The sequence below is a fragment of the Mycolicibacterium doricum genome, from assembly GCF_010728155.1.
GTDB classification, from domain to species: domain Bacteria; phylum Actinomycetota; class Actinomycetes; order Mycobacteriales; family Mycobacteriaceae; genus Mycobacterium; species Mycobacterium doricum.
Genome location: NZ_AP022605.1, coordinates 1,194,536 through 1,423,953, shown reverse-complemented (window position 1 = coordinate 1,423,953; position 229,418 = coordinate 1,194,536). Strand labels below are relative to the sequence as shown.

Genomic DNA, 229,418 nt, shown 5'->3' with positions numbered 1-229,418 from the left:
CCGTAATCGGCTCAGGGCGCCGGGCAGTTCGGCCGCCGGGGTGGTCGCAGCTACGGTCAGGGCGGCGGCCACACCGAGCATTCCCTTGGCGACGATGCCCCAGGCGGCGTAGAGGCCGGCGACCGAAAGGGACACTCCGGCGACGTCGGTTCGCTCACCCCCTTCGGCGAACGGCAAAAGCACCGCGAGCACCACGAACGGCGCCTCGATCAGCATGCGGGGCAGCGCCCAGCGCGGCGGGATGCGCGCCGCCCACCACACCGCGGCCACGATCACCGCGAACAGGGCGTACGGCCACACGAGTTCCCGCGGGGCGGCGACGACGGCGAGCAGGCATGCCACCAGGCAGACGATCTTCGTCTCGGCCGGCATCCGATGCACGGCGGAGTCACCGCGCCGGTAGAGCGGATGCCCGCCCGCCCCCACGGTCAACTCCTGCTGCGGCGGCCGCGGGAGATGAACCAGAACAGCGCCGACCCGGCGGCGGCCGTGACCAACACACCGACCACGCCCGCTACACCGTTGGTTCCGGACCGCCCGCCCACCCGGTAGTCGGCCAGTGGTGAATCTGCCATGGCATGTTCGTCGGCGTGCTGGGCGATACAGTCACCGGTCAACGATTCGCCTTCGGCGGTCCCGGAGATCTCACAGCCGCGTAGCGTGGTGGCCTCCAGCCCGTCCGGGCTGGCGCTCACGGCGTACGACAACCCGCCCGCGACGACGACGGTGACAGCGGCGCAGACGATCCAGAAAAGCCTGTTCACACCGGCACCTGCGCTCTCGGTTTGCGCATCAGATACACCAGGTCCGGGCGCACCCGTACGACGGCCACCACGGTGAGAGCGGTGATGGCGCCCTCCCCTACTCCGATCAGCACGTGCATCCCACCCATGTAGGCCAGCACCGCAGCCAGTGACGCTGGAGCCGCTCCCCCGATGGCGAACTCGAGCACGAAACCGGTTGCTGCGCAGACGGTGGCGACCAGTGCGGCGAGGAACGCGACGACGGCGACGGCAGTCACCGACACGTGTGCCCTGCGCCGGACCAACGCGTACAGCAACACGGCACTGCCGTAGCCGGCGGCAACCCCGAACACCGCCATGTTGATGATGTTCGGGCCGAGTGCGGTGACGCCGCCGTCGGCGAACAACAGCGCCTGCACCGTGAGCACCAGCGCGATGCACAGGGCGCCGGCGAAGGGGCCGACGAGAATGGCGGCCAGTGCTCCGCCGAGCAGATGCCCGCTGACGCCGGGCAGGATCGGGAAGTTGACCATCTGTACGGCGAAGATGAACGCTGCGACCAGTCCGGCCAGCGGCACCGCACGCTCGTCGAGTTCGGATCGCGCGCGGGTGACGCAGAAGCCAAGGGCGCCTATGGCCGTCACTCCGAGCAGCAGTGATGTCGGGGCGTTGACGATGCCGTCGCTCAGGTGCATGGCGATGTGGTGGACGTTCACTCCCCGAGCGTAGAACCGCTGGTTATATCTGTCCAGATGAACACATGTTCAGAAGGATTCAAAGCCGCTGCGCATCGTGTGGAGGGCACCGTAGCAGGCCCACCGGTCCGACAGATCGGGGCTGTGACGCTGGTGACGCGGCCGAGCGCCTCGAGGACGGATCGGCAGTCGCTGATCTGGGCCCCCATCAGTCCTCTACCGCTCGGTGGGCCCGATCAGCCGTGCCGGGCGCCGATCCAGTGCAGCAAGTCGTGCACAATCTCGTCGTCGAGGCGGTAGCTGACCGCCCGCCCCACGCGCGTCGAGCTCACCCAACCCTGCTGCCGCAGTACCCGCAGGGCCTGGGAAACCGCGTTCTCCGAGCGGCCGAGCGCGGCGGCGAGGTCGCTGACACGAATTCCGGGTGCACGGTGCAGGCTCAGCAGGATCTCCAGCCGGTGGGGATCGGACAGCAGGTCGAAGCGCTGCGTCCAACCACCGGTGTCGACGTCGGCCAGCGCCGAGGCCGCCCGCTCGACCAGTCTTTGCTCACCGGGTTGCTCCACTGCTGCCAATCTAATCGAGGAAGCCGTGCAGCAGCGCCGCCGAACCCGCGACATGTGCCCGCATCTCCCGTTCCGCCGCAGCGACGTCCCCGGCAAGGATCGCGGTGACGATCTGGCGGTGCTGCTCGTCGGAATGGGAGATGTTGCAGGCCAGCAGCGGGATCTGGTCGAGCATCGCGTTCAGTCGCATGCGATTCTCGGCAACCAACGGCACCAGCGACCGGGATCCCGCGGCGCCTCGGCGGCGCCATCCGGGCGGCGCCGACCTCGAGGACTTCCCGCAACCGCCGGGCGTCTTCGATTTGGTCGCGCGTCACTCTCCGTTCGGGCGGCAGTGACTCACCGGGCGCAGCAGCGTCTCGCTGGCGCGCTGCGGTTCCGGTTCGGTGCTCATCTCCTACAGCGGCGTCACGTAGTGGCCGGTGATGCCACCATCGACGAGGAACGTCGAGCCGGTGATGAACGATGCGTCGTCGCTGGCGAGAAACGCCACCGCGGCGGCAAGCTCCGCCGGTTCGGCGAACCGCCCCATCGGCACGTGCACCAGCCGCCGCGCCGCGCGCTCGGGATTCTTGGCGAACAACTCCTGCAGCAGCGGGGTGTTCACCGGCCCGGGGCATAGCGCGTTGACCCGGATCCCCTGCCGCGCGAATTGGATTCCCAGTTCGCGCGACATCGCCAGCACACCACCCTTGGACGCGGTGTAGGAGATCTGCGAAGTGGCCGAGCCGTTCACCGCGACGAACGACGCGGTGTTGACGATCGAGCCCTTCTGCGCCGGCACCATGTGACGCAACGCGGCCTTGCAGCAGAAGAACACCGACTTCAGGTTGGTGTCCTGCACGCGGTCCCACGCGTCGGTACCGGTGTTCTCGATCAGGTCGTCCTCGGGCGGGCTGATGCCCGCGTTGTTGAAGGCGATGTCCACCGAACCGTGGGTCTCGGCGGCGGTGTCGAAGAGGGCGTCGACGGCGACCCGGTCGGAGACGTCGACCTGGACGAAGGTTCCGTTGAGGTCGTCGGCGACGGTCTTGCCCGTTGCGGGATCGATGTCACCGATCACGATGATGGCGCCTTCGGCGCGCATACGTTCGGCGGTGGCCAGCCCGATACCGCTGGCGCCACCGGTGATGACGGCGACCTTGCCGGCCAGGCGCTGGGTCAGATCCACTTAGCTCTCCTCCGATACTGCGAAGAACACGTTCTTCGTCTCGGTGAACGACAGCGGGGCGTCGGGTCCGAGTTCGCGGCCGAGCCCGGACTGTTTGAAGCCGCCGAAGGGGGTGCTGTACCGGACCGAGGAATGCGAATTCACCGACAAATTGCCCGATTCCAGAGCACGGGAGACCCGTACCGCCCGTGACAGGTTCTCGGTCCAGATTGAGCCCGACAGCCCGTATGGGGTGTCGTTGCCGAGCGCGATGGCGTCGGCCTCGTCGTCGAACGGCAGGACCGTCACCACGGGTCCGAAGATCTCCTCGGTGACCGTGCGGTCGGTGCGCTGCGGGGTGAGCACCGTCGGCGCGAACCAGTAGCCGCGTCCCTCGGGTGCGGCGCCGCGGAAGGCGACCGGTGCGTCGTCGGACACGTAGGACGCCACCGATTGCCAGTGTTTCTTGCTGACCAGCGGGCCCATCTCGGTGTCACGCGATGCCGGGTCACCGACCTTGACCCCCTTGACTGCGGGCTCGAGCAGCTCCATGAACCGGTCGTACACATTGCGCTGCACCAGGATCCGGCTACGTGCGCAGCAATCCTGTCCGGCGTTGTCGAAGACCCCGTAGGGAGCGGTGGCGGCGGCCTTCTCCAGATCGCAGTCGTCGAAGACGATGTTGGCGCTCTTGCCGCCCAACTCCAGGGTGACCCGCTTGACCTGTGCGGCCGCCCCGGCCATCACCCGGGTGCCCACCTCGGTGGAACCGGTGAACACGATCTTGGGCACGTCGGGATGGGTGACGAACCGCTCGCCCACCACCGACCCCCGGCCAGGCAGCACCTGCAAGAGGTCGGCGGGCAGGCCCGCTTCGATGGCCAGTTCACCGAGTCGGAGCGACGTCAGCGGCGTCCACTCGGCGGGTTTGAGCACCACGGCGTTGCCCGCGGCGAGCGCCGGTGCGAATCCCCACGCCGCGATCGTCATCGGGAAGTTCCAGGGCGTGATCACGCCGACCACCCCGAGCGGCTCGTTGAACGTGACGTCGAGACCGCCGGTCACCGGAATCTGTCTCCCAGACAAGCGTTCCGGGCTCGCCGAATAGAACTGCAGGACGTCGCGGACGTGCCCGGCCTCCCATTCGGCACTGCCGATGGGGTGTCCGGAGTTGGCCACCTCCAGCCGGGCCAACTCGTCGACGTGCGCGTCGACCACCGCGGCGAACGAACGCAGTGCGCCCGCGCGGTCGGCCGGCGCGAGTCGCGCCCACCTCTGCTGGGCTGACTTCGCCCGCGCCACCGCATCGTCGACGCGATCGACGTCGAGCAGTTCGACGCTCCCAAGCACCTCCTCGGTCGCCGGGTTGATCACCTCACTGGAGGTCACGTACTCGCCCTTTCCGTCCCATACTGGCCGGCGGCCGCCACCATTGCGGCGAACAACCGCAGATCGTCGAGCCGTTCTTCGGGATGCCACTGCACCGCCACCACCCACTGGTCGGGATGGCAGGCCCGGTCCAATTCGACCGCCTCGATCACCCCGTCGTCGTCACGGGCGCTCACAATCAGACCGTCGCCGACCCGGTCGATCGCCTGGTGGTGGTAACACTGCGCATCCGAGGTCTTCCCGATCAAATCCGCCAGTCGCGTCCCGGGTTCAATCCGCACCGCCGAGGTGCCGAACACCGCGTCGCCCTTCTGGTGATGGGTGTGGCCGAGCACGTCGGGCAGGTGCTGGATCAGGGTGCCGCCCAGCGCCACGTTGAGCACCTGTGCGCCGCGGCAGATCCCGAGCACCGGAACACCGCGCCGCAGGGCCTCGTCGAGCAGCGTGAGCTCCCATGCGTCACGGACGTGGTCTGGCTCGTCGGTGGTGGGGTGGGGCTGCTGGCCGTAACGGCCCGGGTCGACGTCCTTGCCGCCGGTGAGGATCAACCCGTCGAGGCCGTCGAGCACCCGGGCCGCCGCGCCGCAGTCGACCGGCTGGGGAGGCAGCAGCACCGCGACGCCTCCGGCCAGGTTCACGCCCCGGAAGTAGATCGCGGGCAGGAAGCTCGCGTGCACATCCCAGACACCGGTCTGCGCCTGCTGCAGGTAGGTGGTCATCCCGAGCACGGGGATGCGCAAGTCAGAGCCGCTCAAAACCGCGTACCCTTTCCCAATCGGTCACCGCGGCGTTGAAGGCGTTCAGCTCCACGCGCGCGTAGTTCAGGTAGTGGTCGACGACGTCGTCCCCGAACGCCGCACGGGCGGTGTCGGAACGGTCGAACAGCTCGGCGGCCTCGGACAGCGTCGTGGGCAGACGTTCGGCGCCACTGGTATAGGCGTTCCCCGCCACCGGTTCCGGCAGTTCGAGCTCGTTCTCGATGCCGTACAGCCCCCCGGCGATGAGCGCGGACACCGCCAGGTACTGGTTGACGTCACCCCCGGGTGCGCGGTTCTCCATCCGCATACCTGCGCCGTGGCCTACGACCCGCAGCGCGCAGGTGCGGTTGTCGAAACCCCAGGCGATCGCGGTGGGTGCGAAGCTCCCTTCGGCGAACCGCTTGTAGGAGTTGATGTTCGGCGCATAGCACAGCGAGAATTCGCGCATCGTGGCGAGCTGGCCGGCGATGAAGCTTCGGAACAGCGGCGTCATCCCGTCCTCGGCGCCGTCGTCGGCGAACACCGCACTGCCGTCGCTGCCGCGCAGCGAGATGTGGATGTGGCAGCTGTTGCCTTCGCGCTCATCGAATTTCGCCATGAAGGTCAGGCTCTTGCCGTGCTGGTCGGCGATCTCCTTGGAACCGTTCTTGTAGATCGTGTGGTTGTCGCACGTCACCCGCGCGTGGTCGTACCGGAACCCGATTTCCTGCTGGCCGAGGTTGCACTCCCCCTTGACGCCTTCGCAGTACATCCCGGCGCCCTCCATACCGAGGCGGATGTCGCGCAGCAGCGGCTCCATCCGGGTAGACGCCAGCATCGCGTAGTCGATGTTGTAGTCGGTGGCCGGCTTCAGACCTCGGTACCCCGCCGCCCACGCCGCGCGGAACGAGTCGTCGAACACCATGAACTCCAGTTCGGTGGCCGCGTACGGCACCAGATCCCTCTTCGCGAGCCGTTCGATCTGGCGGTTGAGGATGCTCCGCGGCGCCTGGCGAACCGGACGAACGTCGGGCCCCTGCGTATCCCAAGACAGATCGGCCGTCACCAGCGCGGTGCCCGGCAACCACGGGATCAGCCGCAGCGTGTCGAGATCCGGCGTCATCACCATGTCGCCGTAGCCGGTCTCCCAGCTGGACATCGCGTATCCGCCGACGGTGTTGTTGTCGACGTCGACCGCCAGCAGGTAATTGCAGCATTCCGCGCCGTGTGCGGCGACGTCGTCGACGAACAGCCGTGCCGAGATCCGTTTGCCGGTCAGCCGGCCCTGCATATCGGTGAAGGCGACGACGACCGTGTCGATCTCGCGCTGGGCCACCATGCGTTCAAGGTCAGCCTGCGCCAACATGCCAGTCCCGGTCCCCATGTGCGCACCTTTCTCATGGGCTCCGTTACTGCCGCGAAGCCAACCTCGAGCCAGCGATGTGCCGAAGTTCCCTCCACGAGCTGGACAAGGTCGCCACTGTCAAAGGTAGGCCATCAGACCTTTGGCATCCTATGCTCCAATGTGCGGCGCGCGCTGCCCGGACTCTGACAAACCCCGGCGCCACCCGGGCTGGGGAAGCCCGACGTCGATCAGCACACCGTCCGGCCGGCGTCCACGATCGACATCTGTCGATTGTTCCGCGACCGGACGGAGAGCATGTCGAGTGCCTGCTTCTCGTTCGACGCGACAGGCATCAGCTCGTCGGGCCGAACCGTCTGAAGGTAGGGCTGCACGGCGGGGCCGGCGAGCATCACCCAGTTCGCGCCCGTCTCGCGAGCCTGGTAACTCCACGCCCGCAGCGCTCGGAAGCCGGCAACCGACAGGAACGCCACACCGGACAGGTCGAGTATCCCCGGACCGCGCCGGGTGACCACCGGTTGCACGACTGCGGCGAGCTCCTCGGCTTCGGCGGCGTCGACCTCGCCGGTCAAGGTCAGCACCTCGACAGGGCCGTCGGACAGCGCGAGACACGCACCACCGTATTGGACCGATTCGCTCTTGGACGCACTCCTCGAAGCGGGAGTGAGATCTGCCACCGCGTGCGCATACCCGATGGCGACGAGGGTATGCGCACGCCGTGAGGTTGATGGTCACGGCACGGACGCGCTTTCGCCTCCGCCGAACGTTGCAAGCCCGGTCGCGGTAAGGTCTACCCGATGTGTGGAGCCACCGGCGAGGTGCGCCTCGACGGCCGAACCCCTGACCTGGCCGCCGTCTCGGCGATGGCCGAGACGTTGTCACCGCGTGGCCCGGACGGCGCAGGGGCATGGTCGCAGGGCCGGGTTGCGCTGGGACACCGTCGCCTCAAGATCATCGACCTGTCCGAGGCTGGCGCCCAGCCCATGGTCGACGCCGAACTCGGCCTGGCCATCGCTTGGAACGGCTGCATCTACAACTACCAGCAGCTGCGCGACGAACTGAGCGGCCACGGGTACCGGTTCTTCTCGACCAGCGACACCGAGGTACTGCTCAAGGCCTACGACCACTGGGGCGACCGATTCGTCGAGCGCCTCTACGGGATGTTCGCGTTCGCGATCGTCGAGCGCGACAGCGGTCGGGTGTTGCTGGGCCGCGACCGGCTGGGCATCAAACCCCTGTACATCTCCGAGGACACCCACCGCATCCGCTTCGCCTCGTCGTTGCCGGCCTTGGTCGCCGGCGGTGGTGTGGACACCCGCATCGACCCGGTGGCGCTGCACCACTACCTGTCCTTCCATTCCGTCGTCCCGGCGCCACTGACGATCCTGCGCGGCGTGAAGAAGGTCCCACCGGCGTCGCTGATCGCGATCGAACCCGACGGCAGGCGGACCACCACGACGTACTGGACCCCCGACTTCACCCGGCACGCCGACCGCGCCGACTGGTCCGAACAGGATTGGGAGGACGCGGTGTTGGCCGCCCTGCGGCGCGCCGTCGAGCGGCGGCTGGTGTCCGATGTTCCGGTGGGTTGCCTGCTGTCGGGCGGGGTCGACTCCAGCCTGATCGTCGGCCTGCTCGCCGAGGCGGGTCAGGCCGGCCTCCAGACGTTCTCGATCGGCTTCGAATCGGTCAACGGCGTGGCCGGGGACGAGTTCAAGTACTCCGACATCGTCGCGCGGCGGTTCGGCACCGACCACCACCAGATCCGGATCGACACCGCACGCATGCTGCCCGCGCTCGACGGCGCGATCGGCGCGATGAGCGAGCCGATGGTCAGCCATGACTGTGTGGCCTTCTACCTGCTCAGCCAGGAGGTGGCCAAGTACGTCAAGGTGGTGCAGTCGGGCCAGGGTGCCGACGAGGTGTTCGCCGGCTACCACTGGTATCCGCCGATGGCCGAACCCGGCGCCGCGTCGGTGGAGGGTTCGGTGGCCAGTTACCGGGCGGCGTTCTTCGACCGCGACCCGGACGCGCTCGGTAAACTCGTCACTGCCCCGTACTTCGCCGACGGTGATCCCAGCGGCCGGTTCGTCACCGAGCACTTCGCGCGGGAGGGGGCCGCGACCGGGATCGACCGGGCGCTGCGCCTCGACACCATGGTGATGCTGGTCGACGACCCGGTGAAACGCGTCGACAACATGACGATGGCCTGGGGTCTGGAGGGCCGCGTGCCGTTCCTGGACCACGAACTGGTCGAACTGGCTGCCACCTGCCCTCCCGACCACAAGACCGCCCAGGGTGGTAAAGGGGTGCTCAAGGAGGCGGCGCGCCGGGTGATCCCCGCCGACGTCATCGACCGCCCGAAGGGGTACTTCCCAGTCCCGGCGCTTACCCACCTCGAGGGGCCGTACCTCGACCTCGTCAGGGATGCGCTGTCAGCCCCGGCCGCCAAGGAACGCAATCTGTTCCGGCCCGAGGCGGTCGATCGGCTGATGGCCGATCCGAACGGCCGGCTCACCCCGCTGCGCGGCAACGAGTTGTGGCAGATCGCGCTGCTGGAGCTGTGGCTGCAGCGGCACGGGATCACGGGGCCGGCCGCATGACCGACCTCGGGTCGCATCTGGACCCCGACAGCGACCACACCGAGGCCATCACCCTCGGGCTGCACGACGCGTCGCCACCGCACCTGGTGGACGCGATGGCCGACGACATCGTCCTCGAACTGGGCTGGGGCCGTCTGATTTTCGGTCAGACCTTCGCTGATCCAGAGAAGCTGGCGAAGGTGCTGCAGCACGAGGGCCCCGGCCGGCGCGACATCTGCATCTACGCCCGGGAATCGCACGTACTGGTGTCGCGCTCGCCATCGGAACTGTTCATCGATCCCAGCCACACCTACCGGTTGCGCTTCAACGAGGGCGGCGAAACACCCGACCCCACGCCGACCGGGTTCACGGTCCGGTCGTTGAAGGACCCGTCCGACGCCGACGCGATGAACCGGGTGTACGTGCAGTGCGGCATGGTTCCCGCCCCGACCGACGTCATCTGGGAAAACCACAACGGAACCGAGGCGGTCGACTACCTGGTCGCGGTGCGTGACGACGACGGCAGTGTGGTCGGCACGGTGACCGGCGTCGACCACAAGCTGCTGTTCAACGATCCCGAAGACGGGTCGAGCCTGTGGACGCTGGCTGTCGACCCGACCTCGAGCCTGCCCGGCGTGGGCGCCGCGCTCACCCGCGCGCTGGCCCGGTTGTTCCGTGCGCGCGGACGGTCGTACATGGATCTGTCGGTGGCCCACAACAACACTGCGGCGATCGCTCTCTACGAGAAACTTGGATTCCAGCGCGTGCCCGTCCTGGCGGTCAAGCGCAAGAACGCGATCAACGAACCGCTCTTCACGCACTCCCCCGAGACCGTCGACGATCTCAACCCGTACGCGCGTATCATCGCCGACGAGGCGATCCGCCGCGGTATCTGGGTCGAGGTGCTCGACGCAGGCGCCGGCGAGATGCGGCTGAGCCACGGTGGGCGCACCGTCATCACCCGCGAATCCTTGTCGGAGTTCACTTCAGCGGTGGCGATGGCGCGTTGCGACGACAAACGACAGACCCGGCGAATCGTCTCGGAGGCCGGGATCACGGTGCCCAGGGGGCGGCTGGCGACGTTCGGCGAGCAGGATCACGAATTCCTCGCCGAGGTGGGCGATGTCGTGGTCAAACCGACGCGCGGCGAACAGGGCAAGGGCATCACCGTCGGCATCGAGAGCCCCGATGAACTCGACGCGGCCCTGGCCCGTGCCCGCGAGCAGCACCCCGAGGTGCTGATCGAACAGCGTGCGCACGGCGACGACCTGCGCCTGGTGGTCATCGACGGCAAAGTGGTCGCGGCCGCGTTGCGGATGCCGGCGGAGATCGTGGGCACCGGCAAGCACACGATCCGCGAACTCATCGAGACCCAGAGTCGGCGGCGGGCGGCCGCGACGGGCGGGGAGTCGCATATTCCCATGGACAGGGTCACCGAGGGCACCGTCAGAGAGGCGGGCTGGTCGCTGGACGACGTACTGCCGGAAGGGGAACGGCTGCGGGTACGCCGCACGGCCAACCTCCATCAGGGCGGCACCATCCAAGACGTCACCGCAGAGGTGAACCCGGAGCTGTGCCGGGTTGCGGTGGCCGCCGCGGAGGCGATCGGCATCCCGGTCACCGGGATCGACCTGCTGGTGCCCGACGTCACCGGTCTGGACTACGTGTTCATCGAAGCCAACGAACGCCCGGGGTTGGCGAATCACGAACCGCAGCCCACCGCAGCGGCGTTCGTCGACTTCCTGTTCCCCATGCAACCCGGTCTGCCGCAGGCGTGGACCCCGGATAAAACGCCCTCGTAGTCACCAGGTGCTGGTGCGCAGCACGATCTCCGAGGCGAGCTGCGCCGTCGAATCGACGGCGTTGCGTCGGCCCAGCAGGTCGACGAGGCGATAGTCCCCGTAGACGAAACGCTGGCTTGCCTTGGCCACCGCATGTGACGCCGGCGTGCTGACCAGTGCGGTGGTGTTCATCTCCACGGGCGGGCAGTGTTGATCGCGCACGACGCCGGCCGGATCGGGGACACGCGGATGACCCCGGTCGATCACCACCAGCCCGATGAACCGGTCGAGGCGGGTGGCGGCCAGTTCCCAGGCCAGTTCGCCGCCGCGCCGGTCACCGACCAGCAGCGCCCACCGGACGTCGATCGCGTCGAGGATCCCGACCACGGACTCACCCGTGAGCCGCGGATCGGCTCCGATCACCACGGTGCGCAGCGACGCGGTGTGCAGGCGCTGGCAGACCCCGTCGTAGGCCGCCGGCGAGTGCTGGGCCGCGCCGAGCAGCACCACGGCCGAACCCTTCTCCGGGCCTGCCACGTCCACCGGCACGGGGAAACCGTCGGCGGTGACCATGGAGGAGAGCACTCGGCCACGCTACCGGGTACGCTGACCCGACGGGTGCCAATGTCGGTGTTGCTCCGGGTCTCAGCCGCCGGCGATGCGCTCGGCCTGGCGGGCGGCGACGTCCAGGAACGTCTGCGGCAGCGAGCCCTCGGCAGGGATCTCAGGATTCATTGTCGGAAAGGCCATTCCGAACACGGCCATCGAGCCGGTGTTCTCGAATCCGAAGTACACACTGCTGTCGACACCGGCAAGTGTCATCGTCTGCCGGTACACCAACGCGTCTGGCCGCGCGCTGTCGATGCGGGTGGTGGTCATCGGGATACCCGCGTCGGTCGGGTCGAAGAAGGTCTCGAACTCCGCGCATCGTTCGGCGGTCTCGGCGAGGCGGTCGATGTCGAGCCGCCACGTGAGCACGGTCATCACCACGCGGGCGCCGTCATAGGCGGCCACGTATTTCGCGGCGCTGCCCGGGCCGCGCTGCGCACCGCGCTCGATCACCCGGGTCAGCGCGTCGGAGCACCCCTCGGGGCGTGACAGCATGGACGGCGGTCCCTCGGCCGCACCACCGTCACCGGGCTCGTCGACGATCCGGTCGTACTGCACACCGGGCGGGAAATCCGCTTGAGTCAGCACCACCTTCTCCAGCCGGGCACCGGGCCATGTCGGGCTGCCCGTCACCGTGGTGGTGCAGCCGGTCAGCACTCCGAGCAGCAGAAGTGCACACCGCACCGCACGCCACCCGGTCATGTGCTCAGGCTAGCCGGGTGAAGACGGTCGGGCGCGGCGGCGGTCCGGCGTCGACGAGGTGCAGGAGGGCGTCGACGTCGAGGTGGTTCTGCAAAAGCTCGGCCATGACGTCGAGTTGTGCGTCGCGACGCGCGGAGACGTCGGCGTCGTCGGCCACGACGAATCCGGACCTGCCCGCCGCCGCAGCGGCGTCAGTGAGCCAGGTTCGCCGGAACTCGTCGTTGTCGAACAGGCCGTGCCAGTGGGTGCCGAACACCGCATCGCGCCGCACGCCGATTCCGGCCCAGTCCTCGGCTCCGCAGCGGACGACCTGTCCGTGGTGGATCTCGTAGCCCTGCAGCGGGCTCGTCCAGTGTCGCAACGTCTTCTCGGCGGCGAATGCGATGTCGGCGTCGATGAGCCCGAGGCCTTCCACCCGTCCCACCCGTGATTCGACAGGGTCGTCGATGTCGCGGCACAGCATCTGGAACCCGCCGCAAATTCCCAGCAGCGGCCGGCCCGCCCTGGCGTGGGCGGAGATCGGCTCCGCCAATCCGCTGGCGCGCAGCCACTGGAGGTCGGCGACGGTGGCCTTGGTGCCCGGTAGCACGACCACGTCCGCGCCGGCCACGTCGGCGGGGTCGCTCACCCACCGCACCGCCACACCCGGTTCGCACGCCAACGCCTCGATGTCGGTTGAGTTGGAGATCCGCGGCAGCCGCACCGCCGCCACCTGGAGGCCTTGGCTACCGCGCGGGGGCGTCGGGCGCCCCATGGTGCGGCCCGCGATGACCGACACCGAGTCCTCGGTGTCCATCCAAAGCTCGTCGTTGTACGGCACCACCCCATAAGTGGGGCGGCCCGTCAGGTCGCGGAGTTGATCGAGGCCGGGGTCGAGCAGCGTGGAGTCGCCGCGGAACTTGTTGACCACAAACCCCGCGACCAGTGCCTGGTCGTCGGGATGCAGCACCGCGACGGTGCCGAAGAGGTGGGCCAGCACCCCGCCGCGGTCGATGTCGCCCACCACGATCACCGGCAGGTGCGCGCGACGTGCCAGTCCCATGTTGGCCAGGTCGGTGCCACGTAGGTTGATCTCCGCGGGGGAACCCGCGCCCTCGCAGAGCACGACGTCGAAATCGGTTCTCAACGAGGCGAGTTCGTGGGCGATCACCTCGGCGAGCCGGTTGCGGTGGGTGAGGTAGTCCTTCGCGCTGACGGTACCGGCCACCCGGCCGCGTACGACGAGCTGCGAGGTGCGGTCACTGCCCGGCTTGAGCAGCACCGGGTTGAATCGGACGCTGGGGTCCAGCCCCGCGGCGCGGGCCTGCATCGCCTGGGCGCGACCGATCTCGCCGCCGTCGACGGTGACGACCGAGTTGTTGGACATGTTCTGCGCCTTGAACGGCGCGACGCCGACACCTTTGCGGGCCAGCAGCCGGCACAACCCGGCCACCACCATCGACTTGCCGGCGTCGGAGGTGGTGCCGGCGACGAGGAGCGCCCCGCCGGTCACGCGGACGGCCTCACAGTTGTGTGAGGATCTCGGCGCCCGTGTCGGTGACCACCAGCGTGTGCTCGAACTGGGCCGTCCACTTGCGGTCCTTGGTGGCGACGGTCCAACCGTCGTCCCAGATCTCGTAGTCGAGGCCGCCGAGGTTGATCATCGGTTCGACGGTGAACGTCATCCCGGGTTCCATGACGGTCTCGACGGTCGGCTTGTCGTAGTGCAGCACCACCAGACCATTGTGGAACGTCGTGCCGATACCGTGCCCGGTGAAGTCACGAACGACGTTGTAGCCGAACCGGTTCGCGTAGGCCTCGATGACCCGCCCGATCACCGACAGCGCACGGCCGGGTTTGACGGCATTGATCGCCCGCATGGTGGCCTCGTGGGTGCGCTCGACGAGCAGGCGGTGCTCCTCGGAGACATTTCCGGCGAGGAACGTGGCGTTCGTGTCACCGTGCACGCCGTCGATGTAGGCGGTGACGTCGATGTTGACGATGTCACCGTCCTCGATCACGGTCGAGTCGGGGATACCGTGGCAGATCACCTCGTTGAGCGACGTGCAGCAGGACTTGGGGAAGCCCCTGTAGCCCAGCGTCGACGGATACGCGCCGTGGTCGACCATGTACTCGTGGGCGATGCGGTCCAGTTGGTCGGTGGTCACGCCCGGAGCGACGGCCTTGCCCGCCTCGGCCAGCGCGCCGGCCGCGATACGTCCGGCGACGCGCATCTTCTCGATCACCTCGGGTGTCTGCACCCACGGTTCGTTGCCCTCGACGGCGGTCGACCGCCACACGTACTCCGGGCGCGCGATCGATTTGGGCACCGGCAGTGTGGGAGACAGCTCGCCGGGACGAAGGGCGGTGCGCACAGACATGCACCTAGGATAGCTAGCAGAATGTCAAACGCATGATCGTGACAACCGCCGACGCCATGGAGTGATTGCCGCGCGGCACACTGCACCCTGAGTTTCGCGGCACCCTGAGTTTCGCGGTACTCGACCGCCGGTAATCAGCCGAGAAATCGCGGACGCCGCAGCCAGCCGGTCTGCGGGCCGCGGACGTCGACCGAACCCCACATGACCTTGCCGGTGAGCACCACGTGCGGGCGGCCCTCCGCGGGCACATCCCGGCGGTGGTCGGTGGCACTGCCGACGATCACCTCGACGTCGTCGATCGAGGCGCTGGCCCCGTGGGGCAACCGAAGATCGAGCCCGCCGAACTTCAGGTCGAGTTCGATGACGACCATGGGGCCGGCGAACCGTGCACGGGTCAGGTCGAGATCGATCGACCCCATCCGGCGGTGCAGCGCCAGCCGGGTCGGCACGATCCACTCCCCGTGGCGCCTGAGCGATCCGAACACCCCGCGCAGTTCGACCCGGTCGGTCGCGGAGGTGACGATGGCCCCGGGCCCGGGCAGGTCGGTGACCAACGCGTCGAGATCCGAACGCAGTCGCGCCTGAGAGACGAGCGCCGAGCGCTCCTCGAACTCCTCGATGTCGATGAGGCCGAGGGCCACGGCGTTGTGCAGCCGCCGGAGTGTGCCGTTGCGGTCGGCGTCGGAGATGCGCATCGGCGCGCGGTCGGGACGCGCGTCACCGTTGTCGGCCGGGGTGGTCATAGCCCCTTCAGGCTACTCAGGCCAGGTAGTCCGCGGGCAGTCCGTCGAGCATGCCGCGCACCATCCGCACCGCGTACTCCGAGCTGCCTCCCCCCACGATCAGCGCGGCGAACGCGAGGTCCCCGCGGTACCCGGCGAACCAGGAGTGCGAGCCGCCGGCGAACTCCGCCTCACCGGTCTTCCCGCGCACGTCCCCGGCGCCGGCGAGGTCTTTGGCGGTGCCGTTGGTCACCACCAGGCGCATCATGGGCCGCAGGGCTTCGACCACCTCGGGCCGGACGGGGCCGTGCTGGCCGGTGACGACCGTGCCGCGGCCCTCGATCAGCCGGGGCACCGGGGTCTGGCCGGCCGCGACCGTCGCGGACACGAGCGCCATCCCGAACGGGCTGACCACCACCTTGCCCTGACCGAATCCGTCCTCGGTGCGCTCCGCGAGGTTGACCGTGGGCGGGACCGATCCGGACACCGTGGGGATGCCCTCGACCACGTAATCGGGGCCGATGCCGTACTGGGCGGCCGCTGTGGTGAGGCCGCGTGGCGGCATACGGCTGGCCAGTTCGGCGAACGTCGTGTTGCACGAACTGGCGAACGCCCGCGACAACGGCACGGTGCCGAGGTCGAACCCGCCGTAGTTCGGCACCGTGCGGTGACCGATGTCCATGTGCCCCGGGCAGCCGAGCAGCGTGTTGGGGGTGGCCATATCGCGTTCGATGGCAGCGCCGGCGGTGACGATCTTGAAGGTTGACCCGGGGGGATACAGGCCCATGGTGGCCAGCGGGCCCTCGGCGTCGGCGGCGGCGTTCTGCGCGACGGCGAGGATTTCGCCGGTCGAGGCCTTGATCGCGACGATCATCGCCTGCTTGCCGGTGAAGTTCACCGCGTTCTGCGCGGCGGTCTGCACGGCGCGGTCGAGGCTGATCGTCACCGAAGGGGCGGGGTCTGCGGGCACCTCGTTGAGGACGTCGACGTCGACGCCGTTCTTGTTGACGGTGACCACCCGCCACCCCGAGCGGCCGTCGAGATCGTCGGCGACCTCTTTCTTGACCTCGTTGACGATGGCGGGTGCGAACCCGTCGTCGGTGGGCAGCATGTCGAGCTGCGGCGTGATGACCACGCCAGGTCGCGGCCCGAGCACGCCGGCCACCCTGTCGTGGTCGGGCTGATTCAGCATGATCAGGCTCATCGGCTCGGCCATCGAGGACGCCTGTTCGGCGAGACGCTGCGCATCGATGGTCGGATTGAAGGGACGCAGGACGTCGGCGACCACCCGGGACGTCGCCATCAGCTCGGCGCCCGCCGCCTTGGCGTCGAGAGCGAGGTGGTACCGGTACCCGGGCACCAGAACGTTGGTACCGCCCCGCTCGTTCACCGACGCCCGCGGCGGCGGGTCTGCCCGCAGCGCGAACGACTGGTTCTCACCGAGTCGCGGGTGCAGACCCGTTGTGGCCCAACGCACTTCCCAGCCGCCTTCGTCGCGCACCATGTTCAGCTGACCGTCGTAGGTCCAGGTGCGTTCCTTGGGCAGATGCCAGGTGTAACGGTAGGCGATGCTGCCGGTGTCCTCGGCGTACCGCGACCCGATGATCTGCGCGTCGAGGTGCGTGGCCTGTAGGCCCGCCCATGCCTCGTTCAGCGCGGCGCGGGCTTCGGCGGGCCGGTCGGCGAGTTCGGCGGCCGCCGCGGTGTCGCCGGTGGACAGTGCGGCGAAGAACTCCTCGGCCGCGGGTTCGGGGCCGTCGGGTTTGGGGGTGCAGCCACTGAGGACGAGGCTGCCGGAAACCGTGGCCACCGTGAGCAGACAGGCCACCCTTGTTGCTGCTGAGGTGTTAGTTGCCATCGTGACAGATGGTAGGGAAGTGGTCGACGCTTTCCGGGGAGGCGCACCGTGACGCCGCCGTGATGACTTCGTGGCCCTCAGACCCGGGCACGCAACACGATCTCGAATCCGCGCCGGAGCTGTTCCTCCGAGCCGACGATCACGTCGAGTAACGGCGCGGTCAGCGTAGCCGCCGCCGTCAGTCGAGAAGCACGGTGGCGAACGTGCCCACCTGACGGAAGCCGATCCGGGCGTAGGTCGCCCGGGCCACCGTGTTGTAGCTGTTGACGTAGAGGCTGGCGATCCGTCCGCCGCGTACAACGGCGGCCGCGAGCGCCGCGGTGCCTGTCGTGCCCAGGCCGTGGCCACGCCGGTCGGGATGGACCCAGACCCCTTGGATCTGGCCGACCGCCGGCGACTGCGAGCCGACCTCCGCCTTGAACACCACCTCACCGCGTTCGAACCGCGCCCACGCGCGGCCGGCTGCGATCAGCCCGGCGACCCGGCGCCGGTAACCGCGGCCGCCGTCGCCCGCCCGCGGGTCGATTCCGACCTCGCCGATGAACATGTCGATGGCCGCCACCAGGTAGGCGTCGAGTTCCTCGATCCGCACCGGGCGCACCGCTGGGTCGACAGGGCTTTGCGGAGCGGCATCGAGAGCCATCAGCGGTTGGTGGTCGCGGACGTCCCGCGCAGGCCCCCATACCCGTTCCAAGCGCCGCCACATCGGCATCACGAGTGCGGCCCGCCCCACCAGCGAGGAGCAGCGCCTCGCGCTGCTGGTGGCCTTGTCAGCGAAGGCCTGCATGTCGGCGGGCTCACCGCGCAGGGGGATGAGGTTCGCGCCCGCGTAGCACAGCGAATCGGTGGGGCGCCGCAGCGCCCACAGTTCGCCGCCGATCGCGCTGGGTTCGATGCCGTGATCGGCGACCCGGGATGCGACCATGCACGCACCGACCGGGTCGTCGTCGAGCACGCGCTGAACCGCGGCGACGTCGCGCACCACCGAGACCCGACGGTCGTCGGCGAGGCGGAAGAGCGGCGGAGCCGACATCGCGATACTGCTTTCTGCTGGACCGAGGCGGTGACAGCACACACCGCGTCGACATTCAGCTTACGGTCACAACCGGTGAACCGCTGGCACTTCCTTCGGGGCTGTCGCCGGCGCGGTCCGACTGGATCTCGGCCGCGATGCGCATGGCCTCTTCGATCAGGGTCTCGACGATCTGCGCCTCGGGCACGGTCTTGATGACCTCACCCTTGACGAAGATCTGGCCCCTGCCGTTGCCCGAGGCCACCCCGAGATCGGCTTCACGGGCTTCACCAGGACCGTTGACGACACAGCCCATGACGGCGACGCGCAACGGCACATCCATACCCTCCAGGCCTGCGGTGACCTCGTTGGCGAGGGTGTACACGTCCACCTGGGCGCGTCCGCACGACGGGCACGACACAATCTCCAATCCGCGCGGCCGCAGATTGAGCGACTCGAGGATTTGGTTGCCGACCTTGACCTCTTCGGCGGGCGGCGCCGACAGCGACACCCGGATGGTGTCGCCGATACCCTTGGACAGCAGCGCGCCGAATGCGACCGCGGACTTGATGGTCCCCTGGAAGGCCGGCCCGGCCTCCGTGACACCGAGGTGCAGCGGGTAGTCGCTCTGGGCGGCCAACAACTCGTAGGCCGCCACCATCACGACCGGATCGTTGTGCTTGACGCTGATCTTGAGGTCGCCGAACCCGTGCTCCTCGAATAGCGAGGCCTCCCACAGTGCCGACTCGACCAGCGCCTCGGGGGTGGCCTTGCCGTACTTCTGCAGGAACCGCTTGTCCAGCGATCCGGCGTTGACACCTATCCGGATGGGGATACCGGCGTCTCCGGCCGCCTTGGCCACCTCCTTGACGCGGCCGTCGAACTCCTTGATGTTGCCCGGATTGACGCGCACCGCGGCACATCCGGCGTCGATCGCGGCGAAGATGTACTTCGGCTGGAAGTGGATGTCGGCGATGACCGGGATCTTCGACTTCCTGGCGATGATGGGCAGCGCGTCCGCGTCCTCCTGCCGTGGGCACGCCACCCGGACGATGTCGCAGCCCGAGGCCGTGAGTTCGGCGATCTGCTGCAGGGTCGAGTTGATGTCGTGGGTTTTGGTGGTGCACATGGACTGGACCGAGATCGGATGGTCACTGCCCACTCCGACGTCGCCCACCATCAGCTGACGGGTGTTGCGCCGCGGTGCCAGCACCGGCGGCGGTGCTGGCGGCATACCAAGCCCGATGACGGGGCCGGAAGTCATGAGGTCTCCTATTGGAACAACCTGATCGGGTTGACCAGGTCAGCGGTCACGGTCAGCAGCATGTAGCCGACCACCACCACCAACACTACGTAGGTGGCGGGCATGAGCTTGAGATAGTCCACCGGCGCCGCGGCCACCATGCCGCGTGCCGACCGGATGACGTTGCGGACCTTCTCGAACACGGCGATGGCGATGTGCCCGCCGTCGAACGGCAACAGCGGGACCAGGTTCACCGCGCCGAGGACGAAGTTCAACTGGGCCAGGAAGAACCAGAACGCCACCCACAGCCCGGCGTCGACGGTGTCACCGCCGATGATGCTGGCGCCCACGACGCTGATCGGCGTCTCCGGATCTCGCTCACCACCGCCGATGGACTCCACCAGCGCGCCGACCTTGGTGGGGATCTTGGCCAGCGACTTGCCCAGCTCGACGGCGAGGTCGCCGGTGAAGGCAAATGTGGCGGGCACCGCCGACAGCGCGTTGTGCTGGGTGGGCCCGAACTGGGCGGCGGCGATGCCGATGGCGCCGACCGTGGTCGGTTGGTCAGCCTCGCCGGTGAAGCGCTGGGTCTGGGTGACGTCGACCACCTTGGTGAGTGCTTCGCCGTCCCGCTCGAGCACGATCGGTGTCGGGCCGGAGGACTTCTGCAGCGCCACCCTGGCCTCGTCGAAAGTGGCGACGTCGGTGTCGCCGACCCGGACGATCACATCGCCGGCCCGGATGCCGGCTTCCGCCGCCGGCCCGGGCCCGGTGCATTCACCCAGCTGGTCCTCGCTGATCTGCGATGCGACGCAGCCCGTTTCACCGACGATGGCGGCGGTCGGCGGGTTCAGGTTGGGCAACCCCCAGATCACGGCGATGGCGTAGATGAACACCAGGCCGATGACGAAGTTCATCCCGGGGCCGGCAGACAGGACGGCGACGCGCTTCCACACCTTCTGGCGGTACATGGCGTAGGGCCGGTCCTCGGGGGCGAGTTCCTCGGCGGAGGTCATACCGGCGATGTCACAGAAGCCGCCGAGCGGTACGGCCTTGACGCCGTACTCGGTGCTGCCAAGCCGGTTGGGCCGCCGGGTCGACCACAGGGTGGGACCGAAGCCGACGAAGTACCGCCGCACCTTCATCCCGGTGGCCCGCGCCACCCACATGTGGCCGCACTCATGCAGGGCCACCGACACCAGGATGGCCAGTGCGAAGAGCACGATGCCGAGAGCAAACATCATCTGGTGACTAACCCTTTACTCGGAGGTGTTGCGGCCCGCTCGACGGCGCGCCCTGCGTGTTCCCGAGCCCAGCGCTGCGCGTCGAGGACCTCTTCCACGGTAGCTGGTTCGGCGGCCCACTGGTCGGCAGCGCGCAGGACCTCGGCGACGGTCTCGACGATCCGCGGGAACCGAATGCGGCCGTGGAGGAATGCCGCGGCCGCCTCCTCGTTGGCGGCGTTGTAGACCGCCGGGAGGCTGCCGCCGCGCCGGCCGGCCTCACCGGCCAGTTGGACCGCTGGGAACACTTCGTCGTCGAGCGGGAGGAATTCCCAGGTCGACGCGGTGGTGAAGTCGCAGCCGAGCGCCGCGCCGGGGATCCGGTCGGGCCAGCCGAGCGCCAGGGCGATCGGAAGTTTCATATCCGGCGGGCTGGCCTGGGCCAGCGTCGAACCGTCGGTGAAGGTGGCCATCGAGTGCACGACCGACTGCGGGTGCACGACGACTTCGATGCGGTCGTAGTCGATGCCGAACAGCAGGTGCGTTTCGATCAGCTCGAGGCCCTTGTTGACCAAGGTGGCCGAGTTCAGCGTGTTCATCGGGCCCATCGACCAGGTCGGGTGTCTGCCCGCCTGTTCGGGGGTGACGGACTGCAGCTCCTCGGCGGACCAGCCGAGGAACGGTCCGCCGGACGCGGTGAGCACGAGCTTGGCGACCTCGTCGGCACTGCCACCGCGTAGGCACTGGGCCATCGCCGAGTGCTCGGAGTCCACGGGCACGACCTGCCCAGGCGCGGCGTCACGCAGCACCAGCGGTCCGCCGGCCACCAGCGACTCCTTGTTGGCCAACGCCAGCCGAGCACCGGTCGCCAGTGCGGCCAGTGTCGGCTCCAGCCCCAGCGCGCCGACCAGCGCGTTGAGCACCACATCGGCGGGTGTGTTCTCGACCAGGCGCGTCACCGCGTCGGATCCGGTGTAGGCGACGTCGCCGATCTGTTCGGCGGCCCGGGGGTCGGTGACGGCGAGCGCGCGCGCCCCGGTCGCGGCGCGCTGGCGGGCCAGCAACTCGGGGTTCGCCCCACCGGCGGCCAGCCCGACCACCTCGAAGCGGTCGGGATTGGCAAAGATCACGTCCAGCGCCTGGGTGCCGATTGATCCGGTACTGCCCAGGATCAGCACCCGAAGTCTTGTGCCCACGGGGCCATTGTGCCGCCTGCGGCACCGACGGGCCATTGTGCCGCCTGCGGCACCGACGGGCCATTGTGCCGCCACATCGAACCGCACGGTGGATGTGACGGGAATGTGACGCCGCGCCCTGAGGCCCATCCGGATGCGGGGCACGGCCGAATCACCCGCGTCAGACGTCGAGGCGGCTCCACCGCTTCGAGATACGGCGGCACGAGGCCGCACCGGATGAAGGAGACAGTGTCGATGAATACGACGTCGAGCAAGACCACGTTGGCCAGCACCACCCGTCCGCACCCACGCCGCAGGACGATGGCCGCCGCCGGCCTGAGCGCCCTGGCGATCCTGGGCGTCGCCGCGTGCTCCAGCGAAGAGACCGCGAGCAACGCCTCCTCGGCGTCGAGCGCGGCCTCGTCGGCCGTCGAATCCGCCACCTCTTCTGCGCCGACGTCGAGGGCGGCCGCCGACCCCGCCGCCAACCTCGTCGGTTCGGGCTGCGCGGCCTACGCCGAGCAGGTGCCCAGCGGGCCGGGTTCGGTCGCCGGGATGGCGCAGGAACCGGTGACGGTGGCGGCGTCGAACAACCCGATGCTCAAGACGCTCACGCAGGCGCTCTCCGGTCAGCTGAACCCGAACGTCAACCTGGTCGCCACCCTCGACGGCGGCGAATTTACGGTGTTCGCGCCCACCGACGATGCGTTCGCCAAGCTCGACCCCGCCACCGTTGAGACGCTCAAGACGGATTCGGACCTGCTCACCAGCATCCTGACCTACCACGTCGTGCCGGGACAGGCCGCCCCGGACCAGGTGCCCGGTGACCACAAGACCGTCCAGGGCGCCAACGTCACCGTCACAGGTGAGGGTGAGGCCCTGAAGGTCAACGGGGCTGGACTGGTCTGCGGCGGCGTGCAGACCGCCAACGCCACGGTGTACCTCATCGACACCGTGCTGATGCCGCCCGCCAACTGACGCATCCCGCCCACGAAACCCAACCCGTAGAACAAAGGAGAAAGACAAGATGAACCTCAACGTCAATCGCGTACTGGGCGCAGGCTTCGCGGCGGTCGCCGCCGCCGGGCTGTCCCTCGGCGTCGCCGCCACCGCCCAGGCGCAGCCGGCGGCCGGACTGGTGGGCCCGGGGTGCGCGGCCTACGCCCAGCAGGTCCCGCAGGGCCCGGGCTCGGTCGCGGGCATGGCGATGGATCCGGTGGCGACAGCCGCGTCCAACAACCCGCTGCTGACCACCCTCACCAAAGCCGTTTCAGGACAACTGAATCCGCGGGTGAACCTGGTCGACACCCTAAACGGGGGCCAGTTCACCGTGTTCGCGCCCACCGATGAGGCGTTCGCGAAGATCGATCCCGCCACGATCGAGCGGCTCAAGACCGATGCGCCCCTGCTGACCAGCATCCTCACCTACCACGTGGTGCCGGGACAGGCCGCTCCGGACGCCGTGGTCGGCACCCACAAGACGGTGCAGGGCGCCGACGTCACCGTCACCGGTCACGGTTCGGAGCTGAAGGTCAACGACGCCTCGGTGGTGTGCGGTGGGGTGAAGACCGCCAACGCCACGGTGTACCTCATCGACACCGTGCTGATGCCGCCCGCCAACTGACGGCGACCGAAGGGCAGCCCATCCCTACCGGATGGGCTGCCCTTGCGGCTGTGAGCGGGCTGGGAAGTGCTCGATCCAGTGCCGTGCTATGTCGACCCGCCGGGTGATCCACACCTTGTCGTGAGCCTGTATGTGGTCGAGGAAGCGTTCCAGCGCCGCGGTCCGAGCCGGCCGCCCGACCAGCCGGCAGTGCAGCCCCACCGACAGCATTTTCGGGCTCCCGGCCGCCCCCTCGGCGTAGAGCACGTCGAAGGCGTCGCGCAGATGCGTGAAGAACTCTGCGCCGCTTGGGAAACCGCCCGGGATGGCGAACCGCATGTCGTTGGTGTCCAACGTGTAGGGCACCACCAAGTGGGCGCCTCCGCCCACCGTCGTCCAATACGGCAGGTCATCGGCGTAGGAGTCCGAGTCGTAGAGGAAGCCGCCGTGCTCCACCACGAGCCTGCGCGTCTGCGGCGAGTCTCGACCGGTGTACCAGCCCACCGGTGGGTGGCCGGTCAGTTCGGTCAGCAGCGCCACCGCCTGCCCCATGTGCGCCCGCTCGACGTCGGGATCGACGAGTTGGTAGCTGATCCAGCGCAGACCGTGACAGGCCACCTCGTCACCGCGCTCGGTGAACGCGGCGACCGCCTCGGGATTCCGCGCCAACGCGAGCGCCACCCCGAACACCGTCAGCGGCAATCCACGGCGCTCGAAGATCCGTAGCAGCCGCCACAGTCCCGCGCGTGAGCCGTATTCGTATAGCGACTCCATGCTCATGTGCCGGTTCGGAAACGGCTGCGCCGCAATGATCTCCGACAGGAAAGTCTCCGACACCGGGTCGCCGTGTACGACGGAGCTCTCGGCGCCCTCCTCGTAGTTCAGCACGAACTGCACCGCGATGCGGGCGTCGCCGGGCCACTGCGGATCAGGAGGTCGGGAACCGTAACCCACCATGTCGCGCGGATAGTCCTCGACGCCGGCAGCCATGGGAGGATTGTGGCAGGCCGTCCGGGGCTGTGCCGGGTACGGACCGGTCACAGTTCCGTCATCGGCGCCGGGTTTCCCGCCTCGGGCATCGGGGCAGATCCAAGGTCATGCCCACGGTGTTGTGGTTCCGCCGCGATCTGCGGCTGCGCGATCTGCCTGCACTGGTCGATGCGCCGCAAGGCGGCGGTGAGGTGCTCGCCTGCTACGTCCTGGACCCGAGACTGCACAGGACGGCGGGTCCGCGCAGGCGGCAGTACCTGCACGACGCACTGCGCGAGCTGCGCGAGCAGCTCGGCAGCCGGCTGCTCGTAATGTGCGGGCGCCCGCAGGAGAGGATTCCTCGCAGTCGTGAAGCGCATCGACGCGTCGGCGGTGTAGGTCTCCGATGACTTCACCCCTTTCGCACGGCGGCGCGACGAGGCCGTCCGCAAGGCGTTGGGCGACATCGTCCTCGGAGCGCCCAGTTCCCCCTACATCGTGTCGCCAGGGCGGGTGACCAAGGGCGACGGGACGCCGTACGGGGTCTTCAGCCCGTTCTTCGACGCCTGGCGCAGACACCGGTGGCGCGCGCCTGCACACAGTGGACCGGAGTCGGCGACATGGATCGACCCGACGCACCCGACGACCCGCGATATGCAGACCGAGATTCCCCACGACGGCACGCCCTTGGACATACCCTCGGGGCGAGCGGGCGGCGGCGCAGCACTGGCAGGCGTTCGTCGCCGACGAACTGGACGGTTACGCCGACCATCGAAACCGCCCGGACCTCGACGTCACCAGTCGAATGTCGGCGCACCTGAGATTCGGCACGATCCACGTCCGCACGATGGTCGGTGACCTCGGGTGCGGCGACGGCGCCCAGTCGTATCTGCGGGAGCTGGCGTTTCGCGCCTTCTACGCAGCGGTGCTCTACGAATGGCCGCGTAGCGCGTGGTGGAAGTGGAACACCGGTTTTGACGGCATCCGGGTCGACGAGGGGACGACGGCCGAAGAGCGCTTCGACGCGTGGAAGCGCGGCCGCACTGGCTTCCCGATCGTCGATGCCGGGATGCGTCAGCTCGCCGGGGCCGGCTGGATGCACGACCGGGTCCGGATGATCGTGGCGTCGTTCCTCGTCAAAGACCTTCACCTGCCGTGGCAATGGGGGGCGCGCTGGTTCCTCGAGCAGCTGGTGGACGGCGATATGGCCAACAACCAGCACCGAACCGAAGGGGGTGGCCGACGTACACATGACACATGACACGCTCACCGCCCACGAAGGCTTCCCCTACCTCAACCAAACCGCCCTACAACTCCGCAGACTCGACCACAACCAGTTGTTCGACACGCTTTAGGGATCGCGCCGGTTACGACACACCGTCGTATGCCAGAATGAGTGCAGTTGAGTTCCGACTGTGAGGAGCACCCGTGGCCAACACCGAGGTGGAACGACACACCGGCGTCGACGTCGAGGACGTGCCGTCCGCGCAGTGGGGCTGGAGCAAGGAGAACCCGCGGGTCATCCACATCTCACTGCTCTTGGGCGCCGCGTTCCTGCTGGCTATGCTGCACGGAAACCACGTCGGCAACGTCGAAAACGCCTTCCTTATCGGGTTCGCCGCGGTACTGGTCGGCTGGGTCGCCCGCGACTGGTGGTTGCGCCGCCGCGGCTGGACGCGCTAACGGCCCGGGGAGATCGGAGTCTTTGGGGCGGCAACCGCAGCACACCAGCGAATCGGTGGCCCCCACCCGCACCACGCGCAGCTCCGTGCACGTCGGATGATTGCCTCAGCGTTACACTTTTCCCTCTATTCGTACCGTCTGCATTCAATCGCCGAACCGCATCGGCCTTCAGGGATGGCCGAGCGGCGCCGGCCGTGGTAGCGCGGCGGGGCACATCGGTCAGGGGCGCGCGCCACAATCGGATTGACGCGCAACCCAGCATGAAGCCGGCACGTGGCAGATTCGACGGCTGGCCGAACGTCTGGTTCACCAACGCCCCGTAACGCTGCCTCCAACCACCGCCCAGACCGACGAAATGGTAGGAAGCTCCCGCACTTTCACGCCAATTTGTTCGTTTGGGCGCCCCCGCAGCGCGAGCCCGGCGCAGATGCGGTTTAGCCTTCGGCGGCCAATTGGCCGCACGCCGCGGCGATCTCGCGACCACGGGTGTCACGCACGGTGCAGGACACCCCACACTCACGGACCCGGCGCACGAACTCCCGTTCGGTGGGCTTGGGGCTCGCGTCCCACTCGCTGCCCGGTGTCGGGTTGAGCGGTATGACGTTGACATGCGCCAGCGGCCCGAGCGCGCCGTGCAGCCTTTTGCCGAGAAGCTCGGCGCGCCACGGCTGGTCGTTCACGTCGCGGATCAGCGCGTACTCGATCGAGACCCGGCGGCCGGTGACGTCGGCGTAGTGGCGCGCCGCGTCGAGCGCTTCGGAGACCTTCCACCGGTTGTTGACCGGGACCAGGGTGTCGCGCAGTTCGTCGTCGGGTGCGTGCAATGACAACGCCAGTGTGACGTTGAGCCGCTCGTCGGCAAGCTTGCGGATCGCCGGCGCCAGACCGACCGTCGACACGGTCACCGACCGGGCAGAGATCCCGAAGCCGTCCGGTGGGGGTGCGATGATGCGGCGCACCGCGGCGATCACTCGGTTGTAGTTGGCGAGCGGTTCACCCATGCCCATGAACACGATGTTGGACAGCCGCCCGCCGCGCGCGGCCGGGGCAATCCCGTCGCCATCGCGGTCACGCAACTCCACGGCGGCGGCACGCACCTGCTCGAGGATCTCGGCCGTCGACAGGTTGCGTTGGAGCCCGCCCTGCCCCGTCGCACAGAACGGGCACGCCATACCGCAGCCTGCCTGCGACGAGATGCACACGGTGTTGCGGTCGGCGTAGCGCATGAGCACCGACTCGAAGGAGGTCCCGTCCACCGCCCGCCACAGCAACTTGCGGGTCTCCCCCGCGTCGGTCTCGATCTCACGGACCGCGGTGAGCAGATCGGGGAACAACGCCTCGGAAACCTGATCGCGCACCGCAGCGGGCAGGTCCGTCATCTGCCGTGGGTCTGCGGTGAACCGGCCGTAGTACTGGTTGGCCAGCTGTTTCGCCCGGAACGCCGGTAGCCCGAGTCCGGCCACGGCGGCAGCGCGGCCACTGTCGTCGAGATCGGCGAAGTGCCGCGGTGGCTTACTGCGTCGCGGCGCGCCGAATACCAAAGGCAGGGAGTCGGGCATTGCCGCCAGTATCCCACCTGCGGCGGGGTGCCCGCTCAAGCCAGCAGTGTCAGCACGCTCCAGGTGGCGACCGCCGACGGCAGCATGCCGTCCATCCGATCCATCATTCCGCCGTGGCCGGGCAGCAGGTTGCTCATGTCCTTGATGCCGAGATCACGCTTGAACTGCGACTCGACCAGGTCGCCGAGCGTGCCGGTGATCACCAGCATCACCCCGAGCGCGACTCCGGCGTACCAAGGCTTGTCCAGCAGGTAGACCACCGCCAGCACCGCGGCCGTCCCGCCGAACAGCAGCGATCCGACCAGGCCCTCCCAGGACTTCTTCGGGCTGATGGCCGGGGCCATCGTGTGCTTTCCGAACAGGACGCCGGCCACATACCCGCCGATGTCGGAGAACACCACGCCCAGCATCAGGCAGAACACCCGGTTGGCGCCGTCGTCGGGATAGATCAGCAGTGCGCCGAAACTCGCGAACAGCGGCACCCACGTCGCCAGGTACGCCGCGGCGGCGATGTCGCGCGAATAGTTCTGCGGTGCCTGGTTGAGACCTTGGCCGACCAGCCGCCAGATCATGCAGACGACGACGGTGCCCGCGAACCCGCCCAGTGCTCCGGCCGGCCCGAACGGCCAGGTCAACCACAACGTGGCCTGACCGCCGACCAGTAGCGGGATCAGCGGCATCCGGTAGCCGGCCTCGGTCAGCCGGCTACTCACCTCGTAGGTGCTGACGGCGACGGCGGCGGCGACCAACGCGAGCCACAGGTAGGGCGCGAACAAGAGGATGGCGATGAGCCCGCCGCCGAGCACCACACCCACCGTGATGGCGGCGGGAAGGTTGCGCCCGGCACGCGACGGCTCCTTCTGCGGCTCGTCGACCGGTGTTTCTGACACGGAACCCGCTTGCTGCTGTAGGCCTAGACCTCCAGCAACTCCCCCTCTTTGTGCTTCACCAATTCGTCGATCTGGCTGGTGTAGGTGTGGGTGGTCTTGTCGAGGTCCTTCTCGGCACGGCTGACCTCGTCCTCCCCGGCTTCGCCGTCCTTCTTGATGCGGGCCAGCTCTTCCATCGCCTTGCGGCGGATGTTGCGCACCGACACCTTGGCGTCCTCACCCTTGGCCTTGGCCTGCTTCACGAGGTCGCGGCGACGTTCCTCGGTCAGCTGGGGGATGGAGACGCGGATGATGTTGCCGTCGTTGGTGGGGTTGACGCCAAGGTCGGAGTTGCGGATCGCGTCTTCGATGTTGCGGAGCTGGTTGGCCTCGTAGGGCTTGATCACCACCATGCGCGCCTCGGGCACGTTGATGCTCGACAGCTGGGTGATCGGGGTGGGGGCGCCGTAGTAGTCGACGTTGATCCGGGAGAACATGCCCGGGTTGGCGCGGCCGGTGCGAATCGACGACAGCTCGTCACGCGCCACCGACACCGCCTTCTCCATCTTCTCTTCGGCATCGAAGAGCGTTTCGTCGATCACTGTCTTTCTCCCGTCGCTATGTTCGCCCGGCGTCGCGGCACCCGTTCAGGTGGTGACCAGTGTTCCGATCTTCTCACCGGCGACCGCGCGGGCGATATTGCCGTCGACGAGCAGGTTGAAGACCAGGATCGGCATACCGTTGTCCATGCACAGCGAGAAGGCGGTCGCATCGGCGACCGCCAGCCCGCGATCGATGACCTCGCGGTGGGTGATGGCCGTCAGCATCTGGGCGTCCGGATCCTTGCGGGGGTCGGCGGTGTAGACACCGTCGACGGCCTTCGCCATCAGCACCACCTCGGCGCCGATCTCGAGGGCCCGTTGTGCGGCGGTGGTGTCGGTGGAGAAGTAGGGCAGGCCCATGCCCGCGCCGAAGATCACCACACGGCCCTTCTCGAGGTGGCGCACCGCACGCAACGGGATGTAGGGCTCGGCGACCTGACCCATCGTGATGGCCGTCTGCACGCGGGTGTCGATGCCTTCCTTCTCCAGGAAGTCCTGCAGCGCGAGGCTGTTCATCACGGTGCCGAGCATGCCCATGTAGTCGCTGCGGGTGCGTTCCATTCCGCGCTGCTGCAACTGCGCACCCCGGAAAAAGTTACCGCCGCCGATGACGACGGCGACCTGGACCCCGCTGCGGACCACTTCGGCGATCTGACGCGCCACCAGGTGCACGACGTCCGGGTCGAGACCCACCGCGCCGCCGCCGAACATCTCGCCGCCCAGTTTGAGCAGCACTCGAGAGTACAGCGGCCGGATCTCGCCGACTGCCGCGCCGGCGCCGTGGTCAGTGTTCGGCTCCGACATCAGATCCTCGGCTTCCTCGCTACGACGCGCCGGGCGCTTCCCCCAGGTGGCACACCCATCCTGCCTCATGCGGGCAGCCCGGTGCGGCAGGGGCGGTCGAACTCGCCCCGCGTCCGTTCCGCGAGGTGGGCGGAGACCAGGTCGAACGCCCAGCGCGTCGCCCCCGGCCGAGCGTTGCCCGCCCGGCGTATCGGTGGCGCCGCGCTGGATGTGTCCGAGAATGAACCCATGCCAACCCCGCACTGCTCGACACCCCGAACCTCGTCCTCGCCCCCCCACATCGCCACCGCCGGTGAGTCCACCGGCGACGAAATGGGGCTCCTCGCCGTCGACAACGTGGCCGCCGTGCTCGCCGGCCGGCCGGCGCTGAGCCCGCTCCGATGAGAATCGTTCTCGCGCCGGACTCCTTCAAGGAATCCATGAGCGCCGCGCAGGCCATCTCCGCCATGCGGGACGGGGTGCGCACGGTCCGCCCGGATGCCGAATGCGTCGGGGTCCCGATGGCCGACGGCGGTGAGGGGACCGTCGACGCGGTGGTGGAGGCGCTCGACGGCGAGCGGGTGACCGTGGAGGTGGCCGACGCGCTGGGACGGCCGGTGCGCGCGACCTACGGCTACGTCCCCGACCGGCGTCTCGCCGTGATCGAGATGGCCGCAGCCGCCGGGCTGGAACTGATCCCGCCTGCCGACCGGGATGTGTTGGTTGCCAGCACGTTCGGAGTGGGACAGCTGATCAGCCATGCGCTGGACCTCGGCGCCGCCGAACTCCTGATCGGCCTCGGCGGATCCGCCACCAACGACGGCGGCGCCGGTATGCTCACCGCGCTGGGCGTCGGGTTGCTCGACGCCGCGGACGCACCGCTGCCACCGGGCGGCGCGGCGCTGACCGATCTACACCGCATCGACATCGACGGCCTCGATCCACGGCTGGCGGGGCTGCGCATCCAGTTGGCATGTGACGTCACCGCACCCCTGCTCGGGCCGACAGGAGCCAGCGCCGTGTTCGGCCCGCAGAAGGGTGCCACACCTGCTGGCGTGGCCCGCCTGGAGGCCGCGCTGGGACGGTTCGCCGCAGTGGCCGGCGCCGCCCATGCCGACACGCCCGGCGCCGGCGCAGCTGGCGGTCTCGGTTTCGCGCTGCTCGAATTCTTGGGCGCCACCAGCCGTCCCGGTGTGGAGGTGGTGGCCGAGACCGTCGGGCTGGAACAGGCATTACGCGGTGCATCGTGGGTGTTCACCGGTGAGGGTGCGGTCGACGCGCAGACGCTGATGGGCAAGACACCGTTCGGTGTTGCGCAGGTGGCTGCCCGCACCGAAGCCCGGGTGGTCATCTTCGCCGGCCGGGTCGGGGCGGATGCGTCGGTGCTGTTGGACCACGGCGTGGACGAGATCGTCGAGATCACCGCAGCGGGTACGCCGCTGGCCGAGGCGCTGCGGACCGGCCCGCAGTCGCTGACGCGGGCCGCGGCCGACTTCCTACGCCGACACTACGGTTGTTGACCGAAGGTTGTTGACCGAAGGTTGTTGACCGAAGGTTGTTGACCGAAGGTTGTTGACCGAAATCCGGGATCTCGCGTCGACAACTGTAGTGGCGCCTTCCGGTTCAGGATTCCCCCGCCACGTCGGCGACCGGCAGGCCCGCGTGATGTGAGTGACAGGGCTTCGGCGGTGACGGCGGCAGGTCCAGCGCCGGATTGCCGTCGAAGAAGCCGACCGGCTTGAGGTGGAAACCGGTGTACGCACACGGCATCACCGGCCAGTCCTCCGGGCGCACGACATGGTGCGCACCGACGGTGTACCAGACCACGATGTCGGTGTCCTCGAGCGGAGCGTCGTCGGCGATGTACTGCGGCAGGCCCTGCATGTCGGCCGACTGGTACATGTAATCGCCTGCGGCGTACAGCTCCGCGGCGTCGTAGCGCGTCACCCACAGGTTGTGCTGGACAAACCGCGCCCGGTCGTGGATGTAGGAGCCCTCCTGCACCATCACCGGCACCACGTCCTTCGGCGTCAGCTTGTAGGCCACGGGGCTGCCCAGTTCGTTGCGCTTCGACGGGTTGGCGATCTTCCAGTAGCGCCCCGTCGACCAGTCCCAGTCCCGTGCACCGTCGGCCTCCGAGGCCACCAGGGTGTCGCGGGTGATCCATGCGTTGTGATGCGGGTTGAGCGCCGGATCCGGTTCGGGAATCGAGTCCACCTCGTAGACACTGTTCCCGGCACCGTCGATGCTCATGTCCAACCGGAAGTTGAAGAAGTGCTGGTGGTTCGGCCCGTAGACTCCCGGTGCGACCATCTTTCCCCAGCGCGGGTCTTCACCCTCGGCGACGGCGCCGGTGGTGAGCACCCCCGACAGTTTCACCTCGACCTCTATCGATGCGTCGTTGTAGAAGTACCAGAAGAAGCCGTACTCGTAGTTGCCGACGGTGCAGATCATCGAGATGACGAGCCGCCGGGACCGCCGCACCTCGACCTCCCCGGTCCGGAAGTCGGTGTGTTTCCACGAGATCCCGTAGTCCTCCTCGTGCATGCAGATGGCGTTGGGGATAGTGACGGCGGCACCGCTGGAGTCGTTGACGGTACCGTCGAAGTAGAATATCTCGCCCAGACAGTCACATCCGAGTGTCAGCGGGTTCGCCGAGAACCCCATGCCGACCTCACCCATGTCGAATACGTTCTTGTTCCAGTGCGTCGGCGCCGTATCGCCGTAGGGCACCACCATCTCCGACAGCGACGCCCGATACACGATCGGACGGGTTTGACCGCGGTCGGTGTAGGCGATCTCGTGCAGCACGATGCCTTCTCGAGGGGTGAAACCCACTCGCATCGACCACTTCTGCCACTGCACCCGCCAGCCGTCGACGGTGAAGCTCGGTCCGTCCGGTTGGGTGATTTCGATGGGTTTGACGTCGTCGCGGAACGCGGAGAACGCCGGGCGGTTGTTAGGATCGAACATGAACTTCTCGCTGTAGTTTCCCGCGGTGGGCGGGAACGGCACCACGCCGTGGTCCTCGATGTCGATCACTTTCATGGCATCGAGATCGAATGTGACGATCAAGCCCTCGACGGGCCGGGCGTATCCGTGTTCGGACGGCGCGGCCCGCATAAACGTCAGCGGTCGGCAGATCAGCGGAGAATTGTCGTAGTGGTCCTGTGGGCCGTAGTACCCGGCGGGCCACGGGTCGATCATCGCCAGGCTGAAATCGGTGACGCCGCGTTTGCGCATCGCCTCCTGCCAGCGCGGGTCCTCCCGCACCTTCTCCTCCACCCCGGTCATGTGTTCGACGAGGTAGGACGGGAATCGACCGGGTACCGGCTTCCACGCGTCGATGACGCGGGCACCGAGGTCGACGATCGCCTCGTAGACCAGTTTGGCGGCGGCGTCGTACATGGTGGCGAGCGCGCGGCGCGGGACCCGGCCGGCCCCCTCGAAGGTCAGCGCCGGAGTCTTGGCCGGCTCCGCCAGCGAAATCATCACGAATTTTATGGTGGCCGTGGCGTATTCGGAGTTCATGATGATCGCGGCCGCCGCCTCGATCTCAGCGCCGCTGAGCGGGTCGAGCGGATACGCGACTGCGCCGTCGGTGCTGTCGGACCGCAGGACGTTGCTGTTGACGGTCATAGGGAAATCAACCCCTTTCCGGGCTGGGCGATTCGGAGGTGGTCAGATCGAGGACGGCCAGGTGCGCCAGCGCGTCTTCCTGGTTCACCTTGGCGGCGGCACGGCGGCCGAAGTAGTACACGATCGCACCCAGGAGGAACATCGCCACGGAGATGCCGCCCACCCAGCTCATCCAGGTTCCTTTCGGTACGTCGATCCACGGTTCGGCGAACGAGTAGTAGATTCCCGCGCAGGTCGCCACGCAGCCGATCACCACCACCGTCCACACCGCGGCCGTCCCGCCGGGAATGCGCCAGAAGTCCTCGCTCGCATAGCGGTCGGCGTACTTGCGCCGGGCGATCACCAGTGGGATGAAGAAGAAGAAGCCGGAGATCAACCACACCACGCTCAGGCCGCCCTGCAGGTACACCGTCACGTTGGCCATGCTGCTCTGCGAGTAGAGCGCCACGATAATCAGCGACGACAACGTGCCCTGGACGAGCACTGCGGTGACCGGGTTACGGGTGCGGGGGTTGAGGTGGGTAAAGATCCGCGGCAGGTGGCGCTCCAGACCGGAGACGAAGATGAGCCGCGAGTACGCCACCTGATAGGTCACCAACGCGACGAAGACGATGACCGCCAACAGGACCGCCGCCACCTCCATCAGTCCGGGGAAGCCGGACACGTCCAGGTTGCCGACGACGCCGGTGACCGGGTCGATTTCCTCGGTCGGCAACACCATGATCGTGCCGAGGGTGGTGAGCAGGTAGATGCCGACGAGCGCGGCCGAACCCCACCCGATCATCTTGGTGGCACTACGCTTGACGGACAAAAACTCCGCACCCATGTTGAACGGCGTCTCGACACCGACCAGGTACAGCAGCACCGTGCCGTAGAGGAATCCGGCGGCGGCGAAGTTCGGGACCAGTGCCTCCGAGGCGCTGAACGGCGTGGCCGGCCCGCCGTTACGCAGGGTGAACAGCACCGCACAGACGAAGATCGTCACGGTGAGCGCGCCGTACACAACGAAGGTGGCGTTCATGATCTTCTGGTTGGCCGCGAGTCTGACGAGCGCCACGCCGACGACCGTCCACAGGATGGCCAACTGCAGGACGATCGACAGTGTCAGGCCCAGTTCGGCATGGAGGGCCAGCAGGACCAGCTGCAGCACGATCGCCGGGGAGCTCGCGGCGTTGAGGATGACGGGGACCCAGGACAGGTAGCCGCCCAGGAACGACATCTTCTCGCCCATGGTGCGGTACGCCCAGATGTAGACGCCGCCCTGCCCAGGCCACAGGTTGCCCAGCTCGGCGACCGCAAGAGCGGCAGGGACCAGGAATGTCAGGATACCCAGCACCCACATCGGGATGGCGTTCCAGCCACCGCCGGCCATGATCGATGAGCCGGGGATCCAGCAGATGATGAACACATAGGTGGCGGTGAGGCCGAATGTCCCCAGCACTTTGGGCAGCACCTGCTCAGGGACGAGTTCGGTGGTCATCAGCGCGTCGCGCTGGTTGGGCGGCGGCGTGGCATCGAGTTCCGCGGTCATGGGGCCTCCAGGGTCGGTCAGTGGATGATTTGTCCGTCTTTCATTCGGACGACACGGCTCGCTTCGTCGGCCACCGTGGGGTCGTGTGTGCTCGCGACGACCGTGACGCCCAGCGTCGAACACAGGTCGCGCAGTATCCGCACCACCGTCTCACCCGTGCGGTGGTCGAGGTTGGCTGTCGGCTCGTCGGCGAGGACGAGGGCCGGATTGCTGATCAAGGAGCGCGCGATCGCCGTGCGCTGCTGTTCGCCGCCGGACATCTTGGTCGGCTGATGATCAACACGGTGGCCGAGACCGACGAGCTCGAGCAGCTCGACCGCCCTGGTGCGCAACGCTTTGCGGTCGTACGGTTCGAACATCAGTGGCAGTTCGACGTTCTCGACCGCCGACAGGAAGGGGATCAGATTGTAGCTCTGGAAGATGAACCCGATGGTGTCGTGGCGCAGCGCGGCGAACTGACTTTCGGTAAGGGTGCGGGTGTCGCGGCCGGCGACGGTCACCGACCCCTTCGTGGGCCGGTCCAGCCCGCCGATGATGTTGAGCAGCGTGGACTTTCCGCTACCGCTGGGACCCATCAGGCAGACGAACTCGCCCCGCATCACCGTGAGATCAGCGGCGACCAGCGCCCGTACGACCTCGTCGCCGAGCTTGTGCAGCTTCCACACGTCGGCGATCTCGATGACCGGCGGCTGTGGTGTGACGGCCGTGTCGTGGTCTCGACGTTCTTCGATGGCAGGCATGTCAGCCTCCTGCGGTCAGAGAGCGGATGGGCGGGCGCGATGCGGCCGTCCAGGTGGGAGGGACGCTGGTGGCCAGGGCGGCGACGACGCTGACGACGACGGCCGTCACGGCACCGGCGAGCAGCCCGCTCGTCGCGACCCCGCTGGCGGCCAGGCCGGTGGCAGCGAGAACCGTCCCGGCGGCCGCGGCCAGCGCCGCACCGGCCAGTGCGCCGAGCAACGCCGCGATCAAGGGTTCGACCAGCAGCGCGGCCACCACCGGGAGACGCGGAATCCCGTTGGCGGCGAGGACACCGAGTTCGCGGGTGCGGTGCGCCACGGTGCGCGTGGTGGACACGGCCACCTCGACGACACCTACCAGTAGCACGCTGACGGCGATGAGGACGACGGCGCGGCCGATCTCGTCGGCGTGACCGAGGGACGCGGATTGCTCCCGGATCCCGCCGGACATCCCGAACACGATGACCACCAGGAACGCCCCGGTCGCCGTCGTGACCACGGGCAGGATCAGCTCACGCATGCGACGGCGGGTGGACAGCCACCCATAGGACAGTCCTCGACGGATCACTAGCGTGCCCCCAACAGGTCGACGGGACGTTGCTGCAACAACCGGTGCACGGGTATGAGCGCGCCGACGATCGCCATGGCGGGGATGAACACCGCGACCATGCCAGTGGCCTGCAGCCACGCGGCCAGCGTCGCGATCCCCGGGACCACCAGGGCCACAGCGACTCCCGCGCCGAGGACGCCGACGAGGTATGCGGTGACGAAGATGAGCGCCGACTCGACGAGGAAGAAGTAGAGCACCTCGTCGGCGAGGCCGATACTCGACATGATCCCGAACTCGCGCTTGCGTTCGGCGACGGCGGCCAGGAACGACGACACCGCGATGACGAAGCCCAGCGCCAGTCCGATGGTCGAGATGACGCCGAGCGTCGAGCTGGTCACCTTGCCGGAGAACAGCGCCGAGAACTTTTGCTCGAACGACAGCGGCCCGGTTCCCCCGACGGTGTCGTAGATCAGGCCGTCGCCGTCCGAATCGGGGATCTGTGACGGGTCGGCAGTCGAGGCCAGACCGGTGGCCGCGCTCAACTGTTTCCCTAGGTCGCGGCGATTCTGCTGCCCGGCAGGTGCTTTGACGGTCCACCAGCCGTAGTCGCCGACGATGTCGCGGGCGACGGGGATGGCCACCGTCACCGATTGGCCCGCACCGGCCACGGCGGCGAGTAGGTCGTGGCCGCCGATGTCGACGCGATCACCCTGAGCGATCCCGAGGCGGTCGGCCGCAGCGCCGCCGAACACGGCTTGGCCCAATGGTATCTCGTCGTTTCCACGCAGCGACATCGGATTCCCGCCGACCTCTGTGCGTCCCGACAGTGTCCGGGTGGCGGTCCACCCTGCGGGAACGTCGATCTGCGGGGCGGCGCCGCCTGCGATCAGTGCCTGCGTGACCGGGTCGTACTGCACTCCGGCAGCGGGCACCACCCACAGCTTGGGCTGCCCTGCGTTTTCCGGACTGCGGATTTCGCATCCATTTACGCTGCGAGCTGTGAATTCATGTACTCGATGCGGACCTCGTGCGGTGTCCGATAGCCGAGTGCGGAATGAATTCTGCGTCGATTGTAGAACAATTCGATGTAGCGTGCAATATCTTCCTTCGCCGCCTTCCGGGTCGGGTACACCATGTGGTGGACCCGCTCATTCTTCAAACTCGCGAAAAACGATTCCGCGAGCGCATTATCCCAACATACCCCGGTGCGGCCCACCGATTGCCGCAGCCCGAACTCCTTAAGCGTGGCGGAATACTCGGCAGACATATATTGGGTGCCGCGATCGGAATGCATAATGCAATCTTGCTCCAGCTGGTGGTTGCGGGCCGCCATATCCAGCGCGTCGGTGACCAGCTCAGTGCGCATGTGCTCGGCCATGGCATAGCCGATCACCTCTTTGTTGAAGCAGTCGATGACTGTCGCCACATACAGCCAGCCTTCCACGTCTTTGTAGGTGATGTCGCCGACGCACTTAACCCCGGCTTATCGGCGGTGAAATCGCGGGCCACCAGGTCGGCCACCGCCTGCTCGGGCTTACCGGGATTGTGGTGCGTTTGTACGGTTTCGGTTGCACCGCAACAAGGTTCAGCTCACGCATCAGCTTTCGCACCAACTCTTCCCCGACGTGTTCGCCGGCGCGGACCAACTCGGCGTGGATGCGCCGATACCCATAGGCGCCGTCGAATGAGTCGAACAACGTGGCGATCTTGATCTTGAGTTCCTCCCGGCGCTTCTCGGCCGTACTGGGCGGGCGCGCGGCCCACTCGTAATAGCCGCTCTTGGACACGCCCAGCCAGCGGGTCATCTGGGCGACGGTGGGAGCCTCGGCGACGTGCGCGGCGGCGTGCTCCGCGGCGATGAGCGCGTATTTCTCGCTCACCGCTGCTCCCTCGCGAAGTACGCTGCCGCTTTTTTCAGGAAGGCGAGTTCCATCGCCATTTCCCGGTTCTCTCGTTCCAACTCGCGTAGCCGCGCGCGTTCTGACAATTGCAGCGGCGGCTCGTCCCCGGCGCGCTCCTCTCGGTATTTGCGCACCCAATTGCCGACAGTCGTCTCACTCAGCCCATGTTCACGAGCGACCTTAGCGATAGGCTGTTGCCCCTCCACCACGAGTTTGACGACTTCCTCACGAAACTCTGGAGAGAATTTCTGGTATTTCTTCGCCAATTCCCTTCATTCCTTTCCGGCTCGGACCCTATTTGGTCCGCAGTCCGGAAAGTGGGAGGCACGCCAGCTGCGCGTCACCGAGCACGTCAGTGACCGAATCAGCGCCGGTGATGGCGAAACTCGACGAGACCGTGCGCACCACGGTCACACAGGCGATGGCCAGGGCGATGCCGAGCACCGCCAGCACGAAACGCGCGGGACGGCGGCGAATGTTCGCCAGCGCGAATCGGAGCAGGCACCCGAAGGTGTTCCCCGAGGAGGAAGCGATCAGCGGTGATCGAGCGGACGTGGTTGCGTTGTTGACCTGACTGGTCTCCACAATGAGCGATGGTGGGATCGCGTTGTTTCCCGCACCGCTATCTGCGGTATCGCGGAAGTTAACTCCGGCTGGACGTGGTTACGTCGAGGTGTCGTCGCGACAACGGATTTCGTTGTCGTGATTGGTTGTGGCGCCCGACGCGGCAGGTCAGGAGGCGTCCTGCATGCGCTGCCAGCGCCGCGCGTGCTGTGGTTCGCCAGGGAGTTCGAGCAGTCGTTTGTCCTGACGCACCGTCGACGCGGACATCATCCCGATCGGCAGGCCGTGGTCGGATACCCGAGCGGCCACGAGATCTCGGGGGGCGCCGGTGGCGTTCTGTAGCGGTGTGAAGGCCACCCAGCCGATCAGCCGATCGATGACCTGCGACAGTCTGCCGCCGGGGTCGAGGTGTCCGATCCGACTACGGTGTCCGATCCGACTACAACGCGTACCACCGACGTAGGCCTAAGGCGTGTCGAACAACGGTGGTGTGTGTGTTCGGCGCCGCCCTTCGCGGGTGTCGGTGGTTCGGGCCGCTGAGGCGGTGTGAACGTCGGTTCCCGCGGTTTTTCGGTCCGGTGTCAGCATCGACGTGGTATCCGGCCGAAACCCGGCCACGGAGTCATCGTCCAACCACGACGCTGGGTGGTCGAACCCACCAACGGCTGGATCAACCACTGCCGCCGCCTCGACCGCCACCACGAAACCACGAAACCACGCTCAGAAACCACGCTCACCGCCCACGAAAGCGTCCCCTACCTCAACCAAACCGCCCTACAACTCCGCAGACAAGACCGCAACCGGTTGTTCGACACGCTTTAGACGCAGACATAGGCCTAGACGCAGAGGTGCCCCGGAACTCGCGTTCCGGGGCACTCCTACGACTGGTCGCGGGTCAGGCCTGGCCGACCTCGAACCGGGCGAACCGGGTGACGGTGACGCCGGCCTCGTCGAGCAGCGCCTTGACCGTCTTCTTGCTGTCGGACACCGACGGCTGATCGAGCAGCACGACGTCCTTGTAGAAACCGGTAACCCGGCCCTCGACGATCTTCGGCAGGGCCTGCTCGGGCTTACCCTCGTTGCGGGCCGTCTCCTCGGCGATGCGGCGCTCGTTGGCGACGACGTCCTCGGGCACGTCCTCACGAGTGAGGTACTTGGCCTTGAGCGCAGCGATCTGCAGGGCCACCGCGTGGGCGGCACCCTTGTCCTCACCCGTGTACTCCACCAGCACACCCACTGCGGGCGGCAGGTCAGCGGCACGCTTGTGCAGGTAGGTCTCGACGTTCCCGTCGAAGTAGGCGACGCGGCGCAGTTCGAGCTTCTCGCCGATCTTGGCGCTCAGGTCGGCGATGACCTGCTCGACGGTAGGGGCCGCCTGGCCACCGGGAAGGTGAGCGGCCTTGAGAGCATCGACGTCGGCGGCCTTGGCGGCGGCGGCGGCGGCCACGATCTGATCGGCCACCGACTGGAACTCCGCATTCTTGGCCACGAAGTCGGTCTCGGAGTTCAGCTCGATCAGCGCGCCATCCTTGGCGGCGACCAGTCCCTCGGCGGTCGCGCGCTCAGCGCGCTTGCCGACGTCCTTGGCACCCTTGATGCGCAGCAGTTCGACAGCCTTGTCGAAGTCGCCGTCAGCCTCGACGAGTGCATTCTTCGACGCCATCATCCCGGCACCGGTCAGTTCCCTGAGCCGCTTGACGTCGGCAGCGGTGTAGTTCGCCATGAAAGCCTTCCCTAAGGGTTCTGAGGGGCGGTGGGTTCGGTCTGGATGTCCGCCTCGGGCGTGCCTGGCGCGGCATCGGCCGCGGTCGGCGACGCCGTGGCGCCGGCAAGGAGTTCCTGCTCCCACTCGGCGAGCGGCTCGGCGGTCGGCCCGTCCTGGCCGCCCTCGGGCTTGCTGCCGTTACCGCCACCGGCGCGGGCCTGCAGGCCCTCGGCGACCGCGGAGGCCACGACCTTGGTCAGCAGCGCCGCGGAACGGATCGCGTCGTCGTTGCCCGGGATCGGATAATCGACGACGTCGGGATCGCAGTTGGTGTCGAGGATCGCGATGATCGGGATGTTCAGCTTGCGGGCTTCGGCGACGGCGAGATGCTCCTTGTTGGTGTCGACGACCCAGATGGCCGATGGCACCTTCTGCATGTCCCTGATTCCACCCAGGGACCGCTCGAGCTTGTTCTTCTCGCGCGTCAGCATCAAGATTTCCTTCTTGGTGCGACCCTCGAAGCCACCGGTCTGCTCCATCGCCTCGAGTTCCTTGAGGCGCTGCAGACGCTTGTGCACGGTCGAGAAGTTCGTGAGCATACCGCCCAGCCAGCGCTGGTTCACATAAGGCATGCCGACACGGGTCGCCTCTTCGGCGATGGACTCCTGCGCCTGCTTCTTGGTGCCGACGAACATGACCGAACCGCCGTGCGCGACCGTCTCCTTGACGAACTCGTACGCCTTGTCGATGTAGGTCAGCGTCTGCTGCAGATCGATGATGTAGATGCCGTTGCGGTCGGTGAAGATGAACCGCTTCATCTTGGGATTCCAGCGACGGGTCTGGTGCCCGAAGTGGGTGCCGCTGTCGAGCAGCTGCTTCATGGTTACAACAGCCATGTCGGCCATTCCTTACCTTGTCGGTTGGCGCCCGGCGTCGGGTGACGCTGGGCCCTGGTGACTGCTGGGTGCCGGACCCGTCTTGACGACGGGACCGCCGGCATCCGGTCGACTCTGAGGTCGAGGTGCAGACACGCGAAGTCAGCCCGCTCGATGCGAACTGCAGAGAGGAGTTTACACCGTCGGAACAGGTGCTTAGTCCACAGCGGACGCCTACTCCACAGGGCGGCGGCGAGTCCCTGGCGATTCTCGCAGGGACCGCGTGAAGTGGGCGGATGCGGTTGTTGGCGGTGCTGATCGCGGTGGCTGTCGCGGTGGCGGCTCCGGTGGGTGCCGACGACGGCCGGTTGGATTGGCCGCTGCGACCGCGACCGGCGGTGGTGCGGACCTTCGACGCGCCCACGCCGAACTGGCAGCGCGGACACCGCGGGGTCGACCTGGCCGTCGTGCCCGGGCAGTCGGTGTACGCCGCGCAGGCCGGCACGGTGGTCTTCGCCGGCGAACTGGCCGGGCGGCCGCTGGTGTCGATAGCCCATCCCGGCGGCCTGCGCACCAGCTATGAACCGGTGCGGCCGTCGGTGCAGGCGGGTCAGGCGGTGGCGGCCGGCACGGTCGTCGGCGAGGTGCTGGCCGGCCACGCGGGGTGTGCGGCCGACGCCTGCCTGCACTGGGGGGCGATGTGGGGGCCGGCGTCTCGTGCCGACTACGCCGACCCGCTCGGCCTTTTGAAGTCGACGCCGGTCCGACTGTTTCCGCTTCACCCGTAGCGATCTCGGTGTCGTTGGTCGCGTTCAGCACAACTGCCGACACCGAAACGGCCCACAGTCGGGCCATGGGTCGCGTCCCTTCGCGGAATTGCTGGACTCGCCGTTCGTCCTGCCCGGCACGCATGCTGTTTCGCGCATCAGGCGCCCGCAACCGTCGGTACGTGCTCGACCGGGCCGAAGTCAGGACCTGTTCGACCGCCAGCCGACATAGATCAGTCCGATGCCCAACGCTGCGATGACCAGACCGGCGATTGACCATGTCGTAGTGCCGCTCATCGGACTCCCACCCACGAACCCGAACCCCTGTAGCGAGAACAGCGAACCCGCCAGAGCCACCAGAACGCCGACCGCCACCAGGAGAATAGTTTTCATCAGGCAACACTAGCCACTGACCCTAACCGATCGGCCTGCATCGCATGAGGCGTTGCAGCAGACAATTCGAAGCAGAAGCGTTGCGCCGGTCGCATCCCGGCGGCGACGACGAATGAGTCGACGGTCTGGGTGGCGCGAGCGCTTCGTGGGAAGGCGGGCTATGCGCGGGGATGGGCCTGGTCGTGGACGGCGCGCAGTCGTGCGACGGTGACGTGGGTGTACAGCTGGGTGGTCGCCAGCGTCGAATGACCCAGCAGTTCCTGCACGATCCGCAGGTCCGCGCCGCCTTCGAGCAGATGCGTGGCGGCGCTGTGGCGCAGGCCGTGCGGGCCGATGTCGGGCGCCCCGTCGACCGCGCCGACGGTCTGGTGCACGACGGTGCGGGCCTGGCGCGGGTCTAGGCGGCGCCCGCGGGCGCCGAGCAGCAGCGCCGGCCCCGACTGTGAGGTGACCAGCCCCGGGCGGCCGTCGGTCAGCCAGGTTCGCAGCGCCTGCTCGGCCGGTTCACCGAACGGGACGGCGCGCTGTTTGTCGCCCTTGCCGAGTACGCGAAGCAGCCGGCGGGAGGTGTCGACGTCGTCGACGTCCAGGCCACACAGTTCGCTGACGCGGATGCCGGTCGCGTAGAGCATCTCCACGATCAGCCGGTCCCGCAGGGCCAGCGGATCTCCTTGCTGGGCACCGAGGTTGGCGGCGTCGAGTGCGTCGCGCGCCTGGTCTTGGCGCAGCACCGCGGGCAGCGACCGTCGTGCTTTCGGCATCTGCAACCGGGCGGCCGGGTCGCTCCCCATCAGCCCGCGGCGAACGGCCCACGTGGTGAACGTCTTCACCGCTGACGTCCGCCGCGCCAGCGTCGTGCGCGCGGTTCCGTCCGCCGCCTGCGCGGAAAGCCAGGCGCGCAGCACGGGCAGGGTCAGCGATGAGAGCTCGGCACCGGGGGCACGGGCATCGAGGAACGCGAACAGCGAGCGCAGATCGCCCAGGTAGGCGCGTCGGGTGTGGTCGGAGCGGCCCCGCTCCAGCGCGAGGTACTGGTCGAACGCGGCGAGAACGGACTCCACGCCCCTACCGTGGCAGAGCCGCCGCGGGTGTCCAGCCGACGCGCCGCAACGTGTCCGGGGTGAGATCGGCCAGCGTCGGATAGCCGTCGACGGCCATGGTGAGGTCGGCCTCGGCGAGCAGCGAGCGCAGCACGTGGACGACGCCGTCGACGCCGCCGAGCGCCAGCCCGTAGGCGTACGGCCGCCCGATCCCCACGGCGGTGGCGCCGAGCGCGAGCGCCTTGACGATGTCGGAGCCGCTGCGGATACCGGAGTCGAACAGCACCGGCAGGCCGTCGGCGGCCTCGACGACCCCCGGCAGACAGTCGATCGCGGGCAGGCCGCCGTTCGCCTGGCGGCCGCCGTGGTTGGAGCAGTAGATGCCGTCGACGCCTTCGTCTTTGGCGCGCCGGGCGTCCTCGGGGTGGCAGATGCCCTTGACGATCAGGGGCAGCTTCGTCAGCGATCGCAGCCAGGGCAGGTCTTCCCAGGTAAGCGGATTGCCGAACAGCGACACCCATTTGACCACCACGGCTTGCGGGTTCTCCTCAGGGGGCTGCGCCAACCCCGCCCGAAAGACCGGGTCACTGGTGTAGTTGGCCAGGCAGCGCCCGCGCAGCTGGGGGAAGTTCGACGTCGACAGGTCGCGGGGCCGCCAGCCCGGCACCCAGGTGTCGAGGGTGACGATGATCCCCTTGTAGCCGGCGGCCTCGGCGCGTTGCACCAGGCTGGCGGCCAGCTGGCGGTCGGTCGGGGTGTACAGCTGGAAGAAACCCGGGGTGTCACCGAATTCCGCGGCGACGTCTTCGAGTGGGTCCTCGGTCAGCGTCGACACCACCATCGGCACTCCGGTGCGCGCAGCGGCTCGGGCGGTGGCGAGGTCACCGTGCCCGTCCTGTGCGCAGATACCGATGACGCCGATAGGCGCCATGAACACCGGTGCGGCAAGGCCCAGGCCGAAGAGCTCGACCGACAAGTCGCGTTCCCGGGTGGCGCGGAACATCCGCGGTATCAGGCCCCAGTTGTCGAAGGCGCTGCGGTTGACCCGCTGCGTGCGCTCGTCGCCCGCCCCGCCCGCGACGTAGGAGTACACCGACGGCGGCATCGCGGACTGCGCCTTGGTCTCCCAGTCCGCGAACGTCATCGGCAGGTTCGGCACGATGCCGGACAGCCCCTGCAGGTAGATCTCCAGTTGGTAGTCGCCGAATGCCATGTCGGTCAGCGTGCCAGTCCCGGGCTTCGGATGCGGCGCAGACTCGCGTGTCTCAGCCCGCGGCTTCTGCCTTGGCCAGTTCGGCCTTCCACTGGCGGAAGGTCTCCTCGGTGCGGCCGCGGCGCCAGTAACCCGAGATCGACGACGCCCACGTGGCCTCGACGCCGCGTTCCTTGAAAATGTAGGGCCGCAGGTTGTGCATGACGGCCTGGGCCTCGCCGTGGATGAACACCTGCACCTGCCCGGGCAGCCACGCCGCCTCCTTGACCGCCGAGATGAGCGGGGCGTGGTCACCGGCGGCCTCCTCGGGGACCAGGTCGGCGCGTCCGCCGCGGTAGATCCAGCTGATGGACACCCCCTCCGGCGCGGACAGCGGAATCTCGTCGTCCGGGCCCGCGACCTCGATGAACACCCGGCCGACGGCATCGGCGGGCAGCGCCTCGAGCGCGGCGCTGATCGCGGGGAGCGCGGACTCGTCGCCGGCGAGCAGATGCCAGTCGGCCGCCGGGTCGGGACTGTAGGCACCGCTCGGGCCCATCAGGTAGGCCGGTTGGCCGGGCTGCGCCGACGCGGCCCACGGACCGGCGACACCGTGGTCGCCGTGGACGACGAAGTCGATGGTCACCTCGCCACGCTCCTGGTCGACCTTGCGCACGGTGTAAGTCCGCACCACCGGCTGCTTCGCCGGGGGCAGCTCCTGGAAGCTGTCGAGCGTCAGCGGCGTCCGCAGCGCGGACACGTCGACGCCATCCGGCACGATCACGAGCTTGACGTAGGCATCGGCGAACTCGTTGGGCTTGAAGGTGTCGAAGCCGGAACTCGCTCCGTTCCCACCGAGCACCACACGGACCATGTGCGGTGCCAGCTGCTCCGTGCGCACCACTTCGAACGTGTGCACCGGTCGTCCCGCCACGACTGCCTCCAAACTTTCGACTGACCCTCACCCCGACGATACGAGCGCGGCCGGCCACGCAGTGACCTACCGCTTTCTGGCGATGCTCCATCGGCCGCTCTCTCGTACCACCAAGCCTGCCACCTCCAGCATGGCCAGCGGTCCCACGACCTGTTGAGCGGGGATGCCCGCGGCGATCGCCACCTCGTCTGCGTTGCGCGCACCTCGCTTCGGCAGGGCGTCGTAGACTCGGCGCTCGGTATCGGTGAGCCCGTCGAGCGGTGACGAGGGACCGACCTCTACCGGCGCGAGCTCTCCGATGCGCCCCACCAACTCGACGACCTCGTCGGCGCGGGTCACCAACATGGCGTCGCCCTCGCGCAGCAGCCGGTGACACCCCACTGACGCTCCCGACGTGACCGGCCCCGGCACGGCGCACACGTTGCGGCCGAGAGCCCGGGCCCATGCCGCGGTGTTGGCCGCACCGCTTCGGGCTCCGGCCTCGACGACGACGGTCGCCCCGGACAACGCCGCGACGAGCCGGTTGCGGGTCAGGAAGCGGGTGCGGGTCGGTCGGGCACCCGGCGGGTACTCGCTGAGCACCAGCCCGTCGGCGCGGATCCTGCTGAGCAGCCCGGCGTGGCCCACCGGATACGGCACGTCCACGCCGCCGGCGACCACGGCGACGGTGACCCCGTCGCCGGCGAGCGTCGCCCGGTGCGCGGTACCGTCGATACCGAAGGCACCACCCGACACCACCGCGACATCGCGCAACGCCAACCCCGCGGCCAGATCCGCCGCCACATGCTCGCCGTAGGCGGTGGCTGCCCGGGTTCCGACGATCGCCGCCGCCCGGGTCACGACCTCGGCCACACCGACCGGCCCGACCGCCCACAGCACGAGCGGCGCATGTCCTTGCGGGCGCGTGCCGTGGTCGATGCCGTCGAACTTCATGAAGTCGAGCAGCGGCCATTCGTCGTCGAAGGCGGTCACCAACCGCCCACCCATACGGGCCAGTACGTCGAGATCGGCTTTGACGCAGTCCTGTTCGCGACGGGCCGCGGTTTTCTGCTTCAACGGTTCCCGCACATCTCCCCGGCGCACCTTCTCAGCCGCCTCGACCGGCCCGAGGTCCGCCACCAGGTTCGCGAGTTCCGGACACGGGGGCTCGGCGACCCGCGACAGATACGCCCACGCACGCTCGACGCCGGTGCTCATCGCAGACCCTCCACCGCCCGGAAGCTCAGCGCCACGCCGATGTCGTCCTTGGTCGGCGACGATCTCCCGGCCAGATCCGCCAGCGTCCACGCGACGCGCATCGAGCGGTCGACGCCGCGGATGCTGATCACGCCCCGTTCGAGCGCGGTCTTCAGGGGCGCCATGGCGTCGGCGCCGAGACGGAACCGCCTGCGCAACAATGGTCCGCTCACTTCGGCGTTGGTGCGGACACCGAACGGCCGCCACCGCTGCTCGGCCGCTGCCCGGGCCGCCGCGACACGTTCGCGCACGACGGCCGTCGACTCCCCCGCCTCGGGAGTGAACGCGCCGGCCTTCACCGGATGCATCTCCACCCGCAGGTCGACCCGGTCGAGCAGCGGACCCGACAGCTTGCCGAGGTAGCGACGCTTGACGCCGCCGGCACAGATACAGTCCTTGGGGTCGGTGCGCGCGCACGGGCACGGGTTCGCCGCCAGAACCAACTGGAATCGCGCGGGGTACCGGGCGACCCCGTCGCGGCGGGCGATGCGGATCTCCCCGTCCTCCAGCGGGGTTCGTAACGCCTCCAATGCGCTGACCCGCAGTTCGGCGCATTCGTCGAGAAACAGCACACCCCGGTGTGCGCGGCTGACCGCACCGGGACGCGCGATCCCGGTGCCCCCGCCGACCAGCGCGGCGACAGTGGAGGTCTGGTGCGGCGCCACGAACGGCGGCCGGGAGATGAGCGGCGCCTCGCCGGTCAGCAGACCCGCCACCGAGTGGATCGCGGTCACCTCGAGCGACTCCTGTTCCGACAGCGGGGGCAACAGCCCGGGGAGGCGTTGCGCCAGCATCGTTTTGCCCACGCCCGGTGGTCCGGTGAGCATGAGGTGGTGCGCGCCCGCGGCGGCCACCTCGACGGCGAAGCGCGCATGCACCTGGCCGATGACGTCGGCGAGGTCGGCGGTCTCGTCCACCGGGGCCGGCGGCGCGGCGATCCGAGTTTCCAGGTTGGCCTTACCGGCCAGCCATCCGTGCAGCTGCCCGAGGGTGCGTACACCCCACACGTCGATACCGTCGACCAGGCTCGCCTCAGCGAGGTTCTCACACGGGACCACGACGGTCGGCCAGCCTTCCCGCTTGGCGGCCAGCACCGCCGGCAGCACCCCTTTGACCGGCCGCACCCGGCCGTCGAGCGCCAATTCACCCAACAGCACGGTCTTTTCGAGCCGTGCCCACTCCTTCTTGCCGTGGGCGCACATCACCGCGGCGGCCAGCGCCAGGTCGTAGACCGACCCCATCTTCGGCAGCGTCGCGGGCGAGAGCGCCAGCGTCAGCCGCGCCATCGGCCACTCGGCGCCGCAGTTGGTGATCGCCGCCCGTACCCGATCACGCGACTCCTGCAGCGCCGCATCGGGCAACCCCACCAGATGCACCCCCGGCAGCCCAGAGGTGATGTGCGCCTCGATCTCGACCATCAGTCCGTCCAGCCCGAGCACCGCCACGGAGAACGCACGCCCCAGCGCCATCACGCCACCCCCGCCAGATGGGTGATCTCCGGGGTGGGCTGCCGACCGATGCGCACCCCGACGACGTCGATGCGCACCGCGGCCCAGTGCTGGTCCTGACCGGCCAGCCACAACCCGGCCAGCCGGCGCAGCCGCCGCACTTTCTGCGGCGTCACCGCCTGCGCCACCCCGCCGAACCCGTCGCCCGTACGGGTCTTGACTTCCACGAACACCACCGCCCGCGCGGCCGTGTCCACGGCGATCACGTCGATCTCACCGTATCGGCAACGCCAGTTACGTTGCAGCACAAGCATCCCCAGCGAGCGCAGATGTTCAACCGCCAGATCTTCCCCCAGCGCGCCGATCGCCGCGCGTGTCCATGAAGTCATGACCGAAGGCTGCGCGACCTCACCGACACCGCAGGCACCGCACGACAGCGTTGTCCCCACACACCGATCCATCCACAGGCCGGGCGGGCGTTGTTCAGCCGGCGCGTTCCCCGATGGTGACCGTCATCTGCTGCCGGGACCCTCCACGCTGCACGGACATCGGCACCTGGGCTCCGGGGCGCGTGCGACGCAGCGCGCTCAAGAGGTCCTCCACACTGCGCACCGCGTTCCCGTCCAGCTCGGTGATCACGTCGCCGGGGCGCACCCCGGCGGCCGCGGCGGGCGACCCGCGGTCCACTCCGGTGACCAGCGCTCCTTCTTCGACCTCCACTCCGAGGCCGCGCCGAACCGCCGGCGTCAACTGCGTGATCGACACCCCGAGGTACGGATGTGCCGCGCTGCCGTTCGTGAGCAACTGGTCGGCGACGTCGAGGGCGGTGGCGGACGGAATCGCGAAACCGAGCGACACGGCGCCCACGGCCGGCGGGATGTACGCCTCGTTGATCCCCACCACGCGACCCTCGGCGTCCAGCAGCGCTCCCCCGGAGTTGCCCGGTGATATCGGCGCATCGGTCTGGATGAGGTCGACCAGCGACGAACTCTGTGCCGCCGAGCCGGGGATGTCGCGGTGCAGCCCGGAGATCACTCCGGCTGTCACCGAGTTCTGGAAACCGAGCGGGCTGCCGATCGCCACCGCCAACTCCCCGGGCCTCGGTAGCTCGACGCGGTATTCCGGCACCGGCAGTCCGGTTCTGGAGCTGCGGACGACGGCCAGGTCGGTGACCGCATCGGAGGCGAGGACGACACCATCGGCCTGCTCGCCGTCGGCGAATTCCAGCACGACGTCCCGCGCGGTTCCGACCACATGAGCATTGGTGACGATGACATCGGGTCGCAGCACCACACCGCTGCCCACGCCGTTGGCGAGCCGCACGGTGACCACGCTGGGACCGAGCCGCTCGACGACGTCGGCGAACCCCACCGCCGCCACATCCGACGCCCCAGATGTCTGGCTGGGCGCGGGGGGCGCCGGTGACTGCGCACTGTTCTGCGGGGTCCCGGAACCGCAGGCCGACAGGAACCCGACGACCGCGGCGATCCCGCATGCGATGAACGTCTGCCGTGTAGCCACGTCTCCCCCTTGATGCGATGACCAGCTGCCCGTTCACAAAATACGCGTTCAGGCGGCGAATTCCTGCTCATCGTCGCCGCGATCGGGATCGCTCGCCTTCGGCGGCGGTGTGACGGTGCAGCCGGGCCGGCTCGCGACGGATGGGTGCCCCGTACCGCCGCGGTAAGCGCGAATAGTCGCCATAGGGTGCCGGCCGAAGATAGGGAAGGGTATCTTCACTTAGGACGGCCTCAGATCAGCGCCCGGGGCGCGGAAAGGATGCACTGAATGCGACCACGTTTGAGCCGGATCGCCCGCCCGATCGTCACCGTCGTGTCGGTCCTCGCGGTGGTGAGCGGTCTGGCCGCCTGCTCGGGTTCTGACGAGTCCGACGACCTGCTGATCTACAACGCGCAGCATGAGTCGCTGACCAAGGAGTGGATCGACGCCTTCACCAAGGAGACCGGCATCGAAGTCTCCTACCGTCAGGGTGGCGACGCCGAACTGGGCAACCAGCTGGTCGCCGAGGGGGATGCCTCACCGGCCGACGTCTTCCTGACCGAGAACTCACCCGCCATGGCCGCCGTCGAACGCGCCGGGCTGTTCGCCGACCTCGACGCCGCCACGATCGATCAGGCGCCGGCGGCGTACCGCCCGGCCAGCGGGAAGTGGACCGGCGTCGCGGCACGCAGCACGGTCTTCGTCTACAACCCATCCCGGCTGCCGGCCGATCAGCTGCCGAAGTCCCTGCTCGATCTGCAGCGGCCCGAATGGAAGGGCCGTTGGGGCGCACCGCCGGCGAAGGCCGACTTCCAGGCGATCGTCGCCGCCCTGCTCCAGTTGGAGGGCGAGCCGGCGACGGCGCAGTGGCTGGCCGGGATGAAGCAGAACGCGGTCATCTACAACGACAACATCGCCACACTCAAGGCCGTCAACGCCGGTGAGGTCGACGGCGGCGTCATCTACCACTACTACTGGTTCCGCGATCAATCGAAGACCAAGGAGATCAGCGGCAACACCGCACTGCACTACTTCAAGAACGAGGACCCCGGCGCGTTCGTCAGCCTCTCCGGCGGCGGGGTGCTCGAATCGAGCGACAAGCAAGCCCAGGCGCAACAGTTCGTCACGTTCGTCACCGGCAGAACCGGCCAGGAGGTCCTCGAGAAGGGGACCTCGTTCGAGTACCCGGTCGCCAGCGGGGTGCCCGCCAATCCCGCTCTCCCCCCGCTGGACACGTTGCAGGCACCCGCGGTCGATCCCTCGACGCTGGAAGCCCAGAAGGTGACCGATCTGATGACGAAGGCTGGCTTGCTGTAGGTGCTCACCGCCGCCCCGCCCATCCCGCCCCCCGCGACACCGGTCACGCGGTCGGACAAGACCGCGCGGCCCGGCCCGTTGGTCTCCGGCACGGTGGCGATCCTGGTCGCCGCCACACTCATACCGCTGGGCTACGTGGTGTGGGGTGCGATCTCGATCGGGTGGAGCCGGGCGTACGAACTGGTGGTCCGGCCACGCGTCGGCGAGCTGCTGCTCAACACCGTCGCCCTGGTCGCGCTCACCGTTCCGCTGTGCGTGGTGATCGGCGTGGGTGTGGCGTGGGTGGTAGAACGCACCGACCTGCCCGGCCGGGCGATCTGGCGTCCGGTGTTCGTCGCCCCGCTGGCGGTGCCGGCATTCGTCAACAGCTACGCCTGGGTGGGCGTCATCCCTTCGCTGCACGGGTTGTGGGCCGGTGTCCTGGTCACCACGCTGTCCTACTTCCCGTTCGTGTACCTGCCCGCGGCCGCAACGCTGCGCCGGCTGGATCCGGCCGTCGAAGAGTCGGCGCGCGCGCTGGGATCCAACTCGGCCGGGGTCTTCTTCCGGGTCGTCCTCCCTCAGTTGCGGCTCGCCATCCTCGGCGGCGGACTGCTCATCGCGGTGCATCTGCTTGCCGAGTTCGGTGCGTTCGCCATGGTGCGTTTCGACACCTTCACCGTCGCGATCTTCCAGCAGTTCCAGGTGACGTTCGACGGCGCGGCGGGCAGCATGCTGGCCGGGGTGCTGGTGCTGCTGTGCCTGACGCTGCTCATCGCCGAGGCCGCCGCTCGCGGAACGGCGCGTTACGCCAGAATCGGGTCGGGGGCGCAACGTGCCGCCGCGCCGATGCACTTGGGCCCCGCCATGATCCCCACCCAGCTGACGCTGGCCACCCTGGCCGTGTTGGGCCTCGGCGTGCCGGTGTGGACGATCCTGCGCTGGCTCTACATCGGTGGCGCCGAGGTCTGGGCATTCGGCGGCATCGGTGCGGCACTCGGCCAGACTGTCGCGCTAGCCGGGACCGCGGCCCTGCTGACGACGGTGCTGGCATTTCCCGTCGCATGGGTGGCGGTGCGGTCGGGCGGCTTCCTCGCCCGCGCGGTGGAGGGCGCCAATTACGTGACGAGTTCGCTGCCCGGCATCGTCACCGCGCTGGCGCTGGTGACCGTCACCATCCACGTCGTCCGCCCGCTCTACCAGAGCGTGGCACTGATCGTGTTCGCCTACGTGCTGCTGTTCATGCCGCGTGCACTGGTCAACGTGCGCGCAGGGTTGGCCCAGGTGCCGACCGGCCTCGAGGAGGCGTCCCGCTCGCTGGGCCGCTCCCCGACCGTGACGTTCCTGCGAGTCACATTGCGCCTCACCGCACCCGCGGCGGCGGCCGGCGCTTCGATGGTTTTCGTCGCGGTGGCCACGGAACTGACCGCCACGCTGCTGCTCGCCCCCACCGGGACACGCACGCTGTCGATGCTGTTCTGGTCCTACGCCAGCGAACTGGACTACGCGGCTGCCGCGCCGTACGCGCTGGTGCTGGTCCTGCTCGCGGTTCCGGTGACGATGATCCTGCTCACGCAGTCGACGAAGGGGGTCGCCCAGTGACCGGCCCCGCCATGCTCGAAGCCCGTGCGCTCGCGAAGACGTTCCACGGCCACACGGTGCTCGATCACATCGACCTCGATCTCACCCAGGGCAGTCTCACCGCCATCGTCGGAGCGTCCGGATGCGGAAAGACCACCCTGTTGCGTCTGATCGCCGGGTTCGAGACCCCCGACGCCGGGACGATCGCCATCGCCGGCCGGCAGGTCGCCAGCGCGACGAGCGCGGTGCCGCCGCACCGCCGCAGCGTCGGATACGTCGCCCAGGACGGTGCCCTCTTCCCCCACCTGACGGTGGGCCAGAACGTCGCCTACGGCCTGTCCGGTACCGCCCGACGCTCCGCGGTGCGCACCCGGGTGGCCGAACTGCTCGAAACCGTGTCCCTTGAGCCCGGTCTCGCCTCGCGCCGTCCTCACCAACTGTCGGGCGGTCAGCAGCAGCGCGTCGCGCTGGCCCGCGCACTGGCCCGTGAACCGAACCTGATGCTGCTCGACGAACCGTTCAGCGCCTTGGACACCGGCCTGCGTGCGTCCACCCGAAAGGCCGTCGCGGGCCTCCTCACCCGGGCCGGGGTGACCACGCTGCTGGTGACCCACGACCAGGAGGAGGCGCTGTCGGTCGCCGACCAGGTGGCGGTCATGCGCGACGGCCGCTTCACCCAGGTGGGCACGCCCGAACAGGTCTACCGCCAACCGGTGGACCGGTTCACCGCCGAGTTCCTCGGCGACTGCATCACCCTGCCGTGCACCGTTTCGGCCAACGTGGCCGACAGCGCGCTCGGGCGCATCCCGGTGACGGCCGACGACGGTCCGGGCACCCTCGTGCTGCGCCCCGAACAACTCGTCGCGACCGTGGTCTCCGACAGTGGACAGCTCCAGCTCGACGGCCTCGGAACCGTCATCGCCACCGAATTCCTCGGCCACGACGTGCTGTTGACGATCGACCCGGACGGCGACGCCGCACCGATCGTCGTGCGGCAGAACAGCCTCGCCCCGCCGCCGGTCGAAGCCAAGGTGCGCATCCAGGTGGTGGGTCACGGAGCGGTGCTGACATGAGCCGCCTTGTCGACCACCTGCGCGCACAGGGGAGTCGAACCGCTGTGGGCACCGACTCGCAGCGGCTGTCCTACGGCGGACTCGCCGACCGGGTGTCCGAGGTCGCCGCTCGTCTGGGGGGCACCCGTCGCCTGGTGATGCTCGAGACCCGCAACGACGTCTCGGCGCTGGTGCACTACCTGGGGGCGCTCGCCGGTGGCCACGTGGTGCTGCCCGTCCCGGCGGGACGCGACCACGGTGAATTGACGGCTTCCTACGACCCCGACGTCGTCGTCGACGGGGCCGGCCTGCACCAACGCCGCGCCGGCAGCGTGCACGATTTGCACGACGACCTCGCGCTGCTGCTGTCGACGTCGGGCAGCACCGGCTCGCCGAAGCTGGTCCGGCTGTCGCGGGGCAACCTTCTCAGCAACGCCCACGCGATCGCCGACTACCTCGGCATCCGCCGAACCGATCGCGCCGCGACGACACTGCCGATGTCGTATTGCTACGGCCTGTCGGTGATCCACAGTCATCTGCTGCGCGGCGCCGCAGTCATCCTCACCGAACACTCCGTGGTCGACGACGAGTTCTGGGCGTTGTTCCGCCGCCACGGCGGCACTACCTTCGCCGGCGTGCCGTACACGTTCGATCTGCTCGACCGCGTCGGCTTCGGCGCCATGGACCTGCCGGATCTGCGCTACATCACCCAGGCCGGTGGACGGTTGGCACCCGAGCAGGTGCGACGCTACGCCCAACTCGGCGCCACGCGCGGCTGGCAACTGATCGTGATGTACGGCGCCACGGAAGCCACCGCCCGCATGGCCTACCTCCCACCCCACCTCGCCGCCGCGTATCCCGGCTGCATCGGCGTGCCGATCCCGGGCGGGTCGTTCACGATCGAACCGCTCGACGGCTGGCCGGCCGACGATGCCGCGGGCGAACTCGTGTACCGCGGCGACAACGTGATGATGGGCTACGCACACAGTTCGGTCGATCTGTCGCGCGGCGTCGAGGTCGATGCGCTGCACACCGGCGACATCGCCCGCCGCCGGCCGGACGGCCTCTACGAGGTGATCGGCCGCAGCAGCCGGTTCGTCAAGATATACGGCCTTCGCATCGATCTGCAGCGGATCGAGACGGCGTTGCGCGACCGCGGCGTGCCCGCGTTGTGCACCGACCTCGACGACCGCCTCGTCGTCGCCGCGGCCGCACGACACCGCCCGGCGCAAGTGGCGCAACTGGCCGCCGAGGCCGCGGGCGTGCCGTCGAGCGCGGTACACGCCGTCGCCGTCGACGAGCTGCCGATGCTGCCGACCGGCAAGCCGGACTACCCGGCGGTGCGGGCGTTGGCGGCCCCCGTCGAAGACTCCCCGCCGACCGCCGACCTGACGACGGTCTTCGCCGAGGTCCTGCACCTGGAGGAGGACGCCATCGACCCGGCCGCCAGCTTCATCGACCTCGGCGGCAACTCGCTGACGTACGTGGCGACGTCGGTCCGCCTGGAACGTGCGCTGGGCCGGCTTCCCACCGACTGGCAGCGCATCCCCCTGCGCGACCTGCAGGCCCGTGCGGTACCGCCGCGCCGACGCTGGACGGCCACCCTGGAGACCAGCGTCGCGCTACGCGCCGTCGCGATCGTGCTGATCGTCGGGTCGCACGCCACGCTGTTCGAACTGTGGGGCGGGGCGCATGTGCTGCTCGGCATCGCGGGGTACAACTTCGGCCGGTTCTGCCTCACACCCGCATCCCGCGCGCAGCGGGTGCAGCATCTGCGCACCGCGATCGCCTCGATCGCTGTCCCATCGGTGGTGTGGGTGGCGATCGCCATGTTGGTCACCGAGGACTATCACCTGTGGAACCTGTTGCTGGCCAACAAGTTCCTCGGTCCGCACGACAGTATGACCGCCGGGCGGCTGTGGTTCGTCGAGGTTCTGGTGTGGATCCTGGTCGCGCTGGCGGTGTTGATGGTGCTGCCGGCCGCCGACCGCGCCGAGCGGCGGTGGCCGTTCGAGTTCGCCGTGGTGTTCCTGGCCGCCGGGTTGGCACTGCGCTACGACGTACTCGGGCTTGAACTGGGCCGCGAAGCGTGGTTCACGATGCTGACCTTCTGGTTCTTCGCGGCCGGATGGGCGGCCGCAAAGGCCCGCACGCCGTGGCAGCGAATCGCGGTCACCGTGGCCCTGGTGGTCGGGTTGTCCGGGTATTTCGGGGACACCAACCGCGAGGTACTGGTGCTCTCGGGCTTCATGCTGCTGATCTGGTTGCCGGCGCTGCGCTGCCCGGCCGGGTTGACGGTCCTCGCTGGCGTCATCGCCGAGGCCTCGCTCTACACCTATCTCACGCACTTCCAGGTTTACGCCTTGTTCGAGGGACACCCGGTGCTGGGCGTCGCGGCATCGATCGCGGTGGGTGTGCTGCTGACCCAGGCGCTCACGCTGCTCCGCCGGCGGCTGCGCGACCGCAGGCCGGCCATCAGCGCGGCCGAGTTTCCCGCTCGGCGATGAGACCCTCCTGCGCCAGGGTCGCGGCGATGACGCCGTCGGCGCGGACCAGGCTCGCGGTGACCACCCCACGGCCGCGGGCGGCGGCGGGTGAGGTGGACTCCAGCACGTTCCACTCGTCGGCGCGCACCGGTTGGTGAAACCACACCGAAGAATCGGTGGTGCCGCTGCGATGGGTCCGCGCCCGCATGGAATGACGGTGCACCTGCAAGGCCGGGTCGATCATGTAGAGGTCGGTGACGTAGACCGTGATAAGGGTGTGCAGCAACGGATCGTCGGGGAGCGCCACGGTGGCGCGCCACCACAACCGGCGCACGAAATCCTCACCGGAGCCTTCGTCGGCGACGCGGAGGTCGAGTTCGTCGAGCGGCACCGACGGCGCCGGGCCGGGCGGTCCCGTCGGCTCCAGGACGTCCGGGCCCGGTGCGGGAATCCGGCGGCGGCCGTGTTCGGGACCCGACATGGGGACGGCGAACGACACCGTCGCGGTGGTCAGCAGCCGGCCGGCCTGGCGGGATTCGACGCGGCGGCATGCCGCGGTACGGCCGTCGTACACGGCGGTGACGTCGTAGTGCACCGGATCGCCCGCCTCACCGCCGCGCAGGAACTGCAGGTGCATGTTGGTCGGCGGCCGGTCGGAGTCCACGGTGCGCGCGGCCGCGGCGAGGCTCTGCGCAGCGAATTGACCGCCGTAGGCACGTTTGTCCGCCGGGCCGCTCGGCATCCCGACCCAGGTGTCCACCCCCTTCCCTGCGGCCACGTCGAGAAGCTCGAGCAGGCGGCTCATGCTCCGTCCGACCCTGTTGCCACCGAGCCTGATTCGGCCATTCGATCGAACTCCTCGGCGGTGATACCGAGCCACTCGGTGAGGACGTCCGCGGTGTCGTCACCCAGCGCGGGCGCGGCCACGGCGGGCGGATAGGTGCCGTCGATCGCCACCGGCAGCCCGGGAGCCAGGTAGCGGCCGACGCGCGGTTGGTCGAGTGCGGTGAAGAGCGGATTGTGGGTGACCCGGTCGTCGGCTGCCACTTCCGCGAAGCTGCGGTAGCGCTCCCACAACACCGACGTGCCCGACAGCGCCGACGCCACCTCGTCAGCGGTGTGAGCACTGAACCAGACGGTGAACAACCCGGTCAGCGCGTCACGGTGACGGTAGCGGTCCCCTTCGTCGGTGAAGTCGGCGCCGAGTGCGCCACCCAGTGCGCCGACGGCGGCGGCGGTCCCGGTCAGTTCGGTGAGGTCGCGGAAGTGCCGATTGGTCAGCGCCACCACCATGAACGCGGCACCATCGCCGGTGAGGAAGTTCTGCCCGTAGGTGCCGTAGAGCGAGTTGCCCAGGCGCGGACGCGATTGCGCAGTCACCATCGCCTCGGTGAGGAATGCGAGGTTGCCCGCGGTGGCCAGCGCGACGTTTTCCAGTGCGATGCTGATCCGGGCGCCGGCGCCGGCGGTGTCGCGGCGGCGCAGGGCGGTGGTGACTGCCAGCGCGGCATACAGTCCGCAGGACACGTCCCACGCCGGCAGCACGTGGTTGACCGGGGCGGCCAGTTCGGGCGGTCCCGTCACCAGGGGGAACCCGGTGGCCGCGTTGACGGTGTAATCCACCGCGGTGCCGCCGTCGGCGCGCCCCGAGACTTCGACGTGGATGAGATCCCGGCGATGGGACGCCAGCGTGTCGTACGAACACCACTGCCGCCCACCGACGTTGGTGATCAACACCCCGGCTTCGACGATCAGGCGGGCCACCAGCTCCTGACCTTCGGCACTGCGCATGTCCACGGCGACCGAACGCTTGCCCTTGTTCAAGCCAGCCCAGTAGATGCTGTCCCCGGCGTCGGTGACCGGCCAGCGCCGGTAGTCGGCGGCGCCCCCGACCGGATCGACACGGATCACTTCGGCACCCAGCTGCGTCAACGTCATCCCCGCCAGCGGTACCGCCACGAAGCTGGAGATCTCGACGATGCGCACGCCGGCGAGCGGCCGGACCGGATCCGTTGCGGGCATCCGCTCAAGTTAGCAAGAGCTCAACCGCCAGCCGTTCCGGCCAGCTTGATGGCGGCCGCCTCGATGGCGTCCTCGCTCAGCAGCGACTGAAGTGCGGCGTCGCCGAGCGGAATGAAGCTGTCGCGGCTGGCCACCCGCTCGACGCGGCCGGTGTACCCGTGGGCCAGCAGCGCGGCGAGTATGCCTTCGCCCACGCCGCCGGTCTCGCGGGTCTCGTCGACGGTCAGCACCCGCCCGGAGGCCTGCGCTTCGCGGAGCATGTCGTCGACGGGCAACGGTGCGAGCCAACGCAGATCGACGACGCGGGTCGCGATGTGCAGGCGTTCGAGCCGCCGCGCGACCCGCAGGCTCATCCACAGGCCGTTGCCGAAGGTCAGGACCGTCAGGTCGGTGCCGTCGCCGTAGGTTCGCGCCCGCCCGATCGGCGCCGGCGCCCGGGTCAGCGGTGCCAGCCACTGTTCGTCGCCGTCGGTGTGCAGATCCTTGGTGTGGTAAAGCGCGTTGACGTTCCTCCGCACGGCTGAAAGTCGGGGGATTCCAACCTGTTAGACGGGTTGGAGCAGTAATTCCTCGCGGTTTCCTGCTGGTTCCTGCGTCGACGTCACCGCAACACCCGCAGGCGCTGTGGTTTCTCGGCAGGCGGTGACCGCAAGCCCTGCGGCCAATACATTCTTGGCGGCGTTCACATCAGCGTGTACGGGCCCGTGCGGGCAGTTTGTGCACCGAAACACCGCTTGGCTCTCACGGGATTCCGGGTCAACATGCCCACACACCGGACACCGTTGCGACGTGAAGGCCGCCGGAACCTTGATCACCTGTGTCCCGGCATAACGCGACACAGACCTCAACGCTTGCTCGAACCGATACCATCCTTTCCCCAGTACAGCCCGATTCAAACCGGATTTACTCGACGCGCCGTTCGGCAGGAACGCCCCGGCGTTGCCGGGATCTTCGACCCGAGCAGCACGGCGCGTCATGTTGCGGGTCTTGAGATCTTCGAGCACCACGACTGCGTTCGACTGGGCCAGGCGGTGCGCGGTCTGGACGCAGAAATCCTGGCGGCGGTGCCGCTCAGTGGCCCGCAACTTCGCCAGAGCCCGCCGGGTCTTGGTGCGGTTTGCCGACCCCTTGGCCGCGCGGGACAGCCTGCGTTGCAGCGCTACCAGGCGGCGGCGTTCACCGGTCGTGACGAACTCCCGGTCAGCCAGCTCACCGTCGCTGGTGGCCACCGCCACCACACCACGATCCACCCCCACCGCGGTCCCCGGGGCGGCGTGCTCTGCCGGGGCCGCGATCCCGTCGTCGACGAGCAACGACACGAACCAGTGCGCACCGTCCCGCGACAGGGTGGCCGAGCGGACGGTTTCCCCCTGCAGGCTGCGTGACGCCCGGAATTTCACCCACCCAAGCTTGGGCAGCTTCACCCGCGCATGTTTGCAGCTGAGCTTCTCCACCACCATCTTGTTGCCCTCGGGGAACCGGAACGACGGCGCCCACCGCCGACCCGAACGCCAATGCACCCGAAACGTCCCCTGCTCACGGCACGCCTTATCCAGATCCATCAGTGTCTGCTGCAGGCAGTGCCCGAAACGTCTCTGAGCCACGAATGCTCAGTCTTGGCTTCGGCCAACTCTTTGGCCTGGGGCCCGTAGTTCATCCACGCCCGCGGCGGCGGTATTCACCGCGCTGCTCCAACCCGGTGTTCCACACCGCCCGACACACTGCCCCGATCTGCTCGGCGAACACCGCCTGCGCGTCGGTGAACTCCACCCGAAACCGCCGCCCCGTCACCACGATCTCAACGATCCTTCTGCGACTCGACGTAGCGGTTGATCACCGACAACGGTGCCCCACCCACCGTCGCCACGAAATACGAATTCGTCCACAATGTCGGCAACCGCGATTTCAGCCACGAGAACTCCTGCCGCAGCAGCCGCGAGGACCTGCCCTTGATGGCCTTCACCAGCTTGTGAACCCCCAACTGCGGGTCGACCTCCACCAGCAGATGCACGTGCTCAGGCATGGTCTCCATCTCGATCAACCATGCCCCCTTCTCCTCGATCACCTCGACGATGATGTCCTTGAGCCGCTGCTCCATCCGCCCGCCGATCACCTTGCGTCTGTATTTCGGGCACCAGACAACGTGATAGGCGCACCCGAACGCGATATTCGCGTTCGTCCGCAACGTAACACCCACACCCGACAACATTAGACAGCGATCAACCATCTAATGTTTCAACACGCCGGAACCGTACCCGCGCAGTGGCCACCCAAAGCAGGAACTTGACGCGCTCACCCCCATGCCTGAAGGCAGGGGTCCGCCGCGCTACCTACTTTCGATCGGCATGCCCTGGTAGGCGGTGTGCATGGCGGTGTTGAGCGCACCGACCGCGGTGGAGTGGTTGACCGACGCGTCGCCGAAACTGCACACGGTGACCGCGTCATCCGGCCAGTGGCACGGCACGCGCAGTTTGCGGGCACGGTCCGTCGAGAACGCCACCCCCACCGCGCGCGGCAGGTGCGAGGCGATGGTGCTGGTCTGTGGGATGATGCTGAGGTCGGCGCGGCCGAACACCTTGTGCCGCCCACCGGAGATGGGCTCGTCGGTGGCCGCGACCAGACCGAGCAGCACATCCCGGATCCCACGGGTCAGTCCGCCGTCGACCTGCTGGGCGCGGGCGAGGAAAAACCCACCCGAGCGGTAGTGCAGCAGCGCCGGATCGGTTGGCCGCAGCGCCGTTGCCACCGCGGCGTTGCTCTCCTGGCCGGACGATCCGATCGTGTAGTAACCGCGGCCTCGCGACCGCAACCACCGGGCGGCCAGATCGAGGTGCCGGCTGGCCAATACGGCGTCGAACAGCGAAAGCAGCTCTGCGCGAACTGGTCCACGGGGCGCAGGGGGCTCGCTCTCAGTTGCGTGATCGTCGTCGTGAAGTACTCGTCGAGCGCTTCATTTCTGGTGCTGCCCACCGGGCCTCCTGAACTAGCGCCGTGCCCGGCGGAACGCGGACATTTCCGTCAACGCCTCGCCGATGACGAGAGTATGCACCTCGCTGATGCCCTCATAGGCCAGCACCGATCGGGAATTGCCGGGGTGCCGCATCACTACACCAAATCGATGGCTTCGGCGATCGAGGGCAGCACCCGGCTGGGGCGGAACGGATACCTCTCGACGTCCTCGATGTTCGTCGAACCGGTGAGCACGAGGATGGTCTCCAGGCCCGCCTCGATGCCCGCGACGACGTCGGTGTCCATCCGGTCGCCGACCATCACAGTGCCCTCCGAGTGGGCCTCGATGCGGTTGAGCGCGCTGCGGAACATCATCGGGTTCGGTTTGCCCACGAAATACGGCTCCCGGCCGGTGGCCTTGGTGATCATGGCCGCCACCGAGCCCGTCGCCGGAAGCGGTCCCTGCGCGGAAGGCCCGGTCACGTCGGGGTTGGTGGCGATGAACCGGGCACCGCCGAGGATCAGCCGGACCGCCTTGGTGATCGCCTCGAACGAGTAGGTCCGGGTCTCCCCCAGCACCACGAAAGCCGGCTCGAGGTCGGTCAGCGTGTATCCCGCTTCGTGCAGCGCCGTAGTCAGCCCGGCCTCTCCGATGACGTAGGCCGACCCGCCCGGCAACTGGTCACTGAGGAAGGTCGCCGTGGCCATAGCCGACGTCCAGATGGACTGTTCCGGCACGATGAGCCCGGACCGCGCCAGCCGCGCCGCCAGGTCCCGCGGGGTGAAGATCGAGTTGTTCGTCAAGACCAGGAACGGCCGCTCCCGTTCGACGAGCCGGGCGAGGAACTCGGCGGCACCGGGAAGGGCGTGTTCTTCGCGGACGAGCACGCCGTCCATGTCGGTCAGCCAGCATCTGGCAGTGGAGCGCACGTGCTCAGTCTGTCACTGTGCCGGGCCCGCACCGGCTAATCGCCGACCCACGATCGCGGCATTCGACGCCATCGCCGACGAACTGAGGTGAGAGCCACCTACTCGGGCAACCGCAGTTCCGGCTTCTCCACCTCTTCGATGTTGACGTCCTTGAACGTGATGACCCGGACCTGTTTGACGAACCGAGCGGGCCGGTACATGTCCCACACCCACGCATCGGCCAACCGCAGCTCGAAATAGACCTCGCCGTTGGCGTTGCGGGGCACCATCTCGACGCTGTTGGCGAGGTAGAACCGCCGTTCGGTCTCGACCACATAGCTGAACTGCCCGACGATGTCCTTGTACTCCCGGTACAGCGACAGCTCCATCTCGGTTTCGTACTTCTCGAGATCCTCGGCGCTCATCAGTACTGCTGTCCTTCATGTCGGTATGGCATGGCCGGTCGGTCTTCCCCGCTCATCGCAATCCTCCCCCTATCCGGGTTCACAGCACTGCCCGGGTTCGGCGTCGGTCAACCCCTCGCTGATCTGCCAAGTACCCGCAGTGACCAACCGGCGCACGTTGATGAACGAATAGCGGTGCTGCGGACACGGCCCGAGTTCGGCCAACGCGGCGGTGTGCGCCGGTGTGCTGTATCCCTTGTGTTCGGCGAATCCGTAGCCGGGATGCTGGCGTTCCATCCCCGCCATCAACCGGTCACGGCTCACCTTGGCCAACACGCTGGCCGCCGCGATACAGGCGGCCGCTGCATCGCCACCGACGACCGGCAACGACGGCATCGGCAGCCCCGGCACCCGGAACCCGTCGGACAGAACGTAACCCGGCTGCACGGGCAGACCCGCAACCGCCCGCCGCATCCCCTCGATGTTCGCCACGTGTACGCCGCGGCGGTCCACCTCTTCGGACGGGATGAACACCACGTGGTGGGCCAGCGAATAACGGCGGATCAGCGGGAACAACCGCTCTCGCTCTTTCTCGCCCAGCTTCTTCGAATCATCGAGCGCGGCGAGACTCGCCAACCGGTTCGGGCCCAGGACGCACGCTGCCACCACGAGCGGGCCGGCGCAGGCACCCCTGCCCACCTCGTCCACTCCCGCCACCGGTCCGAGCCCGTTGCGGTACAGCGCGGACTCCAGCGTGCGCAGACCTGATGCCTTGCGGATCACCGTTCGCGGCGGCCACGACGCCGGCAAGCTCAGGCCCTCGGCTCTTCGCGCAAGCGGCTCATCTCAGGCCCTCGGCTCTTCGCGCAAGCGGCTCATCTCAGGCCCTCGGCTCTTCGCGCAAGCGGCTCATCTCAGGCCCTCGGCTCTTCGCGCAAGCGGCTCATCTCAGGCCCTCGGCTCTTCGCGCAAGCGGCTCATCTCAGGCCCTCGGCTCTTCGCGCAAGCGGCTCATCTCAGGCCCTCGGCTCTTCGCGCAAGCGGCTCATCTCAGATCCTCGGCTCCTACGGGTGTCTACTGGTTCGGGTTGGCGGTCTGCGGGTTCACCGATCCCACCCCGCCCCATCTCCCCGGCGGCCAGGCGATGAACCGTGCCTTCCCGATCACGTTGCCCACCGGAATGGTGCCCGCTTCGGGGTCACCGGTGCACAGCAGGCCGCGCTGCGCGTCACCGGGCAGGTTCGTGCAGTGCGCGCGCGAGTCGGCCGAATGGGTGCGGTTGTCCCCCATCACCCACAGCTTGTCCTCCGGGACGGTGACCGGCCCGAACTCGTTGCCCAGGCAGGGGTAGACGGCAGGGTCGGCCATCATCGTCTCGGGGTCCAGGTACGGCTCCACGAGCTCTTTGCCGTCGACGGTCAGCCCGGTGGCCGCGCGGCACTCGACAGTCTGACCGCCCACCGCAATCACCCGTTTGACCAGGTCGTTCTCGTCCGGCGGCACGAATCCCACGACGGAGAGCGCGTTCTGCGCGAAGCGGATGACTGGATTGTCCGACCGTATCGACTCGTAGCCGATGTTCCAGTTGGGCGGGCCCTTGAACACGATGACGTCGCCGGGTTCCGGTTCGGCGAACCGGTAGGTCAGCTTGTCCACCATGATGCGGTCGCCGACGCAGCCCGGACATCCGTGCAGCGTGGGTTCCATCGACTCCGACGGGATCAAGTACGGCCGCGCGACGAACGTGAGCATCACGTAGTACAAGACAATAGCGATGGTGACCAGGATGGCGAGCTCGCGTAGCGCGGAGTGTTTGCGGCCGGGGGTCTCGTCCTGGTCGTCGACGTGCGGTTCGGCGTCGGACTCAACCTTGCCGACGACGTCCTCGGCCGACGACTCGGGGCTATCGGTCACGGCTTCACACTAGCCAGCACACCGACCGACGCCCGACAGCGGCGCCGGCGGTCAGCGCTTCTCCTTGATCTTGGCCTTCTTGCCACGGAGCTCACGCAGGTAGTAAAGCTTCGCGCGGCGTACGTCACCGCGGGTGACGACGTCGATGTGGTCGATGTTGGGCGAATGCACGGGGAACGTGCGCTCCACGCCCACGCCGTAACTCTCCTTGCGCACCGTGAAGGTCTCGCGGATGCCACCGCCCTGGCGCCGGATGACGACACCCTTGAAGACCTGGATGCGCTCCTTCGAGCCCTCGATCACCTTCACGTGAACGTTGACGGTGTCGCCGGGGCCGAAAGCCGGGATGTCGTCGCGCAGCGACGACTGATCGACAAAGTCCAGCGTGTTCATCGGTGACACTTCCTTGTTGCTTGGGCATGGGCAGGCTGCGTAGGACAGCGCGCGCCGGGCCGGTGGTTACGGACGCTTTCGGGGCGTATCTCGCAGCGGACCGCAGGGCGCCACCCCACGTCCTGCGCGGACAACTGCTCAATTGTGCCAGACGGGCCCCGGTCCGGTGAAATCGCCGCCTCGCGGCGTTCTTTCGTGACCGACGCTGATCAGCGACGCACCTGGGTAAAGGTTAGGGTTGAATTACCTGTTACGCGGCACCCGATGCGGCGGACGGATTCCCGCCACGGGCGCCCCGGCTATCGATAAGGAGAGCCATGCGACGGCCGTCGATGCTGTTGACGGCCACCGCCGCGAGCGTGGTCGCGGCGGTGGCCGTCTCGGGGTGTGACGCCCGTGGGTACGGCACGACGCCACTTCCGGACGCCCCGCCCCTCACCGTCGTCGCACCACAGGGCGCCATGGCGCCGCTCCCCGAGGCCGCACCCGACCAGCCCGCCGCATCGTTCAACGGGCTCCACGACCGGGCGCGGCTGGCGACCGACCAGGCCGCCGAGGCGGGTGCCGACATCACTGTGCTGATCAAGGACCGCAACACCGGACAGATGGTGTCCAACGGTAACGGTCGCAGTATGGCGATCGCGTCAGTGGTGAAGCTTTTCATCGCCGACGACCTGCTGCTCAGGGGTGGACGGTTGTCGCCCGAGGAGCGCGGATCGTTCGAATCGATGCTGCGGTCATCCGACGACAGCGCGGCCGAGGTGTTCTGGAATCGGGGCGGCGGCAGCGCGATCGTCACCCGCGTGGCGCAGCGATACGGCTTGAGCGGCACCCGCCCGCCCGACGACGGCCGATGGTGGAACACCGTCAGCACCGCCGCGGACCTGGTGCGCTATTACGACATGTTGCTCTCGGGCGCCGGCGGTCTGGCGCGGGTCAAGGCCGACATGATCGTCGACAACCTCGCCGCGTCGACGCCCAACGGAATCGACGGCACCCAGCCCGGCGGGGTGTACCCGCAACGCTTCGGCATCCCGGAGGGCCTGTACGCGGTACCGGTGGCGGTCAAGCAGGGCTGGATGTGCTGCATCGGCTCAGACTGGATGCACCTGTCGACCGGCGTCATCGGTGCGGACCGCCGCTACATCGTGGTGATCGGGTCCGACCAGCCGGCCGGCGCCGACGAAGCCCGGGCCACGATCACCAGGGCGGTCAAGACGATGTTCCCGGGCGGCCGGATCTAATTCCCGCTCAGCAGGTCCGGCCGTCTTTCCCGGGTCCGGGCCAGCGCCTGCTGGCGCCGCCACGACGCAACTTTCGCGTGATCGCCGGACAGCAGCACTGAGGGCACCTCCAGTCCGCGCCAACTAGGCGGCCGCGTGTAGCTCGGCCCCTCGAGCAGTCCCGCGGAGTGCGAATCGTCGGCGTGTGAGGCGGGGTTGCCGAGCACCTCGGGCAGCAGCCGCACGACGGCCTCGACCATCACCAGCGTCGCGGACTCACCGCCGTTGAGCACGTAATCGCCGATGGACACCTCCGCCACCCGCATCCGCCGGGCGGCGTCGTCGACGACCCGCTGATCGATGCCCTCATAGCGTCCGCAGGCGAACACCAGATGCCGCTCGGTGCTCCACCGTTGCGCGGTGGCCTGGTCGAATAGCCGCCCCGCCGGGGTGGGCACCACCAGCAGCGTGTCTTCGGTGCAGACGTCGTCGAGTGCGGCTCCCCACACCGGTGCCTTCATCACCATGCCCGGACCGCCGCCGTACGGCGCATCGTCGACCGAACGATGCACGTCGTGGGTCCACGCGCGCAGGTCGTGTACGCCGAGTTGGATACGTCCGGATTGGACGGCCTTGCCCGGCAGGGATTCTCGGAGAGGATCGAGGTAGCGCGGGAAGATCGTGATGACGTCAATGAGCACCGCTGCGCATCCCCCTACTCCAGGTCCAGCAGACCCTCGGGCGGATCGATATCCAGCAGGCCCGCGGCCAGCGACACGCGCGGCACGATCGCCGTGACGAACGGCACCAGCACCTCGGCGCCCTCGGGAGTCTTCACCGAGAGCAGTTCGCCGGCCGCGGTGTGCAGGACCTCGACCACGGTGCCGACGTCGACACCGTCGACCGTGCGCACCCGTAGTCCCTCCAGCTGATGGTCGTAGTACTCGTCGGGATCCTCGATGGGCGGCAGTTCATCGGTGTCGACCAAAAACACCGTTCCGCGCAGCGCGTCGGCGGCGGCCCGGTCGGCCACCCCGTCGAGCCGCAGCAGCAGCCGACCGCCGTGCGGGCGAACGGATTGGATGACGAAGCGGCGTTCCGCGCCACCGTTGGCAAACCTGCCGCGCAACTGGGCGCCCGGAACGAACCGCGCGTCGGGGTCGTCGGTGCGGACCTCGACGACCAGTTCACCGGTGACGCCGTGCGCCTTGGCCACCCGCCCGACTACGAGGTCCATGAACGGTTCTCATTCGCTACTGGTCGGTGTCCACCACGTCGACGCGGATACCCCGCCCGCCGATACCGGCGACCAGGGTGCGCAGCGCCGTCGCCGTGCGACCCCCGCGGCCGATCACCTTGCCGAGATCGTCCGGGTGCACGTGCACCTCGACTGTCCGTCCGCGCCGGTTGGTCACCATGTCCACGCGCACATCGTCGGGATTGTCGACGATTCCCCGGACGAGATGCTCGACGGCGTCGACGACGACTGAACTCACGGTGTCCGCTCAGCTCTCGGTGGCGCCGGCGACCGTGGCGTCCTCGCCTTCAGCGGCCGGCTCGGACTTGTCGGCGTTACCGGCGGGATCGGCTGTCGCCTCGATGTCGGAAGCCGCCTGCCCGGCTTTCTTCGCCGCCGGCGCCTTCTTCTTCTTCGGCTGGGTCGCCTCGGTGCTGGGCCCGCCCTCGGCCTCGGCCAGCGCGGCGTTGAACAGATCGAGCTTGCTGGGCTTGGGTTCCTTGACCTTCAACGTGCCCTCCGCGCCGGGCAGACCCTTGAACTTCTGCCAGTCACCGGTGATCTTGAGCAGCTGCAGCACCGGCTCGGTGGGCTGGGCGCCGACGCCGAGCCAGTACTGGGCCCGCTCGGAGTCGACCTCGATGAGGCTGGGCTCTTCCTTGGGGTGGTAACGGCCGATGACCTCGATGGAGCGGCCGTCGCGGCGGGTGCGCGCGTCGGCGACGACGATGCGGTACTGGGGGTTGCGGATCTTGCCCAGACGGGTCAGCTTGATCTTGACAGCCATGGTGAAGCGATACTCCTCATGCGTTGCCACGCTGCAATTCAGCGATGCGGGCGGGTTGCCCGATCCGGTCTTGCCTCGCGTGTGTGACCACCGAGCGGCCAGGGTCGCGGGCGGACAGCGGACCATTGTGCCAGACCAGCACGTCGGGTCGGAAATCACTGGGTCGGGCACACTGGTGCAATGTCACTACGCCAGCGACTGCTCACCAGCATGGCCGGACAGCTGGGGCGCCCGCACGGACGACTCGGCGGAGTCGTCGCCGGAGCACTGAACCGCGGTAACGGCCAAGCCATCGCGACGGCGGTGGCCGCTGCGCAGGTGCCGGCCGGCGGGGTCGCCGCCGACATCGGTTTCGGGGGCGGGGCGGGCCTGCGCCTGCTCGTCGACGCGGTGGGGACCGGTGGCACGGTGCACGGCGTGGAGGTGTCCCGAGACATGCTGGACCGGGCGCGGCGGCAGTTCGGCCGGGACATCGACAGTGGTCGGCTGCGGCTCGCGCACGGTTCGCTCACCGCGCTGCCGTTCGGGGACGCCACACTCGATGCGGCGATCACCGTCAACACCGTGTACTTCGTCGACGATCTGGACGCCGTGTCGGCCGAATTCGCGCGGACGCTGCGGCCCGGCGGCCGGGCCGCCATCGGCGTGGGTGATCCGGAGGTGATGCGACGGCTGCCCATGACGCCGTACGGATTTCGGCTGCGTTCGATGGACGACATCGTCGCGAAGCTGGAACGGGCAGGTCTGACGGTCGCCGTGCAGAGCCGGGCCGACGGCCGGCTGCCCCGCCACACGATCACCGCCCAGCGCCCGGCCTGAGGTTTCCGACGGTGCCGTCATGGCGCGACTGTCAAGCGAGGACGGGAGCGGCAGTCGATGTAGGCGTTCGCGGGTAAACACCCGGTCCGAGATTTCCGCCAGGCTCGACATCGCTCGATGGAACATGACTACGCTCACCAGCCATGGGGAGGCTCGTCAATCTGTTCGCAATCCTGCTCGCCGCGCTGAGCATCGTCGCCGCACCCGCCGCGGTCGCCGACATCGACATCCAGCCGGTGGGGTCGGTTCCGATTCCCGCAGGCCCGGCCGAGGCGTGGATCGTGGCCGACATGGATACCGGCCAAGTGCTGGCCGGCCGTAACGACAACACCCGCTACGCCCCCGCGAGCACGATCAAGACGCTGCTCGCGCAGGTGGTGCTCGACGAAGTGCCGCTGGAGTCGACAGTCGTCGCCGACGAGGCGGACACCAGTGTGGAGTGCAATTGCGCCGGGGTGGCCCCGGGGCAGGTGTACACCGCCCGCCAACTACTCGAGGCCCTGCTGCTGGTGTCGGGCAACGACGCTGCCAACACCTTGGCCCGCACGCTCGGCGGCATGGACACTGCCGTGGCGAAGATGAACGCCAAGGCCGCCGTGTTGGGCGCCCACGGCACCAACGTGGTGACACCGTCCGGATTGGATGCACCAGGGATGCCGTTCTGGTCGACCCCGCACGATCTGGCCGTGATCTTCCGGGCGGCCATGGCCCACCCGGTGTTTGCGCAGATCACTGCCATGCCCTCGACGGTGTTCCCGACGAAGACCGGGGACACCGTCCTGGTCAACCAGAACGAGCTGTTGCACCGCTACCCCGGCGCGATCGGCGGCAAGACCGGGTTCACCGACATCGCCCGCAAGACGTTCGTGGGCGCGGCGCATCGTGACGGCCGGCGCCTGGTGGTGGTGCTGATGCACGGGCTGGTCAAAGAGGGCGGACCGACCTACTGGGATCAGGCGGCCGGTCTCCTCGACTGGGGTTTCGGGCTGGACCGCGGCGCGAGCGTCGGAGCGCTGTAGTCGGTACCAAACACGGTGTCACTGAGCCGCAACGCCTTCGAGACCGATCCGAGGCGTAAGCGCCGTTAGGCTCTGGCTCCATGGCCTGGTCGCGTTGGCGTTGGTGGTCGCGGACGCTCATCGCGGGATGCGCGGTCGCGATGACGATGTCTACGGCCGGGGTGGTGTCCAGATTCCCTGCGGCAGTGGCCCAACCGCAACCGGCAGGAGCCGTCACCCTGCCGCAGGGCCCCGCGCAGGCGTGGCTGCTCGCCGACCTCGATTCGGGCCGGGTCCTGGCCAGCCGCAATGCCTATGAACCGCACGCGCCAGCGAGCACGATCAAGGTGCTGCTCGCCATGGTGGTGCTCGACCATCTCTCGCCGGATAACTTCGCCAGGGCCAACACATCCCACACCCAGGTGGAGTGTTCCTGTATCGGGCTCACACCCGGCCAGGCCTACACCACGCGCCAGCTGCTGTCGGCGTTGCTCATGGCGTCGGGCAACGATGCGGCCAACATGCTCGCCGACATGCTGGGGGGTCAGCGTGCCGCCGTGGCGGCGATGAACCGCAAAGCCGCGCTCGTCGGCGCCACGGCCACCAGGGCGTCGTCGCCGTCCGGCCTCGACGGACCCGGCTGGGAGTCGATCACCACACCGCACGATCTTGCGGTGATGTTGCGGGCTGCGCTGAAGTATCCGCTGATCGCCCAGATCATGCGGTCGCCGTCGGCACCGTTCCCGGGTAAGACGCTGACCAACCAGAACGAGCTGCTGAGCCGCTACCCCGGTGCCGTCGCCGGCAAGACGGGCTTCACGAACCTCGCCCGCAAGACCTATGTCGGCGCCGCTCAGCGCGGTGACCGTCGCCTCGTCGTGGCGCAGATGTATGGCACCGGTGATCTCTACGGGCAGGCTATCGGGCTGTTCGACTGGGGATTCAGCCAGACCGGTTAGCGCTCAGCGGTAGACCCGACCCCGCAGGATGACCAGGGCCGGGTTGTTGACGACGGCGGCACCGCGGCGCGGGTCGTCGGCGTAACACACCAGGTCGGCGGGCGCGCCGTCGACGAGAGCGGGACGTCCGAGCCAGGCACGCGCATCCCAGCACGCCGCACCCAACGCGTCGGTAGCGCTCATCCCGATTCGGCGCAGGGCGTCGACCTCGTCACCGATGCGGCCGTGGGCGATCATGCTGCCGGCGTCGGTGCCGGCGTAGACGGACACGCCCGCTTCGTGGGCGGCCGCCACCCGTGGGTAGCTGCGCCGGTAGAGGTTTCGCATGTGGGCGGCGTAGGTGGGGTATTTGGCTGCCGAATCGGCGATGCGGGGGAAGTTCTCGAGGTTGATCAGGGTCGGTACGAGCGCTGTGCCGTGTTCCACCATCAGGCCGATGGTGTCGTCGGTGAGGCCGGTGCCGTGTTCGATGCAGTCGATACCGGCGCCGATGAGTCCCGGCAGCGCATCCTCACCGAACACGTGCGCCGTCACCCGGGCGCCATTGGCGTGGGCGGCGTCGATGGCCTGTCTGAGGATGTGGTCGTCCCACAGCGGTGCCAGATCACCGATCGACCGGTCGATCCAGTCGCCGACCAGTTTCACCCAGCCGTCGCCACGGCGTGCCTGCTCCGCGACGATCGCGGGCAGTTGCGATTCGTCCTCCACGTCGACGGCGTAACCGGCGATGTAGCGCTTCGGCTTCGCCACGTGTCGCCCCGCGCGGATGATCCGCGGCAGGTCGTCACGGTCGTCGAGGCTGCGGGTGTCGGTGGGCGAACCGCAGTCGCGAAGCAGCAGCGCGCCGACGCCCCGTTCGGTCTCGGCCTGCGCGGCCGCCTCCTCGATGCCGACCGCACCTCCGGGCACCGGCCCGAGCCCGACATGGCAGTGCGCGTCGACCAAACCCGGAACCACCCAGCCATCCGCCCCGTCGGCACCGAACACCGTGTCCGCGTCGGCGACCGGTTCCGTCTGCAGCAACCCGTCGACGATCCACCACTGCACCGGCTGCCCGTCGGGCAGACCACGGCCTCGTACGTGCAACGCCGCAGCGGCCATGTCAGTTCTTGGGAAACTTCAGCTTGCTCAGATCGAAGTCGGCCAGGCCGGGCGGCAGCTCGTCGAGTCCCTTCGGCATGTTTGACAGGTCGGGGAATCCGGCGGGCATGCCGGGCAATCCCGCGCCGAGCGGGTTGCGGTTCTTCGGCGGCGTCGGACCCCGGCCCTTCTTGCCCTTCTGCTTGTTCTTACCCTTCGCGGCCTTACGGGTGTTCTTGCCGCGCGCGAACGGCATGCCCATCTGGCCTGCCATCTGGGACATCATCTTGCGGGCCTCGAAGAATCGGTCGACGAGCTGGTTGACCTCTGACACGGTCACGCCCGAACCATTGGCGATCCGCAACCGTCGCGACGCGTTGATGATCTTCGGATCGGCGCGCTCGGCGGGCGTCATGCCGCGGATGATGGCCTGCACCCGGTCGAGTTGGGTGTCGTCGACCGCGGCCAGCGCATCTTTCATCTGACCGGCGCCGGGAAGCATGCCCAGCAGGTTGCCGATCGGGCCCATCTTGCGGATCGCCAGCATCTGCTCGAGGAAATCCTCGAGGGTGAGCTCGCCGCTGCCGATCTTGGCGGCGGTCGCCTCGGCCTGCTGAGCGTCGAAGACCTGTTCGGCCTGCTCGATCAGGGTCAGCAGGTCACCCATGCCGAGGATGCGGCTGGCCATCCGGTCGGGGTGGAAGACGTCGAAGTCCTCCAGCTTCTCCCCGGACGAGGCGAACAGGATCGGCACGCCGGTGACCTCGCGGACCGACAGCGCAGCGCCACCGCGGGCGTCGCCGTCGAGTTTGGTCAACACGACGCCGGTGAAGCCGACGCCTTCGCGGAACGCCTCGGCGGTGGTCACCGCGTCCTGACCGATCATCGCGTCGAGGACGAACAGCACCTCGTCGGGATCCACGGCGGCGCGGATCGCGGCAGCCTGACTCATCAACTCCTCGTCGATGCCGAGGCGCCCCGCGGTGTCGACGATCACGACGTCGAAGTGCTTGACCCTGGCCTCGGCGAGACCCGCGGCGGCCACCGCCACCGGGTCCGCGGTCCCCTTGACCTCCGGTGCGCCGGGCGCGGTACCAGGGTGCGGTGCGAACACCGACACCCCCGCGCGTTCGCCGACGATCTGGAGCTGGTTGACGGCACCGGGTCGTTGCAGATCACAAGCCACGAGCAGCGGAGTGTGGCCCTGAGCGCGCAACCACTTCGCGAGCTTGCCGGCCAGCGTGGTCTTACCGGAACCCTGCAGGCCAGCCAGCATGATCACCGTCGGCGGGGTCTTGGCGAATGCCAGTGAGCGGGTCTCCCCGCCGAGGATGCCGACGAGTTCCTCGTTGACGATCTTGACGACCTGCTGGGCGGGGTTCAGCGCGGCCGAGACCTCCGCACCCTTGGCGCGTTCCTTGATGCGCGCGACGAATGCGCGCACCACCGGCAGGGAGACGTCGGCCTCCAACAGCGCCAGTCGGATCTCGCGGGCCGTCGCGTCGATGTCGGCGTCGGTCAACCGGCCTTTGTTGCGCAGCCCCTGCAGGGCACCGGTCAACCGGTCGGACAAGGATTCGAACACGGTGTCCACCTTAACGGTCGAGGTCGACTTCCCCACCGGGCGGCGCTCGTCGCGCGGTGCCGCTCAGCTCGCCTGTTCGGCCTGCCTGGGGGGTGGTGGCGGGGTGGGCAGCACCGCGTAGAGGTCCCGTTCGAGCTCGGCGCGCACGGTTCGGCGCTCGACGTCGGTGCCGGCGGCCAGCGCAGGCACTGCGATGCCGAAGACGTCGACCACCGACGACCCGAGCGTGGTGACCTTCGCCCATGCGATGTCCACCCCGCCGCGTTCGAATACCGCGGTCAACCGTGCCAGCAGCCCGGCGCGGTCGACGGTGCGGATCTGCACGACGAATTCGCTCGGTGAGGCACCGTTCGACCACAGAACACGAGGCGGCGCCGCAACGTGGTTTGCCGGCACTGCGGCGAGGATCTCCCCCGCCCGTGGCGTGGCGTACCGGGCGGCCTCGTGTTCCCGCCGCTCCAGCCCCGCCAGCACGTCGAGTTCTCCGTCGAGGGCGAGCATGAACTGCTGGCGCAGGAGTCCGGCGGCGGGTGGCGCGCCGAAGTGCGGCGACACCACGAACGTGTTGATCGCCGAACCCTGATGGCTGTTCACCGACGCCGAGTGCACCCGAAGCGAGTTCAGTGCCAGCACACCTGCGGCCTTCGACAGCAGTCCGCGCCGGTCCGGGGCGATCATCGTCACCTGGTGGATGTGCGGACTGTCGGACCGTGTCAGCTCGACGTGCACGCCGACCTCCCCCGCCAGTTGCAGGTGACGCGGGTCGATCGGATCAGGTTGCGGCAGCGGTTCGCCGGACATCACCAGCCGGCACCGCCGCACCAGGTCGCCGATCAGCGACGCCTTCCAGTCACCCCACACCCCGGGTCCGGTTGCCAACGAGTCCGCCTCGGCCAGCGTGTGTAGCAGTTCCAACAGCACCAGGTCGCCACCCAGCTTGTGCACCACCGCGTCGATGGTCTTGGGATCCTGCAGGTCCCGGCGGATTGCGGTGTCGGGCAGGAGCAGGTGGTAACGCACCATCTTCGACAGCAGATCGATGTCCGACGGCCACAACCCCAGCCGGGTACCGATCTGATCGGCGAGTTCGGCGCCGATCACGCTGTGGTCCCCGCCGCGCCCCTTACCGATGTCATGGCACAGCGCACCAAGCACCAGCAGATCCGGACGCGAGACGCGGGTGGTGAACGCACTTGCCCTCGAGACGGTTTCAACGCAATGACGATCCACCGTCCAGATGTGAACGACGTCGCGCGGCGGTAGGTCGCGCACCGCGCCCCATTCGGGGAAGAGCCGGCCCCACAGCCCGGTGCGGTCCAGAGCCTCGATGGTGGACACCACCGCCGGACCCACACCGAGCATCACGAGCAGATCGTTGAGCGCCTCACGCGGCCACGGCGTCCGCAGTTCGGGCGCGGTCTCGGCGAGCCGGCTCAGCGTCGACACCGCCATCGGCAGCCCGGTGGTGGCCGACGCCGCCGCCACGCGCAGGATCAGGGCAGGATCCCGCTCCGGGCGGGCGTCGCGGGCGAGGATCACCTCGCCCGCGTATTCGACGACGCCTTCGTCGAGGGGCCGGCGCACCGGCCGGCGCAGCGCGGCGAAACCGCGGCGCGGCAGCGCGTTGGCGGCCGTGCGCAGACCGGCGTCGACGTAGTAACTGATGGTGCGCGCGGCGTCGGAGAGCATGCGCGCCAAATCGAAACGGTCGCCGATGCGCAGAGCCGCGCCGATCTCGTCGGCGTACTGCGCCAGCAGCAGATCGCGGCCGCGGCCCGAGACCCGGTGCAGTTCGGTGCGTACGTTGAGCAGCGCCAGATGCGCCCCGCCGAGCGTGCCCGTCGGCGACGCCAGCGCCGGGCTGGGATACACGTCGGCCAGCTGCGCGATCGCCAGCGCGTTGAGCAGTTGCACGTCGCGCAGCCCGCCACGGCCGGATTTGAGGTCGGGCTCGGCGCGGTGGGCGATCTCCCCGCTGCGCTGCCACCGCGCCCGGGTGTGCTCGACGAGGTCGGCGAAACGCGGGGCGATGCCCGTGCGCCACTGTCTGCGAGCGCCGCCTACCAGTAGATTCGACAGGTCCGCGTCACCGGCGATGTGGCGCACCTCCAGCATCGCCAGCCCGGCCGAGATCTCCTCGCCGGCCACCTTCAGCGCCTCCGGCACCGTGCGTACGCTGTGGTCGAGCCGAATGTTCGCGTCCCACAACGGGTACCACAACAGCTCGGCGACCTGACTCACCGCATCGGCGGGCATGTTGTCGTGCAGCAGCATCAGATCGAGATCCGAGTACGGCAGCAGCTCGCGGCGGCCCAGCCCGCCCGTCGCGACGATCGAGAACCCACTGGTCGCGGTGATCCCGATCTCGTTCGCCTTTGTGCCGAGCCAGAATTCGTGCAGATCGAGCAGCGCGTCGCGCAACGCCGCGCTGTCGAGTGGACGCGACCCGCCGTTCAACAGCTGCTGCGATGCCTTGACCAGATCGGTGGCGGGCCGCAGGGAACCCGCCGCCGGTGCCGTCCATCTCGGGGCGCCGGCGGCGGGATCCGGTTGTCTGCCTGGCCGTGTCATATCGGAAGCTTTCCCCGGACCGGTGAAACGCCTACTGTGTTGCCCCGGGAGACGATCCCCTCCTCGATCAGAGGGCGTCCGCCCCCCGTTCGCCGGTGCGCACCCGCACAACGGTGTCGACGGGGCTCACCCAGACCTTCCCGTCACCGATCTTGCCGGTGCGGGCCGCCTGCACGATGACGTCCACGACCTTGTCGACGGCGGAGTCGTCGACGATCACCTCGACCCGCACCTTCGGCACGAAATCCACGGAGTACTCGGCGCCGCGGTACACCTCGGTGTGACCCTTCTGGCGGCCGTAACCCTGGACCTCGCTGACAGTCATCCCCAGGATGCCGGTCTGCTCGAGCCCGGTCTTGACGTCTTCGAGCGTGAACGGCTTGACGATCGCAGTGATCAGCTTCATTTCGTCGGTCCCTTCCAAGAAAATTGTTGCCGATCAGACGAGTTCATAAGCTGTTTCCGCGTGCTCGGTCTCATCGATACCGGTGTCCTCGTCTTCCCGTGTGATACGCCAACCCAGCGGTTTGACGATGAAAGCGATGATCGCAGTCATCACTCCCGTAAAGACCACTGCTACCAGAGCTATCACGACCTGCACCACAAGCTGCTGGATCCCACCGCCGTAGAACAGCCCGGTCTCGGTGGCCAGGAAGCCGACGCCCACGGTGCCCCACAGGCCCGCGACCAGGTGCACACCGACCACGTCGAGTGAATCGTCGTAGCCGAACTTGTACTTCAGGCCGATGGCCAGAGCCGACAGGACACCCGCAACGGCGCCGAGGATCAGCGATCCGATCGGGGACAGCGAACCGCAGGCCGGGGTGATCGCGACCAGGCCGGTGACGATGCCCGAGGCGGCGCCGACGCCGGTGGCGTGGCCATCACGAATCCGTTCGACTGCGAGCCACGCCAGCATCGCGGCGGCGGTGGCGGCGGTCGTGTTCACCCAGACCAGACCGGCAAGCACATCGGCGGCGCCTTCGGATCCGGCATTGAACCCGAACCAGCCGAACCACAGCAACGCGGCACCGAGCATCACGAACGGGATGTTGTGCGGGCGGAACGCGGTGCTGCCGAATCCGACGCGCTTACCGACCAGCAGGGCCAGCACCAGGGCAGCCATACCGGCGTTGATGTGGACCACCGTGCCACCGGCGAAGTCGATCGGCGCGGTGTTGGCCGCTCCTTCTTCGGCGTTGTAGCCGAACAGCCACGAGGCGAAGCCATTCTCCGCGCCGGAGAGCAGCCCGCCACCCCAAACCATGTGCGCCAGCGGAAAGTACACCAGGGTGGCCCAGATTCCGCCGAACGTCAGCCAGGTCGCGAACTTCATCCGCTCGGCCACCGCACCGCTGATCAGCGCTACGGTGATCACGGCGAAGGTCAACTGGAAGGCGACCCAGACGATCGCCGGAACCGATCCGAACCCACCGATCGGGTACAGCTCCTCACCACCGATCTCCCGCGACTCCAGCAGCGGGCTCAACCCGAACAGGGAGAACGGATTGTCGAAGATGCCCAAGATGTCGCTCTCACCGGTGTGCGCCGACGAGAACGACATCGAGTAACCCCAGAGCACGTAGATCACACTCACGACGCCCAGCGCCCCGAAGGACATCATCATCATGTTGAGGACGGACTTCTGGCGCGACAGGCCGCCGTAGAAGAACGCGAGCGCGGGTGTCATCAACAGCACCAGGGCGGCGCTGACCAGCACCCAGGCGGTGTCGCCGCTGTCGAAGGCGGCGAACGCTTCGTCGGGTAAGGCTAAGACCACTTTGTGTGAACCTCCTTGGGAAGTGCGCCGACGGATCGGCCTCCCGAGAAGACTCTTTTGCGCGCGTTTCGCCAGTGATGCGTGGGCGTTTCGGCAATGTGAACGCAATGGCATACCTGGTTACGCTCATGTTTCGGGCACAGCCGGGCCGATTCGCCCGCCCATCGGACGGTCAGCCGAGCAGTGCGTCGACGAATGCGCCGGGCTCGAACGGCGCGAGATCGTCGGGCCCCTCCCCGAGGCCGACGAGCTTGACCGGGACGCCGAGCTCCTCCTGTACGCGGAAGACGATGCCGCCCTTGGCGGTGCCGTCGAGTTTGGTCAGCACCACCCCGGTGATCTTCACCACCTCGGCGAAGACCCGCGCCTGCGGCAGGCTGTTCTGGCCGATCGTCGCGTCGAGCACCAGCAGGACCTCGTCCACGGCGGCCCGCTTCTCGACCACCCGTTTGACCTTGCCCAGTTCGTCCATGAGGCCGGTCTTGGTGTGCAACCGCCCGGCGGTGTCGATGGCGACGACGTCGGCGCCGTTGGCGATGCCCTTGGAGACCGCATCGAAGGCCACCGACGCGGGGTCGGCGCCCTCCGGTCCGCGTACCACCTCGGCGCCGACCCGCGAGGCCCATGTCTGCAACTGATCGGCCGCCGCGGCACGGAAGGTGTCGGCGGCGCCGAGGACGACGCGGCGTCCGTCGGCGACCAGGACGCGCGCGAGTTTGCCGACCGTGGTCGTCTTGCCGGTGCCGTTGACGCCGACGACAAGCAGCACCGACGGTTTGTCGGCGTGCGGCAGCGCGCGGATCGAGCGATCCATCTCGGGGTGCAGTTCGGAGACCAATACGTCACGCAGCACCGCTCGGGCGTCGGCCTCGGTGCGCACCGCCTCACTGGCCATCCGGGTGCGCAGTGCACCGACCACCGACTCGGTCACGACCGGACCGAGGTCGGCGATGAGCAGGGTGTCCTCGATCTCCTCCCAGGACTCCTCGTCGAGGTCGCCACCGCCGAGCAAGCCGAGCATGCTGCGGCCCAGCGCGTTCTGCGACTTCGCCAGCCGGCCTCGGAGTCGATCGAGGCGCCCGTCGGTGGGGGCGATGACCTCGGCGGACGCCTCCGGTTCGGGCGTCGGCTCCGGTTCGGACGCTGGCTCGGGTGTCGGCTCCGGTTCGGGCGCCGGCTTCTCCGGTGCCCGCGGCGGGACCGTCTCGGTGGGCGGCTCCGGCAGGCGCACGTCGGCGATCGGGCGCTTGGGCGCATCCCGCGGAATCGTCGCGTCGTCGCCGACCGCCGGCAGACCGCTGGTGTCGATGCGGTCCTTCGGGCCGACCGGCGGCGCCTCCGTCGCCGCTGACGATTGTGTGAACGTGATCCCGGAACTGGCCGTGTATCCGCCGGAGCGGTCGATCGGTGTGGCAGTGTCGGCCTTCGAAAGCCTGATCCGCCGGTGCCGGTACCGGATCAGGCCCACGACGAGCGCAACGACGAGTAGAACGGCGATGACCGCGATTGCGATCCACACAGCCAGCGAGAGATCCAGGGTCACCCGGCCATTGTCTCAGGGTGGGTAACCGGTGACGTGGTGGCCTCACAGCAGCCGGAGTGGCAGCGGAATCGGTATGGAGACCCGCAAGCGACGCCACATCGACGTGTGCCTGCACGGGCCGGTGGAGTACGAGACGGTCACCACCGGGCTGGAGCACTACCGGCTGCCCTACAACGCGTTGACTCAGACCTCGCTCCGCCGGGTGCGGCTCGACACCCGATTCCTCGGTAAGCCGCTGTCGGCGCCGCTGCTGATCGGCGCGATGACCGGCGGCGCGGAACTGTCCGGCACCATCAACCGCAACCTCGCCGCGGCGGCTCAGCGACTCGGCGTCGGGATGATGCTCGGTTCTCAGCGCATCATGTTCCACAACGACGCCGTCGCGCGGAGCTTCGCCGTCCGCGACATCGCCCCCGACGTGCTGCTGATCGGCAACGTCGGCCTCGCGCAGCTGTCCGAACCTGTGTTACCCGCGCTGGAGCGGGCGCTCGAACACGTGGGCGCCGACGCGCTCGCCGTGCACACCAACCCGCTGCAGGAGGCCATGCAGCGTGACGGGGACACCGACTTCACCGGGTCGATCGACCGGCTGCGTACCCTCGCGGCGACGCTGCGGCAGCCGGTGCTGCTCAAGGAGGTCGGTCACGGGATCGGTGCCGCGGCTGCCGCCGCACTCGCGGGCAGCGCGCTGGCCGCCGTCGACGTCGCCGGGGCCGGCGGCACCTCGTGGGCGCGGGTCGAACAACTCGTTCGCTACGGCGAGATCCGCTCACCGGCGCTAGCCGAATGGGGCGTTCCGACCGCACAGGCATTGCTCGAGGTGCGCCGCACCCTGCCCGACGTCGCGCTGGTGGCCTCCGGCGGCATCCGCACCGGGATGGACGCGGCCAAGGCGCTGGCGATGGGCGCCGACGTGGTGGCGGTCGCGCGTCCGCTGCTCGCCCCCGCGATCCAATCGGCCGACGCGGTCGTGGAGTGGCTGCTCGGGTTCATCGACGAACTGCGGGTGTGCCTGCACGGCTGCGGGGCCGCGGACCTGGCCGCGCTCCAGCGCGGTGGGGTACTGACCGCCTGAGTCCGCCGAAACGAACACATGGGCGCGAATGTGCGAGAAGATTCCGCCGTTTCGTCCATCTCGGCGTCAAGAATGGCTAGCATTGCGTGCCGACCAACTCCTGGCCGCGCAGCCGCTGCGAGATCACCTGGGTGATGCCGTCGCCCTGCATCGTCACGCCGTAGAGTGCGTCGGCGACCTCCATCGTCGCCTTCTGGTGGGTGATGACGATCAGCTGCGAACGTTCGCGCAGCTGCTCGAACAGGCTGATCAGCCGGCGCAGGTTGACGTCGTCGAGCGCGGCCTCCACCTCGTCCAACACGTAGAACGGCGACGGGCGTGCCCGGAAGATCGCCACCAGCATGGCCACCGCGGTCAGCGACTTCTCCCCGCCCGACAGCAGCGAAAGCCGTTTGATCTTCTTGCCCGGCGGCCGCGCCTCGACCTCGATGCCGGTGCTCAGCATGTCGTCGGGGTCGGTCAGCAGCAGTCTGCCCTCGCCGCCCGGGAACAGGGCTGCGAACACCTGGGTGAATTCGCGTTCCACGTCGGCATAGGCTTCGGTGAAGACTCCGAGGATGCGATCGTCGACGGCGGCGATCACGTCGAGCAGGTCCTTGCGTGCGGCCTTGACGTCCTCGAGCTGGGTGGACAGGAAGTTGTAGCGCTCCTCGAGCGCCGCGAACTCCTCCAGCGCAAGGGGGTTGACCCGGCCGAGTTCTTTGAGCTCCTTCTCCGCGAGCTTGGCTCGACGCTCCTGGGTGCCGCGGTCGAACGGCATCGGCGCCGGTGTGACCACCTGCTCGCCGCGCTCCTTGGCCTGTCGGTACTCGGCCATCTCCAGCTCCGTCGGCGACAACGCCACGTGCGGGCCGTACTCGGCGATCAGGTCGGCGGGCGCCATCCCGAACTGTTCGAGCACCGTGGCCTCGAGTTGTTCGATGCGCAGCGCCGCCTGCGCCTTGGCCACCTCGTCGCGGTGGAGGGCGTCGGTGAGCGCGGTGAGGCGGGCGCCGAGTTCACTGACCTCCTCGCGCGCTTGGCTCAGCGCCGCCGCCCGCTGCTGGCGTTCGGCGGCCAGCGTGTCGCGGTTGCGCGACGCCGCGGCGACGACCGCGCCGAGCCGTGCGGCGACCTGCCTACCCGATTCGGCCACCGCGCCCGCAACCGCGGCGGCGTGTTCGCGGGCCTGCTTCGCGCGCTTAGCCCGCAACCGTGCCTCGCGTTCGGCGGCGGCCGCGCGGCGTAGTGAATCCGCCTGCCCTCGAACGGCATTGGCGCGCTCTTCGGCAGTACGTACGGACAGCCGCGCCTCCACCTCGGCGGCGCGGGCGGCTTCGGCGGCGGCCACCGACTCCTGCCGGTCGACGGGCTCGGCCTCGAAAAGCGGGGCCTGTTGCGCATTGTGCAGCCGGGTCTCCAGTTCGGCGAGCTCTTCGACGGTTCGGGTGCGGCCGGCCTCGAGTTCGTCGCGTTGCCGGATCAGCCGCTGGTATTCCTCGGCGGCCGCGCGGGCGTCCTGGCCCAGCCGGCCGAGTTGCTCGTAGATGGACGAGATTGCGGCGTCCGACTCGTTGAGTGCGGCCAGAGCGTGTTCGGCGGCGTCCTGACGGTCACGCTGTTCGGTCAACGCTCCGGAGAGCGCGGCGGCCAGTTCGCCGACCTGTTTCTCGGCGGCCTCGAGGTCGGCGCGGGCCTTGTCGATCTCCGAGGCAATCTCCAGCGTGCTGGGTTTGCGGTCTGACCCACCGCTGATCCAGCCCGCCCCGACCAGGTCACCGTCGACGGTTACCGCCCGCAACTGGGCCCGGCCCGCCACCACGTCCAGCGCGTTGGCCAGGTCGTCGACGATCGCGACTCCGGACAGCATCGCGGTTATCGCACCACGCAACCGCGCAGGAATGTCAACCACGTCGACGGCCCACACCGCGCCGGCGGGCAGCGCAGGCGGGTCGGTGGCTGGCGGCTCCGGCCAGTCGCCCAGCACCAGGGCAGCGCGTCCACCGTCGGACTCCTTGAGCGCTGCGACCGCCGCACGCGCCGCACCGGAGTTCTCGGCGGCCAGCGCGTCGGCGGCCGTGCCGAGCACCGTCGCCACCGCCACCTCATGACCTGGGCGGACCTTGAGCAGTTCGGCAATTGATCCGAAAAGCCCTGCGCCGGCGTGGTTCTGCTGCAACCAGGCCGCACCGTCGCGGCGATCGAGGCCGACAGCGAGTGCATCGATGCGCGCCCGTAGAGAGGCCACCTGTTTTTCGGCGGCACGCTCGGCGGTCTGCAGTTCGGCCACTCGCTCGTCGGCCTGGCGCAGCGCGGCCACCGTGCGGTCGTGGTGCTCGTCGAGGGCGACTTCCCCCTCGTCGAGCTCTCCGACGCGAGACTGGACGGTCTCGAACTCGGCCCGCGCGGCCTCGGCTCTGGCGGCGGCCTCCTCGATGCCGACCGTCAACCGCGCCACGGTGTCGTCGATCGATTCCACCCTGGTCCGCATGGTGTCGACCTGACCGGCCAGCCGCGCCAGACCCTCCCGGCGGTCCGCTTCGGCCCGGGCGGCGGCCATGTGCGCGCGCTCCGCCTCTGCGGCAACCCGCTCGCGGCCGGCCAATTCGTCCCGCGCGGCCTCCAGCACCGCGCGCGATTCGGCCAGCTCCGCGAGTAGTTCGGCTTCGTGGGCCGCCATGTGGTCCGCCTCGGCCTCCAGTTCGTCGGGATCGCGGCCGGTCGAAGGCTCCGGTTCGGCATCGAGGCGCTGCGTGCGCTCGTCGGCGATCCGCACGGTCGCACTGACACGTTCGGTCAGCGCGGAGAGCCGGAACCAGCTCTGCTGCGCGAGCTCGGCGCGTTCGGTCAACTCGGCCACCGCGACCTCGTGGCCGTCGAGCTCGGCCGTGGCGGCCCCGAGCCGCGTGGTGATCTCGTCGTGCTCGCGGCGCAGCATGGTCTCGGTCTGGTGGGTGCTGTCGAACTCCGATCGCCGGGTCACCAGGTCGTCGGCGGCCAGTCGCAGCCTGGCGTCGCGCAGATCGGCCTGGATGGTCTGGGCCCTCCTCGCCATCTCGGCCTGGCGGCCCAGCGGTTTGAGTTGGCGGCGCAGTTCGGTGGTCAGGTCGGTCAGCCGGGCGAGGTTGGCCTGCATCGAGTCAAGCTTGCGGATTGACTTCTCTTTGCGTTTGCGGTGTTTCAGCACACCGGCTGCCTCTTCGATGAATGCGCGACGGTCCTCCGGGCGCGATTCGAGGATCTCGGAGAGCTTGCCCTGGCCGACGATGACGTGCATCTCCCGGCCGATACCCGAATCGCTGAGCAGTTCTTGAACGTCCATCAGGCGGCAGTGGCTGCCGTTGATCTCGTATTCGCTGCCACCGTCGCGGAACATTCGGCGGGTGATCGACACCTCGGAGTACTCGATTGGCAGTGCGTTGTCGGAATTGTCGATCGTGACGGTCACCTCGGCACGGCCCAGCGGTGCGCGCGAGGATGTGCCGGCGAAGATGACGTCCTCCATCTTGCCGCCGCGCAGCGTCTTGGCGCTGTGCTCCCCCATCACCCAGGTCAGGGCGTCGACGACGTTGGACTTGCCCGACCCGTTCGGGCCGACCACACAGGTGATGCCCGGCTCGAACCGCAGAGTCGTCGGCGCCGCGAAGGACTTGAAGCCCTTGAGCGTCAGACTCTTCAGATGCATGACGTGCCAGAATACCTAGCGCTCGTCGAATCCGGTGATCCGCTCGCGCGCGTCCGACCAGTCGGCGATGACCTTGTCGACCCGTCCCGGGGTGTCAGCGCCTTCGAGCAGGCCGAGCAGGCGCTCACAGCTCTCGCGCGGTCCCTGGGCGACCACCTGCACCCGGCCGTCCGGCTTGTTGGCGGCGAACCCGCTCAGCCCGAGTTCCAACGCCCGCGAGCGTGTCCACCAGCGGAAACCGACGCCCTGGACATGGCCGTGCACCCAGGCGCTCAACCGCACATGGTCAGTCGCCGACATTTCTCACCTCGAACGTCACCTTCGTACCGGACTTCAGCGTGCGCCCGACGGTGCACACCCGGTCGATGGCGCGCTCGACGACGGCCAGCAGGCGAACCACCTCGGCGTCGGGAAGACCGGAGAGGTCTACTTCGAGCGACTCCTCGAGCAGCGGATAACGCTCCTGCTCCCGGTCGGCCGAGCCCCGGACGCGAATCGTCGCGGGATAGTCGTCACCCAGCCGGCGCCGCAGCGGCTGGTCGCTGCTCATCCCGCTGCAGGCGGCCAGCGCGATCTTCATCAGCTCGCCGGGGGTGAACACCCCCTCGACATCCTCCGACCCGACCAGTACCTCCGCGCCGCGTGAACTGCGCCCGGTATAGCGGCGCACCCCGGTGCGCTCCACCCACAGATCCGTCATGGCTCCCATCTTCGCCCATACGAACAAATGGGCGGAAAAGTGCGAGTGGTTGCGGGCGAAACGTCGATCTCGGCGACATATGCGGCGATGCGACATATGCGGCGAAAGCTGCAAGAGAGGCGCGGCGAGGTCAGCTGCGCGGCACGCGCGGGCGGGGCTGACAGCGTGGGCAGTAGAACGACGAGCGGTTCATGAACTTGCCGCGGCGCATGATCGCCCCACACCGCCGGCACGGCTCCCCCTCGCGGCCGTAGGCGTCCAGCGACCGCTCGAAGTATCCGGACTCACCGTTGACGTTGACGTAGAGCGAGTCGAACGACGTACCGCCCTGGCCGAGCGCCTCGGTCATCACCTCGGCCGCCGCGTCGAGCAGTTCGGCCAGCTTCGGCCGGGTCAGCGTCGCGGCCAGGCGGGCCCCGTTGACCTTCGCCCGCCACAGCGCCTCGTCGGCGTAGATGTTGCCGATCCCGGACACGACGGTCTGGTCCAGCAGTTGACGTTTGATCTCGGAATTCTTACCACGCAGCACTTTGACGACCGCCTGGCGGTCGAAGAGCCGATCGAGCGGATCGCGGGCCACGTGCGCGACCGGCACCGGGACGTCGGTGCCGTCGACGGTGACCAGATCGGCGAGCAGCCAGCCACCGAACGTGCGCTGGTCGACGAAGCTGAGCGCAGTGCCGTCATCGAACAGCGCCGCGATCCGCAGGTGGTCATCCTTCGGGATGGGCCCCAACAGCATCTGCCCGCTCATCCCGAGGTGCACGACCAGCGCCGAATCGCCGTCGTCGAGGATCAACCACAGGTACTTGCCGCGCCGGCCGGTGCCGGTGATGCGCGTGCCGAGCAGTCGGGCGGTCAGATCGGCCGGCCCAGCTTCGTGGCGCCGCACCGCACGGGGATGGTGCACCCGCACCGCGGCGACGGTCTTACCGGTGATGTGGGCATCCAGACCCCGCCGGACGACCTCGACCTCGGGCAATTCTGGCATCGACGGCTAGGAGTCGACGTCCGCAGTGGACAGGGCGGTCCACGCCGTCGCGGCGGCCTTGAGTTCGGCTTCCTTCTTGGTGCGTCCGACGCCTCTGCCGTATTCGGTGTCGGTGACGAGCACCGTGGCGGTGAACTCCTTGTCGTGGTCGGGCCCGGCCGAGGTGACGACGTAGTGTGGAGCGCCGAGCCCTCGGGCGGCGGTTAGTTCCTGCAGGCTGCTCTTCCAGTCCAGACCGGCGCCCAACGTGGGTGCGGTGTCGAGCAGTCCGGCGAACAACCGCAGGATCACCTCCCGCGTGGGGATGAGCCCGTGTTCGACATAGGTTGCGCCGAGCAGAGATTCGACACCATCGGCCAGAATGCTCGACTTGTCCGCACCGCCGGAGTTCTCCTCGCCCTTCCCCAGCAGCAGATAGGCGCCGAGACCCTTGTCGGACAGCGTGCGCCCGACGTCGGCGAGCGCCTGGGTGTTGACAATGCTGGCCCGCAGTTTGGCGAGGTCCCCCTCGGAACGGTCGGGGTGGCGGTGGTACAGCTCCTCGGTGATGACCAGCCCGAGCACCGCGTCGCCGAGGAATTCCAGCCGTTCGTTGGTGGGCAGGCCGCCGTGCTCGTACGAGTAGCTGCGATGGGTCAGCGCGGTGGTGAGCAGATCGTCGGGCAATGTCACGCCGAGCGCCGTGAGCAACGGCGAACGGTCCAGCGTCACCTCTCGTCTCGATCCAGCAGCCCGGCGAGTTTCGCCCAGCGCGGGTCGATCGTGTCGTGGTGGTGACCGGGCTCGGCGGTGGCCATCGTGACCCCGCATTCGGGGCACAGTCCGGCACAGTCCGGGCCGCACAGCGGCGCGAATGGCAGTGCCAGTCCGACCGCGTCGACGATCGGCTGCTCGAGGTCGACCGTGTCGGGCACGCCGTTGGCGCCGACGCGGCCGACCTCGTCGTCCTCGGTGGTGGCGTCGGTGGTGCTGTCGGGGTAGGCGTACAGCTCGGTCAGCTCGATCTCGACCTCACCGGTCACCGGGGTGAGGCAGCGGGCGCATTCACCGGTCGTCGGCGCGGCCACCGTGCCGGTCACCAGGACACCCTCGGACACGGCCTGCACCTGCAGATCCATCGTCAGCGGAGCGCCCTCGGCGATCCCGATGAGGTCCAGTCCCATCCGCGACGGGTTGGGGACGGTCTCCTGAAAGGTCGCCATCGAGCCGGGCCGCCGGCCCAGTCGCGCAATATCGAGCACCAACGGCGATCGTGCTGCTCTGCCCTGGGTCGCCATACCTCGATCCTACGGCCCGGTTCTGCGCCTTCCGCGGCGCACCGAGTCCTCCAGCACCGTGGTCCTCCAGCACCGTGGTCCTCGAGCTCAGCGGGACACGTAGTCGTGCGTGCCGGCCGCGGTGCGCAGCTGATGGCGGCCGCGGCCTACCGAACGCAGCGTGCCGTTGAGAAAGTCCTCGAATTCGGCCAGTTTGCTGTCGACGTAGATATCGCATTCGCCGCGCAACCGGTCGGCCTCGGCGTGGGCGGTGTCGATCAGCCGGGTGGCCTCGGCGGTCGCGGTGGAGACGATCTCGGTCTGGGACACCAGGCGCTGCTGCTCCTTGATGCCTTCCTGAACGGCCCGCTCATAGGCCAGGTTACCGCTCTCGATCAACCGGTCGGCCTCGGACTTGGCCCGCCCGGTGCTCGCGTCGTATTCGCGTTTGGCGGTGGCCATGACACGGTTGGCCTCTTCACGCGCATCGCCCACCATGCGCTCGCTGTGCTGACGGGCCTCGCCGACCATGCGGTCCGCCTGGGCCTTGGCGTCGGCCAACAGGCGGTCGGCCTCGGCGCGGGCGTGGTTCACCATCGACTCGGCCTCGGCGCGCGCGTTGGTCACCATCGACTCCGAGTGCTCCTTGGCGTCGCGCAGCATGGAGTCGCGGGCGTCCAGTACGTCTTGGGCGTCGTCGAGTTCCCCCGGGATGGCGTCTTTGATGTCGTCGATCAACTCCAGGACGTCGCCGCGCGGGACGACACATCCCGCCGTCATGGGCACGCCACGGGCTTCTTCGACGATCGCCCCCAGTTCGTCGAGCGCTTCAAAAACTCGGTACACGGTGACACCCTCCAGGCGTAGTTGTTGGTTACCAGTGTGCCTGCTGTTACCTACGGGACTCGGCTTCCCACGCCGGTGTGTCGCTCCGGCCAGGTACACCTGGACCGTGTCCCGAGATTGTCAAGTGTTCGTCGCCACCTCAGCGCAGTGCCGCGCCGATGACGTCGCGCGCCCGGTCGATCATCGACGCGAACGGGCCGACCGCGAAGTTCAGCTTCGCCGATTCGACTCCGGGATGGGGCCGGGTCGGGGCGATCGCCTCCGCGGCTCGCACGGCCGCCGCCAGCCGTTTGAGATCGTCCGCGTCGAGTTCGCGCGCCAACTTGTCGAACTCCTCAGATTCCTCGAGTTCGGCGTGGTGGACGACGGCATCGCGGAACGTGGCCAGTTCCTCGAGAAACTCCGGCGAGCCGAAATCCATGCCCTCCAGCTTCGACAGCTGCTCCTTGGCGTCGTGTTCCTCGGCCAGCCGGGCATCGACGACCTCGTCTCCCCCGTCGACTTCCTGCCGAGCCCGCGGGTGGACCACCATCTCCTCGGCGGTCTCGTGCACCGCAAGGAGTTGACGCAGTTCGGTGAAGGCCTTCCCGCGCGCCTCCTCCGAGGACGCCGAGAACACCTCCTCGAACATGTCCTTGATGAGGTTGTGCTGATCTTTGAGGAATCTGACGACGTCGTCGGTCGACTGAACAAATGTTTCAACCATGGCGAGAACCTCCGATGAAGGGCCGAGGCGGGCTAGGGCTGTGCGCCGCCGCTATCTACCCCTACCCCGCCGGGCTCGGCTCAATCCCGCAGTTTCGCCTGTAACCGCACGTTCACCGCGTCGGGCAGCAGCGCAGAGACGTCACCGCCGAGGGTGGCGACTTCCTTGGCCAGCGATGAGGACACGAAGGAGTACTGCGGGGTCGACGCGATGAAGAACGTGTCGACACCCGCGACGTGCTTGTTCATCTGCGCCATCTGCAGTTCGTACTCGAAGTCGGTGCTGCCGCGCAGCCCCTTGACGATCGCGGTGAACCCGCATGCCCGGACGAAGTCGACCACCAGACCCTGACCCGACTCGACCCGAAGGTTGGGCAGATGCGCGCAGGACTCCGCGATCATCTCCATGCGCTCGTCGAGGGTGAACATCCCCTTCTTGTTCGGGTTGACCAGCACCGCGACGACGACCTCGTCGAACTGGGCCGCGGCCCGCTCGAAGACGTCGACGTGGCCACGGGTCACCGGGTCGAACGATCCAGGGCATACCGCGCCGCTCATGGGTGACGACCGTACCGGATCATCGTCGGTCGTCATTTCGACGGAGGTTGCCGGTCGGCGGCTCTCGTTGGGCGATGTCCAGGCGGGTGTCACCGTAGCGTCTCGACGGCCATGGTGACCATCCCGACGGCCAGGTCAGCTCCCTTCCCGACGCCCGCCGCTCGATGACGGCGACCGTGCCCTCGCGGGTCCAGCCGCGCGCATCGAGTGCGGCGAGCAGCTCCTCGACCTCGCTGTCCGGTAGGTCGTAGGGCGGATCGGCCAGCACCAGGTCGACGGCTCGGTCCACCCCACCCGCCACAACGGTCGCCACGGGCCCACGACGAACCTCGGTGGCGGCGCCCACGCCCAGTTCGGCGATGTTTCCGCTGATGGTCCTGGCCGCGCGCTCGTCCTGCTCGACGAACACCGCCCGCGAGGCGCCCCGCGAAATCGCCTCCAGGCCGAGAGCGCCGGATCCGGCGTACAGATCGAGCACCACGATGCGGTCGACGTCCAACCGGGCGTCGAGCACGTTGAACAGCGCTTCGCGCACCCGGTCGGACGTCGGTCGAGTGCCCCTGGGCGGCACCGTTATTCGCCGGCCGCCGAAAGTCCCGGCGATGATCCGGGTCAGCTGACGACCACCAGCAGGTCGCCGCCCTCGACCTGGGCGGTGGCCGAGACGGCGACCCGGTCGACGGTGCCGGCCTTGGGTGCGGTGATCGCGGCCTCCATCTTCATCGCCTCGATGGTCGCGATGGTCTCCCCGGCGCTCACCGTGTCACCGACATCGACCCCGACCGTCACCACCCCGGCGAACGGGGCGGCGATGTGGTCCGGATTGGCCCGGTCGGCCTTCTCCGCGGTCGGCACGTCGCTCGCCACGCTGTGGTCGCGCACCAGCACCGGGCGCAGCTGTCCGTTGAGGATGCACATCACCGTGCGCATCCCGCGTTCGTCCGGATCCGAGACCGCCTCCAACCCGATCAGCAGTTCCACGCCGCGTTCGAGCACGACGCGGTGCTCGTCACCATGGCGCAAACCGTAGAAGAACTGGTTGGCGCTCAACCGCGAGGTGTCCCCGTAGGTGTCGCGATGCGCCTCGAACTCCCTGGTGGGCCCGGGGAACAGCAACCGGTTGAGCGCGGCCTGCCGTTTGGTCCCGGGCTGGACCAGCACCGCCTCGTCCTCCGCGGACAGTTCCTCCACCGGTTTGGCCGGCGCGCGTCCCGCCAGCGCCTTGCTGCGCAGCGGTTCAGGCCATCCGCCCGGCGGGTCACCAAGTTCACCCCGCAGGAAACCGATCATGCTGTCGGGGATGTCGAACCGGGCGGGGTCCTCGGCGAATTGCTCGGCGGTGATGCCGGCACCGACCAGGGCCAGCGCGAGGTCACCGACCACCTTGCTCGACGGGGTCACCTTGACCAGCCGGCCGAGGATGCGGTCGGCGGCCGCGTAGGCCTCCTCGATCTCCTCGAACCGGTCCCCCAGACCGAGCGCGATCGCCTGCTGGCGTAGATTGCTCAGCTGGCCGCCGGGAATCTCGTGGCGGTAGACCCGTCCGGTAGGGGCGGGCAATCCTGACTCGAAGGGTGCGTACACCTTTCGCAGCGCTTCCCAGTACGGCTCGAGTTCGCAGACCGCTTCCAGCGACAGCCCGGTGTCGAACCCGGTATGGGCGGCGGCGGCGACGATCGAACTCAACGCGGGCTGGCTGGTGGTGCCCGCCAGCGGCGCCGCGGCACCGTCGACCGCCGAAGCACCCGCCTGCCACGCCGCCAGATAGGTGGCCAGCTGACCACCCGGCGTGTCGTGGGTGTGCACGTGCACGGGCAGATCGAACCGCGAACGCAGCGCCGAGACCAGCTTGACCGCGGCCTGGGGGCGCAACAGCCCCGCCATGTCTTTGATGGCGAGCACATGGGCGCCGGCCTCAACGATCTCTTCGGCCAGTCTGAGGTAATAGTCGAGCGTGTAGAGGTTCTCCGCCGGATCTGACAGGTCTCCGGTATAGGACATCGCGACCTCGGCTATCGCCGTTCCGGTTCGGCGCACCGCCTCGACGGCCGGGCGCATCGACTCGACGCTGTTGAGCGCGTCGAAGATGCGGTAGATGTCGATGCCTGTCGCCGTCGCCTCCTCGACGAACGCCGTGGTGACCGTCTCCGGATACGGGGTGTAGCCCACGGTGTTCCGGCCGCGCAGCAGCATCTGTAGACAGATGTTCGGGACCGCCTCGCGCAGAGCGGCCAGCCGCTCCCACGGGTCCTCCTTCAGGAAGCGCAGCGCGACATCGTAAGTCGCGCCGCCCCAGCATTCGAGCGACAGCAGCTGCGGCGTCATGCGGGCGATGTGCGGTGCGACCATCAGCAGGCTGGTCGTGCGGATACGGGTGGCCAGCAGCGACTGGTGGGCGTCCCGGAACGTGGTGTCGGTCAACCCGACCGCCGGCGAGTCCCGCATCCAGCGGGCGAAGCCTTCGGGCCCCAGTTCGACAAGCTTCTGCTTACTCCCTGCCGGCGGTGGCGCCGTGTCGTCGACCTGCGGGAGTTTGTCATGCGGGTACACCGTCGACGGCCGCGGCCCGTGCGGCTTATTCACCGTCACGTCGGCCAGGTAGTTGAGGATCTTGGTGCCGCGGTCCGCCGGTGTGCGGGCGGTCAGCAGGTAGGGCCGTTCCTCGATGAACGACGTGGTGACGCGCCCGGCGCGGAAATCCGGATCGTTGATGACGGCCTGCAAGAACGGGATGTTCGTCGAGACCCCACGAACGCGGAACTCGGCGAGCGCGCGCCGTGCGCGCGCCACCGCGGTGGAGAAGTCGACACCCCGGCAGGTGAGTTTGACCAGCATGGAGTCGAAGTGGGCGCTGATCTCCGCGCCGAGCACGGTGCCGCCGTCCAGCCGGATCCCCGCACCGCCCGGCGAACGGTAGCCGGTGATGCGCCCCGCGTCGGGCCGGAAGCCGTTGGCCGGATCCTCGGTGGTGATGCGGCACTGCATCGCGTAACCGCGGATGCCGCGGTTCAGCACGGCCTCCTGGCTCAACCCGAGGTCGGCCAGCGTCTCCCCGTCGGCGATGCGCATCTGCGACGCCACCAGGTCCACGTCGGTGATTTCCTCGGTCACCGTGTGCTCGACCTGGATTCGCGGGTTCATCTCGATGAAGACGTGCTGGCCCCGCTCGTCGAGCAGGAACTCCACCGTGCCGGCGTAGGTGTAGCCGATCTGGCGCGCGAAGGCCACCGCGTCGGCGCAGATCCGTTCGCGTAATTCCGGATCGAGGTTCGGCGCCGGCGCCAACTCGATGACCTTCTGGTGGCGCCGTTGCACACTGCAATCGCGTTCGAACAAGTGGACGATGCCGCCTTGGCGGTCGGCGAGGATCTGCACCTCGATGTGGCGGGGATTGACGACCGCCTGCTCTAGGTACACCGTCGGATCGCCGAACGCCGACTCCGCCTCCCGGCCGGCCGCCTCGATGGCCTCGGCCAACGCGTCGGGGTCGGTGACTCGCCGCATTCCGCGGCCACCGCCGCCCGACACGGCCTTGACGAACACGGGGAACTCCATGGCGGCGGCCGCGGCGACCAGCTCGTCGACCGATGACGACGGCGCCGAGGACCGCAGCACCGGCAGGCCGGCGGCGCGCGCGGCCTCGATGGCCCGGGACTTGTGGCCGGCAAGCTCCAGCAGTTCGGCCCGCGGGCCGATGAACGTGATGCCGGCTTCCGCGCACGCGGCCGCGAGTTCCGGGTTCTCCGAGAGGAATCCGTACCCCGGGTACACCGCGTCGGCGCCCGCGTGTAGAGCGACCCGGATGATCTCGTCGACCGACAGGTAGGCCCGAACCGGGTGCCCGATGTCGCCGATCTGGTAGGACTCGTCGGCTTTGAGCCGGTGCAGTGAATTGCGGTCCTCGTACGGATACACCGCGACGGTGGCGATGCCCAGTTCGTATGCGGCGCGGAACGCTCGAATCGCGATCTCGCCACGATTGGCGACCAGCACTTTGGAGATCACGCGCTACCCTATCCCATCCCGCTGCGGTGCCGCCGCCTGTACCGATCCCGCCGCTACAGAAGCATCGACCAGTAGTCCCAGAACCGCACCAGTATGAGCAGGAACACCGAGGTGAACCACAGGGCGGTGACAGACCATCGCCACTGGTGGACGGCACGGGCGACGGTGTTTTCGGCACGAGCATCTTCCCCGCTTGCCGGGGCCGGCCGCAGGGCGATCGACGCCGTCACCACCAGCAGCGGGACCGTCACCGCCCACACCACCATGCAGTAGGGGCACAGTGCCCCGATGCGGTAGAGGCTCTGGAAGATGAGCCAGTGTACGAACACCGTGCCGAGCAGCGTGCCGACGGCCAGCCCGGACCAATACCACCGCGGGAGCTGCACGTTGGCCACGGCCAGCACGCCGGTCACCGTCACCACGGTGAAGGCGGCGATGCCGATCAGCGGGTTCGGGAAGCCGAAGAGCGCGGCCTGGGGCGTCACCATCACCGATCCGCACGAGAGCACCGGGTTCAGCGAGCACGACGGGGTGTACGAGGGATCGATCAGCAGCTCGATCTTCTCGATGGTCAGCGTGGCGGCGGCGACCAGGCCCACCACACCGGCGATGAGGACCCACACCGCGCTGGGTTTCGGCACCGCTGGCTCGGCGGTTCGGCCAGCCGGCGAAGCGGTCGACGAGACGGCGTCGGGTGCGGTGGCGGTCATGACGCGGGAGCCGGCACCGCACCGTCCAGGCCCGGCACGTCGCCGACGATCTCCTTGATCTTGGCCACCAGCGCGTCGGGGGTCGACGGGTCGTAGTCCTCACCGTTGATGCGCACGGTCGGGGTGGCGCTGATCTCGGTGGCCGCCGCCATGCCCTTGACCATGTCGACGTAGCGGCCATTCTTGATGCAGTCGGGCACCGTTCCGCCGGCGCCGGCCTGGCGTGCCAGCTCGATCAGCTGCTCGTCACCGGGGTAGGTGCCGCCACCCTCGGCGGGCTGGATGCCCTCGGTGTAGAGCGCGGCGTGGAAGCGGCGGAAGGCGTCCTTGTTCTCGTCGGCGACGCAGTACGCGGCATTGGCTGCCCGTGACGAGTAACCATCACCCTGTGCGTCGAGGATCGAGACCATGTAGTAGTCCGCGGCGACCGCTCCCGTGTCGATCAGCTTGTTGATGCTCGGTCCGAACTGACGCTCGAAGTTGCCGCAGGCCGGGCAGAGGAAATCCTCGTAGAGCGACAGCACGGCCTTGGGCTCGCTGCTGTCCTCCTGAGTGACCAGGTTCCCGGCGGCCACCCGGACCGCGGTGGCCTCACCGGAGGCCGGCTTGTCCTCCGCCGACATCACGATGTAGAAGACGAGCGCGACGGCGAACACCACGACAACCGCCGTCAAGCCGATCTGGATGAATAGATTGCGCTTGCGATCGGCCGCCTTCAGGTCGTAGCGGGGCGTCTTCTTCGGTTTCGTGGCCACGCGACAAGAGTACCGGCGGCCGTCCTAGCCGCGGCTGAGGTGGGCGCGCAGCGCCGAGATCATCGCCGCGGTGGCGGTCTCGCTGTCCCCGCCGAGCGGGAAGAAGTTCGCGAACCCGTGGATCAGCGACCGCTCCTGCCGCAGGTCGACGGGCACGCCGGCGTTCCGCAACGCCTCGGCGTACCGGTTGCCCTCGTCGCGCAGCGGGTCGAAGCCGCCGGTGAGCACCAGTGCGGGCGGCAGCCCGGACAGGTCGTCGGCCAGCAGCGGCGACACCTCGGGGTCGGTGGGGTCGACGCTCGCACCCCCGAGGTAGTGGTCCATGAACCAGTCCATGTCCCGGGCGGTGAGGAAGTAGCCGTCGGCGAACAGCGTCTTGGACCGGGTCTCGCTGCACACGTCGACGACGGGATAGATCAGCAACTGCAGCGCCGGCGGGGGCGCGCCGGCGTTGCGCGCCCGCTGGGAGACGACGGCGGCGAGGTTGCCGCCCGCGCTGTCCCCGCCCACGGCGATGCGGTCGGCGGCCACACCGAGTTCGGCGGCGTGTTCGGTTGCCCAGTGGAACGCCGCGTATGCGTCGTCGGCTGCGGCGGGCGCCTTGTGCTCGGGTGCCAGCCGGTAGTCCACCGAGAGCACCGTCATTCCGCCGTCACGGCAGATCAGCCGGCAGAGGTCGTCGTGGGTGTCGAGGTCCCCGATCACGAAGCCGCCGCCGTGGTAGAAGACGAGCAGCGGGGAGTGGGCCTCGGGTGTGGTCGGACGGTACAGCCGAGCCGGGATGGTCCCGACCGGGCCGGGGATGGTCAGCTCGGTCACCTCGACGACGATCCCGGCGGTGAGCATGGCGGCGGTGATGTGCAGTTGGTGTCGCGCGACGCCGACGTCGTCACTGGCCACCAGGCCGCTGATGCCGGCGGCGCGCTGGGCGGCCAGCAACAGCTGCAGCGTGGTGTCGAGGGTGTTGCCATCGACGGTGACCGAGCGGAACCCCAGCAGCGCCCGCTTGACGGGCTCGGGCAGCAACGGAATGGTCCGCAGCGTCGCCCGCGTCGCCCCGTTCACCAGGGCGTCGCGCATCCGGTTCTTGCCTCGGGGTGCCGGGTCACCACCGCGGGCGGTGGGCCCTACGGGCGGTGCGGCGGCTGGCTGACTCGGCGGCATGGGAGCTCCTTTGGTCGCGTTGCACGACGGCGATTCGACACCTCAGGTCGGCTTTGGCGTCCGGCAGACACCGCCCGAAGACACCGAACCTGCGGTCGCGGCGGGCAGCGGCCGCCGGCTTCGACACGTCGATACGGCCGCAGCCTACGGCAACGGGGAGCAGACCGGCAGGGCGATCGCAGATTTCGGACCGGACCGCTCGCGCAGGGGTCGCTGCTGACCCACCCCGCTGTGGCGACCGTCGCCGAGTCACGCGGGAAAACCACAGCAGGCCGGATTAGGTGGCGTATACAACTCGGTAATATCGTCATCCCCGAGTCGGTGAACCCACAGCGGATTGAGAGCAACTTCGACGTGTTCGATTTCGAACTGACCGAGCGGGACGTGGCGTCCATCTCGGCTCCCGAGGACGGCTCTCGCCTGCGTCCCGACCCCGAAACCTTCGACTTCACAGGGTAGGTGACATGACGTCAACGCGCGGGGAGGCAGCCGGCATCCCCTCCGTCTCGCTCAACGACGGAAACTCGATCCCGGTCATCGGGCTCGGGGTCGGTGAGCTCTCCGAGGCCGAGGCCGAGCAGTCGGTGGCCGCCGCGCTGGAAGCCGGCTACCGATTGATCGACACGGCAGCCGTCTACGGCAACGAGGCCGCGGTGGGCCGGGCGATCAACGCCTCGGGCATCCCGCGCGACGAGATCTTCGTGACCACCAAACTGGCGGTGGCCGATCAGGGCTTCGGGACCTCGCAGGACGCCGCCCGCGCCAGCCTCGAACGCCTCCGGCTCGACTACGTGGACCTCTACCTCATCCACTGGCCCGCCGGTGACCACGGCAAGTACATCGACAGCTGGGGTGGGTTGATGAAGGCCAAGCAGGACGGCGTGACCCGTTCCATCGGAGTGTGCAACTTCAATGCCGAGCACTTGTCGAACGTCATCGACCTGTCGTTCTTCACCCCGGCGATCAATCAGATCGAGCTGCACCCGCTGCTCAATCAGGCCGAGTTGCGGGAGGTCAACGCCGGATACGGCATCGTGACCGAGGCCTACGGACCCCTGGGCGTCGGCCGCCTGCTGGATCACGCTGCGGTGACCGGGGTCGCCCGGGCCCACGACAGGACGCCGGCACAGGTCCTGCTGCGCTGGAGCGTCCAGCTCGGCAACGTGGTGATCGCGCGCTCGGCCAATCCGGAGCGGGTCAAGTCCAACCTCGAGGTGTTCGACTTCGAGTTGACCGACGCCGAGATGGCCACTCTCAATGGCCTAGACGAGGGCACCCGCTTCCGTCCGGACCCGGAGACCTACACCGGCCCCTGATGGGCCAGCCCGCTACTCCGCGAATCGGCCGGCGGTTTGCGCCGGCGCCGGCCGCTCACGCACCTCCACGGTGCGGGGGTGGAGAGGGCGCCCGCGGTCGTATGACGTTGAACGGCTCACTCTTTTGGACACGTGTCGGCCGCCTCGCGCAGCGCAGGCACCGAGGGCGCGTCGACCGGTAACCCGTAGCCGCGCATCACCGCGATGAACTGCATCGCGTACTGACAGTGGAACGCCCCGTTGGGCGGCATCCACGCCGCCGGCTCCTGGTCACCCTTGTCCTGATTCGCCTGGCCCTGTACGGCAAGGAGGTTGGCCGGATCGTTGGCGAACCGCACCCGCATATCGTCGGTCCAGTTGCGCGCACCCTGGTCCCAGGCGTACGCGAGCGGCACGATGTGCTCGATCTGCACCGCCGCGCCGGTCTGACTGCCGCGCGTGAACGAGATGACGACGTTGGTGTATGGGTCGTGCAGGACTCCCGTGGCCACCGCCGTGGGACACCTGCTGATCGACGTGTATGTCTTGTCCACGAGGTCGCGATCGAGGATGTCGTTGCGGGTATCGCAGCCGTTGTGGCCGCCCGGCGCGCTGTTGTCGTCGGTCCAGGCGTCACCGAACGCTGCACGCCGGTAGTCGTGCGCGCGTATCCGCGCGGGAACCGTCGCCACCCCGGCGAGGACGTCGGAACCCGGTGCGACGGTGGGCACGTCGGCGTACGCGGTGAGCTGCGCTGAGCGCTCGGCGGTCGAAGACACGGTCTGGTAGGCGACGAGCACCGCGAGGACCGCGGCGAGGACCACCCACACCGTCCGCGTCCGGCTCACGACTTCTCCAGGAACTCGACCCGGTCGGTGTCGGTAAACGGCGCGGCGAGCATGGCCATTCCCGGGCTCCCCGGCGACTTGTCGTAGAGCCTCTCGCAGAGCTCTCGCGCCGAGACGATGACCTCGAGGTGGTCGGACAGTGACAGGAAGCGCAGCGAGTTGAGGCTGCCGGACTGGTGCAGGCCCAGCACGTCACCCTCGCGGCGCTCACGGAGGTCGAGATCGGCCAACTCGAACCCGTCGAGAGTGGCGGCCACCGCCTTAAGCCGCTGCCCCCCCTTCGAACCCTCCGGCAACCGGGTGGCGAGTAGGCACAGGCTGGGATGACTGCCGCGGCCGATGCGGCCGCGTAGCTGGTGGAGCTGGCTGATGCCGAACCGGTCGGCGTCCATCACGACCATCACCGTGGCGTTGGGCACGTCCACGCCCACCTCGATGACTGTTGTGCAGACCAGCACGTCGATCTCCCCGGCCCGGAAGGCCGTCATCACCGCGTCCTTCTCCGCCCCGGATAGCCGGCCGTGCATCAACCCGACGCGCAGACCGGCCAACGGGCCGGCGCGCAGCCTGTCGTAGAGCGCGAGGACGGTCACCGGAGGCGGCCCCTGCTCGTGGCCCCGCGGCTTGTCGCTCTCGTCTATACGCGAGGCCACCACGTAGGCCTGCCTGCCGGCCCGGACCTCTTCGACGATGCGGGCCCATGCCCGGTCCAGCCACGTCGGGTGCTGGCCGACGAAGACGGTGTTGCTGGTGATGGGCGCACGCCCGCGCGGCAACTCGCGTAGCGTGGAGGTCTCCAGATCGCCGTAAATGGTCAGCGCGACGGTCCGGGGTATCGGTGTGGCGGTCATGACCAGCAGGTGTGGCGTGACACCGCCCTGGGCCTTGGCGCGTAAGCGGTTCCGCTGCTCGACACCGAACCGGTGCTGTTCGTCGACCACCACCATGCCGAGGTTGTCGAATTCGACGGCGTCCTGCAGCAGTGCGTGTGTGCCGATGACGATCCCGGCCTGCCCGGTGGCGACCTCGTTGCGCACCTGCCGCTTCTGCTGGGGAGTCATCGAACCGGTGAGCAACGCAATGCGGGTCGCGGCGTCCGCGCCGCCGAGCTGACCGGCCATGCCCAACGGCCCCAGGATCTGACGCATGGACCGGTCGTGTTGCGCGGCAAGTACTTCCGTCGGCGCCAGCATGGCGCACTGGTAGCCGGCGTCGACCATCTGCAACATGGCCAGCACGGCGACGACCGTCTTACCCGACCCCACCTCGCCCTGCAGCATGCGGTTCATCGGGCGGGTGCCGGCCAGTTCGCTCGACAGCACGGCGAGCACCTCACGCTGACCGTTGGTGAGCTCGAAGGGCAGACGCTTCCGCATCCCGGCGACGAGTCCGTCCTCCCGCAGTGGCGCAGGCGGACCGGCCTCGGTGAGTTGGCCGTAGCGTCGCGACACCAGCCCCCACTGTAAGCCCACGGCCTCGTCGAACGTCAACCGCTCTCGGGCCCGGTCCCGCTCGCCGTCGTTGTCGGCGAGGTGGATCGCACGCAGCGCGGCATCCTCGGAGACCAGACCGCGTTCGCGCACAACGGCTTCGGGCAGCGGTTCGGGCACCGGGTCCAAGACGTCGAGCACCTGGCGTACACAGGCGTAGATGTCCCAGCTCTGCACCTTGGCGCTGGCCGGGTAGATCGGGAAGACGTCACGTTCGAAACCGGCCAGCAGATCGTCACCCGTCGCCCCCGAGGACGCCGCGATGGTCTTGAGCGATTTGGTGCCGATCTTCCTGCTCGCCGACGACTCCAGGACGAGGAACGCCGGGTGGCTCAGCTGCAAGGTGTTACGGAAGTACTTGACCTCACCGGAGAGCATCAGCCGAGTGCCCACGGGCAGGTTGTCGATCATCCAGTCGGCGTTGAAGAACGTCGCGGTGACCACGGGGTTGCGCTTCCCCAGTGTGACGCGCAGATACTTTCGGGCCCGCTTACCCGGCAGCGGCTTCATCTGCCCCGGCTTGGCGTCGGTGATGACGTCGACGAAGGTGACGTGCTCGCCCTCCTCGATGTCGAGACTTTCCCCCTCGCCCCGCACGCTCATCCCGTCGCTGTACTTACGCGGATAGTGGCGCAGCAGGTCGTTGACGGTGCGGATGCCGAAGTGCTCCTCCAGTGCGGCCGCGGACTTGCCGCCGATGACGAAGTCGAGCCGATCGGTGAGCGCAACCATGTCACTCCACCCCGATCAGCAGTACATCGCCGCGGTGGCCGGTGTGGTAAGTGACCAGTTCGGTGCCGAGATGACGTTGGTGCACGTGGTCGCGCAGGGCCTCCCCGATCTCGGCGCCGACCGCGCCGTCGACTTCGTCGCCGGTGAGGACGGTGACCAGTTCGCCGCCCGACAGCAGCAGCAGGTCGATCAACCCGGCGGCCGCTGCGGTCACGTCCGGACCGACGACGAGAACCTCGTCACCCGAGATGCCAAGGCCATCGCCCGGGTTGCAGGCGCCCGCCCAGGTAAGGGCCTTCTCCGCGGCCACCCGCACGGCGCCGTGCCGTGCGGCCGCCGCGGCGCGGGCCATGGTATAGCCGTCGTCGACGGCGTGGCGCGCGGAATCGTGTACGGCCAAAGCGGCCAGACCCTGCACCATCGACCCGGCCGGCACAGGCACGACGTCGATGCCCCGGCCCATCGCGGCGGTGCACCCGGCGACGAGTTCCTCGGCAGCCACATACCCGTTCGGCAGCACGATGACCTGTCCGGCCCCGGTGTCGACGATGCCGCGAAGCAACTGCTTGGCGGTGACCTGCCCGTCAGGTTCCGGCCCCAGCACATGCGCCCCCTCACCGGCGAACAACTCCACAGCGCCGGGGCCGTCGACGACGGCTAGCACCGCCCGTTCGCGGCTCCAGCTGCCGTGCGGGCGGGCTTTGGTCACGCCGGCCAGCGCGGTGATCTGGATCCGGCTGGGGACCCCCACGGCCAGACCGGCCTCGACGGCGGCGCCGGCATCGTCGGCGTGCACGTGCACCGAGTATTGCGCCGGGGTGCCCGAACCGCCTCCCGCGGCGATCACGACGGAGTCGCCAAGACCTTCGAGCCGGCGGCGCAGCGCCTCCACCCCGCCGGATCCGCACCCGCCGAGCAGGTACATGACCTCGAACTGCGGCGTGGCGCAGGTGGCCGCCCGGGCGGGTTGGGCGGTCGGTCGGTAGGCCCGACGCCGCGCAGCGCGCCCGGTCAGGGTGCAGACCAGTGCGTCGAGCAGCACGAGCAGACCGCGACCGCCTGCGTCGACGACACCGGCGTCGGCGAGGACGTCGAGTTGCCGGGGCGTCTTGTCCAAGGCGATGGCCGCGGCGTCGGCGGCCGCGGCCACGGCCTCGGGTAACCCGGGCGCCGCGGCGTCGGCGGCGTCGGCCGCGGCCGCCAGCACGGACACGATGGTGCCCGGTTTGGCGTCCAGCGCCGCCTCGACCAGGTCGACGGCGTGCCGTAGGGCGGCGGCGAACAGCGCACCGTCGACCTCGGGCAGCGTCCCGCCCCGGCGGGCCGCGGCGGCCGCGGTGACCTCGGCGAGGCCCCGCAGGATCTGCGACAGGATGACTCCCGAGTTGCCGCGGGCGCCGTGCAACGCACCCGCCGCGAGCGCCGCCGCCACCTCCGCAACGTCGCTGGCGCAGCCCTGGGCCTCCGACCAGGCCGAACGCATGGTGAACAGCATGTTGGTCCCGGTGTCGGCATCGGCCACCGGGAAGACGTTGAGGCCGTTGATCTCGTCGGTGTGTGAGATCAGGTCGTCGACCGCCGCGTGGGCCCAGCCGCGCAGCACCGTCGCGTCGAGTCGCCCAGCCGCCATCTCACCTCCTGCCCGCACCGGCGTCGTGCGCGCCAGCCTATCGACCACTGCAGACACCGCTGCCGCACCGAGGTGACCTGTGCACGGCCGCGGCGAAGCACTCGCGGCCGGTTTTGGCGATCACCCACCCGGCCGGTATCCTGATCAGGTTGTCGGGTCATTCCGCGCTCGCCGCGGCCCAGGACCCGGACCCCCACGTACTGATCCAAGGAGTTCTAGATATGGCCGCCGTGTGCGATGTCTGCGGAAAGGGCCCCGGCTTCGGCAAGTCGGTGTCGCACTCCCATCGCCGGACCAGCCGTCGGTGGAATCCCAACATCCAGACCGTGCGCGCCGTCTCCCACCCGGGCGGCAACAAGAAGCGCGTCAACGTCTGCACCTCCTGCCTCAAGGCGGGCAAGGTCGCACGCGGCTGATCGCAGCGGCCCCGACTGCACCCTGAGCGGCGACCAGCCGAGGTCAGGGCAGCTGCCAGTCGATCGGTTCGGCGCCCATCTCCGTCAGCAACTCGTTGGCCCGGCTGAACGGCCGCGACCCGAAGAACCCGCGTGACGCAGAGAGCGGCGAAGGGTGCGGTGACTCGATCGCCACACACCCGTTGCCCGTCAGCATCGGCTTGAGGGTCGCGGCGTCGCGGCCCCACAGCAGGGCCACCATCGGCGTGTCCCGGGCGACCAGCGCCCGGATAGCGCACTCGGTCACCGCTTCCCAGCCCTTGCCCCGGTGCGACGCCGGGGCGCCGGGACGCACCGTCAGCACCCGGTTGAGCAGCAGCACACCGCGCTTCGCCCACGGGGTGAGGTCGCCGTTGTTCGGCTGCGGGTGGCCGAGGTCGGCGGTGTACTCGGTGAAGATGTTGGCCAGGCTGCGCGGCAACGGACGGACCTGCGGATCCACCGAAAAGCTCAGCCCGACGGCGTGTCCGGGAGTCGGATACGGGTCCTGACCCACGAGGAGCACCCGCACCCGGTCGAACGGAAACGAGAACGCCCGCAGCACGTTCGCGCCCGCGGGCAGGTAGCGGTGCCCGGCGGCGAGTTCAGCCCGCAGGAATTCACCTACCTGCGCCACCTGCTCATGCACGGGTTCGAGCGCCTGCGCCCAGCCCTGGTCGACGAGTTCGGAGAGCGCGCGTGCCGTCACGAAAAGCCAACCTAGCGTGCGGCGTTCGTCAGAACGACTGCCATCCCCGGTTTCCGGTCCACGCACGGCCGTCGACCAGCACGTCGGCCGGACCGGCGACCACCCGGCCGACCGTCCGCCACCCGTCCGGTAGCGGGCCGGGGAAGGTGGCGGCCAGCGCGTGGTCCTCTCCGCCGGCGAGCACGAACGCCCACGGGTCACCGTCGGCGGCGGCCGCGGCCCCAGCCACCGCGTCGTGGTCGCCGCGCAACGCCGCCCGCTCCACGTCGATCCGGCATCCCGATGCGTCCGCGATATGGCCGAGATCGGCCAGCAGGCCGTCGGAGACGTCGGTCATCGCCGTCGCTCCGGCGTCCGCCGCGGCACGGCCCTGACCGTAGGGTGGCGCCGGGACGAGGTGCCGACGACGCAGCTCGTCGAACTCCTTCGAACGGCTGCGCCACAAGGCATACCCGGCCGCGGACCGGCCGAGGTCCCCGGCCACTGCGACGATGTGGCCGGGGCGGGCACCGTCCCTGCGCACCGGCGCCCGGCCGGCGAGGTCACCCAGGGCGGTCACCGAGATGACCCACTGCGGGGAGTGGACCAGGTCGCCGCCGGCGACGCCCGCGCCCATCGCGGTCGCCTCGTCCCACATACCGTCGCTGAGGCGCAGCGCCGAACCGGCCGTAGTGTCCGCGGGCGCGCCGAACGCGACGACGAACGCGGTCGCGGTCGCGCCCATCGCCTCCACGTCGGCGGCATTCTGGGCGATCGCCTTGCGTCCGACGTCATACGGTGTCGACCAGTCGAGACGAAAGTGCCTGTCCTCGACCAGCATGTCCGTCGACACCACTGCCCGGCCGTCGGCGAACGACACCACAGCGGCGTCGTCACCGGGTCCCAGCGTCACCGACGGGGGCAGGCGTCGACCCCGCACCAGCGCATCGATCACCGCGAACTCACCGATGTCCGCCATGCTCGCGGTCGGGTCGAACCCACGCTGGTGTCGGACCATGTCACCTCCACCCGACGGCCGTCACGACGCGCAGCACCGGCTCCACCTGCGGTACGTTCTAGTCCCCGGAGTCTATGGGGCGGGACGGAGGCGAACACCGGTGGTCGAGGCTTTCATGCTGATCCAGACTGAGGTCGGCCGTGCCGAAGTCGTGGCCGCCCGGTTGGCCGAGCTACCCGGTGTGCAGACCGCGGAGTTCGTCACCGGACCCTACGACGTGGTGGTCCGGGTCGGCGCCGACAACCTCGACGATCTGCGCTCAGACATCGTCCCAAGCGTGCAGCGAGTCGACGGGATCACCCGGACGCTGACCTGCCCGATCGCCGACGGAGCGCACCCATAGGCTTGTTCGGATGATCTCCGAGGATCCGCAACGAGCACCGCGAGACGGCCCGCCGCGAGCGTTGATGATCGCCGCGATCCTGGTGGCCGTCGCGGCGCTCGTGGTGGTGCTAGGTGTCGCGGCCGTGCGCCAGGGACGCCCCGAGCAAAAGCCGGTGCCGATCGCGGCGGTGCCCGCACCGCGTGCCGACAGCCCGGAGTGCCGGGCCCTGTTGGGCGCGCTTCCCGAGGTGCTGGGCGATTTCCGCCGCGCACCGACGGCGGAACCAGCGCCGGTGGGCACCGCCGCCTGGCAGGCCGGGCCGGACACCGAGGCCATCATCCTGCGCTGCGGGCTGGACCGTCCGGTCGACTTCGTGGTTGGGGTGCCGATCCAGATGGTCGACGCCGTGCAGTGGTTCCGCGTCGGGGAGGAGGCCGCCCCGGGTAGCAGGCCGGAGAGTCAGCAGACCAGGAGCACCTGGTATGCCGTGGACCGACCGGTGTATGTGGCGCTGACGCTGCCGCAGGATTCCGGCCCGACGCCGATCCAGCTCATCTCCCGGGTGCTCACCCACACCATGCCGGCCACGCCCATCGCCCCCGGTCCGCCCCGTTAGCGCAGACCCGTTCCGCGGGCCACCGCCGTGTCCACCATCGCCGCGAGGAGCGTCGGATAGTCCACGCCGCTGGCCGCCCACATCCGCGGATACATCGAGATCGTGGTGAATCCCGGCATGGTGTTGATCTCGTTGACGACCGGTCCGTTGTCGGTGAGGAAGAAGTCCACCCGCGCCAGGCCCTGACAGTCGATCGCCCGGAACGCCCGGATGGCGAGGCGGCGGATGTCCTCTGCTACGTCGTCCTCCACCTTCGCGGGCACGTCCAGTTCGGCGCCGTCGTCGAGGTATTTGGTGGCGAAGTCGTAGAATCCGTCCTCGCGGCCACGCACCCCGGCTACCCGGATCTCGCCGACCGTGCTGGGCTCGACCCGCCCGTCCGGATACTCCAGTACGCCGCATTCGAGTTCGCGGCCCGGCACCCCTGCCTCGATGATGACCTTGGGGTCGTGCCTGCGGGCCAGGTCGATCGCCGCGCGCAGCTCCGCCCAGTGCGAGACCCGGCTGACTCCGATCGAGGAGCCGCCGCGGGCGGGTTTGACGAACACGGGCAGGCCGAGGCGAACGCGTTCGTCGAGGGTCATGTCAGCACGTCCGGGGCGCAGCACGACGTGGTCGCCGACTGGTAGACCCTCGGCGATCAGCAGCTTCTTCGTGAACTCCTTGTCCATGCCCGCGGCACTGGCCAGCACGCCGGCCCCCACGTAGGGCACGCCGGCCAGTTCCAGCAGACCCTGGATCGTGCCGTCCTCGCCGTAGGGGCCGTGCAGCACGGGGAACACCACGTCGACCGCGGCGAGCACCTCACCTGCCGCGGCCGGGTTCAGCGAGACCAGCTCACCGCTGCGGCGGGGGTCGGCGGACAGGGCCAGGGCCGTCCCGGATGCGGCGCTCACCTCGGGCAGCTGCCCGTCGGTGATGGCCAGGGTCTCCGGCCTGCCGTCGGTGAGCACCCAGCACCCGTCGGGAGTGATCCCCACGGCGACGACGTCGAATCGTTCGGGGTCGAGGTTGCGCAGGATGCTTCCTGCGGAAACACAGGAGATGGCGTGTTCGGAACTGCGCCCGCCGTAAACGACGGCAACGCGGGTGCGCTGGTTGCGGGCGATCACAGTCTGCAGAGGCTACCGTCCCGGCCGCCCGGGGAACGATTCGATGTCAGCCGAGCGCGGCCCCGAGGTCGGCGATCAGGTCGTCGGTGTCCTCGATGCCCATCGACAACCTGGCGAAGCCGTCGGGTACGGGATCCCCCCATCGGGCGCGCCGGTCGACGGAGGTGTGGATGCCGCCGAAGCTGGTCGAGGCGACCAGCAGGGCGCTGCGCTCGACGAGGGCGTGGACAGCCGCGGCGTCGGCGAGTTCCACCGACACCAACCCCCCGAACCGCCTCATCTGCCGGGCCGCCACCTCGTGGGCGGAATCCTCGGGCAGGCCGGGATAGCGCACGCTACGCACGGCGGGGTGGCTGCGCAGCAGCATGGCGACGGCCGTTGCGTTCTGGCACTGCCGTTCGAACCGCAGCCCGGCGCTGCCGAGGCTACGGAGCACCAGCCACGCCTCGAACGGTCCGAGGATCGGACCGGCCAGCACGCGGTCGCTCTCCAGCGCGGACATCATCTCGGGGTGGCTGCCCGCTACGTAGCCGGCGATGAGATCGCTGTGCCCCGAGAGCGCCTTGGTGGCGCTGGCCACCACGAGGTCGGCACCCAGCGACAGCGGTTGCTGGCCGAGCGGTGTGGCCGTGGTGTTGTCGACGATCAGGGTGGCGCCGCGCTCTCGGCACGTCATCCCGAGCCGGTGCAGGTCGACCACCTCGAGCCCGGGGTTCGCCGGTGTCTCGGCCAGCACCACATCGGCCTCCGACGCTGCCGCGCACATTTCGGCCGAACCAGCTTCGAGAACCGAGACGCCTTGTGGCACAAGATATTGCGAAGCGTAGCGACGGACCTGGTAATAGCCGTCGGCGGGCACGACCAGCCGTGTTCCCGGGCCGGTCAGCACCCGCAGCGCGGAGGTGATGGCCGCCATGCCGGATCCGAAGGCCAGTGCAGCCGAGGCCCCTTCGAGTTCGGCAAGTGCCCCCTCTAGTCGCCGCCAGGTCGGATTCGAGCTGCGGCCGTAGGTGTCCAGCGGCTGCGCTTCGTCCGGTGACAGGTGGTACGCCGAGACCGGAACCGGCGGTGGCGCCACGGGTTGGCCGGCGATCGCCTCGGCGCCAACGGCTTTGACGCTTCGCGTGGAATCACCGTAGGTGCCCTCCATACGCGCTACTCTGGTTTGGTGTTGCGGCCGAGCAGCAGCACGACAGCTTCGTCGACGGAAAGCCCCTTGTGGCAGACCCGATTCACCGCATCGGTCAGCGGCATCTCGACGTCGTAGCTGGCGGCCAGCGCCAACACCGACCGGCACGAGGTGACTCCCTCGGCCACGTGTCCACCCGCCGCGCGCAGCGCGGACTCCATGGTGCCGCCACGGCCCAGCCGTTCGCCGAACGTCCGATTGCGGGACTGCACCGAGGTGCACGTCGCCACGAGGTCGCCGACACCGGCCAGACCGGCCAGCGTCGCAGGTTTGGCACCCAACGCGACCCCCAGCCGCATGATCTCGGCCAGGCCGCGGGTGATGATCGCCGCGACCGTGTTCTCCCCCAGACCCACGCCGACGGCCATCCCGCACGCCAGTGCGATCACGTTCTTGCACGCACCGCCGATCTCGGCGCCGACCACGTCGGTGTTGGTGTAAGGCCGCAGATAACCCGTGGCCAGCGCACGTTGCAGGGCGACGGCGCGGCCGCTGTCGCTGCACGCCACGACGGTCGCGGCGGGTTGTTCGTCGGCGACCTCGCTGGCGAGGTTCGGGCCGGTCACCACCGCGACCCGCGACGGGTCCGCGCCGGTGACCTGGGTGACGACTTGACTCATCCGCATGAGCGTGTCCAGTTCGATGCCCTTGGCCAGGCTCACGAGCGTGGCGTGGTCGTCGATCAGGCCCGTCCACTGCTCGAGGTTGCTCCGCAGGCTCTGCGCGGGCACGCCCAGGACCACGGTGCATGCGCCGGCGAGCGCCTCGGCCGCGTCGGCGGTGGCGTGGATCGTCTTGGGCAGGTCCACCTCGGCGAGGTAGCCGCTGTTGCGACGGGTGTCGTTGACCTCCGCCGCCACCTCTGGCCGCCTGGCCCACAGCGTCACCGAGTTCCCCGCGTCGGCGAGAACTTTGGCCAGTGCCGTGCCCCACGCACCGGAACCCATCACCGCCGCCGTCACCACGCGTTCACCCTAGCGCGCAGCCGGCGGGGTCCGACGGCGGCGGCCGGACAACCGCGGTACTGGCAGGATGGCGCCATGCGCGGCACGAGAAGCAACGTCGCCGCCCCGTCCTACACCGACGTGGCGGTGGTCATCGCCGTCAAACGCCTCGCCGCCGCCAAGACCAGGCTGGCGCCGATCTTCGCCCCCGGGGAGCGCGAGACGGTCGTGCTGGCGATGCTCGTCGACACCGTCGCCGCCGCCGCCGCGGTGGCGTCGGTCACCGTGGTCACCCCCGATCCCGCCGCCGCGGATGCCGTATCCGCGCTTGGCGCAGAGGTGCTCGACGACCCGACTCCGGCCGGTCACCGAGACCCGCTCAACAACGCGCTGCGCGCCGCCGAGGCCGTGGTGCGCGGGACGACCCCGAATGTGGTTGCGTTGCAAGGTGATCTTCCCGCACTACAGGCTCAGGAGCTGGGCGAAGCAATCGCGGCCGCACGGGCACGGCCACGCAGCTTCGTCGGTGACCGGCACGGGACCGGGACCTCGGCGCTGTTCGCGTTCGGCGTCCCGCTTGACCCGCGGTTCGGCCCCGATTCCGCGCAGCGACACCGCCGTTCGGGGGCGGTCGAGCTGACCGGGTGGTGGCCGGGGCTGCGCTATGACATCGACACCCCCGACGATCTGGTGGCGGCCCGCCGCCTCCGCGTCGGCACGCACACTGCGCGTGCCGTCGGTGCCGAAAGGTGAACATATCGCGTATGCGGTGGCCGTACGGCGCCACTATAGGGGAGGATCGGGCCATGACCGAAGCCGAGGCCGCGATCCGCGCGGAGGGCACCACAGAGGGCACCACAGAGGGCACCACAGAGAGCAATGACCGCGCGTCGGGACATTCGACCCCGGAGGCACCGCCCGCGGCGACACCGCCCGCGACCGACAACGCGCTGCCCGAGGATCGCTACCTCAACCGCGAACTGAGCTGGCTGGACTTCAATGCCCGGGTGCTGGCGCTGGCCGCCGATCCGAGCCTGCCCCTGCTCGAGCGCGCGAAGTTCCTCGCGATCTTCGCGTCCAACCTCGACGAGTTCTACATGGTGCGGGTCGCCGGTCTCAAACGGCGTGACGAGATGGGCCTGTCGGTGCGTTCGGCCGACGGGCTCTCACCGCGTGAGCAATTGCGCCGGATCAGTGAGCGCACCCAGCAGATCGCGTCCCGGCACGCGCGGGTGTTCCTCGACGCCGTGCGCCCCGCCCTTGCCGACGAGGGGATCGTCATCGTGACCTGGTCCGAACTCGACGAGGCCGAACGCGCGCAGCTTTCGACGTACTTCCACGAACAGGTCTTCCCCGTGCTGACCCCGCTGGCGGTCGACCCCGCCCATCCGTTCCCGTTCGTCAGCGGCCTGTCGCTGAACCTGGCGATCACGGTCCGCCAGCCCGACGACGGCGGACAGCACTTCGCACGGATCAAGGTGCCCGACAACGTCGAGCGGTTCGTGCAGCTCGGGGTGCGCGGTGAGACCAATGAGGTTGTCCGGTTCCTTCCGATGGAGGAGTTGATCGCCGCGTTCCTGCCGGTGCTGTTCCCCGGGCTGGAGATCGTCGAGCACCACGCCTTCCGGATCACCCGCAACGCGGACTTCGAAGTCGAGGAGGACCGCGACGAGGACCTGTTGCAGGCGCTCGAACGCGAACTCGCCCGGCGGCGGTTCGGTTCGCCGGTGCGCCTCGAGGTCTCCGACGACATGACCGAGAGCATGCTGGAACTGCTGCTGCGCGAACTCGACGTCGACCCGAGCGACGTGGTGGACGTGGCGGGCCTGCTCGACCTCTCTGCGCTCTGGCAGATCTATGCCGTCGACCGCCCGGCGCTCAAGGATCGGCCCTTCGTGCCCGCCACCCCACCGGCATTCGGTGAGCGGGAGACACCGAAGAGCATCTTCTCCACACTGCGTGACGGCGACGTGTTGGTGCACCATCCCTACGATTCGTTCTCCACGACCGTGCAGCGGTTCATCGAACAGGCCGCGGCCGACCCGAACGTCCTCGCCATCAAGCAGACGCTGTACCGCACCTCGGGTGACTCCCCTATCGTCAACGCGCTGATCGACGCCGCCGAGGCGGGTAAGCAGGTGGTGGCGCTGGTCGAGATCAAGGCACGGTTCGACGAACACGCCAACATCAAGTGGGCCCGCGCACTTGAGCAGGCCGGCGTCCACGTGGTGTACGGATTGATCGGGCTCAAGACCCACTGCAAGACAGCGCTCGTCGTGCGCCGCGAAGGGTCGATGATCCGGCGCTACTGCCACGTCGGAACCGGTAACTACAATCCGAAGACCGCCCGCCTGTACGAGGACGTGGGCCTTCTCACGGCGGCACCGGACATCGGGGCTGATCTGACCGATCTGTTCAACTCGCTGACCGGGTACTCCCGCAAGGTCGCCTACCGCAACCTACTGGTGGCGCCGCACGGGGTGCGCCGGGGTATCGTCGACCGCATCGAACGCGAAGTCGCTGCCGCCCGCGACGGCGCCGAGAGCCGGATCCGCCTCAAGGCCAACGCGTTGGTCGACGAACAGGTCATCGACGCCCTCTACCGCGCTTCACAGGCGGGTGTCCGCGTCGAGGTGGTGGTGCGCGGTATCTGCGCGCTGCGGCCCGGCGTCGCGGGGTTCTCCGACAACATCGTGGTGCGCTCCATCCTCGGCCGCTTCCTCGAACACTCACGGATCATCCACTTCCGCGCCATCGACGAATACTGGATCGGCAGCGCGGACATGATGCACCGCAACCTCGACCGTCGCGTCGAGGTGATGGCTCAGGTGAAGGATCCTCGGCTGACCGCACAGCTGAACGACGTGTTCGAGTCGGCGATGGACCCGGCGACGCGCTGCTGGGAGCTCGGACGGGACGGGCACTGGTCGGCGTCGCCGCGCGAAGGTGAGACCGTTCGCGACCACCAGGTGTCGCTGATGCACCGTCATCGCAATCCGTGATCTGCCGCTTGACACCGGCCACCGCCGCGGGCCCGATGACCTGCAGGAGATGAGTTGTCCAAGACGACGACCAAGGATGCCGTTGTGTTGCCTGCCAAGTTCGTGCTGGCGGCCGGTGCGGTGCTGTGGCGACCCGGTGCCGGCGGGTCGGCGCCCGATGTAGCCGTCATCCACCGCCCACGCTACGACGACTGGTCGCTGCCCAAGGGAAAGGTCGACCCCGGGGAGACCGAACCGGTCACCGCTGTGCGTGAGGTGCGCGAGGAGACCGGCTACTCGTGCGTCCTCGGCCGGCGCCTGGCATCGGTGAGCTATCCGCTCGACCAGCAAGTCAAGAAGGTCCGGTACTGGGCGGCCCGCGCCGCCGACGGCACCTTCTCCCCCAACGACGAAGTCGACGAGCTAATCTGGTTGCCCGTGCGCGAGGCGATCACGCGGCTGGGTTACCCCCATGATCGGAAAGTGCTGCGCCAGTTCACGAAGGTGCCGCCCGACACCCAGACGGTGCTCGTCGTGCGCCATGCGACGGCCGGAAGCAAATCTCGCTACCGCGGCGACGACCGCAAACGGCCGCTGGACAAGCACGGCCGCGCGCAGGCCGAGTCGTTGGTCGGTCAACTACTGGCATTCGGAGCCGACCGGTTGCACGCCGCCGACCGCACGCGCTGCGAGCAGACGATCGAGCCGTTGGCCGAAGAGCTCGGTGAGACAGTGCAGCCCGAACCGACGCTGACCGAAGAGGCCTACGCCAAGGACAAGAAGGCGGCACGGCGGCGCGTGCTGCAGATCGCCGCCGAGGCGGGCGAGGCAGGGCACACACCGGTGATCTGCTCTCAGGGCAAGGTGATTCCCGACCTGATCGAGTGGTGGTGCGATCGCGACGGGGTCCGGCCGGACAAGTCCCGTAACCGCAAGGGCAGCACCTGGGTGCTGTCGCTGGTCGCGGGGCGACTGGTCGCCGCCGACCACATCGGCAGCCCGCTGGCCCTCAGATAGACGCCAGAACCGCCACGAGTCGTCACAATCCGCGGCGGTTCGCCGTGTGTCGAGGATTTACTTACGGCCCTTCTTGGCCGGCGCCTTGCGGGTCGCAGCCTTGGCGGCCGTCTTCTTGGCGGCGGTGGCTTTCTTGGCGGGAGCCTTTGCCGCCGCCTTTTTGGCCGGCGCCTTGCTCGCGGACTTCTTGGCCGGTGCCGTCTTCTTCGCCGCGGCGGTCGACTTCTTCGCCGGCGCCGACTTCTTGGCCGCGGCCGTCGTGGTCTTGTTGGCCGGTGCCGTCTTCTTCGCCGCGGCGGTCGACTTCTTCGCCGGCGCCGACTTGGCCGCGGCCGTCGTCTTGTTGGCGGCAGCCTTGTTGGCGGTCGTCTTGTTTGCGGCGGTCTTCTTGGCGGGGGCCTTCTTCGCCGCACGCTTCGCCGGCCCGGCAGTCACTCCGCGCTTCACAGCGGGACCTTCGGCCGCGAGCTTCTGTGCGCCAGAGACGATCGCCTTGAATTGCGCGCCCGGCCGGAACGCGGGCACCGAGGTCGGCCTTACCTTCACCGTCTCACCCGTGCGCGGGTTGCGTGCGACGCGCGCTGCGCGCCGGCGCTGTTCGAAGACGCCGAAACCGGTGATGGTCACGCTGTCGCCCTTGTGTACCGCCCGCACGATGGTATCCACGACATTCTCGACCGCGGCGGTGGCCTGCCGGCGATCGGTGCCCATCTTGGTTGTCAGTGCGTCGATAAGCTCCGCTTTGTTCATGCAAAACCTCCGAGACAAGTAGCCCTACTTGGGCCGACTAGTGGACACGGTAAACCCACTGACCATTGAATTCCAAGAGCCACGCGCTGTTTCGGCGGCTGCCGGTGAACATTTCGGCAATCCGGTTGGGGCCCTTGACGTCTGTCGGCTTGCCGGGAAACGGGTGCCAAAACGGCGATTCCGGGTAGGGCCGACGGCCCGGATCAGGCCGGCAGAGTGCGCGGCTTCCAGCTCGGCCTGTGCTGCTCGTAATCCTCGATTTCAGCCTGTTTCCGCAGCGTGAGGCCTATATCGTCGAGCCCTTCGAGCAGGCGCCACGCAGTGTAGTCGTCAATAGTGAACGGCACCATGACCGTTCCGGCGATGATGTTGCGATCTTGAAGATTGACAGTGATTTCCAGTCCAGGATTCTGCTCGATCAACTTCCACAAAATTTCCACGTCATTTTGACCGACCTCGGCGGCCAAAAGACCGGCCTTACCAGAATTCCCGCGGAAGATGTCGGCGAACCGCGACGAGATGACGACCCGGAAACCGAAGTCCATCAGCGCCCACACCGCATGCTCGCGCGAGGACCCCGTGCCGAAATCGGGTCCGGCCACCAGAACCGAACCCCGGTCGAACGGCGGCAGGTTCAGCACGAAGGAGGGGTCGTTGCGCCACGCGGCGAAAAGGCCGTCCTCGAAACCGGTTCTGGTTACCCGCTTCAGGTACACCGCGGGGATGATCTGGTCTGTGTCGACGTTCGACCGACGCAGGGGCACGCCGATCCCGGTGTGAGTGCGAAAGGCTTCCATGGCGGGTTCTCCTTCAGCGAGCGGGGATGGCGGACAGGTCCGCAGGTGATGACAGCGTGCCGCGGACGGCGGTGGCGGCGGCCACGGCCGGCGAGACCAGATGTGTCCGCCCGCCTTTGCCCTGGCGCCCCTCGAAGTTGCGGTTGGACGTCGACGCGCATCGCTGCCCCGGGGACAGTTGATCGGGATTCATGCCCAGACACATCGAGCAGCCCGCCTGCCGCCACTGGGCACCGGCCTCGACGAAGATCCGGTCGAGCCCTTCGGATTCAGCCTGCGCGCGGACCCGCATCGATCCGGGGACCACCAGCATCCGCACCCCGTCGGCGACGCTGCGGCCCCGCAGGACGTCGGCGACGACGCGCAGATCCTCGATGCGCCCGTTGGTGCACGATCCGACGAACACGGTATCGACCGCGACGTCGCGCATCGCGGTGCCGGCCTGAAGACCCATGTAAGTCAACGCCTTTTCCGCCGCCTGCCGCTGACCCTCGTCAGCGATCAGCTCCGGGTCGGGCACCGCGCCGGACAGCGGCACCCCCTGCCCGGGATTGGTGCCCCAGGTGACGAACGGGCTCAGCTCGGCGGCGTCGAGATAGACCTCGGTGTCGAATTCTGCGCCGGGATCGGTGCGCAGCTGCCGCCAGGCCTGCACTGCCGCATCCCAGTCGGCGCCAGTGGGCGCGTGCGGACGGCCGCGCAGGAATTCGAACGTGGTCTCGTCGGGCGCCACCATGCCGGCCCGCGCGCCGGCCTCTATGCTCATGTTGCAGATGGTCATTCGGCCCTCCATCGACAGTGATGCGATGGCGCTGCCGCGGTATTCGATGACGTGGCCCTGTCCCCCGCCGGTGCCGATCTTGGCGATCACGGCCAGGATGACGTCCTTGGCGCTGACTCCAGGCGGGAGCTCCCCTTCAACGTTGACCGCCATCGTCTTGAACGGCCGCAGCGGCAGCGTCTGCGTCGCCAGTACGTGTTCCACCTCGGAGGTGCCGATCCCCATTGCCAGGGCGCCGAACGCGCCGTGGGTCGAGGTGTGGCTGTCACCGCACACGACAGTCATGCCCGGCTGGGTGAGCCCGAGCTGCGGGCCGATGATGTGAACGATGCCCTGTTCGGCGTCACCCATCGGATGCAGCCGGATCCCGAATTCGGCGCAGTTGCGGCGCAACGTCTCCACCTGGATGCGCGACACCGGGTCCGCGATCGGCTTGTCGATGTCAACCGTGGGCACGTTGTGGTCTTCGGTGGCGATGGTGAGGTCCGGCCGTCGCACCGGTCGATTCGCCAGGCGCAGGCCGTCGAACGCCTGCGGGCTGGTTACCTCGTGCACAAGGTGCAGGTCGATGTAGATCAGATCCGGTTCACGCCCGGCACCCTCGCCGGTGCCATGGGCGACGACGTGGTCGGCCCACACCTTCTCGGCCATGGTGCGCGGTGTGGTGAGCTGTGCCATTACCTTCTCGATTCTCGATACGCCGCCTGCGCCGTTACGCTGGCATTCTCACATTTCGGGAGGATAGTATCTCTTTGTGAGACAGGATAGCGGCATCGGCGTGCTGGACAAAGCCGTGGGCTTACTGCATACCGTGGCGGAGTCCCCCTGCGCGCTCGCGGAACTATGCGAGCGCACCGGACTACCCCGGGCGACGGCGCACCGGTTGGCCACGGGCCTGGAAACCCACCGTCTGCTGGCCCGGGATGCCGACGGGCGGTGGCGGCTCGGGCCAGCGCTGACCGAGTTGGCCGGCCAGGTCAACGATCCGCTGCTGGCCGCCGGAGCAGTGATCCTGCCTCGCCTTCGGGAGATGACCGGGGAGAGCGTTCAGCTGTACCGGCGGGAGGGCACCTCCCGGATCTGCATCGCGGCCCTGGAACCGCCCGCGGGACTGAGGGACACAGTTCCGGTCGGAACCCCGCTGCCGATGACGGCGGGTTCGGGGGCGAAAGTGCTGCTCGCCTTCGCCGACGCCGCCACCCAGCAGGCGGTGCTGCCCGAAGCCATGTTCACCGAACGCACGCTGGCCGAGGTGCGCAGGCGCGGGTGGGCGCAGAGCGCGGCTGAACGCGAGCCCGGGGTGGCCAGCGTCTCCGCGCCGGTGCGCGACGGCAAGGGGGCCGTAGTGGCGGCGATCTCGGTGTCGGGTCCGATCGACCGGATGGGGCGGCGCCCCGGCGCGCGGTGGGCCGCCGATCTGCTCGCCGCCGCCGATACCCTCGCCAGCCGGCTGTAGCGGCTCGCCGAGACCGACGTGGCGGCGGTCGGCGGACCCGCACGATGACCATGACGTAGATCGACCGTGACGTAGATCGACCGTGACGTAGATCGACCGTGGCGTAGATCTCGGTGCCGGAATGGCCGGACGAAAGCCGGTGATGTACCCCCGATGGGATTCGAACCCACGCTACCGCCGTGAGAGGGCGGCGTCCTAGGCCGCTAGACGACGGGGGCTAGAACTTTCGGTTGGACAGCATAGCTCAGCGAACAACGCTGACCTAATCGCCTGCAGAGCGCTTCGGCTCTTCGCGCAGACCTCGATCCAGCTGGGGTACCAGGACTCGAACCTAGAATGGCTGAACCAGAATCAGCTGTGTTGCCAATTACACCATACCCCATCGGCCGCCCATAACCGCTGGTCACGAGCCTTTTCGGAGCGCTTGCGCGGCGAGGATCTCCCCCGCGCATCGTTCCGGCGCCGACGTGCACACTACCAAATATTTCGGGGTGCTTTCGCCACGCATCCCGCGGAGCGGCCACACGACCTAGGCGGTAGCGGCCGCATGCTCGCGTCCGGCCCGCAGGCGGGCCAGGCTGCGGTCACGCCCGAGCAACTCCAGCGATTCGAACAGCGGCGGGCTCACCGAGGCTCCGGTGGCGGCGACGCGGATCGGACCGAACGCCTTGCGCGGCTTGAGCTGGAGATCCTCCAGTAGCGCCTTCTTCAGCGCCTCTTCGATCGCGGCGGTCGTCCACTGCCCGACACCCTGGAGCGCCGAAAGCGCGGCGTCCAGTACCTGTACCGCATCTCCCTTGAGTTCCTTGGCCGCCGCCTTCTCGTCGAGAGCGAACGAGCCCTCGTCGAGGAACTTCAGCAGGCCCCAGGCGTCACCGAGGACGACGATGCGGGTCTGCACCAACCGGGCAGCCTCGGCGAACCGCGCGTTGTCGAGACCGGTGTCGTGTCCGTGGGCGGCGAAGTACTCCTCGAGGCGCGCGGTGAACTCCTGCTCGGACAGCATCCGAATGTGTTCGGCGTTGAGCGCGTCGGCCTTCTTCTGGTCGAACCGCGCGGGATTGGAGTTCACGTCGGCGACGTCGAAGGCGGCCACCATCTCCTCGAGGCTGAATACGTCGCGGTCGTCGGCGATGCCCCAACCCAACAGCGCCAGGTAGTTGAGCAGCCCCTCGGGAATGAAGCCCCGATCGCGGTGCAGGAACAGATTCGACTGCGGATCTCGTTTGGAGAGCTTCTTGTTGCCGTCACCGAGCACGCTCGGCAGGTGGGCGAACTGCGGCACTTCGTCTGCAACACCGATGCGGATCAGCGCCCGGTACAAAGCGATCTGACGGGGAGTGGACGGCAGCAGGTCCTCCCCCCGCAGCACATGGGTGATCTTCATCAGCGCATCGTCGACCGGGTTGACCAACGTGTAGAGCGGCTCACCGTTGCCGCGGGTGAGCGCAAAGTCGGGAATCGTCCCGGCACCGAACGTCGTCTCGCCACGCACGAGGTCGCGCCAGGTAATGTCGTCATCCGGCATCCTGAGGCGGATCACCGGCTCGCGGCCCTCGGCGCGGTAGGCGGCGCGTTCCTCGTCGGTGAGGTCGCGGTCGAAGTTGTCGTAGCCCAGTTTCGGATTGCGCCCCGCGGCAAGGTGGCGAGCCTCGACGTCCTCGGCGGTCGAATAGGCCTCGTAGGCCTCGCCCGCGTCGACCAGACGGGTGATCACGTCGCGGTAGACGTCCCGGCGCTGCGACTGGCGGTACGGCGCATACGGTCCGCCGATCCCGGGTCCTTCGTCGTAGTCCAGTCCGAGCCAGCTCAGCGCGTCGAGGATCGCGTGGTAGCTCTCCTCGCTGTCGCGGGCCGAATCGGTGTCCTCGATACGGAATACGAACGTACCGCCGGTGTGACGCGCGTACGCCCAGTTGAAGAGCGCAGTGCGGATCAAGCCGACGTGCGGAGTGCCCGTCGGCGAAGGACAGAATCGCACGCGTACGCCCATATCGCTCATCGTCTTCCTTTTCGCACAACGGGGTTGGTGAGCGTCCCGATGTTCTCGACGGTGATCGAGACGGTGTCGCCGTCGTCGATCGGGGACACCCCCTCGGGGGTCCCGGTGAGGATGAGGTCCCCGGGCAGCAGGGTCATCACGGCCGAGATCCACTCCACGATCGCCCCGACGTCGTGCAGCATCATCGACGTCCGGGTGAGCTGACGCGTCTCGCCGTTGACCTCGGTGCGCAATTCGAGATCCGACGGGTCGACGTCGGTGACGATCCACGGACCCACCGGACAGAACGTGTCGTGGCCCTTGGCACGGGTCCACTGTCCGTCCTGCTGCTGCTGGTCGCGCGCGGACACGTCGTTGGCGATGGTGTAGCCCAGGATGTTCTCGGCAGCCCTCGCGGCGGGCACGTCCTTGCACGGCCGACCGATGACGACGGCCAGCTCTCCCTCGAAGTGCACAGGATTGGCGTTGGCCGGCAATTGGATCGGGATGTTGGGGCCGATGATCGACGTGTTCGGTTTGAGGAAGATCACCGGGTCCGGGAAGTGTCCGCCGCCCATCTCCTCGATGTGCGCGGCGTAGTTTTTCCCGATGCACACCACCTTGCTGGCCAGGATGGGTGCCAGCAGCCGGACGTCGGCCAGCGGCCACGACCGCCCCGTAAAGGTGGGCGTGCCGAAGGGATGTTCGGCGATCTCCCTGACGGTCGTGGCGGGATCGTCGGGGGTGCCCTCAACGCTGACGAAGGCGACTCCGTCGGGGCTGGCGATTCGACCGAGGCGCATGCTGCCAGCTTAGTGTCAGCAGTCTGCGCCCCGGGCAAGCGCCGTCCTGCCCACCGGGCGATTTCAGATCTTGAGATGCTGGTTCGGATATATGAGACGTGCCATGTCACCATGGAGAGATGGCGGCCCAGACCATCGGCACGGTGCGCCGCTGGTCGATGTTGGCGCTGGGTGTCGCCGCGACGATGTGCGCCAATGTATTTGTCTACGGCGCGGCGTTTCTCATCCCGTCGCTGCGTGCCGAGCGCGGCCTCGATCTCGCACTGGCCGGACTGATGGCGTCGATGCCGAGCTTCGGCATGGTGGTGACCCTGATCGCTTGGGGCTACGTCGTCGACCGGGTCGGTGAACGCTTCGTGCTGACGGTGGGTTCGGGGCTCACCGCGGCCGCCGCCTTCGCCGCGGCCGCGGTGGATTCCCTTCCGGCCGTGGGCGCGTTGCTGTTCCTCGGCGGGATGGCCGCCGCGGGCAGCAATTCGGCCAGCGGCCGCCTGGTGGTGGGATGGTTCGCACCACATCAGCGCGGTCTGGTGATGGGGATCCGGCAGGCGTCGGTTCCGCTCGGGGTCGGCCTCGGCGCCTTGGTGATTCCGACGGTTGCCCAAAGCCGGGGCGTCGCGGTGGCCCTGTTGTTTCCGGCAGTCGTGTGCGCGGCAGCGGCGATCTTCTGCCTCGTCGGCGTACTGGATCCGCCGCGGCCCCCGCGCGGGGAGGCCGCAGCCGAGGTGCTGGCCAACCCGTACCGCGGCGACACAGTGCTGTGGCGAATCCACGCCCTGTCGGTCCTGCTCGTGGTGCCACAGGCGGTGGTGTGGACTTTCACACTGGTGTGGTTGATGTCCGAGCGGGGATGGTCGGCGGCATCCGCGGGGGCACTGGTCACGCTGGCCCAGATCCTCGGTGCGGGCGGCCGAGTCGGCGCCGGCTATCTGTCGGACCGCGTCGGCGACCGGTTGCGTCCGATCCGCTGGATCGCCTGGGCGGCGGCGGCCGTGCTCGCGCTCGTGGCTCTCACCGATGCGTTGGGCTCTCCGGTGAGCGCCGCGCTGATGGTGGTCGCCTCGGTGATGACGGTGTGCGACAACGGTTTGGCGTTCACCGCCATCGCCGAGATCGCGGGGCCGTTCTGGAGCGGACGGGCCCTGGGCGCTCAGAACACCAGCCAGCATCTGGCGTCGGCCGCATCGGGCCCGATCTTCGGCGGACTGATCGGTGCCTTCGGATACCCAGCGGCGTTCGCGGTGCTGGCGGTGCTACCGCTGTTGGCGTTGCCACTGGTTCCTGCAGGGCCCCGAACCGGCATCGGGCCCGACCGCCGTTGACAGCCGCGGGCACCGACCATGCCCCTCTAGACGCCGCCATCCGCCGCGCAGTTTCGTCGTCCGCTGGCCGGGTACGTCACAGCGGCCAGCGCGACAATATGGAGGTAACAGTCATGGAGGCATTGGCGTTCCTACGCCAGGACCACAAGAGTGTGCTCGGCATGCTGCAGGTCCTCGACGGATCCCCACGGGGCACCGGCGCGGAAATGAGCGGGCTGGGCACGATGGTGGAGAACCTGATCATCGCCGAGTCGCAGCACGAAGCGATCGAGGAGCAGTTCTTTTGGCCGATGGTGCGCGAAAAGGTCGAGGGCGGTGATGAACTCGCCGACCGCGGGTTGGAACAGGAACAGCAGGGCAAGCGAGCGCTGCAACAACTGCTCGACAGCGAACCCGGGCAGGTCGAATACCACGATGCGCTGCAGGAGTTCGTCACGGCAGGCCGCGAGCACATCCGCTACGAACAGGAGGTGGTCTGGCCGCGGTTCGAGGCAGCGGTAAGCCGCGAGGAGCGTGAGCGACTGGGGAAGAAGCTCGAGGACGCCAAGAAAGTGGCGCCGACCCGGCCGCATCCCGATACCCCGCCGAGCGCGCTCGTGCAGAAGACGATGGGCGCCGGCGCGGCGATCGTCGACCACCTGCGCGACGCGGCCAGCGGGCGGTCCGAGAAGAACCCGCCGGACCCGCAGATCCACTGATCCACGGCGTCCACTGATGCACGGCGGAAGCAGCCGGCATCGTATTGATACCGGCTGCTTTCGCTGCCCGCGTTATGTCGCCGGGATGTGGTGTTCGTGGGTGAACGGCTTACCTTCGGTGACACCGGGCCGGCCGCTGACGTCGCCGTGGGCACCCTTGTTCGTACGGTTGTCAGTGCCCAAACCACTGTTCGGTCGGCTTCTCTACGTACTGCCACTGCATCCCGTCCGGCCACGGGCCCTGACCCTCGTTCCACGGCCCGCGCACCGAACCCTCACCGTTGCTCATGTTGAACGCCACATTCTGGAAGCGCTGGTCGCCGGCCAGCACGCCGGGCGGGAAGTTCACCGGCAACTCGTTGAAGGCCGCCGTGAACTGCTGGTAATGGGTCACTTCGCGGGTCATCAGGAACGTCAGGGTGTCCTGCACCCCGGGATCATCGGTGAACTGCTTGAGGTACTCGTAGACGATCTTGGCGCGCGACTCAGCGGCCAGGTTGCTGCGCAGGTCCACCGACGGGTCGCCGTTGGAGTTGACGAAGGTGCCGCTCCAGGGCACGCCCGCGGAATCCCGCACATCGGGGCCGCCTCCGGTGAGCGACATGAACAGCGGGTTGACCGCCACGCTGTGGATGATCTGATCGCGACCGTCGTTGGACGCCACCGCGGGCATCCAGTCACACTTTTCGGTGGCCGCCTTCAGGTCGTCGTTGAGCCCGTCGAGAAGCATCGTGATCATCGAGCCGACCATCTCGAGGTGGCTGAGTTCCTCGGTGGCGATGTCCATGAACAGGTCGTACATCGGCGGGTTCTTCCCGCGAAGCACGAACGCCTGCGTGAAGTACTGCATGGCCGCTTTCAGTTCGCCGTTGGCGCCGCCGAACTGCTCTTGCAGCAGAGTGGCGAATCGAGGGTCCGGCTTCTCGACGCGGACCTCGAATTGAAGGTCCTTGTTGTGAATGAACACCAGGCTGCCGCCTTCCTGAATTGTGGTTATGGTGCCGTCCGCCGTAACTACCCAACGCCACGGGCACCAAACAGACCATGCCGACACGGGGCCGATTCTCAGGATTTTCGCCACCGAGCGCGGACGAAATCGCAATTGACCGCCGAGTCCACCAGCGTCTGCAGGTTACATTCCGGCGCGGCGAATCAGCACGACTGTTGTAACTCGCCAGTGGTGACTGCGCTGTGGCGTCAAGCACTTCAATGGCTGTTGCCGCGTCACCCCAGCGACGCCAGCAGGTCCCGACATGCCCGCTCACACGCCCGGCAGGCGTCCGCGCAGATCCGGCAGTGCTCGTGGTGGCCGGCATGGCTCTCACACTCGTCACCACAGGAACGGCACGCCGAGGCGCACGCTTCGAGGATCGCGATGGTGAGGTTCGCGTCATACCCAGTGTGGCGAGACAAGACCCGCGACGTGGTAGCGCACATATCGGCGCAGTCGAGGTTCGTACGAATGCACTTGGTCAGCTGCTGCACTGAACCCTCACTCAGACAGGCGTCAGCGCAAGCGGTGCAAGCCTGCGCGCACTCACCGCAAGCGTCGATACACTTCACCAGCGCCGCACGATCGACCTCGCCGAGGTCTTTTGGGTAAGTCTCCAACATTTTCGCTGCGCTACTCATCAATTCTCCTGCGAGTTGTCGCTACAGTTATGTCGCTACAGTTATGCCGAAACTCGTCGGCGTAGGGCACGGCTCACGTACCCAACGATCTGCTGTACCCAACGATCTGCGGTTTAACCCTCGCGGGTGAGATAAATCTGAGCAGACCTCGCAGAGGCGTATCGCCGCGCAGAACCTGCCCGAGCTGGCCGACCGTGGCGCTACCCGCCCGCACCCACTCCTGACGGCAACCCGCGATCACAGCAGGCGAGGCCCACCCAGCCACCCATACCGTCCAGGTGGCAGGACCAACAGCGCCGCCGCCAAGAAGCACAGCGCTCCGACGAACGTTCCGGTGTTGGCCAGCAGCGCATCTGCGGTGACGCCGGCCGGGGTGACGAACGCTCCGAGCGCGGACGCGCCGAACGCCACACAGCCCGCCATGTTGACCCACTGCGCCTGCCAGTCCCGCGACCGTGGCGCGAACAGACCCGCCGAGGCGGTCACGGCGGCGATCCCCGACCCTGCGCTGACGAGGAATGCCACAGACCCGGTCGCATCCGGCGCCCACACCAGGTGGCGCTGCTCGACCACCGCATGCGCCCACAACGCGGCGCCGGTGCTCACGTTGAACAACAGCGTGCCCATGAACTGCGTTGCTGCCTCAAGCAGTTCAAGGCCCGAACCGCTCCTCGACCGGACGAGTTGCAGCCACGCCGCGCTGGTGAAGAACAAGGAACCGGCGAAGCACAGCCCGTTGGCCGCACCGGCGCCGGCCGCCGCGGCGAAACCCGGCACCGTGGCGACCGCGAACAGCGTCGAGCCGATCGCGAACAGCCAGCACTGCCGTGCCAGCGTCACCTACAGCAGACCGACGATCCGGTCGCCGACCGCGCTGGTGGCGAGCTCCTCGTGACCACGGCTGGACAGGTGTGCTTCCACCGCCTTGTCGACGCGGGCGGCCGCGTCGTGCTCGCCGACGTGCGCCAGCAGCAGAGCCACCGACATGATCGCCGCGGTCGGATCCGCGATGCCCTGCCCGGCGATGTCCGGGGCGCTGCCGTGCACCGGCTCGAACATCGAGGGGTTGGTACGCGTGGCGTCGATGTTGCCGCTGGCCGCCAGCCCGATTCCGCCACACACCGCGGCGGCCAGGTCGGTGACGATGTCACCGAACAGGTTGTCGGTGACGATGACGTCGAACCGGCCCGGATCGGTGACGATGTGGATCATGGCGGAGTCGACATGCTGATAGGCCACCTCCACATCCGGATAGTCGGCCGCCAGTTCCTGCACGGTTCGCCACCACAGTGCGCCGGCGAAGGTCAGCACATTGTTCTTGTGCACCAACGTCAGATGCTTGCGCCGCTGCCGGGCACGCCGGAATGCGTCGTCAACCACGCGGCGCACGCCGAAGGCGGTGTTGAGGCTCACCTCGGTGGCCACCTCGTGCGGCGTGCCGACGCGGATCGCGCCGCCGGTGCCGGTGTAGGGACCTTCCGTCCCCTCGCGCACCACGACGAAGTCGACCCCGGGGTCACCGGCCAGCGGACCGGTCACTCCCGGGTACAGCTTCGCCGGCCGCAAATTGATGTGATGGTCCAGCTCGAACCGGATCCGCAGCAGCAGACCGCGTTCGAGGACGCCGCTGGGCACCGACGGATCCCCGACGGCACCCAACAGGATCGCATCGTGGGCCTTCAGCTCCGCCAGTACGGAGTCCGGCAGGATCTCGCCGGTGGCGTGGAAGCGGCGGGCGCCGAGGTCGTAGCTAGTCTTCTCGACGTCCGGCAGAACGGCGTCGAGAACCTTGACGGCTTCGCCGATCACCTCAGGGCCGATACCGTCCCCGGCGATGATCGCCAGGTTCATCGTCACGACAGATCAACCACTTCGAGTGTCTTGGCGTCGACGGCCTCGGCGAGCGCCGTCCGCAGATCGGCGGGGACGTCACGATCGAGGCGCAGCAGGACCGTCGCGCCCGGACCCTCGGCGTCCTCACTGAGCTGGGCGGCGTGGATGTTGACCTTTGCTGTGCCGAGCAGCGTGCCGATCTTGCCCAGTGCACCCGGCTGGTCGATGTAGTTCACGATCAGGTTGACGCCTTCGGCGCGCAAATCGAAATTGCGCCCGTTGATCTGGACGATCTTCTGCACCTGTTGCGGCCCGGACAGCGTGCCGGCGACGTTGGTCACCGATCCGTCCGAACCGACCGCCCGCACGTCTACCACGCTGCGGTGGTTGGGGCTCTCCGTGGCCGTCGTCAATTCGGACTGCACACCGCGTTCGGCCGCCAGTGCCGGCGCGTTGACGAACGTGACCTGCTGGTCCGTCACGGTCGAGAACAGCCCGCGCAGCGCCGAAAGGCGAAGCACCTCAACATCTTCGGCGGCCAGTTCCCCGCACACCCGAACCGACAGGGTGGTGGTCGGCTCGGCGGCCAGCGTTCCGGCCAGCAATCCCAGCTTGCGCACCAGGTCCAGCCAGGGTGCGACCTCTTCGCCGACGACTCCGCCGCCAACGTTGACCGCGTCGGGCACGAATTCGCCGGCCAGCGCGAGGCGGACGCTCGCCGCCACGTCGGTGCCTGCCCGGTCCTGCGCTTCGGCGGTCGAGGCGCCGAGGTGCGGGGTCACCACCACCTGCGGCAGCTCGAACAGCGGGCTGTCGGTGCACGGCTCGGTGGCGAACACGTCGAGGCCGGCCGCACGGACGTGGCCGTCGGTGACCGCGTCGGCCAGTGCCTGCTCGTCGATCAGCCCCCCGCGCGCGGCGTTGACGATGATCACGCCCCGCTTGGTCTTGGCCAGCGCGTCCTTACCGATCAGCCCCGCGGTCTCGGGCGTCTTGGGCAGGTGCACCGAGATGAAGTCGGCGCGGGACAACAGCTCGTCGAGGGTCAGCAGTTCGATCCCGAGCTGCGCGGCGCGGGCCTGCGACACATACGGGTCGTAGGCCACCAGATGGGTGCCGAAGGCCGCCAGCCGCGCGGCCACCAGCTGACCGATCCGGCCCAGTCCGACGACGCCGACGGTCTTGCCGTAGATCTCGGTGCCGTTGAACGACGACCGCTTCCACGTGTGGGCGCGCAGCGTCGCGTCGGCGGCCGGGATCTGCCGCGCGGCGGACAACAGCAGCGCGATCGCGTGTTCGGCGGCGCTGTGGATGTTCGACGTCGGGGCGTTGACGACCAGCACCCCGCGAGCGGTGGCGGCGTCGACGTCGACGTTGTCCAGGCCCACACCCGCGCGGGCGACGATCTTCAGCTTGGGGGCGGCGGCGAGGACTTCGGCGTCGACGGTGGTGGCCGAACGGACCAGCAGGGCATCGGCTTCGTCGACGGCAGCGAGCAGTTTCTCACGGTCCGGACCGTCGACCCAGCGGACTTCGACCTGGTCACCGAGGGCGGCGACGGTGCTCTCCGCGAGCTTGTCGGCAATCAGTACAACAGGGAGGCTCACCCGGTCAGCCTAAAGGTCGGTAATTTCGAACCCGCGGGCAGGACTGAGCGACCCGAGGAGGTGATCGACGTGGACGTCACGGTGGTGGGCAGCGGCCCCAACGGCCTGGCCTGGTCGGGCCCACGTTGCGCTTCGACCCGTGGACGACCCCGCTTCGCAGGGCGTACCCGTGTTCGTCCCCGTGTTCGTCGGCCACCCCGCCCGGCACCGGCGTGCACGGGATGGCCGGCTACTACGCGGCACGCACCATGCTGCGCCGCGAGTTCGGCATCACCGAGTTGCCGAGCCTGGCCCCCTGAAAAGCGGAGTCGGTGTAGTTGGTCGTGCTAAGCCACCTACTCCACCAAACTCGCGAGGACTAGGCCGTTTCGGTGATCGGGCGGTCGACCCAGCTCATCAGGTCACGCAGCTTCTTACCGGTGACCTCGATCGGATGCTCGGCGTTCTTCTTGCGCAGGTCTTCGAGTTCCTTGTTGCCGCCCTCGACGTTGGCGACGAGGCGTTTGACGAACGTGCCGTCCTGGATGTCCTTGAGGATTGCCCGCATGCGCTCCTTGGTGTCGGCATCGATCACCCGCGGGCCGGACAGGTATCCACCGAACTCGGCGGTGTCAGACACCGAGTAGTTCATCCGCGCGATGCCGCCCTCGTACATCAGGTCGACGATGAGCTTCAGCTCGTGCAGCACTTCGAAGTAGGCCATCTCGGGGGCGTAACCCGCCTCGACCATCACCTCGAAACCCGTCTTGACGAGTTCCTCGGTGCCGCCGCAGAGCACGGCCTGCTCACCGAACAGGTCGGTCTCGGTCTCTTCCTTGAAGGTCGTCTTGATGACACCGGCGCGCGCGCCACCGATCGCGGCGGCATACGACAGCGCCAGCGCCTCACCCTCATCCTTGGGATCCTGGTCAATCGCGATCAGGCAGGGCACACCCTTACCGTCGACGAATTGACGGCGCACCAGGTGGCCGGGGCCCTTGGGGGCGACCATGCCGACAGTGACGTTCGCCGGTGGCTTGATCAGGTTGAAGTGGATGTTGAGGCCGTGACCGAAGAACAGCGCGTTGCCGTCCTCGAGGTTTGGCTCGATGTCGTTGGTGAAAATCTCCGCCTGCGCCGTATCGGGCGCCAGCAGCATGATGACGTCGGCCCACTTGGCCACCTCTGCCGGGGTGCCTACCTCGAGGCCCTGCTCGCTGACCTTCTCTCGTGACTTCGACCCCTCTTTGAGGCCGACCTTCACCTGTACACCGGAGTCGCGCAGGCTCAGCGAGTGCGCGTGCCCTTGGCTGCCGTACCCGATGACGGCGACCTTGCGTCCCTGGATGATGGACAGATCGGCATCGTCGTCGTAGAACATCTCAACTGCCACTGGTAATTCCTTTTCTGACTTGCGGTTTGGGATCTACTTGGCGGCGCCGATGCCGCGCGGACCGCGCGACAGCGACACCACACCGGATTGCACGATCTCACGGATGCCGTACGGCTCGAGCACCCGGAGCAACGCTTCCAGCTTCTCCTGCGTACCGGTGGCCTCGACGGTCAACGATTCGGTGGACACGTCGACCACTTTGGCGCGGAACAGATTGACTGCTTCGATGACCTGTCCGCGGGTGGCCGCGTCCGCGCGCACCTTGATCAGTGCGAGCTCGCGGGCCACCGAGTTCACCTCGTCCTGCTCGACGATCTTGATCACGTTGATGAGCTTGTTGAGCTGTTTGGTGATCTGCTCCAGCGGCGCCTCGTCGGCGCTGACGACGATCGTCATGCGCGACATGTTTTTCTGCTCCGTCGCCCCGACAGCCAGCGACTGGATGTTGAAGCCGCGCCGCGAGAACAGCGCTGCGACGCGGGCCAGCACACCCGGCTTGTCCTCGACGAGCACCGACAGCGTGTGGGTGCGAACGTTCTCTGCAGCCATCAGGCGTGCCCCTCGTCGTTGTCGTCGAACAGTGGACGGATGTCGCGGGCGGCCATGATCTCGTCGTTGCTGGTGCCCGCCGCGACCATCGGCCACACCTGTGCGTCGGCGCCGACGGTGAAGTCGATGACCACCGGCCGGTCGTTGACGGCCTGCGCCTGCTTGATCACCTCGACCACGTCTTCAGAACGCTCACAACGCAATCCGACACAGCCGAGCGCCTCAGCCAGCTTGACGAAATCGGGGATGCGCCGCGAGTGGGTGGCCAGATCCGTTTGGCTGTACCGCTCCTCGTAGAACAGCGTCTGCCACTGCCGGACCATGCCGAGGTTGCCGTTGTTGATGATGGCCACCTTGATCGGGATGCCCTCGATCGCACAGGTCGCCAACTCCTGGTTGGTCATCTGGAAGCAGCCGTCGCCGTCGATCGCCCACACCTCGGTATCGGGGCAACCCATCTTGGCGCCCATCGCCGCGGGCACGGCGAACCCCATGGTGCCCAGCCCACCGGAGTTCAGCCATGTCTTGGGCTTCTCGTAGGAGATGAACTGCGCCGCCCACATCTGGTGCTGTCCGACACCGGCGACGTAGATCGCGTCCGGACCGGCCAGCTTGCCCAGCGATTCGATGACGTACTCGGGCGAGAGGCTGCCGTCGCTCTGCGGGCCGTAGCTCAGCGGATAGGTCGATTGCACCTCACGCAGGTAGGACCACCAGTTGTCCAGGGACAGGGCCCCGGTGTCTTTGCGCAGCACCTCGATCAGCTCGGTGATCACGGCCTTGACGTCACCCACGATCGGCACGTCGGCGTGGCGGTTCTTGCCGATCTCGGCGGGGTCGATGTCGGCGTGGATCACCTTGGCGTCCGGTGCGAAGGAATCGAGCTGGCCGGTCACCCGGTCGTCGAAGCGGGTGCCCAACGCGATCAGCAGATCGCTGCGCTGCAATGCGGCGACCGCGGAGACGGTGCCGTGCATACCGGGCATGCCGAGATTCTGCGGATGGCTGTCCGGGAACGCGCCACGGGCCATCAGCGTGGTCACCACGGGGATGCCGGTGAGTTCGGCCAGTTCGAGCAGCTGCTCGCTGGCCTCACCGCGGATGACACCGCCGCCGACGTAGAGCACCGGCCTGCCGGCCGCGGCGATCAGCTTGGCGGCCTCCCGGATCTGCCGGTTGTGCGGTTTGGTGTTCGGCTTGTAGCCGGGTAGGTCCATCTGCGGCGGCCAGCTGAAGCTGCACGTGCCCTGCAGGATGTCCTTCGGGATGTCGACGAGCACCGGCCCGGGCCGGCCGGTCGAGGCGATATGGAACGCCTCCGCCAGCGCGCGGGGGATGTCGTCGCCGCTGCGTACCAGGAAGTTGTGCTTCGTGATCGGCATCGTGATGCCGGAGATGTCGGCTTCCTGGAACGCGTCGGTGCCGATCAGGCCGCGGCCGACCTGACCGGTGATCGCCACCACCGGGATCGAGTCCATGTGCGCATCGGCCAGCGGCGTCACCAGGTTCGTCGCACCGGGCCCGGACGTCGCCATACATACTCCGACGCGGCCGGTGGCGTGCGCGTAACCGCTGGCGGCGTGGCCGGCGCCCTGTTCATGGCGCACCAGTACATGGCGCAGCTTCTCCGAGTCGAACAGCGGGTCGTAGACCGGCAGGACGGCACCGCCGGGGATGCCGAAGATGGTGTCGACGTCAAGCTCCTCGAGGGAACGGATCACCGCCTGGGCGCCTGACATCTGTTCGGGTGCCAGCGTGCGGGGCCGCACCGTCTTCGGGCTGGTCGACTGGACGGCCGACACGGCCTGCTCGGTGTCTGGCGGTGTCGCCTGCGGTGGTCGCGTGGTCGGTGCGCTCACGATGTCCTCTTGTCGTTTCTTTCTGGTGGAGTGGACGCGTCCTCGGGCAAGAAAAAACCCCCGACAGCGGGCCGCTGTTCGAGGGTGGCGCGTCGATGCTGGTGGCTATGCCCGGCAGAGGGCCAGCGCGGCATCAACGCGCCAACCAATTACTACGAGCGGTGTCGGCGCCTGAGCGCCTCCGTCGAGCATCCCCGGAGCCTGCATAACACTTGACGGTAGCCTCCGCACTGGTCACTGGTCAAATTGCAGTCAACGGTGTGACCAGCGGTCCCCGGTGGTGCCAGAATCGAGGGCGTGAGTTCTCCCCACGCCTCTGACCCCACCGCTTCGGCCGCCACCGCTCCCGTCGTCATCCGGATCCCGCGTACCGCGCACCTCGCGGTCGGCTTCTTCACACTGGGGTTGTTCTCGATCGTGCTGGCCAACCCACGCTGGTTCGGGGTGCTGCTGGTGATCCCGGTGCTGGCCTCGGTGTTCATCATGCGCCTGCGCACCGTGGCCGACCGCGACACGGTGACCGCCCGCAGCGTGCTCGGCACCACGACCGTGGCGTGGGAGGACATCGACGGGCTGCGGTTCAGCAGGGCGAACTGGGCGCGCGCGGCACTCAAAGACGGCACCGAGATGCGTCTGCCTGCGGTGACGTTCGGCACGCTGCCGCAGTTGACGGCGGTCAGCGGTGGCCGAGTGCCCAACCCGTATCGGTGAGGCGGTCAGGCCGGGGGGTTGGCGCAGGGCGTCATGCCAAGGGATTGGCGCCGTTGAGCAGGACCCACATCGCTACGCCCAGACCAATCCCGAGCAGCAGCGCGATGAACGACCCTACGAACGGTCGACGCGCCCAGCCGCGGCCCGCGTCGAAGCCGTAGCGCCCGGGGCCGGTCAGGATGAGCGCGGCGGCGATCACGATGAGCGTCACCTGGAATTCGAAGCCACCGGGCAGGAAGAAGGGGAACCCGCTCTGCGACTGGCCGGCGACACCGGCGAGAAGCGCGTTGATCAGGTAGGCCAGCGCAATCGCAGCGGCGACCGGGGCGAACAGACCCAGCACGAGCAGCAGGCCCGCACCGATCTGGGCGGCGGCGCCGACGTAGGTGAGGATGTTCGCGTGCTGGTAGCCGACTTCCGCGAGCGAGTCCTGGAAGCCGCCGAGCCCTGGTCCGCCCCACCAGCCGAACGCCTTCTGCAGTCCGTGGCCGACGAGCAGCACGCCCAATCCCACCCGCAGCAGCATCAGCCCGAGGTCCTGGGTACCGCGTCTGCGCGCCGCCTTGACCTGCTCGTCGGTGACGTCGTGGCCGATCTCCGTCGGCTCGGCGCCGTACGGCATCACGGGGTGACTGGTGTGCGGCTGGACGTAGGGCAGCGGTTCCGGGTCGTGCATCAGGTTGAACACCGGCGGGGCGGGGGCGCCCTTGGCCGCGTCGTATCGCGGGATCGCCGTGGTCTCGAAATCGCCGCCGTAATTCGCCGAGGGCAGATCGTCCTCGGGGTCGACCAGGCTTGCCGAGGTGGGCCGGGCCGGATCGTCGGGCCGCTGCCAGGCGCGCGCGTCCTGGGGGTGACTGGTCACGTCTGCCAGGGTAGGTGCTGATCGTCACGGAATCGTGTATTTACCCCGGCGCTGCCGGCCTCGTCTTACGCGGAATGCACGGGGTCGCCCGACGACGGGCGTGGCGCACTCCGCCAGAGAATCCGTAACCTGGCCACCATGACTACGCGCCGGCCGCTCTTCGGGGTGGCAGCACTGCTGTGCGCCACAGCGTTGGTCGGTTCCGGCTGCGCGCGCTTCGACGGGGCACAGTCGCAGCCGTTCACCACCGAGCCCGAACTCCGTCCGGGGCCGACGTCGTCCGAGCCGCCGCCCCCACCGCTGCCGGCCAAACCGTTCCCGAAGGCCTGCCCGGCGCCCGGGGTGATGCAGGGTTGCCTGGAGAGCACCAGCGGGTTGATCATGCTGCCCGACAGCCAGTCCGCACTCGTCGCCGAACGCACCACCGGCGCAGTCAAAGAGGTGTCGGTGCGGGCCGAGCCGAAGGTGAAGACAACGATCCCGGTCGATCCGTCGGGTGACGGCGGCTTGATGGACATCGTGCTGTCCCCCACCTACAGCCAAGACCGGCTGATGTACGCCTACGTCAGCACACCCACCGACAACCGCGTGGTGCGCATCGCCGACGGCGACGTGCCGAAACCGATCTTGACCGGGATCCCCAAGGGCGCCACCGGCAACACCGGTGCGCTGATCTTCACCAGTCCCACCACCCTGCTGGTGCAGACCGGTGACGCCGACAACCCCGGTGCGGCGGCCGATCCCGCGACGCAGGCCGGCAAGGTGCTGCGCATCGAACAGCCCACCACCGTCAACCAGGCGCCGACGACCACGGCGATGAGTGGGATGGGTTCGGGCGGCGGCATGTGCATCGACCCCTCAGACGGTGCTCTCTACGTCACCGATCGCACCGCGACCGGCGACCGGCTGCAGAAGATGACCAAGGATTCGAAGATCTCGACGGTGTGGACGTGGCCGGACCGGCCTGGAGTGGCCGGCTGCGCCGCGCTCGACGGCACCGTGCTCGTCAACCTCGTCGACACCAAGCAGACCGTCGCGGTGCGCCAAGCCCCCGACACCGGCGCGGTGACCGGCCAGCCCGAGGTGATCCGTCAGGACACCCGTGGCCACGCATGGGCCTTGACGTTGTCCGCGGACGGCAACGTCTGGGGTGCGACGGTGAACAAGACCGCCGGCGACGCCGAGCGACTCGACGACGTGGTGTTCCCGCTGTTCCCACAGGGCGGCGGGTTCCCGCGCAGCAACGCCGACAACACCTGACGAGCGAATTTGGTCGCCGTGACATATTTGGTCGCCGTGACATCAGGTATTCATCGCCGTGACATCAGGTATTCAGAGCTGTCTTGAGGTGTCAAGGCAATGTTCGGCAAGGGTCGTAGCAGCCGGTCGGGACTCTGTTGCACAGATGGCGATTGGCCGTCGGTGAGGCGGTAGCAATCTTGCCTGGCCGCGGCTAAGACCAGCCGTTCGTCCGCAGCCGAGGCAGATCGTAGGCGGCCTGGTTCATCGCCAGCGCGCACCGGCTCGGACCGAACAGGTCCGTTCGGCGAACACCGACGAGCTACTCGGCTGACGTCCGTCCGACGGTGATCATGTCGGACACCAGCTGCGTCCAGTCAGGCCGTCGGACGCGGTGCTGATCGGCGACGGTGAACCCGGCGTTCTCGAAAAGCTCCCGCATCTGCGCTGGTGACGGGTTGTGGGCCGGGTTGCGGCGGTGGAGGGTGATCCGGTCGAAGGGCTGGGGATAGTTGGGGGTGATCGTGGTGACGGCGACCAGGCCGCCCGGGGCGAGCACGCGGTGGAAATCGCGCAGGGCTGCGGGCTGGTCGAAAAAGTGGAACGCCGACGTGGTCACCACGGCGTCGAGCTCCCCATCGCCGAACGGCAACTGCTCGGCAGGACCCTTGCGCCAGTCGACCTTCGACGACCTGGCCTGGGCCTGCGCCAGCATACCGTCGGACATGTCGACGCCGTAGATCTCGTCCGGGTCGAGTTCCCGCTGGATGCGGTCGGCGAGAATGCCGGTGCCGCAGGCTATGTCGGCGATGCGGCGAGCGCCGTGGCTACGCAGCGCCTCGATGACCTCATCTTGGGCCGGCCGGTACACAAGGCGCTGCACGAATTGCTGGTCGTAGAGCGGCGCCACCACACTCCAGAACCGTGTGATCGCCGTGTTGAGTCCTCTGCGCGGCACCGTCACCACATGCATCACCCTTTCATCGGAATGACGCCACCGTACCAATCAGTCCCTGAGGCACCAATCAGTCCCTGCGGCAGGGATGCGGATACCGCCGTCCACGACACTGCATTCCGACGCGGTTCTCGGTACGGGGTTGATCCTGTCCGGCGGAGCCGTCCAGGGCCCGTGTTTGCCGGCGGGAATGCCAACGCGTCGTCGCTGACGAGGCGCTGATAGTGGAGTCGACGGGCACGATTGGCCGCACGCGGCTCAGGCCGATTGGCCGCACGCGGCTCAGGCCGATTGGCCGCATGCGGCTCAGGCCGATTGGCCGCATGCGGCTCAGGCCGATTGGCCGCATGCGGCCAAGACAAGCTCGCGCACCCTGGCCGCGTCAGCCTGTCCCTTGGTGGCCTTCATCACCGCACCGACGATCGCACCTGCCGCCTGAACCTTGCCGCCGCGGATCTTCTCCACAATCCCTGGGTCGGCGGCCAGCGCCGCGTCGACGGCGGCCTGCAGCGCCGAATCGTCGCGGACCACCTGAAACCCACGGTCGGCCATCACCTGTACGGGCTCCCCCTCGCCGCCGAGGACACCCTCGACGACTTGACGGGCCAGCTTGTTCGACAGCTTTCCGTCGTCGACGAGCTTGACCACCGCGGCCACCTGGGCGGGAGTGATGGGTAGCGCCTCGAGTTCCACCCCGCTTTCATTCGCCTTCTGCACCAGGAAGTTCCCCCACCAGGCGCGCGCCGACTCACTGGATACGCCGTGTTCGACGGTGGCGGCGACCAGTTCGATCGCCCCGTTGTTGACCAGGTCACGCATCACCTCGTCGGAGATGCCCCACTCCTGTTGGATCCTGTTGCGGCGCAACCACGGGAGTTCGGGCAGCGTCTGGCGCAGGCGCTCGACCAGCTCGGCGTCCGGGGCGACCGGTTCGAGGTCCGGTTCGGGGAAGTACCGGTAGTCCTCCGCGGTCTCCTTGCTGCGGCCCGGCGAGGTGTACCCGTCCTCGTGGAAGTGCCGGGTCTCCTGGGTGACCGTGCCGCCGGAGGTGAGCACCGCGGCCTGGCGGCGCATCTCATAGCGCACCGCCACCTCCACGCTCTTGAGAGAGTTGACGTTCTTCGTCTCCGTCCTCGTGCCGAACTCGGCCTGCCCGATCGGTTTGAGCGACAGGTTCGCATCGCAGCGCATCGACCCCTGGTCCATGCGGACGTCGGATACGCCCAGCGCGCGCAGCAGGTCGCGCAGCGCGGTGACGTAAGCGCGGGCGATCTCCGGCGCCCTGGCACCGGCGCCCTCGATCGGCCTGGTGACGATCTCGATCAACGGCACCCCTGCCCGGTTGTAGTCGGCCAGCGAGTTCGTCGCGCCGGCGATGCGGCCGGTGTCGCTGCCGAGATGCGTCAGCTTGCCCGTGTCCTCCTCCATGTGCGCGCGTTCGATCTCCACCCGCCACGTGCTGCCGTCGTCAAGCGGGACATCGAGGTACCCATTGATCGCGATCGGCTCGTCGTACTGCGAGATCTGGTAGTTCTTCGGCTGGTCGGGATAGAAGTAGTTCTTCCGGGCGAACCGGCACCACGGCACGATCTCGCAGTTCAGCGCCAACCCGATACGGATCGCCGACTCGACGGCCTGCTGGTTGAGCACGGGCAGCGAACCCGGCAGGCCGAGGCAAACCGGGCACACCTGGGTGTTGGGTTCGGCGCCGAACGCGTTGGCACAGCCGCAGAACATCTTGGTCGCCGTCGAGAGCTCGACGTGCACCTCCATGCCCATCACTGGTTCGAAGCGGTCGACCACGTCGTCGTATTTGAGCAGTTCCGCCGCCGATGTCACCGTCATGGCGTCGATCTTAGTTGCGGCATCCCTGGACTCGACGGTCCCCGGAAGCGATGAAGGCAACACCGCGGCAACCAGGGTGACCGAGCCCGCACGACGGCGTGACTCGGCTCGTCGCGCAAGTTGACAAGGGCCGCTAAAGCTCCGGCCAGGATCAACGGATCGGGTCAGGGGTCGCGGTGCCGGTCGCGGCAGCAGAGCCCTGTCCCGACGGCGAGGTCATCTTCGCGTGCCACACCACCGAGGTACCCGGTCCGGGGTGGGCGGGCCAGGAGTTCGTCGACCCGCTGCAGCCACAGCTGGGCGGCAGATCGGTGAACGTCTATCCGTGGTCTATCCCGCGAGTCTGGACTGGCCGCGGGCCGCCGACGGCGTCACCGACGCCAGCAACCGCGTCCGCGACATCGTCGCCACCTGCCCGGACACCAAGATGGTTCTCGGCGGATACTCCCAGGGTGCGGCGGTCATGGAAGGTGCGACGGCCGACCAGATCCCGCTCGGATACATCCCCCGGCCGGCATCACGGGGACGATGGATCCCGAGGTCGCCGACCACGTCGCCGCCGTCGTCCTGTTCGGCGCCCACAGTCATAGGGCGCCAATAGATTGATCGACCAGGCCGCCACCTTCGCCGCCGACCGGCTCAACGATGTCGAGGCTCAGCCGAAGAACTCCGCGGCGTCGTCGTAACGGCTCTGCGGCACCAGCTTGAGCTGGCGTGTGGCGTCGGCCAGCGACACCCGGCCGATCTCCTGTCCGCGCGCCGAGACCATCATCCCGTACTCACCGGCATGTGCGGCGTCGGCGGCGTTCACGCCGAACCGCGTCGCCAGCACGCGGTCGTACGGGGTCGGCGTGCCGCCGCGCTGCACATGGCCGAGCACCGTCACCCGCACGTCGCGGTTGACCCGCTTCTCGACCTCTATCGCCAACTGCTGAGCGACGCCGGTGAACTTCTCGTGACCGAATTCGTCCAGCCCCCCCTGCCGTAACTGCATGGTGCCCTCGGCGGGTTTGGCGCCCTCGGCGACGACACAGATAAAGTGCGCATCGCCCCGCACGAAGCGCTGCTTGACCAACCGGCACACCTCTTCGACGTCGAAGGGCTGTTCAGGGATCAGCGTCATGTGCGCACCGGAGGCCAGGCCGGCGTTCAGCGCGATCCAGCCGGCGTGGCGCCCCATCACCTCGACCAGCATCACCCGCTGATGCGATTCAGCGGTGGAGTGCAGGCGGTCGATCGCCTCGCTGGCCACCGTTAAGGCGGTATCGTGCCCGAAAGTCACGTCGGTGCAATCGATGTCGTTGTCGATGGTCTTCGGCACGCCGACCACCGGCACGTTCTCCTCCGACAGCCAGTGCGCGGCGGTCAAGGTACCCTCGCCGCCGATCGGGATCAGCACGTCGATGCCGTTGTCGTCGAGGGTCTGCTTGATCTGCTCGAGGCCGGCGCGCAGCTTCTCCGGATGCACCCGCGCGGTACCCAGCACGGTGCCGCCCTTGGCAAGCAGCCGGTCGTTGCGGTCGTCGTTGCGCAACTGGATCCGACGGTTCTCCAGCAGGCCGCGCCAGCCGTCCTGGAAGCCCACCACCGAGGAGCCGTAGCGCACATCACAGGTGCGGACCACCGCCCTGATCACGGCGTTGAGGCCGGGACAGTCACCACCGCCGGTGAGAACTCCGATGCGCATGAATCCATTGTCCCTGTCGCTGGCGCCGAGCGCACGGTTGTTCGCGCTGGACGCCTACGCCGATCCTGCGATCGGCGCCTACAGCGCGGTGGGCAGCGGCCCGCGGGCCGCCTCGTAGGCCGCACCCACCCGGTACAGCCGGTCGTCGGCAAGGGCGGGCGCCATGATCTGCAGGCCGACCGGCAGGTCGTCGTCCTGGGAGAGTCCAGACGGCACCGACATCCCACAGTGCCCGGCCAGGTTGAGCGGCAGCGTGCACAGGTCGAACAGGTACATCGCCAGTGGATCGTCGACCTTCTCGCCGAGGCGGAAGGCGGTCGTCGGCGTGGCCGGCGACACCAGCACGTCCACCTTCTCGTAAGCCGCGTCGAAGTCACCGGCGATCAGGGTGCGAACCTTCTGCGCCTGGTTGTAGTAGGCGTCGTAGTAGCCGGCCGACAGCGCATAGGTGCCGATCATGATGCGGCGCTTGACTTCCGGACCGAACCCGGCGGCGCGGCTCAGTGCCATCACCTCTTCGGCGCTGTGGATGCCGTCGTCGCCGGTGCGCAGCCCGAACCGCATCCCGTCGAAGCGGGCGAGATTCGACGACACCTCTGAGGGCAGGATCAGGTAGTAGGCCGCCAGCGAATGGTCGATGTTCGGGCAGTCCACCTCGGTGACGTCCGCGCCGAGCGCGCTGAGTTGTTCGACCGCGGCGGTGAACGACGCCAACACACCGGGTTGGTAGCCCTCGCCGCGCAACTGCTTCACCACGCCGACCCGTACACCGCTGAGGTCACCGGACGCACCGGCACGGGCGGCGGCGGCGACGTCCGGTATCGCGGCAGGCACCGACGTGGAATCCCTGGGGTCGTGGCCGGCGATCACCTGATGCAGAAGCGCGGTGTCGAGCACTGTGCGCGCACACGGCCCGCCCTGGTCCAGCGACGACGCGCAGGCGATCAGCCCGTACCGCGAGACCGTTCCATAGGTGGGCTTCACCCCGACGGTGGCGGTCAGCGCCGCAGGTTGACGGATCGATCCACCGGTGTCGGTGCCGATCGCCAGCGGCGCCTGGAACGCCGCGAGGGCTGCCGCGCTGCCGCCGCCGGACCCGCCGGGCACCCGCGAGACATCCCACGGGTTGCGGGTCGGCCCGTATGCGGAGTTCTCCGTCGAACTGCCCATGGCGAATTCGTCCATGTTGGTCTTGCCCAGGATCGGCATACCAGCCGCGCGCAGCCGCACGGTGACGGTGGCGTCGTAGGGAGACCGCCAGCCCGCCAGGATCTTCGACCCGCACGTGGTCGGCATGTCTGTGGTGGTGAACACGTCCTTGAGTGCGACCGGCACACCGGCCAGGGGCGAGGGAAGACGTTCACCGGCGGCCACCGCGGAGTCGATGCGGGCGGATTCGGCGAGCGCTTCGTCGGCGGCCACGTGCAGGAATGCATGGAAACGCTCGTCTGTGTCGGCGATCTGGTCCAGGCACGCCCGGGTGAGTTCGGTCGAGGAGATCTCTTTGGCGGCGATACGGCCCGCCAGGACGGCGGCGTCCTCACGGATAAGGTCGCTCATTCAGGTTCCCCCAGGATGCGCGGGACGGCGAAGCGTCCGTCGACGGCTTTCGGTGCGGCGGCCAGCGCCTGCCCCTGGGTGAGGCCGGGCATCACCACGTCAGGACGCATGACGTTGACGTCGGTCAGCGGGTTGCCGGTGGGCTTCACGCCGGCGACGTCGACGGACTGGATCGCGCTGACGTGGCCCAGGATGGCGTCCAACTGACCGGCGAAGCTGTCGAGTTCATCGTCGCTCAGCGCCAGGCGGGCCAGTCGGGCGAGGTGGGCCACCTCGTCTCGGGAGATCTGTGACACGACCACGAAGCCTAGTCGTGGGCGAGGAGACGCGGGTCGGCGGCGCTGAGCACGGCCGTTTCGCGAGTCGCTTCGTGCTGCCGTCCGTGCGAAAGTGGTCGCCGTGCCTTCGTATCTGCTACGGGTTCAAGTCGAGGACCGGCCCGGCCGGCTCGGCTCGCTGGCCGTAGCTCTCGGTTCGGTGGGCGCCGATATTCTGTCGCTCGACGTCGTCGAACGAGTCGCCGGTTACGCGATCGACGACCTGGTGGTCGACCTCCCCGCCGGGACCATGCCCGACACGCTCATCACGGCCGCTGAACGCCTCGCCGGCGTCTACGTCGACACCATCCGCCCGCACACCGGGTTACTGGAGGCGCACCGCGAGCTCGAGTTGATCGACCACGTCGCCGCGGCGAAAGGCAAGGCCGTGATGCTGCAGACACTCGTCGACGAGGCGCCGCGGGTGTTGCGAGTGGGCTGGTGCACGGTGGTGCGTGCCGATGAGGCGGGGCTTCTGCACGTCGTCGGCAGTCATGGCGCTCCGGAGACGCAGGCACGAAAAGCCCCGTGGCTGCCGCTGGCCCATGCCGAGGCGCTCGACTCCTCCGCGGAGTGGGTGCCCCAGGCCTGGCGCGATATGGACACGACGCTCGCGGCCGCCCCGCTGGGCGACCCCTTCACCGCGGTGGTGCTCGGCCGCCCGGGCGGACCGGCCTTCCGGCCGTCGGAAGTCGCGCGGCTCGGCTACCTCGCCGGAATCGTCGCGACGATCGTGAAGTAGCGCCGCGTCCCCTTCTTACCCGCTGGCCGGGACGGGGTAGCGGTCGTTGACGTCGGCGTTGGTTTCCTTGCGCGCGCAGTGGGCGCAACAGAAGATCGCCTCTTCGGTCTCGACTCCATGCCCGAGAATCCGGCATCCGCAGTGTGCGCATTCGGGTGCCACCTGGACGGCCGCGCATTCGATGCTGTCGAACGTCGCGCTGCGTCCGTCGGCCCACGTCACGGTGAACGCCTTGTCGTAGTGGTTGCCGCAGGTATCGCAGGTCGCCATGAAGTCCTCCCGGTTTTCTTCGTTACCAGAGGTGTTCCCGGGCCACTGACCGCCAAACCCGCTTGCGCCGTTTCACGCTGGCCCACCACGGGTATCTGAGCAGTGGGCGCCCAATGCAGCGCGCCGACTTTCCCACCGAACATGCGGAGGTTTCCTCGCGTGACCCAGAAGCCCATCACCACAGGCCAGGACGTCGTCGACTACCTCGAGGCGCAACACGAAGCGATCCGGGCGCTGTTCGTCGAAACCCTCGACGCGGCCGACGCCGAGACCAAACGTGAGAAGTTCACCCGGCTCCGCACCATGCTGGCCGTCCACGAGACCGCCGAGGAGATGATGGTGCACCCGCGGGCACGTCGCAAGATCGAAGGAGCGGGCGTGGTCGTCGACGCGCGCCTCGCCGAAGAGCACGACTCGAAAGTCGCGCTGTCCGAACTCGAGAAGCTCGACATCGACATCGCGGACTTCACCAAGGGGCTCATCCACCTCCAGGCGGCCGTCCTCGAGCACGCCGAGAAGGAGGAGTCCGAGGAATTCCCGCTTCTCACAGAGCATCTCGAACCCGAAGAACTCGAACGCCTCGCCGTGGCGGTCCAGGTCGCGGAGCGCATCGCGCCGACTCACCCGCACGCCGGCGTCGAGTCGGCAACCGCGAACTTCGCGCTCGGCCCGTTCGCCTCGCTGATCGATCGGGCTCGCGACGCGCTGCGCGGCGCCGCCTGAGCCGCCGGTCAACCCAAAAACGCGCCGAGCATTCCGGCCGGCGGCTGTTACGGTCGACACCGACCGACGACTCCGCCGTCCGGAAGGCTCTGCGTGGGAACGTTCCTGATCGTGCTGGCCATTGCGCTGTTCGCCGGCGCCGTCATCGTGCTCGTGCTGGCGTTGCAGCGCTCCAAGAGGCCGAAGCCGACTCCCCAACGCACTGATCCGCTGCGGTTCTCGATGCCGCAGGAGTTCGGACCCCGCCAGCTGGGCCCCGGCGCGATCGTCAGCTACGGCGGCGTCGACCTGGTGGTACGGGGTTCGGTGACCCTGCGCCAGGGCCCGTTCGTCTGGTGGGAGCACCTGCTCGAGGGCGGTGACGAGCCCGTCTGGTTCAGCGTCGAGGAGGACGAAGGGCGCCTCGAACTGGCGATGTGGACCCGCCGCCCGGATCTGCAACTGCAGCCGGGCGGTTCACACGTCGTCGATGGGATCGGGTTCGTCCAAACCGAGCACGGCCACGCCTCCTACACCACCGAGGGCACCACGGGCCTGCCGCCGGCCGGCGACATGGAGTTCGTCGACTACGCGAACAACACCGGTGAAACCCTGCTGGGATTCGAGCGCTGGGCACCCGAGATGCCCTGGGAGATCTCGATCGGACGCACGGTGCGCGCCGGCGAGCTCACCGTCTATCCGGCTCCCCCGGCCGGCTCCTAGGGCAGCGCCTTGCCGTTCCACCAACTCGCCGTGGCGCCCGCCGACGTCGACGGCGCCGCGCTTGGACTAGCCCTCAACGGGCCCGCCGCCTCACCGCTGGTCAGCATCCGGCTGTCGCACCGCCGCGGCGGCGCGCTGGTCCTCGGTGTGCTCGGCGCCTCGCACGTCGTCACCGTCGAGCACCCCGCCGGCCGTTTCAGCGAGGAAGTCTCGTGTTCAGTCCATCCGCACGGCGGCGCGCTGCCCGGCCGCCACGACGGCCCCGGCTACCGATTCGACTCTGAAACACGAGTTTGCGATGCAACAGGATTCGGGCAGTTGGCGGCACGGCTGTACGAGCGCTGCCTGACCGACCGCAACACCCTCGGTGGCCGCTTTCCCGGCGACGACGCCGCGCTGACCGTCCTGCAGGCGCGCCCCGACGGCCCGGGCTGGCGGTGGCGGACCTGTCATCTCTATCCCGGCGGCCCCGGTGTCCCTGGCGGCACGGCCGTGCACACCATCAGCCGGTGGCACCCGTGACCCGCACCGGACTGTTCACCCTCTCCGGCGCCCTCGCCGTCGGCGGTGTCGTCTGCCTGCTGCTCGGGATGTCGATGTTGGGCGGCAACGTCCGCGACCACGTCGCCACCAATTACTCGCGGTACGCCGGCGACACCGACGGAACCAACTACACCTGCAGTGGGTCGCCGAGCGCGGTGGCCGACGAACTCGCCGCGCAGGTCCCACCCGAAGCCCGCACGACCGATCGCGGATCGACGTACCTGCGCTACGACGACGAGATCGTCATCGTCGGGCCGGACGGCGCGCGCCCCTGCGCCATCCGCGTCGAGGAGCTCGGGGCCCGCTACAGCTCCGGCGGATTCATCTTCCTCGGGCCCGGCTTCTTCCCCGGCTCACCGTCGGGTGGGTCGGGTGGCAGCCCGGGCGGTCCCGGCGGTTCGAAATGACATTTCCCACGAAGGAGGATCCGATGTACCTGGCCGTCGAATTCGGCACCATCAGCGGTGAGAGCCTGGCCCAGAACGTGGTGGCGGCGACCCTGTATTTCGTGGTCGGCGCGCTGGTGCTGGCGGCCGGGTTCGGGCTGATGGACCTGCTGACGCCCGGCAACCTACGCCACCTGGTGTTCGTCGAGTACCGACCCAACGCCGTGGCGGTCGCCGCCGGGATGTACGCGGCGGTGGCCATCGTGGTCGTCTCCGCGATCATCGCCAGCTCCAACGAACTCGGTCAGGGTCTGGTCGACGCCGCCGTCTACGGCATCGTCGGTGTCCTACTCCAGGGCGTGGCGCTGGTGGTGCTCGAGGTGGCCGTGCCGGGACGCTTCCGCGACCTGATCGAAGCCGACCGCCTGCATCCCTCGGCGATCGCGACCGCGGTCGTGCTGCTGGCGGTGGGAGGAGTGAACGCCGCCGCGCTGTCATGACCACGGCGGAACGCGCGTCGGCGGATCCGGCGAACGATCGGCCGTCGACCCGTTGGCGGGCGGTTCTGCTGGCCGCCGTCGCCGCGTGCGCGGCCTGCGGGCTGGTGTACGAACTGGCACTGCTGACCCTGTCGTCGAGCATGCACGGCGGCGGCATCGTCGCGACGTCGCTGATCGTTGCGGGGTACGTGGCAGCGCTGGGGGCTGGCGCGCTGGCCGTCAAACCTCTGCTGGGTCGCGCCGCACTCACGTTCGTCGCCGTAGAGACGCTCCTCGGGGTCATCGGTGGCCTTTCCGCCGCTGCCCTGTACGTCACGTTCTCGTTCATCGGCGGGTCGACGTGGGTTCTGGTGGTGGGCACCGCGCTGATCGGCGGCCTCGTCGGCGCCGAGGTTCCGCTGCTGATGACGCTGCTGCAGCGTGGACACACCGCCGGTGCCGCGGACAGCGGCCGGGCGTTGGCCAACCTCAATGCCGCCGACTATTTCGGTGCGCTCGTCGGCGGGCTGCTCTGGCCGTTCGTGTTGCTGCCCCACCTCGGGATGATCCGTGGCGCCGCGGCCACCGGCGTAATCAACCTGGTCGCGGCCGCGGTGGTGGCGGTGTTCCTGCTGCGCCACATCCTGTCCGCACGGCAGCTGGGCGTCGCCCTCGGGGTGCTGGCCGCCGCGCTGATGTCGTTGGTGACGCTGCTGATTCGCGCCGACGACGTCGAGACCACCACGCGCCAGCGGCTCTACATCGATCCCATCGTGGCGTTCGTCCGTTCGCCGTACCAGGAGATCGTCGTCACCAGACGCGCGGACGACATGCGCCTCTACCTCGACGGCGGTCTGCAATTCTCCACCCGCGACGAGTTCCGCTACACCGAGAGCCTGGTCTACCCCGCTCTCGCGCAGGGCGCCCGCTCAGCGCTGATCCTCGGCGGCGGCGACGGACTGGCAGCGCGTGAGTTGTTGCGCCACAGCCAGATCAGTGAGATCACCCAGGTGGAACTCGACCCGGCCGTGATCGACCTGGCCCGCACGACACTGCAGGACGCCAACCGTGGCGCCCTCGACGACCCGCGCGTGACCGTGGTCATCGACGACGCGATGACCTGGCTGCGCACCGTCGACCGGACGTTCGACGCGGTGATCGTCGACCTGCCCGACCCCGACAACCCGGTGTTGGGCCGGCTCTACTCGACGGAGTTCTACACGCTCGTCACCCGCGCGCTGGCGCCCGGCCGGCTGATGGTGGTGCAGGCCGGCAGCCCCTACTCGACGCCGACGGCGTTCTGGCGCACCGTGTCGACGATCGAGTCGGCGGGCTTCGCCGTCACCCCTTACCACGTGCACGTGCCGACGTTCGGCGACTGGGGTTTCGCGCTGGCCCGACGGGGCTCGACGCCCCCGGTGCCCACCGTGCCCGATGTCGGTGCGCGGCTGCGGTTCCTGAACCAGGAGGTGCTCGACGCCGCGACGGTGTTCTCCGCCGACGTCGCGCGTCGGCAGTTGGAGCCCTCGACACTTGAGCATCCGCGGATCGTCGACGACATCCGCAAGGGTTACCGCTAGTCCGCCAGCTCCTGCGGCCCGTGCTCCAGCAGCCGTCGGAAGCCGTTCTCGTCGAGGACCGGCACGCCCAGTTCGGTCGCCTTGTCGTACTTGGATCCGGGGGCATCACCGGCAACGACATAATCCGTCTTCTTCGACACCGACCCCGCGGCCTTGCCGCCGCGGGCGATGATCGCCTCCTTGGCCTCGTCCCGCGAGAACCCCGTGAGCGACCCGGTGACGACGATCGAAAGGCCCTCCAGCGTACGGGGGATGCCGGTGTCCCGTTCGTCGGCCATCCGCACCCCCGCCGCGCGCCACTTCTCGACGATCGCGCAGTGCCAGTCGACGGTGAACCACTCCTTGACCGCGGCGGCGATGGTCGGGCCGACACCCTCAACCGCGGCGAGTTGCTCTTCGGACGCCTCGATGATCGCGTCGAGGCTGCCGAACTCGGTGGCCAGCGCCCGCGCCGCCGTCGGGCCGACGTGGCGGATGGACAGCGCCACCAGCACCCGCCACAGCGGCTGGGCCTTGGCCTTGCCGAGGTTGGAAAGCAGTCGCCTGCCGTTGGCCGACACCATGCCACCTTTGGTGGTGAACAGTTCGGTGCGCAGCAGGTCGTCCTCGGTGAGCGTGAACAGGTCGCCCTCGTCGGTGAGCACCCCGGCCTGCAGGAGAGCGATGCCCGCCTCGTAGCCGAGGCCCTCGATGTCGAATGCGCCGCGGCCGGCGACGTGGAACACCCGCTCCCGCAACTGCGCCGGACAGCTGCGCGAGTTCGGGCAGCGGATGTCGGCGTCGCCCTCCTTGGCGGGCGCCAGTTCGGTGCCGCACTCCGGGCAGTGCGTCGGCATCACAAACTCGCGCTCAGAGCCGTCGCGCAGATCGACCACCGGACCGAGGACTTCGGGGATGACGTCACCGGCCTTGCGGATCACCACGGTGTCGCCGATGAGCACGCCCTTACGCTTGACCTCCGACGCGTTGTGCAACGTCGCCAATCCGACGGTGGAACCGGCCACCTTTACCGGCTCCATGTAGGCGAACGGCGTGACGCGGCCGGTTCGGCCCACGTTGACCCCGATGTCGAGCAGCTTGGTCTGCGCCTCTTCCGGCGGATACTTGTAGGCCACGGCCCAGCGCGGGGCCCGCGACGTCGAGCCCAGCCGGCGCTGCAGCGAGAACTCGTCGACCTTGACGACCACACCGTCGATCTCGTATTCGACGTCGTGGCGGTGCTCGCCCCAGTACGCGATCCGCTCGGTCACCGCGTCGAGCCCCTGCACCCGGGTGGTGTGCTCGGAAACCGGCAGGCCCCACTGTTTGAGCGCCCGGTACGCGTCGTGCAGCGATGCGAACCCGAACCCCGCAGGACTCGTTACCCGGCCGAGGCCGTGGCAGATCATGTGCAGCTTGCGCCGAGCGGTGACTGCGGGATTCTTCTGCCGCAGCGACCCGGCGGCGCTGTTGCGGGGGTTGGCGAACGGCGCCTTGCCCTCGGCGACGAGCCCCGCGTTGAGCTCCGCGAAATCGGCGACCCGGAAGAACACCTCACCGCGCACCTCGAGCACTCTGGGCACCGGGAACTCATCGGAGGGGGTGAGCCGTTCGGGGATGTCGGAGATGGTGCGCGCGTTGAGCGTGACGTCCTCCCCGGTGCGACCGTCGCCGCGGGTGGCGGCTCGGGTGAGCTTGCCGTCGCGGTACACGAGCGCTAGCGCCACGCCGTCGATCTTGAGCTCGCACAGGTAGTGGGGGTCGGCACCGATCTCGCTCTTGAGGCGCTCGGCCCAGGCGGCGAGTTCGTCGGGGTCGAAGACGTTGTCCAGACTCAACATCGGCTCGAGGTGTTCGGCGGGTGTGAAGTCGGTGGCGAATCCGGCGCCGCCGACCAGCTGGCTGGGCGAGTCGGGTGTGCGCAGCTCGGGATGCTGGTCTTCGAGCGTCTGCAGCCGGCGCAGCAAGGCATCGAACTCGGCGTCGGTGATGATCGGCGAATCGCGCACGTAATAGCGAAACTGGTGCTCGCGCACTTCGTCGGCCAGCTCCTGCCATTCGCGGCGCAGGTCGGCATCGAGGGCGTCCTCGGCCTGTTCGGCCAGCGCTGCCTCGGCGTCTTTGGAGCTCACCCCCGAAGGCTATCGCGCTGCGCCGACACGATTTAGCCTGGCGTTGTGCCACATCCGATCATGTTCTGCGACGACGATCCCTGGCTCGCCGAGCTCAGGGCGATCGCGCTCGGCTATTCGGAGGCCTACGAGAAGGTCTCACACGGGCGGCCGTGCTTCTTCGTCCCGAAGATGTTCGCGATGTACGGCGGCAGCACCAGGGAGACCGGGGAGATGACCGCCGTGTCGCACTGCGTGCTGGTCAAGGTCGACGCTTCCGACCGCTCGGCGCTCCAAGCCGACGACCGGTTCTTCCTGCCCGGCTACCTGGGACCGTCGGGCTGGCTCGGACTCGACTTCGACCGGGCCGACGTGGACTGGGACGAGGTTCGTGAACTCGTCGACGCCTCGTTCCGCTTGGTCGCGCCACGCCGGTTGGTCAAGCAACTCGACGGACTCTGACCGCTCGGAGTGCCGCTTATGGTTCGATCGGGACACGACGAGTTTCGCCAGCCCTTACCGCGCCGTCCAGGTTCCGACGACCAGCGTCTACGACTACCTGTTCAGCCATCTCGGTGACACCGACGCCGAGCGGGTCGCCCTGATCGACACCCGCTCCGGCGATCAGATGACCTACGGCGAGATGGTCGCCCGCATCGAGGCCTTCGCCGGTGCGCTCGCCGACCGCGGAGTCGGCGTTGGCGACGTGGTCGGCCTCCTCGCGCAGAACAGTTCGGCGTTCGCGATCGCCTTCCACGGCATCCTGCGCGCCGGCGCGACAGCCACCACGATCAACGCGCTCTTCACCGGAAAGGACGTCACCAAACAGCTGGCCGAGTCGCGGGCCACGATGCTCGTCACCGTCAGCCCGCTGCTGGCCCAGGCCGCCGAGGTGCGGCCGCCGTCGGGCTCCCCGACGACCGGGTGGTCGTGCTCGACGGGCCCGGCGCAGCCGCCGACGGGCACCCCAACGCCGCCGACCTGCTCGGCCCGGGGTTGACGCCCCCAGAGGTGACCTTCGATCCGGGCACCCACCTGGCCGGTGCTGCCGTACAGCTCGGGCACGACCGGCAACCCCAAGGGCGTCATGCTGACCCACGGCAACCTGGTCGCCAACGTCGCCCAGATCCGGCCCATACAGGGCATGACCGCCGACGACCGGATCCTTGCGGTGCTGCCGTTCTTCCACATCTACGGGATGACGGTTTTGCTCAACGCCGCCCTGCACGCCCGGGCCGCGCTGGTGATCATGCCCAGCTTCGGCCTCACCGGGTTCCTGACCAATATCGCCGAGCATAAGTGCACGTACGCGTTCATCGCGCCGCCGGTGGCCGTGGCGCTGGCCAAGCACCCGCTGATCGACGAGTACGACCCTTCCCTCGCTGCAGGGGATTATGTCCGGGGCGGCACCGCTCGACGCGGATCTAGGCTACGCCGTCGCGGAGCGGCTGGGCTGTGCGGTGGTGCAGGGCTACGGGATGAGCGAGCTGAGCCCGGTCAGCCATGTCACGCCGTTCGACGGTGGCGTGAGATTCGTTGGTACCGTTCCGCGGACCGAACGTGATGGCCGGTTACCTCAACAACGACGAGGCCACCCGCGAGACCATCGACGAGGACGGTTGGCTGCACACCGGCGACCTCGCCCCGGTGGACGCGCAGGGCTGCGTCTACATCGTCGACCGGCTCAAGGAGCTGATCAAGTACAAGGGCTACCAGGTGCCGCCGGCCGAACTGGAGGCGGTGTTGCTCAGCCACGATGCGATCGCCGACGCGGCAGTGATCGGCGTCGTCGACACCGAATCTGGCGAGGAGGTGCCCAAGGCCTTCGTGGTGCGCCAGCCCGGTGCGTCGTTGACCGAGGCGCAGGTGATCGAGTTCGTCGCCGGTCAGGTCGCGCCGTACAAGAAGGTGCGCAAGGTGGAGTTCATCGACGCGATACCGAAGTCGGCGTCGGGCAAGATCCTACGAAAAGAGCTGCGCCGCCAGGGCGTGACTCTGCGTACACGGCGTGCCCTCTCGACGTTCATCGCCGTGGACGCAGAGAACAGCTAGAGGGCGTCGGGGTCCTCGGCGAATGCGTCGGCGGTCCTCTGGGTGAGTTCGACGGCCATGCGGGCCCACTCCGGCGTGGCGGTGGCCAGCCCGCACGCCGGCGTCACACCGATGCGCTCGCGAAGCACCGCGCGGGGGAAACCGAGGCGGTCGGTGAGCGACACCGCGTTGCCGGCCACTTGTTCGACTGACGGGCGTGCGGCCGGTGCGGTGCCCGGGACGACGCCGAGTAGCACCGTGCGACCGGACTCCACGAATTCGCCGATGCCGTCGAGGTCTTCGGCGGTGAGTGTGCCGGTGTCCACCGCGACCGCCGGTACCCGGCTGCGTTGCAACAACTTCCATGGCAGACCGACCGCGCAGCAGTGCAGGGCGACCTCGCCGCCGACGCGGGTGGCGCACCCGTCGAGCAGTTGGGCGGCCATCGCTTCGTCGACGGGGTGCACCGGGGTGAAGGCGGTCACCCCGGTGAGCCGGCCGGCCAGCGCGGCGGGCAGCAGCGGCTCGTCGAACTGCACGACGACGGGGGTGTCGAGGCGGCGCGCCACCTCGGCCCGGTGCACGGCCATGCCCTCGGCCAGGGACCCCGCCAGATCGCGGACGGCGCCACGGTCGGTGAGCGCGCGATGCCCGCCGGGCAGTTCGAGTTCGGCGGCCAGCGTGATCGGGCCCGGTGCCTGCACCTTGACGGTGCGGCCGCTTCCGCGCAGGCCGGCCTTCTCCCAGGCCTCCTCGAGTGCGTCGACGTCCTCGTCGAGCAGGCTCTTGGCGCGGCGCATGGCGGAGCTGCGGCCGGCGGCGATGCGGTAGCCGCGCGGCACGATGTCGATGCCGATGTCGACCAGCAGCGCTCCTGCGCGCCCGATCATGTCGGCGCCCACGCCGCGCGACGGCAGTTCGACCAGGTGGGGCAGGGTGTGCAATTCGCCGACCACGACTTCGGCGGCTTGGCGGGGGTTGTCTCCTGGCCAGGATCCGATGCCGGTCGCGGCGGCGTAAACACTCACCCGGTGCACAGTATGCGACGGGTTCGGCTGCTCTTCGGGAAGGGGACGGCGACAACCGCACTGCCAGGGTGCTGACGGCGGTCGCTGCGGCCCTCCTGACAGCCCAGGTGTGTGTCGGTGGTCGGCGGCACCGCGGTCCGGTCGGTGCCCGGAATTGACGAGGACCCCCGCTCCCCCGTCGACGTCGACACCGTGCTGCTCGAGCCGGCGCAGATGCAGGCCATCACAGGAGCGGGCGAGGATCTGACGATCATCCCGACTCCAGAACCCGCCGGACGGTGGCTTGATCTCGCAGGGCGCCGCCGGCTATCGCGATGCGCCGGCCGCGCGTCGGGCGTTCGACGGGCTGGTCGCCCAGGTCGACGGCTGCGGCACAAGTGCATACGGACCGCCGTACATCGGCGAGTGGACGGCCGCGGCGGATGCGGTGCAGACCCGGCCGGGTCGCTTGCGGGCGGGACTACCGGCTCAAGTCGGTGGTCCTGGTCGAGGCGACGTTATGCGGGTTCACCGAATCGGTGCCCGACATCGTGATGACGAACATCCTTGCACAGGTGCCAGGATAGGGGTGTGTGCGCCGGGCGGCTGGCTGCATGCCTGTTCCGCGACGCCATTGCCGACGATCAGCTCGCATTCCGCAATTCAGCGACGCCGCTGAGTGCCACACCGCGCGCTGCTGCATACCGCGGGAAAGGGGGTGTTCAGTCCTCGTCGGCCCGAAGCTCCTCGGGCGAGAGCCCAGCACCGGGTGCGGGCGTCCGAAACGCCGGCCGTTCGTCCCCGAGAGCGTCCTCGAGGCTCTCGTCGGTTTCATCATCGACAATCAGATCCGGCTCCTCCGGGAACTGCGGTCGGGGGCCGCCGGAGCCTGGTTCGGCCGCCACAGTGGTCTCCGCCGGGTCACCGGAGGAGGGGAGCAAGGGGTCAGACGTCGACATGCGCGAAAGTATGCACGGCACAGGTGACAGCGAAGTGAACGGCCGAGACTGTGATCGACGGCGGGGTGTGTCAACGCCAGCAGATCCGGCACCCTGACCCAGCTAGCGCCCGTCCGCCCCGCTGATCGTCGCGCTGGCCAGCACCTCGTCACCCTCGGCGTCCGGCCGGTAGATCACCATCGCCTGCCCCGGCGCGACCCCCCGCAAAGATGAACGCAACTCCACCGAGAGCACACCGCCCTCATACGACGCCACCGCATCGGCCAGTCCGCCGTGCGCCCGCACCTGGACTTGGCACTCCACCGGCCCGGCGAACGCCGTACCGGACGTGAAGACCGGGCTCTCACCGGCCAACCCCCACACGTCGAGATCCTCGACACCACCGACCTGCACCGTCCCGCTCGCCGCGTCGATGCCGGTGACGTAGCGCGGCCGTCCGTCCGGGCCGGGACCCGCGATACCGAGACCCTTGCGCTGCCCGATCGTGAACCCGTGCACGCCTTCGTGTTCGGCCAGCTTCGTACCGCCCGCGTCCACCACCGCCCCGGGCCGCAACCCGATCCGCGCACCGAGGAAAGCCCGGGTGTCCCCCGACGGGATGAAGCAGATGTCGTGGCTGTCGGGCTTGTCCGCGACGGCCAGGCCGCGCGCGGCCGCCTCCTCGCGGATCTGCGCCTTGGGGGTGTCGCCGATCGGAAAGACCGCGTGGCGCAACTGCTGTGCGGTCAGCACCGCGAGCACATAGGACTGGTCCTTGTCCTGGTCGACCGCCCGGCGCAAGCGGCCGTCGGACAGCCGCGCGTAGTGACCGGTGGCCAGCGCGTCGAAACCCAGCGCCAGCGCGCGGCCGGCCAACGCGGAGAATTTGATCTTCTCGTTGCACCGCACACAGGGATTCGGTGTCTCGCCGCGCTCATAGGACGCGACGAAGTCGTCGATCACGTCTTCTTTGAACCTGTCCGCGAAATCCCAGACGTAGAACGGGATGTCGAGCACGTCGGCGACCCGGCGGGCATCCCCGGCGTCCTCCTTGGAGCAGCACCCGCGCGACCCGGTGCGCAGTGTGCCCGGGGTCGCCGACAGCGCCAGATGCACTCCGACGACGTCGTGGCCGGCGTCGACCATCCGCGCCGCGGCGACCGAGGAGTCGACGCCGCCGCTCATCGCGACCAGTACCCGCATCAGCGCACCCTCTTCGCGCAAGCGCTCATCGTCAGTCCACCACTCCGGACGCGGCCAGCGCGGCCTGGCGCGCGCGTTTGACGGCGGCGGGCAGCACCTCGAGCGCGGCGTCGATGTCGGCGTCGGTGCTGGTGTGGCCGAGTGAGAGCCGCAGCGATCCGCGGGCGTTGGCGGGGTCGGCCCCCATCGCGATCAGCACATGCGACGGCTGCGCCACCCCGGCCGTGCACGCCGAGCCGGTCGAACACTCGACCCCCATGGCGTCCAACAGCATCAGCAGCGAATCGCCTTCACACCCCCGGAACGTGAAGTGGGCGTTGCCGGGTAGCCGGTCGGCGCGGGCGCCGTTGACCGAGACGTCGTCGATCGTCGCCAGCACACCGTCGATCAGCCGGTCACGCAGCGCGCATATCCGAGCGCGATGGGCGTCGAGCCCGTCGACGGCCACCCGTGCCGCCGCCGCCATGGCAACCGCACCGGCGACGTCGGCTGTGCCGGAACGCACGTCGCGCTCCTGTCCACCACCGTGCAGCAGCGGCACACAGGCGGTGTCACGCCGCAGAAGCAGCGCGCCGATCCCGGTGGGGCCGCCGAACTTGTGCGCCGTCACGCTCATAGCCGACAGTCCGCTGGCCGCGAACTCCACCGGCAGCTGACCGACCGCCTGCACCGCATCGCTGTGCATCGGGACAGCGAATTCTGCGGCGACCGCGGCCAATTCTGCGATGGGTTGGACGGTGCCCACCTCGTTGTTGGCCCACATGACCGACACCAGCGCCACGTCGTCGCACGACTGCAGCACCTCGCGGAGAGCGGCGGCCGTCACCGATCCGTCGGCCTGCACCGGCAGCCACGTCACCGCGGCGCCCTCATGCTCGACCAGCCACTGCACCGCATCGAGGACGGCGTGGTGCTCGACCGCCGTGGTGATGATCCGGTTGCGCCGCCGATCGGCGTCCCGGCGTGCCCAGAAGATCCCCTTGACGGCCAGATTGTCGCTTTCGGTGCCGCCGCCGCAGAAGATGATCTCCGACGGGCGCGCGCCCAGCAGCCCGGCCAGCGCCTCGCGGGCCTCCTCCACCCGGCGGCGCGCCAACCGGCCCGCACCGTGCAGTGACGAGGCGTTGCCGACGGTGCTTTGCGCAGCCCTCATCGCCTCGATGGCTGCCGGGTGCATCGGGGTGGTCGCGGCGTGGTCGAGGTAGACCGGCTTCGGCGAGGTCATGGCCCGTCCAGGATAGCCGCCGGTGCCACCAGCACTTGGATCGCCGGGTCAGGCGACCAGGGCGTGCGTGCTCACGGGCGCCGGTGCGGTGCCCCGGACGGCCAACTCACAGCGGGTGGCCAGGTCGCGGCGGTCGTCGCCGGGCAGTTGGAGGGATTCGACGCCGATGTGGCAGACGGTGCGGCGGGCGGTGATCACCCGCCGTACCGAGGCCAGTAGGGAGTCGTCGCCGACGAACGCGGGCACCGTCGACAACCGTCCGTCCTGGTGGCGGTACGTCATCCGCAGCGGCTGCACCGGACGACCCGCGTCTACGGCGGCCTGGAACATCGCGGGGCGGAAGCGGCCATAGCCCAGCCCGCACCAGGTGGTGCCCTCCGGGAACGCGACGACAGTATGGCCGGCCCGCAGCCGATCGGTGACCGCGGCCACGACCGCGGGCAACCGTCGCAGGCTTCCCCGGTCGATCGGGATGACCTTCATCAGCCGGACCACGGGTCCCAGCGCCGGCCAGTCGACCAGATCCGCGCGTGCGACGAACGACCCGGGCAGCACCGAGCCGATGGCGAAGATGTCCAGCCAGGACACGTGCCCGCTGACGACCAGGACACCGCGCAGGTTGCGGATGGGCCCGCCCGACACGGCGATCCGCACACCGAAGCTCCGCAGCATCAGATGGCAGTACGCGCGTTGCACGTGCCACCGGCCGGGCAGCGGCAACGCCAGCAGCCACACGAAGGACAACAACGCCACGGCTGCGCAGACCCGCACGCCGGTCCGCACCGCCACCCACCACCGTCGTCCAGGCCGGTCCGCGCCGGCGTGGAGGCAAGTGGCGTCGCAGGTGGCGCGCTGCAGCCAGGCGTGTTCGAAGCTCAGCGTCATGACGCCACCCCGTTCGCGACATCGCCGGCCGCTGCCGATCTCAGCCGGCGCAGATAGCGGATGTCGGCGTCCCGCTTGTCCAGCAACGCCGGGAAGTCGCCGACGCCGAAGTCCGGGTCGTGGGCAGGCTCCCCGCAGACCTGCGCACCCAGCCGCAGGTAGCCGCGCATGAGAGGCGGCACGGTGGCCCGCGCCGGCGGAGCGATGTCATCGAGACTCGAGCCGTCGATGACGACAGGCCGATACGGGTGCACGGTGTAGCACTCCGGTGCGGCATGGCGGCGCCGCACGAAGTCTCGGACTCCGCGCAGCTGGGTGCCCGCGGGCTCACCGATAGCGCCGGCGACCGGGACCGAGACGCAGCCGGTGACGTAGTCGTAGTCGCAGCGGTCCAGGTAGGCCAGGATGCCGGCCCACATGATCAGCACCACACCGCCGTTGCGGTGGTCGTGACGCACCACGGCGCGGCCCATCTCGACCAGCGACGGCCGCAGCGGGTCCAGCGCCCGCACGTCGAACTCGGTGGCGGTGTACAGGCCGCCCGCCGCGATGGCCCCGGACGGCGGCAGCATCCGGTAGCAGCCCACCAACTCCCCCGACATGTCGTCGCGGACCAGCAGGTGGTCGCAGAACTCGTCGAAACGATCGGCGTCCCGGCCGTCGGCCGCACCGGTGAGTGCGAAGCCGGGTTCGGAGGTGAACACGTCATGCCGTAGCCGCTGGGCGGCGGTGATCAGATCGGGGTCGGTCGTCAGCAGCAGCGAGTACCGCGGAGCGTCCGCGGTCCGGGGTTGATCGGCGGCGATGAGTACAGCGGCAGTGCTCATGGCCAGCACGCTCGCTGGCCCGTCCGGCGTGACGGCAATCACCGGGTGACGTGTCGGTGCACGCTGGATGACGAATTTGTCAGTCCTCGAGGTGGACGACCGTCTGAGCGGCGGGGCGGCGGGGGCTCAGCACGGCCCGGCGCGGCGACCGGCAAGAGCATCGAAGGAGGCTGTCATCGTCACCGCTGATCTTCGCCGACACGAAACCCCGACGCCAGACCGGCACCGGGGCTTCGCGTCGTTTCGAAGCCGGGACTCAGCCCTTGCGTGCCTTGACCTTCTCGGTCAGCTGCGGGGTGACCTTGAACAGGTCACCGACGATGCCAAGGTCAGAGATCTCGAAGATCGGCGCTTCCTCGTCCTTGTTCACCGCGATGATCGTCTTCGACGTCTGCATACCGGCGCGGTGCTGGATCGCACCGGAGATGCCCAGCGCGATGTACAGCTGCGGCGAGACGGTCTTACCCGTCTGGCCGACCTGGAACTGACCCGGGTAGTAACCCGAGTCGACCGCCGCGCGCGACGCGCCGACGGCACCGCCGAGCGCATCGGCGAGTTCCTCGACGATGCCGAAGTTCTCGGCGCTGCCGACACCGCGACCGCCAGAGACGACGACGGTCGCCTCGGTGAGCTCCGGACGGTCACCTGCCACCGCGGGTTCCCGTTTGATGATCTTCGTCGCGGTCTCGGACTGGGCCGGCACCTCGACGTTGACAACCTCACCGGCACCGTCGGCGGGCTCGGCGTCGATCGCGCCCGCCCGCACCGTGATCACCGGGGTTTCACCGGTGACCTCCGCCTCGACGGTGTAGGCACCACCGAAGATCGAGTGGGTGGCCTTGCCGCCCTCCTGGACGGCGATGACGTCGGTCAACACACCCGACCCGATGCGGGCCGCCAACCGGCCGGCGATCTCCTTGCCGTCCGCCGAGGCCGCCAGCAGCACACCGGCCGGGCTGTTCTCCTCGGCCAGTGCGGCCAGCACGTCGACCTGCGGGGTGATGAGGTAGTTCTCCGCGTCCTCGGATTCGGCGGCGTAGATCTTGGCGGCGCCGGCGGCCTTGAGGCCGTCGACGAGCGGCTCGGCGGTGCCCGGCTTACCCACCACGACGGCGGCGGGCTCACCCAGCGCGCGGGCGGCGGTGATCAGTTCGCTGGTGACCTTCTTCAGTGCGCCTTCTGCATGCTCGACGAGCACGAGTACTTCAGCCATGGGTTTGTCTCTCGTTTCTCAAGTCCTGAAGGAATGATCTGCTAGATGATTTTCTGGGCGACCAGGTACTCGGCGACCTTGCTGCCGCCTTCTCCTTCGTCGATGACTTTCTCGCCCGCGGTCTTCGGCGGCTTCGGCGTCGACGACAGCACTTTGGAACCGGCGTTGGCGACACCGACCTCGTCGGGCTCGACACCGATATCGGCCAGCGTCAGCGTCGTGACTTCCTTCTTCTTGGCGGCCATGATGCCCTTGAACGACGGGAAGCGCGGCTCGTTGATCTTCTCGTTCACGCTGACCACCGCGGGCAAGGGCGCCTCGAGCGTGAACACCCCGTCGTCGGTCTCGCGTTCACCGGTGACCTTGCCGTCCTCGACGGTGACCTTGCGCATGTGGGTCAGCTGCGGCAGACCGAGGTACTCGGCGATGATGGCGGGCACCGCGCCGCCCGCCCCGTCGGTGGCCTCGTTGCCGGCGATGACCAGCTCGGTGCCTTCGATGGCGCCCAGCGCGCGGGCCAGCGCCCACCCAGTCTGCACCATGTCAGAACCGTGCATGCCTTCGTCGACCAGGTGCACGGCCTTGTCGGCGCCCATGGACAGCGCCTTACGGATCGCCTCGGTCGCCCGCTCCGGACCGGCGGTCAGCACGGTGACGGTGCCCTCAACCCCGTTGGCGGCTTCCTTCTCCTTGATGAGCAGCGCCTCTTCGACAGCGCGCTCGTTGATCTCGTCGAGCACAGCGTCGGCGGCTTCCCGGTCCAACGTCCAATCGCTCTCGGAGAGCTTGCGCTCGGACCAGGTGTCAGGGACCTGTTTGATCAGGACCACGATGTTCGTCATGGGATGGTTCGTCCTCCTCGATGAGGCCGGCCGGCGGTCGGCCCATTACCACTTTCGTGAAACTGGCACCATGTTACTCGTCAGTAACTAAAGGTGGTTTGCATTGACACCATAGCTGGTCGAAGTTCATGCGCCCGACTCCCCTACCACCGCGAACCCGTCGGGAACTGTTCGCGAACCGGCCACGATCCCGCCGCCTGGGTTAGCCTGCGTGCGATGAGCGCATTTGTTACCGGTCCGCGTGGCGGCGGCGACGAGACCCTCCCCCTCACGGGTGAGCGGACGATCCCCGGCCTGGCACAGGAGAACTACTGGTTCCGCCGCCACGAGGTCGTCTACGCCGGCCTAGCGCATCGGTGCGTCGACCGCGACGTGCTCGAGGCCGGATGCGGCGAGGGCTACGGGGCCGATCTCATCGCCGGGGTCGCGCGACGGGTGATCGGGCTGGACTACGACGAGGCCACTGTCGCGCACGTGCGGGCCCGTTATCCCCGTGTCGAAGTGCACCACGGCAATCTCGCTGCGCTGCCCCTGGCCGACGCATCGGTCGACGTGGTGGTGAACTTCCAGGTCATCGAACATCTGTGGGATCAGCCGCAATTCGTCGGCGAATGCCTGCGGGTGCTGCGGCCCGGCGGGGTGCTCCTGATGTCGACGCCGAACCGGGTCACCTTTTCCCCCGGCCGGGACACGCCCGTCAACCCGTTCCACACCCGCGAACTGAACGCGGCGGAGATCACCGAACTGCTCACCACGGCCGGGTTCCACATCGAAGGCGTCTACGGGGTCTTCCATGGCGAGCGCCTACGTGAACTGGACGCCCGCCACGGCGGCTCCATCATCGATGCCCAGATCGCCCGTGCGGTGGCCGATGCGCCATGGCCGCAGGACCTGCTCGACGACGTGACCGCAGTGCGCACCGAGGACTTCGACCTGCGCGACCCGATGACCTGCGATATCGACGACAGCCTCGACTTGGTCGCGATCGCGGTGCGGCCGTGAGTGACGACGCGCCCGCGGTACCGGGGCTGTTCACCTTCGTCTTGCACACGCACCTGCCGTGGCTGGCGCATCACGGGCGCTGGCCGGTCGGCGAAGAGTGGCTATACCAGTCCTGGTCGGCGTCGTATCTGCCGCTGATGCGGGTGCTGCGCCGGCTGGCCGCCGAAGACCGCAGCCACCTGCTGGCGCTCGGCATGACGCCGGTCGTGACCGCCCAGCTCGACGACTCCTACTGCCTGACTGGTATGCACAGCTGGCTGGCGAACTGGCGCCTGCGCGCACTGGAGGCGGCGACGCTGCGCGCATCGTCGGACACCGCGCCGGCGTGTACGCCTGAGGCGCTGCGGGCGTTCGGCGCCAGGGAGCTAGCCGAAGCCGACCGCGCGCTCGACGAATTCGCCACACTCTGGCGCCACGGCGGCAGCCCGCTGCTGCGCGAGCTCGTCGACTCCGACACGGTCGAGTTGCTGGGCGGGCCGCTGGCGCATCCGTTCCAGCCTTTGCTCAATCCGCGGCTGCGCGAGTTCGCGCTTCACGAAGGGCTCGCCGACGCCGCTCAGCGCCTCGCCCACACTCCGCGCGGAATCTGGGCTCCCGAGTGCGCGTACGCACCGGGCATGGAGTCGGACTACGCCGCGGCAGGCGTCGGCCATTTCATGGTCGACGGCCCCTCGCTGCACGGCGACACCGCGCTGGGCCGGCCCGTCGGCGACTCCGGCGTGATCGCGTTCGGCCGGGATCTCAAGGTCAGCTACCGCGTGTGGTCGCCGAAGTCCGGTTACCCGGGACACGCCGCCTACCGCGACTTCCACACCTATGACCACGTCACCGGGTTGAAGCCGGCGCGCGTCACCGGCCGCAACGTGACGTCGTCGAATAAAGCGCCCTACGACCCGGGCCGCGCCGACGCCGCCATCGACGCCCACGTCGCCGACTTCGTGGCGGTGGTCCGGCAGCAGCTAATCGACGAGAGCGAACGGATCGGTCGCCCGGCGCACGTGGTCGCCGCCTTCGACACCGAACTGTTCGGCCACTGGTGGTATGAGGGCCCGGAGTGGCTGGCACGCGTGTTACGGGCGCTGCCCGAGGCCGGCGTGCGAATCGGCACGCTCGGCGACGCCGTCGACAGCGGGTTCGTCGGTGCCCCGGTCGACCTGCCGCCCAGCTCCTGGGGTTCGGGCAAGGACTGGCAGGTCTGGGCCGGCGACCGGGTGACCGATCTGGTCCGACTCAACGCCGAGGTCGTCGACACCGCGCTGAGCACCGTGGACAAGGCGCTGACTCAGCACGCATCGGTGGGCAGCCCGACCCCGCGCGACAGCGTCGCCGACCAGATCCTGCGCGAGACCCTGCTGACGGTGTCCAGCGACTGGCCGTTCATGGTGAGCAAGGATTCCGCCGCCGATTACGCCCGTTACCGCGCACACCTGCACGCCCATGCCACCCGCGAGATCGCCGACGCCCTCGCCGCCGGCCGCCGTGAACAGGCGCAGCGCCTCGCCGACGGCTGGAACCGCGCCGACAGCCTGTTCGGTGCGCTCGACGCCCGGCGGTTGCCGCGATGAAAGCCGCTGCATGAGGATTCTTCTGGTGTCGTGGGAGTACCCCCCGGTGGTCATCGGTGGGCTCGGCCGGCACGTCTACCACCTCGCCACCGCGCTCGGCGCGGCCGGTCACGACGTCGTGGTGCTCAGCCGCCGACCGGCCGACACCGACCCCAGCACGCATCCCACCACCGACCAGCTCCGCGAGGGTGTGCGGGTGGTCGCCGCGGCCCACGATCCGCACGAGTTCGCGTTCGGCCCCGACATGATGGCCTGGACACTGGCGATGGGCCACGCCATGATCCGGGTCGGCCTGGCGATCAAGGACCACGGTCGACCCTGGCGGCCCGACGTGGTACATGCCCATGACTGGCTGGTCGCCCATCCGGCAATCGCTTTGGCTGAATTCTTCGACGTCCCATTGGTGTCGACGATCCACGCCACCGAGGCCGGCAGGCACTCCGGATGGGTCGCCGGCCGGATCAGCCGCCAGGTGCACGCCGTAGAGTCCTGGCTCGTGCGCGAATCCGACTCGCTCATCACATGTTCGGCGTCCATGCGCGAGGAGATCACCGAACTCTTCGGGCCGGGACTGCCCGAGATGCGGGTGATCCGCAACGGGATCGAGGCCCGGCGTTGGCCGTTCGCGCGGCGCCGCACCCGCGCCGGGCCGGCCCATCTGCTCTACCTCGGCCGGCTCGAGTACGAGAAGGGCGTACACGACGCCATCGCCGCACTCCCCCGCATCCGCCGCGCCCATCCCGGCACCACCCTGACGATCGCCGGCGACGGCACCCAGTTGGACTGGCTGATCGATCAGACGCGAAAGCACAAGGTGCGCAAAGCCGTGTCCTTCGTCGGGCGGCTGGACCACGACGGACTGGTCGACATGCTGCACACCGCTGATGCGGCGGTGCTGCCCAGCCACTACGAACCGTTCGGCATCGTTGCCCTGGAGGCGGCTGCCACAGGCACACCGTTGGTGACCTCCACTGCGGGTGGCCTCGGCGAAGCCGTGATCGACGGGGTGACCGGGACGTCCTTCCGACCGCGCGACGTCGCGGCGCTCGCCGCTGCCGTCCGAGCCGTGCTCGACGACCCGGCCGCGGCCCAGCAGCGCGCGGTCGCCGCGCGGGACCGGCTCACCGCGGACTTCGACTGGAACACCGTCGCCGCGGAGACCTGCCAGGTCTACATCGCCGCCAAACGCCGTGAGCGCGAGCCACATCGACGGTTGCCGATCGTCGAGCGGGCGCTTCCCGACCGATCCTGACCTAGCGGGCGGCCTTCTTGCGCTCGATGTCGGCCAGCGCGGCAGCCAGTTCCGCACGCTGCGCCGCAGAGGTCTCCCACGCGAGTTTGCGGTTCTTGACCGCCTTCGCCGGGGCACCCACCGCGATCGAGAAGTCGGGAATGTCCCCCTTGACCACCGAATGCGCCCCCAGTACGCACCCGCGGCCGACGGTGGTCCCGCGCAGCACGCTGACCTTCGTCGCGACCCAGGTATCCGGACCGATGCGCACCGGGCTCTTGACGATGCCCTGGTCTTTGATCGGCATCTCGACGTTGTCCATCTTGTGGTCGAAATCGCAGATGTAGCACCAGTCGGCCATCAGGAGGGAGTCACCGAGCTCGATGTCGAGGTAGGTGTTGATCACATTGTCTCGGCCCAGCACCACCTTGTCACCGATGCGTAGCGACCCCTCGTGAGCGCGGATCGTGTTCTTGTCGCCGATGTGCACCCAGCGCCCGATCTCCAGGTGCGCCAATTCAGGGGTCGCCTGGATCTCCACGTCCTTGCCGAGGAACAGCATGCCCCGGGTGATCACATGCGGATTGGCGAGCTTGAACTTCAGCAGCCGCCAGTACCGGACCAGGTACCAGGGGGTGTAGGCGCGGTTGACCAGCACCCACCGCACCGAAGCGGCCGTCAGGAACCGGGCCTGGCGCGGGTCACGCAGTCGCGAGCCCCGCCAACGCTTGTGCAGCGGAGCGCCCCACATCGTCGTCATGGCCGCAAAGCCTACGGGATGACATGCAGGCGCCGGGTTACCCTCACGTGGGCTCATCAGCGACGTGAAAGGACACCGTGTTCCGGCGATTCCTCGTGCTGGCGGTTTCAGCGTTGCTGGTGGCTGTGTCGGCCGGGTGCGGTGACACGTCGTCATGGGTGGAAGCCAAGGCCGCCCCGGGGTGGCCGGCTCAGTACGGTGACGCCGCCAACAGCAGCTTCGTGGCCGCTGACGGCGCCGACACCTTGACCCTCGAGTGGAGCCGGTCGGTGAAGGGTAGCCTCGGCGCCGCGGTGGCACTGGGCGCCGGCGGCTACCTGGCGGCCAACGCCCAGAGCCGCGCCGGGTGCTCGCTGATGGTCTGGGAGGCCGACAACAACGCGCGCCAGCGGTGGTGTTCGCGCCTCGTGCAGGGTGCTGGCGGGGCCAGCCCGTTGATCGACGGGTTCGACAACGTCTACGTGGGCCAGCCCGGCTCGATCGTGTCGTTTCCGCGGACACAGTGGATCCGGTGGCGCAAACCCGTGATCGGCGCGCCGACCACACCCCGGATCATGGCGCCCGGCGAATTGCTCGTGATCACCCATCTGGGTCAGGTCCTGGTCTTCGACGCTCACCGCGGCACCGTCGAGGACACACCGCTCGACCTGGTCATCGGGGTGGACCCCAGGAACTCAGAGCGCGGCCTCGCGGACTGCAGGCTGTCGCGGCCGCAGTGTCCGGTGGCCGCCGCCCCGGCCTTCTCGGCCGCGGGCAACATCGTGGTGCTGAGCCTGTGGGAGCCCGGCGCCGACAAGCCGGTCCTGGTGGGCCTGCGATACCGACCGGGCCAGACGCCGCTGCTTGCGCGTGAATGGACCAGTGACACGGTGGAGAAGGGGCCGCTGGCCAGTCCGGTCATCTCGGCCGACGGCTCGACGGTGTACGTCAACGGCCGCGACGAACGGCTGTGGGCGCTCGACACCGCCGACGGCGCGGCGAAGTGGTCGGTTCCGTTGAACTACCTTCCGCAGACACCGCCGTCCGTGTCCCCGGACGGCTCGATCATCGCGGGCGGCGGGCCAGGGGCCACGCTGACGGCGATCCGCGACGACGGCGACCGCGGCGACGTGGTGTGGACGCGTGAAGACGTCGCCCCGCTGACCACATCGAGCCGCGCCGGCGCCCTCGGCTATGCCGTCGTCGAGGCACCCGACGGCGGCCAGGATCTGTTGGTGTTCGACACCGGCGACGGGCGCACCGTCAACAGCTATCCCCTCCCCGAGGCGACGGGGTGGCCGGTCGGGGTCTCACTCGGGCACGGCGGCCGCGTCGTCACCGCCACCAGCGACGGCCAGGTGTACGGCTTCAAGCCGCAGTGAGCCTGCCCGCGAGCATCCGCTCAACGTATGAACCGACGCCCGGGGACACCAGCGCTCGGTTTCAGTCGGTTTCAGATCGCCAGGATGGGCGCGAGCGCTGCCCGCGGCACCGACGCCTGAATCGCGCCGGCGGCCTCGGGCAGCAACTCGCCCTGTCCGAAGAAGAAGATCACCGCGTCGTCGGTGACGGCGAAGTTCTGGTAGTTCTGCGGGTCGAGCCCGTCGGCGGGCAGCACAGGTTGATCGATTCCGGTCCTGGCCTGAAGATCAGCCTGCACGGCGGGGTACACGACGTCCAGCGGACGGGTGCCCGGCCGGAACAGCGTGTCGAACGTGATCGGCGCACGCGCGCCGAGGTCGTAGTTGAACGCCTTGAACCACGTCTGCGGATGCGCGCCACCGACGTTCTGGTACACCTCCAGCACGAGGCTCTGCGTACCGCGCGGGGCCAACCCCGAGTGGTACGCAGTGCCCTTGGCGTCGAGCACGTACGGGAGACCGCGCGCGCCGGGCATCTCGGAGACGTTGACGAATCCGTCGCGGGTCTGGCGGAGGTACGCCGAGACCGCCCGCTCGTCGGGGTAGCCGGCGGGGAAGCTGAAATCGACGGTGTACGCCGCGGTGGCGTCGTGCACCTGGCAGGACTGCTCGGCGTTGAGAGCGCCGCCAAGGTCGGCGCAGGCGGTCTGCGCCGACGCCACCGACGTACCGGTCAAGCCGGCCAGGACAATGGCGGTCAGCAGCGCCGCGATCGGAGTTGCTCGTGTCATCACCGCCAGCGTACGTGCCGGGTCAGTGTCACGACCGACATATGAAGGCTGTTGGCCGGCTTGCGGTCCCGCTGCCCAGCCGGGTGACGACGACAGACACGGCGGCGCTACCGCGGGGTTTGAGCCGGCGGCGCAGTGAGTCCGGGTCGACGTCGACACCGCGGACCAGAATCTCGACGGAGCCGGCGTCGTGGCTCACGAGCGCCTGCCTGAGCCGCTTCTCCTGGTAGGCGATCTGTTCTAGCACCTCGAAACCGCGCACACCCTCAGGCAGCCGATCCCCCGAGAGATAGGCGATCTCGGGGTCGAGCTGCCACAGACCGTGCCGCGCCGCGTAGTGGCGGACAAGTCCGGCGCGCACGATCGCACCGTCTGGATCGACGATCCAGCGTCCCGCGGAAGAAACCGGGCAATCGTCGGGTTCGGCGTCGGTGAGGTCTTCGCCCCGGTCGAGGATGCTCGCCCGGCGTGTCACGCCGGCCGTTGTCAGCCCCGCCGACCACAGACAGGCCTCCCGAACGCTGCCGCCATGTGAGGTGATTTCGATCTCACCGGTGAAGCCAAGGTGATGCAGCGCACCGAAGTCTATTCCCGGAGCACACTTGACGACGACGTCCCGACCGGTATAGGTGTCGAGCGCCTCGTCGAGTGGCGGTGTGTACTGGCGCGGATCGAAAGTCCGCCGCCCGCCGCGCCTTCGGGCGGGATCGAGCAGGACGACGGTGTCGCGGGTCGCCGGCCGCAACGCGTCGGCACGTAGGAGGGGAACACCGGTACAACTGACATCGAGGTTGTGGCGGGCCATCGCCAGGCGCACCGGATCGAGATCGCTGCCGACGACGTATGCGGCTCGATCAGCAAGTGCGGCAAGCTCGGTGCCGATCGAGCAGGTGACGTCGTGCACCCGCGCGCCGGCCAACCGGCGTGCCCGGTGCGCCGCGACGGCACCGGCGGTGGCCTGCTGCAGTGCCTCGTCGGTGAACAACCAGTCGGCCGCGCCGGGCAGCTTGTCCTCCGCCTTGCGGCGCAATCGCACCGTTTCGACGAGTATGCCGGCGCGTTTTCCGAATCGTTTTCGCACCCAGGTGATGTCGGCCACCAGACTGGCGGGGGTCAGCGACAGTGCGGCGACGTCGGCCAATGCGGCGCGACCCTCGTCGCCGCGCAGATAGGCAACCGACTCCAGGTCGAACGCTAGGACGGCTTGACCCCTGTGACCATCACGTTGTAGAACCAGCCCTTCGGCACAACCCGTCGCCACACGTTGGCGTCGAGCCAGCTCAGCGACGTCCAGCTGGCGAACGCGAATTTCGCCCAGTTCAAACCCAATCGCCCGGGGGGAACGGCGGCCTCCAATGTCCGCACCGGCCAGCCCAGCATCGCGGCGGTGAATTCCTCACTGGCGGTGCGCACGTCGACGGCTCCGGCCGACCGGGCCATGCGTTCGAGGTCGGCCGGGTCGAAGGTGTGCAGATCGACGACGGCCTCCAGGGCCGCGGCGCGTGACGATTCGTCGAGTTCTGTCTGCGGGCGGCGCCAATCCGAGAGCATCGGCAGCTTCGTCACCTTGGTGGCGATCCGCCACGTCAGCGTCGACAACTCGCGCGCGTAACGGTTGCCCACCGTCGTGGGCTCCCCCGCGAAGACGAACCGGCCGCCCGGTTTGAGCACCCGGATGACCTCGCGCAGCGACAGCTCGACGTCGGGGATGTGGTGCAGCACCGCGTGCCCGACGACCAGGTCGAATGTGTCGTCGTCATACGGGATGCCCTCGGCGTCGGCCACGCGCCCGTCGATGTCGAGACCCAGTGACTGGCCGTTGCGGGTGGCCACGTTGACCATGCCCGGCGAGAGGTCGGTCACCGAACCGCGCCGAGCCACCCCCGCCTGGACCAGGTTGAGCAGGAAGAACCCGGTGCCGCAGCCAAGCTCGAGCGCCCGGTCATATGGCAGTTCGCGCTGCACCGCGTCGGGCACCGCGGCGTCGAACCGGCCGCGGGCGTAGTCGACGCACCGCTGGTCGTAGGAGATCGACCACTTCTCGTCGTAGGTCTCGGCCTCCCAGTCGTGGTACAACACCTGGGCGAGCTTCGAGTCGGTCATCGCGGCCTCGACCTGTTCGGCGGTCGCGTGCGGGTTGGACGCGGGCAGGTCGGTGGACGTGTGGTCGATACTCGACATGGCTGGCAGCCTAATGGGCGAAGGCCGCCTTGGCGGCAGCCAGCACCTGCGGTGGGTAGTCGGCGAACCGGCGTGCCCAGGCCGCTGCGGCGTCGTAGACACCGTCGGGTGCGGCCAACTCGTCGAGCAGCCCGAGCGTGTGGGCCTCCGCGGCGCCGACGAAGCGGCCGGAGAACACCAGGTCCTTCGCCTTGCTCAGGCCGACGGCCTGCGCAAGTAGCGCAGTGGCGTCCGGACCCGGGGTCCGACCGGCGAGGATCTCGGTCGAGCCGACCTTGACATTGTCGCCGCTGATCCGCCAGTCGGCGGCCAGGGCCAGCGTCAGGCCACTGCCGAGGGCGTAGCCGGTGATCGCGGCGACGGTCGGTTTAGGAATGGCCGCGACGGCGGCGAGGGCCCGTCCGGCCACCTCGGCCGCGACCGCTTTCTCCTGGGGGTCGAGGGTGCGCAGCGCAGGGATGTCGTCGCCGGCGGAGAAGATCTCGTGACCGCCGAACACGATGACCGCGGCGATGTCGTCACGGCCGGTGAGTTCGTCTGCCGCGGCATGCAACTCGCGATACACCTGGCGGGTGAGCGCGTTGGTCGGCGGACGCGACAGCAGCACCGTGGCGATGCCGGGCTGCTCTTCGCTGGTGTGAACGCCGACGAACTCCCTCACTCGGGCGATTCCCCGATCGCTTCGCTCCTGCCCGCCGGTGCCCGACGGTTGCGCGCCGCGTTGTACCGGTCGCTGTTGAAGAACTCGATCTCCAAGTTGCCGTCGTGCACGGCCAGCCTCGGCTGCACCGCCTCGATGCGGCGTTCGGCGGCGAGCACCTCGGCCACGGTATGGCCGGCCAGCGCATCGAGCTGCGTCCACGTCGGCGGCAGCAGGAAGGATCGCCCGTCGGCGAAGTCGCGCAGCGCTTCCTCGGGGGTGACCCAGCCGGCCTGGTCGGTTTCGGTGTTCTCACCGTCCGCGGTCTGGCCGTCGGGCAGTGCACCGACGAAGAAATACGTATCGTAGCGGCGAGTTCGCTCCTCCTCGGGGGTCACCCAGTTCGCCCACGGCCGCAGCAAGTCGGCACGCAGCACCAGCTTCTCGCTGCGTAGGAAGTCGGCGAACGACAGCGACCGGTTGGCCAGCGCCAGCCGCGACTCGCGGTACACCGACGCATCGTCGACGAGTACGTCCGGGTCGTCGGCGGCGCCGGCGAACAGGACGCCGCACTCCTCGAACGTCTCGCGGGCGGCGGCGCACACCAGCGCCTCGGCCAGACCCTCGTCCACGCCGAGCCGTTCGGCCCACCACCGCGGGCCAGGACCGGCCCACGCGATGTCGGCGTTTCGGTCGCGGTCGTCGACGCCGCCGCCGGGGAACACCATCACGCCGGCGACGAAATCCATACCGGCGTGCCGACGCATGAGGAAACATTTGATGCCGTCCGGGGTGTCGCGGATCAGCATCACGGTGGCGGCCGGCCGCGGTACGAGCGGATTGGGGGTCGGGTTCTTCATCGGTTCGGTCATGCGCGTCTCCTATGGGCGGCTCTGGTTCGGGTACGACGGGCGAAGTAGCGGCCGTCGATGACGTCGAGTGCAATCTGCTGACCAAAGGCCTTGGACAGGTTCTCGGCGGTCAGCACGTCGGTGAGCAGACCGGCGGCGACGGCCTCGCCCTCCGAGAGGATCAGGCAGTGACTGAAACCCGGCGGGATCTCCTCGACGTGGTGGGTGACGAGCACCATCGCGGGGGCCTCAGGGTCGGCGGCGAGATCGGCCAGGCGCGCGACGAGTTCCTCACGCCCACCGAGGTCGAGACCGGCGGCCGGCTCGTCGAGCAGCAGCAGTTCCGGATCGGTCATCAGCGAGCGCGCGATCATCACGCGCTTGCGTTCGCCCTCGGACAGGGTGTCGTAGACCCGTCCGGCCAGATGCTCGGCACCGACGCTTTCCAGCATGTCGACGGCCTGCTCGTAGTCGACGTCGTCGTAGCGTTCCCGCCACCGCCCCAGCACGGCGTAGCCGGCGGACACGACCAGGTCCCGGACCATCTCTCCAGGCGGAATTCGTTGTGTTAGAGCAGAACTCGAAAGCCCGACGCGGGACCGCAGTTCGGCCATGTCGGTGCGGCCGAGCCGTTCGCCCAACACGTAGGCGACCCCGGACGACGGGTGCTCGATCGCGGCGGCGATGCGAAGCAGCGACGTCTTCCCTGCGCCGTTGGGCCCGATGACCACCCACCGCTCGTCGAGTTCGACCGCCCAGCTGAGCGGACCCACCAGCGTGCGGCCGCCGCGGCGCAGACTCACCTGGGCGAAGTCGATCAGTAGGTCCTCGTCGGGGGCATCGTCGGTGGCATCGTCGGGCCAATCTTCGGTCAAACCCTCGGATGTGTCTTCGTCGGGCACCCGCCCATCGTGCCGTACTCGACACCGTCGGCAACCTGCGGGGTACTTCGCGCCGGTGTGTTGAACACCACCGCCGTGAACATCGCTCACCTGCACCGGCAGCGTGGCGCGTCGGGCAGCACCACGGCCCGAGCAGACGTCGTGCAGGCCGTCACCGCCGCCTCCGGCCAAAGCCGGTCTCACCACCGACGTAGTTAGCGGGCCGAAACCCGACCACGGATTCGTCGTCCAACCGCGACGCTGGGTGATCGAACCCACCAACGGCTGGATCGAACCAATGTCGCCGCGTCGACCGCCAGTACGAAACCACCCGCACCGCCCACGAAGGATTCCCCTACCTCAGCCAAATCGCCCTCGTACTGCAACGACCTCCTACTGCAACGACCTCCTACTGCAACGACCTCGTACTACAACGACCTCGTACTACAACGACTTCCTACTACAACAACGACTTCCTACTACAACGACTGGACCGAAGCGAAGTCATTCGACACGTTCTAGGAGTGGTCCGGAAACCGTATCCTGATGGCATCCAGTTCCGTGCGCGTCCGTCGCAGATCGGCGTCCAGTTCCGGGTCGACGAACTCCCCTGGCCGATAATTGACCAGTGCGGCAAGGCCAGTTCCTAGTCGAAATACCCAATTTTCAGTCATGTCGGCCATTGTTCGACGGGGTGGCTTGCCTCTCAATAGCCAGTTAACGCATACTGGCCACAATGACGCCGGAGACGCCTGCCAGAGACCTTTCTGCCAGAGACCTTTCTGCCAGAGACCTTTCTGCCAGAGACCTTTCTGCCAGAGACCTTTCTGCCAGAGACCTTTCTGCCAGAGACCTTTCTGCCAGAGACCTCGACGTCGACCGACTGGCCCGGGAACTGGGGAACTGGCGGACGGCCAGTTCCAGTGGTCCCGTGTACCAGGGTCTGGCCGACGGAATCCGGATGCTGATCGTCGACGGGCGGCTTCCGATCGGCGCCCGCTTGCCGAGCGAGCGCGCCCTGGCTGACCGGCTACGCGTCTCACGCACCACGGTCACCAGCGCCTACGCCCAACTGCGCGAGGACGGGTATCTGCTGGCCCGCCGCGGCGCTCGCAGCACGACCGCGCTGCCGGCCACCCTCAACGCCCCCGTTCCACCTGTCGCAGCCCGCGGCGCGGTCAACCTTGCCAACGCCGCGCTGGCGGCACCCGCCCCCGCGGTGTTGGCCGCGCTCACCACGGCGACCCAGCAGATGGCGCCCTATCTCGACGACACCGGCATCGAGCTCGTGGGCGTCCCGTCCCTTCGCGAAGCGGTGGCCGCGGAGTACTGCGCACGTGGGCTTCCCACCGAACCGGACGACATCATGATCACCACCGGTGCGCTGCACGCGATCGGGTTGATCCTCGCAACCTACACCCAGCCCGGCGATCGCGTTCTCGTCGAGCAGCCGACGTATCACGGCGCACTGGCGGCGATCGCCACCGCTGGCGGCCGTCCTGTCCCGGTGGCCATCGCGGAGGACGGCTGGGACCTCGTAGCGGTGCACACCGTGATCCGCCAGCTGGCGCCCACGCTCGCCTACCTGGTCCCCGACAACCACAACCCGACCGGTAGGACGATGCGGCTGCAGCAGCGTCGCGAACTCGCCGCACTCATCGCCGACACCGGCACCCGCACCATCATCGACGAGACGATGACGGAGGTGTGGCTCGACGAACCCGTCCCCCCGCCGGTCGCGACGGCGATGACCCGCCGGCGCGACCTTCTGCTGACCACCGGGTCGATGTCGAAGTCCTTCTGGGGCGGGCTGCGCATCGGGTGGATCCGCGCCGATCAGGCCACGCTGGCCTCGATCGCCGCCCTGCGTCCGTCCATCGACATGGGTACACCGATCCTCGAGCAACTCGCCGCGGCAGAACTGCTCCGCGGCGGGGCCGAGGTTTTGCCGGAGCGCCGCGAGCTCCTGCGCACCCGCCGCGCGCGGATGTTGTCCCTGCTGGCTGAACGCCTGCCGGACTGGCAGCCGTGTCCCGGTGGCGGCGGTCTGGCGCTGTGGATGCGGCTGCCCGCTCCGATGAGTTCGGCGCTGTCGGCCGCGGCCTCGCGGATGGGACTGGACGTGCCGCCGGGCCCGCGCTTCGGCGTGGACGGTTCGTTGGAGCGGTTCATCCGGATTCCCTACACGCTGCCGCCCGAGCAGATGACCGAGGCGGTCACCCTGCTGGCGCGGGCGTGGCATGCGGTGACCGGCGCGGCGGCCTCCCAGCGTGTCGTCGTGGTCTGACGACTCCGGTAACCGGTCAGTCCTCGGGAATCTCGACACGGCGCAGCAGGCCGTCGACGGCGTCGGCGGCTTCGATCTCCCCACGGGTGACGCCGAGGATGAACAGCACGGTGTCCAGGTATGGGTGGCTCAGTGAGGCGTCTGCGACCTCACGGAGCGCGGGTTTGGCGTTGAATGCCACGCCGAGCCCGGCCGCGGCGAGCATGTCGATGTCGTTGGCGCCGTCACCGACGGCGACCGTCTGTTCCATGGGCACGCCGGCCTGCTGGGCGAAATCACGCAACGCCTTTGCCTTGCCCGGCCGGTCGATGACCTCCCCGACGACGCGGCCGGTCAGTTTCCCGTCGACGATCTCGAGTTCGTTGGCCGCGACGAAGTCGATCCGCAGCTCATCGGCCAGCGGTTCGATCACCTGACGAAAGCCGCCGGAGACGATGCCGCAGTGGAACCCGAGCCGGCGCAGGGTGCGCAGCGTCGTGCGCGCACCCGCGGTGAGCTCGATCTGCTCGGCCACGTCGTCGAGCACCGACGCCGGCAGACCCGCCAGCGTGGCGACGCGACGGTGCAGGGATTCGGCGAAGTCCAGTTCCCCGCGCATGGCGGCTTCGGTCACCTCGGCGACTGGCGCTTCCATACCCGCACGTGCCGCAAGCATCTCGATCACCTCACCCTGAATCAGGGTCGAGTCGACGTCGAACACGATGAGCCGCTTCGCCCGCCGGGACAGGCTGTAGTCCTCCAGCGCGATGTCGACACCTTCTTCGACGGCCACCCTCGCCATCGACTTCTGCAGCTGGCCGTACGCGGCGCCCGCCGGCACCGACACCCGCAGCTCCAATCCGGTGACCGGGTAGTCGGAGACGCCGCGGATGGTGTCGATGTTGACGCCGAGAGCGGCGACCTCGCGGGCCACCACACCGAACGCCTCGGCGGTGATCGGCCGACCAAGCACGACGATTGTATGCGTGGAGGGTTCCCGCATCACCGGGGTATCGGCGCTGCGCTCGATCGCCACCTCGAGGCCGACACCGTGGATGGCCTCTTCGACGTCGGCGCGCAGCGCATCACCGTCGGTCACCTCCGGCGTGGCCGCCACCAGTACGCCGAGCGTGAGGCGGCCGCGGACCACGACCTGTTCGACGTTGAGCAGCTCGACACGATGCCGCGACAGCACCTCGAACAGCGCCGATGTGACACCCGGCTGGTCGAGTCCGGTGACGGTGATCAACAGCGATGACCGCTTGCGCGAAGAGCCGACAGGTGAGGACAACACCTTTCGACCACTCAACCCCTGGTTGTGTAGTAGCCCATCAACTGGACGCGTCGATCGGTTTTGGTTCGCCCGCGTGGTGGTCGCGGCCGACGTGGGCCTCGGCCCGCATCCGCTCAACCATGTGCGGGTAGTGCAGCTCGAACGCCGGACGCTCCGATCGGATCCGGGGCAGCTCGGTGAAGTTGTGTCGCGGCGGCGGGCAGCTGGTCGCCCACTCGAGCGAGTTGCCGTAACCCCACGGGTCGTCGACGGTGACCGGCTCGCCGTAGCGCCAGCTGCGGAAGACATTCCACAGGAACGGCAACGTCGAGATGCCGAGGATAAAGGCACCGATGGTCGACACGATGTTCAGCGTGGTGAACCCGTCCGACGGCAGGTAGTCGGCGTAGCGGCGCGGCATGCCCTCGTCACCGACCCAGTGCTGCACCAGGAAGGTGGTGTGGAAGCCGATGAACGTCAGCCAGAAGTGCAGCTTGCCCAGCCGCTCGTCGAGCAGGCGGCCGGTCATCTTCGGGAACCAGAAGTAGATGCCGGCGTACGTCGCGAACACGATGGTGCCGAACAGCACGTAGTGGAAGTGCGCGATGACGAAGTAGCTATCGGTGACGTGGAAGTCCAGCGGCGGGCTGGCCAGCAGCACACCCGACAGACCGCCGAGCAGGAACGTCAGCAAGAAGCCCACGGAGAACAGCATCGGTGTCTCGAACGTCAACTGGCCTTTCCACATCGTGCCGATCCAGTTGAAGAATTTGATACCGGTCGGCACCGCGATCAGGAAGGTCATGAACGAGAAGAACGGCAGCAGCACCGCACCGGTGGCGTACATGTGGTGCGCCCACACCGCGATCGACAGCGCGCCGATCGCGATGGTCGCGTAGATCAACGTGGTGTAACCGAAGATCGGCTTTCGGGAAAACACCGGCAAGATCTCGGAGACGATGCCGAAGAACGGCAGCGCGATGATGTAGACCTCGGGGTGGCCGAAGAACCAGAACAGGTGCTGCCACAGCAGCACACCACCGTTGGCCGGGTCGTAGATGTGCGCACCCAGGTGGCGGTCGGCGGCCAGGCCGAACAGCGCCGCGGTCAGCAGCGGGAAGGCCAGCAGCACCAGGATCGACGTCACCAGGATGTTCCAGGTGAAGATCGGCATCCGGAACATCGTCATGCCGGGGGCCCGCATGCATACCACGGTGGTGATCATGTTGACGCCACCGAGGATGGTGCCCAGACCGCCGACGGCCAGGCCCATGATCCACAGGTCACCGCCCGCACCGGGTGAGTGGATGGCGTCCGTCAACGGCGAGTAGGCGGTCCAGCCGAAGTCCGCGGCGCCACCGGGGGTGATGAACCCACCGAGCGCGATCAGCGCGCCGAACAAGAACAGCCAGAATGACAGCGCGTTGAGGCGCGGGAACGCCACGTCGGGAGCGCCGATCTGCAGCGGCAGCACCAGGTTGGCGAACCCGAACACGATCGGGGTCGCGTAGAACAGCAGCATCACCGTGCCGTGCATGGTGAACAGCTGGTTGTACTGCTCGTTGGACAGGAATTGCAGCCCGGGGACCACAAGTTCGGTGCGCATGAACAGCGCCATCAGGCCGCCAATAAGGAAGAAGGCGAAGCAGGCGACGCAGTACATGATGCCGATCAGCTTGTGATCGGTGGTCGTGATGACCTTGTAGAACAGGTTGCCCTTGGGACCGAGGCGCTCCGGGAACGGACGCCGTGCCTCGAGTTCTCCGATCGGGGGCGCTTCGGCTACCAAGAGGTCCTCCAAAAGTTCTGTCGGCGATTCCCCGCCTTGCTGCCTGGAATCTTATCGCTCGACGCGACCGGGGTCAGCCTGGGTCCTACAAACCGTCGTAATTGGTGTGGCGACGTGACGCAGCTCGACCGGGGCGATGGTCGCGAGCAGGATGTTACCGTCGGGCCCGTGCTGATCGGCCGACCGCAGAAGAGGACACGAACCAGAGCGGGGACCATGGTGTCGGCCGCGCTGGTCGCGACACTCGCGGCGGGCCTGGCCGGGTGCGGGTCGACCGACGGGGATGCCGCTTCCTCGACGCCGATGACGTCGATCATCACCAGCACCACCAGCATCGCCGGTGCCGATGTGCTGGGCAACGAACGCAGGCCCGACGAATCGTGCGCCCCGGAACCCGCTCGGGTCGATCCAGGCCCGCCGGAGCGTGAGGTGCGCCACGCCGCCGGGCAGACCCGAGTGACCGCCGACCCTCAGCGCATCGTGGTGCTCTCCGGTGATCAGTTAGACGCCCTGTGTGCGCTCGGTCTGCAGACACGCATCGTGGCTGCGGCCCTGCCCGACGGCCGCGACGAGCAGCCGTCGTACCTCGGGGCGGTGATCCACGACGTCGCGCCGGCGGGGACCCGCAGCGCGCCCGACGTGGCCGCCATCCGGGCCGCGGCGCCGAACCTCATCCTGGGCTCGCAGGCGTCGACGCCGGAACTGTTCGGTGAGCTGTCGGCGATCGCCCCCACGGTGTTCACCGGGCCCCCGGGGGCCGATTGGCAGGCGAACCTGCGTACGGTCGGGGCCGCCACCGGACGGTTCGACGCCGTGGGCGGGCTGCTCGACGGCTTCGCCGACGCCGCGCGCCGCACCGGGACGGACAACGACGCCGCCCACTTCCAGGCCTCGGTGGTGCAACTGACAGACGACACCGTGCGGGTCTACGGGGCCGACAACTTCCCGGGCAGCGTGCTGGCCGAGGTTGGCCTCGACCGCCCGGCCGCCCAGCGCTTCACCGACGAACCATTCGTGGAACTCGGCACCGGCAACAAACCGGACTACTCGATCGCCGACGCCGACATCGTCTACGTGTCGTTCGACTCGCCCGCTGCGCGCGACAACGCACCACAGATCCTGGACAGTGACGCATGGCGGGCGCTGTCCGCCGCACAGGACGACCGCGTGTTCGTCGTCAACAACGAGGTGTGGCAGACCGGGCAGGGCATCGTCGCGGCGCGCGGCATCCTCGCCGACATCCGCTGGGTCAACGCGCCGATCAACTAGGGGTCTGCTGCAGCGCCTGCTGGCCGAACTGGCCGAGCGTGAGCGACCCCTCGGGCAGGACCAATTCTCCGCGCTCCATGCGCCCGCGCAGGTAGGCGAACGACTGCACGGTCTGGGCGAACAGATGCTCCCCGGCGCGCAGCGGCGGGCGCGGCCGGTCGTCGCGGGGCGCGAACTGCGGCAGCGGCTTGACCTCGGTGTCGTAGTCGACGTTGAAGAACAACGGGAACGAGTACCGCTCCTCCTTGACCTTGCGCACGCGGTGGCTGGTGGCGACGAAGGTGCCGTTGGTCCACAGCTCGAGCATGTCGCCGATGTTGATGACGAAGGTGCCCGGCACCGGCGGCACGTCGATCCATTCGCCGGCGCCGTTGAGCACCTCCAGGCCGGGGGCGGTCGGCTTGAGCAGCGTGAAGCACTCGTAGTCGGTGTGCGCGCCGATGCCCAGGTGGTCTTCGGCGTCCGGGTTGAACGGATAGTGCACGAGTCGCAGCTGGCTCGGCGTCTTGGTGGCGTGCCGGGTGAACACCTCGGGGTCCTCGCCGAGCGCGACGGCGAACGCCCACAGCAGTTGCTGCCCCACCCCCATCACCGCCTGGTAGTAGGCGGTGACGGCCTCGGCGAAGCCGGGCAGGTCCGGCCACGTGTTCGGTCCGAGCATGGGATTGCCGGCCAGGTAGTCGGGATCGTCGGCGGGCAGGTCGAGCGCGGTGTCGAACGCCTCCTTCAGGTCGGGCGTGCCCTGCTCGACGCCCTCCTCTCCGACGGGCACGTAGCCGCGGTGGCACCGCGACATCCCGATGTAGCTGCGCATCTTCTCCTCGAGGGGAAGGGCGAAGAAGTCCCTGGTGGCCGCCAGCATCCGGTCGAACAGCGCTTCGTCGATGCCCGAGCCGCTGATGTAGAAGAAGCCCACGTCGCGCGCCGCGGCCCCCAGTTCGGTGGCGACCCGTTCCCGGTCAGCGGGGTCGGCGGAGTGCAGGCCGCTGATGTCGATGATCGGTATCGAGGTGAAAGATGTTGTGCCACTCATAGTTCCACATTCCCTTCGGATCGTTCCACGCTCCAGCGCACGCCGTTGGCGTGGAGCTCTCCGGCCGCCTGCGCCAGGTCGAGCGCGGCCCACTGCGGCCCGTCGGTCCGGTCCACCACGACGGTGTCCGCGGCGGCCCAGCCGAACATCGCGCCGACGCGCAGCAGCAGGGCACCGCCCCGCGGTGAGCGCAGTGTCAGCGCCCAGCACGGTGTCGCGGGTCCGGGATCGCGGACCCAGTGCTCGACGTAGTCGTCGTGCATGCCGGTCTCGACGAGCGTGTCGCCGTCCCACCGCATCGTGCCGACGTCGGGGCCGGGTTGGGGTGGCTCGATGTCGATGTCGCGGCGCCATTCGAAGACGTCCCCGCTGCGCAACAGCTCCCCGGCGAAACCGCGGGAGTCCACGTAGGCCGAGATGCCCTGCAACCACAACACGTCGGTGCCGGTGTCGCGGGAGCCGTCGGCCTCGATGAGCAGGGTGCGCCGCCACAGTGCCCTACAGTCGCCGAGCGCGTCGGCGGTCATGCCGCCGCCCGTTGCGACGCCGCCCAGCGTTCCTGCAACTGCCGGATCCCGGTCGGTGTGGGCCGCCCGAAGGCGCGGACCCGCGCGATGCCGCCGTCCGGGAAGGCCTGTACCCGCAGCGCGGTGACGCCGGCGGCATCGACGGTGAACACCTGGCGGCTGTCCGCCGCCAGCCGGGTGCGCGGCAGCACGGTGAAGTCGAACGGCACCAGACCCCAGCCGTGGGCGCCGTCGGGGCGATCACGGGTGCCGAGCACCGACACCTCCGAGGTGGCATTGAACACGAAGTACGAGGTGTCGATCTCCAGGCGTTGCAGATCGGTCTCGGCGGCGAACGAGATCATCACCGCATCGTGGGTCTCGGGTCCGATGTCGCGCCGACGCCGGGTCTCCCAGCCGTCGCCCATATTGCGCGGCCGGTCCGGGGCGATCAGCGGGGCTGCGTCCGAATAGAAGCTGTCGCTGCACCATTCGACCCGCCCGCCCTGCTCCACCCCGGACACCTCGACGGTGACGTCAGCCCACAGCTGCGGGTCCGGGATCACCTCGCCGTAGGCGCGCAGGCGCGCCACACCGCCGTCGGAGCGCAACCGCAGCCGCAGGTGGGTGTATCGATGTGGATCGTCGACGCACAGCAGATTGTGCGAATCCGCGCGCAGCGCAGCCGGTTCCACGACGGTCCGCCACCGGACCTGCGGCCCGGTCGGATCGGCGAGCGGGTCCAGGACGGCCGCCTCCACACAGCAACCCGTGGGGTGGTTGCCGGAAAAGAAGCGGGTGTCGACGTCGACGGTGCACAGCCGGCCGGCCGCACCGAGCCGCACGATCACCCAGTCGCCGCCGGGGCCGGCGTGCCGACGGGTCTCCCACCCGTCGACCACCTCGCCACGCAGGTCGTAGGTGCCGGGCACGAATGCCGGTTCCGCCGGGTCGACCAGGCGCTCTTTGACACCGAACGACTCGTCGCTGGCGGCCACGACGCTTCCGCCCAGCGTGCGCGACGCGAGGTCCACCCACCCGGCGCTCACGGCACCAGCCCCAGCGCCGCGGATGTATCGGGGTTGAGCAGCAGTCTCATACCGGCTGGCACACCTCGCGCAGGACGGGCCGGCCGGCCACCCACATCTGCAGCACCGCCCCCGACAGCGTGTGGCCGTCGTACGGGCTGACCGGATGCCGGTGTGCCAGCGCGGCGGCGTCGAGGACCACCTGTGCGTCGGGATCGAATGCGCACATGTCGGCACGCAGCCCGACGGAGATGCGGCCGCGGTCGTCATACCCGGCGAGTGTCGCGAGGAGTTCACTCATCCAGCGGCTTAGACCGGCCAGACCGAGGCCGCGTGAGCGCGCGTGGGTCCAGGTGACGGCCGGGCTGAGCTGCAGGGAGCTGATCCCGCCGAAGGCCACGCCGAAGTCGGCACCCTTGTGTTCCGGCGCGCACGGCGAGTGATCGGAGACGATCATGTCCAGCGTCCCGTCCCACAGCGCCGCCCACAGCTGGTCGCGGTTGGCGCCGGCGCGGATCGGCGGGCACACCGCGTATTCGGTGGCGCCGTCGGGGACCTCGTGCGTGGCGAAGGCCAGGTAGTGCGGGCAGGTTTCCGCGGTGATCCGCACGCCGGTGCGCTTGGCGTCAGCGAGCAGCGGCACCACCGACGCGCTCGAGACGTGCACGATGTGCATGCGCACGCCGGTGTCGCGGGCGACGTCGATGGCCAGCGCGACGGCGTCGGCTTCCGCGGTGTCGGGACGCGAGTCGAGGAAGGACGCGTAGGCGGGCGCTCTCGGTGGGGCGCTCGCCGCGATCGCGGCGTGGCTTTCGGCGTGCACCAGCAGCACACCGTCCGCTCCGGCGATCTCGCCGCGGCGCGCCGGAACTGTTCAGGTGTCAGCCGGCCGAAGTCGGGATTGCCCGAGTCGGTGAGGAAGCACTTGAAGCCCCGCACCCCCGCGGCGGCCAGCGGCGCCGGGTCGTCCAGGTTCTCGGGCACCACGCCGCCCCAGAAGCCGACGTCGACCCGGCAGTTGCCCTGCCCTGCAGCCTGTTTGACGGCAAGTGCGGCCACCGTGGTGGTGACCGGCGCGCTGCCGAGCGGCACGTCGACCGGCGTGGTGATGCCGGCCGCCGCGGCGCCGGCGGTCGCCGACGCGAAACCCTCCCAGTCGGTGCCGGGGTCGTCGATGTGGAGGTGGGTGTCGACGAAGCCGGGCAGCAGCGCCGCCGACGGCGCGACCGTGATGTCGGTGGCCGCCGCGAACGGCGTCTCGGGCGCGGCGATCGCCGCGATCCGCCCGTCGCGCACCGCCACCGCGGCCGGCCGCAGCGCCCCGGCCACGAGCGCGCGCCAGGTGCGCAGCACCAGATCCATCACGGCGCGAACCGCTCGTGGAAGTGCACGGTCAGCTGCGGCCACACGTGCGGATCGTGGCCGGGGATCAGCGGGTAACCCTTGTCGGCGGCAAGCTTCTTCAGGCGCCGGATCGGTTCGACCGTCTCCTGCGGATCGACGTCGATGAACCCGCCGATCGCCAACTCGTGTTCGATGTTCTCGGTGAGGTCGGCGGCGTCGAAGGCGAACACGAACCCGTCTCCGCCCACCGACTCGTCGAGCTCCACCACGAAGCTCTGGTGGCCGGGGGTATGGCCGTACGTCGGCACGGCGGCGATGCCTGGCGCGATCTCGGCGTCCCCGTCGGCCAGCCGCCAGTCGATGCGCGGATCGTCGAAGTCGACGCGGAAGATGGCATGCTTCTCCGGCTCGGGATGGTTGGACAGCCCGTATTCCAGCTCCCGGCGCTGCGCATGCACCGGCACCCGGCCGGCGAACAACTTCAGTCCGCCGGCGTGGTCGACATGCAGATGGCTGACCGCGACGGCGTGGATCTCGTCGACGTCCACGCCGACCTCGGCGAGCCGCTGTTCAATCGGCTCACCGGGGCCGGGTAGCACCGGTTGGTATTCCACCGCCGGGTAGTACCGCCGCGCCAGATACGGGTCGCGGATCAGTGCGGTGTTGAACCCGGTGTCGAGCAGCACCCAGCCGCCGTCTGTCTGCAGGAGCACGCCGGGGACCGGTTCGCGCAGCTGCTCCCCCGATGAATCACCGTGCACGCTGACCGATTTCGGCAGATCCTCCCAGCCCAGTGTCAGCAGGATGATGCGGCGCACACCGCTCTTGCCGACCAGCCGTACCGCCATCAGCCGGCCGACAGCTCGAAGAGCCGCAGCGAGTTCGGGTTCGTCACCACGTGGGCCGCCTCGACACCCTTGAGCCACGGCTGGGCGACCATGAAGTCGTCGACGTCGGCCATGTTGAGCCAGCAACCCGTCTTGATCGCCTCTTCGGCGGCGGTCGAGAACGGCTGTGGCGCACCGGTGGCCAGGCCCTCGGCCAGTGCCGCGGTAACCGGCGGCGCCGAGCAGCCGAGGTAGTTCAGACCGCCGTCCGGATCGAAGGAGATGTGTCCCCAGGTGTAGGGCGAGGGTGCGTCCGGCCACGCGGTCGACGAGAAGATGTCCGGCGCCGACTGCCCGTCGGTGCCGATCCAGCCGTAGATCTCCGAGGTCGGGTAGCTCTGCACCTTGGCGGTCAGACCGGCGGCGGCCAACTGGGTCTGGATGAGGTTGCTGATCAACTGGTTGTCCGGGTTCGACGAGTCGTAGCCGATGGTGATCGCCTTCTGGTCGGCGGGTAGCCCCCCGGCGATCCCGGTGAGCACCGACCGATCGTGGGTGACCGACTGCTTGGCGAACTCCGGCGCCATCATGTTGGGCGGATAGACCTGCTCGGCCTTCTTGCCGCGACCGGCATAGGTCTGCTTGACCAGCGCGTCGACGTCGATGGCCTGCACCACCGCGTTGCGGTTGGCAGCATCGGTCAGCATCCCCTTGTGCGGGTTCAGGTACAGGTAGTTCGACATCATCGTCGGCAGCGAGTAATGCGCGTATTTGTCGTCGTTGAGGTACTGCTCGACGGCCGAGGACGGCAGGTCGTGCATGATTGCCGCGATCTGTCCGTTGTTGAATTGAAGTTGCTGTGCGGAGACGTCGGTGATGACGGGAATCTCGACCTGCTCGAAATAGGGCTTGTCACCCCAGTATTGGGGGTACGCGGCCAGCGCGTACCGCGACCCCACCTCGGCGGCGGTCAAGGTGTACGGACCGGTGCCCAGGTCGTGGTTGGTGAGGTAGGTCGCTGCATTGTCGCTGCCCGCGTTCTTCTGCAGCCCTTCGGGGCTGACCATCCGGGGGCCGTAGGGCGATGCGATGTAGTCGAGGAACGCCGAGTTGGGCGCCTTGAGCGTGATGGTGGCGTCGTAGTCCCCCTGCGTGGTCACCGATTCCACATCCTTGACCATGTAGGCCGGTCCCTGGTCGACGGCCAGCCGACGGTCGAAGGAAGCCTTGATCGCCGCGGACGTGAACGGCGTGCCGTCGTGGAACGTCACGCCCTGGCGCAGCTTGAACGTGAACACCCGGTGATCGGGCGACTCGGTCCACTCGGTGGCCAGCAGCGGCTCGATCTCGGGCTTCTCGGTGCCGCCCTTGTACTGCAGCAGCCCCTCGTAGAGGTTGGTGGTGAGCAGCAGACCCTGACCGGCGTAGAAGATGTCGGGGTCCGGCGGCTGGCCCGGGTCCTGCAGGAACGACACGTGCAGCACCTTGTCGGTCGGCGCCGCGTTCGGCGCGCCCCCGCCCGAATCGGAACCGCCACAGCCGGACAGCGTCAGTGCGGCCGCGGCGCCTGCCGCGGCGAAAACCTTGAGGCGACGGATCATCGGAGGGCTCCTTCGAGAACGGGCGGTGCTGCGGGGGCGAGTTCACCGAACGCGGCGAGGATTTCCTCGGTGGTCCGCAACGCGCCGGTCTGCAGGTACTCCATCGCGTCGAGCGCGGCGTCGTGCCGGTACTGCGTCGATCCGCCCACGCAGTCGGTCACCACCCGCACGTAGAAATCCCGCTGGTGGGCGTCGGCGAAGGTGTAGTGCACGCACACGTCGGTCAGCCCGCCGACAAGGATGAGCGTCGACGCCTTCACACCCGACAGGACGATCTCGAATTCCGTGCCGATGAAACCGGAGTATCGCCGCTTGACGATGTGGAACTCATGGTTCGGACCGTCGAACTTCGGCAGCAGCGCGGGATGCAGGGGCGTACCGGGCCTGCCGTCGACGCAGTGCTCGCCCTCGGTGCCGTCGAGTTCACGCCCGAAGTCGATACCGCTGGGGCGGTGCACCTCCTGGAAGAACACGATCGGGATCAACGCTGCGCGCGCCGTATCGATCAGACGCTGGGCGCGCTCGATCCGGCCGTCGTAGCCGGGCATGTGCTCGATGCCCACCTCCTCGGCGGGCATGTCACCGGCCTCCTGCATGTCGACCACGACGAGCACGGGATTGCCCACGATGAGTGGCTGTTTCGGCACTTATCCTCCTCTGACTGCGATACGCGGATCGGCGGCTGCCTGTAGCAGGTCCACCGCGGTGTTGATGAAGACGTAGAGTGCGCCCAGCATGAGCGTCACGCCGGCGATCGCCGGGAAGTCCGCGACGGGGATGCTCTGCGCGATGTACTGGCCGATCCCCGGCCAACCGAAGACCTGCTCGATGACGAGCACGCCGGAGAACATCAGCCCGATCTGCAGGCCCGTCATGGACAGCGCCGCCCCGACCGAGTTCCGCAGCACGTGGCCGGCCATGATGCGCGGTTCGGAAAGGCCCTTGGCGCGCGCGGTTCTCGCGTAATCGCTGTCGGCGTCGCCGAGCAGGCTCGACCGTAGCACCCGGCCGATCGCGACCGCGGGCCCGAGCGCCACCACCACCGCGGGCAGGATCAGGTGGTGCACGGCGTCGGCGACCACGTCGAACCGGCCGTGCAGCAGGCCGTCGACGGCGAGCAGCCCGGTCGGTCCGGTCGGCACATTGGTGATGGCGGTGCGGCCGTTGGCCGGCACCCAGCCCAGGTGCTGGTAGAACACGATCAGTCCGAGGATGCCCAGCAGGAACATCGGCGCCGACGCACCGGTGAACAGAATCCCGCGCAACACGGCCGAACCACGCCACTTCAGTGTCGTGCTGAACGCCAGCAGGGCGGCGAGTACCAGGGCGATGGCGAGGCCGAACAACGCCAATTCCATGGTGGCGGGCACGAAGTCACCGAGATCGGAGGCGACGGGATGCCGGGTGCGGTACGACGTGCCCAGGTTGCCCTGCACGGCGCCGGTGAGGTAACGCCAGAACTGGACCAGCAGCGGGTCGTTGAGACCCAATGCCTCGCGGCGGGAGGCAACGGCCTCCTGGGAGGCCTGGGCGCCGAGCTGCGCCTTGACCGGGTCGAGCGGCGAGATGTGTTGCAGCACGAACATCACCCCGGTCAGGGCGACCAGGATGGCGACCATGGCCGCGATCCGCGTCGTCACGAAAGTCTTCACGGGCAGGCCTACTTCGTCTTCATCAGGTTGCGCAGGCAGTCACCGGCGACGTTGCCGATCACCGCCAGGACGAGGACCCCGACGCCGGGCATCACCGGCACCCACCACTGCTGCAGGAAGTAGCTCAGGTTGCGGGCCGAGTCAGCGCCGAGTTCCGGTGCGGGAGCGGACTGTCCGAGCCCGAGGAAGGACAGCGATGCCAGTGTGAGGATCAACGTGCCGAGGTCGAGGCTGGCCGCCACCAGTGCGTTGGGCACCGCACCCGGCAACAGGTGCCGCCGGGCCAGCCGGATGCCGCCCACACCGGCGAGTTTCGCGGCTTCGACGTGCGGGCGGGCCGCCAGCCGGGCGACCTCTCCGCGGACCAGCCGGGCGTAGAACGGCCACCACACGATCGACACGGCGATCAGCGTGTGCACGAACCCGGGTCCCAGCGCGGCGACGACGGAGATGGCCAGCACCGGCGCGGGCAGCGACAGGAAGGCGTCGGTCACGCGCATCAGTGCCGAGTCGACCCAACCGCCCACCGTCCCGGCGATCAGCCCGACCAGGCCGCCGATCAGCAGTCCGATGCCCACCACCGCCAGCGCGGCGAACCAGCTCGACCGGGCGCCGTAGAGCACGCGGGACAGGATGTCGCGTCCGACGCTGTCGGTGCCGAGGACGCTGTCGGTGCCGAGCAGGAAGCCGTCCTTGAGCGGCGCCTGCAGCGGCATCCCGACCGGCAGGAGCGGGTCGTACGGCGCGAGCAGCGGGACCGCCACCGCGATCAGCGTGATGAGCACGACGGAGGAGACGCCGATCCAATTGACCAGGTCCGAGCGTGCCTGCGGCAGCGTGAACAGCCGCCGGCGGCCGCGGGTCAGGGCCGGTGCCGGCAGGGCGACCGCCATCAGGCCGCCTTCCGCTCGATGCACGCCACCTGTTGCGGGTTACCGGGGATACCTTCGAGCCGGACGTCGAGTTGGACGTCGCTGCAGGCGTCCACGGCCAGCGGGCAGCGCGGGTGGAAGGCGCAGCCCGACGGCGGCGACAGTGCGCTGGCCGGTTCGCCGGCCAGTGCGCGAGGTTCACGACCCAGGTCGGGGATGGAGTCGACGAGCGCCTGGGTGTAGGGGTGGGCCGGGTGGCCGATGACACGCTCGGCCGGCCCGATCTCCACGATCCGGCCGAGGTACATCACCGCGATGCGGTCGGCGACGACCCGGGCCACCGACAGGTCGTGGGTCACGAACACCACCGACATGTCCAGGCTGCGGCGCAGGTCGCCGATGAGGTTGAGCACCGACGCGGCCAGCGAGACGTCCAGTGCGCTGGTCGGCTCGTCGCACATCAGCACCGACGGCGGCACCACCGTCGCGCGGGCGAGCGAAACCCGTTGCCGCTGACCGCCGGACAGCTGCGCCGCGCGCGACTTGGCGATCTCGGCGGGCAGGCCGACCCGGTCGAGCACCTCGGCGATCCGGTCGCGGCGCTGGGCGCGCGACATCCGGGTTGCCCGCAATCGCTCACCGATCAGCTCGCCGACCGACAGCCACGGGGTGAGCGACGCGCCAGCTTCCTGGAACACCATCTGCGGCCGCTCGCCGCCCGCGAGGCTGACCTCACCGGTGGTCGGCTGTTCGAGCCCGGCGATGACCCGCAGCAGTGTCGATTTGCCCGAGCCGCTCTCACCGACCAGCGCCACCGATTCGCCGTGCCCCACCGACAGCGAGACTCCGCGCAGCGCTTGCAGTTTGCCGTGATTGTCCGGCGAGCGGTCCAGCCAGCGCCGGTTGACGGTGAACGTCTTGGTGACGGCGCGCAACACCACCGACGGGGGTTCCTCTGCCGCGCCGGCCGTTTCCGGGAAGGCGTCCTCGACGTTGGTCGTCGTGGCGCCCAGCTCGGTGTTGACCTGCTCGAAGGGCCGGATGCAGGCGCTCACCCGGTCGGGGCCGACGGCGAGCGGATCCGGTGGGCTCTTGGTGCAGTCGTCGGACGACAGTGGGCAGCGCGGGACGAACGGGCAGCCCGGCAGCGGGGCGACGGGGCTGGGCACCGATCCGGCCAGCGCGGCCAGCGGCCGGTCGCGGTCGGTCTGCAGGGTGAGCCGCGACCGCAGCAGACCGTGCGTGTAGGGGTGGGCCGGGGCGCCGAGCACCTGGGCGCTGGGACCGATCTCGGCGATGCGGCCGGCGTAGAGCACCGCGATGCGGTCGGATATCTGGGCGGCCACCCCGAGGTCGTGGGTGATGAGCACGATGCTGCAGCCGATCTCGTCGCGCAGCCGCCGCAGCAGGCGCAGGACCTGGGCCTGGACGGTGACGTCGAGTGCGGTGGTGGGTTCGTCGGCGACGATCAGGTCGGGGTCACCGGCGATCGCGATGGCGATCATCACCCGCTGCCGCAGACCGCCGGACAGTTCGTGGGGGTAGGCCCGCATCCGGCGGGCCGGGTCGGGGATGCCGACCGCGGTGAGCAGGCGCAGCGCCTCGTCGTCGCTGCCGGCCGCTTCGGCGACCTGCTTGCCGATCCGCATGGTGGGGTTCAGCGACGTCATCGGATCCTGGAACACCGCGCCCAGGTCTAGGCGGCGCACCTTGCGCAGCGCCTTGGCGTCGCCGCGGACCATGTCCGATCCGGCGGCCCGCACGGTCCCGGTCACCGTGGCGTTCGGCGGCAGCAGGCCCAGCAGGCCGAAGCCGAGCACACTCTTGCCGGAGCCGGATTCGCCGACCAGTCCGAGGATCTCGCCGTGCGCGATCGCCAGCGAGACCCCGCGCAACGCCTGGACGTCGGCGCCGTTACGGCGGAACGTCACCCGTAGGTCGCCGACGGTCGCAACCGGATCCGGTGTCGACGGCACCGTCGCCGGTGTGTCGATCTCGGATACAGCGATGCCCATCGCACGGCTCCCGCGGAAGTGAGTCGAGATAGCTCGAACCGGTCTTCGGGCGGCACACCGGTGTACCGCTAGCCTGTCACTTGACAGTTTTCACGGAGGGCCCGCGCCGTGGGTGTCGCCGACGTAACCAATCGACGGCGCAGGTAACCAGATGCGTATCGCAGGTTTCTGTCGTGTGACAGAAACAAGGGGGGTCGCATTCTGCCGCCGACGTGGTCCACGATGGTGTCATGCCGCTCACCCGGGCCGGGCGCCCACGCCTGCATGACGCACGGCGTCCGGGGATGACCGCTCGCGAAGAAATCCTCGACGCCGCAGGGGAATTGTTCACCACGCTGGGCTATGCGGGCACCTCGACGCGGACCATCGCGGAGTCGGTCGGCATCCGGCAGGCGTCGCTGTATCACTATTTCAAGACCAAGGACGACATCCTGTGCGCCCTGCTCAGCCAGACCGTCAGTCCGACGCTGGCGTTCATCCCCACCCTGCTGGGCGCGCAGCCTGCGCTCACGGCCGCCGAACACCTGCACGCGCTCGCCGCCTTCGACGGTGACCAGCTGCTCAGCGGGCGGTGGAATCTCGGCGCGCTGTATCTGCTGCCGGAACTGCGTGGTGCACGCCTCGAGCCCTTCTGGTCGGACCGGGAGCGGCTGCGGCTGCACTACCTGGCGCTCAGCCGCGCGGTCGTCGAACAGACCGGGGTCCACGAGGCCGCCGCCGATCTGCCGTTCCGGCTGGTCGAGTCGCTGGTGAACATGTGGTCGGTGCCGGCGCGCGCACAGCGCGACGAGCTGCCCTTCCACGTCGCCGATGCCTGCCTGCGCGTGCTCGGTATCCCGGACAACGCCACCGACGCGGTGCGCGCCCGCAGCAGCGCCGAAGTCACCCGCTACACGCGCTCCCCGGGCTGACCCGCCTGCGCCTCGGCGAGGTGCCGCAGGTAGGACCGCCAATCCCCGTAGCCGGAGATGTCCGCACCGGCGGAGAAGGCGTCCAGCGCGCACCCGAAGCCCACCACCTCCGTGCCGTCGGAGAGCGTCACCCAGCCCAGCGACATGGGCGCGGGCAGCGCGGCCAGGAAATCGCCGAGCATCGCCGTGCCGATCAGCCACAGTTCACCGCCGATCGCCACGCCGTCGTCGGCGCCGACGCGTGCCAGCCCCGGCTTGGGCGGGGTGGTGTCCAGGTGGGCCAGCCGATACAGCGGCGCGGTGAGCGCGGGACCCAGCCAGCGGCCGCCGCGCTGCTCCAGTTGCCAGGCCAGCGGTTGATCGCGCAGGTGCGCGCCGACGACGAGCAGGGGTGTCACCGAAGCACCGGCCCGGGTCGGCCACGGCGCACCGCCGGTGCCCGCGACCGCGGCCGCGCCGGGCTGGGCGACCGGCGGGGTGGTCAGCGTGACCAGCCGGGCGAGGTCGAGCGCGACGGCGTCCGCACCCGCCCGCGCCACGACCGTGACCCCGAACTGTGCACCGTCGGCGGTGCCGCTGGGCACCGCGACCGCGCACAGGTCCATGAGGTTGCAGAAGTTGGTGTAGGTGCCCAGCCGCGAATTCACCGCGACCGGCTCGGCGGTGACCTCGGCGATCGTCGGATGCTCGGTGGTAGTGGGGATGAGCAGGGCGTCGCAGCCGTCGAGTGCGGCCATGGCCGCGGCGGTGAGCTCGGCCAGACGCACCCGATCGCGCAGCAGCCGGGTGGCCGGGACCTCGCCCGCGGCCGAGATGATGCCGCGGACCGTCGGTTCGACGTCGCCGGGGCGCGCGTCGACGAAATCACCGACCGCTTCGTGCCGTTCGGCCACCAGGCCGCCGTCGTAGAGCAGGCGGGCGGCGTCCAGGAACGGCGCCATGTCGATCTCGCGGACGGACACCCCGTCGGTTTCGAGCCGCGCCCGGGCCGCCTGGAAGGCGGCCTGCCAGCCGGCACTGAGTCCCGGCAGGTCGTGCGGCACCGCGACCCGGGCCGCAGCCGGGGCGGCGAGCGGAGCGTCCGGCGGGAATTGTCTCGCGCCGCCGCCCATCACGCCCATGCCGGCGGCGGCGGTGTCGAGATCGCGGGCGAACACCGTCACGCAGTCATAAGACCGGCACGCCGGCACGACCCCGTCGGTCGGCACGACACCATAGGTAGGTTTGATCCCGACGACACCCTGCAGCGCGGCGGGGACCCGGCCGGAGCCCGCGGTGTCGGTGCCGACCGCGATGTCGGCCAGGCCGAGGGCCACCGCGACCGCCGAACCGGCGCTCGATCCGCCCGAGATGTAGGCCGGGCGTCGGGCGTCGCGCACGGCGCCGTGCGGGCTGCGGGTGCCGACCAGTCCGGTGGCGAACTGGTCGAGGTTGGTCGCCCCGATCACCACGGCGCCGGCGGCCCGCAGCCGGGCCACCACCGTGGCGTCGGTGAGCGCAGGCGCCGCCGCGTAGGCCGGGCAGCCCGCCGTGGTGGGCAGCCCGGCGACGTCGACGTTGTTCTTGACCGCGGCGGTGAGCCCGGCCAGCGGGAGATCCGCACCACCCTCGAGCGCGGCGTCGACCCCCTCGGCGTCGGCGAGCGCATCGGCCAAGGGACGCAACCAGATCCAGATCTCCGGGCGGTCCACCGCATCGATGGCGGCGTAGGCGGCGCGCACCCGGTCGGCGGCCGTCATGCCGGGATGTCCGTCACGTCGTCCTCAGCGCCCACGACCACCAGCGGGGTGCCGGGATCGACCTGGTTGCCGGCTTCGACGAGCACTTGGGTGACGATTCCGTCGGCCGGCGCGGTGAGCACCGTCTCCATTTTCATCGCCTCCAGCGCCAGCAGGGGTTGACCCGCCGCGACCCGCTCGCCCACCTCGACGTCGACCTTCCAGACGTTCGACGAGAACGGTGCGTCGACGCGTTGCGCGCCGGGGTCGAGCACGAGATCGGTCGTGGTTGCCGCGCTGCGTGATTCGGCGCGCTGCGCACGGTCGAACTCGCCCGCGGCAGCCCACGCCGCCCGTTCGGCGGAGAAGGCGGCGTTCTGCCGGGCGCGGAACGCGGCGATCGAGTCCGCGTTGTCGGCGAGGAAGCATTCATGGTCGGCGAGCGAGAAGGTGCCTTCGGTGATGTCGACGTCTCCGCGGCCGGCGGCCAGGTCGGCGCGCATCTCGAGGAGTTCCTCCGGGGAGACCGGATACCAGGAGATGCGGTCGAAGAACCGCAGCAGCCAGGGACTGCCCGGCGCGAATGCGCCGCTGTGCCGGTAGGTGCTCCATACCTGGGTGGTGCGGCCGACGAACTGATATCCGCCGGGACCTTCCATCCCGTAGATGCAGAGGTAGGCACCGCCGATGCCGACCGAGTTCTCGGCGGTCCAGGTTCGCGCCGGGTTGTACTTGGTCGTCACCAGCCGGTGGCGGGGGTCGAGCGGAGTGGCCACCGGCGCACCGAGATACACGTCGCCCAGCCCCAGCGTGAGGTACTCCGCGGAGAACACGACGTCCATCACGGCGGCTTCGGAGTCCAAGCCGTTGACCCGGCGGATGAACTCGATGTTCGACGGGCACCACGGTGCGTCGTCACGCACGCCGGACATGTACCGGGCGATCGCCTCGCGGGTGGCCGGATCGTCCCAACTCAGCGGCAGGCGCACCGCCCGGCTCGGCACCAGCAGCTCCGAGGTCGCCGGCAGGTCGTCCTCCAGCTCGTTGAGCACACCCAGCAGCCGGTGGACGGGCAGGTGCTGCGGATCGACGTGTACCTGCAGCGATCGGATCCCGGGGGTGAGGTCGACGATCCCCGGCATGGTGCCGCACCGCACCTCCTCGAGCCGGGTGTGCAGCGCGTGCACCCGTGCTCGCAACGCGAGAGCGAGCACCATGTCGCCGTATTCGACGAGCACGTTGTCGTCGCCGCTGCGGCGGTACGTCACCGCCGGTGCGCCGTTGCCCTCGCGACGGGCGAGCACGCCGTCGTCACGGTCACCGCCACTGCGCACGAGGAACGGGGACGCCGCGCGGCGCACCGCCACATGGTCGGCGGGCGCGGGCGCGTCGGAGGTGCGCACCGGCACGAAGCGCACCGTGTCGCCGGGCCGCAACTGGCCGAGTTTCCAGCGGTCGGCGGCGATCACGGTCACCGGGCACACGAACCCGCCCAGGCTCGGGCCGTCGGGTCCGAGCAGGATCGGGGTGTCGCCGGTGAAGTCCAGTGCCCCCACCGAATATGGGGTGTCGTGGATGTTGGACGGGTGCAGGCCGGCGTCGCCGCCGTCGGGTCGCGCCCAGTGCGGCTTCGGACCGACCAGCCGCACCCCGGTGCGGGCCGAGTTGAAGTGCACCCGGTACGCGGTGTCGAACAGCACCTGGATGTCGTCGCGGGTGAAGAACTCCGGGGCGGCGTGTGGCCCCTCGGTGACCGTCAGTTGCCACTCCGCGGGCAGCACCGGGCGATGCTCGCGCGGAACAGGACGCATGTCGGCGTCCTCGGGGGCGGGCGCGGTGCGTATCACGTCGCCGGTGACGAGCTGACGGCCGCCGTGGCCGCCGAACCGGCCGAGCGTGAAAGTCGAAGCGCTGCTGAGGTATTGCGGTACGTCCAGTCCGCCGGCGAACAGCACGTAGGTGCGCAGGCCGGCGGTGTCGGCCGCGCCGACGTCGATCACTCCCCCGGCCGGCACCTCGACCGGCTCCCACATCGGGACGGGCTCGCCGTTGACGGTGACCGGGCAGTCTGCGCCCGTGAGACAGACGGTGGTGCCGTGGGTGACCCGCAGTGCGGGCCCCGATGCGGTGCATTCGAGTCCTGCGGCGCCGTCGGGGTTGCCCAGCGCCCGGTTGCCGAGCCGGAACGACAGGTCGTCCATCGGTCCGCTCGGCGGGACACCCACGTGCCACAGCCCGACCCGGCCGGGCAGATCCTGCACCGTAGTGAGCAGGCCGGGGCGTTCGACGGTGATGCGGGGCCGGGGATCCGGGATGGTCGCCAGCGTGACCGTGCTGTGGCGCGCGGCGCGGACGTCGTCGTGGTCGACCGCCGCGCACAGTGTGCCGAGGTTGGTCTCGATGCCGTGCAGCACCGTGGTTTCCAGCGCGCGCCCGAGCCGGTCGAACGCCTCGTCGCGGTCGGCGCCCGCGGTGATCACCTTGGCCAGCAGCGGGTCGTAAAACGCCGACACCTCGGTACCGTCCTCGATCCACGTGTCCACGCGGGCGTCGCCGGGCAGAGACACCGCGGTGATGGTCCCGGTGCTCGGCCGGTAGTCGCGGAACGGGTCCTCGGCGTACACGCGCGCCTCGACGGCGTGCCCGCTGACCGGCACCTGCCCCGACGCGGCGCCGGGCTCGAGATAGCCTTCCAGAAAGCCACTTTCGCCGCGGGCCAGGCGGAACATCCAGGCGGCGAGATCGACGCCCGTGACGGCCTCGGTGACCGGGTGCTCGACCTGCAGGCGCGCGTTGACCTCCAGGAACGACGCCTCCCCGCGGGCGGGGTCGTAGACAAATTCGACGGTTCCGGCCGACCGGTAGGACACCGACGCGGCCAGTGCCCGCGACGACTCATGCAACTGCGTCCGCACCCCGTCGGGCAGTTCGGGCGCCGGAGCCTCCTCGATCACCTTCTGGTTGCGGCGCTGCAGCGAGCAGTCCCGGTCGCCGAGGGAGACGACGCGCCCGGCGCCGTCACCGAAGATCTGCACCTCGACGTGGCGCGCGCCGTTGACGAAGCGCTCGACGAACACCCCGGCGGCGCCGAAGCTGCGCTCGGCCAGCCGCACCACCCGGCCGAACGCCGCGAGAAGTTCGGACGCGCCCCGGCACACCTGCATGCCGATCCCGCCGCCGCCGCCGGTGGGTTTGAGCATGACCGGGTAGCCGATCTGCTCGGCCGCCTCGAGCGCCGCGGTGGCGTCAGCGAGCAGTTCCGATCCGGCGAAGAGTGGCACCCCGGCGGCTTTCGCGGCGGCGCGCGCGGTGTGCTTGGTGCCGAACGCGCGCAGCTGTTCGGGGGTCGGGCCGACGAACACCAAACCTTCGCGCTGCACCGCCTCGGCGAAATCGGCGTCCTCGGAGAGGAATCCGTAACCCGGGTGGATCAGGCCCGCGCCGGTGGCCTGTGCCGCGGCCAGGATCGCGTCGGCGCGCAAATAACTTTCGGTAGGCGACGCCGGGCCGAGTCGCACCGCGTCGTCGGCGAGCCGGACGTGCGGCGCGCCGCGGTCGGCGTCGGAGAAAACTGCGACGGTGCGCAGGCCGAGTTCCCGCCCGGCACGCAGCAGCCGCACGGCGATCTCGCCGCGATTGGCGACCAGCACCGTGTCGCCGGCCGTCATGGTCGGGTGACGATCATCCGGACCGGCGTGGGGTCGAACGCGTTGCAGGGGTTGTTGATCTGCGGGCAGTTCGAGATGAGCACCAGCGTGTCGACGTCGGCGCGCAGCGCGAGCCGCTTGCCCCGGCCGGACAGTCCGTCGACGATCCCCAGGGCGCCGTCGGGGTCGACGGGCACGTTCATGAACCAGTTGATGTTGCTGGCGAGATCGCGGGCACCGAGGCCGTAGCGGGCCCCTTCGATGAGGAAGTTCTCCAGGCAGCCGTGCTGGAAGCGGGTGTGCTGGCCGTAGCGCAGCGTGTTGGACTCCTTCGAGCAGGCGCCGCCGAGGGTGTCGTGTACGCCGACCTCGTCCGCGAGCACCGTCATCAGCGCGGCTCCGGTGTCGGCGCGCAGCACCGAGCCGGAGGTCAGTGCGATACGCCCTTGTCGCGCAATCGTTTCCGGCGCGGAGTAGCGTACCCGGGTGTCGGCGGCGGAGTACAGCAGGCAGTCGACGGCCTGGTTGCCCGCGATGTCGACGATCGTCAGCACGTCACCGGCCGCGACGACGGCCGACCACGGCGCCCTGGCGGCCACGACCTGGTCGAGAATCACCTCGCCGGGGACGAGCGCGGGCACAAAACGGTCGGTGGTGGTGGTCACAGCACTCCTCGGGCGACCAGGTCGGCGTCGGTGTTCGCGATGGCCTGCAGATGTTCGGGGCCCAGTTCGCCGACGAGCTTCCCGGCGGCCAGCAGGTCCAGGTCACCGGGCGCCGGCCAGGCATGCAGCCGCACCGGCGAGCAGGTGAACTCCGGGCGCGGGTCGAGCGGGTGCGCGGTGTTGGCGAGCAGCAGGACGGCATCGACGTGCAGCAGGAGGTCGACGGTCGTGCCCGCACCCGACGAGCCGAGCCACCGCAGGGCACCGCCGGCGTCCGCGTGCACCCCCTTGAAGAACGACAGCGATGGCGGCAGGTCGCGCTGATCCAGGCCGTGCTTGAGCGCGCCCAGCAGAAGCAGCTCGCGCCCGGCGGGGGTGGCCGACTCCGGGGCGCCGGCCCCGTACCTGGTCTCGTTGCCGGCCCGGGTGGTGGTGCCGGTCAGTGCGTCGTGGGCACCGGACGTATCGGCGACCACCGTGGCCAGCACGCGGCCGAATGCGCTCAGCAGCGGATGGCCCGCGCCGAGATAGGCCTGCCACGGCACCTTCACGGTGTCGGCGATGTTGAGCCGCTCATAGGGCGCGTCGGCGCGGTGCAACAACACATGCGCGCACGCCTCGCCGTCGGGGTCGGTCAGCCGGATGCGGGTGCCACGGGCGAAGACGGCGGTGGTGTAGCCGCCGGCGGCGACGGTCTCCGACCACACCAGCTGCTCGGCGGCGACGCCGTCGGCGATCGTGGGTCCGGTCGAGGCCGGGATGTGGCGCATGTGCTCGGCGGTATGCCCGTGCTGGGCCCGGGCATGGGCGCGGGCGCCGGCCGTGGTGGCGGTCGCCGAGGCCGTGCCTTCGGTGGTACGAAGATCGCTGGTCACAGGTACTCCCGAAGCGTGCGGCGCCGCGCCAGACGGCGGCATTTCTGTCAAGTGACAGTTTTCGCGTCGACGAGGCACCGGTGGTTGCCGAGGTGTAACTGATCGCCGGGCGTCGGTTAAGAACAGGCTGCGCGTGTGTCTGTCATGTGACAGGTATCCGGGCCGGTTGCGTCCAGGGCGTCCAGGGCGTCCGCACCTCGCGAGATCCACATTCGGTAGCCGGCCTCTCGGCCGTTGCCTGCAGAACCTGGATTTCGCAGCAACGCGTCGGGCGTTGCCCACCCAGTGTCGTCGGTTAGTGTTCGGGCGGTGTTCCACGTGCTGACCACGACGTATCTGCATCCCCCGGACGTGATCGACCAGATCCGTCCCGCGCACCTGGAATGGCTGGGTGAGCAGGTCGCCCAGGGCAGGATCCTGCTGGCGGGGCGGGTGGAGTCGCAAGCCGGCGCGGTGCTGGTCACCGGCGACATGAGCGCCGAGGATGCCGACCGCATCATCGTGGCCGACCCGTATCAGCAGGCCGGCGCGGTGCGTTACGAGCGGGTGTCGTTCAACGGCGCCTTCCGGGCGCCCGCACTGTCAGATGGCTGACATGTTCGCAGATCGGGATTAGTGGGCATAGGGTCCCGGTTACACCCGTTTGGGTGCCGCATCGTCGCGGCGAACTCCCTGATGTGACCCGGCCTTGGCGCCGGCTGTCGTAAAAGACGATGAAGAGGATGAGCATGACGACTGTTTCCGCATACGCCGCCACGTCGGCGACCGAACCCCTGACCAAGACCACCATCACCCGTCGCGACGTCGGCCCCCACGACGTGGCGTTCGATATTCATTTCGCGGGCATCTGCCACTCCGACATCCACACCGTCAAGGCGGAGTGGGGTCAGCCCAACTACCCGGTCGTGCCGGGCCATGAGATCGCGGGCATCGTGACCGAGGTCGGCTCCGAGGTGACCAAATACCAGGTCGGCGACCATGTCGGCGTCGGCTGTTTCGTCGACTCCTGCCGCGATTGTGACAGCTGCCGGGCCGGGCTCGAGCAGTACTGCACCAACACCGGCATGGTGGGGACCTACAACGCGGTGGGCCGCGACGGCGAGCCCACTCAGGGCGGGTACAGCGGGGCGATCGTCGTCGACGAGAACTACGTCCTGCGCATCCCCGACAGCATCCCGCTCGACGCTGCCGCGCCGCTGCTGTGCGCCGGAATCACCCTGTTCTCGCCGCTGCGGAACTGGGACGCCGGCCCGGGCAAGAAGGTCGCGGTCATCGGCCTGGGCGGTCTGGGCCACATGGGCGTCAAGCTGGCCAAGGCCATGGGCGCGGAGGTCACCGTGCTCAGCCAGTCGCTGAAGAAGATGGAGGACGGGCTACGCCTCGGGGCTGACGAATACTACGCCACCAGCGATCCCGACACCTTCGCCAAGCTGGCGGGTCAGTTCGATCTGATCCTCAACACCGTCTCGGCGAACCTCGAGCTGGGCGCCTACCTGGGCCTGCTCAAGCGCGACGGCACGCTGGTCGAACTCGGTGCCCCGGAACATCCGCTGGAGGTGCCCTTCTTCCCGCTCGCTGCCATGCGGCGCAGCGTCGCCGGCTCCATGATCGGTGGCATCGCCGAGACGCAGGAGATGCTCGACTTCTGCGCCGAGCACGACGTACGCCCCGAGATCGAGGTCATCGAACCCGATTACATCAACGAGGCCTACGAGCGCGTGCTCGCCAGCGACGTGCGCTACCGCTTCGTGATCGACACCGCCTCGCTGCGGAGCTGACCGGCGACAAAACGGCCGGAGTGCGTTCCACACTCCGGCCGTTTTCCTGTCTGCGACTCAGACGCCCAGCGTGCGCTGGATATCGCCCTTCATGGCGTTGAGCTGGGAACCCCAGTAGCCCCAGCCGTGCGTGCCGCTGGGCGGGAAGTTGAACGTGCCGTTGCTGCCACCGGCGGACCGGTAGGCGTCCCGGAAGGCCCGGTTGCTGTCCTGGGTGATGTTCTCGAGCAGCTGGCCGGGGATGTCCCCGCCACCGCCGAGGTCACCCGGTCGACCGTTACCGGTGTACACCCAGATGCGGGTGCCGTTGGCGACCAGCCGGCCGGCCTGCAGGGTCGGATCGTTGCGCTGCCAAGCCGGGCCGCCGCCCGGTCCCCACATCGCGGTGGCGTCGAAGCCGCCCGAGTCGCGCATCGCGAACCCGACCAGCGTCGGCCAGATACCCTGCGACAGGTTCAGGAACCCCGACAGGGAGCCGGCGTAGCTGAACTGGCCCGGATGGTAGGCTGCCAGGATCAATGCGGAGCTGCCGGACATCGACACACCGACGACCGCATTGCCGCTGGGCGAGATGCCCTTGTTGGCGGCCAGGTAGGCCGGCAGCTCCGAGGTCAGGAACGTCTCCCACTGGTAGTTGTAGGTGCGGCCATTGCCGACGGCCGGCGACTGCCAGTTGGTGTAGAAGCTCGAGGTGCCGCCGACCGGCATGACGACCGACAGCCCGGATTCGTAGTAGTTCTCGAATGCCGCCGTCTCGATGTCCCAGCCGCTGTTGTCCTCGCGGGCCCGGAGTCCGTCGAGCAGATAGACCGCCTTGGGACCACCGCCTTGGAACTTCACCGGGACGGTGGTGCCCATCGCCGCCGACGGCACCATGAGCGTCTCGACCGGCAGACCCGGCCGTGAGTAGGCGCCGGCCGTTGCCGAACCGCCGGCCACGGCTACCAGGCCCGGCAGCATCACGGCTGCCAGCGCGCTGGCCATCAGCCGGCGCCGCACGCTGTGCATGAATCTCATATCGTTTTTCGCCATCCTCTTGAGCTCGCCGTACGGGCGCGCGTTCCGTGGAAAGGTGAGCGGACGGTGCCGCTGCTTGGCACCCCGCACGCGCAGACGGTTCACCGCTGAACCGATGCCGCCACCCGATACGTCGCGATGTGATGCCCCGGTGTTACGCCCTCGAAATCGGCCGGGTTACCACCGGTCATGTTTTCGTCAGAAAAGCGTCGTGACCAACCCGGCGTGGGACGACAGCTGGCTCGCACCGTGTCGCTGCGCCGAATGGCGGCGAGTTCGTCGGGAGGACTAGAAGTCCCAGTCCTCGTCAGTGGTGTTGACGGCCTTGCCGATCACGTAGCTGGAGCCTGAGCCGGAGAAGAAGTCGTGGTTCTCGTCGGCGTTCGGGCTCAGCGCCGACAGGATCGCCGGGTTGACGTCGGTCTCGTCGCGGGGGAACAGCGCCTCGTACCCGAGGTTCATCAGGGCCTTGTTGGCGTTGTAGCGCAGGAATTTCTTGACGTCCTCGGTCAGACCGACGCTGTCGTAGAGGTCCTGTGTGTACTCGACCTCGTTGTGGTAGAGCTCGAAGAGCAGTTCGTAGGTGTAGTCCTTGAGCTCCGACTGCGTGGCCGGATCCTGCATCGCCAGACCGCGCTGGAACTTGTAGCCGATGTAGTAACCGTGCACGGCCTCGTCGCGGATGATCAGCCGGATCATGTCGGCGGTGTTGGTGAGCTTGGCGCGACTGCTCCAGTACATCGGCAGGTAGAAGCCCGAGTAGAACAGGAAGCTCTCCAGCAGCGTGGAGGCGACCTTCCGCTTGAGCGGCGAGTCGCCCTTGTAGTACTGCATGACGATCTCAGCCTTGCGCTGCAGGTTGGAATTCTCCTCCGACCAGCGGAACGCATCGTCGATTTCCGCGGTTGAGCACAGCGTGGAGAAGATGTTGCTGTAGCTGCGGGCGTGCACCGACTCCATGAACGCGATGTTGGTGTACACCGCCTCCTCGTGCGGGGTCAGCGCGTCGGGAATGAGGCTGACGGCGCCGACCGTGCCCTGGATGGTGTCGAGCAGCGTGAGCCCGGTGAAAACCCGCATCGTGAGCTGCTTCTCGTGGGCGGTGAGCGTGTTCCACGACGGGATGTCGTTTGACACCGGCACCTTCTCGGGCAGCCAGAAGTTGCCGGTGAGCCGGTCCCACACCTCGGCGTCCTTGTCGTCCTGCAGGCGGTTCCAGTTGATCGCCGAGACACGGTCGATCAGCTTCATGCCATCACTCACCAGAACCCCACTTCACCACGTCTTTCGCCAGTTCGCCGCAGACCGCACGGCTAATGCCGACACTACTCGTAGTGGCTGACACGACGGGCCAACCCACATATTGGGTTTGCGGCGTGTCGCGCGCTCAGGCGGCGCGCTTGCGGCGGCGGACGCCCTCATGCAGTGGAAGGTCGGGGTCGATGGCGATGCCGAGCAGCTCACAGGTGCCGTTGATCGACCCGATCATGATGGTCGTGAGGTGGGCGACGAACTCCTCCGACGGCATCCGCCGGGGACTGTCCTGTGCGGCGCCCAGCCACCAGTCGGTGGCCGAGGCGATCGACCCGAACGCGGCGTAGGCGGCGAGTTCGAGCGCGGCGGCGTCCAGCTCGATATCCCGCAGCTCATTGTCGAACAGTTCGGCCATCGCCAGCGTGATCTCGCGGCTCTCGTTGAGCGCCCGCATGGTCGGCTCGCTCTGCTCGGCGAAGCGGCCCTGGATGAGGAAGCGGATGACGTTGGGATGCTCGTCGACCAGCCTCACGTATTGTTCGACGGCGCGTCGGATGACCTCGCGGCCCGAATCCACGGACAGGTCGATCGACGGGAAGATGGCTGCCCACAACACGTCCCGAAGCCGCTCACCGATGGCATGGAAGAGGTCGGACTTGTCGGTGAAGTGGCGGTAGATCTTGGGTTTGGCGGTGCCGGCCTCTTCGGCTACCTCACGCAGGCTGACCTCGGGGCCCTGCCGGTCGATGGCCCTGAACGCGGCGTCGACGATTTCCGAGCGCACCTTCTTGCGATGCTCGCGCCAGCGTTCGCTGCGCGCGTCCACTTTGCCGCCCGGTTTGTCACCGGTGCGTGCTCTCGACCCTCGCCGCACCCGCTCACTGTACTCGCTTCGGTGCCGCTGACCTGCTCAGAACCCGGGCCGGCGCGACGTTGGGAGCGGGCAAGGGACCCGACTCGCCCGCGCAGCCGCCTGCACGCACCTTGGGTACTATCTGTCGCGACAGCCCGACAGACGAGACGAGATTCATGACTCAGCGATACGACCTGGTCATCGCAGGTGGCGGCCCTTCCGGCTCGGCCGCGGCATGGCAGGCCGCACAGACCGGCGCGAAGGTCGTCGTGCTGGACAAAGCCGTGTTCCCGCGCGCCAAGCCGTGCGGTGACGGCCTGACCGCGCGGGCGGTGAGCTACCTGCAGAAGATGGGCCTGGCCGACGAGGTCGCCACGTTCCACCGCGTCGACCGTGTGACGGTCTTCAGCCCCAGCCAGTGGGAGTTGTCGTTCCCCAAGCGTCCGGGCATGCCCGACCACGGGCACACCGTGAGTCGCGAGCATCTGGACACCGTGCTGCTCAAGCATGCCGAGTCCGCGGGCTCGGAGGTGCGTCAGGGCGCCGAGGTCACCGGCCCCGAACTGGACGCCAACGGCCGGGTGATCGGCGTAACGCTGAAGGGCGGCGAGAAGATCTACGGCGACGCGGTGATCGCGGCCGACGGCGCGTACTCCCCCATCAAGCGGGCCCTGAAGATCGATTCGCAGTACAACGGTTACTCGGCGATCGCGATCCGTTCGGAGATGCACGCCAACCGTCCCGACTCCGACAGCCTCGACATCTACCTGAAGTTGGCGTTCCAGGGCGATCAGCTACCCGGGTACGGCTGGGTTTTCCCGATGGGTGACGGGATCTTCAACATCGGCCTCGGCTACGTCAACAGCTACAAAAACTGGCAGTCGATCAACGCCACGCAATTCCTCGGCGAGTTCCTGCGATCACTTCCTCGCGAATGGGATCTTCCCCCGATCGAGGAACTGAAGAAGAACAAGAGCGTGCGGGCCTGGCGGTTACCTATGGGCTTCACCGCGTGGCCGCCGTGGCGTCCGGGCGTGCTGTTCACCGGCGATTCGTTGGGCGCCGGCAAGCCGGCGTCGGGCGCCGGGATCTCCAAGGCGCTGGAGTCTGGGCTGGCCGCCGGTGAGTGCGCGATCGCCGCGCTGACCAACGGTGGTCCCGACGACTTCACGAACTACGCGCAGCGGATGGAAACGGCGTGGGGCCGGGAATACAAGCGGGGCCGCTACTTCCACAAGCTGGCCGGCATCCCCGCCGTTGCCAACAACGGCATCAAGTTGATCGACAACGCGTTCTTCCGGGACCGGTTGCTCAAAGCGCTGTACAAGAAAGAGCAAGGGCCACAGCACAAGTACTGAGAGTTCCGCCCCGCCGAGTGATCGGCGCACCAGTCGGCGAGGCATGGCCGAACTGGCGCCGACGGGCACAGAAGCCTCGACAGGCACCTGCGACTACCGGTGGACGGCATCCCGTGCTGTCGATCTACCAGGCCGATATCCGGGTCGTCGCTGACAACCTGCCCGACTACGTCAACAGGCTGTCCGACGGGCCTCCTGCGCCACCGACCGCCCTGCCGGCCGTCCGTTTCCGGTCTGATCACGTGAGCTGAGGGTGCGGACCTGGCGCCGGCGTCAGCGTCGACCGCGGCCGGCGCGGCCCGGCTCACGCGCGCCCCCACCCGCCGCAGCGCGGGCGGCGTGCTTCGCGAGCGCCTTCTCCCGCGCGGTGCGTTTCGGTGCCGGCTCAACCTGGCCCCGCGACGAACCGGGTTTGCGGCCCCGCACGATCCCGATGAAGTCCTCGAGCAGCGCCGACTGCGGCCCCTCCGGTACGGCCAGCGCCACCGGGCAGGCGGGAGCGTCGGTAATCGGACGGTAGGTGAGGTCCTTGCGGTGGTACAGCCGCGCCAGCGACTGCGGAAGGATGAGGGCGCCGATCCCTGCGGCGACGAGTTCGACGGCGTCAGCGGTGTTTTGGGGTCGGTGCTGGACCGGGGCGCCGGGAGCGTCCGCCCAGGCGACGACATGGTCGCGCGGGAGCAGTATCGGCTCGCCGTCGAGGTCCGCCGCGGTGATCACGTCCGCGGCAGTGAGAAGGTGATCGGTCGGCACCACGGCAACCGTCGTCTCCTCGTACAACGGGATGACGGCCAGCCCCGAGGTATCGGTCGGTATCCGCAGCAAGGCCACGTCTACGGTGCCGTCCCGCACGGCGGCGGCCGCCGCCGCCGCGGCGACGGCGCACAACCGCAGCGGAACCTCAGCATGGCGCTCCTCCCAGTTGCGGGCCCACTTCGCGGGCGTCCCGCCGGGGACGTACCCGAGGGTGAGCGAGGGCAGCGAGGAAGAAGGCACCGCATCAGGCTACCGATACGCTTAGTGCCATGAGCAGGCCGAATGCGCAGTCCATGAAGCCCGCCACGGCGGCGAAGAAGCTGGACGTGTACTTGCCCGCGACGCCTGCGGAGTTCAAGGAGAAGCCAATCACCCGCAGCGAGCTCGGCGCCCTGCACGCGGATCCGCCGCAGTGGCTCAAGGACCTCCGCAAGAACGGACCGCACCCCAAGAACCTCGTCGCAGCCAAGCTGGGCGTCTCGATCGCCGCGCTGACCCGCAACGGCATCGAGGACGCGTTCACCACCGAGCAGATCAATGCGCTGCTCGAAGACAAGCCCGAGTGGCTAATCGCCGAACGCAATAACTACCAGGAGATGCTGCGCGAACAGCGACGCCTGAAGTCGCTGCGCGCGGAACACGCTCGCGAGAGCTGAGCCTGAACCTCACCGGCCCCTACTGCCTACAGCATGCAGGAGACGCAACCCTCGACTTCTGTTCCCTCCAAAGCCATTTGGCGTAGACGGATGTAGTAGAGCGTCTTGATGCCCTTACGCCAGGCGTAGATCTGCGCCTTATTGACGTCGCGCGTCGTCGCGGTGTCCTTGAAGAACAGCGTCAGGCTCAGCCCCTGGTCGACGTGCTGGGTCGCCGCGGCGTAGGTGTCGATGATCTTCTCGTACCCGATCTCATACGCGTCCTGGTAGTACTCCAGGTTGTCGTTGGTCAGGTACGGCGCCGGGTAGTAGACACGGCCGATCTTGCCTTCCTTGCGGATCTCGATCTTGCTCGCCACCGGGTGGATCGAACTGGTCGAGTGGTTGATGTAGGAGATCGACCCGGTCGGCGGCACGGCCTGCAGGTTCTGGTTGTAGATGCCGTGCGTCTGCACCGACTCCTTCAGCCGCCGCCAGTCGTCCTGGTTCGGGATGCGGATGCCCGCGTCGGCGAACAGCTGCCGGACTCGTTCGGTCTTTGGCTCCCACGGCTGCTCGGTGTACTTGTCGAAGAACTCACCGGAGGCGTACTTCGAGCGCTCGAACCCCTCGAAATGCGTTCCTCGTTCGATCGCAATGCGGTTCGACGCCCGCAACGCGTGGAAGAGCACCGTGTAGAAGTAGATGTTGGTGAAGTCGATGCCCTCTTCGGAGCCGTAGAAGATCCGCTCCCGGGCCAGGTACCCGTGCAGGTTCATCTGCCCAAGGCCGATCGCGTGTGAGTCGTTGTTGCCCTTCTCGATCGACGGGACCGAGGTGATCGACGTCTGGTCGGAGACCGCAGTCAAGCCGCGAATTGCCACCTCGATGGTCTGCGCGAAGTCGGGCGAGTCCATCGCCTTGGCGATGTTCAAGGATCCGAGGTTGCAGGAGATGTCCTTGCCGACCTTCGCGTAGGACAGGTCGTCGTGGAACTCCGAGGGCGTCGACACCTGAAGGATCTCCGAGCACAGGTTCGAGTGCGTGATCTTGCCCTCGATCGGGTTCGACCGGTTCACCGTGTCCTCGAACATGATGTACGGATAACCCGACTCGAACTGCAACTCGGCCAGGGTCTGGAAAAACTCGCGCGCCTTGACCTTCCTCTTGCGGATCCGGCTGTCGTCGACCATTTCGTAGTACTTCTCGGTCACCGAGATGTCGGCGAACGGCACGCCGTACACGCGCTCGACGTCGTACGGTGAGAACAGGTACATGTCCTCGTTCTTCTTCGCCAGCTCGAACGTGATGTCCGGGATCACCACACCGAGACTCAGCGTCTTGATGCGGATCTTCTCGTCGGCGTTCTCGCGTTTGGTGTCGAGGAACCGGTAGATGTCCGGGTGGTGGGCGTGCAGGTACACCGCGCCGGCGCCCTGCCGGGCTCCGAGCTGGTTGGCGTAGGAGAACGAGTCCTCGAGAAGCTTCATGATCGGGATGACGCCCGAACTCTGGTTCTCGATGTTCTTGATCGGTGCGCCGTGCTCACGAATGTTGCTCAGCAGCAACGCCACTCCGCCACCACGCTTGGACAGCTGTAGCGCGGAGTTGATGGAGCGCCCGATCGACTCCATGTTGTCCTCGATGCGCAGGAGGAAGCAGCTGACGGGCTCGCCCCGCTGCTTCTTGCCCGAGTTGAGGAACGTCGGAGTCGCCGGCTGGAAGCGCCCGTCGATGATCTCGTCGACCAGTTTCTCGGCCAGCGTCGTGTCCCCGGCGGCCAGCGTCAAGGCCACCATCACGACGCGGTCCTCGAAGCGCTCGAGGTACCGCTTCCCGTCGAACGTCTTGAGGGTGTAGGAGGTGTAGTACTTGAACGCCCCGAGGAACGTCGGGAAGCGGAACTTCTTGGCGTACGCCCGGTCGAGCAGCGTCTTGACGAAGTTGCGCGAGTACTGGTCGAGCACCTCGCGTTCGTAGTACTCCTTCTGGATCAGGTAGTCGAGCTTCTCGTCCTGATTGTGGAAGAAGACCGTGTTCTGGTTGACGTGCTGCAGGAAGTACTCCCGGGCGGCGAGCACGTCCTTGTCGAACTGAATCTTGCCGTCTTTGTCGTACAGATTCAGCATCGCGTTCAACGCGTGGTAGTCGGTCTCCCCGGGAAGCGCGTGCGCGCCGGTGCTTACCGGCTCTGCAGCTGTGACGGTGGGTGGCACGTCTGTTCCTTCCAGAAAGTTTCGAGACCGGCGCGGACCGCGAGGACGTCGTCGACCGTCCCCATCAGTTCGAAGCGGTAGAGATAGGGGATGCCGCACTTGCGGGACACCACGTCGCCGGCGTAACCGAATTCGGCGCCGAAGTTGGTGTTGCCCGCGGCGATGACGCCGCGGATCAACGACCTGTTGTGTTCGTTGTTCAGGAATGCGATGACCTGTTTGGGGACGTAACCCCCGGCGTCCGGATCAGGCCCGTTCGCCTGTCCGCCGCCGTAGGTGGGCAGCACCAGCACGTACGGCTCTCGAACCAAGTTGGCGTCCTCGATGCGTCCACGAATCGGGATCCGGATGGCGGGCAATCCCAGCTTCTCGACGAAGCGGTGGGTGTTCTCCGAGACGCTGGAGAAGTACACCAGGTTGCCCATCACAGTCCTTCTGAGTCGAATCCGCAGTAGCCGCGTACCCGTCAGGCGGTCGCGGCCACCGCGCCGGAGAGCGCCTGGATCCGGTCCGGACGGAAGCCCGACCAGTGGTCATTGCCCGCCACCACGACGGGCGCCTGCAGGTAGCCGAGAGCCATGACGTAGTCGCGCGCCTCGCTGTCGAGTGAAATGTCCACGACGTCGTAGTCGATGCCCTGCTTGTCCAGCGCCTTGTAGGTGGCGTTGCACTGCACGCATGCGGGTTTGGTGTACACGGTGACGGTCATCGGCGGTACGGCTCCTTACGCGAGCGGCGGTAGTGAAATCAAATCGGTCTGGCAACTGCATCGGTACTTCGCGCCGCTGTGATGTTCAGCGGTCCGCAGGCTCCGGAAATTCCTGGTCGGCCGGGGTACGTCTCCAGCGGCCCGGATAGCCGGCTGCACTGGATTCCGCGCTCCGGCCGACCTCCGAATCTTGGTGGCCTGTCGGTGTGCAAGACACTACACCTAGTGGCGGACATCGCCGAGGGATACAAGATGTTCTGAACAACATTGGTGGAATTCCCAGGTCGTAAGCTCGCGCGAACCGCCCCATCGGCGTGTCGCCACGCCTAACGAGGAGTGTGTCGCTATATCTGGGTAGGTCTACCATCGAGCTCCGACAGCCGGCTCGGGGTCGATGCCGTCCAGATGCGGCCAGCAAACGCTGCCGGGTCGCTGGGCACGCCGGGGATGCTCCCGCTGCACTCGGGGTGATGCGAACGCCGCGTCGGTGTCGACGGCCCGGGCACGGAGCGCCCGCACCGGCTCGGCTACCGGATCGATGTCCTCTTGTGGAACGGCAACTCGGCCAGTACCGCTGATGTTTCTACCCAGCTAAACGGACTCCGGTCCGATGAATTCCGGCTCGGCTAAAGTCGGAACGGTGAGCGCCCCAGACCGCTTCGCCACGCGGCCGCACGAGTCGGCAAGGGCACGCTGTTCCGCCGCTTCGGCAGCCGGACGGGTCTGATGGTTCTGCTCGACGAAGACGAGGAAGCCGAGCAGCAGGCCTTTTTGTCCGGGCCGCCGCCGCTCGGGCCCGGCGCCCCGCCGCTGGAAGGGTTGTTGTCGTACGGACGCGCCCGGCACGCGTTCGTCCCCGACCACCACGGCCTGCTCGCGGATGCCGGGCGCGATCGGCAGACCCGGTTCACCGAGCCGTTCCGCCTGCATGACGCCCACGTCCGGAAGCTGCTGCAGTCTGCGGGCACCACCGGAGACCTCGCCGCGCAGGCCGCCGCCCTGACCGCCCTCCTCGAGGCCGACGACCTCGAGCACCGCCTCGCCGACGGCGCCACGCTCGACCAGTTGGCCGACGCGTGTGAGGGCGTGGCCGTCAAACCGTGTCGGCGGTGAGGCATGCCACGCTGGATCCTGCACGTCGACCTCGACCAGTTCCTCGCCTCCGTCGAGATGCGAAGGCACCCCGAATTGGAGGGCTGCCCGTCATCGTCGGCGGCAGCGGTGACCCGACGGAACCACGGAAGGTAGTCACCTGTGCGTCGTACCCGGCGCGCGAGTTCGGAGTGCACGCCGGGATGCCACTGCGCGCAGCGGCGCGGCGATGCCCCGACGCGACGTTCCTGCCGTCGGACACCGCGGCCTACGACGAGGCGTCCGAACAGGTGATGGGGCTGTTGCGCGATCTGGGCCACCCGGTGGAGGTGTGGGGCTGGGACGAGGCCTACCTCGGCGCCGACGTGGATGATCCGCTCGTGCTGGCCGAGCGCATCCGCGAGGTGATCGCCGACATCGGGCTGTCGTGCTCGGTCGGCATCAGCGACAACAAGCAGCGCGCAAAGGTCGCCACCGGGTTCGGGAAGCCGGGCGGGGTCTTCATGCTCACCGATGCCGACTGGATGTCCGCGATGGGTGACCGCCCGGTCGACGCGCTGTGGGGAGTCGGACCAAAGACGGCCAGGAAGCTCGGCGCCATGGGCATCACCACGGTGGCCGACCTCGCCGCGACCGACGCCACGGTGCTGACGTCGACGTTCGGACCGACGACGGGGTTGTGGATCCTGTTGTTGGCCAAAGGAGGTGGCGACGACAGGGTAAGTGCGCAGCCATGGGTGCCGCGGTCGCGGAGCCATGTGGTGACCTTCCCGCACGATCTGACCGGCCGCGCCGAGATGGACGCCGCGGTGGCGAGCCTGGCCGAGCAGACCGTGACCGAGGTCGTCGAGGCCGGCCGCGTCGTCACCCGCGTGGCGGTGACCGTACGCACAAGCAGCTTCTACACCCGCACGAAGATCCGTAAGCTGAGCGCGCCGACGGCCGACACCGGCGTCGTCACCGCCACCGCCATCGGGTTGCTCGCGCTGTTCGACCTCGACCAGCCGATCCGGCTCCTCGGGGTGCGCCTCGAGTTGGCGATGCCGGGACCCTCGAACATCCCGAAGACCCCGGAAGCCGTTGTCACCTCAGACCATTAACCTCGCCTCATGCTCCGGACTCGGAGTCGGCGCTGTGGGCCGGCCCCGGACAGGTCGCCGGCGCGCCCCGCACAGGCACCACTGAAGGCAGCGCGTCACCCTCAGGTCAGGACGCGGACACCGGGGCTCTCCGCCGACGGAAGTGACCTGGCCGCCGCCGTGGCGACCATCATTGAGACCGGCTTCGACGATCTCGCCCACGCGGTCGCGGACGCGTTCGACGGTGCGACGGTCGAGAGTCGCCGTCCGGCTTGCGCTGTACAAGGAGTTCGGCGAGGCCCGGTGGAGGGCCAGGGGCTGTTGAGCACCCGACCGTGGGACTGTGGTGGACGCTGAGCCCTACCGGCGGGGCCGCAGGGCGCGGGTGAACAACACATTGACCTGCCGCATCGCCACGCTGTACGGCCACCACATCGTGCGCTTGAACAGATAGAGCGCACGGATGTCAGGCGAGGTGTAGATCAGGTAGCGGTTGCGGCGCACACCGGCCAGGATGCGTTCCGCGACCCGTTCAGGGGACACGGCGTGGCCGCTGAAGCGCTCGGTCCACTTCTTCACGTTCGGATCATCGCGGTCGACGCCGGCGATCTGAACTGTCTGCACCAGTGGCGTTTTCACGGCGCCGGGCACCACCACCGACACCCCGATCCGATGGCGCGCGAGGTCAAAGCGCAACACTTCGGAAAGCCCGCGCAGACCGTACTTGCTCGCACTGTAGGCGGCATGCCAGGGCAGCGCGACGAGCCCCGCGGCAGAGGACACGTTGACCAGGTGACCGCCCCGGCGCGCCTTGACCATCGGCGGCACGAAGGTCTCGATGACGTGGATCGGCCCCATCAGGTTGATGTCGACCATCGACTTCCAGTGCTGGTGGGTCAGTTGGTCGACGGTGCCCCACGCCGAGACGCCGGCGATGTTCATCACGATGTCCATCGCCGGGTGAGCCCGGTGGATGTCGGCGGCGAACTGTACGACGGCGTCGTAGTCGGAGATGTCGAACGCGCGGTGCATGGCGACCTTGCCGCCGAGCGCACGCGCGTCGGCCACGGTGGTCTGGAGCCCGTCGGCGTCGCGGTCGGTCAAGAAGAGTTCGGCGCCGTCGCGCGCCAGCCGCAGGGCCGTCGCACGCCCGATACCGCTGGCCGCACCGGTGAGGAGACAACGCTTGCCGGTGAATCCGCTGCGCTGCGTCATGGCGGTGACCCTACCCGCCGGCCCGTCCGCTCAACCGGGCGCGCACCTCTGAGCTGCCCCACAAGCCATACAGCCACAGGCGCTCGACAACATCGAGCGCCCGCGCTGGATCGGCGCCGCGGCCGATGAAACCGCTGTCGCGCGACAACGTCATTGCCGTCGTGGCGGTCAGCGTCCGGACCAGTGCGGGCAGGTCCTCGGAGATCGGCCGGACGCCCTCGTCCTGGCGCACGAGCCCGACGATCTTCTCGATCACCGTGTCCTCGAAATCGTTCATGATCTCTCGGATCTGCGCATCGGTGTTCCGGGCCAGTGTGGTGGCACGCACGATCGGGTTGTTGCTGGCGAACACGGCGGCGGCGTAACCGACCATGCGCCGCGCGAAGGTGTCGGGGGACTCGTCGGACTCTCGGGGCGCGAAGTCGTGGGTGAGCTTGTCGAGTTCGGCCATCGCGTCGGCCACGATCACCGCGAGCACGGCGTATTTGGAGTCGAAATAGAAGTAGAACCCCGACCGCGCCACACCGGCCCGCTCGCTGATGGCGCTGACGGACAGGTCGGCAAACGGCTGCTCCTCCAGCAGCTCACGAACCGCGGCGACGATCGCGTCGCGTTGCCGGTCGCCGCGGCGGCGGCGGATCTCAGGCGTGGCGGATTGGGCGGTCATGACACCCAACCATGGCACCGCGGCGAGCCAGAACAAAACTTGACACGCGTCAAGAAGGCCGGTCAGGATGAGGAGCAGGTGACGTGCACCACAGCGTTGTGATCACCAGGAGCGTTCAGATGGCGACCATCAGCACCTCGGACTATCTGCTCGACCAAGCCCGGCGGCGGTTCACACCGACACTGAACACCATCCCGGGCATGGGCATCGTCGAGGAGCGGCTGCGAACCAAGCTGCACAACAACGAGTGGAAGCAGTTCGTGCTGGCCGAGCCGCCGGCCGGCAGCGGGCTCAAACCGGTGATGGGCGATTCCGGCCTACCGGTGCTCGGCCACATGATCGAGACCTTCCGCAGCGGGCCGGACTACCTCCTCGACGTGTACGAGACCTACGGTCCGCTGCACTACGCCTACTCCCCCGCGCTGCCCGCGGTGGTCGCACTCGGACCCGACGCCACGCAGGCCATCTTCTCGAACAAAAACAAGGACTTCTCCCAGCGCGGCTGGCATCCGGTCATCGGGCCGTTCTTCAATCGGGGACTGATGATGCTCGACTTCGACGAACACATGTACCACCGCCGCATCATGCAGGAGGCCTTCACCCGTACCCGGCTGGCCGGCTACGTCGAGCACATCGACCGGGTCGCCTCACAGGTCATCGCCCGCGACTGGGTGGAGAACGATCCCCGATTCCTGTTCTATCCGGCGGTCAAGGAGCTGACCCTCGACATCGCCTCCGTGGTGTTCATGGGCCACGAACCCGGCACCGACAAGGAGCTGGTCACCAAGGTCAACGACGCCTTCACGATGGCCACCCGTGCCGGCGGGGCGATCATCCGCACGAGCCTGCCGCCGTTCAAGTGGTGGCGCGGGCTGCAGGCCCGCAAGGTGCTCGATGATTACTTCGAGCAGCGGGTCAAGGATAGGCGCGGCTCCCAGGGCACCGACATGCTCACGGTGCTGTGCCACACCGCCGACGAGGACGGCAACACCTTCTCCGACCAGGACATCGTCAACCACATGATCTTCCTCGTGATGGCGGCACATGACACCTCGACCTCGACGTTGACGACGATGGCCTACCACCTGTCGCGCAACGCGGAGTGGCAGGATCGCTGCCGCGAGGAGTCCCAACGTCTGGGAGACGGGCCCCTCGACATCCAGGCACTCGAGAAGCTAGAGACCCTCGACCTGGTGACCAACGAATCGCTGCGGCTGGTGACGCCCTTGCCGTTCAACGTCCGCCAGACGGTCCGCGACACCGAACTGCTGGGCCACTATCTCCCGGCCGACACGAACGTGGTGACGTGGCCGTCGGTCAACCATCACCTCCCGGAGCTGTGGACCGACCCCGAGAAGTTCGACCCGGCCCGCTTCGCCGAACCGCGCAACGAGCACAAGAAACACCGGTATGCGTTTGCGCCCTTCGGTGGCGGCGCCCACAAGTGCATCGGCATGGTGTTCGGCCAGTTGGAGATCAAGACGGTGATGCACCGGCTGCTGCGCCGCTACCGGCTGGAGCCGTCGCGGCCCGGCTACGTGTCCAAGCTCGACTACGCGGGCATGCCGGTGCCGATGGACGGCATGCCGATCGTCCTGCGTCCGCTGCGCTGACTCAGGCGGCGAGCAGCCGGTTGGCGCAGGCGATGACGGCCCGCAGCGCGGACTGGGTGGGGTCCTGAGACCAGCCCATCGCCCATTCTGTGTGCGTGCCGTCGGATCCGCGGATGAACGTCGCGGTGTGTGAGCCGGCGGGAATCTGGTGGAAGGCGACCAGCTCCACGGCGATGCCCTGGTCGTGCAGCATCGCGGTCAGCGCTGCGATCGGACCGCATGCGGCCGCCGTCGCAGTGGCGATCCGGTCGCCGAGTGCCAGCGTCGCCTGAAAGTTGCGGGCCTGCGGGCCGAGCCGACCCGCCGGGCGTTCGGTGTCGGTGCAAGTCCACTGACCGAGCCGCAGTGGGCCGGCCGTGGGGGCGTATTCGTCGAGGAACGCGTCCCAGGTCATCTCGTCGACCTCCTTACGAAGACCGCGTGGCAGCCGCGAATTCCAGGCATGCGGTGCGGTCTCGCCGGCGGTGGGCGTGAGGGCGACTGCTGGCGATGTGGTGATCATGTGCCGGTTCTCTGGAGGAGGAGGTGACCGACGATGTAGCAACGACCCGCAGCGAGGGGTCGGTCCGGATCAGACCCCGCTGCGGGTTGCTACTACAAGTCGCCTTGGCACGTGGGCGATGCTAGACCTCCGCGCGGCGGCGATGCAAACGCTTTTTTCGCCGCGCCGGTCTGCCGCCGGTGGTGGTCCGCCATGCGCCGGCCGGCCCGATGGGACTCGCGATCGGCGTCGCAGGTCAGAAAGCGCGCCGAGACACGGCCACCCCGGCGTCTTCACGCGAAGACGTCCTCACCCTTCGCGACGCGCATCCCGAGATCGATCAAGTTGGTCGCCGAGGTGTGCAACCGCTCGCCGGCCTCCTTCGTCGCACGGCCGGCCAAGAACCGCGACCACGTCCCCTCGATCACGACGGCGAGTTTGAAGCACGCCATCGCCAGATACCAATGCAGCGCGTCGGTGTGCCGGCCACCCGCGGACACGTAGGCGTCCAGTAGGTCACGGCGACTCGCCAGCCCGCCGAGGGCCGCCAACTCCGACCCGGCGTTGATCGGATTCGGTTCGTGCGGCCAGCAGATCAGCATCCATCCGAGATCCAGCAGGGGATCACCGACGGTGCACATCTCCCAGTCGATGAACGCCGCCAGTTCGGGGGTGTCCCGGCGCAGCAGCACGTTGTTGAGGTGCGCGTCTCCGTGCATGATGCCCGGCTCGCCGTCGGCGGGCCGATTGCTCTCAAGCCATTCGGCCAAATCCGTCACGGCCGGTAGCCATTCCGGGGAGTAGCGATCGTGGCGATAGCTCCCGAGCAGCCGCAGGAATTGGGGTACCTGGCGGGCCAGAAAGGAACCCGGGCGTTTGATCGCGGCGAGTTCACTGCCCTCCCACGCCACGTTACCGAGCTGCGCCAGGCCCGCGGCGTAGGACAACCCCACCCGGTGGCGCATGCCGGGATCGTGCCGGTAGGCCTCGGCCACCTCGTTGCCGGGATTGAACCCGTCGATCTCCTCCATGAGGTAGAAGACCACGCCGAGCACGTCGAGGTCCTCACATCCCGCGATGAAACCCGGGTGTGGCACGGGGCTTCCAGCCAAGGTGCGCAGCACGGCGATCTCGCGCTGCATCGTCTTGTCGCTGGCCGGGCGCGGATGAACCGGCGGACGGCGCAGCACCATCGGCCGTTCGTCGAGGCGCAGCCGGACGACGACGTTCTGGCTGCCACCGGCCAGCGGGGTCACGTCGGTGACGGTGGAGCCTAGACCCTCCCGGCGGGCCCACCGCGTCAGGGCGGCTACATCGTCGTCGGTCAGGGTGGGTAGTTGCTGCGCGGCATCGGGCATGCCGACATCGTCTCAGGCCTTACCCGCCGTCAGCAGCAGATACTCCCATTCCATACGCGACGGTCCGCCCATCAGTTCATCGCCAAGCCGCGCGAGGTCGGTGTCCAGCTGCGCGGCTCGGTCCGAGTCGTCACCGACATTGCGGTACGCGGCGATGGTCGGGCCGTACACGGCCTTGAAATAGTCGCGGAACTCGGCACCGTCGGCGAAATGTGTCACCGGCAGGGTGCGGCGCTGGGCGACGACATCGGTGACCCGGTCCCCGAGGAGTTCTCGCACGTGCTCCTCACGCCCCCACTGCGGCGGCGGCGTCGCGCCGGGCGGCGGGGACGGCATGTAGGGCTTCATGGTGGCGAACAGCCGGCCGATGTGGCCCTCGGGTGTCCAGTTGATCAGCACGATCCTTCCGCCCGGCCGGCACACCCGGATCAGCTCGGCGGCCGCGCGTTGGTGGTAGGGCGCAAACATCACTCCGATGCAGGACATGACGACGTCGAAGTCGTTGTCCGCAAAAGGAAGAGTGTGCGCATCGGCCTCCTGCCACTCGAGCTCGACACCGGACTGTGCGGCGAGCGCGCGGCCGGCCTCCAGCAGTTCGGGAGTCAAATCACTCGCCGTCACCGCGGCGCCTGTGGCGGCGGCCGGGATGGCGGCGTTGCCGGTGCCCGCCGCGACGTCGAAAACCCGGTCGCCTGCGCTTATTCCAGCGGCCTCGACCAGCACCTGCCCCAGCGGGGCGACGAGTTCGGCCGCCAGTTTGGGATAGTCGCCGGAGGCCCACATGGACCGGTGTTTCGCGGCCAGTTGCCGGTCATCGACCGTGACGGTGTCGCTGCTCATGACGCGTCCTCCTTGTTCCGATGCACTCATCGTCACCCTTCGTCCGCGGCGTTTCCAGTTCCAGATCTGTACTGCCGGCGGTTTGTGCGCGACGATGTCTGTGCGGTCGTCGAGGAGGTGTGTCGATGTCGGGTTACGGCCAGTTCTGCCCGGTGGCCAAGGCCATGGAAGTGCTCGACGAACGATAGACGATGCTGGTTATCCGCGAAATGCTGCTCGGTAGTGCGCATTTCAACGAGCTGCGGCGTGGCGTACCGAAGATGTCGCCGGCGCTGCTGTCGAAACGGCTCAAAGCGCTGACCCGCGCCGGGGTCGTCGACCGCACCGAAATCGACGGTCGCACCAGCTATTCGCTCACCCGCTGCGGTCAGGAACTGGCCGCGGTGGTCGACGCGCTGGGCACCTGGGGCGTGCGCTGGATCGGTGGCCTCGGTGATGAGGACCTCGACCCCCATCTGCTCATGTGGGACATCCGCAGAAGCCTCCCGGTGGCGCGGTGGCCCGGGGGCCGCACCACCGTGGCCTTCCGCCTGGGCGGCGTCGATGCGGGCACCTCGCGGTGGTGGCTTGTTGTCGACGACGGGCGGGCCGACGTCTGCGATTTCGACCCCGGCTACGAGGTGACGGCCACGGTGCAGACCAGCGTGCGGGCGCTGACCAGGATCTGGCGCGGCGACTGCAGCTGGCAGCAGGCCCTTCTCGACGGCAGTGCGGCGGTGTCCGGTCCCGCCGACGTCCGTCGGGCGGTGCCGTCCTGGATCGGCCAGGCGTCGCTCGCGGCGGTGCCGCGGCCGGCGTGAGCGGATCGAACTTCCACTACGTGCCAGCGCCCCGCTGTCCGGTGCCGAGCCGGATGCACTGCCCGTCGAGCATCGCACATTCCGGCGATGCACTTGGACGCGGTGTAGGACCCCGCCGACGTCACGGTTCGTTAAGGCTTTCGGGTCGCGGACTGACTACCGTGGCGGTCATGGCCGGTCTCCCACGTACCACGCGCGCCTGGTGTGGTATCGCCGCAGCGGCCGTCGCGGTCGGTGTCACCGAACTGACGGCGGCGCCGTTCGGTCCGGAAGCCGACGCCCGCACCGCTGTCGGTTCCGCGGTGATCGACACGACGCCCGGTCCGGTCAAGGAGTGGGCGATCGCGACGTTCGGGATGGCCGACAAGCTGGTGCTGTCGCTTCTCGTTGTGGCGGTGATAGCGATACTCGCCGCCGTCAGCGCCGCGTTGCAGACGCGGCGCGTACCGGTGGGCAGCGCCGCGATCGTCGCCGGTGGCGTGCTCGGTGCCGCCGCGGTGCTGTCCCGGTCCGGCGCCGACGCGGTGGACCTGGTCCCGACGATCGCCGGAACGGTCTGCGGGGTCGCGGTTCTGCACCTACTGCTGTCCGGCCGGGTCACCGATGCGGCTGAGACCGCCACCGTCGACCGGGGCCGCCGGCTCTCGCTGATGGCGCTGGGCTTCCTGGCCGCCGGCGGTGTCGCGGGTGTGGCCGGGGCCGCTCTCTCCAGGCGCGCCGCCTCGGTCAGCGGTGATCGCGCCGCGTTCTCGCTGCCGCGCGTCGATGTGCCTGCACCGTCGATACCGGCGACGGTACAGCCCTCCGGTGTGGCCCTGCCGTCCTTCGTCACGCCGGCCGCCGACTTCTACCGCATCGACACCGCGCTCAGCGTGCCGCAGTTGAGCCGCGATCAGTGGCAGCTGAGGGTGCACGGGATGGTGGACCGCGAGATCACCTACCGCTTCGCCGACCTCGAGCGTTTCGAGGTGGTGGAAAAGGTCGTGACGTTGACGTGCGTGTCGAACCTGGTGGGCGGCGACCTCGTCTCGAATGCCACCTGGACCGGATACCGCTTGCGAGACGTGTTGGGCGAGGCGGGGATCCACGCAGACGCCGACATGGTCCTGTCCACCTCGAAGGACGGATTCACCGCGGGCACCCCAGTCGAGGCACTCACCGATTCGCGCGATGCGCTGCTGGCGATCGGCATGAACGGCGAACCGCTGCCGACCGAACACGGTTACCCAGCCCGTCTCGTGGTGCCCGGACTGTACGGGTATGTGTCCGCCACCAAGTGGGTCGTGGACCTGGAACTCACCCGCTTCGACCGGGCGCAGGCGTACTGGACGAGATTGGGATGGTCTGAGCGGGGGCCGATCAAGACCCAGTCCCGAATCGACGTGCCCCGCAGCGGAACCGACGTCGCATCGGGGCCGGTGACCTTCGGCGGCGTGGCGTGGGCGCAGGACCGCGGCGTGCGCGCTGTCGAGGTCCGCATCGATCCGCCCGGCGGTCGGGGCGAATGGCGGCAGGCCCAGCTCGGCGACAGCTACTCCAACGACACATGGCGGCTGTGGAGCTTTCCGTGGGATGCGAAGGAGCCGGGCCGGTACACCATGACCGTGCGCGCCACGGACAACACGGGCGTAGTGCAGACCGAGGATCGCGCCGACCCGGTGCCCGACGGCGCCACGGGTTGGCACACCGTCACTTTCCGCGTCGACTGATGTCTCTTCGTCTGATGTCTCTTCGTCTGATGTCTCTTCGTCTGATGTCTCTTCGTCTGATGTCTCTTCGTCTGAACTGTCTCTTCGTCTGAACGTGGGCGCCCGACACTCCATGGATCGACGACTTCCGCCTGCGCGCCGGCGGCTACACCGCGCAGAGAAGCCGGCGTCCTCGAGGCTCTGCTGAGGAATGTCTAACCGGCGTGCCATCCTCGACGTGTGCTGCTCGTCGATGTCGCCACCGCCTCGGTCGACGTCAGCGGGATGTCGTCGCGGCTGGCCAAGACCGCCCGGATCGCCGATCTGCTGAGCCGAGCGGGCGCGGAGCAGGATGTCCGGCTGATCGCGGTGACGGTCGCGTGGCTGTCCGGTGAACTGCCCCAGCGCCAGATCGGCGTCGGCTGGGCGGCATTGCGTTCGCTTCCGGAACCGGCCGCCGCACCGACACTGACCGTGACGGAGGTCGACGCGGCGTTCTCGGAGATCGGGGCCGCCGCCGGTAAGGGTTCACAGGCTCGCCGCGCGGCGCTGATCGCCGAGTTGTTCGCCTCGGCCACCCCGGTCGAGCAGACCTTCCTCCGCCGCCTGCTGACCGGAGAACTGCGTCAGGGGGCGTTGATCGGCGTGATGGCCGACGCCGTCGCCAAGGCCACAGGGGTCGGCGCCGCGGAGGTGCGCCGTGCGGCGATGCTCGCGGGCGCTCTGCCCGCGGTGGCCGCCGCGGCGCTCACCGGAGGTGACGCGGCGCTGGCACAGTTCACCCTGCAGGTGGGTACGCCCGTCGGCCCGATGCTCGCCCAGACCGCGACCGGAGTCGCCGAAGCACTTGACCGGCTGGGCGGAACTGCGGTGTTCGAGGCGAAACTCGACGGCGCACGCGTGCAGATCCACCGCCAGGGATCGGACGTAGCGGTATACACCCGTTCCCTCGACGACGTCACCGCCCGGCTACCTGAGGTGGTCGATGCGGCGCTCGCGCTGCCGGTCACCGACCTGATCGCCGACGCCGAGGCGATCGCGCTGCGCCCCGACGGGCGCCCGCACCGGTTCCAGGTGACCGCGTCACGGTTCGGTCGGGCGGCTTCGGGTGCCACGCAACCCCTGTCGGTGTTCGTCTTCGACCTGCTGCACGTCGACGGCACCGATCTGCTCGACCATCCGACCGTCGACCGGGTGCGGGTTCTCGACCACCTGGTCCCCGCGGCGTACCGCGTCGACCGACTCATCACCGACGACGGTGCCGCCGCACAGCGCTTCCTCGAAGCCACCCTCGCCGCCGGCCACGAAGGCGTGATGGCAAAATGCCCTGCAGCCCCATACGAAGCGGGCCGCCGCGGGGCGGGTTGGTTGAAGGTCAAACCCGTCCACACCCTGGATCTGGTGGTCCTCGCCGTCGAGTGGGGCAGCGGCAGGCGCACCGGCAAGCTGTCCAACATCCACCTCGGTGCCCGCGACCCGGCGACGGGGGGTTTCGTGATGCTGGGCAAGACGTTCAAAGGCATGACCGACGCCATGCTCGATTGGCAGACCACCCGGTTCCTCGCACTGGCCGACGGTCCGACCGACGGGTACGTGGTCACGGTGCGGCCCGAGCAGGTGGTCGAGATCGCGTTCGACGGGATCCAGGGTTCGACGCGGTACCCGGGCGGGCTGGCGCTACGGTTCGCTCGCGTTCTGCGCTACCGAGACGACAAATCGCCCGCAGAGGCGGATACCGTCGACACCGTTCGTGCCTTGTACGAACACGGTTGAAACCCGGGATTCGGCTCACGGCCGATTTGGTCGGTGCGAGGATCGACCACAGGCACCCGCCACTGTCACGCCGTGCCGCCATCTGCACGTCCGAATGCTCGGAGATCCGCTGGACGGCTTCGATTACCGGACCACGCCGCGCGTCTTGAGGTGCTCGATGAGCGGTCCGGCCCCCGACGCGAGGTGCTCCGACATCGCGGTCCGCGCCAGGGCATCGTCGTGCTCGGCCAGTGCGGTCAGCAGTTGCCGGTGATGGCGCATCGACTCGGCGGGCCAGCTCTCGATCGTGGGGAACACCGACTCCGGGGCGTAGCGGGTGATCAGCGACATCATCTGCGCGAGTTTGGGTGAGTCCGCGGCGACGTTGATCGCCCGGTGGAACTCGTGGTTGAGCCGGACCGCCGCCTCACCGTCGTCACGCCGATAGGCGTCCTCGAGGGCATCCTGGATCGCGCTGAGCGCCCGGACCTGATCGTCGCTGATGTTCTGCGCCGCGCGAGCGGCCAGTTCACCGCCGACGTACGCCTGGACGTTCGATACGTCGGCGATGTCGCGGCCCGTCACCGGCAACACGACGAATCCGCGTCGCGGTTGTTGCGCGAGAAGCCCTTCGGCGCGCAACTCGAAAAGCGCTTCCCGCACCGGGGTGACGCTGATGCCCAGTTCCGAGGCCAGCTGTTCGAGTCCGATGTAGCCGCCGGCCGGGTAGGTCCCGTCGAAGATCCGGCGACGGACGAACCGCGCGACGTCCTCCGACAGTTGGGGGCGGGCCGCGAAATCCGGGACGGTCATGTCAGATCCGGTAGTCGGCGAGCAGACGCTTGCTGATGATGTTCTTCTGGATCTCGCTGGTGCCCTCACCGATCAGCAGGAACGGCGCGTCACGCATCAGCCGCTCGATCTCGTACTCCGTGGAATAGCCGTAGCCGCCGTGGATGCGGAAGCTCTGCTGCGTCACCTCGGCGCAGAACTCGCTGGCGAGGTACTTCGCCATGCCGGCGGCGACGTCGTTGCGTCCACCGGAGTCCTTGAGCCGGGCGGCGTTGACCATCATGAGATGCGCCGCTTCCACTTTGGTCGCCATCTCGGCCAGTTGGAAGGCGATCGCCTGATGTTCGGCGATCGGCTTGCCGAAAGTCTGCCGCTGCTGGGCGTAGCGCACCGCGAGTTCGAAGGCGCGCAGACCCACGCCGCAGGCCCGTGCCGAGACGTTGACCCGGCCCACCTCGATGCCGTCCATCATCTGGAAGAAGCCCTGGCCGGGTTGCTCTCCGAGGATGTCGGACGCCTTGGCCCGATAACCGTCGAAGACGAGTTCCGTGGTGTCGATACCCTTGTAGCCCAGTTTGTCCAGCTTGCCGGGGATCGTCAGGCCCGGCACCACTTCACCGAAACCCGTGGGCTTTTCGACGAGGAATGCGGTGAGGTTGCGGTGCGGTTTGTCGGCGCCCTCGTCGGTTCGCACGAGCGCCGCGACGAGCGTGGAGCTCCCACCGTTGGTGACCCACATCTTCTGGCCGTCGATGATGTAGTCGTCGCCTTGCCGATCGGTGCAGCGGCTGGCACGCGTGCGGATCGCGGCGACGTCGGAGCCCAGTTCAGGTTCGGACATGGAGAACGCGCCCCGGGTCTCACCGGTGGCCATCCGCGGCAGGAAGCGATTCTTCTGCATGTCCGTGCCGTGCTGCCGAAGCATGTAGGCGACGATGAAATGGGTGTTGATGACGCCGGAGACACTCATCCAGCCGCGGGCGAGTTCCTCAACGCACAGGGCATAGGTCAGCAGCGATTCCCCCAGTCCCCCGTACTCCTCCGGGATCATCAGGCCGAACAGCCCCATCTCGCGCATCGCGTCGACGATTGCCTGTGGATAGGTGTCGGCGCGCTCGAGTTCCTGGGCGTTCGGGATGATCTCCTTGTCCACGAATTGCCGTACCGTGGAGAGGATCTCGGTCTGGAACTCGGTCAGACCCAGCGTCTGCGCGAGGCGAGTCATGCCGCCACCCGCTCGAAGACCGCGGCCAACCCCTGGCCGCCGCCGATGCACATGGTGATCAGCCCGTAGCGGCCCTGCCGGCGGGTCAGTTCGCGGGCGAGGGTGGCCAACATGCGCCCGCCGGTCGCTCCGACCGGGTGTCCCAGGGAGATCCCCGACCCGTGCACGTTGGTGCGTTCCGTGTCGGCGGCGGTGAACCTCCACTCCCGCATGACGGCGAGCGCCTGGCTGGCGAAAGCCTCGTTCAATTCGATGAGATCGATGTGGGCCAAGTCGAGACCCGCTCTGTGCAACGCGGCTTCGGTGGCCGGGACCGGACCGATGCCCATGACGTTCGGCCCCACCCCGGCCAGGCCCCACGACACCAGTCGCACCACCGGGGTGAGGCCGAGTTCGGCGGCCTTCTCCGGTGTGGTGACCACGCACATCGACGCGGCGTCGTTCTGACCGCTGGCGTTGCCCGCGGTCACCGTCGACTCCGGATCCTGTTCCGCCAGAATCGGTTTCAGGCGCCCGAGCGTCTCTATCGACGTGTCAGCCCGCGGATGCTCGTCGGTGGCTAGGACGTCCTCACCATGGCTGGTGCGCACGGTTACCGGGATGATCTCTTCGGCGAAGACGCCGTTCTTCTGCGCGGCGACCGCCCGCTGGTGCGAGGCGACCGCCAGCTCGTCCTGTTCCGTTCTGGAAATGCCGTACTGGCGGCGCAGGTTCTCGGCGGTCTCCAGCATCCCGCCCGGCACGGGGTAGTTCTTGCCGCCGGCCGTGGTGCGTCCGCGCGCCAGCGCGTCGTGCACGGCGACCCCACCGCGTGCGCCTCCCCAACGCATGTCGGTCGAGTAGAACACCACGTTGCTCATGCTCTCCGCGCCGCCGGCGACCACCAGCTCGTTGTTGCCGCTGCCGACCTGCAGGCAGGCCTGCAACACCGACTGCAACCCGGATCCGCAGCGGCGGTCCACCTGCATACCGGGCACGGTCACCGGGAGTCCGGAATCCAAGGCCACCACCCGCCCGATGGCGGGTGCCTCGCTGCTGGGATAGCAATGCCCGAGGACGACGTCGTCGACCACAGCGGGATCGATCCCCGTGCGGCTGAGCAGGCCCGTGAGTGCGGCCACCGCGAGCTCGACCGCGGAGAGGTCCTTGAACATGCCGCCGTACCGCCCGATCGGGGTGCGGACCGGTTCGCAGATGACGGTGTCACGCATCAGATGTGCCGTCCGCCGGTGACTTCCAGCACGGTGCCGGTCATGTACGACGACAGGTTCGAGGCGAGGAAGAGCGCCACCTTGGCGACCTCGGACGGGTCGCCGGCTCGGCCCATCGGCACCTCGGCGAGCTTCTGATCCCAGATGTGCTGCGGCATCGCCTCTGTCATCGCCGACCGGATGAGGCCGGGCTGGATCGCGTTGACCCGCACCCCCAGGTGCGCGAGTTCCTTCGCGGCCGCCTTCGTCATCCCGACGATCCCAGCCTTGGCCGCCGAGTAGTTGGTCTGTCCGACCAGCCCGACCTTGCCCGAGATGGACGACATGTTCACGATCGCGCCGCGCCTGCTCTCTCGCATGATCGCCGCCGCGGACTTCAGCCCGTTCCAGGTGCCCTTGAGATGCACGGCGATCACCTGGTCGAATTGTTCCTCGGTCATCTTGCGAAGAGTCGCGTCGCGGGTGATCCCCGCGTTGTTCACCATGACGTCGAGGCCGCCGAAGCGTTCCACCGCCGCGGCCACCAGCGCCTCCACCTCGTCGGCCCGGGTGACGTCGCAGCGGACCGCGGTGGCCACCTTGGCTCCGCCGAGGCGCTCGGCCGCGGCCTCGGTGGCATCGAGGTGGAGGTCGCCGAGCACCACCCGCGCCCCCTCCGACACGAAGCGCTCCGCGATCGCGAAGCCCAGTCCCTGCGCACCGCCCGTGACCACCGCGGCCTGTCCGGTCAGCAACGACACTCGATCACCTACCTGACTCGTCGGGGCCTCCGAGGGGCCCACTCGGGACATCGTATTTCTTATACGATGTTGGCCGGCCGCCCGCCCGCCTATGGGACGCCGACTGCGACTGGAGGTCGTCGATGAGCGAAGTCAGTGACGAGGACTTCCGTGAGGTCCTCGCACAGACGCGGCGTTTCATCCGGACCGCGGTGGTGCCGCGAGAGCCCGAGATCCTCGCCGAGGACAAGGTCCCCGACGACCTGCGGGAACAGGCCAAGAAGATGGGGCTGTTCGGCTACGCCATTCCGCAGGAATGGGGCGGACTCGGGCTGGATCTGCCCCAGGACGTCGAAATGGCCATGGAGTTCGGCTACACGTCGCTGGCGCTGCGGTCGATGTTCGGCACCAACAACGGCATCGCCGGACAGGTGCTGGTCGGCTTCGGTACCGACGAGCAGAAGAAGCAGTGGCTCGAAGGAATCGCCTCCGGTGACGTCGTCGCATCGTTCGCCCTTACCGAACCGGGCGCCGGATCCAATCCCGCCGGACTCCGCACCAAGGCTGTGCGCGACGGGACCGACTGGATCATCACCGGCCACAAACGCTTCATCACCAACGCCCCGACGGCGAACCTGTTCGTCGTCTTCGCTCGCACCCGGCCTGCCGACGACAACGGCACCGGGATCGCGGTGTTCCTGGTGTCCGCCGACTCCGCGGGTGTCGAGGTCGGCGTCAAGGACGCCAAGATGGGTCAGGAGGGAGCCTGGACCGCCGATGTGAACTTCACCGACGTCCGCGTGCCGAACGCAGCGCTCGTAGGCGGCAGCGAGGACCTCGGGTACCGCTCGGCGCTGACGTCGTTGGCGCGCGGCCGCGTACACATCGCCGCGCTGGCCGTTGGAGCCGCCCAACGCGCGCTCGAGGAATCCGTCGCCTATGCCGCCACCGCGACCCAGGGTGGTCAGCCGATCGGCAATTTCCAATTGGTGCAGGCGATGCTGGCCGACCAGCAGACCGGCGTCATGGCGGGCCGTGCTTTGGTCCGCGACGCCGCTCGGATGTGGGTCACTGGAGAGGACCGCCGTATCGCACCGTCGGCGGCGAAGGTGTTCTGCACCGAGATGGCCGGTCAGGTCGCCGATCTGGCGGTACAGATCCACGGAGGAAGTGGGTACATGCGGGAGGTTCCTGTGGAGCGGATATACCGCGACGTTCGGCTGTTACGGCTGTACGAAGGCACCAGTGAGATACAGCGCCTGATCATCGGTGGCGGACTGGTCAAGGCCGCTCAGCGGGCGGCGAACTGACAGCGGTGCCCCTACCCGTGGCGCACTAACCGGCCACGCGGAATGACGCGCGTCAGCGACGTCTGACAGATGTCGAACCAGGGTCAGCCGATGAAGCGCACGATCGACTCCGCGACGGCGGCCGGCTTCTCCGCTCCCTCGATCTCCACGGTGATCGTCGTCATCGCCTGGACCGCGCCGTCGAGTCGGTCCACCTTGCTGATCTCCCCGCGGGCCCGCAGGCGCGCCCCCACCTTCACCGGGCTGATGAAGCGAACTTTGTTGTAGCCATAGTTGACCGCCATCGCGATGCCGCCGACCGTGTACAGCTGGTGACTGAAGTGAGGCAGCAGCGACAGCGTCAACAGCCCGTGCGCGATGGTGCCGCCGAACGGTCCCTGCGCCGCCTTCTCAGGATCGACGTGAATCCACTGGTGGTCGTCGGTGGCGTCGGCGAAAAGGTTCACCCGGTCCTGAGTGATCTCGAGCCATTCGGTCGGGCCCAGTGAGGTGCCCTCTGCAGCCGCGAGCTCGTCGAGTCCATTGAAGGTCTTCACGGGTTCTCCTCTCCGGCGCCGGCGCGCCACCGACCCTTCGCACCCTACGGTTCTCTACCCCGCCGACCGATGCCGGGCGCGCCGCCGGACGGCCCACCGCATGAAGAATCCGAGTTGCGAATTTGCCAGAATTACGCTCATTCGCACCGGTTCGAGCGTGACTTGTCCATTGTGGAGCAGATCGAAAATCAATAATGCAAACGCAGAACTACGGTAGGCGTCTCGACATCTGTATCGGGTTGCCGACGACGGCCTAGAGGTGCCAGTCGCCTGGTTCGCGGACACAATCGCGGACGACGAGGAATCCGGCGGTTATAGTTCGGCATCCCACTAGCAATCTAGGGGTATTGCCGGACGCAAGCAACACCACCGTCCAGGTTTCGCCGGAAGCGGCTGCGTCGGCGCCGATCGGCCGTCGGCTTCCCCGCCGTTACGGCGGTGGAAGGCCGCCGACGACAGACCCCGGTTCGGTCGTCTCCGAGCAACCCCGGTGCGTCGGCGCAGGCGATGGCATCCCCCGCTCCGCGATCACGTTCGCATGGACGGGCATACCGCCGCCACCGCCGCGCAATCGCCGGCCGCGACCCGCACACCTCGCCGGTCCGCAGCCCACCGGTGCGCGGGCGCGACGAGCCTCACAACTTGGCTCGGTGGCAAACAGCAAGCAAACAGCGAGAAAGCCCGCTCGGGGGTTGAGCACACAGGAGTGGCACTGGATGCAATCGCAAAGTTCGCCGAAAACGGCCGCGGGACAAACAACCTGCGGAGACCGGCATAAAGGCGATTGCCATAATTGCAGTTGCGTGTACGAATGGCGATGGGAGGGCAGTACCCATAACGCAATACTGGACAAGTTTTTCTCGCTAGCTGGAATGAAACCCACTGTGAGCGGGATACTCAAGTTCGCGTATTCGCAACACCGCGAGACGCGCACCATGATCAGCCGCCGCTTCCCTGGGCGGCTACCCGAAGGACGGACACCTATGCCTGTTGCCCAGCGAGACACCTCAACCCACGGGCTTGTGGAACTGGACCGAAGCCCCACCTGGTTCGATGCCACAAGTCGATGCACGGTCGTCTTGGCACAGCCCTTCGCCGAGCCGGAGCTCTGGGCCGACTATGTTCGCGGCGCGCAGCTCAGCTACCACAAGCACGGAGTGGAGAATGCACTCGACAGCGGCGCGCTCGAGCGGGGGGACGACACCGCGTTGTTCTGCGTCGGCATCAACGACGCCGGGCAGGTGGTCGGTGGGGTCCGCGCCAAGGGCCCCTACACCGAAGTCGACGAATGCCACGCCGTGGTCGAGTGGGACGGTCAACCCGGGTTGGCCGCGGTGCGCAAAATGGTCGGCGATCGCCTTCCTTTCGGCGTGGTGGAGATCAAATCGGCATGGGTGAGCGACGACCCGGAACAGAGCCGTGCGCTCACCGACGTCCTGGCTCGTGTGCCGCTGCATTCGCTGCTTCTGCTCGACGCGCAATTCGCAGTCGCGACGGCGGCGGCATATGTCCTCAATCGCTGGTTGTCCTCTGGCGGTGTGCTTGCCGCCAAGATCCCCGCGACTCCATATCCGGACGCCCGTTATCAGACCAAGATGATGTGGTGGGACAGGCGTACTTTCGCCAATCACGCAGATCCCAACCAGGTTTCGACGTTCTTCGCGGAAACCCGGCAGGTGACGACACAACTCGACAGGGTCGGCGAACCTGTGGCCGCGGCGGCGATGGGCTGATGGCACGATTCGTCGCCGACCCGACTGTCCATACCGCCACGGTCCTCACCGACACCGAGGATCATGACGTACTCGCGAGGCTGCGGTCCGATTCCGGGATCGACTTCGTCGACCGAGCCGCGGAACTCCACTTGGCGCTGGCCGAACTGCGTCCGCCCGCGGAGGCCGATCTGACCAGTGAGCCGACTCGATGGGCGTACTTCCCGTGGCGGCGCACGGTCGTCAGCGTGCTCGGCCCTCGCGCCCACCGTCGACTCCGGCTCGACCGCAACCGGAATCTGATCTCCGCCGGAGAACAGCAGCGACTCGGTCGGTTGCGGGTCGGCGTCATCGGCCTCAGCGTCGGCCACGCTGTGGCGCACACGCTCGCTGCGCAGGGAGTCTGCGGCGAACTGCGGCTCGCCGACTTCGACGCACTTGAGGTCTCCAACCTCAATCGGGTACCCGCGAGCCTGATGGACGTCGGAGTGAACAAGGCCGTGGTCGCCGCCCGGCGGATCGCCGAACTCGACCCCTACCTCCCGGTGCAGGTGATGACCGAGGGTGTCACGCCCGACACCGTCGAGACGTTCCTCGACGGACTGGACGTGGTGGTTGAGGAGTGCGATTCCCTCGATGTGAAGGTCCTGGTCCGCGAGCACGCCCGTGCGCGTCTCATCCCGGTTCTGATGGCGACCAGCGATCGCGGCCTGCTCGACATCGAGCGCTTCGACGTCGACGCATCCCGGCCGCTCCTGCACGGACTGCTGGGCGACATCGACTCAGCAGCTCTGTCGGGGCTGACGAGCAAGGACAAGGTTCCCTACGTCCTGCGGATCCTCGACGCGAACGCGCTGTCGCCACGCATGGCCGCGTCGTTGGTGGAAGTCGGCACGAGCCTGACGACATGGCCGCAGCTCGCCGGTGAAGTGGCGCTGGGAGCCACCGCCGTCACCGAGGCGGTACGCCGCATCGGTCTCGGCGAGCCGCTGTCCTCGGGCCGGGTTCGCATCGATGCCACCGCACTCCTCGACCGCGTCGAGGACCCGCTCGGGTCCTCGACCGTCGACGACATCGACGACATCGACGACGACGCGGCCACTGACCCGCAGGCCCACTCCGTCGCCGAGAAGGTCGCCGCGGCTGCAGTGCGGGCACCATCGGGCGGCAATTCGCAGCCGTGGCACATCGAACTGCAACCCGACGCCGTGCACCTGTGGGTGGTCCCCGAGGCCACCACCGCCATGGATGTCGCGTACCGAGGCAGCGCCGTCGCACTGGGTGCAGCGGTCCTCAACGCGCGGATCGCCGCGGCGGCCCATCAGCGTGCCGGTGACGTTCGCCTCGAGCGCGGCGATGAGCGCACACCCCTGCGGGCCGTCGTTCAGCTCGGGCAGTCCGTGGACGCGGATCTGGCGCGTCTTTACCCTGCGATGTTGTGTCGGCAGACCAACCGACATCATGGATCCGGCACTCCAATCGGTGCGGCGGAAGTCGATGCGCTGACCGCCGCGGCGCAGGCCGAAGGCGGCCGCCTGACGATGCTGACCGACGCCCGAGACATCGCCGAGGCCGCGGAGATCCTCGCGGCGACCGACCGCATCCGGTATCTCACGCCACGCCTGCACTCGGAGATGTTCTCGGAGCTGCGCTGGCCCGGGGATCCTGCACCCGACTCGGGCATCGACGTGCGCACGTTGGAGCTGGGAGCGACAGACATGGTGAAGCTCGACATCCTGCGGCGGAGTGAGGTAATGGCCAATCTGGCCCGGTGGGAGGCGGGGTCGGCGCTGGGCGATGACACCTATGACCGTCTGAGGTCCAGCGCCGCGCTGGGTGTCGTCACCGTCACCGGACGCACACTCCCGGACTACCTGCGCGGCGGCTCAGCCACCGAGGCAGTCTGGATCGCCGCCGAAGAGCACCGTGTGGCAACCCATCCCATGTCACCGGTGTTCCTGTACGCGCACGACGAACACGAGCTCGCCGAACTCTCCCCGGCGTTCGCCGGTCAGCTCGGGGAGCTGCGCCGGCGCTTCCGCGCGCTCGCCGGTACCGCCGCAGAGGAGTCCGAGGCGTTGGTCCTACGCTTCTCCATCGCGCCCCGACCGTCGATGCGCAGCAGACGCCGCAGGCTGAGTTCACCAGCACCGGCATGACACCGGGAACGGAGATGACCGTGCCGAGGAACCTCGAGGTCCTCGTGACATCGGTCGCGACAGACCTGATGGCGGTCACGGCGGCGACCTCGGTGGAGGTGAGCGAACGCGTACTCGGCGACCTCGTCTCGTACTTCGGCGTCGATGGAAGCTCCCTGCGGTACAACGACCATGACATCCACGCATCGAAACTGGTCGCCGAGTGGCCGCCCCGCGAGGCCGCGGCGGGCACCGACCCGCTCAAGGTCGTCTACTTCTCCGACGCCGATTCGGCGTTCGCGCAGACCGAGGGTCTCCGTGAACCCGTCATCCTCCGGCTGGACCCCTCGAACTCGAGCGGCCGCAGCGGGGCCGCCACGGTCGCCGAGGTGCCGTTGCGATCCGGTGACGTCACGACAGGCGTTCTGGGCTTCGTCAAGTTCGGCGAGCGCGTCTGGCAGCAAAACGAACTCAACGCGCTCACCGCAATCGCGTCTCTGTTCGCCCAGGTGCAGGCGCGGATCGCCGCCGAAGAACGCCTGCGGTACCTCGCCGACCACGACGATCTGACCGGACTGCACAACCGTCGTTCGCTGCTGGGCCATCTCGCCGACCGGCTGGCAGATGGCCGCCCTGGTCCGGTGGCGGTGCTCTTCTTCGATCTCGACCGGCTCAAGGCGGTCAACGACTATCTCGGCCACATCGCCGGTGACTGGTTCATCCGAATCCTCGCCGAACGACTGCAACGAGGCGACGAGGAGAAGTTCATCGCCCGCCTCGGCGGCGACGAGTTCGTCGTCGTGCCGGCTGGGCCGATGACCGCCGACGCTGCGGAGACACTCGCGTACAAAATGCAGGCCGTTCTGCGCCAACGGGTTTCGATAGACAGCGAGATGCTGACCCGCACGATCAGCATCGGTGTGGCCGTCGGCGTGCCCGGCCGCGACACGACCTCCGAGCTGATAAGCCGGGCGGGCCAGGCGGTGCTGAGTGCCAAGAATGCCGGGGGCAACTGTATTTCGGTCTTCAATGAACGGATGTCACAAGAAATCGCGCTGCGCAACGACATCGAGTTGCACCTCCAGAACGTCATCGACAGCGGCGCCCTGGTTCTGCACTACCTGCCTGAAGTGGACATCCGCACCGGGGAGATCCTCGCCACGGAGGCGCTCGTCCGCTGGCAGCATCCGACGCGCGGACTGCTCTGCCCCGATCAATTCATCGGGGTAGCGGAGTCGATCAACCTCGCCGGTGAACTCGGACGGTGGGTGCTGCGCAATGCCTGCGCCGAGTTCGCCCGCTGGCAGTCGAAAGGGGTGGCGGGCCGGATCGTCCTGCGTGTCAACGTTTCGCCGGTACAGCTGGTGACCGAGGGCTTCGTCGAATCGGTGGCGCAGGTGATGGCCGATTTCGGCCTGGAACGCGGATCCGTCTGCCTGGAGATCACCGAGAGCGTCGTCGTCCAGGACATCGACACCACGCGGGCCACCCTTGCGGGGCTCAAGGACGCCGGGGTGCAGGTCGCGATCGACGACTTCGGGACGGGTTACAGCGTGTTGTCACTGCTGAAATCGCTTCCCGTGGACACGTTGAAGATCGACAAGAGCTTCGTCCAGAATCTCGGTTCCAACGCCGGGGATCTGGCGATCGTGCGCGCCATCATCGCGCTCGCGGACGCGTTCGGCCTCGAACTGGTGGCCGAGGGCCTGGAAACTGGGTCCGCCGCACAGACCCTGCTGCGCCACGGGTGCCACCGGGCCCAGGGCTTCATGCTGTCCCGTCCGGTACCCGGAGCACAGATGGAGCGGCTACTGGCCGAAGGGCGGGTGCCCGTCCGTTTCTCGTGAGCGGCTGGGCTCGCCGCGGTTCCTCCGGGACTCGCGCGTCGCCTTCGGGAGCTTCCCGTTACTGCTCGCGCAGGTGGCCGGCTGGGTGACGGCGGTCGGGGCGGCGGCGAGCAGCTCGACCCGCGCGAACCGGCTGCCGATCTCGCTGACCAAGGCGACTTCGGCCTCATCGTCACCCTGCACGGGATCGGCGACGGTGTGCCCGACATGCCCGACATACGGCGCGAGGGTGATCCCGTGCCGAGCTCGTACGGCGTACGGACCCCGACCGGTCTGCAGCACAGCACCGATCACGGCGTCCTCCTCGAAGACCATTCGCTGCAGGCGGGTATCGAATTCGACGTCGATGTCGCGGATGCGGGCCTCACTGTCGAGCCACGTCGCGAGTGGCACCGGACCGCCTTCGGCGGGCAACGCGATCCTGCCGACCGTCTTGACCTGTACGGGACGGTTCTCGAGGGTCCGCATGATGGTGATGGGCCAGTCGGAGACCCTGGTGTGCATGAGCCCATACGGAGAGTGCAGGCACTGCTCGGTCCATTTCTTCAGCCGAGCGCCGTAGAATGGCGGGCTCCTGCGGCGCTCGGCTGCGGTCAAGGGGCGGACGAGACGCACCGGCACATCGGCCGTCGGCCGCGGGTCCGCCGCGAGGCCGTCGGTCAGCGCGGCGAAGTAGGCGCGGGTCTCGTCGTCCTCAACCCGGTCGGCGGGCCACCCCTCCTCGGTCGCCGAGGTGGCGACGAGCACGTCGACCCCCTCGTCGGCCGCCACCACAGCACTGGCGAGCGCTCCGATGAGACCACCCACGCACAAGACCTCGACTTCGTGGTCCCACATATGCGTTAAACACCTCGCCGTTGCTCCGTAACGTTCCGCCATCCAGTTTCGGCGCCAGGTCGGACACTTCGCACGGCTAGACAATGGGTCGCCACGGCCTGTGCAGGGATTCGAGGGGGTTTGCCAGAACAGGCCGTGGCAACCGGATGAAGGTACCACCGCAACAAGCCCAGGGAAAGCCGGGATGCGTGGGACTCCCGCTCGACGCCGTTGCAAATGAGTCGTCATGAGTGTTCAGGCGACTTCCACCCCGTCTCGGGGTGTTTCGGCAGCCTCGCGGCTGGGTCGTTTCGGCGGTTCACAGCCCACCAGCCGCTAGGCCGCACGTCGCAGTTCCAAGCACCTGTTCCGAGCGCAACAAGCAGGCTCGTCAACGGGGTGCCGTGCAGTGTGCGTCCGTCAGCCGCCGTATGAACCGCACTGTCTGGCAACAATGTGCAGTATGCGGTCACATCGGTCACGAATCCCAGCGATGAGGTTGGCGTTCGCCTCGTCGACCGTGTCGACCCAGTGTCGCGCGTCGGCGTCGGTGCGCCCGCCGGTGACGTGGCGGGCGACGAGCCGGGCGCGGCGGACCGCGTGCTCACTGTCGAGATAGTAGAGCCGGTCAAGCAACGCCAGAACACCGTCCCAGACACCGAGATAGTTTCCTTCGGTGACCACCAGCCGCGCGTCTGCGGGCACCACCCGGCACGCCGCCACAGGCTCCTCGATGGCCCGGTCGAAATCGGGGACGTAGACCTCGCGGAGACCGTGGTCTTC

General features: G+C 68.5%; 209 protein-coding genes, 2 tRNA genes and 17 pseudogenes (2 of these 228 running past the window's edge). 67 read left to right on the top strand and 161 right to left on the bottom strand.

What is annotated here, in order from left to right; all coding sequences use genetic code 11:
- The 10 genes and pseudogenes from cbiQ to G6N07_RS07030 form a co-directional block, all read right to left on the bottom strand.
- Positions 1-426: the 5' portion of a cobalt ECF transporter T component CbiQ gene (gene cbiQ / locus G6N07_RS07075; protein ID WP_085191075.1), read on the bottom strand. The gene continues 357 nt to the left of window position 1, outside the view; the window shows 426 of its 783 coding nt (coding positions 1-426); the start codon lies at positions 424-426; its stop codon lies off the left edge, out of view.
- A gap of 2 nt (positions 427-428) precedes the next feature.
- Positions 429-764 (bottom strand): PDGLE domain-containing protein, encoded by a 336-nt coding sequence (locus G6N07_RS07070; RefSeq protein ID WP_085191077.1) that lies wholly within the window; start codon positions 762-764, stop codon positions 429-431.
- Positions 761-1,459 carry an energy-coupling factor ABC transporter permease gene (locus tag G6N07_RS07065; RefSeq protein ID WP_085191079.1) on the bottom strand — a complete coding sequence of 233 codons (699 nt, stop codon included), beginning with the start codon at positions 1,457-1,459 and terminating at the stop codon, positions 761-763. The genes G6N07_RS07070 and G6N07_RS07065 overlap by 4 nt, the downstream gene beginning before the upstream one ends.
- A gap of 215 nt (positions 1,460-1,674) precedes the next feature.
- On the bottom strand, positions 1,675-2,013 hold the full coding sequence (locus G6N07_RS07060) for an ArsR/SmtB family transcription factor (RefSeq protein WP_085191081.1): 339 nt from the start codon (positions 2,011-2,013) through the stop codon (positions 1,675-1,677).
- 1 nt (position 2,014) lies between these two features.
- Positions 2,015-2,324 (bottom strand): annotated as a pseudogene (locus G6N07_RS07055) (FCD domain-containing protein); the annotation flags it as partial.
- A gap of 77 nt (positions 2,325-2,401) precedes the next feature.
- Positions 2,402-3,175 (bottom strand): 3-oxoacyl-ACP reductase, encoded by a 774-nt coding sequence (locus G6N07_RS07050; protein ID WP_085191083.1) that lies wholly within the window; start codon positions 3,173-3,175, stop codon positions 2,402-2,404.
- A complete protein-coding gene (locus G6N07_RS07045; protein ID WP_085191084.1) occupies positions 3,176-4,543 on the bottom strand; it encodes an aldehyde dehydrogenase family protein in 1,368 nt (455 codons plus the stop codon). It lies immediately after the preceding gene.
- On the bottom strand, positions 4,540-5,298 hold the full coding sequence (locus tag G6N07_RS07040) for a gamma-glutamyl-gamma-aminobutyrate hydrolase family protein (RefSeq protein ID WP_099050221.1): 759 nt from the start codon (positions 5,296-5,298) through the stop codon (positions 4,540-4,542). Before G6N07_RS07040 ends, G6N07_RS07045 begins: the two co-directional genes overlap by 4 nt.
- Positions 5,285-6,664 carry a glutamine synthetase family protein gene (locus G6N07_RS07035; RefSeq protein WP_085191086.1) on the bottom strand — a complete coding sequence of 460 codons (1,380 nt, stop codon included), beginning with the start codon at positions 6,662-6,664 and terminating at the stop codon, positions 5,285-5,287. Before G6N07_RS07035 ends, G6N07_RS07040 begins: the two co-directional genes overlap by 14 nt.
- A gap of 209 nt (positions 6,665-6,873) precedes the next feature.
- Positions 6,874-7,215 (bottom strand): STAS domain-containing protein, encoded by a 342-nt coding sequence (locus G6N07_RS07030; protein ID WP_163784134.1) that lies wholly within the window; start codon positions 7,213-7,215, stop codon positions 6,874-6,876.
- 225 nt (positions 7,216-7,440) lie between these two features.
- Between G6N07_RS07030 and G6N07_RS07025 the strand changes: the two genes are divergently transcribed.
- A complete protein-coding gene (locus G6N07_RS07025; protein ID WP_085191090.1) occupies positions 7,441-9,246 on the top strand; it encodes an N-acetylglutaminylglutamine amidotransferase in 1,806 nt (601 codons plus the stop codon).
- Positions 9,243-11,027, top strand: coding sequence for an N-acetylglutaminylglutamine synthetase (ngg, locus tag G6N07_RS07020; protein ID WP_085191190.1), 1,785 nt, complete (start codon positions 9,243-9,245; stop codon positions 11,025-11,027). Before G6N07_RS07025 ends, ngg begins: the two co-directional genes overlap by 4 nt.
- On the opposite strand, the gene G6N07_RS07015 is transcribed toward ngg, so the two are convergent.
- From G6N07_RS07015 to dxr, 10 genes are all read right to left on the bottom strand, one after another.
- Complete coding sequence (locus G6N07_RS07015) at positions 11,028-11,579, bottom strand: alpha/beta fold hydrolase (RefSeq protein ID WP_085191091.1); 552 nt, start codon at positions 11,577-11,579, stop codon at positions 11,028-11,030. It abuts the gene before it with no gap.
- Between the two features lie 72 nt (positions 11,580-11,651).
- Complete coding sequence (locus G6N07_RS07010; RefSeq protein ID WP_085191093.1) at positions 11,652-12,317, bottom strand: hypothetical protein; 666 nt, start codon at positions 12,315-12,317, stop codon at positions 11,652-11,654.
- A gap of 4 nt (positions 12,318-12,321) precedes the next feature.
- Positions 12,322-13,809: a cobyric acid synthase gene (locus G6N07_RS07005; protein WP_085191095.1), complete on the bottom strand. Its 1,488-nt coding sequence runs from the start codon at positions 13,807-13,809 to the stop codon at positions 12,322-12,324.
- A gap of 10 nt (positions 13,810-13,819) precedes the next feature.
- Positions 13,820-14,677, bottom strand: a complete 858-nt coding sequence (gene map, locus G6N07_RS07000; RefSeq protein ID WP_085191097.1) for a type I methionyl aminopeptidase — start codon at positions 14,675-14,677, stop codon at positions 13,820-13,822.
- A 134-nt stretch (positions 14,678-14,811) separates the two neighbouring features.
- Positions 14,812-15,420, bottom strand: coding sequence for a DUF1707 SHOCT-like domain-containing protein (locus tag G6N07_RS06995; RefSeq protein WP_085191099.1), 609 nt, complete (start codon positions 15,418-15,420; stop codon positions 14,812-14,814).
- A 16-nt stretch (positions 15,421-15,436) separates the two neighbouring features.
- Positions 15,437-17,257: a penicillin-binding transpeptidase domain-containing protein gene (locus G6N07_RS06990; RefSeq protein WP_085191101.1), complete on the bottom strand. Its 1,821-nt coding sequence runs from the start codon at positions 17,255-17,257 to the stop codon at positions 15,437-15,439.
- 178 nt (positions 17,258-17,435) lie between these two features.
- On the bottom strand, positions 17,436-18,290 hold the full coding sequence (locus G6N07_RS06985) for a GNAT family N-acetyltransferase (protein WP_085191102.1): 855 nt from the start codon (positions 18,288-18,290) through the stop codon (positions 17,436-17,438).
- 55 nt (positions 18,291-18,345) lie between these two features.
- Entirely contained in the window at positions 18,346-19,533 is a 1,188-nt protein-coding gene (gene ispG / locus G6N07_RS06980) for a flavodoxin-dependent (E)-4-hydroxy-3-methylbut-2-enyl-diphosphate synthase (protein ID WP_085191104.1), read from the bottom strand.
- Positions 19,534-19,541: 8 nt separating this feature from the next.
- Complete coding sequence (locus G6N07_RS06975; RefSeq protein ID WP_085191106.1) at positions 19,542-20,756, bottom strand: M50 family metallopeptidase; 1,215 nt, start codon at positions 20,754-20,756, stop codon at positions 19,542-19,544.
- Complete coding sequence (gene dxr / locus G6N07_RS06970) at positions 20,753-21,967, bottom strand: 1-deoxy-D-xylulose-5-phosphate reductoisomerase (RefSeq protein ID WP_099050229.1); 1,215 nt, start codon at positions 21,965-21,967, stop codon at positions 20,753-20,755. Before dxr ends, G6N07_RS06975 begins: the two co-directional genes overlap by 4 nt.
- A gap of 198 nt (positions 21,968-22,165) precedes the next feature.
- Between dxr and G6N07_RS06965 the strand changes: the two genes are divergently transcribed.
- Together G6N07_RS06965 and G6N07_RS06960 are read left to right on the top strand one after the other, a co-directional pair.
- A complete protein-coding gene (locus G6N07_RS06965; RefSeq protein WP_085191192.1) occupies positions 22,166-22,888 on the top strand; it encodes a fasciclin domain-containing protein in 723 nt (240 codons plus the stop codon).
- A gap of 49 nt (positions 22,889-22,937) precedes the next feature.
- A complete protein-coding gene (locus G6N07_RS06960; protein ID WP_085191110.1) occupies positions 22,938-23,534 on the top strand; it encodes a fasciclin domain-containing protein in 597 nt (198 codons plus the stop codon).
- 24 nt (positions 23,535-23,558) lie between these two features.
- Here G6N07_RS06960 and puuE read toward each other — a convergent pair whose 3' ends face one another.
- Positions 23,559-24,503 (bottom strand): allantoinase PuuE, encoded by a 945-nt coding sequence (puuE, locus tag G6N07_RS06955; protein ID WP_085191112.1) that lies wholly within the window; start codon positions 24,501-24,503, stop codon positions 23,559-23,561.
- A gap of 107 nt (positions 24,504-24,610) precedes the next feature.
- On the opposite strand from puuE, the pseudogene G6N07_RS06950 reads away from it, so the two are divergent.
- Positions 24,611-25,704, top strand: a pseudogene (locus tag G6N07_RS06950) (cryptochrome/photolyase family protein); the annotation flags it as partial.
- Between the two features lie 206 nt (positions 25,705-25,910).
- The gene (locus tag G6N07_RS06945; RefSeq protein WP_085191114.1) at positions 25,911-26,165 is read left to right on the top strand and encodes a DUF2631 domain-containing protein; all 255 of its coding nucleotides are present in this window, start codon (positions 25,911-25,913) and stop codon (positions 26,163-26,165) included.
- A 434-nt stretch (positions 26,166-26,599) separates the two neighbouring features.
- Here the strand turns inward: G6N07_RS06945 and rlmN are convergent, their stop codons facing one another.
- Genes rlmN through pyrH form a run of 4 tightly spaced genes read right to left on the bottom strand, consistent with a single transcriptional unit; the run spans position 26,600 to position 29,999 of the window.
- Positions 26,600-27,724 (bottom strand): dual-specificity RNA methyltransferase RlmN, encoded by a 1,125-nt coding sequence (rlmN, locus tag G6N07_RS06940; RefSeq protein WP_085191116.1) that lies wholly within the window; start codon positions 27,722-27,724, stop codon positions 26,600-26,602.
- A gap of 35 nt (positions 27,725-27,759) precedes the next feature.
- Positions 27,760-28,614: a phosphatidate cytidylyltransferase gene (locus G6N07_RS06935; RefSeq protein WP_085191118.1), complete on the bottom strand. Its 855-nt coding sequence runs from the start codon at positions 28,612-28,614 to the stop codon at positions 27,760-27,762.
- A 23-nt stretch (positions 28,615-28,637) separates the two neighbouring features.
- A complete protein-coding gene (gene frr, locus G6N07_RS06930; RefSeq protein WP_085191119.1) occupies positions 28,638-29,195 on the bottom strand; it encodes a ribosome recycling factor in 558 nt (185 codons plus the stop codon).
- A gap of 45 nt (positions 29,196-29,240) precedes the next feature.
- Positions 29,241-29,999 (bottom strand): UMP kinase, encoded by a 759-nt coding sequence (gene pyrH / locus G6N07_RS06925; protein ID WP_085191121.1) that lies wholly within the window; start codon positions 29,997-29,999, stop codon positions 29,241-29,243.
- A gap of 228 nt (positions 30,000-30,227) precedes the next feature.
- On the opposite strand from pyrH, the gene G6N07_RS06920 reads away from it, so the two are divergent.
- Both G6N07_RS06920 and G6N07_RS06915 read left to right on the top strand, forming a co-directional pair.
- Positions 30,228-30,383: a hypothetical protein gene (locus G6N07_RS06920; RefSeq protein ID WP_235849753.1), complete on the top strand. Its 156-nt coding sequence runs from the start codon at positions 30,228-30,230 to the stop codon at positions 30,381-30,383.
- Entirely contained in the window at positions 30,380-31,498 is a 1,119-nt protein-coding gene (locus G6N07_RS06915) for a glycerate kinase (RefSeq protein ID WP_085191123.1), read from the top strand. The genes G6N07_RS06920 and G6N07_RS06915 overlap by 4 nt, the downstream gene beginning before the upstream one ends.
- 103 nt (positions 31,499-31,601) lie before the next feature.
- Here G6N07_RS06915 and G6N07_RS06910 read toward each other — a convergent pair whose 3' ends face one another.
- From G6N07_RS06910 to rpsB, 10 genes and pseudogenes are all read right to left on the bottom strand, one after another.
- Entirely contained in the window at positions 31,602-33,617 is a 2,016-nt protein-coding gene (locus tag G6N07_RS06910) for a primary-amine oxidase (RefSeq protein WP_085191125.1), read from the bottom strand.
- Between the two features lie 7 nt (positions 33,618-33,624).
- Positions 33,625-35,148: an APC family permease gene (locus G6N07_RS06905; RefSeq protein ID WP_085191127.1), complete on the bottom strand. Its 1,524-nt coding sequence runs from the start codon at positions 35,146-35,148 to the stop codon at positions 33,625-33,627.
- A 17-nt stretch (positions 35,149-35,165) separates the two neighbouring features.
- Complete coding sequence (locus G6N07_RS06900) at positions 35,166-35,888, bottom strand: ABC transporter ATP-binding protein (RefSeq protein WP_085191129.1); 723 nt, start codon at positions 35,886-35,888, stop codon at positions 35,166-35,168.
- Between the two features lies 1 nt (position 35,889).
- Complete coding sequence (locus G6N07_RS06895; protein WP_163784132.1) at positions 35,890-36,456, bottom strand: FtsX-like permease family protein; 567 nt, start codon at positions 36,454-36,456, stop codon at positions 35,890-35,892.
- Positions 36,456-37,391 (bottom strand): annotated as a pseudogene (locus G6N07_RS06890) (ABC transporter permease); the annotation flags it as partial. The gene G6N07_RS06895 and the pseudogene G6N07_RS06890, both read right to left, overlap by 1 nt.
- 32 nt (positions 37,392-37,423) lie before the next feature.
- A pseudogene (locus G6N07_RS06885) lies at positions 37,424-38,605 on the bottom strand (IS3 family transposase).
- 40 nt (positions 38,606-38,645) lie between these two features.
- Positions 38,646-38,924: pseudogene (locus G6N07_RS06880) on the bottom strand (ABC transporter permease); the annotation flags it as partial.
- A gap of 147 nt (positions 38,925-39,071) precedes the next feature.
- A complete protein-coding gene (locus tag G6N07_RS06875) occupies positions 39,072-39,260 on the bottom strand; it encodes a hypothetical protein (protein ID WP_085192785.1) in 189 nt (62 codons plus the stop codon).
- A gap of 538 nt (positions 39,261-39,798) precedes the next feature.
- Positions 39,799-40,626, bottom strand: a complete 828-nt coding sequence (tsf, locus tag G6N07_RS06865; protein WP_085192784.1) for a translation elongation factor Ts — start codon at positions 40,624-40,626, stop codon at positions 39,799-39,801.
- Between the two features lie 11 nt (positions 40,627-40,637).
- Positions 40,638-41,504, bottom strand: a complete 867-nt coding sequence (rpsB, locus tag G6N07_RS06860) for a 30S ribosomal protein S2 (protein ID WP_163784129.1) — start codon at positions 41,502-41,504, stop codon at positions 40,638-40,640.
- 275 nt (positions 41,505-41,779) lie between these two features.
- On the opposite strand from rpsB, the gene G6N07_RS06855 reads away from it, so the two are divergent.
- Complete coding sequence (locus G6N07_RS06855) at positions 41,780-42,271, top strand: M23 family metallopeptidase (RefSeq protein WP_085192783.1); 492 nt, start codon at positions 41,780-41,782, stop codon at positions 42,269-42,271.
- A 180-nt stretch (positions 42,272-42,451) separates the two neighbouring features.
- Here the strand turns inward: G6N07_RS06855 and G6N07_RS06850 are convergent, their stop codons facing one another.
- From G6N07_RS06850 to G6N07_RS06815, 8 genes are all read right to left on the bottom strand, one after another.
- On the bottom strand, positions 42,452-42,643 hold the full coding sequence (locus tag G6N07_RS06850; RefSeq protein ID WP_085192782.1) for a hypothetical protein: 192 nt from the start codon (positions 42,641-42,643) through the stop codon (positions 42,452-42,454).
- Between the two features lie 158 nt (positions 42,644-42,801).
- Positions 42,802-43,704: a tyrosine recombinase XerC gene (locus G6N07_RS06845; RefSeq protein WP_085192781.1), complete on the bottom strand. Its 903-nt coding sequence runs from the start codon at positions 43,702-43,704 to the stop codon at positions 42,802-42,804.
- Positions 43,705-43,708: 4 nt separating this feature from the next.
- Positions 43,709-44,896: a lactate 2-monooxygenase gene (locus tag G6N07_RS06840; RefSeq protein ID WP_085192780.1), complete on the bottom strand. Its 1,188-nt coding sequence runs from the start codon at positions 44,894-44,896 to the stop codon at positions 43,709-43,711.
- Between the two features lie 52 nt (positions 44,897-44,948).
- Positions 44,949-45,809 (bottom strand): siderophore-interacting protein, encoded by an 861-nt coding sequence (locus G6N07_RS06835; RefSeq protein ID WP_085192779.1) that lies wholly within the window; start codon positions 45,807-45,809, stop codon positions 44,949-44,951.
- Between the two features lie 66 nt (positions 45,810-45,875).
- Positions 45,876-47,006, bottom strand: a complete 1,131-nt coding sequence (gene dprA / locus G6N07_RS06830) for a DNA-processing protein DprA (RefSeq protein ID WP_085192778.1) — start codon at positions 47,004-47,006, stop codon at positions 45,876-45,878.
- Complete coding sequence (locus G6N07_RS06825; protein ID WP_085192777.1) at positions 47,003-48,514, bottom strand: YifB family Mg chelatase-like AAA ATPase; 1,512 nt, start codon at positions 48,512-48,514, stop codon at positions 47,003-47,005. The genes dprA and G6N07_RS06825 overlap by 4 nt, the downstream gene beginning before the upstream one ends.
- The gene (locus tag G6N07_RS06820) at positions 48,514-48,882 is read right to left on the bottom strand and encodes a YraN family protein (RefSeq protein ID WP_085192787.1); all 369 of its coding nucleotides are present in this window, start codon (positions 48,880-48,882) and stop codon (positions 48,514-48,516) included. Before G6N07_RS06820 ends, G6N07_RS06825 begins: the two co-directional genes overlap by 1 nt.
- 94 nt (positions 48,883-48,976) lie before the next feature.
- Positions 48,977-50,014, bottom strand: coding sequence for a S1C family serine protease (locus tag G6N07_RS06815; RefSeq protein WP_197913018.1), 1,038 nt, complete (start codon positions 50,012-50,014; stop codon positions 48,977-48,979).
- 267 nt (positions 50,015-50,281) lie between these two features.
- Here G6N07_RS06815 and G6N07_RS06810 point away from each other — a divergent pair, with 267 nt between their 5' ends.
- From G6N07_RS06810 to G6N07_RS06795, 4 genes are read left to right on the top strand one after another with little or no spacing between them, the layout of a single operon-like run.
- Positions 50,282-51,310, top strand: coding sequence for an iron ABC transporter substrate-binding protein (locus G6N07_RS06810; protein WP_085192776.1), 1,029 nt, complete (start codon positions 50,282-50,284; stop codon positions 51,308-51,310).
- Positions 51,311-52,891, top strand: a complete 1,581-nt coding sequence (locus G6N07_RS06805; RefSeq protein ID WP_085192775.1) for an ABC transporter permease — start codon at positions 51,311-51,313, stop codon at positions 52,889-52,891.
- Between the two features lie 11 nt (positions 52,892-52,902).
- Entirely contained in the window at positions 52,903-53,943 is a 1,041-nt protein-coding gene (locus tag G6N07_RS06800) for an ABC transporter ATP-binding protein (protein WP_275990243.1), read from the top strand.
- Positions 53,940-56,429 (top strand): AMP-binding protein, encoded by a 2,490-nt coding sequence (locus G6N07_RS06795; protein ID WP_085192773.1) that lies wholly within the window; start codon positions 53,940-53,942, stop codon positions 56,427-56,429. The genes G6N07_RS06800 and G6N07_RS06795 overlap by 4 nt, the downstream gene beginning before the upstream one ends.
- Here the strand turns inward: G6N07_RS06795 and G6N07_RS06790 are convergent.
- The 12 genes and pseudogenes from G6N07_RS06790 to rplS form a co-directional block, all read right to left on the bottom strand.
- On the bottom strand, positions 56,398-57,213 hold the full coding sequence (locus G6N07_RS06790; protein WP_085192772.1) for an acyl-CoA thioesterase: 816 nt from the start codon (positions 57,211-57,213) through the stop codon (positions 56,398-56,400). The two genes, G6N07_RS06795 and G6N07_RS06790, sit on opposite strands and share 32 nt — an antisense overlap.
- Entirely contained in the window at positions 57,210-58,430 is a 1,221-nt protein-coding gene (locus tag G6N07_RS06785; protein ID WP_085192771.1) for a CoA transferase, read from the bottom strand. Before G6N07_RS06785 ends, G6N07_RS06790 begins: the two co-directional genes overlap by 4 nt.
- A 20-nt stretch (positions 58,431-58,450) precedes the next feature.
- Positions 58,451-58,930 (bottom strand): annotated as a pseudogene (locus G6N07_RS06780) (transketolase C-terminal domain-containing protein); the annotation flags it as partial.
- A gap of 45 nt (positions 58,931-58,975) precedes the next feature.
- The gene (locus G6N07_RS06775) at positions 58,976-60,034 is read right to left on the bottom strand and encodes an RNA-guided endonuclease InsQ/TnpB family protein (protein WP_244949051.1); all 1,059 of its coding nucleotides are present in this window, start codon (positions 60,032-60,034) and stop codon (positions 58,976-58,978) included.
- A gap of 49 nt (positions 60,035-60,083) precedes the next feature.
- Positions 60,084-60,224 (bottom strand): helix-turn-helix domain-containing protein, encoded by a 141-nt coding sequence (locus G6N07_RS20220; protein ID WP_244949050.1) that lies wholly within the window; start codon positions 60,222-60,224, stop codon positions 60,084-60,086.
- Between the two features lie 4 nt (positions 60,225-60,228).
- Positions 60,229-60,627, bottom strand: a complete 399-nt coding sequence (gene tnpA, locus G6N07_RS06770; RefSeq protein WP_163784126.1) for an IS200/IS605 family transposase — start codon at positions 60,625-60,627, stop codon at positions 60,229-60,231.
- A 141-nt stretch (positions 60,628-60,768) separates the two neighbouring features.
- Positions 60,769-61,343 (bottom strand): annotated as a pseudogene (locus G6N07_RS06765) (thiamine pyrophosphate-dependent enzyme); the annotation flags it as partial.
- Between the two features lie 192 nt (positions 61,344-61,535).
- Positions 61,536-62,309, bottom strand: coding sequence for an HAD-IIA family hydrolase (locus G6N07_RS06760; RefSeq protein WP_085188860.1), 774 nt, complete (start codon positions 62,307-62,309; stop codon positions 61,536-61,538).
- A gap of 98 nt (positions 62,310-62,407) precedes the next feature.
- The gene (locus G6N07_RS06755; RefSeq protein WP_011559372.1) at positions 62,408-62,713 is read right to left on the bottom strand and encodes a DUF2469 domain-containing protein; all 306 of its coding nucleotides are present in this window, start codon (positions 62,711-62,713) and stop codon (positions 62,408-62,410) included.
- A 69-nt stretch (positions 62,714-62,782) separates the two neighbouring features.
- Positions 62,783-63,502 (bottom strand): ribonuclease HII, encoded by a 720-nt coding sequence (locus tag G6N07_RS06750; RefSeq protein WP_085188862.1) that lies wholly within the window; start codon positions 63,500-63,502, stop codon positions 62,783-62,785.
- A gap of 265 nt (positions 63,503-63,767) precedes the next feature.
- The gene (lepB, locus tag G6N07_RS06745) at positions 63,768-64,607 is read right to left on the bottom strand and encodes a signal peptidase I (RefSeq protein ID WP_085188864.1); all 840 of its coding nucleotides are present in this window, start codon (positions 64,605-64,607) and stop codon (positions 63,768-63,770) included.
- A 51-nt stretch (positions 64,608-64,658) separates the two neighbouring features.
- Positions 64,659-65,000: a 50S ribosomal protein L19 gene (gene rplS, locus G6N07_RS06740; protein ID WP_011559369.1), complete on the bottom strand. Its 342-nt coding sequence runs from the start codon at positions 64,998-65,000 to the stop codon at positions 64,659-64,661.
- A 317-nt stretch (positions 65,001-65,317) separates the two neighbouring features.
- Between rplS and G6N07_RS06735 the strand changes: the two genes are divergently transcribed.
- A complete protein-coding gene (locus G6N07_RS06735) occupies positions 65,318-66,244 on the top strand; it encodes a serine hydrolase (RefSeq protein ID WP_085188866.1) in 927 nt (308 codons plus the stop codon).
- Here G6N07_RS06735 and trmD read toward each other — a convergent pair.
- From trmD to rpsP, 4 genes are read right to left on the bottom strand one after another with little or no spacing between them, the layout of a single operon-like run.
- Positions 66,241-66,924: a tRNA (guanosine(37)-N1)-methyltransferase TrmD gene (trmD, locus tag G6N07_RS06730; RefSeq protein WP_085188868.1), complete on the bottom strand. Its 684-nt coding sequence runs from the start codon at positions 66,922-66,924 to the stop codon at positions 66,241-66,243. The two genes, G6N07_RS06735 and trmD, sit on opposite strands and share 4 nt — an antisense overlap.
- Positions 66,925-66,938: 14 nt before the next feature.
- Positions 66,939-67,460 (bottom strand): ribosome maturation factor RimM, encoded by a 522-nt coding sequence (rimM, locus tag G6N07_RS06725; RefSeq protein ID WP_085188870.1) that lies wholly within the window; start codon positions 67,458-67,460, stop codon positions 66,939-66,941.
- Positions 67,461-67,476: 16 nt separating this feature from the next.
- Positions 67,477-67,719, bottom strand: coding sequence for an RNA-binding protein (locus G6N07_RS06720; RefSeq protein WP_003928628.1), 243 nt, complete (start codon positions 67,717-67,719; stop codon positions 67,477-67,479).
- Positions 67,720-67,728: 9 nt separating this feature from the next.
- A complete protein-coding gene (gene rpsP, locus G6N07_RS06715; protein ID WP_085188872.1) occupies positions 67,729-68,247 on the bottom strand; it encodes a 30S ribosomal protein S16 in 519 nt (172 codons plus the stop codon).
- 180 nt (positions 68,248-68,427) lie between these two features.
- On the opposite strand from rpsP, the gene G6N07_RS06710 reads away from it, so the two are divergent.
- The 3 genes from G6N07_RS06710 to G6N07_RS06700 all read left to right on the top strand — a co-directional run bounded on the left by G6N07_RS06710 (position 68,428) and on the right by G6N07_RS06700 (position 71,023).
- Positions 68,428-69,066: a class I SAM-dependent methyltransferase gene (locus G6N07_RS06710; RefSeq protein WP_085188874.1), complete on the top strand. Its 639-nt coding sequence runs from the start codon at positions 68,428-68,430 to the stop codon at positions 69,064-69,066.
- 143 nt (positions 69,067-69,209) lie between these two features.
- Positions 69,210-70,085 (top strand): D-alanyl-D-alanine carboxypeptidase family protein, encoded by an 876-nt coding sequence (locus G6N07_RS06705; protein ID WP_085188876.1) that lies wholly within the window; start codon positions 69,210-69,212, stop codon positions 70,083-70,085.
- 80 nt (positions 70,086-70,165) lie between these two features.
- Positions 70,166-71,023 carry a D-alanyl-D-alanine carboxypeptidase family protein gene (locus G6N07_RS06700; RefSeq protein WP_372507513.1) on the top strand — a complete coding sequence of 286 codons (858 nt, stop codon included), beginning with the start codon at positions 70,166-70,168 and terminating at the stop codon, positions 71,021-71,023.
- A gap of 3 nt (positions 71,024-71,026) precedes the next feature.
- Here G6N07_RS06700 and G6N07_RS06695 read toward each other — a convergent pair whose 3' ends face one another.
- From G6N07_RS06695 to ftsY, 6 genes are all read right to left on the bottom strand, one after another.
- Positions 71,027-72,124 carry an amidohydrolase family protein gene (locus G6N07_RS06695; RefSeq protein WP_085188878.1) on the bottom strand — a complete coding sequence of 366 codons (1,098 nt, stop codon included), beginning with the start codon at positions 72,122-72,124 and terminating at the stop codon, positions 71,027-71,029.
- A 1-nt stretch (position 72,125) separates the two neighbouring features.
- Positions 72,126-73,688, bottom strand: a complete 1,563-nt coding sequence (ffh, locus tag G6N07_RS06690; protein ID WP_085189114.1) for a signal recognition particle protein — start codon at positions 73,686-73,688, stop codon at positions 72,126-72,128.
- Positions 73,689-73,751: 63 nt separating this feature from the next.
- Positions 73,752-76,259, bottom strand: a complete 2,508-nt coding sequence (locus G6N07_RS06685) for a [protein-PII] uridylyltransferase (protein WP_085188880.1) — start codon at positions 76,257-76,259, stop codon at positions 73,752-73,754.
- A gap of 67 nt (positions 76,260-76,326) precedes the next feature.
- Positions 76,327-76,665 (bottom strand): P-II family nitrogen regulator, encoded by a 339-nt coding sequence (locus tag G6N07_RS06680; RefSeq protein WP_011559357.1) that lies wholly within the window; start codon positions 76,663-76,665, stop codon positions 76,327-76,329.
- A 33-nt stretch (positions 76,666-76,698) separates the two neighbouring features.
- Positions 76,699-78,039, bottom strand: a complete 1,341-nt coding sequence (locus tag G6N07_RS06675; protein WP_085188882.1) for an ammonium transporter — start codon at positions 78,037-78,039, stop codon at positions 76,699-76,701.
- Between the two features lie 172 nt (positions 78,040-78,211).
- Complete coding sequence (ftsY, locus tag G6N07_RS06670) at positions 78,212-79,582, bottom strand: signal recognition particle-docking protein FtsY (protein WP_085188884.1); 1,371 nt, start codon at positions 79,580-79,582, stop codon at positions 78,212-78,214.
- A gap of 73 nt (positions 79,583-79,655) precedes the next feature.
- Here ftsY and fni point away from each other — a divergent pair, with 73 nt between their 5' ends.
- The gene (gene fni / locus G6N07_RS06665) at positions 79,656-80,657 is read left to right on the top strand and encodes a type 2 isopentenyl-diphosphate Delta-isomerase (protein WP_179959958.1); all 1,002 of its coding nucleotides are present in this window, start codon (positions 79,656-79,658) and stop codon (positions 80,655-80,657) included.
- Positions 80,658-80,733: 76 nt separating this feature from the next.
- Here fni and smc read toward each other — a convergent pair whose 3' ends face one another.
- From smc to G6N07_RS06595, 14 genes are all read right to left on the bottom strand, one after another.
- Entirely contained in the window at positions 80,734-84,321 is a 3,588-nt protein-coding gene (smc, locus tag G6N07_RS06660; RefSeq protein ID WP_085188888.1) for a chromosome segregation protein SMC, read from the bottom strand.
- A gap of 15 nt (positions 84,322-84,336) precedes the next feature.
- A complete protein-coding gene (locus G6N07_RS06655) occupies positions 84,337-84,621 on the bottom strand; it encodes an acylphosphatase (protein ID WP_085188890.1) in 285 nt (94 codons plus the stop codon).
- Positions 84,608-85,021 carry an OsmC family protein gene (locus G6N07_RS06650; protein ID WP_085188892.1) on the bottom strand — a complete coding sequence of 138 codons (414 nt, stop codon included), beginning with the start codon at positions 85,019-85,021 and terminating at the stop codon, positions 84,608-84,610. The genes G6N07_RS06655 and G6N07_RS06650 overlap by 14 nt, the downstream gene beginning before the upstream one ends.
- A gap of 130 nt (positions 85,022-85,151) precedes the next feature.
- Positions 85,152-86,012, bottom strand: a complete 861-nt coding sequence (gene mutM / locus G6N07_RS06645) for a bifunctional DNA-formamidopyrimidine glycosylase/DNA-(apurinic or apyrimidinic site) lyase (protein ID WP_085188894.1) — start codon at positions 86,010-86,012, stop codon at positions 85,152-85,154.
- Positions 86,013-86,018: 6 nt separating this feature from the next.
- Positions 86,019-86,723 carry a ribonuclease III gene (gene rnc / locus G6N07_RS06640; protein WP_085188896.1) on the bottom strand — a complete coding sequence of 235 codons (705 nt, stop codon included), beginning with the start codon at positions 86,721-86,723 and terminating at the stop codon, positions 86,019-86,021.
- Complete coding sequence (locus G6N07_RS06635; protein ID WP_085188898.1) at positions 86,720-87,289, bottom strand: YceD family protein; 570 nt, start codon at positions 87,287-87,289, stop codon at positions 86,720-86,722. Before G6N07_RS06635 ends, rnc begins: the two co-directional genes overlap by 4 nt.
- 87 nt (positions 87,290-87,376) lie before the next feature.
- The gene (sepIVA, locus tag G6N07_RS06630) at positions 87,377-88,114 is read right to left on the bottom strand and encodes a cell division protein SepIVA (RefSeq protein WP_085188900.1); all 738 of its coding nucleotides are present in this window, start codon (positions 88,112-88,114) and stop codon (positions 87,377-87,379) included.
- Between the two features lie 139 nt (positions 88,115-88,253).
- Positions 88,254-88,820, bottom strand: coding sequence for a hemerythrin domain-containing protein (locus G6N07_RS06625; protein WP_085188902.1), 567 nt, complete (start codon positions 88,818-88,820; stop codon positions 88,254-88,256).
- An 80-nt stretch (positions 88,821-88,900) separates the two neighbouring features.
- Positions 88,901-89,377 carry a pantetheine-phosphate adenylyltransferase gene (gene coaD / locus G6N07_RS06620; RefSeq protein WP_085189116.1) on the bottom strand — a complete coding sequence of 159 codons (477 nt, stop codon included), beginning with the start codon at positions 89,375-89,377 and terminating at the stop codon, positions 88,901-88,903.
- A 19-nt stretch (positions 89,378-89,396) separates the two neighbouring features.
- Positions 89,397-89,993: a 16S rRNA (guanine(966)-N(2))-methyltransferase RsmD gene (gene rsmD, locus G6N07_RS06615; protein ID WP_085188904.1), complete on the bottom strand. Its 597-nt coding sequence runs from the start codon at positions 89,991-89,993 to the stop codon at positions 89,397-89,399.
- Positions 89,990-93,382 carry a pyruvate carboxylase gene (locus G6N07_RS06610; protein ID WP_085188906.1) on the bottom strand — a complete coding sequence of 1,131 codons (3,393 nt, stop codon included), beginning with the start codon at positions 93,380-93,382 and terminating at the stop codon, positions 89,990-89,992. The genes rsmD and G6N07_RS06610 overlap by 4 nt, the downstream gene beginning before the upstream one ends.
- Positions 93,383-93,435: 53 nt before the next feature.
- Positions 93,436-94,092: a vitamin K epoxide reductase family protein gene (locus G6N07_RS06605; RefSeq protein WP_085188908.1), complete on the bottom strand. Its 657-nt coding sequence runs from the start codon at positions 94,090-94,092 to the stop codon at positions 93,436-93,438.
- Entirely contained in the window at positions 94,089-94,847 is a 759-nt protein-coding gene (locus G6N07_RS06600) for a DsbA family protein (protein WP_085188910.1), read from the bottom strand. The genes G6N07_RS06605 and G6N07_RS06600 overlap by 4 nt, the downstream gene beginning before the upstream one ends.
- A 24-nt stretch (positions 94,848-94,871) precedes the next feature.
- Entirely contained in the window at positions 94,872-96,011 is a 1,140-nt protein-coding gene (locus G6N07_RS06595; protein ID WP_085188911.1) for an alpha/beta hydrolase, read from the bottom strand.
- 195 nt (positions 96,012-96,206) lie between these two features.
- On the opposite strand from G6N07_RS06595, the pseudogene G6N07_RS21180 reads away from it, so the two are divergent.
- Positions 96,207-96,470, top strand: a pseudogene (locus tag G6N07_RS21180) (aldo/keto reductase); the annotation flags it as partial.
- 5 nt (positions 96,471-96,475) lie between these two features.
- A complete protein-coding gene (locus tag G6N07_RS06585) occupies positions 96,476-97,327 on the top strand; it encodes an aldo/keto reductase (protein ID WP_085188913.1) in 852 nt (283 codons plus the stop codon).
- 116 nt (positions 97,328-97,443) lie between these two features.
- Here G6N07_RS06585 and G6N07_RS06580 read toward each other — a convergent pair whose 3' ends face one another.
- The 3 genes from G6N07_RS06580 to G6N07_RS06570 are packed head-to-tail and all read right to left on the bottom strand — an operon-like array spanning position 97,444 to position 102,006.
- Positions 97,444-98,154, bottom strand: a complete 711-nt coding sequence (locus G6N07_RS06580) for an HNH endonuclease family protein (RefSeq protein ID WP_085188915.1) — start codon at positions 98,152-98,154, stop codon at positions 97,444-97,446.
- Positions 98,151-100,376, bottom strand: a complete 2,226-nt coding sequence (recG, locus tag G6N07_RS06575; RefSeq protein WP_085188917.1) for an ATP-dependent DNA helicase RecG — start codon at positions 100,374-100,376, stop codon at positions 98,151-98,153. The genes G6N07_RS06580 and recG overlap by 4 nt, the downstream gene beginning before the upstream one ends.
- 1 nt (position 100,377) lies before the next feature.
- Positions 100,378-102,006, bottom strand: a complete 1,629-nt coding sequence (locus G6N07_RS06570) for a fatty acid kinase ATP-binding subunit FakA (RefSeq protein ID WP_085189118.1) — start codon at positions 102,004-102,006, stop codon at positions 100,378-100,380.
- 221 nt (positions 102,007-102,227) lie between these two features.
- Between G6N07_RS06570 and rpmB the strand changes: the two genes are divergently transcribed.
- Positions 102,228-102,422, top strand: a complete 195-nt coding sequence (rpmB, locus tag G6N07_RS06565) for a 50S ribosomal protein L28 (protein WP_011559334.1) — start codon at positions 102,228-102,230, stop codon at positions 102,420-102,422.
- Positions 102,423-102,465: 43 nt separating this feature from the next.
- Here rpmB and G6N07_RS06560 read toward each other — a convergent pair whose 3' ends face one another.
- The gene (locus G6N07_RS06560) at positions 102,466-103,149 is read right to left on the bottom strand and encodes a uracil-DNA glycosylase (RefSeq protein ID WP_085188919.1); all 684 of its coding nucleotides are present in this window, start codon (positions 103,147-103,149) and stop codon (positions 102,466-102,468) included.
- A 28-nt stretch (positions 103,150-103,177) separates the two neighbouring features.
- Entirely contained in the window at positions 103,178-104,146 is a 969-nt protein-coding gene (locus tag G6N07_RS06555; RefSeq protein WP_085188921.1) for a thiamine-phosphate kinase, read from the bottom strand.
- A 115-nt stretch (positions 104,147-104,261) separates the two neighbouring features.
- Here G6N07_RS06555 and G6N07_RS06550 point away from each other — a divergent pair, with 115 nt between their 5' ends.
- Both G6N07_RS06550 and G6N07_RS06545 read left to right on the top strand, forming a co-directional pair.
- The gene (locus G6N07_RS06550) at positions 104,262-104,489 is read left to right on the top strand and encodes an Lrp/AsnC ligand binding domain-containing protein (protein ID WP_085189120.1); all 228 of its coding nucleotides are present in this window, start codon (positions 104,262-104,264) and stop codon (positions 104,487-104,489) included.
- A gap of 10 nt (positions 104,490-104,499) precedes the next feature.
- A complete protein-coding gene (locus G6N07_RS06545; protein WP_179959957.1) occupies positions 104,500-105,087 on the top strand; it encodes a DUF3515 domain-containing protein in 588 nt (195 codons plus the stop codon).
- Here G6N07_RS06545 and G6N07_RS06540 read toward each other — a convergent pair.
- Genes G6N07_RS06540 through G6N07_RS06530 form a run of 3 tightly spaced genes read right to left on the bottom strand, consistent with a single transcriptional unit; the run spans position 105,084 to position 108,353 of the window.
- Complete coding sequence (locus tag G6N07_RS06540) at positions 105,084-106,199, bottom strand: D-alanine--D-alanine ligase family protein (RefSeq protein WP_085188923.1); 1,116 nt, start codon at positions 106,197-106,199, stop codon at positions 105,084-105,086. The two genes, G6N07_RS06545 and G6N07_RS06540, sit on opposite strands and share 4 nt — an antisense overlap.
- A 46-nt stretch (positions 106,200-106,245) precedes the next feature.
- Positions 106,246-107,349 (bottom strand): cystathionine gamma-lyase, encoded by a 1,104-nt coding sequence (locus tag G6N07_RS06535; RefSeq protein WP_085188925.1) that lies wholly within the window; start codon positions 107,347-107,349, stop codon positions 106,246-106,248.
- A 5-nt stretch (positions 107,350-107,354) separates the two neighbouring features.
- On the bottom strand, positions 107,355-108,353 hold the full coding sequence (locus G6N07_RS06530) for an NAD(P)H-dependent glycerol-3-phosphate dehydrogenase (RefSeq protein WP_085188927.1): 999 nt from the start codon (positions 108,351-108,353) through the stop codon (positions 107,355-107,357).
- 75 nt (positions 108,354-108,428) lie between these two features.
- On the opposite strand from G6N07_RS06530, the gene cofC reads away from it, so the two are divergent.
- From cofC to G6N07_RS06515, 3 genes are read left to right on the top strand one after another with little or no spacing between them, the layout of a single operon-like run.
- The gene (cofC, locus tag G6N07_RS06525; RefSeq protein ID WP_085188929.1) at positions 108,429-109,085 is read left to right on the top strand and encodes a 2-phospho-L-lactate guanylyltransferase; all 657 of its coding nucleotides are present in this window, start codon (positions 108,429-108,431) and stop codon (positions 109,083-109,085) included.
- Positions 109,086-109,138: 53 nt separating this feature from the next.
- Positions 109,139-111,334: an RNA degradosome polyphosphate kinase gene (locus tag G6N07_RS06520; protein ID WP_235849608.1), complete on the top strand. Its 2,196-nt coding sequence runs from the start codon at positions 109,139-109,141 to the stop codon at positions 111,332-111,334.
- A 54-nt stretch (positions 111,335-111,388) separates the two neighbouring features.
- Positions 111,389-112,330 carry an 8-oxo-(d)GTP phosphatase MutT1 gene (locus tag G6N07_RS06515; RefSeq protein ID WP_085188933.1) on the top strand — a complete coding sequence of 314 codons (942 nt, stop codon included), beginning with the start codon at positions 111,389-111,391 and terminating at the stop codon, positions 112,328-112,330.
- Between the two features lie 57 nt (positions 112,331-112,387).
- On the opposite strand, the gene G6N07_RS06510 is transcribed toward G6N07_RS06515, so the two are convergent.
- The 3 genes from G6N07_RS06510 to leuC form a co-directional block, all read right to left on the bottom strand.
- A complete protein-coding gene (locus G6N07_RS06510; protein ID WP_085188935.1) occupies positions 112,388-113,080 on the bottom strand; it encodes an HU family DNA-binding protein in 693 nt (230 codons plus the stop codon).
- 203 nt (positions 113,081-113,283) lie between these two features.
- Entirely contained in the window at positions 113,284-113,877 is a 594-nt protein-coding gene (gene leuD / locus G6N07_RS06505; RefSeq protein ID WP_085188937.1) for a 3-isopropylmalate dehydratase small subunit, read from the bottom strand.
- Between the two features lie 13 nt (positions 113,878-113,890).
- Positions 113,891-115,336, bottom strand: a complete 1,446-nt coding sequence (gene leuC, locus G6N07_RS06500; RefSeq protein WP_085188938.1) for a 3-isopropylmalate dehydratase large subunit — start codon at positions 115,334-115,336, stop codon at positions 113,891-113,893.
- A gap of 76 nt (positions 115,337-115,412) precedes the next feature.
- Here leuC and G6N07_RS06495 point away from each other — a divergent pair, with 76 nt between their 5' ends.
- Positions 115,413-116,114 carry an IclR family transcriptional regulator gene (locus G6N07_RS06495; protein WP_085188940.1) on the top strand — a complete coding sequence of 234 codons (702 nt, stop codon included), beginning with the start codon at positions 115,413-115,415 and terminating at the stop codon, positions 116,112-116,114.
- Between the two features lie 145 nt (positions 116,115-116,259).
- On the opposite strand, the gene G6N07_RS06490 is transcribed toward G6N07_RS06495, so the two are convergent.
- From G6N07_RS06490 to G6N07_RS06475, 4 genes are all read right to left on the bottom strand, one after another.
- Positions 116,260-116,332, bottom strand: a tRNA-Glu gene (locus G6N07_RS06490).
- Between the two features lie 92 nt (positions 116,333-116,424).
- A tRNA-Gln gene (locus tag G6N07_RS06485) sits at positions 116,425-116,496 on the bottom strand.
- Between the two features lie 147 nt (positions 116,497-116,643).
- A complete protein-coding gene (gene gltX, locus G6N07_RS06480; RefSeq protein ID WP_165756749.1) occupies positions 116,644-118,107 on the bottom strand; it encodes a glutamate--tRNA ligase in 1,464 nt (487 codons plus the stop codon).
- A gap of 5 nt (positions 118,108-118,112) precedes the next feature.
- Entirely contained in the window at positions 118,113-118,898 is a 786-nt protein-coding gene (locus G6N07_RS06475; protein ID WP_085188944.1) for a fumarylacetoacetate hydrolase family protein, read from the bottom strand.
- 119 nt (positions 118,899-119,017) lie between these two features.
- On the opposite strand from G6N07_RS06475, the gene G6N07_RS06470 reads away from it, so the two are divergent.
- Both G6N07_RS06470 and G6N07_RS06465 read left to right on the top strand, forming a co-directional pair.
- A complete protein-coding gene (locus G6N07_RS06470; RefSeq protein ID WP_085188946.1) occupies positions 119,018-120,220 on the top strand; it encodes an MFS transporter in 1,203 nt (400 codons plus the stop codon).
- Positions 120,221-120,333: 113 nt separating this feature from the next.
- The gene (locus tag G6N07_RS06465; protein WP_085188948.1) at positions 120,334-120,918 is read left to right on the top strand and encodes a hemerythrin domain-containing protein; all 585 of its coding nucleotides are present in this window, start codon (positions 120,334-120,336) and stop codon (positions 120,916-120,918) included.
- A 72-nt stretch (positions 120,919-120,990) separates the two neighbouring features.
- On the opposite strand, the pseudogene G6N07_RS06460 reads toward G6N07_RS06465, so the two are convergent.
- From G6N07_RS06460 to serA, 5 genes and pseudogenes are all read right to left on the bottom strand, one after another.
- Positions 120,991-121,885 (bottom strand): annotated as a pseudogene (locus G6N07_RS06460) (manganese catalase family protein).
- Between the two features lie 257 nt (positions 121,886-122,142).
- Positions 122,143-122,550, bottom strand: a complete 408-nt coding sequence (locus tag G6N07_RS06455) for a four-helix bundle copper-binding protein (protein ID WP_085188950.1) — start codon at positions 122,548-122,550, stop codon at positions 122,143-122,145.
- A gap of 237 nt (positions 122,551-122,787) precedes the next feature.
- On the bottom strand, positions 122,788-123,390 hold the full coding sequence (locus tag G6N07_RS06450) for a hypothetical protein (RefSeq protein WP_085188952.1): 603 nt from the start codon (positions 123,388-123,390) through the stop codon (positions 122,788-122,790).
- Positions 123,391-124,401 carry a 3-isopropylmalate dehydrogenase gene (locus G6N07_RS06445; protein WP_085189124.1) on the bottom strand — a complete coding sequence of 337 codons (1,011 nt, stop codon included), beginning with the start codon at positions 124,399-124,401 and terminating at the stop codon, positions 123,391-123,393.
- A 2-nt stretch (positions 124,402-124,403) separates the two neighbouring features.
- Entirely contained in the window at positions 124,404-125,990 is a 1,587-nt protein-coding gene (serA, locus tag G6N07_RS06440; protein ID WP_085188954.1) for a phosphoglycerate dehydrogenase, read from the bottom strand.
- Between the two features lie 101 nt (positions 125,991-126,091).
- Here serA and G6N07_RS06435 point away from each other — a divergent pair.
- Positions 126,092-126,289 (top strand): annotated as a pseudogene (locus tag G6N07_RS06435) (dehydrogenase); the annotation flags it as partial.
- Between the two features lie 59 nt (positions 126,290-126,348).
- Here G6N07_RS06435 and ilvC read toward each other — a convergent pair.
- From ilvC to G6N07_RS06420, 3 genes are read right to left on the bottom strand one after another with little or no spacing between them, the layout of a single operon-like run.
- Positions 126,349-127,350 (bottom strand): ketol-acid reductoisomerase, encoded by a 1,002-nt coding sequence (gene ilvC / locus G6N07_RS06430; RefSeq protein ID WP_179960024.1) that lies wholly within the window; start codon positions 127,348-127,350, stop codon positions 126,349-126,351.
- A gap of 45 nt (positions 127,351-127,395) precedes the next feature.
- Positions 127,396-127,911, bottom strand: coding sequence for an acetolactate synthase small subunit (ilvN, locus tag G6N07_RS06425; protein WP_085188958.1), 516 nt, complete (start codon positions 127,909-127,911; stop codon positions 127,396-127,398).
- The gene (locus G6N07_RS06420) at positions 127,911-129,770 is read right to left on the bottom strand and encodes an acetolactate synthase large subunit (protein WP_085188960.1); all 1,860 of its coding nucleotides are present in this window, start codon (positions 129,768-129,770) and stop codon (positions 127,911-127,913) included. Before G6N07_RS06420 ends, ilvN begins: the two co-directional genes overlap by 1 nt.
- A gap of 297 nt (positions 129,771-130,067) precedes the next feature.
- Here G6N07_RS06420 and G6N07_RS06415 point away from each other — a divergent pair, with 297 nt between their 5' ends.
- Positions 130,068-130,481 carry a PH domain-containing protein gene (locus tag G6N07_RS06415; protein WP_085188962.1) on the top strand — a complete coding sequence of 138 codons (414 nt, stop codon included), beginning with the start codon at positions 130,068-130,070 and terminating at the stop codon, positions 130,479-130,481.
- A 31-nt stretch (positions 130,482-130,512) separates the two neighbouring features.
- Here G6N07_RS06415 and G6N07_RS06410 read toward each other — a convergent pair whose 3' ends face one another.
- Positions 130,513-131,346 (bottom strand): DoxX family membrane protein, encoded by an 834-nt coding sequence (locus G6N07_RS06410; RefSeq protein WP_085188964.1) that lies wholly within the window; start codon positions 131,344-131,346, stop codon positions 130,513-130,515.
- 138 nt (positions 131,347-131,484) lie between these two features.
- Between G6N07_RS06410 and G6N07_RS06405 the strand changes: the two genes are divergently transcribed.
- Positions 131,485-132,606, top strand: a complete 1,122-nt coding sequence (locus G6N07_RS06405) for a PQQ-dependent sugar dehydrogenase (protein WP_085188966.1) — start codon at positions 131,485-131,487, stop codon at positions 132,604-132,606.
- 301 nt (positions 132,607-132,907) lie between these two features.
- Here the strand turns inward: G6N07_RS06405 and G6N07_RS06400 are convergent, their stop codons facing one another.
- Together G6N07_RS06400 and gatB are read right to left on the bottom strand one after the other, a co-directional pair.
- A complete protein-coding gene (locus G6N07_RS06400) occupies positions 132,908-133,549 on the bottom strand; it encodes a class I SAM-dependent methyltransferase (RefSeq protein ID WP_085189126.1) in 642 nt (213 codons plus the stop codon).
- Between the two features lie 321 nt (positions 133,550-133,870).
- On the bottom strand, positions 133,871-135,385 hold the full coding sequence (gene gatB / locus G6N07_RS06395) for an Asp-tRNA(Asn)/Glu-tRNA(Gln) amidotransferase subunit GatB (RefSeq protein WP_085188968.1): 1,515 nt from the start codon (positions 135,383-135,385) through the stop codon (positions 133,871-133,873).
- Positions 135,386-135,611: 226 nt separating this feature from the next.
- Here gatB and G6N07_RS20215 point away from each other — a divergent pair, with 226 nt between their 5' ends.
- Positions 135,612-135,986, top strand: a complete 375-nt coding sequence (locus G6N07_RS20215) for a cutinase family protein (protein WP_318652444.1) — start codon at positions 135,612-135,614, stop codon at positions 135,984-135,986.
- A 54-nt stretch (positions 135,987-136,040) separates the two neighbouring features.
- Here the strand turns inward: G6N07_RS20215 and G6N07_RS06385 are convergent, their stop codons facing one another.
- The 3 genes from G6N07_RS06385 to gatC all read right to left on the bottom strand — a co-directional run bounded on the left by G6N07_RS06385 (position 136,041) and on the right by gatC (position 138,928).
- Complete coding sequence (locus G6N07_RS06385; RefSeq protein ID WP_085188970.1) at positions 136,041-137,072, bottom strand: ATP-dependent 6-phosphofructokinase; 1,032 nt, start codon at positions 137,070-137,072, stop codon at positions 136,041-136,043.
- A gap of 78 nt (positions 137,073-137,150) precedes the next feature.
- On the bottom strand, positions 137,151-138,632 hold the full coding sequence (gene gatA, locus G6N07_RS06380; protein WP_085188972.1) for an Asp-tRNA(Asn)/Glu-tRNA(Gln) amidotransferase subunit GatA: 1,482 nt from the start codon (positions 138,630-138,632) through the stop codon (positions 137,151-137,153).
- On the bottom strand, positions 138,629-138,928 hold the full coding sequence (gatC, locus tag G6N07_RS06375; protein WP_085189128.1) for an Asp-tRNA(Asn)/Glu-tRNA(Gln) amidotransferase subunit GatC: 300 nt from the start codon (positions 138,926-138,928) through the stop codon (positions 138,629-138,631). Before gatC ends, gatA begins: the two co-directional genes overlap by 4 nt.
- A gap of 94 nt (positions 138,929-139,022) precedes the next feature.
- Between gatC and G6N07_RS06370 the strand changes: the two genes are divergently transcribed.
- Entirely contained in the window at positions 139,023-139,691 is a 669-nt protein-coding gene (locus tag G6N07_RS06370; protein ID WP_085188974.1) for an ACT domain-containing protein, read from the top strand.
- Positions 139,692-139,706: 15 nt separating this feature from the next.
- Here G6N07_RS06370 and G6N07_RS06365 read toward each other — a convergent pair whose 3' ends face one another.
- Positions 139,707-139,961 carry a metallothionein gene (locus G6N07_RS06365; RefSeq protein WP_085188976.1) on the bottom strand — a complete coding sequence of 85 codons (255 nt, stop codon included), beginning with the start codon at positions 139,959-139,961 and terminating at the stop codon, positions 139,707-139,709.
- A gap of 141 nt (positions 139,962-140,102) precedes the next feature.
- Here G6N07_RS06365 and G6N07_RS06360 point away from each other — a divergent pair, with 141 nt between their 5' ends.
- The 6 genes from G6N07_RS06360 to G6N07_RS06335 all read left to right on the top strand — a co-directional run bounded on the left by G6N07_RS06360 (position 140,103) and on the right by G6N07_RS06335 (position 144,374).
- Entirely contained in the window at positions 140,103-140,684 is a 582-nt protein-coding gene (locus G6N07_RS06360) for a hemerythrin domain-containing protein (protein ID WP_085188978.1), read from the top strand.
- A 93-nt stretch (positions 140,685-140,777) separates the two neighbouring features.
- A complete protein-coding gene (locus tag G6N07_RS06355) occupies positions 140,778-141,386 on the top strand; it encodes a DUF4178 domain-containing protein (protein WP_179959955.1) in 609 nt (202 codons plus the stop codon).
- A 9-nt stretch (positions 141,387-141,395) separates the two neighbouring features.
- The gene (locus G6N07_RS06350) at positions 141,396-141,908 is read left to right on the top strand and encodes a DUF2617 family protein (protein ID WP_085188980.1); all 513 of its coding nucleotides are present in this window, start codon (positions 141,396-141,398) and stop codon (positions 141,906-141,908) included.
- Entirely contained in the window at positions 141,905-142,336 is a 432-nt protein-coding gene (locus G6N07_RS06345) for a DUF4247 domain-containing protein (RefSeq protein WP_085189132.1), read from the top strand. Before G6N07_RS06350 ends, G6N07_RS06345 begins: the two co-directional genes overlap by 4 nt.
- Before the next feature lie 23 nt (positions 142,337-142,359).
- Complete coding sequence (locus G6N07_RS06340; RefSeq protein ID WP_085189134.1) at positions 142,360-142,815, top strand: DUF350 domain-containing protein; 456 nt, start codon at positions 142,360-142,362, stop codon at positions 142,813-142,815.
- Complete coding sequence (locus G6N07_RS06335; RefSeq protein WP_085188982.1) at positions 142,812-144,374, top strand: polyamine aminopropyltransferase; 1,563 nt, start codon at positions 142,812-142,814, stop codon at positions 144,372-144,374. The genes G6N07_RS06340 and G6N07_RS06335 overlap by 4 nt, the downstream gene beginning before the upstream one ends.
- Here the strand turns inward: G6N07_RS06335 and ligA are convergent.
- Positions 144,371-146,485, bottom strand: a complete 2,115-nt coding sequence (ligA, locus tag G6N07_RS06330; RefSeq protein WP_085188984.1) for an NAD-dependent DNA ligase LigA — start codon at positions 146,483-146,485, stop codon at positions 144,371-144,373. The genes G6N07_RS06335 and ligA overlap by 4 nt on opposite strands.
- A gap of 45 nt (positions 146,486-146,530) precedes the next feature.
- Between ligA and G6N07_RS06325 the strand changes: the two genes are divergently transcribed.
- The 4 genes and pseudogenes from G6N07_RS06325 to G6N07_RS20205 all read left to right on the top strand — a co-directional run bounded on the left by G6N07_RS06325 (position 146,531) and on the right by G6N07_RS20205 (position 148,516).
- Positions 146,531-146,926, top strand: a complete 396-nt coding sequence (locus tag G6N07_RS06325; protein ID WP_235849612.1) for an MmcQ/YjbR family DNA-binding protein — start codon at positions 146,531-146,533, stop codon at positions 146,924-146,926.
- The gene (locus G6N07_RS20940) at positions 146,856-147,464 is read left to right on the top strand and encodes an AMP-binding protein (RefSeq protein ID WP_404822108.1); all 609 of its coding nucleotides are present in this window, start codon (positions 146,856-146,858) and stop codon (positions 147,462-147,464) included. Before G6N07_RS06325 ends, G6N07_RS20940 begins: the two co-directional genes overlap by 71 nt.
- An 87-nt stretch (positions 147,465-147,551) precedes the next feature.
- A pseudogene (locus G6N07_RS20935) lies at positions 147,552-147,893 on the top strand (AMP-binding protein); the annotation flags it as partial.
- 134 nt (positions 147,894-148,027) lie between these two features.
- Positions 148,028-148,516: an AMP-binding enzyme gene (locus tag G6N07_RS20205; protein WP_235849623.1), complete on the top strand. Its 489-nt coding sequence runs from the start codon at positions 148,028-148,030 to the stop codon at positions 148,514-148,516.
- Here G6N07_RS20205 and G6N07_RS06315 read toward each other — a convergent pair.
- Positions 148,513-149,523 (bottom strand): uroporphyrinogen decarboxylase/cobalamine-independent methonine synthase family protein, encoded by a 1,011-nt coding sequence (locus tag G6N07_RS06315; protein WP_085188986.1) that lies wholly within the window; start codon positions 149,521-149,523, stop codon positions 148,513-148,515. The two genes, G6N07_RS20205 and G6N07_RS06315, sit on opposite strands and share 4 nt — an antisense overlap.
- A gap of 68 nt (positions 149,524-149,591) precedes the next feature.
- Between G6N07_RS06315 and G6N07_RS20200 the strand changes: the two are divergent.
- Positions 149,592-150,089: pseudogene (locus tag G6N07_RS20200) on the top strand (sensor domain-containing protein).
- A gap of 135 nt (positions 150,090-150,224) precedes the next feature.
- Here G6N07_RS20200 and G6N07_RS06305 read toward each other — a convergent pair.
- The 7 genes from G6N07_RS06305 to G6N07_RS06275 all read right to left on the bottom strand — a co-directional run bounded on the left by G6N07_RS06305 (position 150,225) and on the right by G6N07_RS06275 (position 156,635).
- Positions 150,225-150,461 carry a hypothetical protein gene (locus G6N07_RS06305; protein ID WP_133055519.1) on the bottom strand — a complete coding sequence of 79 codons (237 nt, stop codon included), beginning with the start codon at positions 150,459-150,461 and terminating at the stop codon, positions 150,225-150,227.
- 102 nt (positions 150,462-150,563) lie between these two features.
- Positions 150,564-151,643: a tRNA 2-thiouridine(34) synthase MnmA gene (gene mnmA, locus G6N07_RS06300; protein WP_085189138.1), complete on the bottom strand. Its 1,080-nt coding sequence runs from the start codon at positions 151,641-151,643 to the stop codon at positions 150,564-150,566.
- A gap of 31 nt (positions 151,644-151,674) precedes the next feature.
- Positions 151,675-152,868, bottom strand: coding sequence for a cysteine desulfurase family protein (locus G6N07_RS06295; protein ID WP_085188991.1), 1,194 nt, complete (start codon positions 152,866-152,868; stop codon positions 151,675-151,677).
- 48 nt (positions 152,869-152,916) lie between these two features.
- Positions 152,917-153,753, bottom strand: a complete 837-nt coding sequence (locus tag G6N07_RS06290; protein ID WP_085188993.1) for a lysophospholipid acyltransferase family protein — start codon at positions 153,751-153,753, stop codon at positions 152,917-152,919.
- Positions 153,750-154,580 carry a GNAT family N-acetyltransferase gene (locus tag G6N07_RS06285; protein WP_085189140.1) on the bottom strand — a complete coding sequence of 277 codons (831 nt, stop codon included), beginning with the start codon at positions 154,578-154,580 and terminating at the stop codon, positions 153,750-153,752. The genes G6N07_RS06290 and G6N07_RS06285 overlap by 4 nt, the downstream gene beginning before the upstream one ends.
- A 256-nt stretch (positions 154,581-154,836) precedes the next feature.
- Positions 154,837-155,793, bottom strand: coding sequence for an electron transfer flavoprotein subunit alpha/FixB family protein (locus tag G6N07_RS06280; protein WP_085188995.1), 957 nt, complete (start codon positions 155,791-155,793; stop codon positions 154,837-154,839).
- 41 nt (positions 155,794-155,834) lie between these two features.
- Positions 155,835-156,635 carry an electron transfer flavoprotein subunit beta/FixA family protein gene (locus tag G6N07_RS06275; RefSeq protein WP_085188997.1) on the bottom strand — a complete coding sequence of 267 codons (801 nt, stop codon included), beginning with the start codon at positions 156,633-156,635 and terminating at the stop codon, positions 155,835-155,837.
- Positions 156,636-156,851: 216 nt separating this feature from the next.
- Between G6N07_RS06275 and G6N07_RS06270 the strand changes: the two genes are divergently transcribed.
- From G6N07_RS06270 to G6N07_RS06260, 3 genes are read left to right on the top strand one after another with little or no spacing between them, the layout of a single operon-like run.
- Positions 156,852-157,637, top strand: a complete 786-nt coding sequence (locus G6N07_RS06270; RefSeq protein WP_085188999.1) for a class I SAM-dependent methyltransferase — start codon at positions 156,852-156,854, stop codon at positions 157,635-157,637.
- Entirely contained in the window at positions 157,634-159,202 is a 1,569-nt protein-coding gene (locus G6N07_RS06265) for a 1,4-alpha-glucan branching protein domain-containing protein (protein WP_085189001.1), read from the top strand. Before G6N07_RS06270 ends, G6N07_RS06265 begins: the two co-directional genes overlap by 4 nt.
- A gap of 10 nt (positions 159,203-159,212) precedes the next feature.
- The gene (locus G6N07_RS06260) at positions 159,213-160,454 is read left to right on the top strand and encodes a glycosyltransferase family 4 protein (protein ID WP_085189142.1); all 1,242 of its coding nucleotides are present in this window, start codon (positions 159,213-159,215) and stop codon (positions 160,452-160,454) included.
- Position 160,455: 1 nt separating this feature from the next.
- Here G6N07_RS06260 and G6N07_RS06255 read toward each other — a convergent pair whose 3' ends face one another.
- Positions 160,456-161,193, bottom strand: coding sequence for an acyltransferase (locus G6N07_RS06255; protein WP_085189003.1), 738 nt, complete (start codon positions 161,191-161,193; stop codon positions 160,456-160,458).
- A gap of 77 nt (positions 161,194-161,270) precedes the next feature.
- Between G6N07_RS06255 and G6N07_RS06250 the strand changes: the two genes are divergently transcribed.
- Entirely contained in the window at positions 161,271-162,554 is a 1,284-nt protein-coding gene (locus tag G6N07_RS06250) for a BamB-related PQQ repeat family beta-propellar protein (protein ID WP_085189005.1), read from the top strand.
- Positions 162,555-162,625: 71 nt separating this feature from the next.
- On the opposite strand, the gene G6N07_RS06245 is transcribed toward G6N07_RS06250, so the two are convergent.
- Genes G6N07_RS06245 through G6N07_RS06220 form a run of 6 tightly spaced genes read right to left on the bottom strand, consistent with a single transcriptional unit; the run spans position 162,626 to position 167,898 of the window.
- A complete protein-coding gene (locus G6N07_RS06245; protein ID WP_085189007.1) occupies positions 162,626-163,324 on the bottom strand; it encodes an esterase in 699 nt (232 codons plus the stop codon).
- 28 nt (positions 163,325-163,352) lie between these two features.
- Entirely contained in the window at positions 163,353-164,561 is a 1,209-nt protein-coding gene (locus G6N07_RS06240; RefSeq protein ID WP_085189144.1) for a THUMP-like domain-containing protein, read from the bottom strand.
- Positions 164,519-165,505: a class I SAM-dependent methyltransferase gene (locus G6N07_RS06235; protein WP_085189009.1), complete on the bottom strand. Its 987-nt coding sequence runs from the start codon at positions 165,503-165,505 to the stop codon at positions 164,519-164,521. The genes G6N07_RS06240 and G6N07_RS06235 overlap by 43 nt, the downstream gene beginning before the upstream one ends.
- A 10-nt stretch (positions 165,506-165,515) precedes the next feature.
- Positions 165,516-166,166 carry an enoyl-CoA hydratase gene (locus G6N07_RS06230; RefSeq protein ID WP_085189011.1) on the bottom strand — a complete coding sequence of 217 codons (651 nt, stop codon included), beginning with the start codon at positions 166,164-166,166 and terminating at the stop codon, positions 165,516-165,518.
- Positions 166,163-167,017, bottom strand: coding sequence for an NUDIX hydrolase (locus G6N07_RS06225; RefSeq protein WP_085189013.1), 855 nt, complete (start codon positions 167,015-167,017; stop codon positions 166,163-166,165). Before G6N07_RS06225 ends, G6N07_RS06230 begins: the two co-directional genes overlap by 4 nt.
- A complete protein-coding gene (locus G6N07_RS06220; protein WP_085189015.1) occupies positions 167,014-167,898 on the bottom strand; it encodes an ABC transporter ATP-binding protein in 885 nt (294 codons plus the stop codon). Before G6N07_RS06220 ends, G6N07_RS06225 begins: the two co-directional genes overlap by 4 nt.
- An 862-nt stretch (positions 167,899-168,760) precedes the next feature.
- Between G6N07_RS06220 and yczR the strand changes: the two genes are divergently transcribed.
- Complete coding sequence (yczR, locus tag G6N07_RS06215; RefSeq protein ID WP_263858056.1) at positions 168,761-170,164, top strand: MocR-like transcription factor YczR; 1,404 nt, start codon at positions 168,761-168,763, stop codon at positions 170,162-170,164.
- A 16-nt stretch (positions 170,165-170,180) separates the two neighbouring features.
- Here yczR and serB read toward each other — a convergent pair whose 3' ends face one another.
- Positions 170,181-171,434: a phosphoserine phosphatase SerB gene (gene serB, locus G6N07_RS06210; RefSeq protein WP_085189146.1), complete on the bottom strand. Its 1,254-nt coding sequence runs from the start codon at positions 171,432-171,434 to the stop codon at positions 170,181-170,183.
- Between the two features lie 40 nt (positions 171,435-171,474).
- Positions 171,475-173,205 carry an aa3-type cytochrome oxidase subunit I gene (ctaD, locus tag G6N07_RS06205; protein ID WP_085189147.1) on the bottom strand — a complete coding sequence of 577 codons (1,731 nt, stop codon included), beginning with the start codon at positions 173,203-173,205 and terminating at the stop codon, positions 171,475-171,477.
- Between the two features lie 216 nt (positions 173,206-173,421).
- Here ctaD and G6N07_RS06200 point away from each other — a divergent pair, with 216 nt between their 5' ends.
- Complete coding sequence (locus G6N07_RS06200) at positions 173,422-174,474, top strand: iron-siderophore ABC transporter substrate-binding protein (RefSeq protein WP_085189019.1); 1,053 nt, start codon at positions 173,422-173,424, stop codon at positions 174,472-174,474.
- Here the strand turns inward: G6N07_RS06200 and G6N07_RS06195 are convergent.
- The 11 genes and pseudogenes from G6N07_RS06195 to G6N07_RS06150 form a co-directional block, all read right to left on the bottom strand.
- Positions 174,467-175,507: an isopenicillin N synthase family dioxygenase gene (locus G6N07_RS06195; protein ID WP_085189021.1), complete on the bottom strand. Its 1,041-nt coding sequence runs from the start codon at positions 175,505-175,507 to the stop codon at positions 174,467-174,469. The genes G6N07_RS06200 and G6N07_RS06195 overlap by 8 nt on opposite strands.
- On the bottom strand, positions 175,504-176,034 hold the full coding sequence (locus tag G6N07_RS06190; protein WP_085189024.1) for a hypothetical protein: 531 nt from the start codon (positions 176,032-176,034) through the stop codon (positions 175,504-175,506). The genes G6N07_RS06195 and G6N07_RS06190 overlap by 4 nt, the downstream gene beginning before the upstream one ends.
- Complete coding sequence (alc, locus tag G6N07_RS06185; protein ID WP_235849613.1) at positions 176,031-177,062, bottom strand: allantoicase; 1,032 nt, start codon at positions 177,060-177,062, stop codon at positions 176,031-176,033. The genes G6N07_RS06190 and alc overlap by 4 nt, the downstream gene beginning before the upstream one ends.
- Before the next feature lie 46 nt (positions 177,063-177,108).
- The gene (locus G6N07_RS20195; protein ID WP_235849614.1) at positions 177,109-177,864 is read right to left on the bottom strand and encodes an amidohydrolase family protein; all 756 of its coding nucleotides are present in this window, start codon (positions 177,862-177,864) and stop codon (positions 177,109-177,111) included.
- A 215-nt stretch (positions 177,865-178,079) separates the two neighbouring features.
- Positions 178,080-178,403: pseudogene (locus tag G6N07_RS20190) on the bottom strand (allantoinase AllB); the annotation flags it as partial.
- A complete protein-coding gene (locus G6N07_RS06175) occupies positions 178,403-179,233 on the bottom strand; it encodes an N-acyl homoserine lactonase family protein (RefSeq protein WP_085189026.1) in 831 nt (276 codons plus the stop codon). The gene G6N07_RS06175 and the pseudogene G6N07_RS20190, both read right to left, overlap by 1 nt.
- Positions 179,233-180,813 carry an ABC transporter substrate-binding protein gene (locus G6N07_RS06170; protein WP_085189028.1) on the bottom strand — a complete coding sequence of 527 codons (1,581 nt, stop codon included), beginning with the start codon at positions 180,811-180,813 and terminating at the stop codon, positions 179,233-179,235. Before G6N07_RS06170 ends, G6N07_RS06175 begins: the two co-directional genes overlap by 1 nt.
- A complete protein-coding gene (locus G6N07_RS06165; protein WP_085189030.1) occupies positions 180,810-181,460 on the bottom strand; it encodes a cysteine hydrolase family protein in 651 nt (216 codons plus the stop codon). Before G6N07_RS06165 ends, G6N07_RS06170 begins: the two co-directional genes overlap by 4 nt.
- Complete coding sequence (locus G6N07_RS06160; protein ID WP_085189032.1) at positions 181,461-182,465, bottom strand: ABC transporter permease; 1,005 nt, start codon at positions 182,463-182,465, stop codon at positions 181,461-181,463.
- Between the two features lie 8 nt (positions 182,466-182,473).
- On the bottom strand, positions 182,474-183,358 hold the full coding sequence (locus G6N07_RS06155; RefSeq protein ID WP_085189034.1) for an ABC transporter permease: 885 nt from the start codon (positions 183,356-183,358) through the stop codon (positions 182,474-182,476).
- The gene (locus tag G6N07_RS06150) at positions 183,358-185,352 is read right to left on the bottom strand and encodes a dipeptide ABC transporter ATP-binding protein (RefSeq protein ID WP_085189036.1); all 1,995 of its coding nucleotides are present in this window, start codon (positions 185,350-185,352) and stop codon (positions 183,358-183,360) included. The genes G6N07_RS06155 and G6N07_RS06150 overlap by 1 nt, the downstream gene beginning before the upstream one ends.
- A gap of 230 nt (positions 185,353-185,582) precedes the next feature.
- Between G6N07_RS06150 and G6N07_RS06145 the strand changes: the two genes are divergently transcribed.
- On the top strand, positions 185,583-186,263 hold the full coding sequence (locus G6N07_RS06145; protein ID WP_085189151.1) for a TetR/AcrR family transcriptional regulator: 681 nt from the start codon (positions 185,583-185,585) through the stop codon (positions 186,261-186,263).
- On the opposite strand, the gene atzF is transcribed toward G6N07_RS06145, so the two are convergent.
- Genes atzF through G6N07_RS06125 form a run of 4 tightly spaced genes read right to left on the bottom strand, consistent with a single transcriptional unit; the run spans position 186,242 to position 193,210 of the window.
- Positions 186,242-188,002 carry an allophanate hydrolase gene (atzF, locus tag G6N07_RS06140; protein WP_085189038.1) on the bottom strand — a complete coding sequence of 587 codons (1,761 nt, stop codon included), beginning with the start codon at positions 188,000-188,002 and terminating at the stop codon, positions 186,242-186,244. The two genes, G6N07_RS06145 and atzF, sit on opposite strands and share 22 nt — an antisense overlap.
- Positions 187,999-191,649 carry an urea carboxylase gene (gene uca, locus G6N07_RS06135; protein ID WP_085189040.1) on the bottom strand — a complete coding sequence of 1,217 codons (3,651 nt, stop codon included), beginning with the start codon at positions 191,647-191,649 and terminating at the stop codon, positions 187,999-188,001. Before uca ends, atzF begins: the two co-directional genes overlap by 4 nt.
- Positions 191,646-192,293, bottom strand: a complete 648-nt coding sequence (locus G6N07_RS06130) for an urea amidolyase associated protein UAAP2 (RefSeq protein WP_085189042.1) — start codon at positions 192,291-192,293, stop codon at positions 191,646-191,648. The genes uca and G6N07_RS06130 overlap by 4 nt, the downstream gene beginning before the upstream one ends.
- Entirely contained in the window at positions 192,290-193,210 is a 921-nt protein-coding gene (locus tag G6N07_RS06125; protein ID WP_085189043.1) for an urea amidolyase associated protein UAAP1, read from the bottom strand. Before G6N07_RS06125 ends, G6N07_RS06130 begins: the two co-directional genes overlap by 4 nt.
- 267 nt (positions 193,211-193,477) lie before the next feature.
- On the opposite strand from G6N07_RS06125, the gene G6N07_RS06120 reads away from it, so the two are divergent.
- Together G6N07_RS06120 and G6N07_RS06115 are read left to right on the top strand one after the other, a co-directional pair.
- Complete coding sequence (locus G6N07_RS06120; protein ID WP_085189045.1) at positions 193,478-193,762, top strand: YciI family protein; 285 nt, start codon at positions 193,478-193,480, stop codon at positions 193,760-193,762.
- A 134-nt stretch (positions 193,763-193,896) separates the two neighbouring features.
- Positions 193,897-194,946 (top strand): NAD(P)-dependent alcohol dehydrogenase, encoded by a 1,050-nt coding sequence (locus G6N07_RS06115; protein WP_085189047.1) that lies wholly within the window; start codon positions 193,897-193,899, stop codon positions 194,944-194,946.
- Positions 194,947-195,003: 57 nt separating this feature from the next.
- Here the strand turns inward: G6N07_RS06115 and G6N07_RS06110 are convergent, their stop codons facing one another.
- The 3 genes from G6N07_RS06110 to G6N07_RS06100 all read right to left on the bottom strand — a co-directional run bounded on the left by G6N07_RS06110 (position 195,004) and on the right by G6N07_RS06100 (position 198,091).
- Positions 195,004-195,963: an esterase family protein gene (locus tag G6N07_RS06110; protein ID WP_085189153.1), complete on the bottom strand. Its 960-nt coding sequence runs from the start codon at positions 195,961-195,963 to the stop codon at positions 195,004-195,006.
- Between the two features lie 288 nt (positions 195,964-196,251).
- Positions 196,252-197,214 carry a class 1b ribonucleoside-diphosphate reductase subunit beta gene (gene nrdF, locus G6N07_RS06105; RefSeq protein WP_085189048.1) on the bottom strand — a complete coding sequence of 321 codons (963 nt, stop codon included), beginning with the start codon at positions 197,212-197,214 and terminating at the stop codon, positions 196,252-196,254.
- A gap of 136 nt (positions 197,215-197,350) precedes the next feature.
- Complete coding sequence (locus tag G6N07_RS06100) at positions 197,351-198,091, bottom strand: TetR/AcrR family transcriptional regulator (RefSeq protein WP_085189050.1); 741 nt, start codon at positions 198,089-198,091, stop codon at positions 197,351-197,353.
- A 155-nt stretch (positions 198,092-198,246) separates the two neighbouring features.
- On the opposite strand from G6N07_RS06100, the gene G6N07_RS06095 reads away from it, so the two are divergent.
- The gene (locus G6N07_RS06095) at positions 198,247-199,428 is read left to right on the top strand and encodes an NAD(P)/FAD-dependent oxidoreductase (RefSeq protein ID WP_085189052.1); all 1,182 of its coding nucleotides are present in this window, start codon (positions 198,247-198,249) and stop codon (positions 199,426-199,428) included.
- Between the two features lie 273 nt (positions 199,429-199,701).
- Here G6N07_RS06095 and G6N07_RS06090 read toward each other — a convergent pair whose 3' ends face one another.
- Positions 199,702-200,424: a LysR family substrate-binding domain-containing protein gene (locus G6N07_RS06090; protein WP_085189053.1), complete on the bottom strand. Its 723-nt coding sequence runs from the start codon at positions 200,422-200,424 to the stop codon at positions 199,702-199,704.
- A gap of 29 nt (positions 200,425-200,453) precedes the next feature.
- On the opposite strand from G6N07_RS06090, the gene G6N07_RS06085 reads away from it, so the two are divergent.
- Positions 200,454-200,840, top strand: a complete 387-nt coding sequence (locus G6N07_RS06085) for a DUF5997 family protein (protein WP_085189055.1) — start codon at positions 200,454-200,456, stop codon at positions 200,838-200,840.
- Between the two features lie 26 nt (positions 200,841-200,866).
- Here G6N07_RS06085 and nrdE read toward each other — a convergent pair whose 3' ends face one another.
- Genes nrdE through G6N07_RS06070 form a run of 3 tightly spaced genes read right to left on the bottom strand, consistent with a single transcriptional unit; the run spans position 200,867 to position 203,744 of the window.
- Complete coding sequence (gene nrdE, locus G6N07_RS06080; protein WP_085189057.1) at positions 200,867-203,035, bottom strand: class 1b ribonucleoside-diphosphate reductase subunit alpha; 2,169 nt, start codon at positions 203,033-203,035, stop codon at positions 200,867-200,869.
- Positions 203,002-203,460, bottom strand: a complete 459-nt coding sequence (gene nrdI / locus G6N07_RS06075) for a class Ib ribonucleoside-diphosphate reductase assembly flavoprotein NrdI (protein ID WP_085189059.1) — start codon at positions 203,458-203,460, stop codon at positions 203,002-203,004. Before nrdI ends, nrdE begins: the two co-directional genes overlap by 34 nt.
- Before the next feature lie 41 nt (positions 203,461-203,501).
- A complete protein-coding gene (locus G6N07_RS06070; protein ID WP_085189060.1) occupies positions 203,502-203,744 on the bottom strand; it encodes a redoxin NrdH in 243 nt (80 codons plus the stop codon).
- 666 nt (positions 203,745-204,410) lie between these two features.
- Here G6N07_RS06070 and G6N07_RS06065 point away from each other — a divergent pair.
- The 3 pseudogenes from G6N07_RS06065 to G6N07_RS06055 form a co-directional block, all read left to right on the top strand.
- Positions 204,411-204,857, top strand: a pseudogene (locus G6N07_RS06065) (TetR/AcrR family transcriptional regulator); the annotation flags it as partial.
- A gap of 3 nt (positions 204,858-204,860) precedes the next feature.
- Positions 204,861-205,936 (top strand): annotated as a pseudogene (locus G6N07_RS06060) (DNA polymerase IV).
- A gap of 90 nt (positions 205,937-206,026) precedes the next feature.
- Positions 206,027-206,170: pseudogene (locus G6N07_RS06055) on the top strand (AAA family ATPase); the annotation flags it as partial.
- 105 nt (positions 206,171-206,275) lie between these two features.
- Here G6N07_RS06055 and G6N07_RS06050 read toward each other — a convergent pair.
- Positions 206,276-207,130 (bottom strand): SDR family oxidoreductase, encoded by an 855-nt coding sequence (locus tag G6N07_RS06050; protein ID WP_085189064.1) that lies wholly within the window; start codon positions 207,128-207,130, stop codon positions 206,276-206,278.
- 10 nt (positions 207,131-207,140) lie between these two features.
- Positions 207,141-207,797 (bottom strand): TetR/AcrR family transcriptional regulator, encoded by a 657-nt coding sequence (locus G6N07_RS06045; RefSeq protein ID WP_085189155.1) that lies wholly within the window; start codon positions 207,795-207,797, stop codon positions 207,141-207,143.
- Between the two features lie 119 nt (positions 207,798-207,916).
- Between G6N07_RS06045 and G6N07_RS06040 the strand changes: the two genes are divergently transcribed.
- Complete coding sequence (locus G6N07_RS06040) at positions 207,917-209,410, top strand: cytochrome P450 (RefSeq protein WP_085189066.1); 1,494 nt, start codon at positions 207,917-207,919, stop codon at positions 209,408-209,410.
- A 1-nt stretch (position 209,411) separates the two neighbouring features.
- Here the strand turns inward: G6N07_RS06040 and G6N07_RS06035 are convergent, their stop codons facing one another.
- The 3 genes from G6N07_RS06035 to G6N07_RS06025 all read right to left on the bottom strand — a co-directional run bounded on the left by G6N07_RS06035 (position 209,412) and on the right by G6N07_RS06025 (position 212,089).
- Positions 209,412-209,912, bottom strand: a complete 501-nt coding sequence (locus G6N07_RS06035) for a 2-isopropylmalate synthase (protein ID WP_085189068.1) — start codon at positions 209,910-209,912, stop codon at positions 209,412-209,414.
- Between the two features lie 272 nt (positions 209,913-210,184).
- Entirely contained in the window at positions 210,185-211,249 is a 1,065-nt protein-coding gene (locus G6N07_RS06030) for a phosphotransferase family protein (protein WP_085189070.1), read from the bottom strand.
- A 12-nt stretch (positions 211,250-211,261) separates the two neighbouring features.
- Positions 211,262-212,089 carry a class I SAM-dependent methyltransferase gene (locus G6N07_RS06025; protein ID WP_085189072.1) on the bottom strand — a complete coding sequence of 276 codons (828 nt, stop codon included), beginning with the start codon at positions 212,087-212,089 and terminating at the stop codon, positions 211,262-211,264.
- 125 nt (positions 212,090-212,214) lie between these two features.
- Between G6N07_RS06025 and G6N07_RS06020 the strand changes: the two are divergent.
- The 3 genes and pseudogenes from G6N07_RS06020 (at position 212,215) to G6N07_RS06010 (ending at position 216,350) form a co-directional block, all read left to right on the top strand.
- Positions 212,215-212,889: pseudogene (locus G6N07_RS06020) on the top strand (winged helix-turn-helix transcriptional regulator).
- Positions 212,890-213,059: 170 nt separating this feature from the next.
- Positions 213,060-214,598: a molybdopterin-dependent oxidoreductase gene (locus G6N07_RS06015; protein ID WP_085189157.1), complete on the top strand. Its 1,539-nt coding sequence runs from the start codon at positions 213,060-213,062 to the stop codon at positions 214,596-214,598.
- A 219-nt stretch (positions 214,599-214,817) separates the two neighbouring features.
- Positions 214,818-216,350 carry an ATP-dependent DNA ligase gene (locus G6N07_RS06010; protein ID WP_085189074.1) on the top strand — a complete coding sequence of 511 codons (1,533 nt, stop codon included), beginning with the start codon at positions 214,818-214,820 and terminating at the stop codon, positions 216,348-216,350.
- Positions 216,351-216,473: 123 nt separating this feature from the next.
- Here the strand turns inward: G6N07_RS06010 and G6N07_RS06005 are convergent, their stop codons facing one another.
- The 4 genes from G6N07_RS06005 to fabG are packed head-to-tail and all read right to left on the bottom strand — an operon-like array spanning position 216,474 to position 220,348.
- On the bottom strand, positions 216,474-217,142 hold the full coding sequence (locus G6N07_RS06005) for a GntR family transcriptional regulator (protein ID WP_085189075.1): 669 nt from the start codon (positions 217,140-217,142) through the stop codon (positions 216,474-216,476).
- Position 217,143: 1 nt separating this feature from the next.
- The gene (locus G6N07_RS06000) at positions 217,144-218,346 is read right to left on the bottom strand and encodes an acyl-CoA dehydrogenase family protein (RefSeq protein WP_085189077.1); all 1,203 of its coding nucleotides are present in this window, start codon (positions 218,344-218,346) and stop codon (positions 217,144-217,146) included.
- A complete protein-coding gene (locus G6N07_RS05995; RefSeq protein WP_085189079.1) occupies positions 218,343-219,557 on the bottom strand; it encodes an acetyl-CoA C-acetyltransferase in 1,215 nt (404 codons plus the stop codon). The genes G6N07_RS06000 and G6N07_RS05995 overlap by 4 nt, the downstream gene beginning before the upstream one ends.
- Positions 219,557-220,348: a 3-oxoacyl-ACP reductase FabG gene (gene fabG / locus G6N07_RS05990; protein ID WP_085189081.1), complete on the bottom strand. Its 792-nt coding sequence runs from the start codon at positions 220,346-220,348 to the stop codon at positions 219,557-219,559. The genes G6N07_RS05995 and fabG overlap by 1 nt, the downstream gene beginning before the upstream one ends.
- 71 nt (positions 220,349-220,419) lie before the next feature.
- On the opposite strand from fabG, the gene G6N07_RS05985 reads away from it, so the two are divergent.
- Positions 220,420-221,586: an acyl-CoA dehydrogenase family protein gene (locus G6N07_RS05985; RefSeq protein WP_085189083.1), complete on the top strand. Its 1,167-nt coding sequence runs from the start codon at positions 220,420-220,422 to the stop codon at positions 221,584-221,586.
- 83 nt (positions 221,587-221,669) lie between these two features.
- Here G6N07_RS05985 and G6N07_RS05980 read toward each other — a convergent pair whose 3' ends face one another.
- Positions 221,670-222,122, bottom strand: coding sequence for a MaoC family dehydratase (locus tag G6N07_RS05980; protein WP_085189084.1), 453 nt, complete (start codon positions 222,120-222,122; stop codon positions 221,670-221,672).
- Positions 222,123-223,105: 983 nt separating this feature from the next.
- Here G6N07_RS05980 and G6N07_RS05975 point away from each other — a divergent pair.
- Genes G6N07_RS05975 through G6N07_RS05965 form a run of 3 tightly spaced genes read left to right on the top strand, consistent with a single transcriptional unit; the run spans position 223,106 to position 227,819 of the window.
- On the top strand, positions 223,106-223,855 hold the full coding sequence (locus G6N07_RS05975) for a hypothetical protein (RefSeq protein ID WP_085189086.1): 750 nt from the start codon (positions 223,106-223,108) through the stop codon (positions 223,853-223,855).
- Positions 223,855-225,993, top strand: coding sequence for an Rv1355c family protein (locus G6N07_RS05970; RefSeq protein ID WP_085189088.1), 2,139 nt, complete (start codon positions 223,855-223,857; stop codon positions 225,991-225,993). The genes G6N07_RS05975 and G6N07_RS05970 overlap by 1 nt, the downstream gene beginning before the upstream one ends.
- On the top strand, positions 225,990-227,819 hold the full coding sequence (locus G6N07_RS05965) for a putative bifunctional diguanylate cyclase/phosphodiesterase (RefSeq protein WP_275086245.1): 1,830 nt from the start codon (positions 225,990-225,992) through the stop codon (positions 227,817-227,819). The genes G6N07_RS05970 and G6N07_RS05965 overlap by 4 nt, the downstream gene beginning before the upstream one ends.
- Here the strand turns inward: G6N07_RS05965 and G6N07_RS05960 are convergent.
- Together G6N07_RS05960 and G6N07_RS05955 are read right to left on the bottom strand one after the other, a co-directional pair.
- On the bottom strand, positions 227,781-228,626 hold the full coding sequence (locus tag G6N07_RS05960; protein ID WP_235849616.1) for a hypothetical protein: 846 nt from the start codon (positions 228,624-228,626) through the stop codon (positions 227,781-227,783). The genes G6N07_RS05965 and G6N07_RS05960 overlap by 39 nt on opposite strands.
- A gap of 429 nt (positions 228,627-229,055) precedes the next feature.
- Positions 229,056-229,418: the 3' portion of a nucleoside/nucleotide kinase family protein gene (locus G6N07_RS05955; RefSeq protein WP_085189159.1), read on the bottom strand. 285 nt of this gene lie beyond the right edge of the window; 363 of the gene's 648 nt are visible here — the last part of the coding sequence; its start codon lies off the right edge, out of view; the stop codon is at positions 229,056-229,058.

What these genes read in the sequence shown, in the direction of transcription:
- G6N07_RS07035 (WP_085191086.1), bottom strand. Translation starts at nt 6,664, where the DNA reads ATGGGGACCGGGACTGGCATGTTGGCGCAGGCTGACCTTGAACGCATG.
- G6N07_RS07025 (WP_085191090.1), top strand. Translation starts at nt 7,441, where the DNA reads ATGTGTGGAGCCACCGGCGAGGTGCGCCTCGACGGCCGAACCCCTGAC.
- ngg (WP_085191190.1), top strand. Translation starts at nt 9,243, where the DNA reads ATGACCGACCTCGGGTCGCATCTGGACCCCGACAGCGACCACACCGAG.
- G6N07_RS07015 (WP_085191091.1), bottom strand. Translation starts at nt 11,579, where the DNA reads ATGGTCACCGCCGACGGTTTCCCCGTGCCGGTGGACGTGGCAGGCCCG.
- G6N07_RS07010 (WP_085191093.1), bottom strand. Translation starts at nt 12,317, where the DNA reads ATGACCGGGTGGCGTGCGGTGCGGTGTGCACTTCTGCTGCTCGGAGTG.
- map (WP_085191097.1), bottom strand. Translation starts at nt 14,677, where the DNA reads ATGTCTGTGCGCACCGCCCTTCGTCCCGGCGAGCTGTCTCCCACACTG.
- G6N07_RS06995 (WP_085191099.1), bottom strand. Translation starts at nt 15,420, where the DNA reads ATGACCACCCCGGCCGACAACGGTGACGCGCGTCCCGACCGCGCGCCG.
- G6N07_RS06990 (WP_085191101.1), bottom strand. Translation starts at nt 17,257, where the DNA reads ATGGCAACTAACACCTCAGCAGCAACAAGGGTGGCCTGTCTGCTCACG.
- G6N07_RS06985 (WP_085191102.1), bottom strand. Translation starts at nt 18,290, where the DNA reads ATGTCGGCTCCGCCGCTCTTCCGCCTCGCCGACGACCGTCGGGTCTCG.
- ispG (WP_085191104.1), bottom strand. Translation starts at nt 19,533, where the DNA reads ATGACTTCCGGCCCCGTCATCGGGCTTGGTATGCCGCCAGCACCGCCG.
- G6N07_RS06975 (WP_085191106.1), bottom strand. Translation starts at nt 20,756, where the DNA reads ATGATGTTTGCTCTCGGCATCGTGCTCTTCGCACTGGCCATCCTGGTG.
- dxr (WP_099050229.1), bottom strand. Translation starts at nt 21,967, where the DNA reads ATGGCCCGTCGGTGCCGCAGGCGGCACAATGGCCCCGTGGGCACAAGA.
- G6N07_RS06965 (WP_085191192.1), top strand. Translation starts at nt 22,166, where the DNA reads ATGAATACGACGTCGAGCAAGACCACGTTGGCCAGCACCACCCGTCCG.
- G6N07_RS06960 (WP_085191110.1), top strand. Translation starts at nt 22,938, where the DNA reads ATGAACCTCAACGTCAATCGCGTACTGGGCGCAGGCTTCGCGGCGGTC.
- puuE (WP_085191112.1), bottom strand. Translation starts at nt 24,503, where the DNA reads ATGGCTGCCGGCGTCGAGGACTATCCGCGCGACATGGTGGGTTACGGT.
- rlmN (WP_085191116.1), bottom strand. Translation starts at nt 27,724, where the DNA reads ATGCCCGACTCCCTGCCTTTGGTATTCGGCGCGCCGCGACGCAGTAAG.
- pyrH (WP_085191121.1), bottom strand. Translation starts at nt 29,999, where the DNA reads ATGTCGGAGCCGAACACTGACCACGGCGCCGGCGCGGCAGTCGGCGAG.
- G6N07_RS06920 (WP_235849753.1), top strand. Translation starts at nt 30,228, where the DNA reads ATGCCAACCCCGCACTGCTCGACACCCCGAACCTCGTCCTCGCCCCCC.
- G6N07_RS06915 (WP_085191123.1), top strand. Translation starts at nt 30,380, where the DNA reads ATGAGAATCGTTCTCGCGCCGGACTCCTTCAAGGAATCCATGAGCGCC.
- G6N07_RS06910 (WP_085191125.1), bottom strand. Translation starts at nt 33,617, where the DNA reads ATGACCGTCAACAGCAACGTCCTGCGGTCCGACAGCACCGACGGCGCA.
- G6N07_RS06905 (WP_085191127.1), bottom strand. Translation starts at nt 35,148, where the DNA reads ATGACCGCGGAACTCGATGCCACGCCGCCGCCCAACCAGCGCGACGCG.
- G6N07_RS06900 (WP_085191129.1), bottom strand. Translation starts at nt 35,888, where the DNA reads ATGCCTGCCATCGAAGAACGTCGAGACCACGACACGGCCGTCACACCA.
- tsf (WP_085192784.1), bottom strand. Translation starts at nt 40,626, where the DNA reads ATGGCGAACTACACCGCTGCCGACGTCAAGCGGCTCAGGGAACTGACC.
- rpsB (WP_163784129.1), bottom strand. Translation starts at nt 41,504, where the DNA reads ATGGCTGTTGTAACCATGAAGCAGCTGCTCGACAGCGGCACCCACTTC.
- G6N07_RS06855 (WP_085192783.1), top strand. Translation starts at nt 41,780, where the DNA reads ATGCGGTTGTTGGCGGTGCTGATCGCGGTGGCTGTCGCGGTGGCGGCT.
- G6N07_RS06850 (WP_085192782.1), bottom strand. Translation starts at nt 42,643, where the DNA reads ATGAAAACTATTCTCCTGGTGGCGGTCGGCGTTCTGGTGGCTCTGGCG.
- G6N07_RS06840 (WP_085192780.1), bottom strand. Translation starts at nt 44,896, where the DNA reads ATGGCATTCGGCGACTACCAACTGGAGATCTACCTGCAGGGGCTGTCC.
- dprA (WP_085192778.1), bottom strand. Translation starts at nt 47,006, where the DNA reads ATGAGCACCGGCGTCGAGCGTGCGTGGGCGTATCTGTCGCGGGTCGCC.
- G6N07_RS06825 (WP_085192777.1), bottom strand. Translation starts at nt 48,514, where the DNA reads ATGGCGCTGGGGCGTGCGTTCTCCGTGGCGGTGCTCGGGCTGGACGGA.
- G6N07_RS06820 (WP_085192787.1), bottom strand. Translation starts at nt 48,882, where the DNA reads ATGACTTCATGGACACGCGCGGCGATCGGCGCGCTGGGGGAAGATCTG.
- G6N07_RS06810 (WP_085192776.1), top strand. Translation starts at nt 50,282, where the DNA reads ATGCGACCACGTTTGAGCCGGATCGCCCGCCCGATCGTCACCGTCGTG.
- G6N07_RS06800 (WP_275990243.1), top strand. Translation starts at nt 52,903, where the DNA reads ATGCTCGAAGCCCGTGCGCTCGCGAAGACGTTCCACGGCCACACGGTG.
- G6N07_RS06795 (WP_085192773.1), top strand. Translation starts at nt 53,940, where the DNA reads ATGAGCCGCCTTGTCGACCACCTGCGCGCACAGGGGAGTCGAACCGCT.
- G6N07_RS06790 (WP_085192772.1), bottom strand. Translation starts at nt 57,213, where the DNA reads ATGAGCCGCCTGCTCGAGCTTCTCGACGTGGCCGCAGGGAAGGGGGTG.
- G6N07_RS06785 (WP_085192771.1), bottom strand. Translation starts at nt 58,430, where the DNA reads ATGCCCGCAACGGATCCGGTCCGGCCGCTCGCCGGCGTGCGCATCGTC.
- G6N07_RS06755 (WP_011559372.1), bottom strand. Translation starts at nt 62,713, where the DNA reads ATGAGCGCCGAGGATCTCGAGAAGTACGAAACCGAGATGGAGCTGTCG.
- rplS (WP_011559369.1), bottom strand. Translation starts at nt 65,000, where the DNA reads ATGAACACGCTGGACTTTGTCGATCAGTCGTCGCTGCGCGACGACATC.
- G6N07_RS06735 (WP_085188866.1), top strand. Translation starts at nt 65,318, where the DNA reads ATGCGACGGCCGTCGATGCTGTTGACGGCCACCGCCGCGAGCGTGGTC.
- rimM (WP_085188870.1), bottom strand. Translation starts at nt 67,460, where the DNA reads ATGGACCTCGTAGTCGGGCGGGTGGCCAAGGCGCACGGCGTCACCGGT.
- rpsP (WP_085188872.1), bottom strand. Translation starts at nt 68,247, where the DNA reads ATGGCTGTCAAGATCAAGCTGACCCGTCTGGGCAAGATCCGCAACCCC.
- G6N07_RS06710 (WP_085188874.1), top strand. Translation starts at nt 68,428, where the DNA reads ATGTCACTACGCCAGCGACTGCTCACCAGCATGGCCGGACAGCTGGGG.
- G6N07_RS06705 (WP_085188876.1), top strand. Translation starts at nt 69,210, where the DNA reads ATGGGGAGGCTCGTCAATCTGTTCGCAATCCTGCTCGCCGCGCTGAGC.
- G6N07_RS06700 (WP_372507513.1), top strand. Translation starts at nt 70,166, where the DNA reads ATGGCCTGGTCGCGTTGGCGTTGGTGGTCGCGGACGCTCATCGCGGGA.
- G6N07_RS06695 (WP_085188878.1), bottom strand. Translation starts at nt 72,124, where the DNA reads ATGGCCGCTGCGGCGTTGCACGTACGAGGCCGTGGTCTGCCCGACGGG.
- G6N07_RS06685 (WP_085188880.1), bottom strand. Translation starts at nt 76,259, where the DNA reads ATGACACGGCCAGGCAGACAACCGGATCCCGCCGCCGGCGCCCCGAGA.
- G6N07_RS06680 (WP_011559357.1), bottom strand. Translation starts at nt 76,665, where the DNA reads ATGAAGCTGATCACTGCGATCGTCAAGCCGTTCACGCTCGAAGACGTC.
- fni (WP_179959958.1), top strand. Translation starts at nt 79,656, where the DNA reads ATGGAGACCCGCAAGCGACGCCACATCGACGTGTGCCTGCACGGGCCG.
- smc (WP_085188888.1), bottom strand. Translation starts at nt 84,321, where the DNA reads ATGCATCTGAAGAGTCTGACGCTCAAGGGCTTCAAGTCCTTCGCGGCG.
- G6N07_RS06655 (WP_085188890.1), bottom strand. Translation starts at nt 84,621, where the DNA reads ATGTCGGCGACTGACCATGTGCGGTTGAGCGCCTGGGTGCACGGCCAT.
- G6N07_RS06650 (WP_085188892.1), bottom strand. Translation starts at nt 85,021, where the DNA reads ATGACGGATCTGTGGGTGGAGCGCACCGGGGTGCGCCGCTATACCGGG.
- mutM (WP_085188894.1), bottom strand. Translation starts at nt 86,012, where the DNA reads ATGCCAGAATTGCCCGAGGTCGAGGTCGTCCGGCGGGGTCTGGATGCC.
- G6N07_RS06635 (WP_085188898.1), bottom strand. Translation starts at nt 87,289, where the DNA reads ATGGCGACCCAGGGCAGAGCAGCACGATCGCCGTTGGTGCTCGATATT.
- G6N07_RS06625 (WP_085188902.1), bottom strand. Translation starts at nt 88,820, where the DNA reads ATGGTTGAAACATTTGTTCAGTCGACCGACGACGTCGTCAGATTCCTC.
- coaD (WP_085189116.1), bottom strand. Translation starts at nt 89,377, where the DNA reads ATGAGCGGCGCGGTATGCCCTGGATCGTTCGACCCGGTGACCCGTGGC.
- G6N07_RS06605 (WP_085188908.1), bottom strand. Translation starts at nt 94,092, where the DNA reads ATGACCGCCACCGCACCCGACGCCGTCTCGTCGACCGCTTCGCCGGCT.
- G6N07_RS06595 (WP_085188911.1), bottom strand. Translation starts at nt 96,011, where the DNA reads ATGCCGCCGAGTCAGCCAGCCGCCGCACCGCCCGTAGGGCCCACCGCC.
- G6N07_RS06585 (WP_085188913.1), top strand. Translation starts at nt 96,476, where the DNA reads ATGACGTCAACGCGCGGGGAGGCAGCCGGCATCCCCTCCGTCTCGCTC.
- recG (WP_085188917.1), bottom strand. Translation starts at nt 100,376, where the DNA reads ATGGTTGCGCTCACCGATCGGCTCGACTTCGTCATCGGCGGCAAGTCC.
- G6N07_RS06570 (WP_085189118.1), bottom strand. Translation starts at nt 102,006, where the DNA reads ATGGCGGCTGGGCGACTCGACGCGACGGTGCTGCGCGGCTGGGCCCAC.
- rpmB (WP_011559334.1), top strand. Translation starts at nt 102,228, where the DNA reads ATGGCCGCCGTGTGCGATGTCTGCGGAAAGGGCCCCGGCTTCGGCAAG.
- G6N07_RS06555 (WP_085188921.1), bottom strand. Translation starts at nt 104,146, where the DNA reads ATGGTCCGACACCAGCGTGGGTTCGACCCGACCGCGAGCATGGCGGAC.
- G6N07_RS06550 (WP_085189120.1), top strand. Translation starts at nt 104,262, where the DNA reads ATGCTGATCCAGACTGAGGTCGGCCGTGCCGAAGTCGTGGCCGCCCGG.
- G6N07_RS06545 (WP_179959957.1), top strand. Translation starts at nt 104,500, where the DNA reads ATGATCTCCGAGGATCCGCAACGAGCACCGCGAGACGGCCCGCCGCGA.
- G6N07_RS06535 (WP_085188925.1), bottom strand. Translation starts at nt 107,349, where the DNA reads ATGGAGGGCACCTACGGTGATTCCACGCGAAGCGTCAAAGCCGTTGGC.
- cofC (WP_085188929.1), top strand. Translation starts at nt 108,429, where the DNA reads ATGCGCGGCACGAGAAGCAACGTCGCCGCCCCGTCCTACACCGACGTG.
- G6N07_RS06520 (WP_235849608.1), top strand. Translation starts at nt 109,139, where the DNA reads ATGACCGAAGCCGAGGCCGCGATCCGCGCGGAGGGCACCACAGAGGGC.
- G6N07_RS06510 (WP_085188935.1), bottom strand. Translation starts at nt 113,080, where the DNA reads ATGAACAAAGCGGAGCTTATCGACGCACTGACAACCAAGATGGGCACC.
- leuD (WP_085188937.1), bottom strand. Translation starts at nt 113,877, where the DNA reads ATGGAAGCCTTTCGCACTCACACCGGGATCGGCGTGCCCCTGCGTCGG.
- leuC (WP_085188938.1), bottom strand. Translation starts at nt 115,336, where the DNA reads ATGGCACAGCTCACCACACCGCGCACCATGGCCGAGAAGGTGTGGGCC.
- gltX (WP_165756749.1), bottom strand. Translation starts at nt 118,107, where the DNA reads ATGGGCGTACGCGTGCGATTCTGTCCTTCGCCGACGGGCACTCCGCAC.
- G6N07_RS06475 (WP_085188944.1), bottom strand. Translation starts at nt 118,898, where the DNA reads ATGCGCCTCGGTCGAATCGCCAGCCCCGACGGAGTCGCCTTCGTCAGC.
- G6N07_RS06470 (WP_085188946.1), top strand. Translation starts at nt 119,018, where the DNA reads ATGGCGGCCCAGACCATCGGCACGGTGCGCCGCTGGTCGATGTTGGCG.
- G6N07_RS06465 (WP_085188948.1), top strand. Translation starts at nt 120,334, where the DNA reads ATGGAGGCATTGGCGTTCCTACGCCAGGACCACAAGAGTGTGCTCGGC.
- G6N07_RS06455 (WP_085188950.1), bottom strand. Translation starts at nt 122,550, where the DNA reads ATGAGTAGCGCAGCGAAAATGTTGGAGACTTACCCAAAAGACCTCGGC.
- G6N07_RS06445 (WP_085189124.1), bottom strand. Translation starts at nt 124,401, where the DNA reads ATGAACCTGGCGATCATCGCCGGGGACGGTATCGGCCCTGAGGTGATC.
- ilvC (WP_179960024.1), bottom strand. Translation starts at nt 127,350, where the DNA reads ATGTTCTACGACGACGATGCCGATCTGTCCATCATCCAGGGACGCAAG.
- ilvN (WP_085188958.1), bottom strand. Translation starts at nt 127,911, where the DNA reads ATGGCTGCAGAGAACGTTCGCACCCACACGCTGTCGGTGCTCGTCGAG.
- G6N07_RS06405 (WP_085188966.1), top strand. Translation starts at nt 131,485, where the DNA reads ATGACTACGCGCCGGCCGCTCTTCGGGGTGGCAGCACTGCTGTGCGCC.
- gatB (WP_085188968.1), bottom strand. Translation starts at nt 135,385, where the DNA reads ATGACGGTGACATCGGCGGCGGAACTGCTCAAATACGACGACGTGGTC.
- G6N07_RS06385 (WP_085188970.1), bottom strand. Translation starts at nt 137,072, where the DNA reads ATGCGCATCGGAGTTCTCACCGGCGGTGGTGACTGTCCCGGCCTCAAC.
- gatA (WP_085188972.1), bottom strand. Translation starts at nt 138,632, where the DNA reads ATGAGCGACCTTATCCGTGAGGACGCCGCCGTCCTGGCGGGCCGTATC.
- G6N07_RS06365 (WP_085188976.1), bottom strand. Translation starts at nt 139,961, where the DNA reads ATGGCGACCTGCGATACCTGCGGCAACCACTACGACAAGGCGTTCACC.
- G6N07_RS06360 (WP_085188978.1), top strand. Translation starts at nt 140,103, where the DNA reads ATGCGGAGGTTTCCTCGCGTGACCCAGAAGCCCATCACCACAGGCCAG.
- G6N07_RS06340 (WP_085189134.1), top strand. Translation starts at nt 142,360, where the DNA reads ATGTACCTGGCCGTCGAATTCGGCACCATCAGCGGTGAGAGCCTGGCC.
- G6N07_RS06335 (WP_085188982.1), top strand. Translation starts at nt 142,812, where the DNA reads ATGACCACGGCGGAACGCGCGTCGGCGGATCCGGCGAACGATCGGCCG.
- G6N07_RS20205 (WP_235849623.1), top strand. Translation starts at nt 148,028, where the DNA reads ATGGCCGGTTACCTCAACAACGACGAGGCCACCCGCGAGACCATCGAC.
- G6N07_RS06305 (WP_133055519.1), bottom strand. Translation starts at nt 150,461, where the DNA reads ATGTCGACGTCTGACCCCTTGCTCCCCTCCTCCGGTGACCCGGCGGAG.
- mnmA (WP_085189138.1), bottom strand. Translation starts at nt 151,643, where the DNA reads ATGCGGGTACTGGTCGCGATGAGCGGCGGCGTCGACTCCTCGGTCGCC.
- G6N07_RS06295 (WP_085188991.1), bottom strand. Translation starts at nt 152,868, where the DNA reads ATGACCTCGCCGAAGCCGGTCTACCTCGACCACGCCGCGACCACCCCG.
- G6N07_RS06290 (WP_085188993.1), bottom strand. Translation starts at nt 153,753, where the DNA reads ATGACGCTGAGCTTCGAACACGCCTGGCTGCAGCGCGCCACCTGCGAC.
- G6N07_RS06285 (WP_085189140.1), bottom strand. Translation starts at nt 154,580, where the DNA reads ATGAGCACTGCCGCTGTACTCATCGCCGCCGATCAACCCCGGACCGCG.
- G6N07_RS06280 (WP_085188995.1), bottom strand. Translation starts at nt 155,793, where the DNA reads ATGGCTGAAGTACTCGTGCTCGTCGAGCATGCAGAAGGCGCACTGAAG.
- G6N07_RS06275 (WP_085188997.1), bottom strand. Translation starts at nt 156,635, where the DNA reads ATGACGAACATCGTGGTCCTGATCAAACAGGTCCCTGACACCTGGTCC.
- G6N07_RS06270 (WP_085188999.1), top strand. Translation starts at nt 156,852, where the DNA reads ATGAGCGCATTTGTTACCGGTCCGCGTGGCGGCGGCGACGAGACCCTC.
- G6N07_RS06260 (WP_085189142.1), top strand. Translation starts at nt 159,213, where the DNA reads ATGAGGATTCTTCTGGTGTCGTGGGAGTACCCCCCGGTGGTCATCGGT.
- G6N07_RS06255 (WP_085189003.1), bottom strand. Translation starts at nt 161,193, where the DNA reads ATGACGACGATGTGGGGCGCTCCGCTGCACAAGCGTTGGCGGGGCTCG.
- G6N07_RS06245 (WP_085189007.1), bottom strand. Translation starts at nt 163,324, where the DNA reads ATGACACGAGCAACTCCGATCGCGGCGCTGCTGACCGCCATTGTCCTG.
- G6N07_RS06235 (WP_085189009.1), bottom strand. Translation starts at nt 165,505, where the DNA reads ATGTCGAGTATCGACCACACGTCCACCGACCTGCCCGCGTCCAACCCG.
- G6N07_RS06225 (WP_085189013.1), bottom strand. Translation starts at nt 167,017, where the DNA reads ATGACCGAACCGATGAAGAACCCGACCCCCAATCCGCTCGTACCGCGG.
- G6N07_RS06200 (WP_085189019.1), top strand. Translation starts at nt 173,422, where the DNA reads ATGGTGTCGGCCGCGCTGGTCGCGACACTCGCGGCGGGCCTGGCCGGG.
- G6N07_RS06195 (WP_085189021.1), bottom strand. Translation starts at nt 175,507, where the DNA reads ATGAGTGGCACAACATCTTTCACCTCGATACCGATCATCGACATCAGC.
- G6N07_RS06190 (WP_085189024.1), bottom strand. Translation starts at nt 176,034, where the DNA reads ATGACCGCCGACGCGCTCGGCGACTGTAGGGCACTGTGGCGGCGCACC.
- G6N07_RS06175 (WP_085189026.1), bottom strand. Translation starts at nt 179,233, where the DNA reads ATGGCGGTACGGCTGGTCGGCAAGAGCGGTGTGCGCCGCATCATCCTG.
- G6N07_RS06170 (WP_085189028.1), bottom strand. Translation starts at nt 180,813, where the DNA reads ATGATCCGTCGCCTCAAGGTTTTCGCCGCGGCAGGCGCCGCGGCCGCA.
- G6N07_RS06155 (WP_085189034.1), bottom strand. Translation starts at nt 183,358, where the DNA reads ATGGCGGTCGCCCTGCCGGCACCGGCCCTGACCCGCGGCCGCCGGCGG.
- G6N07_RS06150 (WP_085189036.1), bottom strand. Translation starts at nt 185,352, where the DNA reads ATGGGCATCGCTGTATCCGAGATCGACACACCGGCGACGGTGCCGTCG.
- G6N07_RS06145 (WP_085189151.1), top strand. Translation starts at nt 185,583, where the DNA reads ATGCCGCTCACCCGGGCCGGGCGCCCACGCCTGCATGACGCACGGCGT.
- atzF (WP_085189038.1), bottom strand. Translation starts at nt 188,002, where the DNA reads ATGACGGCCGCCGACCGGGTGCGCGCCGCCTACGCCGCCATCGATGCG.
- uca (WP_085189040.1), bottom strand. Translation starts at nt 191,649, where the DNA reads ATGACGGCCGGCGACACGGTGCTGGTCGCCAATCGCGGCGAGATCGCC.
- G6N07_RS06125 (WP_085189043.1), bottom strand. Translation starts at nt 193,210, where the DNA reads ATGCCGCCGTCTGGCGCGGCGCCGCACGCTTCGGGAGTACCTGTGACC.
- G6N07_RS06115 (WP_085189047.1), top strand. Translation starts at nt 193,897, where the DNA reads ATGACGACTGTTTCCGCATACGCCGCCACGTCGGCGACCGAACCCCTG.
- G6N07_RS06110 (WP_085189153.1), bottom strand. Translation starts at nt 195,963, where the DNA reads ATGAGATTCATGCACAGCGTGCGGCGCCGGCTGATGGCCAGCGCGCTG.
- nrdF (WP_085189048.1), bottom strand. Translation starts at nt 197,214, where the DNA reads ATGAAGCTGATCGACCGTGTCTCGGCGATCAACTGGAACCGCCTGCAG.
- G6N07_RS06095 (WP_085189052.1), top strand. Translation starts at nt 198,247, where the DNA reads ATGACTCAGCGATACGACCTGGTCATCGCAGGTGGCGGCCCTTCCGGC.
- G6N07_RS06085 (WP_085189055.1), top strand. Translation starts at nt 200,454, where the DNA reads ATGAGCAGGCCGAATGCGCAGTCCATGAAGCCCGCCACGGCGGCGAAG.
- nrdI (WP_085189059.1), bottom strand. Translation starts at nt 203,460, where the DNA reads ATGGGCAACCTGGTGTACTTCTCCAGCGTCTCGGAGAACACCCACCGC.
- G6N07_RS06070 (WP_085189060.1), bottom strand. Translation starts at nt 203,744, where the DNA reads ATGACCGTCACCGTGTACACCAAACCCGCATGCGTGCAGTGCAACGCC.
- G6N07_RS06050 (WP_085189064.1), bottom strand. Translation starts at nt 207,130, where the DNA reads ATGACGCAGCGCAGCGGATTCACCGGCAAGCGTTGTCTCCTCACCGGT.
- G6N07_RS06045 (WP_085189155.1), bottom strand. Translation starts at nt 207,797, where the DNA reads ATGACCGCCCAATCCGCCACGCCTGAGATCCGCCGCCGCCGCGGCGAC.
- G6N07_RS06040 (WP_085189066.1), top strand. Translation starts at nt 207,917, where the DNA reads ATGGCGACCATCAGCACCTCGGACTATCTGCTCGACCAAGCCCGGCGG.
- G6N07_RS06035 (WP_085189068.1), bottom strand. Translation starts at nt 209,912, where the DNA reads ATGATCACCACATCGCCAGCAGTCGCCCTCACGCCCACCGCCGGCGAG.
- G6N07_RS06030 (WP_085189070.1), bottom strand. Translation starts at nt 211,249, where the DNA reads ATGCCCGATGCCGCGCAGCAACTACCCACCCTGACCGACGACGATGTA.
- G6N07_RS06025 (WP_085189072.1), bottom strand. Translation starts at nt 212,089, where the DNA reads ATGAGCAGCGACACCGTCACGGTCGATGACCGGCAACTGGCCGCGAAA.
- G6N07_RS06015 (WP_085189157.1), top strand. Translation starts at nt 213,060, where the DNA reads ATGGCCGGTCTCCCACGTACCACGCGCGCCTGGTGTGGTATCGCCGCA.
- G6N07_RS06005 (WP_085189075.1), bottom strand. Translation starts at nt 217,142, where the DNA reads ATGACCGTCCCGGATTTCGCGGCCCGCCCCCAACTGTCGGAGGACGTC.
- G6N07_RS06000 (WP_085189077.1), bottom strand. Translation starts at nt 218,346, where the DNA reads ATGACTCGCCTCGCGCAGACGCTGGGTCTGACCGAGTTCCAGACCGAG.
- G6N07_RS05995 (WP_085189079.1), bottom strand. Translation starts at nt 219,557, where the DNA reads ATGCGTGACACCGTCATCTGCGAACCGGTCCGCACCCCGATCGGGCGG.
- fabG (WP_085189081.1), bottom strand. Translation starts at nt 220,348, where the DNA reads ATGTCCCGAGTGGGCCCCTCGGAGGCCCCGACGAGTCAGGTAGGTGAT.
- G6N07_RS05985 (WP_085189083.1), top strand. Translation starts at nt 220,420, where the DNA reads ATGAGCGAAGTCAGTGACGAGGACTTCCGTGAGGTCCTCGCACAGACG.
- G6N07_RS05975 (WP_085189086.1), top strand. Translation starts at nt 223,106, where the DNA reads ATGCCTGTTGCCCAGCGAGACACCTCAACCCACGGGCTTGTGGAACTG.
- G6N07_RS05970 (WP_085189088.1), top strand. Translation starts at nt 223,855, where the DNA reads ATGGCACGATTCGTCGCCGACCCGACTGTCCATACCGCCACGGTCCTC.
- G6N07_RS05965 (WP_275086245.1), top strand. Translation starts at nt 225,990, where the DNA reads ATGACACCGGGAACGGAGATGACCGTGCCGAGGAACCTCGAGGTCCTC.